Annotated in this window: 216 protein-coding genes, 3 tRNA genes, 1 pseudogene and 1 riboswitch (2 of these 221 cut by a window edge); of the genes and pseudogenes, 126 read left to right on the forward strand and 94 right to left on the reverse strand. The window is 65.8% G+C overall.

Annotated features, from left to right (window positions below; translation table 11 throughout):
* Positions 1 to 359 carry the end of a S41 family peptidase gene (locus tag AC07NY_RS16475; protein ID WP_494584737.1) on the forward strand. The gene continues 1,072 nt to the left of window position 1, outside the view, so 359 of the gene's 1,431 nt are visible here — the last part of the coding sequence; its start codon lies off the left edge, out of view; it ends in the stop codon at positions 357 to 359.
* Positions 360 to 375: 16 nt separating this feature from the next.
* Here the strand turns inward: AC07NY_RS16475 and AC07NY_RS16480 are convergent, their stop codons facing one another.
* The gene (locus AC07NY_RS16480; protein WP_494584738.1) at positions 376 to 1,257 is read right to left on the reverse strand and encodes a LysR substrate-binding domain-containing protein; all 882 of its coding nucleotides are present in this window, start codon (positions 1,255 to 1,257) and stop codon (positions 376 to 378) included.
* Between the two features lie 180 nt (positions 1,258 to 1,437).
* Here AC07NY_RS16480 and AC07NY_RS16485 point away from each other — a divergent pair, with 180 nt between their 5' ends.
* Complete coding sequence (locus AC07NY_RS16485) at positions 1,438 to 2,727, forward strand: hypothetical protein (RefSeq protein ID WP_494584739.1); 1,290 nt, start codon at positions 1,438 to 1,440, stop codon at positions 2,725 to 2,727.
* 10 nt (positions 2,728 to 2,737) lie between these two features.
* Here the strand turns inward: AC07NY_RS16485 and AC07NY_RS16490 are convergent, their stop codons facing one another.
* On the reverse strand, positions 2,738 to 2,938 hold the full coding sequence (locus AC07NY_RS16490; protein WP_494584740.1) for a hypothetical protein: 201 nt from the start codon (positions 2,936 to 2,938) through the stop codon (positions 2,738 to 2,740).
* Between the two features lie 68 nt (positions 2,939 to 3,006).
* On the opposite strand from AC07NY_RS16490, the gene AC07NY_RS16495 reads away from it, so the two are divergent.
* The 3 genes from AC07NY_RS16495 to AC07NY_RS16505 all read left to right on the forward strand — a co-directional run bounded on the left by AC07NY_RS16495 (position 3,007) and on the right by AC07NY_RS16505 (position 5,651).
* Positions 3,007 to 3,291 carry an ABC transporter permease subunit gene (locus tag AC07NY_RS16495; protein WP_494585133.1) on the forward strand — a complete coding sequence of 95 codons (285 nt, stop codon included), beginning with the start codon at positions 3,007 to 3,009 and terminating at the stop codon, positions 3,289 to 3,291.
* Position 3,292: 1 nt separating this feature from the next.
* Positions 3,293 to 3,628 (forward strand): hypothetical protein, encoded by a 336-nt coding sequence (locus tag AC07NY_RS16500; protein ID WP_494584741.1) that lies wholly within the window; start codon positions 3,293 to 3,295, stop codon positions 3,626 to 3,628.
* Positions 3,629 to 3,917: 289 nt separating this feature from the next.
* Complete coding sequence (locus AC07NY_RS16505) at positions 3,918 to 5,651, forward strand: tyrosine-type recombinase/integrase (protein ID WP_494584742.1); 1,734 nt, start codon at positions 3,918 to 3,920, stop codon at positions 5,649 to 5,651.
* Here AC07NY_RS16505 and AC07NY_RS16510 read toward each other — a convergent pair.
* Complete coding sequence (locus AC07NY_RS16510) at positions 5,648 to 6,301, reverse strand: hypothetical protein (RefSeq protein WP_494584743.1); 654 nt, start codon at positions 6,299 to 6,301, stop codon at positions 5,648 to 5,650. The two genes, AC07NY_RS16505 and AC07NY_RS16510, sit on opposite strands and share 4 nt — an antisense overlap.
* Positions 6,302 to 6,491: 190 nt before the next feature.
* On the opposite strand from AC07NY_RS16510, the gene AC07NY_RS16515 reads away from it, so the two are divergent.
* The 21 genes and pseudogenes from AC07NY_RS16515 to AC07NY_RS16615 all read left to right on the forward strand — a co-directional run bounded on the left by AC07NY_RS16515 (position 6,492) and on the right by AC07NY_RS16615 (position 20,346).
* Positions 6,492 to 7,736, forward strand: coding sequence for a phage portal protein (locus AC07NY_RS16515; protein WP_494584744.1), 1,245 nt, complete (start codon positions 6,492 to 6,494; stop codon positions 7,734 to 7,736).
* Positions 7,733 to 7,912: a hypothetical protein gene (locus AC07NY_RS16520; protein ID WP_494584745.1), complete on the forward strand. Its 180-nt coding sequence runs from the start codon at positions 7,733 to 7,735 to the stop codon at positions 7,910 to 7,912. The genes AC07NY_RS16515 and AC07NY_RS16520 overlap by 4 nt, the downstream gene beginning before the upstream one ends.
* Positions 7,909 to 8,316, forward strand: a complete 408-nt coding sequence (locus tag AC07NY_RS16525) for a gene transfer agent family protein (protein ID WP_494584746.1) — start codon at positions 7,909 to 7,911, stop codon at positions 8,314 to 8,316. Before AC07NY_RS16520 ends, AC07NY_RS16525 begins: the two co-directional genes overlap by 4 nt.
* Positions 8,309 to 8,587, forward strand: coding sequence for a hypothetical protein (locus AC07NY_RS16530; RefSeq protein WP_494584747.1), 279 nt, complete (start codon positions 8,309 to 8,311; stop codon positions 8,585 to 8,587). The genes AC07NY_RS16525 and AC07NY_RS16530 overlap by 8 nt, the downstream gene beginning before the upstream one ends.
* A pseudogene (locus AC07NY_RS16535) lies at positions 8,584 to 8,961 on the forward strand (HK97 family phage prohead protease); the annotation flags it as partial. The gene AC07NY_RS16530 and the pseudogene AC07NY_RS16535, both read left to right, overlap by 4 nt.
* Positions 8,962 to 9,057: 96 nt before the next feature.
* On the forward strand, positions 9,058 to 10,131 hold the full coding sequence (locus AC07NY_RS16540) for a phage major capsid protein (RefSeq protein WP_494585134.1): 1,074 nt from the start codon (positions 9,058 to 9,060) through the stop codon (positions 10,129 to 10,131).
* A 3-nt stretch (positions 10,132 to 10,134) separates the two neighbouring features.
* Positions 10,135 to 10,725 carry a hypothetical protein gene (locus AC07NY_RS16545; RefSeq protein WP_494584748.1) on the forward strand — a complete coding sequence of 197 codons (591 nt, stop codon included), beginning with the start codon at positions 10,135 to 10,137 and terminating at the stop codon, positions 10,723 to 10,725.
* Positions 10,726 to 11,065: 340 nt separating this feature from the next.
* Positions 11,066 to 11,521, forward strand: coding sequence for a hypothetical protein (locus AC07NY_RS16550; protein WP_494584750.1), 456 nt, complete (start codon positions 11,066 to 11,068; stop codon positions 11,519 to 11,521).
* Positions 11,521 to 11,847 (forward strand): head-tail connector protein, encoded by a 327-nt coding sequence (locus AC07NY_RS16555; protein ID WP_494584751.1) that lies wholly within the window; start codon positions 11,521 to 11,523, stop codon positions 11,845 to 11,847. Before AC07NY_RS16550 ends, AC07NY_RS16555 begins: the two co-directional genes overlap by 1 nt.
* The gene (locus tag AC07NY_RS16560) at positions 11,837 to 12,250 is read left to right on the forward strand and encodes an HK97-gp10 family putative phage morphogenesis protein (RefSeq protein ID WP_494584752.1); all 414 of its coding nucleotides are present in this window, start codon (positions 11,837 to 11,839) and stop codon (positions 12,248 to 12,250) included. The genes AC07NY_RS16555 and AC07NY_RS16560 overlap by 11 nt, the downstream gene beginning before the upstream one ends.
* Before the next feature lie 11 nt (positions 12,251 to 12,261).
* A complete protein-coding gene (locus AC07NY_RS16565; protein WP_494584753.1) occupies positions 12,262 to 12,660 on the forward strand; it encodes a DUF3168 domain-containing protein in 399 nt (132 codons plus the stop codon).
* A complete protein-coding gene (locus AC07NY_RS16570; RefSeq protein ID WP_494584754.1) occupies positions 12,660 to 12,977 on the forward strand; it encodes a phage head closure protein in 318 nt (105 codons plus the stop codon). Before AC07NY_RS16565 ends, AC07NY_RS16570 begins: the two co-directional genes overlap by 1 nt.
* 113 nt (positions 12,978 to 13,090) lie before the next feature.
* Entirely contained in the window at positions 13,091 to 13,372 is a 282-nt protein-coding gene (locus tag AC07NY_RS16575) for a P27 family phage terminase small subunit (protein WP_494584755.1), read from the forward strand.
* Positions 13,372 to 15,006, forward strand: coding sequence for a terminase large subunit (locus tag AC07NY_RS16580; protein WP_494584756.1), 1,635 nt, complete (start codon positions 13,372 to 13,374; stop codon positions 15,004 to 15,006). The genes AC07NY_RS16575 and AC07NY_RS16580 overlap by 1 nt, the downstream gene beginning before the upstream one ends.
* A 9-nt stretch (positions 15,007 to 15,015) precedes the next feature.
* The gene (locus AC07NY_RS16585) at positions 15,016 to 17,280 is read left to right on the forward strand and encodes a tape measure protein (RefSeq protein ID WP_494584757.1); all 2,265 of its coding nucleotides are present in this window, start codon (positions 15,016 to 15,018) and stop codon (positions 17,278 to 17,280) included.
* The gene (locus AC07NY_RS16590) at positions 17,280 to 17,636 is read left to right on the forward strand and encodes a phage tail protein (RefSeq protein ID WP_494584758.1); all 357 of its coding nucleotides are present in this window, start codon (positions 17,280 to 17,282) and stop codon (positions 17,634 to 17,636) included. Before AC07NY_RS16585 ends, AC07NY_RS16590 begins: the two co-directional genes overlap by 1 nt.
* 633 nt (positions 17,637 to 18,269) lie before the next feature.
* Positions 18,270 to 18,737 (forward strand): hypothetical protein, encoded by a 468-nt coding sequence (locus AC07NY_RS16595; RefSeq protein WP_494584759.1) that lies wholly within the window; start codon positions 18,270 to 18,272, stop codon positions 18,735 to 18,737.
* 92 nt (positions 18,738 to 18,829) lie between these two features.
* The gene (locus tag AC07NY_RS16600) at positions 18,830 to 19,306 is read left to right on the forward strand and encodes a hypothetical protein (RefSeq protein WP_494584760.1); all 477 of its coding nucleotides are present in this window, start codon (positions 18,830 to 18,832) and stop codon (positions 19,304 to 19,306) included.
* Positions 19,307 to 19,587: 281 nt separating this feature from the next.
* The gene (locus AC07NY_RS16605) at positions 19,588 to 19,794 is read left to right on the forward strand and encodes a hypothetical protein (protein ID WP_494584761.1); all 207 of its coding nucleotides are present in this window, start codon (positions 19,588 to 19,590) and stop codon (positions 19,792 to 19,794) included.
* Positions 19,795 to 19,891: 97 nt separating this feature from the next.
* Entirely contained in the window at positions 19,892 to 20,086 is a 195-nt protein-coding gene (locus AC07NY_RS16610; RefSeq protein ID WP_494584762.1) for a hypothetical protein, read from the forward strand.
* Positions 20,086 to 20,346: a hypothetical protein gene (locus tag AC07NY_RS16615; RefSeq protein WP_494584764.1), complete on the forward strand. Its 261-nt coding sequence runs from the start codon at positions 20,086 to 20,088 to the stop codon at positions 20,344 to 20,346. Before AC07NY_RS16610 ends, AC07NY_RS16615 begins: the two co-directional genes overlap by 1 nt.
* Before the next feature lie 275 nt (positions 20,347 to 20,621).
* Here the strand turns inward: AC07NY_RS16615 and AC07NY_RS16620 are convergent, their stop codons facing one another.
* The 3 genes from AC07NY_RS16620 to AC07NY_RS16630 all read right to left on the reverse strand — a co-directional run bounded on the left by AC07NY_RS16620 (position 20,622) and on the right by AC07NY_RS16630 (position 22,180).
* On the reverse strand, positions 20,622 to 21,317 hold the full coding sequence (locus AC07NY_RS16620) for a DUF4145 domain-containing protein (protein ID WP_494584765.1): 696 nt from the start codon (positions 21,315 to 21,317) through the stop codon (positions 20,622 to 20,624).
* Positions 21,318 to 21,454: 137 nt separating this feature from the next.
* Positions 21,455 to 21,976 (reverse strand): hypothetical protein, encoded by a 522-nt coding sequence (locus AC07NY_RS16625; RefSeq protein ID WP_494584766.1) that lies wholly within the window; start codon positions 21,974 to 21,976, stop codon positions 21,455 to 21,457.
* A 113-nt stretch (positions 21,977 to 22,089) separates the two neighbouring features.
* A tRNA-Ser gene (locus tag AC07NY_RS16630) sits at positions 22,090 to 22,180 on the reverse strand.
* Between the two features lie 210 nt (positions 22,181 to 22,390).
* A riboswitch (TPP riboswitch) is annotated at positions 22,391 to 22,492 on the forward strand.
* A 51-nt stretch (positions 22,493 to 22,543) separates the two neighbouring features.
* Between AC07NY_RS16630 and thiO the strand changes: the two genes are divergently transcribed.
* From thiO to AC07NY_RS16650, 4 genes are read left to right on the forward strand one after another with little or no spacing between them, the layout of a single operon-like run.
* Positions 22,544 to 23,566 (forward strand): glycine oxidase ThiO, encoded by a 1,023-nt coding sequence (thiO, locus tag AC07NY_RS16635; protein WP_494584767.1) that lies wholly within the window; start codon positions 22,544 to 22,546, stop codon positions 23,564 to 23,566.
* Positions 23,550 to 23,747, forward strand: a complete 198-nt coding sequence (gene thiS, locus AC07NY_RS16640) for a sulfur carrier protein ThiS (RefSeq protein ID WP_494584768.1) — start codon at positions 23,550 to 23,552, stop codon at positions 23,745 to 23,747. The genes thiO and thiS overlap by 17 nt, the downstream gene beginning before the upstream one ends.
* A gap of 1 nt (position 23,748) precedes the next feature.
* Positions 23,749 to 24,519, forward strand: a complete 771-nt coding sequence (locus tag AC07NY_RS16645) for a thiazole synthase (RefSeq protein WP_494584769.1) — start codon at positions 23,749 to 23,751, stop codon at positions 24,517 to 24,519.
* The gene (locus AC07NY_RS16650) at positions 24,516 to 25,124 is read left to right on the forward strand and encodes a thiamine phosphate synthase (protein WP_494584770.1); all 609 of its coding nucleotides are present in this window, start codon (positions 24,516 to 24,518) and stop codon (positions 25,122 to 25,124) included. Before AC07NY_RS16645 ends, AC07NY_RS16650 begins: the two co-directional genes overlap by 4 nt.
* A gap of 165 nt (positions 25,125 to 25,289) precedes the next feature.
* Here AC07NY_RS16650 and AC07NY_RS16655 read toward each other — a convergent pair whose 3' ends face one another.
* From AC07NY_RS16655 to AC07NY_RS16665, 3 genes are all read right to left on the reverse strand, one after another.
* Positions 25,290 to 25,604, reverse strand: coding sequence for an Rdx family protein (locus AC07NY_RS16655; protein WP_047580587.1), 315 nt, complete (start codon positions 25,602 to 25,604; stop codon positions 25,290 to 25,292).
* A gap of 135 nt (positions 25,605 to 25,739) precedes the next feature.
* Positions 25,740 to 27,233: a carboxypeptidase M32 gene (locus AC07NY_RS16660; RefSeq protein WP_494584771.1), complete on the reverse strand. Its 1,494-nt coding sequence runs from the start codon at positions 27,231 to 27,233 to the stop codon at positions 25,740 to 25,742.
* Positions 27,234 to 27,336: 103 nt separating this feature from the next.
* Positions 27,337 to 28,428, reverse strand: coding sequence for an NADH:flavin oxidoreductase/NADH oxidase (locus AC07NY_RS16665; RefSeq protein WP_494584772.1), 1,092 nt, complete (start codon positions 28,426 to 28,428; stop codon positions 27,337 to 27,339).
* A 174-nt stretch (positions 28,429 to 28,602) separates the two neighbouring features.
* Here AC07NY_RS16665 and AC07NY_RS16670 point away from each other — a divergent pair, with 174 nt between their 5' ends.
* From AC07NY_RS16670 to AC07NY_RS16685, 4 genes are all read left to right on the forward strand, one after another.
* The gene (locus AC07NY_RS16670; RefSeq protein ID WP_494584773.1) at positions 28,603 to 29,394 is read left to right on the forward strand and encodes an enoyl-CoA hydratase/isomerase family protein; all 792 of its coding nucleotides are present in this window, start codon (positions 28,603 to 28,605) and stop codon (positions 29,392 to 29,394) included.
* 107 nt (positions 29,395 to 29,501) lie between these two features.
* Positions 29,502 to 29,972: a MarR family winged helix-turn-helix transcriptional regulator gene (locus AC07NY_RS16675; protein WP_494584774.1), complete on the forward strand. Its 471-nt coding sequence runs from the start codon at positions 29,502 to 29,504 to the stop codon at positions 29,970 to 29,972.
* Positions 29,973 to 29,987: 15 nt separating this feature from the next.
* Positions 29,988 to 31,181, forward strand: a complete 1,194-nt coding sequence (locus AC07NY_RS16680; protein ID WP_494584775.1) for an efflux RND transporter periplasmic adaptor subunit — start codon at positions 29,988 to 29,990, stop codon at positions 31,179 to 31,181.
* Positions 31,178 to 34,312 carry an efflux RND transporter permease subunit gene (locus AC07NY_RS16685; protein ID WP_494584776.1) on the forward strand — a complete coding sequence of 1,045 codons (3,135 nt, stop codon included), beginning with the start codon at positions 31,178 to 31,180 and terminating at the stop codon, positions 34,310 to 34,312. Before AC07NY_RS16680 ends, AC07NY_RS16685 begins: the two co-directional genes overlap by 4 nt.
* Before the next feature lie 126 nt (positions 34,313 to 34,438).
* Here AC07NY_RS16685 and AC07NY_RS16690 read toward each other — a convergent pair whose 3' ends face one another.
* On the reverse strand, positions 34,439 to 35,677 hold the full coding sequence (locus tag AC07NY_RS16690; RefSeq protein ID WP_492283824.1) for an aspartate kinase: 1,239 nt from the start codon (positions 35,675 to 35,677) through the stop codon (positions 34,439 to 34,441).
* A gap of 133 nt (positions 35,678 to 35,810) precedes the next feature.
* On the opposite strand from AC07NY_RS16690, the gene ubiG reads away from it, so the two are divergent.
* Positions 35,811 to 36,572, forward strand: a complete 762-nt coding sequence (gene ubiG / locus AC07NY_RS16695; protein WP_494584777.1) for a bifunctional 2-polyprenyl-6-hydroxyphenol methylase/3-demethylubiquinol 3-O-methyltransferase UbiG — start codon at positions 35,811 to 35,813, stop codon at positions 36,570 to 36,572.
* Positions 36,573 to 36,575: 3 nt separating this feature from the next.
* Here the strand turns inward: ubiG and AC07NY_RS16700 are convergent, their stop codons facing one another.
* Positions 36,576 to 37,031, reverse strand: coding sequence for a MarR family winged helix-turn-helix transcriptional regulator (locus AC07NY_RS16700; protein ID WP_494584778.1), 456 nt, complete (start codon positions 37,029 to 37,031; stop codon positions 36,576 to 36,578).
* A 68-nt stretch (positions 37,032 to 37,099) separates the two neighbouring features.
* Between AC07NY_RS16700 and AC07NY_RS16705 the strand changes: the two genes are divergently transcribed.
* Complete coding sequence (locus tag AC07NY_RS16705; RefSeq protein ID WP_494584779.1) at positions 37,100 to 38,032, forward strand: PLP-dependent cysteine synthase family protein; 933 nt, start codon at positions 37,100 to 37,102, stop codon at positions 38,030 to 38,032.
* A 3-nt stretch (positions 38,033 to 38,035) separates the two neighbouring features.
* Here AC07NY_RS16705 and AC07NY_RS16710 read toward each other — a convergent pair whose 3' ends face one another.
* Entirely contained in the window at positions 38,036 to 38,338 is a 303-nt protein-coding gene (locus AC07NY_RS16710) for a hypothetical protein (RefSeq protein ID WP_492283820.1), read from the reverse strand.
* 293 nt (positions 38,339 to 38,631) lie between these two features.
* On the opposite strand from AC07NY_RS16710, the gene ccrA reads away from it, so the two are divergent.
* On the forward strand, positions 38,632 to 39,903 hold the full coding sequence (ccrA, locus tag AC07NY_RS16715; protein ID WP_492283819.1) for a crotonyl-CoA carboxylase/reductase: 1,272 nt from the start codon (positions 38,632 to 38,634) through the stop codon (positions 39,901 to 39,903).
* 14 nt (positions 39,904 to 39,917) lie between these two features.
* Here ccrA and AC07NY_RS16720 read toward each other — a convergent pair whose 3' ends face one another.
* Positions 39,918 to 41,465: a methyl-accepting chemotaxis protein gene (locus AC07NY_RS16720; protein ID WP_494584780.1), complete on the reverse strand. Its 1,548-nt coding sequence runs from the start codon at positions 41,463 to 41,465 to the stop codon at positions 39,918 to 39,920.
* A gap of 218 nt (positions 41,466 to 41,683) precedes the next feature.
* Between AC07NY_RS16720 and AC07NY_RS16725 the strand changes: the two genes are divergently transcribed.
* The 4 genes from AC07NY_RS16725 to AC07NY_RS16740 all read left to right on the forward strand — a co-directional run bounded on the left by AC07NY_RS16725 (position 41,684) and on the right by AC07NY_RS16740 (position 45,920).
* Positions 41,684 to 42,343, forward strand: a complete 660-nt coding sequence (locus AC07NY_RS16725; protein ID WP_494584781.1) for a glutathione S-transferase family protein — start codon at positions 41,684 to 41,686, stop codon at positions 42,341 to 42,343.
* A gap of 102 nt (positions 42,344 to 42,445) precedes the next feature.
* Positions 42,446 to 43,327, forward strand: a complete 882-nt coding sequence (locus AC07NY_RS16730; protein WP_494584782.1) for a DMT family transporter — start codon at positions 42,446 to 42,448, stop codon at positions 43,325 to 43,327.
* A gap of 80 nt (positions 43,328 to 43,407) precedes the next feature.
* Entirely contained in the window at positions 43,408 to 45,084 is a 1,677-nt protein-coding gene (locus AC07NY_RS16735) for an acyl-CoA dehydrogenase family protein (RefSeq protein WP_494584783.1), read from the forward strand.
* A 101-nt stretch (positions 45,085 to 45,185) separates the two neighbouring features.
* Positions 45,186 to 45,920: an SIMPL domain-containing protein gene (locus tag AC07NY_RS16740; protein WP_494584784.1), complete on the forward strand. Its 735-nt coding sequence runs from the start codon at positions 45,186 to 45,188 to the stop codon at positions 45,918 to 45,920.
* Positions 45,921 to 45,930: 10 nt separating this feature from the next.
* On the opposite strand, the gene AC07NY_RS16745 is transcribed toward AC07NY_RS16740, so the two are convergent.
* The 4 genes from AC07NY_RS16745 to AC07NY_RS16760 form a co-directional block, all read right to left on the reverse strand.
* Positions 45,931 to 46,836, reverse strand: coding sequence for a DMT family transporter (locus AC07NY_RS16745; RefSeq protein ID WP_492283811.1), 906 nt, complete (start codon positions 46,834 to 46,836; stop codon positions 45,931 to 45,933).
* Positions 46,833 to 47,873, reverse strand: coding sequence for an aspartate carbamoyltransferase (locus tag AC07NY_RS16750; protein WP_494584785.1), 1,041 nt, complete (start codon positions 47,871 to 47,873; stop codon positions 46,833 to 46,835). Before AC07NY_RS16750 ends, AC07NY_RS16745 begins: the two co-directional genes overlap by 4 nt.
* A gap of 50 nt (positions 47,874 to 47,923) precedes the next feature.
* Positions 47,924 to 49,867, reverse strand: a complete 1,944-nt coding sequence (locus AC07NY_RS16755) for a putative bifunctional diguanylate cyclase/phosphodiesterase (RefSeq protein ID WP_494584786.1) — start codon at positions 49,865 to 49,867, stop codon at positions 47,924 to 47,926.
* A gap of 128 nt (positions 49,868 to 49,995) precedes the next feature.
* The gene (locus AC07NY_RS16760) at positions 49,996 to 51,951 is read right to left on the reverse strand and encodes a bifunctional 2',3'-cyclic-nucleotide 2'-phosphodiesterase/3'-nucleotidase (protein WP_494584787.1); all 1,956 of its coding nucleotides are present in this window, start codon (positions 51,949 to 51,951) and stop codon (positions 49,996 to 49,998) included.
* A 115-nt stretch (positions 51,952 to 52,066) separates the two neighbouring features.
* Between AC07NY_RS16760 and AC07NY_RS16765 the strand changes: the two genes are divergently transcribed.
* On the forward strand, positions 52,067 to 52,693 hold the full coding sequence (locus AC07NY_RS16765; protein ID WP_494584788.1) for a glutathione S-transferase family protein: 627 nt from the start codon (positions 52,067 to 52,069) through the stop codon (positions 52,691 to 52,693).
* Positions 52,694 to 52,697: 4 nt separating this feature from the next.
* On the opposite strand, the gene AC07NY_RS16770 is transcribed toward AC07NY_RS16765, so the two are convergent.
* The 3 genes from AC07NY_RS16770 to AC07NY_RS16780 all read right to left on the reverse strand — a co-directional run bounded on the left by AC07NY_RS16770 (position 52,698) and on the right by AC07NY_RS16780 (position 55,399).
* A complete protein-coding gene (locus AC07NY_RS16770) occupies positions 52,698 to 53,552 on the reverse strand; it encodes an HTD2 family dehydratase (protein WP_494584789.1) in 855 nt (284 codons plus the stop codon).
* On the reverse strand, positions 53,549 to 54,694 hold the full coding sequence (locus AC07NY_RS16775; protein WP_494584790.1) for a CaiB/BaiF CoA transferase family protein: 1,146 nt from the start codon (positions 54,692 to 54,694) through the stop codon (positions 53,549 to 53,551). The genes AC07NY_RS16770 and AC07NY_RS16775 overlap by 4 nt, the downstream gene beginning before the upstream one ends.
* A gap of 177 nt (positions 54,695 to 54,871) precedes the next feature.
* Complete coding sequence (locus tag AC07NY_RS16780; RefSeq protein WP_494584791.1) at positions 54,872 to 55,399, reverse strand: Lrp/AsnC family transcriptional regulator; 528 nt, start codon at positions 55,397 to 55,399, stop codon at positions 54,872 to 54,874.
* 48 nt (positions 55,400 to 55,447) lie between these two features.
* Here AC07NY_RS16780 and AC07NY_RS16785 point away from each other — a divergent pair, with 48 nt between their 5' ends.
* Entirely contained in the window at positions 55,448 to 56,647 is a 1,200-nt protein-coding gene (locus AC07NY_RS16785) for an MFS transporter (protein WP_494584792.1), read from the forward strand.
* Here AC07NY_RS16785 and AC07NY_RS16790 read toward each other — a convergent pair.
* The 6 genes from AC07NY_RS16790 to AC07NY_RS16815 all read right to left on the reverse strand — a co-directional run bounded on the left by AC07NY_RS16790 (position 56,637) and on the right by AC07NY_RS16815 (position 62,498).
* Positions 56,637 to 57,761 (reverse strand): zinc-dependent alcohol dehydrogenase family protein, encoded by a 1,125-nt coding sequence (locus AC07NY_RS16790; protein WP_494584793.1) that lies wholly within the window; start codon positions 57,759 to 57,761, stop codon positions 56,637 to 56,639. The two genes, AC07NY_RS16785 and AC07NY_RS16790, sit on opposite strands and share 11 nt — an antisense overlap.
* A gap of 77 nt (positions 57,762 to 57,838) precedes the next feature.
* A complete protein-coding gene (locus AC07NY_RS16795) occupies positions 57,839 to 58,576 on the reverse strand; it encodes an ABC transporter ATP-binding protein (protein WP_494584794.1) in 738 nt (245 codons plus the stop codon).
* A gap of 11 nt (positions 58,577 to 58,587) precedes the next feature.
* Entirely contained in the window at positions 58,588 to 59,331 is a 744-nt protein-coding gene (locus AC07NY_RS16800; protein WP_492795023.1) for an ABC transporter ATP-binding protein, read from the reverse strand.
* Positions 59,328 to 60,323: a branched-chain amino acid ABC transporter permease gene (locus tag AC07NY_RS16805; RefSeq protein ID WP_494584795.1), complete on the reverse strand. Its 996-nt coding sequence runs from the start codon at positions 60,321 to 60,323 to the stop codon at positions 59,328 to 59,330. Before AC07NY_RS16805 ends, AC07NY_RS16800 begins: the two co-directional genes overlap by 4 nt.
* On the reverse strand, positions 60,320 to 61,198 hold the full coding sequence (locus AC07NY_RS16810) for a branched-chain amino acid ABC transporter permease (RefSeq protein WP_494584796.1): 879 nt from the start codon (positions 61,196 to 61,198) through the stop codon (positions 60,320 to 60,322). Before AC07NY_RS16810 ends, AC07NY_RS16805 begins: the two co-directional genes overlap by 4 nt.
* A 163-nt stretch (positions 61,199 to 61,361) precedes the next feature.
* On the reverse strand, positions 61,362 to 62,498 hold the full coding sequence (locus tag AC07NY_RS16815; protein WP_494584797.1) for an ABC transporter substrate-binding protein: 1,137 nt from the start codon (positions 62,496 to 62,498) through the stop codon (positions 61,362 to 61,364).
* A gap of 248 nt (positions 62,499 to 62,746) precedes the next feature.
* Here AC07NY_RS16815 and AC07NY_RS16820 point away from each other — a divergent pair, with 248 nt between their 5' ends.
* Positions 62,747 to 64,012, forward strand: coding sequence for an alkyl sulfatase dimerization domain-containing protein (locus tag AC07NY_RS16820; protein WP_494584798.1), 1,266 nt, complete (start codon positions 62,747 to 62,749; stop codon positions 64,010 to 64,012).
* A gap of 180 nt (positions 64,013 to 64,192) precedes the next feature.
* Here the strand turns inward: AC07NY_RS16820 and AC07NY_RS16825 are convergent, their stop codons facing one another.
* The gene (locus AC07NY_RS16825) at positions 64,193 to 64,705 is read right to left on the reverse strand and encodes a DUF4142 domain-containing protein (protein WP_494584799.1); all 513 of its coding nucleotides are present in this window, start codon (positions 64,703 to 64,705) and stop codon (positions 64,193 to 64,195) included.
* 146 nt (positions 64,706 to 64,851) lie between these two features.
* Here AC07NY_RS16825 and AC07NY_RS16830 point away from each other — a divergent pair, with 146 nt between their 5' ends.
* The 6 genes from AC07NY_RS16830 (at position 64,852) to AC07NY_RS16855 (ending at position 77,128) form a co-directional block, all read left to right on the forward strand.
* Entirely contained in the window at positions 64,852 to 65,607 is a 756-nt protein-coding gene (locus AC07NY_RS16830) for a hypothetical protein (RefSeq protein WP_494584800.1), read from the forward strand.
* Between the two features lie 104 nt (positions 65,608 to 65,711).
* Positions 65,712 to 67,724 (forward strand): autotransporter assembly complex protein TamA, encoded by a 2,013-nt coding sequence (locus AC07NY_RS16835; RefSeq protein WP_494584801.1) that lies wholly within the window; start codon positions 65,712 to 65,714, stop codon positions 67,722 to 67,724.
* Positions 67,724 to 72,040, forward strand: coding sequence for a translocation/assembly module TamB domain-containing protein (locus AC07NY_RS16840; RefSeq protein ID WP_494584802.1), 4,317 nt, complete (start codon positions 67,724 to 67,726; stop codon positions 72,038 to 72,040). The genes AC07NY_RS16835 and AC07NY_RS16840 overlap by 1 nt, the downstream gene beginning before the upstream one ends.
* Positions 72,041 to 72,445: 405 nt before the next feature.
* Positions 72,446 to 73,744, forward strand: coding sequence for a porin (locus AC07NY_RS16845; protein ID WP_494584803.1), 1,299 nt, complete (start codon positions 72,446 to 72,448; stop codon positions 73,742 to 73,744).
* Positions 73,745 to 74,113: 369 nt separating this feature from the next.
* Entirely contained in the window at positions 74,114 to 76,351 is a 2,238-nt protein-coding gene (locus AC07NY_RS16850) for an OmpA family protein (protein ID WP_494584804.1), read from the forward strand.
* 9 nt (positions 76,352 to 76,360) lie between these two features.
* Positions 76,361 to 77,128, forward strand: coding sequence for a helix-hairpin-helix domain-containing protein (locus AC07NY_RS16855; RefSeq protein ID WP_494584805.1), 768 nt, complete (start codon positions 76,361 to 76,363; stop codon positions 77,126 to 77,128).
* A gap of 6 nt (positions 77,129 to 77,134) precedes the next feature.
* Here the strand turns inward: AC07NY_RS16855 and AC07NY_RS16860 are convergent, their stop codons facing one another.
* From AC07NY_RS16860 to AC07NY_RS16880, 5 genes are all read right to left on the reverse strand, one after another.
* The gene (locus AC07NY_RS16860) at positions 77,135 to 78,022 is read right to left on the reverse strand and encodes an alpha/beta fold hydrolase (protein WP_494584806.1); all 888 of its coding nucleotides are present in this window, start codon (positions 78,020 to 78,022) and stop codon (positions 77,135 to 77,137) included.
* Between the two features lie 70 nt (positions 78,023 to 78,092).
* Positions 78,093 to 78,518 carry a MarR family winged helix-turn-helix transcriptional regulator gene (locus tag AC07NY_RS16865; protein ID WP_494584807.1) on the reverse strand — a complete coding sequence of 142 codons (426 nt, stop codon included), beginning with the start codon at positions 78,516 to 78,518 and terminating at the stop codon, positions 78,093 to 78,095.
* A gap of 13 nt (positions 78,519 to 78,531) precedes the next feature.
* Positions 78,532 to 79,827, reverse strand: a complete 1,296-nt coding sequence (locus AC07NY_RS16870) for an MFS transporter (RefSeq protein ID WP_494584808.1) — start codon at positions 79,825 to 79,827, stop codon at positions 78,532 to 78,534.
* A complete protein-coding gene (locus AC07NY_RS16875) occupies positions 79,824 to 80,978 on the reverse strand; it encodes an amidohydrolase (RefSeq protein WP_494584809.1) in 1,155 nt (384 codons plus the stop codon). Before AC07NY_RS16875 ends, AC07NY_RS16870 begins: the two co-directional genes overlap by 4 nt.
* Before the next feature lie 317 nt (positions 80,979 to 81,295).
* Positions 81,296 to 83,371, reverse strand: a complete 2,076-nt coding sequence (locus tag AC07NY_RS16880) for a transglycosylase SLT domain-containing protein (RefSeq protein WP_494584810.1) — start codon at positions 83,369 to 83,371, stop codon at positions 81,296 to 81,298.
* A gap of 168 nt (positions 83,372 to 83,539) precedes the next feature.
* Between AC07NY_RS16880 and dapA the strand changes: the two genes are divergently transcribed.
* Positions 83,540 to 84,433 carry a 4-hydroxy-tetrahydrodipicolinate synthase gene (dapA, locus tag AC07NY_RS16885; protein WP_494584811.1) on the forward strand — a complete coding sequence of 298 codons (894 nt, stop codon included), beginning with the start codon at positions 83,540 to 83,542 and terminating at the stop codon, positions 84,431 to 84,433.
* Positions 84,434 to 84,596: 163 nt separating this feature from the next.
* The gene (gene smpB / locus AC07NY_RS16890; RefSeq protein ID WP_061964114.1) at positions 84,597 to 85,070 is read left to right on the forward strand and encodes an SsrA-binding protein SmpB; all 474 of its coding nucleotides are present in this window, start codon (positions 84,597 to 84,599) and stop codon (positions 85,068 to 85,070) included.
* 10 nt (positions 85,071 to 85,080) lie between these two features.
* Here the strand turns inward: smpB and AC07NY_RS16895 are convergent, their stop codons facing one another.
* From AC07NY_RS16895 to lepB, 5 genes are all read right to left on the reverse strand, one after another.
* Positions 85,081 to 85,713, reverse strand: a complete 633-nt coding sequence (locus AC07NY_RS16895) for a LabA-like NYN domain-containing protein (RefSeq protein ID WP_494584812.1) — start codon at positions 85,711 to 85,713, stop codon at positions 85,081 to 85,083.
* A 139-nt stretch (positions 85,714 to 85,852) separates the two neighbouring features.
* On the reverse strand, positions 85,853 to 86,398 hold the full coding sequence (locus AC07NY_RS16900; RefSeq protein WP_494584813.1) for a sugar O-acetyltransferase: 546 nt from the start codon (positions 86,396 to 86,398) through the stop codon (positions 85,853 to 85,855).
* 179 nt (positions 86,399 to 86,577) lie between these two features.
* Positions 86,578 to 87,495, reverse strand: coding sequence for a GTPase Era (gene era / locus AC07NY_RS16905; RefSeq protein ID WP_492283780.1), 918 nt, complete (start codon positions 87,493 to 87,495; stop codon positions 86,578 to 86,580).
* Complete coding sequence (gene rnc, locus AC07NY_RS16910; protein WP_492283779.1) at positions 87,488 to 88,219, reverse strand: ribonuclease III; 732 nt, start codon at positions 88,217 to 88,219, stop codon at positions 87,488 to 87,490. The genes era and rnc overlap by 8 nt, the downstream gene beginning before the upstream one ends.
* Positions 88,216 to 88,983, reverse strand: a complete 768-nt coding sequence (gene lepB / locus AC07NY_RS16915; RefSeq protein ID WP_494584814.1) for a signal peptidase I — start codon at positions 88,981 to 88,983, stop codon at positions 88,216 to 88,218. Before lepB ends, rnc begins: the two co-directional genes overlap by 4 nt.
* A 230-nt stretch (positions 88,984 to 89,213) precedes the next feature.
* Here lepB and aqpZ point away from each other — a divergent pair, with 230 nt between their 5' ends.
* Entirely contained in the window at positions 89,214 to 89,927 is a 714-nt protein-coding gene (gene aqpZ, locus AC07NY_RS16920) for an aquaporin Z (protein WP_494584815.1), read from the forward strand.
* A gap of 104 nt (positions 89,928 to 90,031) precedes the next feature.
* On the opposite strand, the gene acpS is transcribed toward aqpZ, so the two are convergent.
* A complete protein-coding gene (acpS, locus tag AC07NY_RS16925) occupies positions 90,032 to 90,433 on the reverse strand; it encodes a holo-ACP synthase (RefSeq protein ID WP_494584816.1) in 402 nt (133 codons plus the stop codon).
* Between the two features lie 70 nt (positions 90,434 to 90,503).
* Positions 90,504 to 91,256 (reverse strand): pyridoxine 5'-phosphate synthase, encoded by a 753-nt coding sequence (locus AC07NY_RS16930; protein WP_494584817.1) that lies wholly within the window; start codon positions 91,254 to 91,256, stop codon positions 90,504 to 90,506.
* 213 nt (positions 91,257 to 91,469) lie between these two features.
* Here AC07NY_RS16930 and AC07NY_RS16935 point away from each other — a divergent pair, with 213 nt between their 5' ends.
* The 3 genes from AC07NY_RS16935 (at position 91,470) to AC07NY_RS16945 (ending at position 96,049) form a co-directional block, all read left to right on the forward strand.
* Complete coding sequence (locus AC07NY_RS16935; protein ID WP_494584818.1) at positions 91,470 to 93,188, forward strand: ATP-binding protein; 1,719 nt, start codon at positions 91,470 to 91,472, stop codon at positions 93,186 to 93,188.
* Between the two features lie 99 nt (positions 93,189 to 93,287).
* Positions 93,288 to 93,677 (forward strand): DNA-directed RNA polymerase subunit omega, encoded by a 390-nt coding sequence (gene rpoZ / locus AC07NY_RS16940; protein ID WP_291651738.1) that lies wholly within the window; start codon positions 93,288 to 93,290, stop codon positions 93,675 to 93,677.
* Positions 93,678 to 93,838: 161 nt separating this feature from the next.
* Positions 93,839 to 96,049, forward strand: coding sequence for a RelA/SpoT family protein (locus AC07NY_RS16945; RefSeq protein ID WP_492284726.1), 2,211 nt, complete (start codon positions 93,839 to 93,841; stop codon positions 96,047 to 96,049).
* Positions 96,050 to 96,266: 217 nt separating this feature from the next.
* On the opposite strand, the gene AC07NY_RS16950 is transcribed toward AC07NY_RS16945, so the two are convergent.
* Positions 96,267 to 97,106: a LysR family transcriptional regulator gene (locus AC07NY_RS16950; RefSeq protein ID WP_494584819.1), complete on the reverse strand. Its 840-nt coding sequence runs from the start codon at positions 97,104 to 97,106 to the stop codon at positions 96,267 to 96,269.
* A 112-nt stretch (positions 97,107 to 97,218) separates the two neighbouring features.
* On the opposite strand from AC07NY_RS16950, the gene AC07NY_RS16955 reads away from it, so the two are divergent.
* The 3 genes from AC07NY_RS16955 to parC all read left to right on the forward strand — a co-directional run bounded on the left by AC07NY_RS16955 (position 97,219) and on the right by parC (position 100,914).
* Positions 97,219 to 97,602 carry a tautomerase family protein gene (locus AC07NY_RS16955; protein ID WP_336814470.1) on the forward strand — a complete coding sequence of 128 codons (384 nt, stop codon included), beginning with the start codon at positions 97,219 to 97,221 and terminating at the stop codon, positions 97,600 to 97,602.
* Positions 97,603 to 97,783: 181 nt separating this feature from the next.
* On the forward strand, positions 97,784 to 98,545 hold the full coding sequence (gene recO, locus AC07NY_RS16960) for a DNA repair protein RecO (RefSeq protein WP_494584820.1): 762 nt from the start codon (positions 97,784 to 97,786) through the stop codon (positions 98,543 to 98,545).
* Positions 98,546 to 98,667: 122 nt separating this feature from the next.
* Positions 98,668 to 100,914, forward strand: coding sequence for a DNA topoisomerase IV subunit A (parC, locus tag AC07NY_RS16965; protein ID WP_494584821.1), 2,247 nt, complete (start codon positions 98,668 to 98,670; stop codon positions 100,912 to 100,914).
* A gap of 155 nt (positions 100,915 to 101,069) precedes the next feature.
* Here parC and AC07NY_RS16970 read toward each other — a convergent pair whose 3' ends face one another.
* The 11 genes from AC07NY_RS16970 to hemB form a co-directional block, all read right to left on the reverse strand.
* Positions 101,070 to 101,669 (reverse strand): outer membrane protein, encoded by a 600-nt coding sequence (locus AC07NY_RS16970; protein ID WP_494584823.1) that lies wholly within the window; start codon positions 101,667 to 101,669, stop codon positions 101,070 to 101,072.
* A gap of 92 nt (positions 101,670 to 101,761) precedes the next feature.
* Positions 101,762 to 102,784, reverse strand: a complete 1,023-nt coding sequence (locus AC07NY_RS16975; protein WP_494584824.1) for a DUF2336 domain-containing protein — start codon at positions 102,782 to 102,784, stop codon at positions 101,762 to 101,764.
* A gap of 212 nt (positions 102,785 to 102,996) precedes the next feature.
* On the reverse strand, positions 102,997 to 104,196 hold the full coding sequence (locus AC07NY_RS16980; RefSeq protein WP_494584825.1) for a UxaA family hydrolase: 1,200 nt from the start codon (positions 104,194 to 104,196) through the stop codon (positions 102,997 to 102,999).
* Positions 104,193 to 104,507, reverse strand: a complete 315-nt coding sequence (locus tag AC07NY_RS16985; protein ID WP_494584826.1) for a UxaA family hydrolase — start codon at positions 104,505 to 104,507, stop codon at positions 104,193 to 104,195. Before AC07NY_RS16985 ends, AC07NY_RS16980 begins: the two co-directional genes overlap by 4 nt.
* 30 nt (positions 104,508 to 104,537) lie before the next feature.
* Complete coding sequence (locus AC07NY_RS16990) at positions 104,538 to 105,185, reverse strand: RraA family protein (protein WP_494584827.1); 648 nt, start codon at positions 105,183 to 105,185, stop codon at positions 104,538 to 104,540.
* Between the two features lie 112 nt (positions 105,186 to 105,297).
* Positions 105,298 to 106,062, reverse strand: coding sequence for an arginyltransferase (locus AC07NY_RS16995; protein WP_336814478.1), 765 nt, complete (start codon positions 106,060 to 106,062; stop codon positions 105,298 to 105,300).
* A gap of 115 nt (positions 106,063 to 106,177) precedes the next feature.
* Positions 106,178 to 106,651 (reverse strand): RDD family protein, encoded by a 474-nt coding sequence (locus AC07NY_RS17000; protein WP_494584828.1) that lies wholly within the window; start codon positions 106,649 to 106,651, stop codon positions 106,178 to 106,180.
* 56 nt (positions 106,652 to 106,707) lie between these two features.
* Complete coding sequence (locus AC07NY_RS17005) at positions 106,708 to 107,952, reverse strand: threonine ammonia-lyase (RefSeq protein ID WP_494584829.1); 1,245 nt, start codon at positions 107,950 to 107,952, stop codon at positions 106,708 to 106,710.
* A 40-nt stretch (positions 107,953 to 107,992) separates the two neighbouring features.
* Entirely contained in the window at positions 107,993 to 109,333 is a 1,341-nt protein-coding gene (locus AC07NY_RS17010; protein ID WP_494584830.1) for a branched-chain amino acid ABC transporter permease, read from the reverse strand.
* 350 nt (positions 109,334 to 109,683) lie between these two features.
* Complete coding sequence (locus AC07NY_RS17015; RefSeq protein ID WP_494584831.1) at positions 109,684 to 110,091, reverse strand: GatB/YqeY domain-containing protein; 408 nt, start codon at positions 110,089 to 110,091, stop codon at positions 109,684 to 109,686.
* Between the two features lie 143 nt (positions 110,092 to 110,234).
* Positions 110,235 to 111,284 carry a porphobilinogen synthase gene (gene hemB, locus AC07NY_RS17020; RefSeq protein WP_494584832.1) on the reverse strand — a complete coding sequence of 350 codons (1,050 nt, stop codon included), beginning with the start codon at positions 111,282 to 111,284 and terminating at the stop codon, positions 110,235 to 110,237.
* Positions 111,285 to 111,532: 248 nt separating this feature from the next.
* Here hemB and AC07NY_RS17025 point away from each other — a divergent pair, with 248 nt between their 5' ends.
* From AC07NY_RS17025 to AC07NY_RS17045, 5 genes are all read left to right on the forward strand, one after another.
* Positions 111,533 to 111,847: a hypothetical protein gene (locus AC07NY_RS17025; protein ID WP_494584833.1), complete on the forward strand. Its 315-nt coding sequence runs from the start codon at positions 111,533 to 111,535 to the stop codon at positions 111,845 to 111,847.
* 84 nt (positions 111,848 to 111,931) lie between these two features.
* Positions 111,932 to 112,987 (forward strand): enoyl-CoA hydratase/isomerase family protein, encoded by a 1,056-nt coding sequence (locus tag AC07NY_RS17030; protein WP_494584834.1) that lies wholly within the window; start codon positions 111,932 to 111,934, stop codon positions 112,985 to 112,987.
* Positions 112,988 to 112,989: 2 nt separating this feature from the next.
* Entirely contained in the window at positions 112,990 to 113,430 is a 441-nt protein-coding gene (locus AC07NY_RS17035) for a DUF6163 family protein (protein WP_336814486.1), read from the forward strand.
* Between the two features lie 445 nt (positions 113,431 to 113,875).
* Positions 113,876 to 114,388 carry a transcriptional regulator LdtR gene (ldtR, locus tag AC07NY_RS17040; RefSeq protein WP_336814487.1) on the forward strand — a complete coding sequence of 171 codons (513 nt, stop codon included), beginning with the start codon at positions 113,876 to 113,878 and terminating at the stop codon, positions 114,386 to 114,388.
* Positions 114,389 to 114,693: 305 nt separating this feature from the next.
* Positions 114,694 to 115,938, forward strand: a complete 1,245-nt coding sequence (locus AC07NY_RS17045) for a L,D-transpeptidase family protein (RefSeq protein ID WP_494584835.1) — start codon at positions 114,694 to 114,696, stop codon at positions 115,936 to 115,938.
* Between the two features lie 80 nt (positions 115,939 to 116,018).
* Here AC07NY_RS17045 and AC07NY_RS17050 read toward each other — a convergent pair whose 3' ends face one another.
* Both AC07NY_RS17050 and AC07NY_RS17055 read right to left on the reverse strand, forming a co-directional pair.
* Complete coding sequence (locus AC07NY_RS17050) at positions 116,019 to 116,369, reverse strand: hypothetical protein (protein WP_492283756.1); 351 nt, start codon at positions 116,367 to 116,369, stop codon at positions 116,019 to 116,021.
* Between the two features lie 126 nt (positions 116,370 to 116,495).
* Positions 116,496 to 117,707 (reverse strand): MFS transporter, encoded by a 1,212-nt coding sequence (locus AC07NY_RS17055; RefSeq protein WP_494584836.1) that lies wholly within the window; start codon positions 117,705 to 117,707, stop codon positions 116,496 to 116,498.
* 68 nt (positions 117,708 to 117,775) lie between these two features.
* On the opposite strand from AC07NY_RS17055, the gene AC07NY_RS17060 reads away from it, so the two are divergent.
* From AC07NY_RS17060 to AC07NY_RS17115, 12 genes are all read left to right on the forward strand, one after another.
* Positions 117,776 to 118,240 carry a helix-turn-helix domain-containing protein gene (locus tag AC07NY_RS17060; RefSeq protein WP_494585135.1) on the forward strand — a complete coding sequence of 155 codons (465 nt, stop codon included), beginning with the start codon at positions 117,776 to 117,778 and terminating at the stop codon, positions 118,238 to 118,240.
* A 121-nt stretch (positions 118,241 to 118,361) separates the two neighbouring features.
* Positions 118,362 to 119,660 carry a serine hydroxymethyltransferase gene (gene glyA, locus AC07NY_RS17065; RefSeq protein WP_494584837.1) on the forward strand — a complete coding sequence of 433 codons (1,299 nt, stop codon included), beginning with the start codon at positions 118,362 to 118,364 and terminating at the stop codon, positions 119,658 to 119,660.
* Between the two features lie 42 nt (positions 119,661 to 119,702).
* Positions 119,703 to 120,197 carry a transcriptional regulator NrdR gene (gene nrdR, locus AC07NY_RS17070; RefSeq protein WP_257731624.1) on the forward strand — a complete coding sequence of 165 codons (495 nt, stop codon included), beginning with the start codon at positions 119,703 to 119,705 and terminating at the stop codon, positions 120,195 to 120,197.
* Positions 120,190 to 121,359: a bifunctional diaminohydroxyphosphoribosylaminopyrimidine deaminase/5-amino-6-(5-phosphoribosylamino)uracil reductase RibD gene (ribD, locus tag AC07NY_RS17075; RefSeq protein WP_494584838.1), complete on the forward strand. Its 1,170-nt coding sequence runs from the start codon at positions 120,190 to 120,192 to the stop codon at positions 121,357 to 121,359. Before nrdR ends, ribD begins: the two co-directional genes overlap by 8 nt.
* Positions 121,359 to 122,006, forward strand: a complete 648-nt coding sequence (locus tag AC07NY_RS17080) for a riboflavin synthase (RefSeq protein WP_494584839.1) — start codon at positions 121,359 to 121,361, stop codon at positions 122,004 to 122,006. Before ribD ends, AC07NY_RS17080 begins: the two co-directional genes overlap by 1 nt.
* 34 nt (positions 122,007 to 122,040) lie before the next feature.
* Positions 122,041 to 122,550, forward strand: a complete 510-nt coding sequence (gene ribH / locus AC07NY_RS17085) for a 6,7-dimethyl-8-ribityllumazine synthase (protein WP_494584840.1) — start codon at positions 122,041 to 122,043, stop codon at positions 122,548 to 122,550.
* Positions 122,547 to 123,014, forward strand: a complete 468-nt coding sequence (nusB, locus tag AC07NY_RS17090; RefSeq protein ID WP_257731627.1) for a transcription antitermination factor NusB — start codon at positions 122,547 to 122,549, stop codon at positions 123,012 to 123,014. Before ribH ends, nusB begins: the two co-directional genes overlap by 4 nt.
* The gene (thiL, locus tag AC07NY_RS17095) at positions 123,014 to 124,009 is read left to right on the forward strand and encodes a thiamine-phosphate kinase (protein ID WP_494584841.1); all 996 of its coding nucleotides are present in this window, start codon (positions 123,014 to 123,016) and stop codon (positions 124,007 to 124,009) included. Before nusB ends, thiL begins: the two co-directional genes overlap by 1 nt.
* 36 nt (positions 124,010 to 124,045) lie before the next feature.
* On the forward strand, positions 124,046 to 125,248 hold the full coding sequence (locus AC07NY_RS17100) for an MFS transporter (RefSeq protein ID WP_494584842.1): 1,203 nt from the start codon (positions 124,046 to 124,048) through the stop codon (positions 125,246 to 125,248).
* 31 nt (positions 125,249 to 125,279) lie between these two features.
* Complete coding sequence (gene allE / locus AC07NY_RS17105) at positions 125,280 to 126,080, forward strand: (S)-ureidoglycine aminohydrolase (RefSeq protein ID WP_494584843.1); 801 nt, start codon at positions 125,280 to 125,282, stop codon at positions 126,078 to 126,080.
* 213 nt (positions 126,081 to 126,293) lie between these two features.
* Positions 126,294 to 128,450 (forward strand): sodium-translocating pyrophosphatase, encoded by a 2,157-nt coding sequence (locus AC07NY_RS17110; RefSeq protein WP_494584844.1) that lies wholly within the window; start codon positions 126,294 to 126,296, stop codon positions 128,448 to 128,450.
* A gap of 407 nt (positions 128,451 to 128,857) precedes the next feature.
* Complete coding sequence (locus tag AC07NY_RS17115) at positions 128,858 to 129,784, forward strand: DMT family transporter (RefSeq protein WP_494584845.1); 927 nt, start codon at positions 128,858 to 128,860, stop codon at positions 129,782 to 129,784.
* A 78-nt stretch (positions 129,785 to 129,862) separates the two neighbouring features.
* Here AC07NY_RS17115 and AC07NY_RS17120 read toward each other — a convergent pair whose 3' ends face one another.
* The gene (locus tag AC07NY_RS17120; protein WP_492283744.1) at positions 129,863 to 130,357 is read right to left on the reverse strand and encodes an outer membrane protein assembly factor BamE; all 495 of its coding nucleotides are present in this window, start codon (positions 130,355 to 130,357) and stop codon (positions 129,863 to 129,865) included.
* A gap of 138 nt (positions 130,358 to 130,495) precedes the next feature.
* On the opposite strand from AC07NY_RS17120, the gene AC07NY_RS17125 reads away from it, so the two are divergent.
* The 7 genes from AC07NY_RS17125 to sugE all read left to right on the forward strand — a co-directional run bounded on the left by AC07NY_RS17125 (position 130,496) and on the right by sugE (position 135,262).
* Positions 130,496 to 131,041 carry a ubiquinol-cytochrome C chaperone family protein gene (locus tag AC07NY_RS17125; RefSeq protein ID WP_492283743.1) on the forward strand — a complete coding sequence of 182 codons (546 nt, stop codon included), beginning with the start codon at positions 130,496 to 130,498 and terminating at the stop codon, positions 131,039 to 131,041.
* On the forward strand, positions 131,031 to 131,588 hold the full coding sequence (locus AC07NY_RS17130) for a YceD family protein (protein WP_494584846.1): 558 nt from the start codon (positions 131,031 to 131,033) through the stop codon (positions 131,586 to 131,588). The genes AC07NY_RS17125 and AC07NY_RS17130 overlap by 11 nt, the downstream gene beginning before the upstream one ends.
* A gap of 114 nt (positions 131,589 to 131,702) precedes the next feature.
* Positions 131,703 to 132,761 (forward strand): phosphate acyltransferase PlsX, encoded by a 1,059-nt coding sequence (gene plsX / locus AC07NY_RS17135; RefSeq protein ID WP_492283741.1) that lies wholly within the window; start codon positions 131,703 to 131,705, stop codon positions 132,759 to 132,761.
* 13 nt (positions 132,762 to 132,774) lie between these two features.
* Complete coding sequence (locus tag AC07NY_RS17140; protein WP_494584847.1) at positions 132,775 to 133,752, forward strand: beta-ketoacyl-ACP synthase III; 978 nt, start codon at positions 132,775 to 132,777, stop codon at positions 133,750 to 133,752.
* Positions 133,753 to 133,942: 190 nt separating this feature from the next.
* Complete coding sequence (locus AC07NY_RS17145; RefSeq protein WP_047573001.1) at positions 133,943 to 134,257, forward strand: integration host factor subunit alpha; 315 nt, start codon at positions 133,943 to 133,945, stop codon at positions 134,255 to 134,257.
* On the forward strand, positions 134,254 to 134,793 hold the full coding sequence (locus tag AC07NY_RS17150; protein ID WP_494584848.1) for a MerR family transcriptional regulator: 540 nt from the start codon (positions 134,254 to 134,256) through the stop codon (positions 134,791 to 134,793). The genes AC07NY_RS17145 and AC07NY_RS17150 overlap by 4 nt, the downstream gene beginning before the upstream one ends.
* 151 nt (positions 134,794 to 134,944) lie before the next feature.
* Positions 134,945 to 135,262, forward strand: coding sequence for a quaternary ammonium compound efflux SMR transporter SugE (gene sugE / locus AC07NY_RS17155; protein WP_306225595.1), 318 nt, complete (start codon positions 134,945 to 134,947; stop codon positions 135,260 to 135,262).
* A gap of 10 nt (positions 135,263 to 135,272) precedes the next feature.
* On the opposite strand, the gene AC07NY_RS17160 is transcribed toward sugE, so the two are convergent.
* The 4 genes from AC07NY_RS17160 to AC07NY_RS17175 form a co-directional block, all read right to left on the reverse strand.
* Positions 135,273 to 135,443, reverse strand: coding sequence for a hypothetical protein (locus AC07NY_RS17160; RefSeq protein ID WP_492283737.1), 171 nt, complete (start codon positions 135,441 to 135,443; stop codon positions 135,273 to 135,275).
* 98 nt (positions 135,444 to 135,541) lie between these two features.
* A complete protein-coding gene (locus tag AC07NY_RS17165) occupies positions 135,542 to 136,579 on the reverse strand; it encodes a peptidoglycan-binding domain-containing protein (protein ID WP_494584849.1) in 1,038 nt (345 codons plus the stop codon).
* Positions 136,580 to 136,738: 159 nt separating this feature from the next.
* A complete protein-coding gene (locus AC07NY_RS17170; protein WP_494584850.1) occupies positions 136,739 to 137,704 on the reverse strand; it encodes a LysR family transcriptional regulator in 966 nt (321 codons plus the stop codon).
* 47 nt (positions 137,705 to 137,751) lie between these two features.
* The gene (locus tag AC07NY_RS17175) at positions 137,752 to 138,177 is read right to left on the reverse strand and encodes a DoxX family protein (RefSeq protein ID WP_494584851.1); all 426 of its coding nucleotides are present in this window, start codon (positions 138,175 to 138,177) and stop codon (positions 137,752 to 137,754) included.
* A gap of 203 nt (positions 138,178 to 138,380) precedes the next feature.
* Here AC07NY_RS17175 and AC07NY_RS17180 point away from each other — a divergent pair, with 203 nt between their 5' ends.
* Complete coding sequence (locus AC07NY_RS17180; protein ID WP_492283733.1) at positions 138,381 to 139,313, forward strand: ring-cleaving dioxygenase; 933 nt, start codon at positions 138,381 to 138,383, stop codon at positions 139,311 to 139,313.
* Positions 139,314 to 139,419: 106 nt separating this feature from the next.
* Positions 139,420 to 140,055 carry an alpha/beta hydrolase gene (locus AC07NY_RS17185; RefSeq protein WP_494584852.1) on the forward strand — a complete coding sequence of 212 codons (636 nt, stop codon included), beginning with the start codon at positions 139,420 to 139,422 and terminating at the stop codon, positions 140,053 to 140,055.
* 299 nt (positions 140,056 to 140,354) lie between these two features.
* Here AC07NY_RS17185 and AC07NY_RS17190 read toward each other — a convergent pair whose 3' ends face one another.
* Both AC07NY_RS17190 and AC07NY_RS17195 read right to left on the reverse strand, forming a co-directional pair.
* Entirely contained in the window at positions 140,355 to 140,603 is a 249-nt protein-coding gene (locus AC07NY_RS17190; protein WP_494584853.1) for a hypothetical protein, read from the reverse strand.
* Positions 140,604 to 140,699: 96 nt separating this feature from the next.
* Positions 140,700 to 140,891: a hypothetical protein gene (locus AC07NY_RS17195; protein WP_494584854.1), complete on the reverse strand. Its 192-nt coding sequence runs from the start codon at positions 140,889 to 140,891 to the stop codon at positions 140,700 to 140,702.
* Positions 140,892 to 141,088: 197 nt separating this feature from the next.
* Between AC07NY_RS17195 and AC07NY_RS17200 the strand changes: the two genes are divergently transcribed.
* The 3 genes from AC07NY_RS17200 to AC07NY_RS17210 all read left to right on the forward strand — a co-directional run bounded on the left by AC07NY_RS17200 (position 141,089) and on the right by AC07NY_RS17210 (position 142,892).
* Positions 141,089 to 141,166: transfer RNA gene (locus AC07NY_RS17200), tRNA-Pro, on the forward strand.
* A gap of 251 nt (positions 141,167 to 141,417) precedes the next feature.
* Positions 141,418 to 141,774, forward strand: a complete 357-nt coding sequence (locus tag AC07NY_RS17205; protein ID WP_494584855.1) for a hypothetical protein — start codon at positions 141,418 to 141,420, stop codon at positions 141,772 to 141,774.
* 299 nt (positions 141,775 to 142,073) lie between these two features.
* The gene (locus tag AC07NY_RS17210; protein WP_494584856.1) at positions 142,074 to 142,892 is read left to right on the forward strand and encodes a class I SAM-dependent methyltransferase; all 819 of its coding nucleotides are present in this window, start codon (positions 142,074 to 142,076) and stop codon (positions 142,890 to 142,892) included.
* 53 nt (positions 142,893 to 142,945) lie between these two features.
* Here AC07NY_RS17210 and AC07NY_RS17215 read toward each other — a convergent pair whose 3' ends face one another.
* Genes AC07NY_RS17215 through AC07NY_RS17225 form a run of 3 tightly spaced genes read right to left on the reverse strand, consistent with a single transcriptional unit; the run spans position 142,946 to position 146,897 of the window.
* Complete coding sequence (locus tag AC07NY_RS17215) at positions 142,946 to 144,106, reverse strand: acyltransferase family protein (RefSeq protein ID WP_494584857.1); 1,161 nt, start codon at positions 144,104 to 144,106, stop codon at positions 142,946 to 142,948.
* Entirely contained in the window at positions 144,103 to 145,347 is a 1,245-nt protein-coding gene (locus AC07NY_RS17220; RefSeq protein WP_494584858.1) for an O-antigen ligase family protein, read from the reverse strand. The genes AC07NY_RS17215 and AC07NY_RS17220 overlap by 4 nt, the downstream gene beginning before the upstream one ends.
* Complete coding sequence (locus tag AC07NY_RS17225) at positions 145,344 to 146,897, reverse strand: undecaprenyl-phosphate glucose phosphotransferase (protein ID WP_492283725.1); 1,554 nt, start codon at positions 146,895 to 146,897, stop codon at positions 145,344 to 145,346. The genes AC07NY_RS17220 and AC07NY_RS17225 overlap by 4 nt, the downstream gene beginning before the upstream one ends.
* A gap of 521 nt (positions 146,898 to 147,418) precedes the next feature.
* Between AC07NY_RS17225 and AC07NY_RS17230 the strand changes: the two genes are divergently transcribed.
* Both AC07NY_RS17230 and AC07NY_RS17235 read left to right on the forward strand, forming a co-directional pair.
* Complete coding sequence (locus tag AC07NY_RS17230; protein ID WP_492283724.1) at positions 147,419 to 147,772, forward strand: DMT family transporter; 354 nt, start codon at positions 147,419 to 147,421, stop codon at positions 147,770 to 147,772.
* On the forward strand, positions 147,769 to 148,104 hold the full coding sequence (locus tag AC07NY_RS17235) for an SMR family transporter (RefSeq protein ID WP_494584859.1): 336 nt from the start codon (positions 147,769 to 147,771) through the stop codon (positions 148,102 to 148,104). The genes AC07NY_RS17230 and AC07NY_RS17235 overlap by 4 nt, the downstream gene beginning before the upstream one ends.
* 164 nt (positions 148,105 to 148,268) lie before the next feature.
* Here the strand turns inward: AC07NY_RS17235 and AC07NY_RS17240 are convergent, their stop codons facing one another.
* Both AC07NY_RS17240 and AC07NY_RS17245 read right to left on the reverse strand, forming a co-directional pair.
* Complete coding sequence (locus AC07NY_RS17240; protein WP_494584860.1) at positions 148,269 to 149,435, reverse strand: glycosyltransferase; 1,167 nt, start codon at positions 149,433 to 149,435, stop codon at positions 148,269 to 148,271.
* A 15-nt stretch (positions 149,436 to 149,450) separates the two neighbouring features.
* Positions 149,451 to 150,011 carry a polysaccharide biosynthesis/export family protein gene (locus AC07NY_RS17245; RefSeq protein WP_494584861.1) on the reverse strand — a complete coding sequence of 187 codons (561 nt, stop codon included), beginning with the start codon at positions 150,009 to 150,011 and terminating at the stop codon, positions 149,451 to 149,453.
* A 677-nt stretch (positions 150,012 to 150,688) separates the two neighbouring features.
* On the opposite strand from AC07NY_RS17245, the gene AC07NY_RS17250 reads away from it, so the two are divergent.
* Positions 150,689 to 152,851, forward strand: coding sequence for a GumC family protein (locus AC07NY_RS17250; protein ID WP_492283720.1), 2,163 nt, complete (start codon positions 150,689 to 150,691; stop codon positions 152,849 to 152,851).
* 9 nt (positions 152,852 to 152,860) lie between these two features.
* Here AC07NY_RS17250 and AC07NY_RS17255 read toward each other — a convergent pair whose 3' ends face one another.
* Positions 152,861 to 154,087 carry a GNAT family N-acetyltransferase gene (locus AC07NY_RS17255; RefSeq protein ID WP_494584862.1) on the reverse strand — a complete coding sequence of 409 codons (1,227 nt, stop codon included), beginning with the start codon at positions 154,085 to 154,087 and terminating at the stop codon, positions 152,861 to 152,863.
* Between the two features lie 138 nt (positions 154,088 to 154,225).
* Between AC07NY_RS17255 and AC07NY_RS17260 the strand changes: the two genes are divergently transcribed.
* Positions 154,226 to 155,287 (forward strand): polysaccharide deacetylase family protein, encoded by a 1,062-nt coding sequence (locus AC07NY_RS17260; RefSeq protein ID WP_494584863.1) that lies wholly within the window; start codon positions 154,226 to 154,228, stop codon positions 155,285 to 155,287.
* A 6-nt stretch (positions 155,288 to 155,293) separates the two neighbouring features.
* Here AC07NY_RS17260 and AC07NY_RS17265 read toward each other — a convergent pair whose 3' ends face one another.
* A complete protein-coding gene (locus AC07NY_RS17265; protein ID WP_336813364.1) occupies positions 155,294 to 155,503 on the reverse strand; it encodes a DUF2842 domain-containing protein in 210 nt (69 codons plus the stop codon).
* A gap of 128 nt (positions 155,504 to 155,631) precedes the next feature.
* Here AC07NY_RS17265 and AC07NY_RS17270 point away from each other — a divergent pair, with 128 nt between their 5' ends.
* Positions 155,632 to 156,693 (forward strand): COX15/CtaA family protein, encoded by a 1,062-nt coding sequence (locus AC07NY_RS17270; protein ID WP_494584864.1) that lies wholly within the window; start codon positions 155,632 to 155,634, stop codon positions 156,691 to 156,693.
* A gap of 111 nt (positions 156,694 to 156,804) precedes the next feature.
* Here AC07NY_RS17270 and AC07NY_RS17275 read toward each other — a convergent pair whose 3' ends face one another.
* The 3 genes from AC07NY_RS17275 to AC07NY_RS17285 form a co-directional block, all read right to left on the reverse strand.
* Positions 156,805 to 158,082: an O-acetylhomoserine aminocarboxypropyltransferase gene (locus tag AC07NY_RS17275; protein ID WP_494584865.1), complete on the reverse strand. Its 1,278-nt coding sequence runs from the start codon at positions 158,080 to 158,082 to the stop codon at positions 156,805 to 156,807.
* 89 nt (positions 158,083 to 158,171) lie between these two features.
* Positions 158,172 to 158,720, reverse strand: coding sequence for a CoA-binding protein (locus AC07NY_RS17280; RefSeq protein ID WP_494584866.1), 549 nt, complete (start codon positions 158,718 to 158,720; stop codon positions 158,172 to 158,174).
* A gap of 92 nt (positions 158,721 to 158,812) precedes the next feature.
* A complete protein-coding gene (locus AC07NY_RS17285; RefSeq protein ID WP_494584867.1) occupies positions 158,813 to 159,625 on the reverse strand; it encodes an enoyl-CoA hydratase in 813 nt (270 codons plus the stop codon).
* Between the two features lie 114 nt (positions 159,626 to 159,739).
* On the opposite strand from AC07NY_RS17285, the gene AC07NY_RS17290 reads away from it, so the two are divergent.
* Entirely contained in the window at positions 159,740 to 160,153 is a 414-nt protein-coding gene (locus tag AC07NY_RS17290) for a PaaI family thioesterase (protein WP_494584868.1), read from the forward strand.
* Between the two features lie 24 nt (positions 160,154 to 160,177).
* On the opposite strand, the gene AC07NY_RS17295 is transcribed toward AC07NY_RS17290, so the two are convergent.
* Positions 160,178 to 160,951, reverse strand: coding sequence for a substrate-binding domain-containing protein (locus tag AC07NY_RS17295; protein ID WP_492283712.1), 774 nt, complete (start codon positions 160,949 to 160,951; stop codon positions 160,178 to 160,180).
* A 229-nt stretch (positions 160,952 to 161,180) separates the two neighbouring features.
* On the opposite strand from AC07NY_RS17295, the gene rplM reads away from it, so the two are divergent.
* The 8 genes from rplM (at position 161,181) to AC07NY_RS17335 (ending at position 167,319) form a co-directional block, all read left to right on the forward strand.
* Positions 161,181 to 161,645 (forward strand): 50S ribosomal protein L13, encoded by a 465-nt coding sequence (gene rplM, locus AC07NY_RS17300; RefSeq protein ID WP_257731664.1) that lies wholly within the window; start codon positions 161,181 to 161,183, stop codon positions 161,643 to 161,645.
* Positions 161,646 to 161,647: 2 nt separating this feature from the next.
* Positions 161,648 to 162,127, forward strand: a complete 480-nt coding sequence (gene rpsI, locus AC07NY_RS17305; RefSeq protein ID WP_199090930.1) for a 30S ribosomal protein S9 — start codon at positions 161,648 to 161,650, stop codon at positions 162,125 to 162,127.
* Positions 162,128 to 162,224: 97 nt separating this feature from the next.
* A complete protein-coding gene (locus tag AC07NY_RS17310) occupies positions 162,225 to 162,977 on the forward strand; it encodes an SDR family oxidoreductase (RefSeq protein WP_494584869.1) in 753 nt (250 codons plus the stop codon).
* Positions 162,978 to 163,172: 195 nt separating this feature from the next.
* Positions 163,173 to 163,451, forward strand: coding sequence for a hypothetical protein (locus tag AC07NY_RS17315; protein WP_494584870.1), 279 nt, complete (start codon positions 163,173 to 163,175; stop codon positions 163,449 to 163,451).
* Positions 163,452 to 163,466: 15 nt separating this feature from the next.
* A complete protein-coding gene (gene speB, locus AC07NY_RS17320) occupies positions 163,467 to 164,423 on the forward strand; it encodes an agmatinase (protein WP_494584871.1) in 957 nt (318 codons plus the stop codon).
* 102 nt (positions 164,424 to 164,525) lie between these two features.
* Positions 164,526 to 164,993, forward strand: coding sequence for a YybH family protein (locus tag AC07NY_RS17325; protein ID WP_492283708.1), 468 nt, complete (start codon positions 164,526 to 164,528; stop codon positions 164,991 to 164,993).
* A 186-nt stretch (positions 164,994 to 165,179) separates the two neighbouring features.
* Entirely contained in the window at positions 165,180 to 166,115 is a 936-nt protein-coding gene (gene argC, locus AC07NY_RS17330; protein WP_494584872.1) for an N-acetyl-gamma-glutamyl-phosphate reductase, read from the forward strand.
* A gap of 103 nt (positions 166,116 to 166,218) precedes the next feature.
* Complete coding sequence (locus AC07NY_RS17335; protein ID WP_492283706.1) at positions 166,219 to 167,319, forward strand: helix-turn-helix transcriptional regulator; 1,101 nt, start codon at positions 166,219 to 166,221, stop codon at positions 167,317 to 167,319.
* A 260-nt stretch (positions 167,320 to 167,579) separates the two neighbouring features.
* On the opposite strand, the gene AC07NY_RS17340 is transcribed toward AC07NY_RS17335, so the two are convergent.
* Entirely contained in the window at positions 167,580 to 168,428 is an 849-nt protein-coding gene (locus tag AC07NY_RS17340) for a fumarylacetoacetate hydrolase family protein (RefSeq protein ID WP_336813352.1), read from the reverse strand.
* Between the two features lie 430 nt (positions 168,429 to 168,858).
* On the opposite strand from AC07NY_RS17340, the gene AC07NY_RS17345 reads away from it, so the two are divergent.
* Together AC07NY_RS17345 and aac(6') are read left to right on the forward strand one after the other, a co-directional pair.
* Positions 168,859 to 170,196: an OmpP1/FadL family transporter gene (locus tag AC07NY_RS17345; protein WP_492283705.1), complete on the forward strand. Its 1,338-nt coding sequence runs from the start codon at positions 168,859 to 168,861 to the stop codon at positions 170,194 to 170,196.
* Positions 170,197 to 170,331: 135 nt separating this feature from the next.
* Entirely contained in the window at positions 170,332 to 170,799 is a 468-nt protein-coding gene (gene aac(6') / locus AC07NY_RS17350) for an aminoglycoside 6'-N-acetyltransferase (RefSeq protein ID WP_494585136.1), read from the forward strand.
* 23 nt (positions 170,800 to 170,822) lie between these two features.
* On the opposite strand, the gene phaC is transcribed toward aac(6'), so the two are convergent.
* Positions 170,823 to 172,643: a class I poly(R)-hydroxyalkanoic acid synthase gene (gene phaC, locus AC07NY_RS17355; protein WP_494584873.1), complete on the reverse strand. Its 1,821-nt coding sequence runs from the start codon at positions 172,641 to 172,643 to the stop codon at positions 170,823 to 170,825.
* 115 nt (positions 172,644 to 172,758) lie between these two features.
* On the opposite strand from phaC, the gene AC07NY_RS17360 reads away from it, so the two are divergent.
* The 5 genes from AC07NY_RS17360 (at position 172,759) to glpX (ending at position 177,503) form a co-directional block, all read left to right on the forward strand.
* Positions 172,759 to 173,121 (forward strand): hypothetical protein, encoded by a 363-nt coding sequence (locus tag AC07NY_RS17360; RefSeq protein WP_492283702.1) that lies wholly within the window; start codon positions 172,759 to 172,761, stop codon positions 173,119 to 173,121.
* A 183-nt stretch (positions 173,122 to 173,304) separates the two neighbouring features.
* Positions 173,305 to 174,525, forward strand: a complete 1,221-nt coding sequence (locus AC07NY_RS17365; protein ID WP_492283701.1) for an LL-diaminopimelate aminotransferase — start codon at positions 173,305 to 173,307, stop codon at positions 174,523 to 174,525.
* Positions 174,526 to 174,630: 105 nt separating this feature from the next.
* Complete coding sequence (locus AC07NY_RS17370) at positions 174,631 to 175,062, forward strand: hypothetical protein (protein ID WP_492283700.1); 432 nt, start codon at positions 174,631 to 174,633, stop codon at positions 175,060 to 175,062.
* 48 nt (positions 175,063 to 175,110) lie between these two features.
* Positions 175,111 to 176,463 (forward strand): homoserine dehydrogenase, encoded by a 1,353-nt coding sequence (locus AC07NY_RS17375; RefSeq protein ID WP_494584874.1) that lies wholly within the window; start codon positions 175,111 to 175,113, stop codon positions 176,461 to 176,463.
* Positions 176,464 to 176,504: 41 nt separating this feature from the next.
* Complete coding sequence (gene glpX, locus AC07NY_RS17380) at positions 176,505 to 177,503, forward strand: class II fructose-bisphosphatase (protein ID WP_492283698.1); 999 nt, start codon at positions 176,505 to 176,507, stop codon at positions 177,501 to 177,503.
* A gap of 128 nt (positions 177,504 to 177,631) precedes the next feature.
* Here glpX and AC07NY_RS17385 read toward each other — a convergent pair whose 3' ends face one another.
* Positions 177,632 to 179,287, reverse strand: a complete 1,656-nt coding sequence (locus AC07NY_RS17385; protein ID WP_494584875.1) for an FAD-binding dehydrogenase — start codon at positions 179,285 to 179,287, stop codon at positions 177,632 to 177,634.
* Positions 179,288 to 179,406: 119 nt separating this feature from the next.
* Between AC07NY_RS17385 and recJ the strand changes: the two genes are divergently transcribed.
* The 8 genes from recJ to AC07NY_RS17425 all read left to right on the forward strand — a co-directional run bounded on the left by recJ (position 179,407) and on the right by AC07NY_RS17425 (position 188,385).
* A complete protein-coding gene (recJ, locus tag AC07NY_RS17390; RefSeq protein WP_494584876.1) occupies positions 179,407 to 181,212 on the forward strand; it encodes a single-stranded-DNA-specific exonuclease RecJ in 1,806 nt (601 codons plus the stop codon).
* 102 nt (positions 181,213 to 181,314) lie between these two features.
* A tRNA-Glu gene (locus tag AC07NY_RS17395) sits at positions 181,315 to 181,389 on the forward strand.
* Positions 181,390 to 181,487: 98 nt separating this feature from the next.
* Complete coding sequence (locus AC07NY_RS17400) at positions 181,488 to 183,407, forward strand: site-specific integrase (RefSeq protein ID WP_494584877.1); 1,920 nt, start codon at positions 181,488 to 181,490, stop codon at positions 183,405 to 183,407.
* A 582-nt stretch (positions 183,408 to 183,989) separates the two neighbouring features.
* Positions 183,990 to 184,601 (forward strand): recombinase family protein, encoded by a 612-nt coding sequence (locus AC07NY_RS17405; protein WP_494584878.1) that lies wholly within the window; start codon positions 183,990 to 183,992, stop codon positions 184,599 to 184,601.
* A 386-nt stretch (positions 184,602 to 184,987) separates the two neighbouring features.
* A complete protein-coding gene (locus AC07NY_RS17410) occupies positions 184,988 to 185,464 on the forward strand; it encodes a hypothetical protein (protein ID WP_494584879.1) in 477 nt (158 codons plus the stop codon).
* 127 nt (positions 185,465 to 185,591) lie between these two features.
* The gene (locus tag AC07NY_RS17415; protein WP_494584880.1) at positions 185,592 to 186,245 is read left to right on the forward strand and encodes a hypothetical protein; all 654 of its coding nucleotides are present in this window, start codon (positions 185,592 to 185,594) and stop codon (positions 186,243 to 186,245) included.
* A gap of 123 nt (positions 186,246 to 186,368) precedes the next feature.
* Positions 186,369 to 186,929, forward strand: coding sequence for a hypothetical protein (locus AC07NY_RS17420; protein WP_494584881.1), 561 nt, complete (start codon positions 186,369 to 186,371; stop codon positions 186,927 to 186,929).
* Positions 186,930 to 187,062: 133 nt separating this feature from the next.
* Positions 187,063 to 188,385: a hypothetical protein gene (locus AC07NY_RS17425; RefSeq protein ID WP_494584882.1), complete on the forward strand. Its 1,323-nt coding sequence runs from the start codon at positions 187,063 to 187,065 to the stop codon at positions 188,383 to 188,385.
* Positions 188,386 to 188,493: 108 nt separating this feature from the next.
* Here the strand turns inward: AC07NY_RS17425 and AC07NY_RS17430 are convergent, their stop codons facing one another.
* The 7 genes from AC07NY_RS17430 to AC07NY_RS17460 form a co-directional block, all read right to left on the reverse strand.
* On the reverse strand, positions 188,494 to 189,240 hold the full coding sequence (locus tag AC07NY_RS17430) for an SH3 domain-containing protein (RefSeq protein WP_494584883.1): 747 nt from the start codon (positions 189,238 to 189,240) through the stop codon (positions 188,494 to 188,496).
* 39 nt (positions 189,241 to 189,279) lie between these two features.
* Positions 189,280 to 189,507, reverse strand: coding sequence for a hypothetical protein (locus AC07NY_RS17435; RefSeq protein WP_494584884.1), 228 nt, complete (start codon positions 189,505 to 189,507; stop codon positions 189,280 to 189,282).
* 25 nt (positions 189,508 to 189,532) lie between these two features.
* Positions 189,533 to 191,008, reverse strand: a complete 1,476-nt coding sequence (locus tag AC07NY_RS17440; RefSeq protein ID WP_494584885.1) for a S1C family serine protease — start codon at positions 191,006 to 191,008, stop codon at positions 189,533 to 189,535.
* Positions 191,009 to 191,727: 719 nt separating this feature from the next.
* Positions 191,728 to 192,363 carry an HNH endonuclease gene (locus AC07NY_RS17445; protein WP_494584886.1) on the reverse strand — a complete coding sequence of 212 codons (636 nt, stop codon included), beginning with the start codon at positions 192,361 to 192,363 and terminating at the stop codon, positions 191,728 to 191,730.
* Positions 192,364 to 193,197: 834 nt separating this feature from the next.
* On the reverse strand, positions 193,198 to 195,291 hold the full coding sequence (locus AC07NY_RS17450; RefSeq protein WP_494584887.1) for a hypothetical protein: 2,094 nt from the start codon (positions 195,289 to 195,291) through the stop codon (positions 193,198 to 193,200).
* Positions 195,292 to 195,706: 415 nt separating this feature from the next.
* Positions 195,707 to 196,159 carry a hypothetical protein gene (locus AC07NY_RS17455; protein WP_492283695.1) on the reverse strand — a complete coding sequence of 151 codons (453 nt, stop codon included), beginning with the start codon at positions 196,157 to 196,159 and terminating at the stop codon, positions 195,707 to 195,709.
* Positions 196,160 to 196,820: 661 nt separating this feature from the next.
* The gene (locus AC07NY_RS17460) at positions 196,821 to 197,375 is read right to left on the reverse strand and encodes a helix-turn-helix domain-containing protein (RefSeq protein WP_494584888.1); all 555 of its coding nucleotides are present in this window, start codon (positions 197,373 to 197,375) and stop codon (positions 196,821 to 196,823) included.
* 71 nt (positions 197,376 to 197,446) lie between these two features.
* Between AC07NY_RS17460 and AC07NY_RS17465 the strand changes: the two genes are divergently transcribed.
* A complete protein-coding gene (locus tag AC07NY_RS17465) occupies positions 197,447 to 198,850 on the forward strand; it encodes an L-lactate permease (RefSeq protein WP_494584889.1) in 1,404 nt (467 codons plus the stop codon).
* Positions 198,851 to 199,044: 194 nt separating this feature from the next.
* Here AC07NY_RS17465 and AC07NY_RS17470 read toward each other — a convergent pair whose 3' ends face one another.
* From AC07NY_RS17470 to AC07NY_RS17480, 3 genes are all read right to left on the reverse strand, one after another.
* A complete protein-coding gene (locus AC07NY_RS17470) occupies positions 199,045 to 199,224 on the reverse strand; it encodes a hypothetical protein (protein WP_206734954.1) in 180 nt (59 codons plus the stop codon).
* Positions 199,225 to 199,456: 232 nt separating this feature from the next.
* Positions 199,457 to 201,046: an ABC transporter substrate-binding protein gene (locus tag AC07NY_RS17475; RefSeq protein ID WP_494585137.1), complete on the reverse strand. Its 1,590-nt coding sequence runs from the start codon at positions 201,044 to 201,046 to the stop codon at positions 199,457 to 199,459.
* A 281-nt stretch (positions 201,047 to 201,327) separates the two neighbouring features.
* Positions 201,328 to 201,516, reverse strand: a complete 189-nt coding sequence (locus AC07NY_RS17480; protein WP_494584890.1) for a hypothetical protein — start codon at positions 201,514 to 201,516, stop codon at positions 201,328 to 201,330.
* Between the two features lie 496 nt (positions 201,517 to 202,012).
* Between AC07NY_RS17480 and AC07NY_RS17485 the strand changes: the two genes are divergently transcribed.
* The 4 genes from AC07NY_RS17485 (at position 202,013) to AC07NY_RS17500 (ending at position 206,421) form a co-directional block, all read left to right on the forward strand.
* Entirely contained in the window at positions 202,013 to 202,378 is a 366-nt protein-coding gene (locus tag AC07NY_RS17485; RefSeq protein ID WP_494584891.1) for a DUF1127 domain-containing protein, read from the forward strand.
* A gap of 92 nt (positions 202,379 to 202,470) precedes the next feature.
* Entirely contained in the window at positions 202,471 to 203,313 is an 843-nt protein-coding gene (locus AC07NY_RS17490; protein WP_494584892.1) for a class I SAM-dependent methyltransferase, read from the forward strand.
* 352 nt (positions 203,314 to 203,665) lie between these two features.
* A complete protein-coding gene (locus tag AC07NY_RS17495) occupies positions 203,666 to 204,610 on the forward strand; it encodes an ABC transporter substrate-binding protein (protein ID WP_494584893.1) in 945 nt (314 codons plus the stop codon).
* Between the two features lie 32 nt (positions 204,611 to 204,642).
* Positions 204,643 to 206,421 carry a cache domain-containing protein gene (locus AC07NY_RS17500; protein WP_494584894.1) on the forward strand — a complete coding sequence of 593 codons (1,779 nt, stop codon included), beginning with the start codon at positions 204,643 to 204,645 and terminating at the stop codon, positions 206,419 to 206,421.
* 60 nt (positions 206,422 to 206,481) lie between these two features.
* Here the strand turns inward: AC07NY_RS17500 and AC07NY_RS17505 are convergent, their stop codons facing one another.
* Positions 206,482 to 207,141, reverse strand: coding sequence for a Crp/Fnr family transcriptional regulator (locus AC07NY_RS17505; RefSeq protein WP_492283687.1), 660 nt, complete (start codon positions 207,139 to 207,141; stop codon positions 206,482 to 206,484).
* Positions 207,142 to 207,707: 566 nt separating this feature from the next.
* Here AC07NY_RS17505 and AC07NY_RS17510 point away from each other — a divergent pair.
* Positions 207,708 to 208,892 (forward strand): MalY/PatB family protein, encoded by a 1,185-nt coding sequence (locus AC07NY_RS17510; protein ID WP_494584895.1) that lies wholly within the window; start codon positions 207,708 to 207,710, stop codon positions 208,890 to 208,892.
* A 162-nt stretch (positions 208,893 to 209,054) separates the two neighbouring features.
* Entirely contained in the window at positions 209,055 to 210,074 is a 1,020-nt protein-coding gene (locus AC07NY_RS17515; protein ID WP_494584896.1) for a LacI family DNA-binding transcriptional regulator, read from the forward strand.
* Here AC07NY_RS17515 and AC07NY_RS17520 read toward each other — a convergent pair.
* The 9 genes from AC07NY_RS17520 to AC07NY_RS17560 form a co-directional block, all read right to left on the reverse strand.
* Positions 210,061 to 211,740, reverse strand: a complete 1,680-nt coding sequence (locus AC07NY_RS17520; protein ID WP_494584897.1) for a metallophosphoesterase family protein — start codon at positions 211,738 to 211,740, stop codon at positions 210,061 to 210,063. The genes AC07NY_RS17515 and AC07NY_RS17520 overlap by 14 nt on opposite strands.
* Positions 211,737 to 212,354, reverse strand: coding sequence for a dual specificity protein phosphatase family protein (locus tag AC07NY_RS17525; protein WP_494584898.1), 618 nt, complete (start codon positions 212,352 to 212,354; stop codon positions 211,737 to 211,739). Before AC07NY_RS17525 ends, AC07NY_RS17520 begins: the two co-directional genes overlap by 4 nt.
* Before the next feature lie 17 nt (positions 212,355 to 212,371).
* Positions 212,372 to 213,205, reverse strand: coding sequence for an inositol monophosphatase family protein (locus AC07NY_RS17530; RefSeq protein WP_494584899.1), 834 nt, complete (start codon positions 213,203 to 213,205; stop codon positions 212,372 to 212,374).
* Between the two features lie 93 nt (positions 213,206 to 213,298).
* Positions 213,299 to 214,165, reverse strand: coding sequence for an inositol monophosphatase family protein (locus AC07NY_RS17535; RefSeq protein WP_494584900.1), 867 nt, complete (start codon positions 214,163 to 214,165; stop codon positions 213,299 to 213,301).
* Complete coding sequence (locus AC07NY_RS17540; RefSeq protein ID WP_494584901.1) at positions 214,152 to 214,958, reverse strand: HAD family hydrolase; 807 nt, start codon at positions 214,956 to 214,958, stop codon at positions 214,152 to 214,154. The genes AC07NY_RS17535 and AC07NY_RS17540 overlap by 14 nt, the downstream gene beginning before the upstream one ends.
* A gap of 67 nt (positions 214,959 to 215,025) precedes the next feature.
* On the reverse strand, positions 215,026 to 216,168 hold the full coding sequence (locus tag AC07NY_RS17545; RefSeq protein ID WP_494584902.1) for an ABC transporter substrate-binding protein: 1,143 nt from the start codon (positions 216,166 to 216,168) through the stop codon (positions 215,026 to 215,028).
* A 47-nt stretch (positions 216,169 to 216,215) separates the two neighbouring features.
* Positions 216,216 to 217,349: an ABC transporter substrate-binding protein gene (locus AC07NY_RS17550; RefSeq protein WP_494584903.1), complete on the reverse strand. Its 1,134-nt coding sequence runs from the start codon at positions 217,347 to 217,349 to the stop codon at positions 216,216 to 216,218.
* Positions 217,350 to 217,370: 21 nt separating this feature from the next.
* Complete coding sequence (locus AC07NY_RS17555) at positions 217,371 to 218,495, reverse strand: ABC transporter ATP-binding protein (protein ID WP_494584904.1); 1,125 nt, start codon at positions 218,493 to 218,495, stop codon at positions 217,371 to 217,373.
* 3 nt (positions 218,496 to 218,498) lie between these two features.
* Positions 218,499 to 220,352, reverse strand: coding sequence for an ABC transporter permease (locus AC07NY_RS17560; protein WP_494584905.1), 1,854 nt, complete (start codon positions 220,350 to 220,352; stop codon positions 218,499 to 218,501).
* 564 nt (positions 220,353 to 220,916) lie between these two features.
* Here AC07NY_RS17560 and AC07NY_RS17565 point away from each other — a divergent pair.
* Positions 220,917 to 221,933 carry an amino acid ABC transporter substrate-binding protein gene (locus tag AC07NY_RS17565; protein ID WP_492284723.1) on the forward strand — a complete coding sequence of 339 codons (1,017 nt, stop codon included), beginning with the start codon at positions 220,917 to 220,919 and terminating at the stop codon, positions 221,931 to 221,933.
* Between the two features lie 182 nt (positions 221,934 to 222,115).
* A protein-coding gene (locus AC07NY_RS17570; protein WP_494584906.1) for a molybdopterin guanine dinucleotide-containing S/N-oxide reductase crosses the window boundary here: on the forward strand, positions 222,116 to 223,937 show its 5' portion. The gene runs 527 nt beyond the window's last position; only the first 1,822 of its 2,349 coding nucleotides appear in the window; its start codon is at positions 222,116 to 222,118; the stop codon falls past the right edge of the window.

Here is a 223,937-nt window from a genome sequence, read left to right on the forward strand (position 1 = left end):
GCGTGCTGCGCGCCTTGCCCGGCAAACCGCATTACGACCGGCCGGTCTACCTCCTGATGGATTGGGGCGTCGGCAGCGCCGGTGACATCTTCGTCTCGACCTTCAAGGGCTGGCGGAACGTCACGCTGATCGGCTCGGCGAGCAACGGGCGCAGCGGCAACAGCATCCCCTTCCTGCTGCCGAACAGCGGCATCCGGGTGCGGCTTTCGACGATGGCCTCCTTCCAGAAGACCGGCGAGATGTATGACGGCTTCGGCATCGCCCCCGATCTGTTCATGGAAGCACGGATGTCGGATTGGCTGGGCGAAACCGATACGATCCTCGACCGTGTCATGACGATGGCGTGGCGCGGCGCCTGAACTTTCGTCGAGGCGCCTATGGCGACGCCAGCATCTCGGAAAAGGCCTTGGTCAGCATCGACGGCGCCATCGTGATCGATTGCGCCAGCAACACCTCGACCGGGATCGGCGGGTTGAGGTCCTTGATCGCGAACTGTCCGGCAAACGTGTTGGCGACATAGGGATTGACGACGCCGATCCCGACGCCGGCAGCGACCAGCGCGCAGATGGTGATCGACGAGTTGGTCTCCACCGCGACATCCTCGGGATAGCCGCCCTCGGCGAGCAATTCGCGCATGCGAATGACGATATTGTCGGAATCGTTGAGCAGGATCAGCCGATAGCGCTGGAGCATGTCGAGATCGACCGAGGGCAGGCCGGCGAGCTCGTGCTCGTGGGGCACGATGCAGACCGCCTTCGACCGGGCGATCGTCGTGCACTGAAACAAGGCGGTGTCCATCGTCCCGGTGGTGAGCGCGATATCGACCAGCTCCTGACGCAGATGCTCTTCGAGCTGCGGCGTCGCCTCCGTCTGCAGGTTGATGAAGGTGCCGGGGAAGCGCTGCATGAAGCGGTCGATCACCTTCGGCAGCAGGCCCGTGGCGAGCGTCGGGGTGCTGCCGATGCGCAGCACCCCCGCACCAGATTTCCGGAGGATGCCGACCACGGTCTCGATCTTCTCCAACCCCTCGAAATGCTTGCGGACCGATTGGTAGAGGTGCCGCCCTTCGCGCGTCGGGCGCAGCCTTCCGTGATGCAATTCGAAGAGCTGCAGCCCGGCGGCCTGTTGCAGGTCGGCGAGCTTGCGGCTGATCGAGGGCTGGGTCGTGTTGAGCGCGATCGCGGCCTTGGTCGTCGTGCCGGTTTCCATCACCGTCTTGAAGACCTGGATCTGCTGGAAATTCAATGGCCTGCCCATGACGGTCCTCTCAGTATCGACGGCGCCTGCTGTATATCATTTCTGCATACGGATGTTTTGAGAAAGAATTTTTTTGCATCCCCTTGAGGACTTAGCTTCGCGGCCTGTTCCTCACCGTTTTCGGATGACGGAACCGCTGCGGGCAGCTCCGCCCGGATCTCGAAAGCATAAGTGGCGGCGATGCACAGCCTGGTTCAACCGATCGCGCGAAGCTGCCCGACCCACCGGGTCGGGGGCGGCCCCGGCCATCACTTCTTCGGCTATTACGACAAGACCAACTGGGGCGCCGGCGATCGCCTGCTGCTCGGCCATCGTGTCGCGGCGCGCGACTTCGAGTTGATGCCGGACAGCGCCGCCGAGGTCGGCTATTTCGACCTGGCCGGTGACGGCGCCTTCCACCCTTGCGGCCGGACGACGACCTGGAACTGGCAGATGGGCGCCCAGTTGCAATGGCTCGATGCGGCCCGCAGCGAACGGCTGATCTACAATGTCCGCACCCGCCACGGCAGGGGGCTCTATCCCGGCTTCGGCTCTGTCATCTTCGATCTCGCCAGCGGCAGCTCGCGGGACCTCGACACGCCGATCTATGTGGCGGCTCCCAATGGCCGTTACGCGCTGACCATCGATTACGAGCGGCTCTACGTCACCCACCGCACCATCGGCTATGTCGGGCTTGCCGGCCACCGCACCGGCCTGCCGCTCTGCCCCGCCGATGACGGCATCCACCGGCTCGATATCGAGACCGGCGAGACCCGGCTGCTCGTCAGCTATGCCGATCTCAAGGCCCTGGATCACCGCCCGTCCATGGACAAGGCGATCCACTGGGTCAGCCATATCGAGATCAACCCGTCCTCCAGCCGCATCCTCTTCCTGCATCGCTGGACCGAGCGCGTCGAGGACGAGACCTGCTTCCTGCACCGGCTGATCACGATGGACCCCGATGGCGGCAATATCCGGCTGCTGGAATGCTCGGACCACCCGCTGCCGCAATTGCAGGACGATTTCGATCCGAGCGCGGTCGGCACCTTCGATTACGAGAAGTCGGAGTACCAGATCTCCCATCCGCTCTGGCGCGACGACGGCCACATCATCGTCTGGGGGCCGCATGCCGGCTCGATCCACTACCATCTCTACGCCGATGCGGAGCCGGTCGGCGTATCCGTCATCGGCCGGGACGTACTGACCGAGAACGGTCACATGACCTATTCGCCGGTCGACCAGCGCTGGCTCCTGACCGACACCTACCCCGACCCCGCCAGCAACGAGCGGATTCTGATCCTCTACGACATCGCCAGGGGCGTCCGTCACGACATCGGCAGCTTCTACACCGATCCCGCGCTGACCAAGGAGAACCGTTGCGATCTCCATCCGCGCTGGAGCCAGGACGGTCGCCGCGTCTGCATCGACTCGATGCACGAGCATGAGCGGCAGATGTACGTGATCGACGTCTCGTCGATCGTCGGTTCTTAGCGAGGGAGGATCATCGACATGAAGACGATGCTATCGACTTGCCTGGGTGCTGCCGCAACGTGCCGCTGATCGTCCAGTTCTTCATCTGGTTTTTCGTCGTGCCGGAGGTCTTGCCCACGACGGTCGGCGACTGAATCAAGGGTATCACGCCGAGCACCCAGGTCCTCGTCGTCTCCGTGCTGGCGCTCGGTTTCTTCACCGGCGCGCGCATCTGCGAGCAGGTCCGCGCCGGGCTCGCCGCCCGGCCAGCTCCAGGCGGCGCAGGCGCTCGGTTTCCGGCTGGTCCCGGCATTCCGCCACGTGCTGCTGCCGCAATGCTTCCGGCGCATCCTGCCGCCGCTGACCTCCGAGTTCCTGATCATCTCGAAGAACTCCGCGGTGGCCTCGACGATCGGGCTGCTCGAGCTCAGCGGCCAGGCGCGGCAGCTCGTCGATTTCACCGCGCAAGCCTATGAATCCTTCATCCTGGTGACGCTCGCCTATATCGGGCTGAACGTCGCTATCTTGCGCCTGATGGAAGGGGTCCAGCGGCGCATCCGGCTTCCGGGCATGATGGGGGCCTGAGATGTTCGCGCTCGACTGGGACAGTATCTTGGCCGCCAGGGGCGTGATCGGCGCCGGCATCGTGGTCACGCTGCAAGTCACGCTGGTCGCCATTGCCGGCGGCACCGGGCTCGCGATCCTCGCCGTCTCCGGCAGCAAGGCCCTGCAGCTTTTCGCCAGGGTCTATGTCGCGCTCTTTCGGGCCGTGCCGTTGGTGACAGGGCGGCGGCCTGACCACGCAGCAAATGCACCGAAATGGCATCGGTATTTCCGCGCGCTCACCGATTGTGGCAATTCCGTCGAAACGGGCGAGGTCACGATCATCCGTGGCCTTTCAGGCCCGGTATCCCCAGCTTGAGAAGCCACGCCAACACACCCGCTGGACAGGAGTGGTTCATGCTGCTGCCGAAAGGCTGAGGAGATTCGCGAGCGCTACGCAAAAAGCGCTCCCGCTTCTTTTGCGAGATCGCTTTCGTGCCCAATCCAAACGATTGGAAAATCGAAGGAAAAAGTGGCGGAGACGGAGGGAGTGCATTCCAATCGCCGCTAAGTCGTTGATGGATCGAAATTTCCATTGATTTTCAAAGGCCCGTCACATAATATTGCTACACAATTTGCTACACAAATCGGTTTTTGGCATCTCGAAAATGGCTACGCGAGTCCGTCACCTCCTCCACCGCAACGGTCGCTATTACGCCCGGCTTCGTGTCCCAGATTTGCTGCGTGATATTGTGGGTAAGCGCGAGCTTACGAAGGCGCTGGACGCAGACCGGAGCATCGCCTTGCGGCTCCTGCCGTCGGCCGTTCACACGATGCAGATTCAGTTAGACGAGGCCCGCGATCGGGCTACGGCGCTGAGCGTTCCGGTGTCTTCGAAGCGCCGTCCGCTGAGCATCCAGCAGATGGCAGTTGCACACTATGGCCGGGAGCTTGGCCGCGACGACGCAGCCCGAAGCCGGCCCGGAGCTTATGATCCGGTCAGCGAAGCCGCGTTGCGCCCTCCCTACTATTTCGCGCTCAAGCGTGCCGCGCACGGTGGCGCCGAGGATGATGAGCTAGCCGCCCTCATGCAGTGGGCCGTGGAAGAGATCGCCGCTGAAGGCGGCCCTGTTCCGGCGAGGGGCACCGACGAGTGGCGCACGCTCGCCCGGATGCTCGCGGGCGTGCAGGCCGAGAAGATCGAGAACCAGAGCCGGCGCGACCGTGGCGAGCCGGACGCCCCGCCGAGGCACCCTATGCTGGTGCCTGCTAGCGAGTTGCCTTCCGCGAGCGCCGATCCGCTGCGCGCCCGCATCATCGGTGCTGATAGCACCAAGCCCTTGTCCGAAATCCTACCGGCCATGCTGAAGGAGAAGCAAGCCAAGGACGCGACCGAGTATGAGTATGGCGTTGCCGTCCGCATGTTCGAGGAATTCATGGGCGAGGGGAGGCCGGTCTATCGGATCACTCGCGCTGACGTGCTGGCCTACAAGAACGCGCTGCTCGACACGCCTTCGAACTACAGCAAGCGCTTCCCGGAGAAGCCGCTGCCTGACGCGATCAAGCTCAACAAGGCCCGGAAGACGCCGTTCCCGGCGTTGAGCGCCACGACCATCAATGACAAGTGGCTGCCGCGCCTGTCGGCGCTCATGTCATGGTGCGTCGATAACGAGATCATCCCCGACAATCCCGCGCGCGGCGTGAAGGTCGATACGAAGAAGGGTGCGACGAAGGCGCCGCGCGTGCCGTTCACCTCAGTTGACCTGAAGGCCATCGTCGCCCCGCCGCTCTTCAAGGGCCAGGACTTCGGCGAGAAGCATTGGACGCTCCTGATAGCGCTCTACAGCGGCATGCGCGCATCAGAGATCGCCCAGCTTCGCCTTGAGAGTATTCGCAAGGAGCGTGGCGTGCTGGTGTTCGCCATCGAGGAAGAGACGAAGAACCAGCAGTCGGTTCGCCTGACGCCAGTTCACAAGAAGCTGTTGGGCCTTGGCCTTGAGGCCCGTATCGCGAAGCTGAAGGCGGCCGGCGAAACGCACCTGTTCCCCGGATGGTATGGGGATGGGCAGACCCGTATCGCCGCGAGCGCTGGCGGTAAGCGCATTCTCAACCAGCCCTATAGCCAGTTCATTCCGCGATGGTTTAACCGGACCTATCTGCCGAAGGTCGGCATCACCGATCCGGCGAAGGTCTTCCATTCCTTCCGGCACACTTTCAAGACGGCGATGTCGGTTGCCGGTGTGCCGCGTGCTGTTAGCGACCAGATCACCGGCCATGACGATGCGTCGTCGGGCGCCGGCTATATCCATGACGCCTCGCTCGACGTGTTGAAGGAGGCTGTTGACCGCGTCGCCTATGAGCTTCCGGCTCTGTTCAACTCTACAAAGGACGGCGGGGCTTAAAGGTATGCTCCCTCAAATGATCCGATTAAGCAGTATTTGACCGGCGCGTTATCGGAGCTGAACCCGATTACGATTCCGTTTGGCGAGCCTCCTTTCTTTTTGGTTTCCTCCATTAGTGCATTATCGCTTTCATTACATATCAATAAATCTGAGAATCCCTTAGAATTGGCCTGAAAGCCTGCGGCGATATCGCTAATCTGGTGTTTGCGCAGGTATTCGATGACGTTGGGGCTCTTCCGAGAAATATTATTGAGGGTTTCATTCATAATGATGCCGACCTTATCTCTTTGCTTTAGCGTAATTAATATTGAGCGGTAGGGTTCTATCGTTACTACACGTCTTTCTAAGGCTTTCCCGTCAACAACAACGGATGGCTTTCCAGGGTGATGCGCTCGAATTTCCAGCGGCCTGTCAGTTTTATTCTTCAGCGCTAGCGTTCCGGCTCCATCGAAATACCACTGCTTTTCGTCATTGTTTTCAGTTGGTTCGGAGGAAAGCGCGATATCGAACTTTTCAAATTGAACGCTGAAGTCATCGTAGATTCTTGGCTTGATCCCGAAATAGGGAGCGAAGGTCGGCCCGAGGGTCAACCCTGCAGCCAGTGCAGTCACAACGCCGCAAGCGGCAACTAACTTCTCCGTAGGCGTCAAAGCACACCTGATGGTTTTGAGGTGCCTAAGTATAGCAGGAAAGGTTTGCTGCGGCAGCGAAGCGAAGGCCGTTGGAGGGCCATGTCCACAACGATCTTGTAAGAAATTGATCCTAATTAGGAGTAAAAGCTTGATACGCGATTCCGCGTGTGAGAGAATCTTCACCGTTGCGTAAGGTGAAGGTTGAGTTGTGTTCCGCGAGTTGGTCGGCAGCGTAGCGAAGTCGCTCGGATTTCAGTTCGATCAAAAGGCGATCCCCCTTTCCGATCCAGCTATCTCTGAGTTGTTCGGCGCGCTGCCGACTGCCTCCGGTGTCACCGTTACTGCAAGCACCGCGCTTCGTGTCCCCGCCGTTCTTCAGGCCGTGCGCTTGATTGCCGAAACGGTCGGCTCCCTTCCTTGCAAGCTCTATCGCGACGCTGACGGCAGCAAGGAAGCCGCGAAGGACCACGCTGGCAACCGGCTGGCCCATAATCGCGTCAACGGCTGGACTAGCGCCGGCCATCTCCGCACGCTCATCACGACCGACGCACTGCTTCATGGCGCAGGCTATGCCCATGTCGTCCGCACCGGCGACGGGCGCCCCTACGAGATCAATCGCCTTCAGCCCCGCACGGTCCAGCGCCGTTTCGAGGATGACGGCGAGCCCTATTACATCGTCACCGACAAGAACCGCGTGCAGCGCCGGCTGTCCTATCAGGACGTGCTCTATGTCCCGGCGTTCGGCGACGTGTCCCCTGTCTCACTCGGCAAGGAAGCCATCGCCAATGCGATGTCCTTGGAGCGCGATGTCGGCCGGCTGTTCGGTTCCGGCCGTCGCCCTTCAATCATCCTGACCAATGAGAACAAGGCCATTGGCGAAGGCGATAAGGGCGCCGCGACGATCGGCAGTCTGCTGAAGTCCTATCGCAGGTGGCAGGCGGGACCGGATTCCGATCCTTTCATCGCAGACGGTGGATGGAAGCCTGAGCAGTTCACCATGACCTCGACCGATGCCCAGTTCCTAGAGCATCGCCTTGAACAGGTCCGCGAGATCGCCCGCATCTTCGGCGTCCCGCCTTCCATGCTGTTCGAACTGAGCCGGGCGACGTGGAGCAACGCGGAGCAGATGGCCGCGAGCTTCCTTCAGCTTTGCCTTCGGCCTTGGCTCGACCGCTGGCAGGACGCCTATGCGACCGTGCTGCTCACCGAGGAAGAGCAGGACAGTCTCTATTTCGAGTTCGTCATTGACGACCTTCAGCGCGCCGACGCGGCGGGCCGGGCTGAAATCTTCGGCAAGCTGGTCGCGATGCGCGCCATGACGCCGAACGAGGTTCGCAGCGCCATGAACTATCCCGCCATCGAAGGCGGCGACGAGCTTGCCAATCCCTACACGACGACCGGCCCCGCTGCCGGCGCGAACGACAACCCCAGCACCGACAAGGAAGCCGCGTGAGCGACGAAGCCGACAAGCAGATCATCAACCTTGAAGCGCGCATCGCTGAATTCGAGCGCGCGATTGAAGAGCGGTTCAAGCCGAGGCTGCGCAAGGCGATCTTGGCAGCTCTCGACGAAACCCCTGCCGAGTTTCTTGAGATGGACCTTGCAGAGGTTCGCGAGGCGCTGAAGTGAAGCACGTCGCCTATTTCGGTGACGGCGAAAAGACCTTCGCCCTCACCATGCCCATGATTGCCGAGCTTGAGCGTAAGACCGGCGTCGGTATCGGCGCCCTGTATCAGCGCGTCGCGCTCACCCTTCAGTTCCATGTCGGCGACGTGGTGGAAATCATTCGGCTCGGCCTGATCGGCGGCGGCACGTCCCCGGCCGAAGCTCAGAGCCTGATCGACGCCTACACCCCGGATCAGCCGCTTATCCCGCTGGCCATGCTCGCCGTGGACATCTTCAACGCGCGTTGGAATGAGCCCAACGGTGAGGGCCAGGACGACGCCGAGCCTGACGAGATCGACCACGCAGCCGCGACCGGCGACCTCGCCGCCGCGATCAAGGCCGCCTATGCGGACGTGGCCGATGTCTGAGCGCTTGAACGTCACGGCCGCCGAGCACACCGGAGCCGCTTGGGCGCCGGCCGCTGAAACCATTCTTCAGCTCGATTCCGCTGATGCGAATGCGAAGGTTCTGGTGCAGGCCCGCGTAAGCGCCGCCGCACCTTGGACCACTATTGGCGCGCTCGCGCAGTTTCCTTCCGACCTCGATAGGTTCGTGCGCCTTCCGCGCTTCCCCGAGCTTCGGCTTGTCGTCGTCCGAAACACGGCGGGATCGGCCGTAAAGGTCTGGGACAACGAATGAGCGAGCGGCTTGAGATCAAGGCCGCGCTCGCGGTTGATGACGCTGGCACCATCACCGGCACGGCTTGGCCATTCGGCTCCCCTGATCGCGTCGGCGACGTGATCGAAAAGGGCGCCTTCGGTGCGCCGGAACGGCTCCCGATGCTGTTCGCGCACGATCAGGCGCAGGCCATTGGCGTTTGGGAATCCATCACCGAAACCGACGCCGGCCTCACCGTGAAGGGCCGTCTCCTGATCGATGATGTTGCCCGCGCCCGCGAAGTTCGCGCGCTGGTGCAGGCCGGCGCCGTTTCTGGCCTCTCCATTGGCTTCGTCAGTCAAAAGGCAGTCGCCCGCGCTCGCGGCGGCCGGACCATCAGCAAGCTCGACCTGCACGAAATCAGCATCGTCTCCGTTCCCTGCCATCCGGGAGCGCAAATCCAGTCAATCAAGGCCGTGCCGGATGGCTCGGCACCCCATCAGGAAAGTGAAATGAGCACCGCAGAGAATACCGAGACCAAGGACGCCCCGAGCTTCGATCAGAAGGCGTTCGACGCCCTTCAGGCTCGCCTCGACAAGCTTGAGGCCAAGGCCAATCGCCTGCCGGCTTCGAACGACAATCAGGCGAACGACAATATCGAGGCCAAGGCTTTCGACGCCATGCTTCGACGCGGGGAGCGTCGCATGCAGGCCGACGAGCTGAAGGCTCTGACGGTCGCGAGCGATGCGTCGGCCGGCTATCTCGCCCCGACCGAGTTCGGCAGCGAGATCATCAAGAAGCTCGTGGAGTGGTCCCCGGTTCGCCAGTATGCCCGCGTCGTCACGGTCGGCGGCAAGGAAATCAAGTATCCGCGCAAGGTGTCCGGCGCGACGGCCGTCTGGGTCGGCGAGACCGAGGACCGCACGGCCTCGACCATGGCTTTCGAGCAGATCACGCTCACGCCGCACGAGATCGCGACCTTCACCGACATCTCGAATGCCCTGTTGGAGGACAACTCCTACGACCTGCGCGGCGAGCTGGTCGCCGACTATTCCGAGGCGTTCGGCAAGGCCGAGGCTTCCGCGTTCGTCAGTGGTGACGGCGTCGGCAAGCCGAAGGGCATCATGGCGGCGACCGGCCTGAAGGAGATCAAGACCGGCGCCGCTGCCAATCTCGGCACCGACCCGGCCTCGACCATCATCGGCCTGTATCACGAGCTGCCGGGCGTCTACGCGCAGAGCGGCGTGTGGATGATGAACCGCAAGACGCTCGCCACGCTCCGCATGCTGAAGGATGGCAACGGCCGGTTCATTCTGGTCGATCCGATCTCGGCCGGCATGCCGACCACGCTGCTCGGCCGCCCGATTGTCGAAGCCATCGACATGGACGACATCGGCGCCAACAAGTTCCCGATCCTGTTCGGCGACCTTCAGGGCTACCGCATCGTCAACCGGCTCGACCTGAGCGTCATGCCCGATCCCTACACCCTCGCGACGAAGGGCCAGGTCCGTTTCCATGCCCGCGCCCGCGTCGGTGCTGACGTGACGCACCCGGACCGCTTCGTGAAGCTGAAGGTCGCGGCGTAAGCCATGACCTTGCGGCCCGCATACGATGAGATCGTTCTGGAGCACGGCAACCATGCCGTGATCCTTCGGCCGTCCTTGCGGGCCGCGAGCACCCTTGAGCGGAATATCGGTTTCGACCGTCTCTTTCAGCGGATCGCCGAATTTCATACCGGCACCGTGCGCGAGATCATCGTGACGGCCGCGACCGACCGCAGGGATGCCGCCCGTTTCCTGCGCTCCCTCGAAAGTAAGTCGCTGCTTACTTTCATGCAGATCGCGCAGATTCCGGCTCACCGCCTTTGCATGGGATTCTTCCCGGCGCCCGACGATGGCGCGAAGCCTGCGCGTGGATTTCCTGCCATTCCGCTTCGCAATGTGTATCGCAACCTGTTCCGGGCGGCGACGGGCAAGCTCGGCTGGTCCCCGGAAGAGGCTTGGAACGCGACCGCGACCGACATCAACGAAGCATTCATCGGCACCTTCGGCACGACTGAGCAGCAGGCCCAGCACGATCCCGAACAGGCGGCCCGAAACGAAGCCGCTGGCCTCGACCCCGAATTTGACCGCGCCGGCCTTCAGGCCCTCAAGGCGAAGTATGGGCGGAAGCCCCGATGAGCCGCCGTCCGCCCCGCCTTTGCTCTTGTGGCAGCATCGTCGCCCATGGCGCCCGTTGCCAGTGTCAGCGCGAGCAGGATCGCGTTCGCGGCGCCCGCCACGATCGCGCACGCCCGAACGCCCGCCAGCGCGGCTATGATCGGCAGTGGGAAGAGGCTGCCCGCACCTATCTGCGCCAGCCCGGCAATCAGCGCTGCGAATGCGGCGCACCCGCCACCCTCGTCCGGCACCGCATCAGCATCCGCCAGCACCCCGAGCTTCGCATGTCGCCTGCCAACTGGCGTCCCGGCTGCCGTCGCTGCAACGCCCTCGACTACATCCGAGAGAGAACACCCCGCCGATGAGGGAGCTTACGCACGAAGGTATCACCCAGCCGATCCGCGAATGGGCGTTGGACTACGGCATTCCGACACGCCTTATTAGCGATCGCCTTCGCCGTGGTTGGACTGTCGATAAGGCGATCACCACGCCGATGAACGTCGCTCCCGGTGAACGGCTGAAGGATCGAGCACGACGCCCCAGCGCAGCAAGCGGCCATCGTCGCCGGCTTGAGCATGCAGGCAGGAGCCTGAGTGTCGCTCAATGGGCTGAGCACGCTGGCATCAGCTACCACACGCTTGCCAACCGCCTTCGCGCCGGTTGGCCTGTCGGCAAGGCGCTCACGAAGGCAGTGCGGCCTTATCCCAACCGGCACCGGGGGGTGGTCTCCAATTTTCCGCCTGTTTCGGGGACCGGCGCGGGGAGCACCGCGCAAGAGACGCCCGAAATAACTTTTTCAGAAGAGGTCAATTCCTGATGAGTTGCGTAACGCTTTCCCTCGCGAAGGCGCAGATGAATATCGACCACTCGGCCGATGATGAGCTTATTCAGCTTCATATCGACGCCGCTGAAGCTTGGTTCGAGAATCAGACCGGCCGCAAGCTCGCTGATCTCTCTCCGGTTCCGGCTGACATCAAGCTCGCGATGCTGAAGCTTGCGGCGTTCTATTACATGCATCGCGAGGCCGTTTCTTACGGCGATGCGGTGCGTTTGGCGCCCTATGGCGTGCAGGCTGTGGCCAATTCCTACCGGGAACGGTGGTTCGGCGAGCCAGCGCCCGAGGATTCCGACGATGAGTTCTGACCTCGACCGGCTCAATCGCCGGTTCGCGGCCGTGATGAAGAACGTCCGCGAGGTGGTCCAGCCGGCCCTTGTGAAGGGCGCGGAAGAGATCGCCGCGACGCAGCGCCAGCTTGCGCCCGAAGACACCGGCGACCTGAAGGATTCCATCACCGTGACACCGCCCGGTGGCACGACGCCGCCTTATTCGCAGCCCGGCGGGAGCCGCGTCGTCGGTGAGAATGAGGCTGTCGTGACGGTGGGGGGCACCGATGTTCGGTATCCGCACCTTGTCGAATACGGCACCAGCACGACCCCGGCGCAGCCCTTTTTCTGGCCCGGCTTCCGGCTCACGCGCAAGCGCGCGCTCAATCGTATCAAGCGTTCGATCCGCAAGGCCGTCCGCACCGGATGGGACTCGCCATGATCGAGCCGACTATGGCCATCCGCGAGGCCATCGGCGACCATCTCGCCAGCGACCCGGCCGTTACTGCGCTTGTAGACCCTGAGAACATCCGGGCCGGCGACTTCGCGCCGAATGAGCTTCCGGCCATCCTGTTCGGCGCCGGGAATGTCATGATGCACGGCCGGGCGTCGGGCGCGCAGTTCGTCGCGACCGTGTTCCTCGAACTGCATATCTGGGCGGTGGAAGACGGCCTCGACCGTGCCCAGACCATCGGCGCGGCCGTGGCGCGCCGCCTTATGGACTGGCCTTTCTGCGACGGCTTCAGCCTCGATCAGTTCAAGCACACCCGCACCGTTTGGCCCCGCGATCCTAATCCCGATTACGGGCACGGCGTCATGTCGGTGGAAGCTGTCATCCGGTGGAGCATCTGATGCTCGCGGCCGGCACTCTCTTCTACACCATCACCATTGAGCGCGAGACGAAGACGCGCACGCCCAGCCGTGGCACCGCTTCCGCCTGGACGGAAATCGCCACGACGCGGGCCGAGGTGGTGAAGGCATCCGCTGCCGACTTCCTCACCGGCTTCGGCACCGCCCAGCAGGGCACCGTTATCTTCCGCATCCGCTGGCGGGACGGTCTGACGGGCGCCGAGCGCATCGTCTTCAACGGCCGGGCGTATCAGATCAAGGAAATCGCCGACATTGGGCGCCGCGTTGGTCTCGAAATCAGGGCGGTCGCCCTGTCGTGACCCATCTTCGCGGCCGAAAGCCGGCCTTATCCCCAGATCGCGAGCCCCTGACGAAGGCGCCGGCCGCCCCGAAGTGGCTGAGCGAGGACGCGCGCAGCGAGTGGAAGCGGATCATGCCGCGCCTGATCGCCGACCGGATCATTACGGCCGCCGACCTTGCCGGTGTCGAGAACTATTGCGCCATGCAGGGGCATATTCGGCAGCTTGAGCGCGCCATTGCCGCCTCGCCGGTTCCCGACAAGGTGCTTTTCGGAATGCTCAACCGCGCCATGCAGACGGCGCGGCAGCTTGCGGCCGAATACGGTCTTACCCCGACTTCCCGCGCCCGCGTCGGCAGCAATGCGGCTGATGACGATGACGAGCCGAACGCGCTCATGATCGGCAGGAACCGCTGATGAGCAAGAGCGCGTTCCCGCATTGGATTTATGACGGCAGCCCCATCCCGGACCCCTTCGGCTATGGGCAAGACGCCATTGATTTCCTGCGCGCGCTGAAGCACCCGAACAGCACGGCGCCGAAGAACGCTTTCCAGCTTCACGACTGGCAGGAGCGCATTGTTCGTCGCATCTACGGCCCGCGCCATCCTGACGGCCGGCGCATCGTGGAAACCGTCTTTTGGATGATCCCGCGCGGGAACCGGAAGACCAGCCTCGCGGCTGCGCTCGCCCTGCTTCACACCATCGGCCCGGAGCGCGTCCCGGCCGGACAGGTCATCTTCGCGGCATCGGATCGCGAGCAGGCTGGCCTTGGCTTCAAGGAAGCCGCGAACATCGTCCGCATGGATAGGCGCCTTGTCAGCGCGACCCGCATTTACGACGCTCATAACAGCGCAAAGAAGATCGCTTATCCGGCGCAGGGCGTCGAGCTTCAGGCCATTTCGAGCGACGGCGCCGCCCAGCACGGTAAGACGCCCAGCTTCGTGCTTGTAGACGAGATCCACGTTTGGAAGGGCCGCGACCTTTGGGAGGCCCTGAAGTCCGGCATGGTCAAGACCAGCGGCACGCTCATGGTCATTGCGACTACAGCCGGGCGTGGCAGCGAGAACATCGGTTTCGAGCAGTATGAGTATGCCCGGCGCGTCGCGCGCGGCGAGATCGTGAACCCGGCCTATCTGCCGATCATTTTCGAGGCTGATAACGATAACGACTGGCAGGATGAGGACGTTTGGCACCGGGTTAACCCCGGCCTGACCTACGGCTTCCCGAACCTTGACGCCCTGCGCTCAGCGGCGAAGGAGGCCGAGCATCGACCCGCCGACCGGCACGCCTTCCTTCAATTCAACCTCAATATCTGGCAGGCGCATTCCCGCGACCCGCTCTTTGACATGGCGACCTATGACGCCGGCACGTTCCCGCTGGACCTCGCCGAGCTTGAGCCGCTGCCCTGCTTCCTTGGCGTGGACATGGCGATCAATGGCGACCTCGCGGCCATCGTCGCGGCGTGGCGTCACGATGACGGCCGGATCACCATCGCACCTTGGTTCTTCGTGCCCGGCGACGACCTGATGGCCCGTGCCCACCGTGACGGCGTGCCTTACGAGCGTTGGCGCGACGAAGGCCATATGATCGCAACGGATGGCCCGATTATCGATCCCGGCGCCGTCGAAGATCATATTCGCGAACTTTGCGGACGCTTTGACGTGCGCGAGATCGCCTTCGACCCGCACCTTGCCCGCACGATGATGCAGCGGCTCTTTGACGATGGCCTGCCGACCGTCGAAATGCGCCAGAACATCACGACCATGGGGCCGGCAATTGGCACCCTTGAGCGCTTCGTGAACGGCCGGCTGCTTCGTCATGGCGGGCATCCGGTTCTTCGCCATCACTTCGATAGCGTCGTCGCCAGCCGGAACGACACCGGCCTTGTGCGGATGCACACGGCTCGACGAACCGACCGCAAGGACGGTGCTGTCGCTGCCGCGATGGCCGTCGCACGCGCCGCTTCGAACGACAACCGCCGAAGCATTCACGACATGGACCCCGAAGAGGAAGCCGAGTTCTGGACCAAGGTCCACGACCTCGCCGCGTAAGGAATAGATATGGCCGAAGCCGCCGAACAGCTTGTCGTCGCCCTTGAGGCCCGCATGCGGGAGTTCGAGAAGAACTTTCAGCGTGCCAAGAACGCCAGCAATGACAACTGGCGCCAGATCGAGGGCCGTGCCCGCAGGGGCGCGCGCAACCTTGAGCAGTCCATGGGCGGCGCCACGACCGCCATGGCGCGCCAGCTTGAGAACTTCGGCGACGCTGCCGCCGGAAAGCTCAAGGGCGCTTTCGCCGCCATCGCAACCGGCGTGGTGCTCAACGGACTTCGGAAGACGGCGGACGAATACACCAAGGTAATGAACAGCCTGAAGGTGGCCGGGGTGAAGGACGCTGACCTGTCCGGCACCTTCGATAAGCTGTTTGCCAGCGCACAGCGCAACTATGCGCCGCTTGACGCCCTCGCGACGCTCTATGGGCGCGTCTCGGCCGCCCAGACCACGCTGAAGGCGTCCAGCGCTGACGTGATGCGCGTCACCGACATCACCGCGCAGGCCCTTCGCGTGTCCGGCACGTCCGCGAGCGAGGCACAGGGCGCGCTCTTGCAGTTGGGCCAGGCATTGGCCGGCGGGAAGATTCAGGCCGAGGAATACAACAGCCTGCTCGACGGCATGCGCCCGCTTTTGGAGGCCGCTGCCGCCGGCATGGTTGAAGCGGGCGGCGATGTCGCCAAGCTCACCGCGCTGGTGAAGGACGGCAAGGTTTCGAGCGAGGCGTTCTTCCGCGCCATCCTCGCCGGCTCCCCCATCCTTGAAGAGAAGCTTGCTGGCGCGACCACGACGAGCGAGCAGGCGTTCCAGCGGCTTCAGAACGAGCTTACGAAGGCCGTTGGCGAGTTCGACCGGATGGTCGGCGTCACCCCGGCCGTTGTCTCTGGCATGGAATCGGTTGCGAACAGCATCGGCCCCATCGGCGCGGCCGCCGCTGACGCCACGGTGAAGGTGCAGGGCCTTTTGAAGGCCCTTGGCGATGTCATGGCCGCGTCGGGGAAGGCGATCTCTGGCGCGCTCGAATCCGCGCAGGCTGACACCGCGCGGACGCAGCGGACCATTCTCGAGGCGAAGCTTCGCGGCGCCATCGGCCCGGAACGTGCTGGTATCGAGGCGCAGCTTCGAGCGCTGGACGCTGGCGCGCAGAACCCTTCCGCGAAGGCGGCGCGCGCCGCCGCCGAGCGCGAGCGTCATATTCAGGCTGGCCGCGATGCCGGCGACTTTGGGAACATCGGAACCGGCATCGGCATGCCCAATGCCCCGCTGCCGCCTAGCCGCCCGGCTGGCGTCGGCGGTAACGGCGTAAAGCCGATCAGCCTGAAGGACTACGCTGTTCCCGGTGAGGAAGGTAAGGGCGGCGGTGGTGGCGGCGGCTCTGGTGCTGAGAAGCAGAGCCGCTTTGACCGCGACCTTGAAGCGATCCAGCGCCGCACCGAGGCCTTGCGCCTTGAGGCCCAGATGGTCGGGAAGGGCCGCGAGGAAGTCGAGCGGTCGAAGATCGCCCTTCAGCTTGAGCAGGCCGCGAAGCGCGATGGCCTCACCGTCACCGACGAAATGCGTTCGAAGATCGAGCAGGCTGCACAGGGCTATGCTGCCGCGAAGATGAAGGTCGAAGACCTGAAGGAGGCGATGGACGGCGTTCGCGACGCGCAAAAGTTCTTCGCGCAGGAAGTGACTGACGGCTTCGTGGACATGATCGTGGAGGGCAAGAGCGCCACCGAGGTTGTGCAGCAGCTTGGCAAGGCCCTGTTGAAGGCTGCCCTTCAGGCTATGCTCATGGGCAGCGGGCCGCTGGCCGGGCTGTTCGGAACGAAGGGCGCTGACGGCGCCGTGGGTGGCTTGTTCGGCTTCCTGCCGAAGCTCTTCGGCTTCGCAGATGGCGGTTACACCGGCAACGGTGGGAAGTATCAGCCGGCCGGCATCGTCCACCGTGGCGAGTTCGTCATGTCGAAGGCCGCGACCAGCCGCATCGGCGTCCAGAACCTTGAGGCCATGCACCGGGGAGTGCTGCGCGGCTTCGCGGACGGTGGCTATGTCGGCAGTGCGCCGGCCATTCGTCAGCCGGAACTTGCAGGCGCCAGTGCAGCGCCGGTGCAGGCCATCAGCATCTCGGCGCCGATCACGATCCACGGCTCTTCCGGCACACCGGAGCAGAACGACGACCTCGCGAAGAAGATGCAGCGCCAGCTTGAGGTGACGATGCGGTCGGTGGTGGCCGATGAGATGAGAAAGCAGACCCGGCCGGGCAACTTCGCGAATACGAGGAACCGCTGATGCCCCTGCCGACCTTCACGCCGCCTATCGGCCCGACGCCGGGCGCCGCGCATAAGCCGAAGGTGAACCTGCTCAAGGCCGAGTTCGGCGACGGCTATTCGCAGTCAACGCCGAAGGGAATCAACCACATTCGCCGGACGTGCAGCCTGAAGTGGGATGCGCTCACGCTCGACCAGATGCAGGAGCTTGCCGAGTTCTTCGAGCGCATGGCCGGAAGCCAGCCGTTCTATTACCAGCCGCACGGCGCACGCTCCCCGGTGAAGTGGACTTGCGAGGACTGGTCGCATCCGCAGGCGCAGGATGGTGTTTGGACCTTCACTGCGGAACTGGTGCAGAGTTTCAGCAACGCCGCCTAGCAGATAGGCGCGCGCTGACTCATGGAGGGCCCAGGACTCGCCTTCGTGCGCGTGCAGGTGGCAGAGGGGCGGCCGGAAGCTAGCGCCCGCTGGTGACTCTCTAAACGCTTCCGGGCGGAACGGTCCCGTTCGGCCATGAGATATGTGACGGCCGGGAGCGGAGCGACCGGGCCGGAGCCCTCTCTATCCCGGGATGGGACATCTGGTGCCGGGCAACCTACGCCTTCGGCTACCGGAGGAGTTCCTGCGGATAGAAGATGGACGAAGCTTCCGGACGCGCCAGCGTCCGGGCAAGGCCGAAGGCCGCGCAGGCGAGCGCCGGAGGCGCGAGTAGTCGGGGCATCCTCATAGGCTGGAAATGCGTGCGAGGCCAATTTTCCGAGCAATTACTTGTTTCTTTCTTTTAGTGCTTATTCACACATAAGGGAAAATGGCCTCGCACGCGCCTTGCGATTGCGCATAGCCGGAGCAGAAAAATAGCCTCGCACGCCGCGTCGTCGAAGCATAGGAAAATTAGCCTCGCACGTTTCAACGCTCAAAATGTCGAGCGGAAGGGGCGTTATGGCGCCTTTAGCGGCGTTGATATCATCTTGTGTATGTGATATGATTGTTCATCAATCAGTAAGGACGCTAATGACCGCCCATTATTCCCCGACCGCAAACACCGTTCGCCTTGATCCTCGCCGGCTCGCCCAGTTGAAGGCCGTCGCCGAAGCCATCGACACGACCTCTGCCGGCGTCATCAGCCAGTGGCTGCGCTCCTGTGTGGAAAGCGGCGTGATCCCCGCCGATATCCCCGGCATCGTCATCGGCAAGGTTGAAGGCGGCATCACTATCGCCATCGACGGCGCGGAGCCGGTTGCGCTGGACCGTGACATAGCGGGGAAGGTAGTCGCCTCGCTCCGTGCGGCCATCGACACCGGCGCCGGCACCATCGAGCCGTTCGCTGCCGTCCCCTACGCTGTCGTGAAGAAGGGGCCGGGCATCCGCCTGATGCTCCCGTTCTACGGCACCGGCGCGCAGAAGTTCGACAACTCGCCGAGCTTCCCCGTCGATCTCGCCGAAGACCTTGTTGGCCAGATCGAAAAGGCGCTGGCCTGACAAAGAAAAGGCCCGAACGCGCCAACGTTCGAGCCCTTCGAATTCTTCCGGCCTGCCGGCCGTCACCGCTCACCATGCGATAGGTTTATTATATGTGGGATGAATCCGGGCCGCAATATGCTGGCCGCGCAGACCCGAACGACATTATTGCGGAGATCGACGCGATTGAAGCTCCGGCTGATCATGTCGAGCCCGCGCCGCCTCACGTCAGCGGGCGCTTCAAGGCCGCTATGGATGCTTGGCGCGATCGTCATATCGCCTACCTCGCCAACCCGAACACTTATGAGGCTTTGCTGGCAGAACGCCGACAGGAGGAGAACCGCAAGCTTTGGCGGGCGGAGTATGCCGTTCGCTTAGGGCGCCCTGTTCGCGTTACCGAGCGCGGCCAGACCCCGGAGCGTCGCGCCGAGAAGAAGGCCGCGAAGTCCAAGGAAGAGCGCGCTCGGCGAGATGAACGGAGCACTCCGGAGCAGATAGCCGCCCGTAAGGAAGATGCGAAGGTTCGGGCGAAGGCGAGCCGCGAGCGCAAGAAGCAGGCCGAACACCCCGAGGGCTACGGAAAGTTTTGACGATCACCAGCAGTCGCACCGGCGACTGCGCTATAACGTAATCGCCAGCCTCTTAGCGGCGGCTGGTGCTCCGCCTGACAGATTGCCGGCCCTCGCCGGCAATGGCGGACTGAACCCCTCGCGACCGGCAAGCCGCGAGGGGTTTTTCGTGGCAAGAAAAGTAAGTAAGAACCTACTTAAGCTGTTGTTTTTATTTGCTAATTTATCTACGCAGCTATTGCGGCGTGGTTCCGGCCGTGCGAGTCTTTGGCTGCCAAATCACTGGCGCCAGAGACAAGCCTATGAGCCCGATCAATCACGCCCTCTATCTCTCCAATCCGACGCACCGCACGCTGGTCGACCGCCTGATGTCAGCGCACGTCGATCCCGGCCACGACCTCCGCAGCACCATCATCGAGATTCTGGGCGACGCTGATATCTGGCCGATCATGTGCCTTGAGGACCGGCTGGAAGAGCGCCAGCGGCGCCGGGCGCGCGGACTAGAGTGAGAGCAATGGCAGGAGCGTGTCAGCAATCTTCTGCGTTCGCTATGGCGACTTGGCTATAAGATCAAAGGCTGACGCCCCTGTCAGCGCAGGAGCGAAAATGAACCAGTTCAAGATGAAGGCGCCTGACAGCGAGATCACCGCGTCGTGGCAGCGCGAGGGCAGCATGATCCTCGTTCGGTATGGCGAGCGGACGAAAAAGGCTCAGGCTAGCGATAGCGACGAGACCAACCTTTTCGTAGCGCGCGACATCGTGCGCGGCTGGATCGCTGCGGACCTGAAGGAGGGGGAGTAATGGCGCTCAATCCCGTCCTCCGCGAGATTGTCACGCGTGCTGCCGATAGGGGTAGGCGCGTGATGCTGCAGCGAGAGGTGGCCCGCGAGGCTTTGGTCGGGGCCGTTGCGGATGAGATTTATTCCGCCACGCCCGACGATACGGACCTCGATACCTTGGCGCTCGCCGACATGATCGTGGAGCGCTTGGAGGCGATGGGTGTCGAGCTTCCCAAGCCTCGGCTCAGTGTTCGTGCCGAGACGAAGCGGGAGGCCACGTAATGTTCCGGCGACAAGCCTATACTGGGGCTGAGTTGCCTAAGGATACGAAGGTGCCCAGGATGCCGTCCAACGTCCAGCCGGCGCCTGCGCCGGGTCCGGTTAGCTTGCTTGATTGGATGACGCCCCTCGGCAAGCGCCTTGGCGACTGCACCGGGGATGAGATCGCGGCTCTTGCCGCACTCTTCAATGAGTTGGCGAAGAGCAAGTCCACCGCCTGAAGCCCAGGGCGATTTATGACATCAGACCCGCCGGTGCAGATCGGCGGGCCTCTAACTTCAATTCGCGCGCCGGGCATTCCTGCGCTCGGCAGCTAACCGCACCCGAGCAGGTGTCGTGTAAATTCGTTCCAGCAATGTAGCTGTGAAATCGAGCAAATCTTCCGCCTCGTTCGCAGTTAAAGTGCCGCGATGAGCGCCGTCATTCCCGTCTTCACGAATGCATGCGGAGAGGTCGCGCAAATCTTCCGGTAGTTTTGCATTGTCAAACAGCCAAGGCAGGCGCAACCCAAGATCACGCCGCATTTTCTGAGTAAGCCCTGGTGTTTCCTCCTCCGGTAACAGCGGTGCTGTTGCTAAATCGATCGACAACCGGAACATCGTGCCCGCTGCATTCCAGCATTGAGACGACATACAACGGGCAGCCTCCTCAAAAATATTGTTGATATTTTCGGGTAGGTGCTCCGGGGGAGAAATGTCGCTAACGTCAGCTACCGATATAAATCGCCTTATGCCGAAATCAGCTTCGATAGAGCCTGGTATTTCGGATACAGAAATGTTATTTCTACGTTCGAAGGCGTTTGCCTTTTCTTGCGAGAGCACAAATATGGTGCCTTTCTTGCATCTTCTGCAAACGCAAAAGGCTTCGAATATATGTGACCATCCGTGTTCGCGCCCTAAGAGGCAGTCACCTTTCACGTCGAAGGTTACATGCGCTGTTCCGCACCGAGGACAGTCGCCAGCAATCTCAGCCATCGTTTCTTCCCGTCGAAACCTATTCTATCCCTCCCTCACCATAGCGACGCTCAAACCCGCTGCCATCCCTCTCGCCGTTCAGGACGCGCGCCAGCACCGGCCACTCAGAGAAGGTAGTTTAGGAGAGGAGATCACCTTTAGTCCTGCTCATCCGCCCAGACTTCATGTTCAATGACTGCGAAATCGATACACTTGCCGATCTGACCATGCTCGTTGACGACCACGGACATATCGCTCGTGTGCATTATCCCTGCGGACTCAAAGAGGTCGCGAATGGTGTCCGCTTCGCTGCTTGCGATGGCGCCGATCTTTTCAAAGCTGCCCGAAACAAAGTCGACTTCGAAAGCGAGATCGCCAAAGAGCTCACTCGAAACGTCCTTCCCTTCGCGATCCACCATAGTCTGCTGCGCGCAGATAGTGAATCCGCCGGGAACAAGTGCCGCGACCGCATCCGATTTTGCCGCCAATCGGAACGCCTCGGTTTCTGCGGCGAACACATTCCGAACATGCTGCTCGTTTGGTTTTCGGCGATAGACCTTTCTGATGCGCCCAGCGCTTGGATCGACAAAAATCAGCCCGTAGGCTCCCTCGGTGAGATAAACGAAATTTGATCCCGCGAGCCTTAGCCCGCGCGATTCGTTCGCAAAGCCCATCTCCATCAACCCCGTCGTGAATGCGGCCTTTCGGCGCTACACAAAAGCACTCACACTATTGCTACACAATCGCTCACAACTTCCAAGCTAAGCGATTGATAAATAACAGGAAAAAATGGTGGCGGAGACGGAGGGATTCGAACCCTCGATACCCTTGTGGGGTATGCTCATTTAGCAAACGAGTGCCTTCAGCCTCTCGGCCACGTCTCCGGCGAGAGGCTCTATGCCCGATTGCCGAGGCGTTTGACAAGTCTCGCCGGCAATTTCCTTTGCGCAGCCTGTGCATGTGTCCAAGCGAACCCCTAAGCCCTGCCGTGTGAAGGGGCGCTCTGGCGACTCCCCGCAGCTAGCCAGCACAAGCACACAGCCGAGCCCTGCGTCGGCTTGCCTTGCTCCTCCGCTGGCCAGCCACTAGATTGAACCTGTCCGTTGGGGTGCCGAAAGGCTGAGAGGCGTGTTCCGCGCCAACCCATCGTACCTGATCCGGGTAATGCCGGCGAAGGGAACGGTCTTCGGCTCGCAGATGTCTTGCTCGTGCCCCAGGCCGCTGCCTTTCCGGGAGCAGGGAAGAGCATGACGGCGCAACGCCTTCAGTCGGGCCTGAATGTCGCGGTGGTCGGCGCCGGCGTCGTCGGTTTGGCCTGCGCCGCCGAACTGCTGGCGCGCGGCGCACAGGTAACCATCCATGAGCGCGGCCCGCGCATCGGCGCCGAGGCTTGCTCCTGGTATGCCGGAGGCATGCTCGCGCCCTGGTGCGAGGGCGAGAGCGCCGAGGAGCCGGTGATCCGGCTCGGCCAGCAGGCGGCCGATTGGTGGGAGCGACATGCCGGTGGCGTCGTGCGCAATGGCACGCTTGTTGTGGCGCCCAGTCGCGATCGTTCGGAGCTGCGCCGCTTCGGCCAGCGCACCAGCCATTTCGAGGAGATCGATGGCGAGGCCATCGCCGGTCTGGAGCCCGATCTCGCCGGACGATTCTCGCGGGGGCTGTTCTTCGCGGGCGAGGCGCATCTCGACCCGCGCGTGGCGATCGCGGCTTTGGCTGAGAGGCTCGTCGTTGGTGGGGTGGCCATCCATTTCGACCGCGCCGTCGAACCCACCGATCTCGATGCCGATATCGTGCTCGATTGCCGGGGATTGGCGGCGCGCGATGTCCTGCCGGACCTGCGCGGCGTGAAGGGCGAGATGCTGCTGCTGCGGAGCGACGATATCAGCCTGTCGCGGCCGGTCCGGTTGCTGCATCCGCGCATCCCGCTCTACATCGTCCCACGCGGCGACGGGCTCTTCATGGTTGGTGCGACCATGATCGAGAGCGGGGAGCGCCGCCGCATCTCCGCCCGCGCCATGCTGGAATTGCTCGGTGCGGCCTACGCGCTGCATCCGGCCTTCGCTGAAGCCGAGGTCGCCGAGATCGGCACTGATGCCCGCCCGGCCTTTCCCGACAACCTGCCGCGGCTGACGCGTCGTGGTCGGGTGATCCATGTCAACGGGCTCTATCGCCACGGCTTCCTGCTCAGCCCCGCCATGGCGCGGATGGCAGCCGAGGCCGCGCTGAACCCGCAATCCACACCGGAGATGCTGCATGACGTTGCTGCTTAACGGCGCGCCTCAGACCGTTGCCGCGAAGACCTTGGCCGAGGCGCTGGCCGAGCTGGGCTTTGCCGGCCGCATCGTCGCGACCGCGCTGAACGGTGATTTCGTGCCGGCCCGCAAGCGCGCCGAGACGGCCTTAAGCGAGGGCGACCGCATCGAGATCGTCGCGCCGATGCAAGGAGGCTGAGATGGCGTCCTTCTATGGTTTCGAGCCAGAGAACCCGCTCTTTCTGGGCACCGCGCAATACCCGTCGCCCGCCATCCTGGCCGAGGCGGTGAAGCGCTCCGGCGCCGAGGTCGTCACCGTGTCGCTGCGCCGGGAATCCTCCGGTGGTGCCGGACAGGCCTTCTGGGCGCTGATCCGCGAGCTCGGCGTCAAGGTTCTGCCGAACACGGCCGGCTGCCACACCGTCAAGGAGGCCGTGACCACCGCTCAAATGGCGCGCGAGGTCTTCGGCACCGACTGGATCAAGCTCGAGGTGATCGGCGAGGACGACACGCTCCAGCCGGACGTGATCGCGCTGGTCGAGGCCGCGCGCATCCTCACTGACGACGGCTTCAAGGTCTTTCCCTACACGACCGAGGATCTCGTCGTCGGCGGGCGCTTGCTCGATGCCGGCTGCGAGGTGCTCATGCCCTGGGGCGCGCCGATCGGGTCGGGCAGGGGGCTCAACAACCCCTATGGCCTGCGCAGCATGCGCCAGCACTTCCCCGACATCCCGCTGGTCGTCGATGCCGGCATCGGCCTGCCCTCCCATGCCGCACAGGCGATGGAGATGGGCTATGACGGCATCCTGCTCAACACCTCCGTCGCCAAGGCCGGCGACCCCGCCGCGATGGCGGAAGCCTTCGCGCTCGCCATCCGCGCCGGCCGACAGGCTTTCGCCGCGCAGCCGATCGAAGCGCGCGACATGGCCGCTCCCTCCACCCCCGTCATGGGCAAGGCATTCCTGGCATGAAACTCGATCCGTTCTACCCCATCTTCGACAGCGCCGACTGGCTGGAGCGGATGCTGCCGCTTGGCGTCAAGCTGGTGCAGTTGCGCGTCAAGGATCGCTCCGAGACCGAAGTCGCGCGCGAGATCGCCCGGGCGAAGGCGTTGTGTGCCGCTGCCGATTGCGTGCTCGTCGTCAACGACTACTGGAAGCTCGCCATCGCCGAGGGCTGCGATTTCATCCATCTCGGCCAGGAGGATCTCGACGATGCCGATCTCGGCGCGATCCGCAAGGCCGGCCTGAAGCTCGGCATCAGCAGCCATGACGAGCCCGAGCTGGAGCGCGCGCTGGCGGCCAAGCCCGACTATGTCGCGCTCGGCCCGGTCTATCCGACGATCCTTAAAGCAATGCGCTTCGGCCCGCAGGGTCTTGAGCGGCTGGGCGAATGGAAGCGCCGCATCGGCGACCTGCCGCTGGTCGGCATCGGGGGCATCTCGCTGGAGCGGGCGCCGGGCGTCTTCGAGGCCGGTGCCGACATCGTCGCGGCGGTGACCGACATCACGCTGAACGCCGATCCCGAGGGCCGGCTGAAGGCCTGGATCGCGGCGACGCGGAAGCGCGCGGCCTGAGAGGGCGCACGGCTGCGCTTCCAGGCTTGATATCGAACCACTCCGTCATCCCGGACAAGCGGCGAAGCCGCGCCGATCCGGGATCCATCGTAGAGCGCGGAGCCCGACGATGAATCCCGGCGCTCCGCTTCGCTGCGGCCGGGATGACGGCGAGGTGTATGAAGCTCAGCTCTCGGCCTCGGCCGACATCGTGTGCCCATCGACATGGCCGAGGCTGCGCTCGGGATCGAGCCGGTCGCGCACGCGCTGCTTCAGCACCTTCGAATCCGGGAAGCCGCCATCGGCCTTGCGGTCCCAGATCAGTTCGCCGTCGTAATGGATCTGGAAGATGCCGCCGGTGCGCGGGATCAGAGCGACCTCGCCGAGATCCTGCCCGAAGGTCGAGAGCAGTTCCTGCCCGAGCCAAGCCGAGCGCAGCATCCAGTTGCACATCGAGCAGTAGGTGATGGCGATGCGGGGGGCGGGCTTGGTCTGGGTCATGATCGGTCACCGAAGCGGGAGGTCGCCTCCGACATCCCGCTTCGGGCGCCGCGATGCAAGCCCGAAAGCTGCATGGCCGATCGGCGATCGGCTATGGCTTAAGTTTTTGTTTTAACTAAATAAAATGAAGGGCGCTCAGACTTCGTCGATATAGCGGCGGCGCAGGTGGGCCTTGAACACCGATGCATCGAGCGGCCGGCCCGTGGCCTCGGTCAGCAGGTCGTCGGTCGAGAGCAGCGAGCCCTTGCCGTGGATATTGGCGCGCAGCCAGCCGACCAGCGGGCTGAAATCGCCCTTTCCGATGCCGGGCAGGATCGAGCCTTCCGCCTTGCAGGCCGCGTCGAAGATCTGGGCCGCGGTCATCGCGCCCAGCGTATAGGTCGGGAAATAGCCCCAGCCGCCCGACGGCCAGTGGATGTCCTGCAGGCAGCCGAGCCGGTCATTGGGCACGGTGACGCCGAGCAGGGACTTCATCCCGGTATTCCAGGCGGTGGGTAACTCCGCGAGCGGCATCTCGTCGGCGATCAGCGCCTTTTCAAGCCGGTAGCGCAGGATGACATGGGCGGGATAGGTGACCTCGTCGGCATCGACGCGGATGAAGCCGGGCTCGACGCGGGTATAGCGATGCCACATCGCCGTGCTGTCCCATGCCGGTCCCTCACCTCCAAAACTCTCCCGCATCAGCGGCGCGGCGTAAGTGAGGAACTGACGCGAGCGGCAGGCCTGCATCTCCATCAGGAGCGACTGGCTCTCATGCAGGCTCATGCCGCGCGCGGCGCCGACCGGCTGGGCGAGATAGCCCTGCGGCCGGCCCTGCTCGTAGAGCGCGTGGCCCGTCTCGTGCAGCACGCCCATCAGCGCCTTGGTGAAATCGGCCTCGTCATAGCGCGTGGTGATGCGGACATCGTTATCGGCGCCACCGCAGAACGGATGGGTCGAGATGTCGAGCCGGCCGCGCTCGAAATCATAGCCCAGCGCCGCCATGAACTTGAGGCCGAGCGCGCGCTGCGTCTCGGTCGCGAAGGGGCCTCCCAGCGCAGCCAGGGCCGGGCGGCGCGCCTGCACCGCCATCGCCTCTTGCGTGAAGCCCGGCAGGAAGGCAGCGAGATCGTCGAACAGTGCGTCGATCTTGGCCGAGCGGCCATCGGGCTCGTAATCGTTGAGCAGGGCATCATAGGCGGAGAGGCCGAGTTTCTCGCCCTTGGCCCGGCCGATCTGGCGCTGCAGGTTCAGGACCTCGGCGAGATAGGGCAGGAGGCCGGCGAAATCGGCATCGGCCCGCGCCTGACGCCAGCGCATCTCGCAGGCCGAGACCGCCTTGCTCGACGCTTCCACCAGCTCCGAGGGCAGGGCGGTATCGACGGTCCAGACGCGGCGGATCTCGCGCAGGTTCGCCTTCTCCCAGGCGCCGAGGCTGCTGTCGCTCTCGGCTGCGCCGAGCCAGTCACCGATGCGGGCATCGGTCGAGAGGCCGTGGCGCATGACATGAAGCAGCGCCATGCTTTCGGCCCGCGTCTCGGCAGCGCCCTTCGGCATCATCACATCGTTGTCCCATTGCAGGATGCCGATGGCGTTCGACAGCGCGGCGATGCGGCCGAAATGGGCGGAGAGGTCGGAATAGGCGGTCATGCAGCTCTCTGGTGTGGGAGTGGGCGGCGCAATTGAAGTGTTTTCGCCGGCCCGGACAAGCCGCGTCAGCAGCGCCGGGCCGGAACGACGATGAGCGTGCGGTTCAGGCGAACAGCTTGGAATATTGCCGCGGCTGCGAGCGCAGATACTGGTTCGGTGCCTTGACGGTGGCGCCAAGTTGGGCGGCCGCGTGCCAGGGCCAGCGCGGGTTGTACAGGATGCCGCGTGCCAGCGCGACGAAATCGGCCTCGCCCGTGCCGATGATCGCCTCGGCCTGCTCGGCCTCGGTGATGAGGCCGACCGCCATGGTGGTGATGCCCGTCGCCTGCTTCGCGGCCCGCGCCAGTGGCACCTGATAGCTCGGCCCGAGCGGGATCTTCTGCGTCGCCGACAGCCCGCCGCCGGACATGTCGATGAAGTCGGCGCCGCGCGCCTTGGCCGCCGCGGCGAAGGCGATGCTCTGCTCGATATCCCAGCCACCCTCGACCCAGTCCGTGCCGGAAATGCGGAAACCGACCGGATAGCCCGCCGGCACCACGGCCCGTACCGCATCGAGCACCGCGAGCGGGAAGCGCATGCGGTTCTCCAACGAGCCGCCATACTCATCCTCGCGCCTGTTCGAGAACGGCGAGAGGAACTGGTGCATCAGGTAGCCATGCGCGCCATGAAGCTCGATCGCGGCGAAGCCGAGCCGCACGGCCCGGCGGGCCGAATCCGCGAAGGCCTCGATCAGGCGGGCGATGTCATCCCCGGTGAGGGCGCGGGGCGGCCGCGGGTAGTTTTCGAAGCCGAGCTCCGAGGGGCCCTCGACCGTCCAGCCGCCCTGGTCGAGGCCGAGTTGGCCGCCGCCCTTCCAGGGCTGGGCGACGGAGGCCTTGCGGCCGGCATGGGCGAGCTGGATCGCGATCGGCATGTCTGACCAGCGCCGAGCGGAATCCAGCGCCTTGCCGAGTGCCGCTTCGGTCTCGTCGGACCAGAGACCGAGATCGAACGGGCTGATCCGGCCATCCGGCTCGACGGCCGTCGCCTCGATGATCAGGAGGCCGGCGCCGGACAAAGCGAGATGGCCTAGATGGATAGTGTGCCAGTCGCTGGCGCAGCCATCCTGCGCCGAATACTGGCACATCGGGGCGATGACGATACGGTTGGCGAGCGTGAGGCTGCCAAGCTGATAGGGGCTGAAGAGCTGGCTCATGGCGGGATGGGGTCTCGGAAGGTGCAGGTTTCCCGCGCAGTCTAGAAGCCGCCGCGTGGCCAAGGCCAGTGGCCCTCGCGCAAACGCGATGCCCGATGCGTGCAGATGCACCTCGCGAGGCCGGCGATCCCGGTGCTAGCCTCGGGAGGACAGCCCCTGCTCCCGGAGACCGCCATGGCCGACGCATCCGATTCGGTTCAGCTCACCCGTGACGGTGGCGTCGCGATTCTGACGCTCAATCGGCCGGCGCAGCTCAACGCCATCGATGCGCCGATGGCGGAGCGCTTCCTCGTACAGGTGAAGGTGATTGCGGCCAGCGGCGATGTCCGCGCCATCCTGCTGCAGGGGAATGGCCGCTCCTTCTGCGTCGGGGGCGATATCTCGCAGTTTCTCGCCGGCAGCGATGTCGCGGCCGGTATCGAGGCGATCATGGCACCGATGCACGAGGCGCTGCGCTTGCTCGATGCCTTGCCGCAGCCCTCTGTCGCCTGCCTGCATGGAGCGGTCGCGGGCGGCGGCTTCAGCCTCGCGCTCGCTTGCGATCTAGCGATCGCGGCCGACGATGCCCGCTTTACCATGGCCTATTCCCGGATCGGCGCGACCTCCGATCTCGGCGGCACCTATCGGCTTGCCCGCCTCGTCGGCCAGCGCAAGGCACGCGAGATCGCGCTGCTTGCTGATGTGTTCGGGGCCGAGGAGGCGCTAAAAATCGGCCTCGTCAACCGCGTCGTGCCGGCCGCCCAGGCGCGCGACGAAGCCTTGGCGATGGCCCGCAAGCTCGCGGCGGGGCCGACCGGCGCCTATGGCCGCATCCGCACCTTGCTGGCGGAAGCTCCGGACGCCGATCTCGCTGATCATCTCGACGCAGAGCGCGACGCCTTCCGCGAGACGACGGCGACCGCCGATTTCCGCGAGGGCGTGACGGCCTTTCTGGAAAAGCGGCCGGCGGCCTTCACCGGCCGGTGAGGCGCTGTCGGCCTGCCTGTTCACCTTTGCGTGCGCCGCACAATCCGCTCCTGAAAATGCCGTAATCAGACATATGATAAGCAGGCTTACGATTGGGAGGCCTGCGAATGAAGCGACCCTTGCGGCGGGAGCTGGTTTTCCAGCTGGTTGAAACCTCGCGGCTGCTCCGGACCTATGTCGAGCAGCGCGCCCGCCAGCACGGCACGACGCGGGCCCAATGGGGCGTGATGTCGCGGTTGCGGCGTCAGGAGGGGCTGAATCAGGCCGCGCTCGCCGAGCAGATGGACCTCCAGCCGATCTCGCTCGCCCGCCTGCTCGATCGCTTGCAGAGCCAGAACCTGATCGAGCGCCGCGAGGACCCTGCCGACCGCCGCGCCTATCGGCTCTTCCTCACCCCGGAGGGGCGGGCGCTGGTCGACGAGCTCGATTCCGTCCGGACCGAGATCGCCGACGAGATTCTCGGAGAGGCCGAGGAGGGCGCGATCCTGTCCGCTCTCGGCACGCTCTCGACGATCCGCGAGCAGATTCGCGCCCGATCCGAAGACAAGGCGCCGGCCTCCGCCGACGACGCAGCCTGAGCGAATGGACATCAGATGAAGCGTTCAGGATTGATCATCGGCGTTGTTGCGATCGGCCTTGCGGCCGGCGGAGCCTGGTATTGGCATTCACGCTCGCCTGAGGCCGCGCATACGGCCAGCGGCAGGCGAGGTGAGGGGGCTCCGGTCGCGGTCGTCACGGCTGCCGCGATCCAGGCCGATTTCCCGGTACGCAAGCACGCGATCGGCTTCGTCGAGACGCCGGCGAGCGTGCTTGTGCGCTCGCGCATCGACAGCCAGATCATGGCTCAGCATGTCACCGACGGGCAGTTCGTCAAGGCCGGCGACCTGCTCTTCACCCTCGACGATCGCGACATCAAGGCCCAGATCGCCAAGGACGAGGCGATGCTGGCCCGCGACGAGGCCACCCATACCCGCAACCTCGCCGATCTCGATCGTTACAAGCAGCTCTTCGCCCGCAATGCCGGCACGCAGGCACAGGTCGATCAGGCGACGGCCGATGAGCGCAGCTCCGCCGCCTCGATCCAGGGCGACCACGCGACGCTCGACGCCGATCGCCTCAAGCTGAGCTACACCCGCATCACCGCGCCGATCGACGGGCGCATCGGCACCGTGCAGGTCACGCCGGGCAATCTCGTCAATGCCAGCGCCAACAGCAGCGGCACCGGCCTGCTGACGATCACGCAGATGAAGCCTTTGCGCGTCTCCTTCGCGATGCCGGAGAGCGAATTGCCGACCTTGCAGGGCGCGCTCGCTGCCGCGAAGCCGGTGCCGGTCACCGCCCGCGTGCCGAATGCTGCCCGCATGGCGACCGAGGGCAAGCTCAACTTCGTCGATTCCACCGTCGACATCACCTCCGGCACGATCACCGCCAAGGCCGCCTTCGCCAATGACGATCTCAGCCTCTGGCCGGGACAATATGTCGATGTCGAGATCATTCCTGAGACCCTGACGGGTGTCGCGGTGATCCCGACCGTCGCTGTCCAGACCGGCCAGAAGGGGCCCTATGTCTTCGTCGTGAAGCCGGATTCCACGGTCGATCTCCGGCAGATCAAGGTCGCGCTCAGCGATGGCGAGCGTACGGCGGTGACCGAGGGCATCGCGCCGGGCGAGCGCGTCGTCACCGACGGCCAGATGCGGCTGAAGCAGGGCACCAAGGTGCGCGAGCGCGCGGCCACCGGCGAGAAGCCGGCGCAGGCGACGCCGGTTGCGGAGGGCGCACGCTCATGAACGTCTCCGGTTTCTGCATCCGCCACCCCGTCGCGACCATTCTGATGTCGGTCTCGCTGGTGCTGGCGGGGCTCTTCGCCTGGCGCTTCCTGCCGGTCGCGGCCTTGCCGCGCGCCGAGTTCCCGGTCGTCAACGTCTCCGCGCAATTGCCCGGCGCCTCGCCAGACACCATGGCGACCTCGGTCGCGACGCCGCTGATCAAGCAGTTCGCCACCATCGCCGGCATCGATTCGATCTCGACCACGAATTCGCAGGGCTCGACCTCGATCGCGATCCAGTTCGTGCTGAACCGCGATATCGACGCGGCGGCGGCCGACGTCCAGGCCGCGATCGCCCGCACCCAGCGGCAATTGCCGATCGAGATGACGACGCAGCCGAGCTACCGCAAGGTGAACCCGGCCGATGCGCCGATCATCCTGATGGCGCTGAAGAGCGATGTCGTGCCGCTCTCGCAGCTCGACGCCTTCGCCCAGCAGGTGATCTCCCCGGCGCTCTCGACCGTGGACGGCGTCGCGCAGGTGCTGATCTGGGGCAGCCAGAAATATGCCGTTCGCATCCAGATCGATCCGACCGCGCTCGCTGCGCGCGGGATCGGACTGGACGAGTTGCAGCAGGCGATCACCGCGACCAACGCCAACACGCCGGTCGGCACCATCCAGAACTCGGCTCAGCAGCTGACCATCCAGGCGAAGACGCAGCTCGCCGATGCCGCCCAGTTCGCCAACGTCATCATCACCACGCGCTCTGGCAAGCCGGTCCGGCTCGGCGACGTCGCCAAGGTGATCGATTCCGTCGAGAACACCCAGACCCGCAGCACCTATGACGGTACGCCCGCGATCGTGCTTGCCGTGCAGCGCCAGCCCGACGCCAACACCGTCGAGGTGGTCGATCGCGTCAAGGCGATGATCCCGGCCTTCGAGGACCAGTTGCCGGCGGCAGCCTCCCTCTCGCTGCTGAACGACCGCTCGACCTCGATCCGCCAGGCGGTGGAGGACGTGCAGTTCACGCTGCTGCTCACCATCGCGCTCGTGGTGATGGTGATCTTCGTCTTCCTGCGCCGGGTCGCCGCGACCTTCATCCCGGCGGTCGCCGTGCCGATCTCGATCATCGCCACGCTGGCGGTGATGTACCTGCTCAACTTCTCGATCGACAACATCTCGCTGTTGGGGCTCACGCTCTCGGTCGGCCTCGTCGTCGACGACGCCATCGTCATGCTCGAGAACATCGTCCGCCACATGGAGGAGGACGGCCTCTCGGCCTACGACGCCGCGCTCAAGGGGGCGGGCGAGATCGGCTTCACCATCATCTCGATCTCGCTCTCGCTGGTCGCGGTCTTCATCCCTGTGCTGCTGATGGGCGGGGTCATCGGCCGCATCTTCAACGAGTTCGCCGTGGTGGTGACGGTCTCGATCCTCGCTTCCGCCTTCGTCTCGCTGACGCTGACGCCGATGCTCTGCTCGCGCTTGCTTTCCGGCTATTCCGAGCATCATCAGGAGAACGCGCTCGGCCGCTGGCTGGAGAAGGGCTTCGACAAGCTGCTCGCTGGCTATGATGCTGGCCTGAAATTCTGCCTGCGCTTCCAGCCGCTGATGCTGCTCGCCTTCTTCCTGACCATGGCCGGCACGGTCTGGCTGCTCCAGACCACGCCGAAGGGCTTCTTCCCGCAGGAGGATATCGGCCAGCTCCAGGTTTCGACCGAGGCCCGGCAGGACATCTCCTTCGACGCGATGCAGAAGCTGCAGGCCGAGGTCGCCGAGGTCTTCCGCAAGTCGCCTTACGTGGCGCATGTCGCCTCGACCGTGGGCGGCAATGGCGGCGGTGGCAGCGCGCTCAATGCCGGCCGCCTTTTCGTCGAACTGAAGCCGCTCGACGAGCGGCCTAAGATTGACGCCGTGCTGGCCTCGCTCAGGCGCGATCTCGCTCAGGTCGCGGGCATCAGCACCTATATGACGCCCGTGCAGAACCTGCGCATCGGCGCGCGCTCCTCGAAGAGCCAGTACCAGCTCGTCGTGCAGGGGCTCGACCAGCAGCAGATGAACGGTTGGGCGGTGCGCCTTGCCGACGCGATGAGCCGCGACCGCTCGGCCTTCGTCGACGTCACGACCGACCTGCAGGACAACGCCCTGCAGGCGACGGTCGTGGTCGATCGCGACAAGGCCAATGCGCTCGGCATCGGCTCCGACATCCTGCGCGCGACGCTCTATTCCGGCTTCGGCGTCCGTCAGGTCTCGACGATCTACACCGCCGGCGACAGCTACAATGTCGTCGTCGAGTTCAACCCGAACGAGCACTGGACGCCCGAACGCCTGAATGCCATCCGCGTCCGCACCAAATCCGGCACGCTGGTGCCGCTCGGCGCCATCGCCCGGATCGAGCGCACGGCCGGCCAGCTCACCGTCAACCAGCTCGGCCAGCTTCCGGCGGTGACGATCTCCTACAACCTGCCGGCCGGCGTCGCGCTCGGCGACAGCGTCAACCGCATCGCGGCGATCAAGGACGAACTCGGCCTGCCGAAGTCGATCTCGACCACGCTTGCCGGCACGGCCAAGACCTTCCAGGATTCGCTCGCCAACCAGGGCCTGCTGATCGCCGGTGCGATCCTGACGATCTACATCGTGCTCGGCATCCTCTACGAGAGCTTCATCCACCCGCTGACCATCCTGACCGGCCTGCCATCGGCGGCGGTCGGGGCGCTCGGCGCGCTCAGGCTGTTCGATCTGGAGCTCTCGGTCATCGCCATCATCGGGCTTCTGATGCTGATCGGCATCGTCAAGAAGAACGCCATCATGATGATCGATGTGGCGCTGGTGCTCCGGCGCGAGGGCAAATCGGCGCAGGAGGCGATCCATCAGGCCTGCGTGATGCGTTTCCGGCCGATCCTGATGACGACGCTGGCCGCGCTGATGGGCACCTTGCCGATCGCGCTCGGTGCCGGCGCGAGCGCCGAATTGCGTCAGCCGCTCGGCATCGCCGTGGTCGGCGGCCTGATGATCTCGCAGGTGCTGACGCTGTTCATCACGCCCGTCCTGTTCCTCTACATGGACAGGCTCTCGGAAGGGCTGGTGAAGCTCGGCGGTTCTATCCGCGGGACGAAGCAGGCGCCGCCGCCGGTCACGCATCCGGCGGAGTGATGCGCTGCTCCGTCATTCTCGGGCTGAGCGAAGCGCAGACCCGAGAATCTCAGGAAGGCGAGGCTCGGGAGCCTTCGCGGCGGGAGATGCTCGGGTCAAGCCCGAGCATGACGCCTGAACTTAGCCTCAGGCCGCGTCGAGCCCATACAGCGAGTGCAGCGTGCGCACCGCAAGCTCGGTATAGGCCGAGTCGATCAGCACCGAGAACTTGATCTCGGAGGTGGTGATCGCGCGGATGTTGATGCCCTTCTCGGCCAACGCCCGGAAGGCGCGCGCCGCGACGCCCGCATGCGAGCGCATGCCGACGCCGATCGCCGAAATCTTCACAACGTCCGTCGCGCCCTGGATCTCCTGATAGGAGATCGTGTCGTGCTTGCTCTCGAGCAGCGTCCTGGCGCGCTCGTAATCGGCCGTCGGCACGGTGAAGGTGATGTCGGTCGTCGCCTGGTCGTCCGAGACGACCTGGATGATCATGTCGACATTGATATTGGCATCGGCGAGTGGGCCGAAGATCGCCGCGGCGACGCCGGGCTTGTCGGCCACGCGGCGGAGGGTGATCTGGGCTTCGTCCCGGGAGAAGGCGATGCCGGTGACGATCTGCTGTTCCACGATGTCGTCCTCGTCGCAGATGAGGGTGCCAGGATTGGGATTGTCGGGGTCGTCGAAGGAGGAGCGCACATAGGTCGGCACGCGCTGGGTCATGGCGATCTCGACCGAGCGCACCTGCAGCACCTTGGAGCCGAGCGAGGCCATTTCGAGCATTTCCTCGAAGGAGACCTTGTCCATACGCCGGGCCTTCGGCACGACGCGCGGGTCGGTGGTGTAGACGCCGTCGACATCGGTGTAGATGTCGCAGCGATCGGCCTTGAGGCCGGCCGCGAGCGCGACCGCGCTGGTGTCCGAGCCACCGCGACCGAGCGTGACGATGCGATGCGTGCGCGGGTTCATGCCCTGGAAACCGGAGCAGACCGCGATCTCGCGGTTGCGGTCGAAGCCCGCGAGGATACCGGCGCCGTCGACGCTCTCGATCCGGGCCGAGCCATGCGCGTCGGAGCCGTAAAGCGGGATCTGCCAGCCCTGCCAGGAGCGCGCCGGCATGCCCATCTCCTGGAGGACGATCGCCATCAGCCCGGAAGTGACCTGCTCGCCCGAGGCGACGACGGTGTCGTACTCGGCCTGGTCGAACATCGGCGCGGCTTCCTTGCACCAGCCGACGAGTTCATTCGTCTTGCCCGACATCGCGGAAACCACGACCGCGACCTCGTGGCCGGCGTCGAACTCGCGTTTGACGTGGCGCGCCGCGTTCTTGATCCGCTCGACAGTGGCGACAGAGGTGCCGCCGAATTTCATCACCAGACGGGCCATGACGGTCTTTTCGATAGCTGTCCCGGCCGGAGCCGGGTCGAAAACTCGCCCTCGCACTTGCGGCGGGGCGGGTGTAGATGACGGGCGACAGGCGCGGTGTCAATGCGGCACCGCATAAGCGAAGGACCGGTTCATGGCGGCTGCGACCCAGCGCACAGGCTCGACGATCGACCCGGCCGAGGTCGCCCGCTTCGATGCGATCGCCCGTGACTGGTGGGACCCGAAGGGGCCCATGGCCGTCCTGCACAAGTTCAATCCGGTCCGGCTGGCCTATGTCCGCGACGAGGCCTGCGCCCATTTCCGCCGCGATCCGAAGACGATGCGGGCGCTCGGTGGCCTGAGCCTCGTCGACATCGGCTGCGGCGGCGGCGTGCTCTCGGAGCCGCTCGCGCGGCTGGGCGCGGAGGTCACCGGCCTCGATCCGGCACCGACCAATATCGCGGTCGCGCGCGCCCATGCCGAGAAGAGCGGGCTTTCGATCGATTACCGCGAGGAGACGATCGAGGCGGTCGTGGAATCCGGCAAGCGCTTCGACATCGTGCTGGCGATGGAGGTGGTCGAGCATGTCGCCGATGTCGAGGCCTTCGTCGCTGCCTGCTGCGCGGCGGTGAAACCCGATGGCCTGCTGGTGATGGCGACACTCAACCGCACGCTGAAATCCTATGCGCTCGCGATCGTCGGTGCCGAATACGTCCTGCGCTGGCTGCCGAAGGGCACGCATGACTGGGAAAAGTTCGTGACCCCGGCCGAACTCGGCGGCGCCATCGAAGGCAACGGCTTCACGCTGGGGACGCAGACCGGCGTGGTCTTCAACCCGCTGACCGGCCGCTGGAGCGCCTCGCGCGACATGGATGTGAACTACATGCTCGCCGCCAGCCGGGGCGGTCAGGCCTGACGCTCAATCGTCCTGCCCGGCGAGCTTTTCGCTTGCGGCGGTGATCCGTTGCAGCAGATCGGCCGGGAAGATTTCCGTGATCCGGGCCTGGGTGGCCTTCCAGGCCGGCAAGGCTTCTTGAAGGCGCCTGAGCCCGCTCTCCGTCAGCCAGACGGCGCGCCGGCGCAAATCCCTCTCCACCGAGGCAATCTCGACCAGCCCGTCGCGCTCCAGCCCCCTCAGATTGCGCGAGAGCGTCGAGGGATCGAGTCCGGCCTGCTCGGCGAGCGCCGCCATGCGGTCGTCCTCGTTCGTCGCGATCACCGCCATGAGGCCGAGTTGGGCGACGCTTAATCCGCTGTCCTGCAACGCATCTTCATAGAACTGCGTGACCCGCCGCGCGGCTTGCCGGATGGCCAAGCCTGCGCAGCTGGGGGTCAGCATCCGTACGTCGTCCCGCAATCCGCTCTGTCCCTTCATGGCGAATCGGAATTTACATGTAGATACAATAATTGCATATACATCTAATTACCTTCCGGGAATCCGCCATGCCCATCGACATCCTGAGCCGTATCGGCGGCACCACGCTCCTGCCGCTGCGCCGGATCGTGCCGGCGAACGGCGCGCGCGTCCTCCTGAAGATCGAGAGCGAGAACCCGACCGGCAGCATGAAGGACCGGATGGCCCTGGCGATGATCGAGGCGGCCGAGCGCGATGGGCGGCTCAAGCCCGGTGGCAGCGTCGTCGAATACACCGGCGGCAGCACCGGCGTTTCGCTCGCGCAGGTCTGCGCGGTGAAGGGCTATCGCCTGCATATCGTCACATCGGACGCCTTTGCTCGCGAAAAACTCACGCATATGCGCCTGCTCGGGGCCGAGCTGACGATCATTCCCAGCGAATCCGGTCGCATGACCGAGAAGCTGACGAAGGACATGATCGAGGCGGCCCGCGTCATCGCGGCCGAGACGGGGGCCTTCTGGACCGACCAGATGCGCAACACCGACCAGCTCGCGGCCTATGACCGGCTGGCGGACGAGATCTGGGAGCAGACCGGTGGTCGCATCTGCGGCTTTGTCCAGAGCGTCGGCACGGCTGCCTCCCTGCGCGGGACGGGGGAAGCCTTGCTCAGGCGCGACCCCAAGGTCGTGCTGATGGCGGTCGAGCCGGCCGAATCCGCGGTGCTGTCGGGCGGCCCGACCGGCGCGCACAAGATCGACGGCATCGGCGCCGGCTATGTCGTACCGCTCTGGCGGGCCGATCTCGTCGACGCCATCGAGCCGGTCTCGACGGACGAGGCGACGGCGATGACGTTGCGTCTGGCGCGGGAGGAGGGGCTGTTTGCGGGCACCTCGACCGGCGGCAATGTCACGGCCGCATTACGTCTGGCCGAGCGACTTGGCTCCGGCGCGACCATCGTCACGCTGATGTGCGATACCGGGATGAAATACCTGAACAGCTTCGGGGCGAGGCTCGACGGCTGAAGCTCAGGGGCGGATGACCGCCAGTCCGATCAGCAGCAGCAGGCCGGAGCCCGTCGCGATGGCGGCCCGCACCGCCTCGGCCGGAAAGCGCGTCGGGATGCCGTAGCGGTGCCAGAGCCAGGCCCCGGCGAAGGCGCCGAGCAGCACAATGCCGGTATTGAGCATCACGCCGAAGCCGGCATCTTTGAGCAGAACATCGGCGAACCAGCCGAGCAGCATCGCGCCGAGCACGATCATCGTGACGAGCAAGAACACGGACAGCATGGGCATGTCGGGCACGCCGATCATCTTCAGCAGACCGGGCATCGTTTCTCCTTAGAGCATCGGCCCGAAAAATGGGGAGCGGTTTTCGGGCCGATGCAAAATCAGAAGCATCGGACAGAATGTGGCATTCGGTCCGATGCGCGAGCGTCGCGCAGGCCATCAGCATCGTGGCAAACGATGAAGAAAGCGCAAGCGTTGGAAAGAGGGGGTTTTGCGCTGCGGTGTGATTCCTTAGGTTAATGGCGCAGCGCAACATATGGTGCATGATCGGCGTCCCAGTCCGAGGCAGAGCTCCGGGCAGGGCAACGACGGAAGAGAGAGCAGGGGAGACGACCATGTCCAAGTCGCAGGCCGCCGTGAAGCCGCTCAAGGATCTCTACGAGCTCGATGAACTGCCGCCCCTCGGCCATGTCCCCGAGAAGATGTACGCTTGGGCGATCCGCCGCGAGCGCCACGGCGCACCGCAGGAGAGCTTTCAGGTCGAGGTCGTGCCGACCTGGTCGATCGGCGAGGAGGAGGTGCTGCTCCTCGTGATGGCCGGCGGCGTCAACTACAACGGCATCTGGGCCGGCCTCGGCCAGCCGATCTCGCCCTTCGACGTCCACAAGGCACCGTTCCATGTCGCGGGCTCCGATGCCTCGGGCATCGTCTGGGCGGTCGGCTCCAAGGTGAAGCGCTGGAAGGTCGGCGACGAGGTCATCGTCCACTGCAACCAGGATGATGGCGACGACGAGGAGTGCAATGGCGGCGACCCGATGTTCTCGTCCACCCAGCGCATCTGGGGCTACGAGACGCCGGACGGCTCCTTCGCCCAGTTCTGTCGGGTGCAGTCGCGCCAGCTGATGCACAAGCCCAAGCACCTCGCCTGGGAGGAGGCCGCCTGCTACACGCTGACGCTGGCCACCGCCTATCGCATGCTGTTCGGCCATGCCCCTCACACCATCAAGCCCGGCGACAACGTCCTCGTCTGGGGCGCGTCCGGCGGCCTCGGCGTCTTCGGCGTGCAGCTCTGCGCGGCCTCCGGCGCCAACGCCATCGGCGTGATCTCGGACGAGACCAAGCGCGACTACGTGCTGAGCCTCGGTGCCAAGGGCGTGATCAACCGCAAGGATTTCAACTGCTGGGGCCAGATGCCGAAGGTCAACTCGCCCGAGTACAACGAGTGGACCAAGGAGGCCCGCAAGTTCGGCAAGGCGATCTGGGACATCACCGGCAAGAAGGATGTCGACATCGTCTTCGAGCATCCGGGCGAGGCGACCTTCCCGGTCTCCTGCCTCGTCGCCAAGCGCGGCGGCATGGTGGTGTTCTGCGCGGGAACCTCGGGCTTCAACATCACCTTCGACGCCCGCTATGTCTGGATGCGGCAGAAGCGCGTGCAGGGCTCGCATTTCGCTCATCTCAAGCAGGCGAGCGCGGCCAACCAGTTCGTGATCGACAGGCGCATCGACCCTTGCATGTCCGAGGTCTTCCCCTGGGACAAGATCCCGCTCGCCCATCACAAGATGTGGAAGAATGAGCATGCGCCGGGCAACATGTCCGTGCTGGTCTATGCCCCGCGCACGGGCCTCAGGACCTATGAGGACGTGGCCGAGGCTCTGACGGGCTAAGCGGCTCGAGCCGCTCAGGCGGCGCGCCCGCCGGCATTCGCCGCTTCCATGCGGCGCAGGAAGTCATCGACCGAGGTTGCAAGCGATCCGGCCACCTCGGCCATCACCTCGGCCGCCTGGCGGGCCTTCCCGATCTCGGCCTTGGTCTCGCCCACCGCGTTGTAGGCTTCTTCGACGCGTTCGGTCGCCTGGCGGCTGTGGTCCGCGGCAGAATCGATATTGCTCGCCATCGCGGCGGTCGAGGCCCGCTGCTCCTCGACGGCCGAGACGATCGCATGCGTGACGTCGTCGACATCGAGGACGGCCTGGCGGATCGCTTCGATCGAGCGCGTGACATTCCCGGCCGAGGCGCCGATCGCGCCGATCCGGGCGATGATCTCGTTGCTGGCCTCGGCTGTCTGCGCGGCGAGGCCCTTGACCTCGGCGGCGACGACGGAGAAGCCGCGCCCGGCCTCGCCGGCACGCGCCGCCTCGATCGTCGCGTTGAGGGCGAGCAGGTTGGTGCGCCCTGCGATGGCCTGGATCATCTCGACGATACCAGTGATGCCTTGCATCACCGCCGAGAGCTGGGCGATGTCGGTCATCGCCGTCGCGCTGATCGAGACGGTCTCGCTGATCACAGCGCCGGCGCGATAGGTCCGCTCGCCGATCAGGGCGATCGCGTCGTTGAGATGACCGGTGCCGGCGGCGATGGCGTCGATCTCGCCAGTGGCGCTCGCGGCGGCGCTGCGGGCGGCGCCGGCTTGGCTCGCGGTGGTTTCGGCTGCGCCGGAGAGCGAGGCCGTGCTGGCTGCGATGCCCCGGGTCTCGCGCCTCACCACGTCCTGGAAGCCTGCCATCGACTGGCGGAAAGCCGCGACGACCTCCATCAATTCCTGATGCCGCCGGCTCGTCTCGTCGCGTTCCGCCAGGGCGTCATGCTGGAGCCGGGCGCGCTCCCGGCTGCTTTCGATCGCGGCATTGCGGCCACGCACGGCGTCCGCCAGCGTCGCGCCATAGGCCGTGACGTGCCGGGTCATGAACACGAGGTAAAGCGCGAGCAGCACTGCGGCCGTCGCTGCGGTCTCGAGGGAATGCTGGGCAAAGGCCAGGGTGCAGGTCGCGCCGAGCGTGATGCCATAGATCAGCGCCGCGCGCGGCACGACGACGAAGCGGGTCATGCCACTCGCGATCATGCCGGTGATGACGAGGCCGATCGCGATATTCTCGCGGGGATCGGTGGTCGGGCCGGCGATCCAGGGCAGCACGCCCCAGATCAACCCGAGAACAGGCGCGCGCAGATGCACGATCCGCATCGGCCAGGGCGAGCGCTCATGCAGGCGGCTGCGCCAGGCGGTGATGTCGAGTCCCATCGACAGCGAGTAGGCCAGCGTGACCGTAACCCAGCCGATCAGGACGGGCACGCGGTCCGGGCGCCACAGTATGGCCGCGACGGCGACCACCGCGGCAAAGTTCAGGATGGCCGAGGCCAGCGCATTGCGTGCGAAGGTGGCGAAGCCTTCATGCTCGCTGTCGAGCAGTTCGGCGCCTTCGGCAGGAAGAGGGGGAGAATCGCTGGGCATCGTCACAAACGTTGGTCGCAGGCGACATTGCGCCGGCCGCATTGAGGATTGGTTGACGATGCGGAAGGGGGTGCTTCGGATTTCGTTAACGATTGCGGCGCGCGCGTCGGCGGCTCTGCTCGCTTGGGGGCGGTCGTGAGGATAAGGTAAATCCGATTGCAAAATGCAATCAGTTATCTTATGCAGGGGATCGTTCAGCCACACGCAGGAGGCCACCCGTGTCGCTCACGCTCTATGCACATCCGTTCTCGTCGTACTGTCAGAAAGTGCTGGTCGCGCTCTACGAGAACGCGACGCCCTTCACCTATCGCCAGCTCGGCCCCGAAGACCCTGAGGCTGGGGCCGAATGGGTCAGGCTCTGGCCGCTCAAGAAAATGCCGGTGCTCGTCGATGGCGAGACGCCTGTCTTCGAGTCGAGCGTGATCATCGAGCATCTCGACCTGTTCCATCCGGGGGCGACCCGGCTGGTGCCGGCCGATGCGAAGCAGGCGCTTGGCGTGCGGATGATGGACCGCGTCTTCGACAACTACGTGATGACGCCGATGCAGGCGGTCGTCTTCGACCATCTGCGCCCGGCCGGGGAGCGCGATCCCTATGGCGTCGCGAAGGCGCGCGAGAATCTCAACGACGCCTATCGCTGGCTGGACGGGGCGCTCGCCGGCCGGCGCTGGGCCTGCGGCGACGATTTCAGCCTCGCCGATTGCGCGGCGGCGCCCTCGTTGTTCTATGCCGACTGGGTCCACGAGATCGACGCCGCATTCGGGAATCTGCGCGCCTACCGGTCTCGCCTGTTGGCGCGGCCCTCCTTCGCGCGCGCCGTCGACGAGGCCAGGCCCTTCCGCAAGCTGTTCCCTCCGGGCGCGCCCGGCCGCGATTGAGGCGCGTATCCCCGGCGGAAGCATGGGCAGGGCGCGTTCCTGCGCTGTCAGGCGCTGCGGATCGGAGCTAGAGACGATCAGGTCCGGCGGTTTCAGGTTCCGATGTCCTCGCCTTTCATTCTGCGCGCGATCCCGCTGGTCTTCACCTTCCTCTGGTCCTCGGGCTGGGTGGTCGCTGGCTATTCGGCCCGCTATGCCGATGCCCTGACCTTTCTGGTCGTGCGCTTCGCCAGCGCGGCGCTCATCGTCTCCTTGCTGGCGCTGGCGACGGGCGCGCCCTGGCCGCGGAGTTGGCGCGCCTTGCGCAACGCCGCCATCTCCGGCGTCCTGCTGCACGGCATCTATCTCGGCGGCGTCTGGTGGGCGGTGCGCCATGGCTTGCCAGCCGGGATTTCCGGGCTCATCGCCGGCTTGCAGCCGGTTCTCACGGCGCTTTTCGCGCCCGCGCTGCTGGGAGAGCGGATTTCCCCGATCCGCTGGCTGGGCATCCTCTGCGGCTTCGCCGGCATTGCCCTGGTGCTGGAGCCGCAGCTCGCAGGCGTTCAGCCGGCCGCGCTCTGGGGCATCCTCGGGCCGATCCTGATCAATGTGATCGGCATGTTCTCGGTGACATTCGGCTCCTTCTACCAGAAGACGCATCTCTCCACGGGCGACCTGCGCACGGTGACGGCGATCCAGTACGTCGCGGCCTGCCTCGTCGTCCTGCCCTTTGCCTATGCCTTCGAGCCGATGCATATCGAGTGGAACCTGACCATGTGGCTGGTGCTCGCCTGGTCGGCGGTCGTGCTCTCGCTGGGGGGCATCGGGCTCTATTTCTACATGCTCCGGCGCGGCGAGGTCTCGCGCATCGTCACTTTCCTCTATCTCGTTCCAGCGCTCGTCGCGGTCGAGGCCTGGCTGCTCTTCGGGGAGACGCTGACCCCGCTCCAGATCGGCGGCATGGCCGTGACGATCCTCGGCGTCGTGCTCGCCAGCCGCAAATAGGCTTCTCCCCAAAAAGGAGGGTTTCGGTTTCGCCTGATCTCCCTTTATGCTGCGTCGCAACAAAGGGAGGGTCGAAGACCATGAACGCCAATACGGCCGCAAAGGCTGAGCATCGTGCGGATGCAGTCGAACTGATCGCGGCAGCGCTCCCCGGTTTGGAGACGCTGTTTCAGGAAGCCGTTGCCGCAGTGCGGCAGAAGGTTCTCGTCGACGGCCGCATCTCCTCGGCCCGGCTGGAAGCCGAGCAGCACGCCGCCCATGGCCTGTCCTGGCTTGCGACCTATGTCACGGCCCTGCGCGAGCTGGCCGCCTATGGCGAGCGTCTCCGCGCCGAGGATCGCTACGGCGCCGTCGAGGACTATGCCCTGCGCATCGGCGCCGGCGAATACGCCGCCCAGATCTTCGGTGGCATTCCGATGAGCCAGGGCGAGATCCTCCGCCTGCCGGCGCTCGGCCTGTCGCAGAAGGCGGTCGCCGCCGCCTGCTCGGACGCTGTCGATGCCCTGATCGCCGACGGCAACACGCCTGAGAACCGCACCCGCTTCGTCGCGCTCTTCAGCCAGGACCAGGGCGCCGCCAGCATCGGCGATACCGGCCTCGACGAGACGCTTGAAGCGATTCGCTCGGAGATGCGCCGCTTCTGCGCCGCCGAGGTGACGCCGCACGCCCATGAATGGCATCTGGAGAACGAGTACATCCCGATGCCGGTGGTCGAGAAGATGGCCGAGCTCGGCGTCTTCGGCCTGACCATCCCCGAGGAGTTTGGCGGCATGGGCCTGTCGAAGGTCTCCATGTGCGTCGTCTCGGAGGAGCTGTCGCGCGGCTATATCGGCGTCGGCTCGCTTGGCACCCGTTCGGAGATCGCGGCCGAGCTCATCCTCTGCGGCGGTACCGACGCGCAGAAGGAGCATTGGCTGCCGAAGATCGCCTCGGGCGAGGTTCTGCCCACCGCCGTCTTCACCGAGCCCAATACCGGCTCCGACCTCGCCTCGTTGCGCACCAAGGCGGTGAAGGAGGGCGATGTCTGGAAGGTCCATGGCAACAAGACCTGGATCACCCATCCGGTCCGCGCCGACATCATGACGCTGCTGGTGCGCACCGATCCGTCCGAGCCCGGCTACAAGGGCCTCTCGATGCTGATCGCCGAGAAGCCGCGCGGCAGCGATGCCGACCCGTTTCCGGTCGAGGGTCTTACAGGCGGCGAGATCGAGGTGCTCGGCTATCGCGGCATGAAGGAATACGAGCTCGCCTTCGACGGCTTCGAGGTTAGGGCTGAAAACCTGCTCGGCGGCGTGCCCGGCCAGGGCTTCAAGCAGCTCATGCAGACCTTCGAGGCAGCGCGCATCCAGACGGCGGCCCGCGCCATCGGCGTGGCGCAATCGGCCTTCGATCTCGGGCTGCGCTATGCGCAGGAGCGCATCCAGTTCGGCAAGCCATTGATCGCCTTCCCGCGCGTCGCCGACAAGCTCGCGATGATGGCGGCCGAGATACTGATCGCCCGCCAGCTCACCTATTTCGCCGCCCGCGAGAAGGATGCCGACCGGCGCTGCGACCTCGAGGCCGGCATGGCCAAGCTCTTGGGCGCCCGCGTCGCCTGGGCCGCGGCCGACAATGCCCTGCAAATCCATGGCGGCAACGGTTTCGCACTGGAATATCCGGTCAGCCGCGTGCTCTGCGACGCCCGCATCCTCAACATCTTCGAGGGCGCGGCCGAGATCCAGGCGCAGGTGATCGCGCGCCGGCTCGTCGAGGAGTAAGACTCGCGGCAGCTTGCCGCGCAGCGCCGTGATAATTTCGACAAGATGTCCCGGCTCGGATGCGACGCCGGCCGATGGAGGTCGGGTCAACAGGAGACATCATGTCGAATCGCCTTGCCTTTGCTCTGGCCGGAACCGTGCTCGTCGGCGCGGCGGCCTTGCTGTCCGTCCCCGCTGCAGCCCAGCAAAGCCCGTCGCAGCCCAGCCCGCGCATCAGCGTGACCGGGGAGGGTGAGGTGAATGTCGCGCCGGACATGGCGATCCTGAACCTCACCGTCCTGCGCGAGGCCGAGACCGCGCGGGCCGCGCTCACCGCCAATAACGACGCCATGAAGCAGGTGCTGGCCGCGCTGAAGGAAGCCGGCGTCGCCGAGCGCGATCTCCAGACCTCGGGCCTCAGCATCCAGCCGCGCTATGCCCAGCCGACCAAGGACCGCAGCGGCGAGCCGAAGATCGCTGGCTACAGCGTCAGCAACGCGCTGACCGTCCGGGTCCGCAATCTCGCGGACGCCGGCGGCATCCTCGACAAGGCGGTCGGGCTCGGCGTCAACCAGGGCGGCGGCATCGCCTTCGTCAAGGACGACATGAAGCCGACGCTGACCGAGGCGCGCAAGCGCGCGGTCGCGGATGCGGTGGCGCGCGCGAAGACCCTGGCCGAGGCGGCCGACGTCAAGCTCGGCAAGATCCTGTCGATCGAGGAGCAGTCGGTCATGGCGCGCCCGATGCCCTATGGCGGCGCCGTGCGCATGGCCGCCAGCGATGCGGCCGTGCCGCTGGCCAGCGGCGAGAATACCTACCGGACGCAGGTCAACGTGATCTTCGAGATCACGCCCTGAGAATCTGGTCTCAAGCGCGCCCGGCTCGTTCCGGGCGCAGCTTCGCAGCCACCGAAACCGGCAGGCTGGTGATGACGACGCCGCAGAGCACCCAGAGCCCCGGGAGCCAAAGCTCTGTCGGCGGCAACTCCGCCAGCAGCAGATAGGCCGCGAGCGTGATCAGCGGCACGCGCAGTGTGTCGGCGCTGCAAAGCTGTAGCGGCGAAGCGTGGCGCGAGGCATTGGCGAGCGCCGCCTGCGAGACGAAGCCGCCGACGATGAGCGCGAGCACCGCGCCACCGATCACCGCAAGCTCGGGCAGCGCGAAGGCCAGCCGGTAAGGCTGCGACGGCGGCGACCACTGTTCCGGTACGAAGAGCCAGAGCAGCAGGTAGAGCGGCAGCTGGATCGCGTGCATCAGCAGCACGATCGAGAGCGTGCTGCGCTGTGCCGCCAGCCGCGCCAGCATCAGGTTGGTGGTGGTCAGCATCGCGACGGCGCCGATGGCGATGGCGAGGTCGCGGTTAGGGACGGCGTTCAGCTTGAACACCAGGAGCCCGATCCCGGTCGCCAGCACGGCGAGCCCGACTGTCGCAACGGTGCCCGGGCGTCGGCGCAGGGCGAGGAAGAGCAGCACGGCTGCGAAGAGCGGGCCCGAGAACTCGATCGTGGTCACCAGCGCGAGCGGCAGATGCGCCAGGCTCCAGATCAGGGCGAGCGAACCGGCGAGATGCAGGACGCTGCGGGCGACATCCTCGCGCAGCTTCGGTGGCAGGACATTGCGGCGCTGTTCGGGCTCACCGGCCCAGACGGCGGCGCCGGCGATGGCGAGGCTGCCGACCGAGCGCAGCAGCCCGATCTCGATGACGGTGAGATAGCCGGAGAGCAGGCGGATGGAGACGGCGATCGCGAGATAGGACGCGAGATAGGCGCTCATCCACCCGAGGAAGATCGGAAACCCTCGGCCTGCCCCGTCCAGGGAATTCCCAGCAACATGCGCTCCAGGATGGCCATTCGCATCGGCACGGACAGCTGGACCTGGCGGAAATAGCCTGCGTTCGGGAGGCTGTCGCATGAGGTATCGAGCTCCGAGAAGCGCGGAAGAGGGTTGAGGATCAACGTGTCTGAGCGGGCGTCGAGGACCTTGCGGGCAGTCAGGGTGAAGGGCTCGCTCTCTTTTTCCTTATCGACCGCTTCGTTGCCGAGCGAGGCGTGGGCGAATTTGCTCATGTCCTGCATCTGGATGCTGAGGACATCGTGGTCGAGCGTGTGGCGGATGTCGTGGACGAGGCTGACCTGGGTGCCGAGATCGGCGAGCACGGTCATCGCCTCGCGCATCGCCGGATTGATTGGCACGTCCGGCAGGCAGCAGAGTGTGAAGCGCTTCGGCGGGGAGAGGCGCAGCATCTTCACGAAGGAGATCGCGAAGCGTGCCCGCGAATCGCTCGACAGCGCGATGCTCAGAGTCTCGAGCGGGCCGCGCATCTGCCGGATCGCGAAGATGTCGACCAGGGCCTGGGTCGGATGCTCGTCGGCACCGTTGCCGGCATTGATCACCGGAAGATAGCTCAGGCGCCCGACGCGATAGGGCATGTCCTCCAGATGCGAGCGCACGATCAGCAGGTCGCTGTAGAGCTCGACCGTGTGGATGTGGTCCTCGATCGACTCGCCGGTGGCGGTGCCCATGCGGCTGCGATCGGTGTCATAGGCGTCGATCGACTGGTGGCCGAGCCGCGCGGCCGCCGTCTGGAAGCCGAGGCGGGTGCGCGTGCTGCGCTGGTCGAACAGGGTGGCGATCACCTTCGGACGGCGGCGCGGGGCCGGCGGCTGCTCGGGCAGGGGCAGGCCGGCTTTCTCCAGTTCTTCCTCGTGAAGATGCCGCTCGGCCCGCGCGATGATGTCGTCGAGGTCGAAGCGCGACACGGCATCGGCGCTCAGCAGATCCTTCCCGCTTGGATAGTTCGGGCGTTGCATCAGCAGCCTCTAGGCCTCCGGCTCGCGCGGTCGTCTGCGTCCGGGGCGTATCAGGCAACCTGACTGAAGCGGCCCGGCTTGCGCGAGCCGGAGCGCGAACGCGCCGACCCCATCCGCCCCGTGGGAACACGGTTGCCGATCATGGGCAGCAAATCGGCCGCTGTCATCGGCCGGGCGAAGATATAGCCCTGAATGCCGTGGACGGCGTGCTTTTCGATGACGGTCAGCTGCTCCTGCGTCTCCACGCCCTCGACGATCAGGCGCAGCTTCAGGTCATGCGCGAGCTGGGCGATCGCGTTCATCAGCGAATCCGCCTTGCGCGAGGTGCCGATCTCCTGGGTGAAGGCTTGGTCGATCTTGATCGTGTCGATCGGCAGATGCGCGAGATAGCTGAGCGAGGAATAGCCCGTGCCGAAATCGTCGAGCGCGATCCGCACGCCAAGCGCGCGCAGCGCCACGAGGCGGGAGACGACATGGTCGGGATCGTCGATCAGCGAGCTCTCGGTGATCTCGATCGTCAGGCGCTGGGGCTCGATGCCGCTCATGCGCAATAGCGCCTCGACGACGCCGACGATGTCATGGCCATGGTCGAACTGGCGGGCCGAGACATTGACGCTGACGCCGACGCTGCGCGGCCAGGACAGGGCCGAGCGGATCGCCTCGCCGAGCACCCAGGAGCCGAGCACGGTGATGAGCCCGGTCCGCTCGGCGAGCGGAATGAAGATCTCGGGGCTGACCATGCCACGGCGCGGGTGCCGCCAGCGTAGCAGGGCCTCCGCCATGGTCGCGGTGCCGGAGCGCGGATTGTAGATCGGTTGGAAATGCAGCTCGAACTCGCCGCGGCGGATCGCGTCGCGCAGCTCGGTTTCGAGCGCCACGCCGTCTTCATGCTCGTTGCGGATCGCGTCGGTATACATGACGAAGCGGTTCCTCCCGTCGAGCTTGGCCCGGTAGAGGGCGATGTCGACGCATTTCAGGGCCTCGTCGATCGAGGCGGCGCAGCCGGCGGGCGCGATGCCCATGCTGGCGGTCGCGGTGATATGGCGCCCGCCGATGACGCGCTGGCCGGCGAGCATCATGACGAGGCGGGCGGCAAGCGCGCTCGCGCCTTCGGCATCGCGCGATGTCGCGACCATGAACTCGTCGCCACCGGTGCGCGCCGCGATGTCGCCGATGCCGAGCTCGGCGATCAGCGTCTCGCTGAAGCCCTGCAGCAACGCATCGCCGATATCGTGGCCAAGGCTGTCATTGATGCTCTTGAAGCGGTCGATATCGATCGAGATCAGCGTCACCGCCCGGCCGGATGCGGCCATCTGCCGGATTTCGCGCATGAAGCCACGGCGGTTGTAGAGGCTGGTGATGGTGTCGTTGACGGCCAGATGCTCCAGCTCGCGCATCGTGCGCAGCCGGGCGAGGAAGATCTGGTGGATGACCTGGGCGCTGGAGAAGGTCAGGACCGTGGTGAGCAGGACCGAAAGGCCGATCACCAGATAGGCGGGGTCGCGCGTCCAGAGCAGAGCCAGCGTGAATGGCATCGCCGCTGCCAGCACCTGCACGCGGGTGATCACCGGCCGCGAGCTGTTGCGCCCGGAAATGCCGGCGAGATAGCCGATCGTCTGGGCGATCGCGAGAGCGGCGACGGGCTCGTAGGTGTAGCGCAGGATCGCATAGCTGCCGAAGGCCGAGATCAGGGCGGCGGTCGACCAGGCACCGGCCATGGCGAGATTTTCCAGCGTGCTGATCTGGCTCTCGCTGGCGGAAGCGAGATGGATGGCCTTGTAGTAGCGATGCGACAGGTAACGGAACACGCCGATCGCGATCATGATCGCAGCCATCGCGTAAAAAACCACGTCGCCGCCCGTCAGGAGCGCGCTCGCAGCCAGCACCGCGGCAACCGTGACGGTGCCGATGAAGATCGTCCCGGGCGTGGCATAGAGCGCGGCCACAAGCTCGGATTTCATCGAGGTATCGTTCTCGTGAACGTCGACGATCATCAGCCGTCCCGTCGTTATGTCTGATTTACGCGGCGTACCCTCTACTCTCGCTAAAAATCTATTAAAGAACTGTATGTCGCTTCGGAGGTTTCGCCGACAAATTATGATTCACGGCCGATGCCGCGCAGTCAGCCACGCAGCCGGTACTTGGCGAAACCTTCAGGGCCGTCTCCGGCCGGTTCGGCCTTCAGTCCCTCGGGCAGTTTGCCCGTTGCTGCCGGCGAGGTCAGGAAGGTCGCATGGACGCCGGTCGGCAACGGCGCGAGCGCCCAATTGCCGTCCGCCTTCGGGTCGATCGTCTTCTGGCCGAGGATATGGCGCACGATCACGTCGCGGTTGAGATCGGGTGCCTCCAGCACCACCGTCGTCTTCGTGCCCGGGAAATTGCCGCCGCCGGACGCGCGGTAATTATTGGTGACGATGAGGAATTCCGCTTTCTCGTCGATCGGCTCGCCGGTAAAGGCGAGGTCGAGGATGCGTTGCGCATCGGGGGCGACCAGCTTGCCGTCATTGTCGTAGCGCGAGGCTTGCGTGACGTCGATCCGATAGGTCACGCCGTCGATCACGTCGAAGTTGAAGGCGGGGAAGGCGGGGTTGATCAGCGGCTGCTCGCCGCTCTTGGTCGGGTCGATACGGTTGAAGATGCCGGCGGCGCGCTCCAGCCATTCCTTTACGTCAGAGCCGCTGACTTTCACGATCTGCACCGTATTCGGGTAGAGATAGATGTCGGCGATGTTCTTCAGCGCCAACGGGCCGGCGGGAATGTCGGTGTAGAAGGACGGGCCGGAGCGTCCGCCGGACTTGAAGGGCGCTGCGGCCGACAGGATCGGCAGGTTCTTCCAGCGCGTCTGCGCCATCAGCGGCTTGGCATAGGCGATCTGTGCCTCGGCGACGATCTGGATCGAAGGATCGTCCGCCACCAGCGCGAAATAGGAATTGATCGGCGCAGCCGTGCTGCCGACCGGCTCGCGCATATAGGCGAGCGTTGCCTCGTGGTCGGCCTTGACCGCGGCCAGCACCGTCGGTTCGGCGACCGCTTTCGGCACGATCTTGCGATCTGGCGTGCGTTCGTAGATCGGCTTCGCCTCGACCTTGAAATCGGCGATCTTCCAGCGCTCGCCGCGCTTCTCCAGCTCGAGATCGACGATGCCGAGATGCGAGCCCCAGAAGCCGGGCTGGCAGGCGGGCTTCCCGTTCAGCGAGCCCTTGACGTTGTCGACGCCGGCAATGCCGTCGAAGGATTTGCCGCCGGGAAAGACCAGGTGCTGGTGGCCGGTCAGGATGACGTCGATACCCTCGACCTTCGAGAGATGCAGCGCCGCGTTCTCCTCCATGCCGCGCCGCTGGCCGCCCGCGATGCCCGAATGGCAGAGCGCGATGACGAGGTCGGGCTGGGCGTCGCGCAGGTCGGGCATGTGCTTTTCGGCGGCATCGACGATGTCGGTCGCGACGATCTTGCCTTCGAGGTTGCCCTTGTCCCACTGCATGATCTGCGGCGGCACGAAGCCGATCACGCCGATCTGCAGCACATGCCGATTGCCGGCCTCGTCCTCGAAGCTCTGCTCGAACAGCCGCCAGGCATCGACCAGCGCGCCGCCGCCGACGCGCTCGACATTGGCGCAGACCATCGGGAATTCCGCCTTGGCGAGGCCATGGTCGAGGAACTCCAGCCCGTAGTTGAACTCGTGATTGCCGAGCGTGCCGCAGAGATAGGGCAGGGCGTTCATCGCGGCGAGCATCGGGTGGGTATCGCCGGCCTTCAGCCCCTTCTTGTAGGCGATGTAGTCGCCGAGTGAGGAGCCCTGCAGGAAGTCGCCGTTGTCGAAGAGCAGGCTGTTCTTCGCGTCGGCCTGCGCCGCCTTGATCAGGCTCGCGGTCTTGGCGAGCCCGACCGTGTCGTCGCCACCGTCGCGGAAATAGTCGTAGGGCACGACGTTGACGTGAAGATCGGTGGTTTCGAGCACACGCAGCTTGAGCTTTGCCGGGGCTTGCGCGGCCGCCGTTCCCGCCAGCGCGGCAGAGGCGGCGATCGCGGCTCCGGCCTTGAGCGTCTCGCGACGGTTGAGACGATGATCCTGTGCCATGCCCGGCTCCCACTATCCTTGCCGGGACAGGACGTTAGCATTGCGGCGCGGCCGTGACACCGGGAAGATGGCCGGCTCGCAGCCTATTCGGAAGATGGTGAACGGAGAGATCCCGATGATCCTGATCGGCCAGTATGATTCGCCCTTCGTGCGCCGCGTCGGCATCACGCTCGCGCTCTACGGCCTGCCGTTCGAGCATCGCCCGTGGTCCGTTTTCTCCGATGGCGAGAAGGTCCGCGCCTTCAACCCGCTGATGCGGGTGCCGACCCTGGTGCTCGACGATGGCGAGGTGCTCATCGACAGCGCCGGCATGATCGATGCGCTCGACGATCTCGTCGGGCCGGAACGCGCGCTTTGCCCGCGCAGCGGTCCGCTGCGGCGCCAGATCCTCTCCGTCCTCGCGCTCGCGATGGGCGCGGCCGAGAAGGCGGTCAGCCTGTTCTACGAACTGCGGCTGCACGAGCAGGTCTCGGCAGTCTGGTCGGAACGCTGCCGCGGCCAGATATTGTCGGCGCTCGCCGCGCTCGAACGTGACCGCGCCGGCCGCACCACGCCCTATTGGTTCGGCGAGACGCTGGGACATGCCGATATCGCGGCGGCGGTGGCCCTGCGCTTCATCACCGAGGCGCATCCGGGACTGGTCGATGCCGCTGCGATCCCGGCGCTCGCGGCCCATGCCGCAGGGTTGGAGGCGCTTCCCGTCTTCGGTGAGATATCCCAGCCCTTCGTCGCGCCGGCCTGAGGTTTCACGCCGGGCGGTGAAAACCTTCCATGCGCACACGCCCGTCCAAGCCTTCGGTCCAGCCCCGCACTCTGCCATCGGCCTGCCGCTTCGCCTTCACCCGGAAGGTGTCGCCGGCAATGAGCGGGCTTAAGCCCCGGTAGTCGAGCCGGATCGGCGCGCCTTCCGTCAATGTCGCGATGATGTTGGCGATCAATGTCGCCTGGATCGGCCCATGCACGACGAGGCCGGCATAGCCTTCCGTCCCCGTCGCATAGGGGAAATCGTAGTGGATGCGATGGCCGTTGAAGGTCAGCGCCGAGTAACGGAACAGCAGCAGCGGGCTGCCTTCGACCTCCCAGGTGAGATCGGCAGGCTCGCCATCGGCGGCGGGCCCCGGCGCTCCGGCAGGAGACGCGCCGGGTTGCGCCGCCTCGCGATAGACGATGTCATGCCGCTCGCGCAGCGCGACGCCGCGTTCGGTCGCGTATTCATGATGCACGGCGACGAAGCAGAGCGGGCCGCTGCGCCCTTCCTTGTAGGCGATGTCGCCGATCCGCGAATGCCTGACGACGCGATCGCCCTCGCGCAGGGGCGCCAGCGTCTCGATTCGCCCGCCAGCCCACATCCGCCGGGGCAGGGGCACCGGCGGCAGGAATTCGCCCTTGGCGGCGTGACCATCCGGGCCGCAAGCCTCGATATTCGAGATCGGCGGCGCCAGGCACCAGTGCAGCGCCAACGGTGCCTCGCCTGAACCGTGAGACGCGAGATGGCGGCCGAAGGTGGCGGTGAAGCTCTGCACCAGCCGCGGCGTGACGATGTCCTGCGCCTCCTCGGTCTTGCCGGTCCAGCTGGCGAGCCGGGCGATATCGATGCTCATGACGGGCTATCCTCGGTCTGGCGGGCGAATTCGGCGCGCAGCGCGGCGTCGTGCTGGCCGAGTGCCGGCACCGGCCGCATCGCGACGCGCTCTCCATCGACGACGGCCGAGGGCGCCAGTACCTCGACCGGACCATTCGGTGTTGGGACGGGCAGGGCGGTCGCCGCCGGATGGTCGATCAGCCCGCCGACGGTGGAGACCGTGCCATAGGCGATCGCGTGGCGGTCGAGCGCAGCCGCGACGTCGACGAAGCGGCGCCGGCCGAGCCGCGCCTGCACCTCGCCATCGAGCAGGGCGCGCTCCTTCACCCGCAATACGTTGGAGGCAAAGCGCGGATCATCGGCCAGTTCGGGGCTTTCCAGCACGTCGCGGGCGAAGACCTGCCATTCTCGCTCGCTTTGGATCGAGACCAGGACCTCGCCGTCGAGGAGCGAGAACACGCCATAAGGCGCGATCGAGGGGTGGGCGAGCCCGACCCGCGCCGGCTCGATGCCGCCATAACGGCGCGTCAGATAGGGCACGTTCATCAGCTCGGCGAGCGTGTCGAATAGCGAGAGCGCGATCGCCGAGCCCTCGCCGGTACGCGCCCGCCTCAAGAGCGCTTCGAGGATCGCGGCATAGGCCGCCTGTCCGGTGGCGATATCGGCGATCGAGACGCCGATGCGCGAGGGGCCGGAATCCGCGGTGCCGGTGATGGCGGAGAGGCCCGATTCCGCTTGGATCAGCAGGTCATAGGCCTTGCGCCGCTCATGCGGCGTGCCCGGGGCATAGCCGGAGATGTCGCAGGTGATGAGGCGGGGATGGCGTTGCCGGAGCGTCGCGCTGCCGAGCCCGAGGCGGTTGGCCGCGCCGGGCGCGAGGTTCTGGATGAAGATATCCGCCGACGCGATCATCGCTTCGACTAGCGCGAGGTCGTCAGGCTGCCGCAGGTCGACCCGGCAGGATTCCTTGCCCCGGTTGATCCAGACGAAATAGGAGGACTGGCCCTTGGCGAAACCGTCATAGCCGCGCGCGAAGTCACCCTCCGGCCGCTCCAGCTTGATGACGCGCGCGCCAGCATCGGCCAGCTTGCAGCTCGCGACCGGAGCGGCCACCGCCTGCTCCAGCGCGACCACGACGATACCTTCCAGCGCATTCGACATCGGCATTCCCCAGGCAGTCGGGAGAGGAAGAGCGCCCCGGCGCGGCCGAGTCAAATCGCAGCCGCCATGCGCCCGTGATGGGGATGGAGCGCTGCGCCAATGCCGCGAAAACCACTTGAATCAAAATGTGATGAGCGGGCGCTATGCCTTTGACGGAACAGACTAAATCCGGCCTTACTATCCCGCCGCAGCCGGCTTCGGCCAGTTCGCGGTGATGCCGGGCTGCACCGGCCGCTCCAGATAGGTCGAGAGCACGACATAGCTGCGCGTCGCCTTGACGCCGGGCGTGTCGTAGAGCCGCCCGAGCAGGCCCTCGAGCGCATGCGTATCCGTGGTCCTGACCTTCAGCAGCATGCAGGTATCGCCCGCGACGGAATGGATTTCCTCGACCTCCGGGTGCTCCTTCACCGCCATCAGCGCGGGCGTCTTGCCCCAGCCGGTGGTATCGACATGCACGAAGGCAAGCAGGGTCTTGCCGGTGGCCGTCGGCTCGATCAGGGCCGCGACCTGCCGGATCGCGCCGGACTGCTTCAGCCGCTTGATCCGCTCATGCGCGGCCGGCGGTGACAACCCGACCTTCTCGCCGATCCGCGCATAGCTCTCCGTCGCATCCTCGACCAGAACGCCTAACAGCTTTCGGTCCATCGCATCGAGCGAGCGTTCCGCCGCGCGTTCGCGCCGAACGCCATCTGTTTTTTGATCCATGGCCGTGAATCCGATTGAACCTGAATGGTGTTCGGCCATTCTTTCCTCATGCCGAACATCAATCAACCCTCTTCCGCTGCAGCCTTGCCGACCGCCCGCATTCCGGCCGCAGCCTATGCGCTGTGCCTGTGCATCGGTGTCATCGGCTCGAATTCCCTGGTGCTCGGGCCGATAGCGCCGCAGGTCGCGGAAAGCTTCGGTCGGGGCACGCCGGCCGTGATGACGGCCTCGGGCGCCTTCGGCATCGGCACGGCGCTCGCGGCGATCCTGCTCGGGCGCCTGATCGACCGCTTCGGCGCGGGTGCGACGCTGCGCGTGGCGCTGGCATTCTTCACCTTGGCTCTCGCAGCGAGTGCCGCAGCACCCATTCTGCCGATGCTGGTGGGCGCCCAGTTCGTGGCTGGTCTTGCAGCGGGCGTGGCGCTGCCCTCGATCTATACGCTCGCTGCCGCCGTCGCGCCGGCTGGGCGCGAGAGCGATACGATCGGCATCGTGCTCTCGGGCTGGACGCTCAGCATGGTCGCTGGCGTCTCGCTCTCGGCGGTGCTGGCCGACAGCATCGGCTGGCGCTTCGTCTACGGCTTTGCCGCCGCCGCCAGCGCGCTCGCGCTTCTGGTCGCGCAGGCGATGAAACCGCAGGGCGCGCCAGCGACAACCACAAGCTCATCGCCGCTGGCAGCGTTGCGCGTGCCCGGCGTCGCGCCGCTGCTGATCGCCTGCGCCGGCTTCATGGCCTCATTCTATGGCGTCTACGCCTATATCGGCGACCATCTGCATCGCGTGCTCGGTCTCCCGCTCAGCGCCAACGGCCTGCTCGCGCTGACCTATGGCCTCGGCTTCGGCGCGGCGGCCTTCCTCGACGGCCTGATCGACCGCTTCGATGCCAGGCGCTTCCTGCCGGCGATGTTCCTGGCGGTCGCCTGCGTCTATCTCGGCATGGGCGCCGCCAGCGGCAGCTATGTCCTGACTTTGGCGGCGGTTTTCCTCTGGGGCCTCGCCAATCATTTCGGGCTGAACGTGCTGATCATGCGCCTCGGCGCGCTCGATCCCGCGCGTCGCGGCGCTGTGATGGGGCTCAATAGCGGCGTGACCTACCTGGCGCTCTTCGCGGGCACGGCCTCGTTCGGCGCGCTCTACACGGCGACCGAATTCGCCATTCTGCCGATGGCCGCGGCAGGGCTGATGCTGCTGGCGGCGCTTTCGGCCAGCCTTGCCCGCCCCAGGACTGCGCCGCGCGTCACATCCTGACGATGTGGCGGATCGTGCGGCCTTCGTGCAGCGCGTCGAAGCCTTCATTGATCTCGTCGAGGCTGCCCGAGCTGGTCCAGAGCTTGTCTACGGCCAGCCGGCCGCGCTGGTAGAGCTCGATGAAGCGCGGGATGTCGCGCGAGGGCACGCAGGAGCCGACATAGGAGCCCTTCAGCGTCCGCTCCTCGGCGACCAGCCGGACCGGTGAGAGCGACAGCGTATGGGCGGGGTTGGCGAGGCCGGCCGTCGTCGTCGTGCCGCCGCGCCGCGTGATCTGGTAGGCGAGGTCGAGCGCCCTGACTGAGCCCGCCATCTCAAGCCCGTGATCGACGCCGCCTTTGGTCGCCTGCCTGATCGCCTCGACTGCATCCGGTGTATCGGCCTTGAAGGCATCGGTCGCGCCGAGCGCCAGCGCGAGATCGAGTTTGTCTTGCGCGAGGTCGATGGCGATGACCCGCGAGGCGCCGCAGGCAATCGCGCCGAGCAGGGCCGAGAGCCCGACCCCACCGAGCCCGACCACCGCGACCGTTTCGCCCGCCTTGATCCGCGCCGTGTTCACGGCGGCGCCGACGCCGGTCAGCACGGCGCAGCCGAACAGGGCCGCGATCTCATGGGGGATATCTGCCTCGATCTTGACCAGCGAGCGCCGCGAGATCACCGCATGCTCGGCGAAGGCGGAGACGCCGATATGATGATGCACCGGCTGGCCAGCGACCGAAAGCCGCCGCCCGCCGCCCAGCATCTCGCCGCGCCCATTGGCGGCATTGCCGGGCTCGCAGAGGGCAGGGCGGCCCTCGGCGCAGGGCGCGCAATGGCCGCAGGACGGCACGAACACCATCACCACGCGGTCGCCGGGCTTGAGATCATCGACGCCTTCGCCGGTCTCGACCACCTCGCCGGCCGCCTCATGGCCGAGCACCATCGGCACCGGGCGAAGGCGATTGCCGTCGATCACCGAGAGGTCGGAATGGCACAGGCCCGCGGCGCGGACCCGGACCAGAACCTCGTCGCGGCCGGGCGGGGCGAGGTCTAGCTCCTCGATCCGCAGCGGGCGGCTCTGCGCATAGGGCGCCGCAACCGGGCTGGCGTTCAGGACGGCGACGCGAATCTTCATGGCTGGGCTCCGGTCTCGGTATCCGCCGCCATCCCGACAGGAGAGGGCGCCGCTGTCAAAGCCTGACGGGGGTGCCGTCAGGCCGCGTCGGTCAGCGTGCCACCGAGGAAGAGCTGGCCGATGCGCGGATCGGCCAAAATCTCCGCCGCCGGGCCCTGCATGCGGGTGCGGCCGAGTTCGAGCACCAGCCCCTCGTCGGAGATTTCCAATGCCGAGCGGGCGTTCTGCTCGACGATCAGGATCGAGACGCCCTTGGCGCGCAGGTCTTTCAGGATGCCGAAGGTCTCCTGCACCATGAGCGGCGAGAGGCCGATCGAGGGCTCGTCGATCAGCACCAGCTTGGGGTCGAGCAGCAGGCCGCGCACGATTTCGAGCTGCTTCTGCTCGCCGCCGGAGAGGGTCGAGGCCTGCTGATCGGCCTTGGCGCGAAGCGCCGGGAAACGATCGAGCGCCGCTTCAAGCCGCCGGGGCATGTCGGTGATCCCCGAGCCGGCGGCGACCGTGCCGAGCTCGATATTGTGGCGCACCGAGAGCTCCGGGAAGATGTTGCGCCCCTGCGGGACGTAGCAGATGCCGGCTTCGAGCAATTTGCGCTGGTTCCAGCCGGTGATGTCCTGCCCGTCGAAGCGGATGCGGCCCTCGCGCAGCTTGAGCAGGCCGAAGATCGCCTTGAATACGGTCGATTTGCCGGCGCCGTTCGGCCCGATCACGGTGGTGATCGCGCCGCGCTTCACCGCGAAGGAGGTGCCGTTCAGGATGGTCATGGCGCCATAGCCGCCGACCACGCCGTCGAGTTCGAGGATCGGTGTGCTCATCGCCGCGCTCCTCAGTGTCCCAGATAGGCTTCGATCACGGCCGGGTTGGCGCGGACCTCGGCCGGTGTCCCCTCGGCCAGCACCTTGCCCTCGGCCAGCACGATCACGCGCGTGCAGAGCGACATCACGAAATCCATGTTGTGCTCGATCACGACGAAGGTCGCGCCCTGCTCGGCATTGATCGCGCGCAGGCGCTCCTTGAGGTCGCCGAGCATGGTCAGGTTCACGCCGCCCGCCGGCTCGTCGAGCAGCACGAGGCGCGGGCCCGCCATGAAGGCCATCGCCGCATCGAGCAGCTTCTGCTGGCCATAGGAGAGGCCGCCCGCCTTGGCCTCCGCGAGATGGCCGAGCTTGAAGAAGCCGATCATCTGCTCGGCCTTGTCGGACAGGCCGGCATCGCGCGCGCCGAACAGCCGGCCGAGCATCGAGCCCTGATGCTCTTGGCCCGCAAGAATCAGGTTCTCGCGCACCGAGAGCTCCGGGAAGACCTGCAGCAGCTGGAAGGTGCGGCTGACGCCGAGCCGGTTGAGCGCGGACGGGCGCATGTTGGTGACATCACGGCCGTCGAGCTTCACCGCGCCTTGCGTCGGTTCGAGCTGGCCGAGGATGCAGTTGAACAGGGTCGACTTGCCGCAGCCATTCGGCCCGATGATGCCGAGGATCTCGCCCTCGTTCACCGAGAAGGAGACGCCGTTGACGGCCTTGATGCCGCCGAAGGCCTTGTGCAGGTCGTGGACTTCGAGGACCGGGCTCATCGCGCGCCTCCGGTCCTGCGGCGAAGCGCATTCCAGCCGCGTTCGACAAGGCCGCTGACGCCTTGCGGGCAGATGACCAGCAGCGCGAGCACGATTGCGGCGAAGATGATGAGGTAAAGCGAGCCGGCGAAGCGCAGCCATTCCGGCAGCACGACGCCGAGCAGCGCGCCGACGAAGGGTCCGAAGAGATAGCCGGCCCCGCCCGCGACCACCATCAATAGCAGGAACAGGCTCTGCGATAGCGAGAAGGGCGAGGGGTCGATGAACTCGACCAGCGGCGCATAGAGCGCGCCCGCGAAGCCGCCATAGGCCGAGCCGATGGCGAAGGCGAGCAGCGTGTAGGCGCGGGTGTCGATGCCGAGGCTCGCGGCCCGGACCGGGTTCTCGCGCAAGGCCGTGAAGGCGCGGCCCCAGGGACTGCGGATCAGCCACCACAGCTTGAGCGACAGGATCAGCGTGACGACGACGACGAAGCGGTGGAATTCGAGCGCGCCGAACAGCTTTATGCCGAAGAAGTCAGGACGGTTGATGTTGGAGATGCCGAAGACACCGCCGGTCAGCCATTGCTCGTTGCGCAGTACCAGCCAGATCAGCGTCGAGAAGGCGAGCGTGACGAAGGCGAGGTAATGCGTGCGGACACGCAAAGCCGGGAATCCGAGCAGCAGGCCGACCGCGAAGGTCAGCAGGCCCGAGAGCGCGAAGGCGGCATACCAATTCACCCCGTATTTCGTGGTCAGGATCGCGGTCGTGTAGGCGCCGAGACCCATGAAGGCGGCCTGCGCCAGCGAGGTCTGGCCGGCATAGCCGAGCGTGAGGTTGAGGCCCATCACGCCGATGCTCATCACGAGCCAGAGCGAGAGCACATAGGTGCCGTAGCGGCCCATCCCGACCGGCGCGAACCAGAGGATGACGGCGCCGAGGATGAGCCCGATCAGCGCCGCATCGATGCGGCGGGCCGGGGCCACGGAATTCTGGACGGCAGGGGCGCTCATACGCGGCGCTCCTCCTTGCGGCCCATCAGCCCTTCCGGCTTGATCAGGATGATGGCGACGAGCAGCACCAGCGGCACTGCCAGCCGGTACTGCGTCGAGATGTAAGCGGCGGTCAGTGAATCCGCGACGCCGATCAGGATGCCGCCGACGAGCGCGCCGCGTACCTGGTTGAAGCCGCCGACGATGGCGGCAATGAAGGCAAAGAGGCCGATGGTCTCGCCATTCGAGAATTTCGCCAGATAGATCGGCGAGATCAAAAGCGAGGCGACGACCGCAAGCGCGGCATTGAGCAGGAAGGTCAGCAGCACCATCCGCTCGACGGGGATGCCGAGGATGCGCGCGACGGTCGGGTTCTGCGCCGTCGCCTGCATCTGCCGGCCGAGTTTCGTGCCGCCGACGAACCATTGCAGCAGGCCGATCGCGGCGAAGGCGACGACGATGATGGCGACATGCTGCAGCGAGATCGAGGCGCCCAACAGGTTCACCATGTCGGTCGGTACCAGCGAGGGGAAGCTCTGTGCCTCCGCCGAGAAGCCGTCCTTGGCGCCTTCCTTCATCACGATCGACAGCGCCATGGTGGCGATGGCGAGCGGCAGCACGCCATGCTTGATCATCGGGTCGACGACGACGAGCTTGAAGCCCGCGCCGAAGATCAGCAGGAAGACCGCGATCCCGAGCAATCCGCCGGCCCAGAGCGGCAGGCCGAAGAGCTTGACCGCGAGCAGGATCAGCACGGCCGGCAGCATGACGAATTCGCCCTGGGCGAAATTGATCGTCTGCGAGGTCTGCCAGACCAGGGTGAAGCCGATCGCGGCGAGCGCGTAGATCGCGCCCGTGGCGATGCCGGCGATGAGATAGGCGATGAATTCGGCCATGCAATCTGCGCTCGGTTGGAGAGCGTTTGGTGTTCAATCAGTGCGCGTCATCCCGGACGCAGCGAAGCGGAGCTCCGGGATCCATCGTAGAGCGCGGCGCCCTTCGATGGATCCCGGGTCGAGCGCTGCTCGCCCGGGATGACGTCGCGTGTGGACAGGCTGCTTACGGCTTGATCCGCGGCAGGGTGGTGTTGATCACCTGCTTGCCGTTGATGACTTCGGCGAGGAAGCTCTCGCGGTCGAGGTCGCCGTTCTGCTCGATCACGGTGTCGATCAGGATGCCCGGCTCCTCGCTCGCCTTGATGGTGGCGCCGCGCAGCGTGTCGGCGAGGCCCTTCTTGTCGAGCTTCTTCTGCTTCTCCGTCGCCCATTTCACCATGAACACGGCCATGTAGCCCTTCACGCCGTTATGGTCGGAGGCGAAGCCGTATTTCTCGCGGTAGCGCTTGCCGAACTCCTGCAAAGCCGGGATCGGCGCATCGGTTGAAAGGCCGACATGGCCCTTGGCGCCGTTGGCGGCATCACCGGCCAGTTCCAGCACCTTGGCGCCGAGCAGCGTCGTCTCGCCAATCATCGGCTTGGTGATGCCCTGCTGCTTGGCGGCGCGCAGGAAGCGGGCGCTCTCCTCCTCGTTCAGATAGACGAAGACGGCATCGGCATTGGCGTTCTTCACCTTGATCGCGTCGGCGGTGAAATCGGCTTGGCCCTGCTCGGTCGAGACATCGACGGCGACCTTGATGCCGGCCTTCTCGAGTTCGGGCAGGATGGCGTCGCGGCCGCCCTTGCCGAAGTCGTTATTGACCCAGACCACGGCGATCGAGCCGGCCTTGACGGTGTCCTTGAGGTATTTGGCGATCTTCGGCATCGCCGCCGTCTGGCTCAGCGAGGTCCGGAAGATGTAGGGGTTGCCCTGCTTGGTGAAGCCGGCCGCCTCGCCGCCGACGATCTGGGCGACTTCGGCGCGCTGCGAGATCTGCATGGAGGCGCCGATCGGGCCGGAGAAGATCGGCCCGAGGATGGCATAGGCGCCTTCGTCGATGCCGCGCTGCACGGCGGCGCGGGTGTTCCCCGGATTGGTCTGCGTGTCGTAATGGACGATCTCGACCTGCTTGCCGAGGATGCCGCCCTTGGCATTGATGTCGGCGGCGGCCATGTCGGCGCCGTTCTTCCAGTTGGTGCCGGCAGCGGCGCCCGCACCCGACAGTTCGATGACGTCGACTAGCTTGACCTTGTCCTGCGCCTGCGCGGGCAGGCTGAGCGCGGCGCCGAGCGCGGCGGCCATGACCCAAAGCGATTTCATTCCCTGACTCCTCCGGACGTCTCTTGTTCACACGCGCGGTCTTGATAGCCGCGGCGCCCGCACGCTTCTTGCCGGGCTTTGGGGCGCGATGTCCAGAGGCGAAAGGGCTTGGTGGGGTTGAGGTTTTCGCTTTGCCGGGGATGAGGCCGGCCGGGCCGCTGACGCCTCCTGTCAGCAGGCGGCCGTGCCGGCCTGTCGCAGCCGGTCGATGGTGCTAAACAGGCGGGGACTTCGCCGGAGGACGCCGCATGACACAGGACCCGCTATTCGAGCGCCTCTGGGATGGCAGCGCCGCGATGGAGGAATGGACCGCGTCGGTCTCGCACGGCGCGATCACGCAGGTGGACGACAACATCATCACGGTCCACACCACCTATTTCTGCGGCAGCGTCACGGCGATCAGCACACGCGAAGGGCTGGTTCTGATCGATACCGCCAAGCCCGATACCGCCAAACAGACGCTCGAAATCATCCGCTCCTGGGACGATGGCCCGATCCATACGGTGATCTTCACCCATGGCCATATCGACCATACCAGCGGCATCAAGGTGATCGACGAGGAGGCGGATGCGCGCGGATGGCCGCGCCCGCGCATCGTCGCGCACCGCAATGTCGCCCGACGCATGCAGCGCTATGTCGACTCGCATGGCTTCAACAGCCTCGTTCAGAGCCAGCAGTTCAACATGCCCGGCTATGTCTATCCGATCGGTCAGCGCCGCCCGGACGAGGTCTACGACGACACCCTCTCGCTGGCGGTCGGCGGAGAGCGACTCGATCTCTTCCACGGCCGCGGCGAGACCGATGACGCGACCTTCATCTGGCTGCCGGAGCGGCGCGTGCTGGCGAGCGGCGATTTCGTGATCTGGGTGTTCCCCAATGCCGGCAACCCGCGCAAGGTCCAGCGCTATGCGGCGGAATGGGCGCAGGCGCTGCGGCGGATGGAGACGCTCAAGCCGGAAATCCTGATCCCCGGCCACGGCCCCGTCGTCTTCGGGGCAGAGCGCGTGGCGCGAATGCTGGGCGACGGCGCCGAGGTGCTGGAGCATCTCGTCCGCGAGACGCTCTCCCTGATGAATGCAGGCGCGGGGCTCGAAGATGTCCTGAGCAAGGTCAAGGTGCCCGCGAGCTACCTTGCCAAGCCCTACCTGCTGCCGAAATACGACGACCCGGAATTCCTCGTCCGGGGCATCTACCACTTCTATGCCGGCTGGTTCGATGGCAATGCGGCTCATCTGAAACCCGCCCGGACCGCCGAACTGGCCGCTGAATTGGCTGAACTCGCCGGTGGCGCCCGCAAGCTGGCCGAGCGTGCCGAGGCCTTGGCAGGGCAGGGGCAGAACCGGCTCGCCGTGGCACTGGCGGAACTCGCAGCGGTGGCCGTGCCGGATGACCCTGAACTCCAGGCCATCCGCGCGGCGACGCTACGCAGGCTGATCGACGGCGAGAGCTCGCTGATGGGCAAGGCCTTCCTCGCCGTCTATGAGCGCGAGGCGGCAGGGCGTTCGAAGGCGTGATGGCGGCCCAGCCTTGTCATTCCGGGGCTTCGCGAAGCGAAGAACCCGGAACCCACGACTGGGTGAGCCGCCGACAACCGGGCATCGAGAGTTTCACCTAGTCGTGGGTTCCGGGTTCGCACCTGCGGTACGCCCCGGAATGACAATGGTCTTCGCCCTCACGAAGCGGCGGCTACACTCCTATGGCGCGACCGGCAGTTCCTGCGACTTGCGGTCCAGTTCGCGGAACACCGGCAGCGACTGCGCAGCGAAGCGCTTCAGCTCGGCATCGTCGCCTTCGCTGGCATAGCGCTCCATCAGCAGGGCGGCTTCGTGATGCGTGTTGCGCTGGGTTTCGACATAGGCCCGGTCGAAGGCGGCTCCCTGTTTGTTGCCGAGGTCGCGCAGCAGGTCGAGATGGCGCCCGTCGGGCCGGTCGGGCAGGGCGATGTCCGAGCGCTTGGCGACGATCCGGCGCAGGCCGCTGGTCGCCGCGCCTTGTTCGCTGGTCAGCGCGTGCGCGAAATCCTTGATCGCGGGCGAGCTGGTCTTGTGCAGCGCCAGCGTCGCCGACTCGATCCCGAACATATGGGCGATCGCTGCCTGGCGTACGAATTCCTGGGCCGGAACAGGCGACTGCGCCTGAGCTGCTGCACCGAACAGGAAGAGGCCGGCAAGGCCGCGCAGCAACGCCCGCCGAGAATGATGAAGCATCTGGGTCATGCTCGGGGAACGGAGAAGCCGCGGCGAGGTTCCATGCGCCGAAGTCCGGCGCCGGCGCGTTCAGCTGCCTTGTCGCACTTGGCCGGCTGCGCTAGCAGGGCCCTATATGCTTGCCGTCCGGATGCAGAGGAAGCCCCATGCCGACCACCGTCGAGACCGTGCGCGATGCGCTGGTGAAGGCCCGCCGCGAGCGTTCGCTGGCCGAGATCGCGAGCCTGCCGGTGCCGGCGAGCTTGTCCGAAGGCCTCGTCGCGCAGGCGGCTGTGGGCAAGGCGCTGGGCCTGCCCGAACTCGGCTGGAAGGTCGGCATCGCCGAGGATGGCACGGCGGTCGCCGGCCTGATGCCCGGCCCCTGGCTGGCTCCCGGCGAGGTCTATGACGGCGCGATCGGCGCCGAGTTGCGCATCGAGATCGAGATCGCCCTCCGGCTCGCCCGCGACGTGCCGTTCCGCCCGGCTCAAGCCTACTCGCGCGCCGAATTGCTCGCTTGCTGCGACAAGGCCTATCTCGGTATCGAGATCGTCGAGAGCCGCCTCGCCAACTGGTCCGGCAATGTCGCCTTCCCGCTCTGGCTCGCCGATGCGATGGGCCATGGCGGCTATGTCATTGGGCCGGAGCTCGATGTCGCCGTGCTGGACGATCTCAACGGCCTCGGTTGCTTCATCTCGCTCAATGGCGTCACGATCTACGACCAGCCGGCCGTTCACGGAAACGGCGATCCGATGACGCCCTTCCTCGCCTGGGCAAACCGCCAGAGCGACGATCTCGGCAGCCTTAAGGCCGGTCAGATCATCACCACCGGCAGCCTTTGCGGCGGCGTGCTCTCGCCCGGAAAGGGCGAGGTCGTGACGAGGCTTTCCCCGCTCGCGACCGTGACCTTAACCCTTCGTTAGCAGGAACGATCGAGTCCTTGAGCATTGCGCGAGCCTGTCGCCGGCCTATGATGGCGGAGGGCATGGGCATGATTTGAGTGTGGCGGGGGTTGCTTGGAGGGTGGATGCGGTTCTGGCGTAGGGCAGGGCATGCGGTCGCGCTGAGCGGCGGCTGTGCGTTTGCCACACTGCTGAGCCTGCAGGCTGAACCTGCCCGGGCTTTCGATCTGTCGTCGCTCGACGTGTTCGGCCTCTTCACCAAGAAGGACGAACCGCCGCCGCCGAGCCCGTCCGCCTTGCCCTACAAGCTCGAATTCGATCTCGGCGAGGCCCATAACGCCAAGGCCCTGACGCGCTCGCTGCAGGACGCCTCCCTGCTTTACCGCCTGCGCCAGGACGCGCCGCCCGATGGCGAGTCGCTGTCGCGCCGGATGGCGGTCGATCTCAACCCGATGCTGGATGCGCTCTGGTCGCAGGGCTATTTCAACGGCGATGTCACGCTGCTCGTCGATGGCGTCGCGCTCGGCGTCGGGGCCGAGCCCAACGCGGCATTGGTCAGGGCGCTCGAAGCACATCGCAATCGAGATGCCGTGCCGATCACCGTGAGGGCGAGGCCCGGCAAGGTCTTCGGCCTGCGCAAGATCGATGTGGTCGAGCGCGACGAAGCCGGCCCGCCGGCGATCGCCGATCCGCTGAAGGTATCGAGGCTGAAGGAAGGCGAGGCAGCCACCACGGCGACGTTGAAGGCCGCGCAGGCGGCTCTGGTGGATTATATGCGTGCGCAGTCGCGCCCGCTCGCCAAGATCGTCGAACTCCGGCCGGTCGTCGATCATGCCGCCGGCATCATGGACGTGACCTATGTCCTCGCGCCCGGCCCGCTCGCCGGCTTCGGCGACATCACCATCGGACAGACCGACGAGATTCCACCGGAGGTCGTGCGCTCCTTCATCTATCTGGAGCCGGGCGATCCCTATTCGCCGAAGGCGCTGGCCGATACGCGACGCTCGATCGCGACGATCCCGGCCGTGGGCTCCGTCCGCATCCGCGAGGACGACAAGCTCGACCGCGCCGGCAATCTGCCGATCTTCGTCGACGTGACCGAGCGGCCGAAGCGCCTGCTCGGCTTCTCGGCCCGCTATTCGACGATCGATGGCCCGGCCGTGAAGACCTATTGGGAGCACCGCAACCTGTTCGGCGGTGCCGAGCGCCTGCGGCTGGAGGCCAGCGTCTTCTTCGCCCCACGCATCGACGGCACCAAGCTCCAGCGCTTCGGCGATTTCAAGGAATCCGATCTCGGCGGCCGCTTCGCCTTCAGCTTCATGAAGCCTGCGCTCGGCGGCAGCCGCAACGACTGGCTGCTCGATGGTGTCGCGACGCGCGAGCGTGTCGGCCTCAATCGCTATGGCGGCTACACCGCCCGCTACGGCAACGTCACCACCGCGATCCGCCACCGCTTCAGCGACACCTTCTCGATCCAGGGCGGCATCGAGGTCGAACGCGGCCAGACCAGCGACGTGCTGGGGCAGGTCGACTACACGCTGGTCGGCATTCCCCTCTCGGTGAAATACGATTCCACCGACAACCTGCTCGATCCGACGCGCGGCTTCCGTGCCACGGCCTCCTTCACGCCTTATCCGACCTTCCTCGGCTCGACGGTCGGTATCTACCAGACCAAGGCGAGCGTCTCCGCCTATTACGCGCTCGACGAGGACGCCCGTTACGTGCTCGCCGGCCGCATCGGCTTCGGCTCGGTCTCGGGCGCCAGCCTCGACGAGATTCCGGCGACGCGGCGCTTCTATGCCGGCGGCGGCGGCTCGGTGCGCGGCTATGCCTATCGCAGCCTGTCGCCGCTCGGACCCTTCGGACGGATCATCGGCGGCCGCAGCCTGCTGGAAGCCTCGGTCGAGGCAAGGATCAAGATCACCGACACGATCGGCATCGTGCCCTTCTTCGATGCCGGCACCGCCTTCGAATCGAGCCTGCCGGACAGCAAGCAGAAGCTGCAGATGGCCGCGGGCCTGGGCTTCCGCTACTACACCGGCATCGGGCCGATCCGCGTCGACGTCGCCGCGCCGCTCAATCCGCGCAAGGGCGATAAGCCGGTCGCGCTCTATGTCAGCATCGGGCAGGCCTTCTGATGCGCCGGCTCCTCACCATTCCGCGCCTTGCGCTGCTCGCCCTGCTATTGACGGCGGGCTTCCTGTTCTCGGCCCATTTCGGCGGCTTCGCTCAGAATGCCCAGACCGATCGCGGCGTCGTCGCCGATCTGATCTCCAAGGCCCTGTCGAGCAGCACGAGCCAGGTCTCGATCGGCCAGGTCAACGGCGCGCTCTCCTCGGATGTCGAGATCCGCGACATCGTGCTCTCGGATCGCGACGGTGCTTGGCTCCGGCTCGACCGCGTCCGCCTGATTTGGACCCGCAGCGCCCTGCTGCTGCGCCGGCTCGATGTCGATCGGCTGGAGATCGGCAAGCTCGAAATCCTGCGCAAGCCCGCGCCGCAGCCGGCCGGTGCGGCTCCGCCGAGCAACGAGCCGATCCTGCCCGAATTGCCGCTCAAGGTGATCATCCGCGCGCTCCAGCTCAACGAACTGGCATTGGGCGCGCCCGTGCTCGGCACCGCCGCCCGCCTGAGCGCCAATGGCGCGGCGCGATTGGGGCCGCCCAACGAGGGGCTCGACCTCAAGCTCGCAGCGAAGCGGCTCGACATGGGCGGGCTCTTCGACGTCACCATGTCCTTCGTGCCCGAAAGCACGCGCCTGCAGCTGGCGGCGAAGCTCGATGAGCCAGCGGGCGGCCTGATCGCGAAGGTCGCCGGCCTGCCGGGCGAACCTCCGGTCAAGCTCGACGTCACCGGCGACGGCCCACTCGATTCCTTCCGGTCCAGCCTCGTCTTCACCGCAGGCCCGACCATCGGCGCCAATGGTTCAGCCACGCTGTCACGCGCCGGTGCCGAGCGTCAGCTCGCGCTGGCGCTCGATGCCCGCATCGAGGGGCTGATGCCGGCGCCGGTCGCACCGGTCTTCGCCGGCTCGACCCGGCTCGACGGTTCCGTCGGCTTCCGTGACGATAGCGGCATCGATATCCGCGATCTTGCGCTGGTCTCGGCCTTGGCGCGTCTCGACGTGCTCGGCCGCTACAATCCCGACAAGACGCTCGATCTGCGCGTCACCGCGGCGTCCCGCCCCAACGAAGGTGGCCGCACGGTCACGGCGGGCACCGAGATCGGCAAGCTCGCCTTCGACGCGACGATCCGCGGTCCGGCCGCCGGACCGACCGTCGTCGCCAAGCTGGATGCAAGCGACGCCAAGCTGCCGGCCGGCCAGTTCGGCAAGGTGGCTCTCACCTTCAACGCGACGCCGACCGGCACGATCGGCGAGCCCGGCACCCGCATCGCCCTGACCTCGGACGGCGAAGCCAGCGGGATCGTGCTGGCCGACAAGGCATTGATGCGCGCGGTCGGCGACAAGGTCACCTTCATCTTGCGCGGGACCGGGCAGGATGACGGCACGGCCGATTTCGAGATGCTGAAGCTCGCCTTGTCCGGCGTCGAGCTCGACTATCGCGGCAAGCTCGGCCAGGCGCGCATGCTCGGCCAGCTCAAGGCGGTGCTGCCCGACCTCGCCCGCTTGAGCGGTCTCGCCGGACGCCCGCTCGGGGGCAGGGCGGATATCACCGCCGATCTCGACGCGACGCCGCGCACCAACAACTACACGGCGACGCTTACCGGCAAGGCTGAGCGCCTCGCGACCGGAGAAGCCGCCCTCGACCGCCTGCTGGCAGGCAACCTGACCCTGGCGGGCCGCGTCAATGCGCTTGCGGGTGATTATACGGTGACCGGCCTGCGCGTCGCCGGCCAGCACGCGGCTTTCACCGCCGACGGTTCCATCGGCCAGCAGCAATCCGACCTGAAGCTCGCGCTGAACCTGCCGGATCTCAAGCGCGCCGATCCGCGCCTGTCCGGCCGTGGCGACGTCACCGCCCGGATCACCGGCCCGCAGAACAGGCTCGACGCCACGGCCCGCATCGCCGTCGCCAACGCGACCGCGCTCGCCCGGCCGATCCCGCGCCTGACCATCGACGCCGTGGCGAAAGACCTGCAAGGCGCGCTCGATGCCAGCGTCACCCTCTCCGGCGAGGTCGATTCCAAGCCGGCGACCGGCTCGTTGCGCCTCGCGCGCCAGCCCGATGATGGCTGGAACCTCTCGACGCTCGATTTCGCCCTCGGCTCCATCCGCCTGAACGGTGGCCTGACGCTCGATCCGGCGAGCCGCGCCGCCGGGCGACTGACGCTCGCTGCCCGCAATCTCGACGATCTCTCGGCACTGGCGCTGACCAAGCTCGGCGGCCAGCTCGATGCCGATATCGTCCTGGCGGCGCCGGAAGGCCGGCAGGATATCGACCTGACCGCCCGTGGTTCGCGGCTGGCCGGGCCTTCGCTGACGATCGACAAGCTCGATGTCCGCGCCAATGCCCGCGACATCTATGGCCGCCCGATGCTCGATGCCGCGATCGCCGTCGACCGCGCCGTCGCTGCGGGCGAGGCGATCAGCGGTATACGCTTCGATTCGAAGGGCGCGCCCGATGCCAGCGCCTTCACGCTCAGCGCCAATGCCCGCGGCTTCGCCCTGAAGGGCGCCGGCCGTCTCGTCCCCGGCGAGCCCTTGAAGCTGGAACTCGCCTCCTTCGATGCGCGCCGCGACGGTCGCGCGATCACGCTCGCCAATCCCGCTGCTTTCAGCTTCCCGGCTTCCGGTGTCGAGATCGCCAATCTCGCCCTATTGATCGACAAGGGGCGGGTGACGCTCGATGGCCGCGCCGGCGAGACACTCGACCTGCGCTTCGCTGCCCGCGACGTGCCGCTCTCCGCCGCCAGCATCGCGGTGCCCAGCCTGAAGCTCGGCGGCACGCTGAATGCCGAGGCGCAGGTCAAGGGCAAGCCCGGCGACCTCTCGGGTCCGTGGAAGCTCAGGATCGCCCAGCTCGTCACGCCCGAGACCCGACAGGCCGGCCTGCCGCCGGTCGAGATTCAGGGTGAGGGCACGCTCAAGGGCGATGCCGCCGGCATTTCCGCCACCGTGAACGCCGGCAAGGGCGCGAGCCTGACCCTGCGCGGCACAGCACCTCTCAACGCCACCGGCCCGCTCGATCTCTCCGCTCAAGGCCGCGTCGATGCCGCGCTCGCCAACACCATGCTGGCGGCAGGCGGGCAGCGCGTCACAGGCGCGGTCGCCCTCGACATGCGTGCCGGCGGAACGGCTTCGGCCCCGCGCCTCAGCGGCAATGCGACCCTTTCGGGCGGCAGCTTCATCGATGCCCTCCAAGGCATCCGCTTCAACGCCATCGAGGCGCGGATTGCGGCCAATGGCGACAACCTGACGATCGAGCGCGCCTCCGCCCAGGCGCCGAACGGCGGCACGATCTCGGCGAGCGGCCAAGTCAAGGTCGATCCGGCCGCGGGCTTCCCCGGCAATATCCGTATCCGCGGCGACCGCGCCCAGCTCGTTTCCAGCGGGTTGGTGACGGCCGTGGCCGGGCTGAACCTCGAGATCACCGGGCCGCTGGCGCAGCGCCCGCGCCTCAGCGGCCGGATCGACATCGCCTCGCTCGAAGTCTCCGTGCCGGATCGTCTGCCCGCCACGCTTCGCCCGGTGGACGGCATCAAGCATGTGAATGCGCGCGGCGCTGCCGCTGCCCGTCTCGCCGCCGCCCGCAAGGCACAGCAGGCGAAAGGGCGCGGTCGCGCGGCGCCCGCTTTCGACGCGACGCTTGCTTTGACCGTCTCTGCTCCCAGCAAGGTCTTCATCCGTGGCCGCGGCATCGATGCCGAGCTCGGTGGCGAGATTCGTGTCGGTGGCACCTCCTCTGCACCGGCGCTCGACGGTGGCTTCGAACTGCGTCGCGGCCGGCTCAGTGTGCTGACCCAGCGGCTCGATTTCAGCCGCGGCCGGCTGACCTTCGCGGGCGGGCTCATCCCGGAGCTCGATTTTATCGCCCAGACCAGCGCCGGCGACGTCACTGCCCGGATCATCATCAGCGGCCCGGCCGACCAGCCGGTCTTCGCTTTCACCTCGCAGCCCGAATTGCCGCAGGATGAAGTCCTGTCGCGGCTGCTCTTCGCTCGCGCCTCGGGCTCGCTCTCGCCCTTCCAGGCGCTGCAGCTGGCGCAGGCCGCCGCACAGTTCGCCGGTGGTGGCGGTGACGATACATTCGAGCGCCTGCGCCGCTCGCTGGGCGTCGACAATCTTGATATCCAGATGGGCGCGGGCGGACCGACCGTCGGAGCCTCGCGCTATATCAGCGACAATATCTCCGTCGGGGTGAAGGTCGGCTCCAAGCCGGAGGATAGCGGCGTCTCGGTCGGCATCGACGTGACCAAGCGCCTGAAGCTCCAGGCCGAAACCGGGGCGGACGGCAGTGCTGCTGTCGGAATCGGCGCCGAGTGGGAATACTGAACACGCTTCCCGCGGGAATCGGGCTGTGGAGAGATTCGGCCCGAATCCGGTTTCCGATGAAGCGATTCCCCAGCTTCGCAAGGCAAAAACCGCTTGTGCGGTGCCGTTGCGGTTAATGCTTGGTGAATTTCGCCGGTCAAAGCGTGGCTCGCCTGCAACACCGGTTTCCAAAGCACCCCATTCACAGGCTTGGGCGGCGGATCGTGGTTGATCGGCGGGGCGGCTTTCGTATGGTGGAAATGCGTCGGGACGTTCCCGGTCGCTGTTTTTCGCCTTCGCCTCCGAAATAGGTCGGTGACGCAGGCGAAAGACCGGGAATAGGCAGGTTCTGCGATCAGGCTGAAAGTCTGGGGCGGGGGGCAGGCTGAAGCCCGAGGGTCTCGAAACTCTTTTGGAGGTTACCAAATGAAGCTCGTCAAGAGCCTCCTCCTCGGTTCCGCCGCCGGCATCGCCGCGGTCGCCGGGGCTCAGGCCGCCGACCTTCCCTCGCGGAAGGCCGCTCCGGTCGAATACGTTCGTGTCTGCTCCGCTTTTGGCGCCGGCTTCTTCTACATCCCGGGCACCGACACCTGCCTTCGTATCGGTGGTCGTGTCCGCGCTGAGTACACCTTCGGTGAGCGTTGGAACGCTGGCCAGGATTCGTACGGCACCCGCGCTCGCGGTCGTATCTACATCGACGCCCGCAACCAGACCGCTTACGGCACGCTGCGCACCTTCGTGCGTTACGACGTGACCACCAGCACCGGTTCGTACGGCTACGGCGGCACCAACGCCGGCGCCAACCGCTTCTCGGGTGTCAACGGCACGACCAGCGCCAGCTCGGTCAACCTCGATAAGGCCTTCATTCAGTTCGGCCCGATCACCGCTGGTAAGGCGCAGTCGTTCTACGACTTCTACGCCAACGACTTCGGCTTCAGCGTCCTCCGTACCTCGGACCGTTCGCCGAACCTGTTGGCCTACACCGCCACCTTCGGCGGCGGCTTCAGCGCCACGATCTCGCTCGAAGACCCGAAGACCACCGGTCGTCGTCCGTCGACCTTCGCTGCCTACCAGGGCACGACCTATCCTGACGTCGTCGCTTCGCTCCGCGTCGAGCAGGGCTGGGGCGCTGCGCAGCTGTCGGGCGCCATCGGCGACCGTGGCGCGTACTCGTCGCCCTTCGCTGGCGGCAACGGCGCCAAGAAGGACGAGATGGGCTGGGCTATCCAGGCCGGCGTGAAGATCAACCTGCCGATGCTGGCTGCTGGCGACGCCCTGTTCCTGCAGGCCGGTTACGCCGACGGCGCTCTCGAGTACCTCGGTTGGGATGGTGGCATCGCCGGTTACGGCCGTCTTCCTGCCTACACCGTCAACAACTTCGGCCCGAACGCTTTCGGCAACCTGAAGTCGAACACCGGCTACAACCTGGTTGCGGCGCTGCGCCACTACTGGACCCCGGCCATCCGTTCGGACTTCCTGGCTTCGTACTCGGCTCTCCAGACGAACGACGGCGCGATCCGTTCGGTCGATCCGAAGGAGCTGATCCTCGGCGCCAACCTGGTGTGGTCGCCGGTCTCCGGCCTCGACATCGGTGTCGAAGTCCTCTACTCGCGCACCGAGTACGGTGTCCGCGTTCCGGACGCCAAGGCCTTCGCCGTCAACGGTCGTACGATCAAGTCGGACGACGCCTGGACCGGCCGTCTGCGCATCCAGCGCGACTTCTGATCGGTTTCCGATCTCTAGTCAGGAAGCCCCGGGGAAACCCGGGGCTTCTTTTTTATGTGGGTTGTTCCAGCTTCGCTGTTGACGGGGACCTGCGGCCCGGCCTGATCTGGTTCAGGTGTTCCTGCCACAATCCCCTGGGATGTGGCGCCGGGCGCCTTTTGAAACGATATCTGCGGGTCGCTCGACAAGCCGTTGAAAAAACAAGGGTGATCGCGATCTTGGGGTGCCGTGCCTAGCTTGAAGGCGGCGCGGGCAGGGGGCGTGTGCATGTCTCAACCGGCGCGTTGGCTCTGGGGGTTGATTCCACTGGGCTTGTTGTGGGCAGCCGGAAATCTCGCGCTCGATTCCGTCATCGAACGCGATGTCGGCATGCGCGCCGAGCAGGCGGTGGCTGCCGTGGCCGGCACGACGCCGGGAGCTCGACCGGTCGTGGCCCAGGTCGACGGTCGCGACGTCACGATCGGGGGCGAGGTCTTGTCCTCCGATGGGGCGAGCAAGGCCATGGCCCGGCTGCATGGCGAGTTCGGCGTGCGCAGGACGCTCGGCGGGCTGTCGCAGGTCGTTGCCCAGAAGCCCTATTCCTGGTTCGCCAGTCGCCAGTCGGACAGCGTGACGCTCGGCGGTTTCGTGCCGGATCTCGAGACCGCGATGGCCAACATGGCGGTGGCCGCAGCGGCCTTGCCGGGCTTGCGGATCGATGACCGCCAGGCTGTTGCATTCGGAGCGCCCGAAGGGTTCGCCGCGATGGCGGTGGCCATGCTCGCCGAACTGCCGAAGCTGGCGACGGGCCGGGTCATGCTCGATGACGGCCGCTTCTGCATCGAAGGCAAAGCGGCCAGTTCGGATTCGTTCCTGTCGCTGGAAGCGATGACCGCACAGATTGAGCGGCCGGGCTTCCGAGCCGTGAAATGCGATCTTGAACCGCCGACCGTCGCGCCCTACCGCTGGAGCGCCGAGCAGGAGGCCGGCTCCGGGTTGGTGCTGCGCGGTTCCTATCCCGGTGCTGATGCGCGGGGCCAGATGCTGGCTGCGGCGCGGCAGGCTTTCGGGGCCGGCGCCGCCATTCGCGACGAGATGAAGCCCGCGCTTGGCGCGCCTTCCGCCTTCATCGCGAAAGTCACGCGCGCGCTTACGGACCTGACCCGGCTGCGGCAGGGCAGGGCCGAGATCAATGACGACAGTTACGTCTTGGCCGGGAAGGGCCCGGAGACCTACGAGGCATGCCAGGCCCTGCGCCTGCAGATCGCCCAGCTGGACGGTCCGGATTCGGTCGCCCAAGCGGTGATCGAATGCCCGCCGGCGCCGCCGCCTGTGCCGGTGGTCGTTCCACTTCCCGAGTTGCCGGGGCTGGTTCTCCATGACGTGCTGCCGGTCTCGCCGAGGCCGGAAGGTCCTGTGACCCCGCTCGCTCCTGCTGCGCCGCAAGGCCCGGTGCCTGGATCGCCGCCAAGTGCGCCGATTGCTGCTCCCCGTGCAGTTGCGCCGGTGCCGCTGGATTGGAGCGCAGTCCGCGGTGAAAGTGGCCTTCGCCTGAACGGGAAACTCCCTGATGAGCCTGCTCGCGCCGATATCCTTGCCGCTGCGCGCAGCCGTTTCGGCGAGGCGGCCCTCGACGACCGCATGGCGATCGAACCGGCGCTGCGGTCCGAACTCGACCTGCGGACGACAATCGCCTTCGCGCTCGATGCGCTGTCGAAGCTCAAGGCCGGCTCGGTGACGATCCGGGACAAGGCTTTCGCGATCGCTGGCGAGGCTGCGGATGCCGCGAGTCTGGCGGCCTTGCAGGAACTCCTCTCCCGCAATGCCCCTGCCGGCCTGACGCTGTCCAGCCTGCCGGAGAGCGTCGTCGTGCGGCCCTACGGGCTTTCGCTCTTGGCGGACCGGACCGGCTTGCGGTTTTCCGGATACCTGCCTGATCAGGCGGCGCAGGCCGCATTGCGGGCGTTGATCGCGGATTCTCCGCTGAAGGAGCGGTTCGAGGATGCGACCACGCTGCTTCCCGGGGCGCCGGCCGGCTTTGCCGAGGCGGCCCGGGCCGTGCTTGCCGACCTGCTGCGCCTCGATCTGGGCTCGGCCTCGGTGGTGGACGATCGCATCAGCTTGCGCGGGCTGACCTGCCGCGACCTGATCAAGAGTGAAATCGAGACCAGCGCCGCCACCGGCCTGCCGCCAGGCTTCAAGGTCGATGCGGTGGTGGGCCTGCGCCAGACCGGCTGCGTGGTCGATCCACCGGCGAGCTGCCAGAACGATCTCGACGGGTTGACCAGGCGCAATACCGTGCTCTTTGGCCAGGGAACGTCGGTCGTCGCGCTCGATGCCACGACCGAGCGCGTCGTCAGTGAGGCTGCGGCCATCTTGAAGAAATGCCCGGGTTCCCCGGTCGTCATCGAGGGGCACGCCAATCGCGACGGCGAAAGGCGGGGCTTCGACAACACCGACCTGTCGCTGCGCCGGGCCTTGCGCGTGCGAGACGAACTGGCCCGGCGCGGCATCGACCCCGCGCAGCTTGCCGTCAAGGGCTATGGCAGCAGCCGGCCGCTCGTGCCGCACGAGGCGTCGGAAGCGCGCGCGATGAACCGCCGCGTGCAGTTCACCGTGGCGAAGTAGGAGGCTGACATGCTCTATCTCGCCAGCCAGTTCGTCTGGTTCCTGCTTGCCGCATTCGGTCTCGGCTTCGCCATGGGATGGATCGGCCATGACGGTGGAAAGGCACGGCTCTGGAGTGGCGCCTGGAGTGTGCTGGCTGCACTGTGGGGCGTTGGTGCCGTCCTGACCTGGTTCCAGTTCCTGAACGGCGTGCCGGCAACCTGGGTCGAGACGGCGCTGCTGTTCACGGCCGTTTACTGGGCGGGTTGCGTCTGCGCGGGCTTCCTCCGCAAACCGAAGGCTTCGCAAGATGCCGCCGAGCCCGTGACGGCGCCACAGGCCGCGGTCGTTGCAAGCGCCCCGTCGGCCCCGCTGCCCGTGGAGACTGAGGCCCGACTGCCGCCTGTCGAGAATGAGGCCGATTTGCCCGGCCAGCGTCCGGCTGGGCTCGTCACGGCCCGCGACGACACGCCGGACGACCTCAAGCTGATCAAGGGCATCGGCCGCCAGAACGAGGGCCGCCTCCACGGCCTCGGCATCTGGCATTTTGAGCAGATCGCCGGCTGGACGCCCGAGAACGTCGAATGGGTCGGCGGCTATCTCGCTTTTCCCGGCCGCATCGAGCGCGAGGATTGGGTCGGGCAGGCCAAGCTTCTGGCGGCCGGAACCGAGACGGAGTTTGCCAGGCGGGCCAAAGCCGGCGAGGTCGAAACCTCGCGCGATGATGGTACGGCGGGGCAGGGCAATGTCGCCGAAATCGTCGAGGATAAGACCGAGGCGAAGCGCTCGAAGCTTTGAAGCCGGTCAGCCGGCGCGGCGCTCGGCCCGGGCGACCAGCTTGGCGATCCGCCGGATCATGTCCTTGCTGCCGAGCAGCGGGGCATGGCCTTGGCCCGGCGCGGTGTGGATCTCGCAGTCGGGATGGCGCTCCGCCATCTCCTCCAGCGTCTTCTCCGCCAGAAGGTCGGAATTGGCGCCGCGGATCGCCAGCATCGGCACGGTCTTGAGCGCGTCGAAATAGGGCCAGAGCACCGGCAGCGGCGCCTCGAGATCGAGCTCCTCCAGCACCTTCATCAAGCGGACATCGTAGTCGGGCTTCAGCGCGCCGTCGCGGTCGGTCCAGGTGCGGCGCGCCATCATCTCCCATTCGGCCTCGTCGAGGATCGGGAATTGCTGGTCCGAGAGCCGCTTCAGGATCTCGGCACCTTCCTGGAAGCTGCGCGGCACCGGCAGCTTGCCGACATAGCCGCGGATGCGCAGCAGGCCGCGCGCATCGATCACCGGGCCGACATCGTTGAAGACGACGCCGCGGATCATGGCGGGCCGCGCCGCCGCCAGTGCCATGGTGAGCAGCCCGCCGCGCGAGGTGCCGACGAAGATGGCCTGTTCGATGCCACCGGCGACGAGCACCTGGACGAGATCGTCGAGCTCGATGCGGATGTCGTAGTTCTTCCAGTTCTTGTCGTATTCGGACAAGCCCCGGCCGCGATAGTCGAGCGCCAGCACGCGGCGCGGCTTGGTCTCGTCGGCAAGCGCCAGCGCCACTTCATGGAAATCGGCGGCGGTGCGGGCGAAGCCGGGCAGGCAGATCACCGGCAACGTCGTCGCCGCGAGCGGGCCGTAATCGCGATAATGCAGCTTGAGTCCGTCGCTGGCGCTGACGAAGCGGGAGGTGAAACCGGATTCGGGCATCAGGGGACTCAAAGGGTGCGGGGGACGCACCTAACCATGGCGCCGACGCCTACGGAAGCCGGCTTTCGGCTCAGGAGGCGCCCCAGCGGCGCAGCTTGGCGAGGCAGTGGTTGAACTGGGCGAGTTCCTCCGGCGTGAGCACCGACAGGAAATCGCGCTCCATCTCCTCGCCCAGCTGGTCGGCCTGCTCGCGGATGGCTTCGCCCTGAGCCGTCAGATGCAGGGCGACGCGCCGCGCATCGGCGCTTTCCAGCGTGCGCTGGACCAGTCCTGCATCGACCAGCTTGCGCAGATGCTTCGAGACCAGCGTCTGCTCGATGAAGGTCGCCTCGGACAGGCTTCGCGACGACAGCCCCGGCTGGTCGCCGATGGCGCGCAGCACCCGCAACTCGCGGATATTGAGGCCGAGCCGCTCCTTGTAGACCTGCGAGGCCTTCGCCATCGCGGTCTGGCTCAAATGGTCGAGCCGGAAGGTCAGGAACGAGTCGCGGGCCATATTGCTCCCTTGCTCAGCCTTGCGTGCGCGCCCGGTTCGCCAGGCTCAGCGCGAGCAGCGAGATCGCCGTGCAGGCGAGGAGATAATATGAGGGAACCATATCCGACCCCGTCTTCGCCACCAGCCAGGTCAGGGTGAAGGGCGCGAGCCCGCCGAACAGCAGCACCACGACATTGTAGGCAATCGACATGCCGGTCGAGCGCACCTGCGTCGGGAACATGCCGGCGAGCAGGCCGGGCGTCGGCGCCCAGATCGCGGCGATGGAGAGCGCGCAGATCGCCTGCGCGGTCAGGAGCCGCTCGAAGCTCGGCTCCGCCACGACATAGGCCAGCAGCGGATAGGACAGCAGCGCGAAGCTCAGCATGCCCAAAAGCCAGACGCGGAAGGCGCTCCAACGATCCGCGAGATGGCCCATGATCGGCACGAAGATGAAGAGCAGGATGCCGCCGATCAGTGAGCTCAGCATGGCGCTGGTAAAGGGCAGCTTGAGCTGGCGGATCACATAGCCGGGCAGGAAGATGAACCAGACATAGTTCGAGGCCGTGCCGGGGATCATGATGCCGAAGCAGCGCAGCAGCGCGTTGCGATGCTCGGACAGGACGGTGCGGAACGGCGTCTGGCCGGCGCTCTGCTTCGTGTCCTTCTCGTATTCCGGGGATTCGTCGACGAAGCGGCGGATATAGAAGCCGAGCGGCGTGATCAGCGAGCCCAGCAGGAAGGGAATGCGCCAGCCCCAGCCCTGCAGCGCTTCCGGCGTCAGCAGCGTCGCCAGCGCGTAGCCGGAGAAGGCCGCGAGCGCGAGCGCCAGCGCCTGCGAACACATCTGGAAGCTGCCGAACATCATCTTGCGGCCGGGTGGGGCATATTCGACCAGCATGGCGGTCGCCGAGGCGAATTCGGCGCCGACCGAGATGCCCTGCAGGATGCGGGCGATGATGATGAGGATCGGCGCGAGGATACCGATCGTCGCATAGCTCGGCGTCAGGCCGATCAGCACGGTCGAGAAGCCCATGATCAGGATCATCACCGTCAGGATCGGCTTGCGGCCGAAGCGATCGGCATAGGTCGAGAGCAGCACCCCGCCGACCGGGCGGACGAGGAAGGAGATCGCGAAGGTCGCCGCCGTCAGCAGGGCCGAGACCAGCGGGTCGGAGGTCGGGAAGAAGACCTGCGCGATGACCGTGGCGAAGAAGCCGTAGACGAGGAAATCATACCATTCGAGGCCGTTGCCGATCACCGATGAGATGACGGCGCGGCGGACCATGGCCGGGGAGCGCGGCTCGGCGCCCTGGATAGCGGCTACGGTCATGCGTTGGCTCCGGTCTGGCGCTCGACGAGGCGGCACAGGATGCTGGCGCCGATGGGCAGCAGGCGGTCGTCGAAATCGAAGGTCGGGTGGTGGCACATCGCGCCGGGCTGGCCGAGGAAGATATAGGCGCCCGGCCATTGCCGCAGCATCAGCGCGAAATCATCGGAGAAGGGCAGGGCCGTGAGATCGGTCTGCACATTGGCTTCGCCGAGAACCTGCCCTGCTGCGGCTGCCGCAGCAGCGGCGGCACGCGGGTCGTTGAGGCAGGGCGGGCAGCTCGCCTTCTTCTCGCAGGTGATCGTGCAGCCCGACATCAGCGCCAAGCCCCGGCAGGCCGCATCGAGCTTGTCGATGATGCGGGCTTCCGTCTCGGGATTGTAGGTGCGGATCGTGCCGCTGAGCTCGGCCGAGTCCGGGATGATGTTGGAGGCCGTGCCGGCGACGAGCTTGCCGAGGCTGATCACGGCCGGCTGCATCGGATCGACATGCCGCCCGACGATCGAGGAGATCTCGATCGCGAGCCGCGCCGCGACCTGCAGCGGATCGTCGGTCGTATGAGGCGCCGCGCCGTGGCCGCCCTTGCCCTTGATCGTGATCTGGAAAACGGTCGTGCCGCTCAGCGTCGGGCCGGGGCGGACAGCGGCAGTACCTTCCTCATAGAGCGGGATGGTGTGGAGCGCGTAGACCTCGGAGCAGGGGAAGCGCTCGAACAGGCCGTCCGCGATCATCCGCTCGGCGCCCTGGCCGATTTCCTCGGCGGGCTGGAAGATCAGGTGGACCTTGCCGCGCTTCGGCGGATTGGCGGCGAGATGGCGTGCTGCGGCTAGCAGCATCACGGTATGGCCGTCATGGCCGCAGCCATGGAACTGGTTCTTCGTGGTCGAGCGGTAGTCGAGCCCGGTATCCTCCTCCATCGGCAGCGCGTCCATGTCGGCGCGCAGGCCGATGGTGGGCCCATCAGCGGCGCCCTTGATGACGCCGACGAGGCCGGTGCCGCCAAGCCCGCGATGCACCTCGATGCCGAAGGAGGCGAGCGTCCTGGCGACGAAATCCGAGGTTCGGAATTCCTGGAAAGCGATTTCGGGATGGGCGTGAAGGTCGCGGCGCCAGGCCTCAAGCGTGGGCGCGAAATCGGCAATGTCCTGCAGCATCGAAATTCCTCCGCTGCCCCGCAGAGGTAATTGAAAGTTTCAAATATTGCAATCGGCAGGGAAGATCGTTGCCGAGGGATCGGGGGCAACAACGGTCGGCGCCGAGGCATGAGTATTCGCGCGTAGGCGATGCGGCGGAAACAAGCGCCAGCTATCCCCTCTCCCCTTGCGGGAGAGGGTTAGGGTGAGGGGTCGCGCGACACTTATAGGAGCCCGGTTCCGTATGCTCCGAAACGTTCAAGACCTGCGCGACCCCTCATCCGGCCCTACGGGCCACCTTCTCCCGCAAGGGGAGAAGGGAAGCGCAGCCCTGCTTTTCAATCCCGCTTGCCGCCGCGCTTCAGGTCGTAGTCGATCAGATAGGCCGTGCGCTGGTTCAGGCGCTCGCGATAGACCTGCAGGTTCTCCATCACGCGCTGGACGTAGTTGCGCGTCTCGGAGAAGGGGATGCGCTCGACCCAGTCGACGGCGTCGACTTCCGGGTCGCGTGGGTCGCCATAAGCCGCGATCCATTTCTTCACATTGGGCGAGCCGGCATTATAGGCGGCGAAGGTGAGGATATAGGAGCCGCGCCATTCCTTGAGCAGGTCGTTGAGATGGGCCGCGCCCATCCGCGCCGCATAGAGCGGGTCTTTTCCGAGTTTCTCCCAATCGAAGGGCAGGCTCGCGCGCCTTGCCGTCTCGCGCGCCGTTGCGGGCATCATCTGCATCAGCCCGCGTGCGCCGGCATGCGACATCGCGGTCGGGTCGAAGGCGCTCTCCTGCCGGGCGATGGCATGGACGATGGCGCGCTCCATCGGATCACCCAGCACGTCGAAATCCGGGATGCCGTTGACCGGATAGGCGGTCATGTCGAGCGGGAAGCCGCGTTGCAGCGCCGCCTTGCCGATGCCGACCTGCGCACGCGCATCCGTCTCGCGCCGAGCAATGGCGGCGATCGCCTCCAGCGCCTCGGTCGTATGCAGGCGCTGCGCCAGATCGTTCAGCATCAACGTGGCGAGATCGCGCTCGCCGATGCGGTAGAGCAGGCGCACGGCGCGATGGCCGGGCAGGGTTTCAAGACCGGCGGCAACCGTGCGTCGCAGCGGCAGATCGGGGAAGCCGAGCTTCGCCCGCGCCAATTGTCCATAATAGGCGATCGGCTGTTCCGCCGCCTTGCCGAAAGCGGCCCTGGCCTCCTCGGCCTTGCCGAGTTCCTCATAGGCGCGGCCCTGCCAATACGCGGCGCGGGCGACCGAGATCGGCGTCTCGGCGATGCCCGCTGCGGCGTCGAAATGCTTGAGCGCCACATCCGGCTTCTTGAGGAAGCGCAGCGCGACGAAGCCGGCATGCCATTCGGCCTCGATCCGCTCGGCTGAATCCTCGGCGCCATGGCCGGATGAGACCTCATAGGCCTTCTGCGGCTGGCCGGCATCGAGGAGCTTGCGCGCGATGATGCGCCGCTCTTCCCACCAGCCATCGCCGTCGCCGAGCAGGGCCGGATCGCGTGGGATCGCGGTCAGCGCCTTCACGGCATCGTCGAGCTTGTCGCCGCGGCGCGCCTGCTGGGCCTGGAGGAAGGCAAAGGAGACATCGCCGCGCACCGAAGCCGGCACCGCCGTGATCAGCTTCTCGGAGATCGGCCGTCGTGCCTTGGCGCTCGCCAGCCGCGCCTTGGCCAGCACGACGTAGTCGGCCGAGACGCGGGCGGCATTGCGCAGCGCGGCCTCGCCATTCTCGCGGAACAGGAAGCGCTCGGTGCGCAGACGATGATCGTCCTTGCTCAGCACCGTCTCGAAGGCGACGAGCGCGATCTTTTCAAGCGCCTGACCGAACGGGTCCTTGCGCCAGCTCTGCCGGATGAGGGCATTGGCTTCCTCGGCCTTGCCTTCCTCCTTGAGCGCGGTCGCCAGCGCGATCCGCCCGGCCGGCGAGACCGGCTGCTGGCCATGGAAGAAGGCGCGCACGATCCCAGGGTTCTTCTTTTCGGCGATCAGCGCCTCCTCGGCGCGGCGTCGAAAACGGGTCGTGGCCGGATAATTCGGATGCTCGCGCAGGAAGGCGTCGATGCGCAGGAAGGGCACGGCGCCGGCATTGGCATGGATCGCGACCCATTCGAGCAGCGAACGCGTGGAGCGGTCGTCGATCCGCGCCGCGAGATCGTCGCCCTCGGTGAGCGCACCGCGCCGATAGGCGGCGACAGTCGCTTTCACGGCCTCGACATTGACCGCATCGTCGCCCCGCAGCGCATTGGCCGGATAGGGCAGCGCGCCCGTGGCCTCGACATCGCCGAGCATGGCGAGCTTGCGCTGGGTCGCGAGCATGCCGTCATCACCCGCCCGCGTCGACGACGCCGAGAGCAGGGCGGGCAGCAGCAGGCAGATCAGTCTCCTCGCGGCGGCAGGCGAGGCCATGGCGCGACTCCAGGCTCGTGCGGTCATCAGGGGATGGTCGGGGAAGGCAGTTTATGAAGGCTTAACTATGAGGCCACGCATTTTCATGACTTGCCGGCTTTGCCTTGGCGAGACGACGGTTTATGTGTGGCGGCCCCGTAACCCGCGTTTTCGTCCCAGGATCGTCCCATGACCAAGCACATTGCCTTTACCGGCTCGATGCCCGCTCTGGTCACGCCGTTCAAATCCGGCAAGGTCGACGAGCAGGCGCTGCGCGCGCTGGTCGAATGGCAGATCGAGAACGGCTCGACCGGGCTCGTGCCCGTCGGCACCACCGGCGAGAGCCCGACGCTCTCCCATGACGAGCACAAGCGCGTCGTCGAGATCGTCATCGACCAGAACAAGGGGCGGGTCCCGGTCATCGCCGGCGCCGGCTCGAACAACACGATCGAGGCGATCGACCTCGCCGTCCATGCCGAGAAGGCCGGCGCCGATGCCGTGCTCGTGGTCACGCCCTATTACAACAAGCCGACCCAGGAGGGCATGTACCAGCACTTCAAGGCGGTGAACGATGCGATTGGCATTCCGATCATCATCTACAACATCCCGCCGCGCTCGGTGGTGGACATGTCGGTCGAGACGATGACGCGGCTCTATGAGCTCAAGAACATCGCCGGCGTGAAGGACGCCACCGCCAACCTCGCCCGCGTCTCGCAGCAGCGCCACGCCATGGGGCCGGATTTCATCCAGCTCTCGGGCGAGGACATGACCGCGCTCGCCTATATGGCGGCCGGCGGCCATGGCTGCATCTCGGTCGTCGCCAATGTCGCGCCGCGCCTCTGCGCCGACCTGATGGATGCCGTCCAGAAGGGCGACTATGCCGGCGCGCTGAAGGTACAGGATCGGCTGGTGCCGCTCCATGACGCGATCTTCAAGGAGCCCGGCCTCGCCGGCGCCAAGCACGGCCTCACCCTGCTCGGCCGCATCGAGGAGGAGGTCCGCCTGCCGCTGATGCCGGTGACCCCGGCGACCGGCAAGGTGATCCGCGAGGCCATGGTTTTCGCCGGGCTGTTGAATGCCTAAGTAAGATAGGTGACCGCGCCGCCAGGCGCGGTCATTCGTTCGCCAATCGCAGCGGACGGCAGAATGACAAGGTCAGCCTTTTCAGAGGCTTGGGCGCCGATTCCGAATCGGGTTCTCAAGCTTTGGCAGCGCTGGCCATACAAGATGGGTTCAGCTGAACGGCATGAAGAAACCTGATCCGGAGCGCTATCGTCTGGCAGCGGATAACCGCAAGGCGCGCTTCAATTACGAGATCAAGGAAACCGTCGAGGCGGGCATCGCCTTGCAGGGGACCGAGATCAAGTCGCTGCGCGGCGGCAAGGCGACGATCGGAGAGAGCTATGCCGGCCCGATGGGGACGGAGCTCTTTCTGTTCAACGCCCATATTCCGGAATATCTCGAGGCAAACCGCTTCAATCATGAGGTCCGCCGGCCGCGGAAGCTTCTGCTTCACAGGCGGGAGATCAACAAGCTGATGGGCGCGGTCCAGCGCGAGGGCATGGCCCTGATCCCGCTCAAGGTCTACTTCAACGACAGGGGCAGGGCGAAGGTTGAGCTCGGCCTCGGCAAGGGCAAGAAGCTCCACGACAAGCGCGAGACCGAGAAAGAGCGCGACTGGAACCGCGACAAGCAGCGACTGCTGAAGACGGGCGGGTAGGGCTGCCGCCTTACCCCTCCGCCGGCTCATCGCCCTGGCGGATGCCGTAGCGCCGCTCCAGCGACGGGTTGCCGGGCGTGCCCGGTGCTCCAGCAGTGCCGCCACGGCTGGCGCGCTCGGCCGGGTCGCGGCCGATCTTCTGCATGAGCTGGGCGAGATCGACGAACTCGTCGCACTGGCGTCGCAGCTCGTCCGAGACCATCGGCGGGTTGGTCGAGATCGTCGAAACCACCGAAACCTTGACGCCCTTGCGCTGCACGGCCTCGACCAGCGGCCGGAAATCGCCGTCCCCGGAGAACAGATAAATCTGGTCGAGATGCGGCGCGAGCTCCAGCATCTCGATCGCCAGCTCGATATCCATGTTGCCCTTGATCCGGCGCCGGCCGGTGGCGTCGGTGAACTCCTTCGCCGCCTTGGTGATGACCCGGTAGCCGTTGTAGTCGAGCCAATCGACCAGCGGCCGGATCGAGGAGTATTCCTCGCTTTCCACCAAAGTGGTGAAATAGAAGGCGCGGATCAGGTTGCCGCGCCCCTGGAACTCGCGCAGCAGGCGCCGGTAGTCCATGTCGAAGCCGAGCTGCTTCGAAGTGGCGTAGAGATTGGCGCCATCGATGAACAGCGCGATGCGCGGTACGGCGCTCATGGCAATCACTCCTGCTGAAATATCTTAAGGCATCGAAATGGACGCAAAACGCGTTCTAACAATGTCGTTTCACGACTGAAATTTGACAAGTTACAAGGGTCGGCCGTGGCACACTGACGCAGCTCAATTTTCCGTTACGTCAGGGGCGCAGGCGGGCCGGGTTGCCGACTGCCGTGGCGCCGGCAGGCACGTCGCGGGTGACCACGCTGCCCGCGCCGATAATGACATCGTCGCCGATGGTGACGCCCGGCAGGATGACCGCGCCGCCGCCGATCCAGACATTGCGGCCGATCGCGACCGGGCGCCCGAATTCCAGCATCTGCCGGCGCTGGGCTGGGGCGCGCGGATGGTCGGCGGTCAGGATTTGCACGCCGGGGCCGATCTGCGTGCCGTCGCCGATCGTGACCGCGACGACGTCGAGGATGATGCAGTTGAAGTTCAGGAAGACGCCGTCGCCGAGGCTGATGTTATAGCCGTAGTCGCAATGGAAGGGCGGGCGAATGACGACGTCGCGCCCGACATGCCCGAAGGCCTCCTGCATCAGCGGCAGCCGCGCTTCCGGCGTCGCTCCGGTCGCGTTGAAACGCTCCATCCAGGCGCTGATGCGGCGGTTATCGGCGATGAGCTCGGGGCTGTCGGCGCGGTAGAGTTCGCCGGCCAGCATCTTGTCCTTCTCGCTGCGCATCGATGTCCTGAACTCCAATCCACAGCCCTCATACTGAGGAGCGCTCGTAGAGCGCGTCTCGAAGGATGCTTCAGCAAACTCCGGAGATATCTGGAGCATCCTTCGAGACGCCGCTTTGCGGCTCCTCAGGATGAGGGCTCCATGGAGCAGAAGGTTGAAAAGCGGCCGGTTTGATGCGCTCAGCCTTTGCCCTTCGGGAATTCCAACCCCATCTCGCGATAGCGCTCCGGGTCGTCGCTCCAGTTCTCGCGAACCTTCACGAACAGGAAGAGATGAACCTTGGCCTCGGCCGCCTCGGCGATCTCGACGCGCGCCTTCTGGCCGATCGCCTTGATCGTCTGGCCGCCTTCGCCGAGCACGATCTTCCGCTGGCCCTCGCGCTCGACATAGATCGTCTGCTCGATGCGGACGGAGCCGTCCGGCTTCTGCTGCCAGGACTCGGTCTCGACGGTCGAGCGATAGGGCAGTTCGTCATGCAGCCGCTCGAACATCTTCTCGCGGGTGATCTCGGCGGCGAGGAAACGCAGCGGCGCGTCCGAGATCTGGTCCTCCGGATAGAGCCAGGGGCCGAGCGGCAGGCGCTTCTCCAGCCAGGCCAGGATGTCCTTGACGCCATAGCCGGTCAGCGCCGCGACCATGAAGGTCGTCTCGAAGCTGCCGCGCTCGTTCACCTTGGCGGTGATTTCGAGCAGCTTCTCCTTCGGTACGGTGTCGATCTTGTTGAGAATCAGGAATTTCGGCTGTTTCAGCTCGGCAAGCCGCTCGAACAGCGCCGTGTTCTCCTCATGGTCGAACCGCGCGACGTCGATCAGCACGCCGATCAGGTCGGCATCGGTGGCACCGCCCCAGGCGCTCGTCACCATCGCGCGGTCGAGCCGGCGCTTGGGCGCGAAGATGCCGGGCGTGTCGACGAAGATGATCTGCGCCGTGCCGGAGAGCGCGATGCCGCGCACCTGCGTGCGCGTCGTCTGCACCTTGCGCGAGACGATCGAGATCTTGGCGCCGACGAGCTGGTTCAGCAGCGTCGACTTGCCGGCATTCGGCGCGCCGATCAGCGCGACGAAGCCGCAGCGCGTGGCTTGATCGGTTTCAGACATTATCGCCTTCCGGGTTGTCGTTCCACAGGCCTTCGCGCCTCAGGAAGGTTTCGGCCGCGGCCTGCTCGGCCAGCCGCTTGGAGGGGCCGCGCGCCTCGGCGTCGGCGAGCCCGATGATCTTGGCGGCGACGACGAAGACCGGCGCATGATCGGGGCCGGAGCGGCCGCGCTCGCTATAGGTCGGCGTCTGGTAGCCCTTGCCTTGCGCCCATTCCTGCAGCGCGGTCTTGGCGTCGCGCAAGGGCCGGACCGGCTTCAGCATGCGTTCGCCGAAAGCTCGCTCGACCAGCGCGCGCGCGGCCTCGTAGCCGCCATCGATGAAGACGGCGCCGATGATCGCCTCGCAGGCATCGGCCAGGATCGCCTTGTTCTTGCGGGCGCCGCCCAGGATCTCGCCTTCGCCGAGCCGCATGAACTGGCCGAGATTCCAGCCCAGCGCCACCTCGGCGCAGGTCTCCTTGCGGACGAGATCGGCAAGCCGGCGCGAGAGATTGCCTTCCTCCGACTGCGGGAACTGCCGGAACAGCAACTCGGCGACCGACAGGCCGAGCACGCGGTCCCCGAGGAATTCGAGGCGCTGGTAGCTGGCGAGGCGCGAATCCTCGGCGCTCATATGGGTCAGCGCCGTGGCCAGCAGGCTCTGGTCCGCGAAGCGATGCCCGAGCGCGGCTTCGAGCCGCGCGGTGTCCGGGGCCTTGCGCCCGCCGTCGCCCGCTTTGCTCACTTGATCGTGCTGAACAGACGGTTCCAGCGAACCGTGTAGGGCCATTCCCAGATCTTCCAGGCCGAGGCGCCGTCCTCGATCGAGAAGAAGATGATCTCGGCGCGGCCCACGAAGTTCTCGAACGGAACGGGGCCGACGCTGCGGTCGCGTGAGTCGAGCGAGTTGTCGCGGTTGTCGCCCATCATGAAGAAATGGCCAGGCGGCACGATGAAGACCTGTGTGTTGTCGAAGGTGCCGGTATCGCCCTCGCGCTCGATGATCTGGTGGCTGACCCCATTGGGGAGCGTCTCGCGATACTGGATCGTGGGCACGCTGCGGCCCCAGTTGTCGGCGGTCACATAGTCGGCGATGCGCTCGCGCTTCACCGGTTGGTTGTTGATGTGCAGGATGCCGTCGATCATCTGGATGCGGTCGCCCGGCAGGCCGATGACGCGCTTGATATAGTCGGTCGAATTGTCGCTCGGCAGCTTGAACACGGCGATGTCGCCGCGCTTGGGCTCGGCCGCCCAGATGCGGCCCGAAAACAGCGGCGGGCTGAACGGAATCGAATGCTTGGAGTAGCCGTAGGTATATTTCGACACGAACAGGTAATCGCCGATCAGCAGCGTCGGGATCAGCGAGCCCGAGGGAATGTTGAAGGGCTGGAACAGCAGGGTGCGGATGACCAGCGCGATCAGCAGCGCCTGGACGACGACCTTGATCGTCTCGAGAACGCCGCCTTCTTCCTTGGCCACCTTGCTTTTGCTGTCGACGTCGTTGGCCACGCGGGCGCTCCTGAGGCTGCAGTCCAGCGCGCGGTCTAGCCGACTATCGCGCCTGCGACAACGCGCAAGAGCGGTCAGGGGGAGGGCGCCAGTGGATGGCGAAAGGATGTCAAATGCAAATCCAAAGCGGGAAAATGGCAAGATTGGGGTAGTTTACACGCGTGCGGCAGATTGACGGCCCCGATTTTCGTCAACAGCATCACAGTCGCGCGACACTGGGGGAATCACTCATGAGCACGAAGAAACTAGCCGCCGAAGCCATCGGCACGTTCTGGTTGACCTTTGCAGGTTGCGGCAGCGCGGTCATCGCCGCGGGATTTCCGAATGTCGGTATCGGGTTGCTTGGCGTTTCGCTGGCGTTCGGCCTGACCGTCGTGACGATGGCCTATGCCATCGGCCATATTTCTGGCTGCCATCTCAACCCGGCGGTGACGGTCGGTCTCGCGGCCGGCGGGCGCTTCCCGGCCGGGCAGGTCGTTCCCTATATCGTCGCACAGGTGATCGGCGCGGTCGTCGGAGCGGGCGTTCTCTACCTCATCGCGCGTGGCGCGCCGGGCTTCGACCTTGCCGGCGGCTTCGCCTCGAACGGCTATGCCGAGCATTCGCCCGGCAAGTATAATCTCGTCTCGGCCTTCCTGATGGAAGTCGTGATGACCATGATGTTCCTGTTCATCATCATGGGCTCGACCCATGGCAAGGCGCCGGCCGGCTTCGCCCCGCTTGCGATCGGCCTCGGCCTCGCCCTGATCCACCTCGTCAGCATCCCGGTGACGAACACCTCGGTGAACCCGGCCCGCAGCACCGGCCCGGCGCTCTTCGTCGGTGGCTGGGCCCTCCAACAGCTCTGGCTGTTCTGGCTGGCTCCGCTGATCGGCGGCGTGCTTGGCGGCGTGATCTATCGCTGGCTGAGCGACGAGCCGGAAGGCCAAGTCACCGGCCGCTGAACGGCTCGACCACGTAGATAGCGTCTCAAAAGCCGCCGTCGTTCCGGTTCATCGCCAAGCGGTGCCCCGGAATGGCGGCGGCTTCTGCTTGAACAGAAGGTGGGTCAGGCGACCGGCCGCGCTTCGATCACCACGAAGGCCTGCGCCAAAGGCGGATCGTCCGTCAGCGAGACATGGACGAAGGCCTCGAAGCCCGCTGGGGTCATGGCCTTCAATCGCTCCGCCGCGCCGCCGGTCAGGCGCATGGTGGGGCGCCCGCCCGGCAGGTTGACCACTTCCATGTCTCGCCAGAACACACCGGCGCGCATGCCGGTGCCCAGCGCTTTCGAGCAGGCCTCCTTGGCGGCGAAGCGGCGGGCGTAAGAAGCGGCGCGGGTCGCGCGCCGGTCTGATTTCGTCCGCTCGCCTTCCGTGAAGACGCGATGCGTGAAGCGTTCGCCGAAGCGTTCGAGCGAGCGCTCGATCCGGCGGATGTCGCAGAGGTCGGAGCCGATGCCGAGGATCATGCCCGCGATGTAGCGCGGTTTTCGCCCGACAGGAACCGCTTCCGGCTACGGAGGGGCGAAGCGCTACGGCTCAGCGCGCGTTCCGTCCTTCGTCCATCGCCTGCCGCATCCGGCGGATCGCCTCTTCGAGGCCGATGAAGATCGCCTCGCCGACCAGAAAATGGCCGATATTGAACTCGACGAATTCCGGCACGCGGGCGAGCGTGCGCGCCGTATCGTAGTCGAGCCCGTGCCCGGCATGGACCTCCAGCCCGAGCTTTGCTCCCAGTGCCGCGCCTTTGGCCAGCCGCTGGAATTCCGCCTCGGCCTTCGCGGTCTCGCCATCGATGACGGCGTGGCACCAGCTGCCGGTATGCAGTTCGATGACCGGCGCGCCGAGCTTGGCCGACATCGCGATCGGCGCCTCGTCGGGCTCGATGAACAGCGAGACGCGGCAGCCGGCTGCCTTGAGCCGCGCGATGGCCGGCGAGAGATGGGCCTCCTGCCCGACGACGTCGAGGCCGCCCTCGGTGGTGCGTTCCTCGCGCTTCTCCGGTACCAGGCAGGCCGCGTGCGGCTTCAGCCGCTCCGCCAGAGCGATCATCTCTTCGGTCGCGCCCATTTCGAAATTGAGCGGCTTGGTCAGCTCGGCTGCGAGGCGGTCCATGTCGGCGTCGCGGATATGGCGCCGATCCTCGCGCAGATGCGCCGTGATGCCGTCGGCACCGGCTGCGATGGCGAGATGGGCCGCACGGACCGGATCGGGCAGGGCGCCGCCGCGCGCGTTTCGCACCGTGGCGACATGGTCGATATTGATGCCCAGGCGCAGCCGGTCGGCCATCATGCATCCCCCTTGTTTCTTTGAGTCCTGCTTAGACGAAAGCGGCGCACCGGCTCAATGCAGGGATTGTGATGCCCGGCTCACGAAATGTGATCGGTGTGGCCGTGCCGGAAATCTTTACGAAACGATAAAGCGGAATGGCGGCTCGTTGTGAAGGTAATCGTAACCGAAGCTCTGTAATGTCGAGATACGTCATTGCAGAATTCAATCGAGCTCATGCAACTGCCACTGAAGAACGCGGCTTTCCACACAGATGTCCTGCCGGACAGGCGTGAGGGCAACCAGCCGCCCGAGCGCGCGCTAGGCCGCGTTATCGCTTGCGACGGCTCGCGCGCCACGATTCTCAGCGCTGTCTCGACAGGGAACTGGCTGGCGGGCGATGCCTGGGCTATCGGCCGCATGGTGTCGATCAATCTGGGGTCGAGCCGCATCGTCGCGCTGGTCTACAGGCTGCATGCCGTCGAACCCGTCTGGAACGAGGCGGACGAGAATCCGATCCAGGTCGAGGTCGAGTTCCTCGGCGAGGTTCTGGAAGGCCCTGACGGCCGCACGCGCTTTCAGAGCGGCATCAGCACCTTTCCACCGATCGGCGCGATCGCTCACCGCATCCGCGCCGGCGACCTCGCGCTCGTCCATGATCTCGGGGACCGCTCCGGTGTCGAGATCGGCCATGTGACGCAGGACGCCAGCATCCCTGCGACCGTCAGCATCCAGGACATGCTGTCGCGCCATTTCGCGCTGGTCGGCACCACCGGCGTCGGCAAGTCGAGCGCAGTTTCGCTTCTGCTGCGTCGCGCCGTTGCCGTGCGCCCGCGCCTGCGCGTGCTCATCCTCGATCCGCACAACGAATATTCCAGCGCCTTTCCTGATCTCGCCCTGACCATCGACGGCGAAAGCCTCGACCTGCCGTTCTGGATGTTCAGGCAGGAGGAGTTCGCGGAGGTCGTGTTCAGGGGGCGGGCAGTTCTCGACGACGAGCCGGACATTCTACGCGAGGTCGTCTCGGCCGCGCGTACGCGCTACCGCATGCCCAGCAACGGGCAGGAACTGGCGCGCGATCTCGGCTCCAGCCTGCTGAAGCGCCCGCTCGATCTCGGCACCTCGCGTCAGCCGGCCGAGGCGCCGCAGGGGCAAGGCGGGGCCGTCGATGCGGTCACGCCCTATCGCCTCAAGGATGCCTTCGCCGTCATCGATGAGATGATCGGCCTGCACGAGCAGCGCTGGCCCCGCGCCGCCCTGCGCTCGCTCAAGGTGCGGCTGGAATCGTTGCACGCCGATCCGCGCTATCGCTTCATGTTCGGCCGCGCCAACATGTACGAGACCGTCGCCCCGATTCTGGCCCAGGTTTTCCGCATCCCGATGCATGGGCGGCCGATCACCGCGTTCCAGCTCGGCGGCCTGCCGGGCGATGTCGTCAACGCGGTAGCCTCGGTGCTGTCGCGCCTGGCCTTCGATCTCGCTGCTGCGAGCCAGGGCGCCTGCGAGATCCTAGTTCTCTGCGAGGAAGCCCATCGCTACGTTCCCGCGGACACTTCGCTCGGCTTCGCGCCGACACGGCAGGCGCTTGCCCGGATCGCCAAGGAAGGCCGCAAATATGGTTCCTATCTCGGCATCGTGACGCAGCGCCCGGGCGACCTGGACCCCACGATCCTGTCGCAATGTTCGACCATCTTCGCGATGCGGCTAGCGAACGAGCGCGACCAGCAGATCATCCGCTCCGCGATCTCGGATGCCTCCGCCAGCACGATCAATTTCCTGTCCTCGATCGGCAACCGCGAGGCCATCGCCTTCGGCGAGGGCGTCGCCACGACGATGCGGATGCGCTTCGCCGAGCTCAAGCCGCATGAATTGCCGGCGATGGGCGCGCGCGGCGGCGAGGGCGCGGGTCGACTTGAGCCGACGCTGGACGACATGGTCAGGCGCATGCGCGCCTGATGCTCCGCGGGTTGCGAAAATCTTGCATCGCGGTGGCTTTGCCTGTAAGGCCGTGCTCAATCCATTTCCCTGCATCGCTGAGATCGGAAGAAGCCGGCCATGGCTCGCGTTACCGTTGAAGACTGCATCGACAAGGTCGAGAACCGCTTCGAGCTGGTGCTGCTCGCTAGCCATCGCGCGCGGATGATCCAGTCGGGCTCGTCGATCCTCGTCCCCCGCGATAACGACAAGAACCCCGTCGTCGCGCTGCGCGAGATCGCCGACGAGAAGCTCAAGCCCGAGGATCTCAAGGAAGACCTGATCCACTCGCTGCAGAAGCATGTCGAGGTCGACGAGCCGGAGCAGGAGACTGTTCCGCTGCTCGCCAGCCCCACGAGCGCCGCGACCCCGGACAGCGAAGTTCAGTTCGATCGCATGAGCGAAGAGGACCTGCTGCGCGGCCTCGACGGCCTCGTGCCGCCGACCGAGAGCGCCGACGACGAGGACTGATTCTCCTCGCGTGAATCGATTGTTCACTGTTTCCAGTTAAAGCCCGGCAGTGCCGGGCTTTTTCATGCCCGTCATCCGGAAAACGCCTTGCTGCCGCCAATGCCTGTGCAAATAATAATGTGTTGCAATGATCGCAGGACGAGGTTGGGGCCCGCATGGGCATGATGCGGCAATATGAGCTCGTTGACCGGGTCAGGAGCTATAATCCGAATACCGACGAGGACCTGCTTAACCGGGCCTATGTCTATGCCATGCGTGCACACGGCACGCAGAAGCGCGCTTCCGGCGATCCCTTCTTCGCGCATCCGCTCGAAGTCGCGGCGATCCTGACCGACCTCAAGCTCGACGACGCCACCATCGTCGCAGCCGTCCTGCACGACACGGTCGAGGACACGGCCGCGACGCTGGAAGAGATCGAGAGCATGTTCGGGCCGGATATCCGCCGGCTCGTCGATGGCCTCACCAAGATCAAGAAGCTCGACCTCGTCTCGAAGAAAGCGGCGCAGGGCGAGAACTTCCGCAAGCTGCTGCTCGCCATCGCCGACGATATCCGCGTGCTACTGGTCAAGCTCGCCGATCGCTTGCACAACATGCGCACCCTGCATTTCGTCCCGCCGGAGAAGCGCCTGCGCATCGCCGAGGAGACGATCGAGATCTATGCGCCGCTCGCCGGCCGCATGGGCATGCAGGAATTGCGCGAGGAGCTGGAGGAGCTCTCCTTCCGCCATATCAAGCCCGAGGCCCACGCCACCGTGACCAAGCGGCTGGAAGAGGTGACCGAGCGCGAGGGCAAGGTCATCGGCGAGATCGAGGACGACCTGAAGGGCAAGCTTGCCGCCAGCGGCATCCAGGCCGAGGTCTTCGGGCGGCGCAAGCGCCCCTATTCGATCTGGAAGAAGATGGAGCGGAAATCCGTCTCCTTCGAGCAGCTCTCCGACATCTTCGGCTTCCGCGTCATCGTCGACAGGCCGGAGGATTGCTACCGCGTGCTCGGTATCGTCCACATGACCTGGCCGATGGTGCCGGGCCGCTACAAGGACTACATCTCGACGCCGAAACAGAACGACTACCGGTCGATCCACACAACCGTCGTCGGCCCCGGTCATAGCCGTGTCGAACTGCAGATCCGCACCGACAACATGGATCGCATCGCCGAATACGGCATCGCCGCCCACGCCCATTACAAGGACGGCCGCGCCGGCCAGCCGATGGGCCTCGCCGACGAGAGCCGCGCCTATCAATGGCTGCGCCGCACTGTCGACCTCTTGGCCGAGGGCGATAGCCCGGAAGAATTCCTCGAGCACACCAAGCTCGAACTTTTCCACGACCAGGTCTTCTGCTTCACGCCGAAGGGGCGCCTCATCGCCCTGCCGCGCGGCGCGACGCCGATCGACTTCGCCTATGCCGTCCACACTGATGTCGGCAACAGCGCGGTCGGCGCCAAGATCAATGGTCGCATTGCCCCGCTCCTGACCGAGTTGCAGAACGGCGACGAGGTCGAGATCACCCGCGCCGACGGGCAGGCCCCGCCGGCCGCCTGGGAATCGCTCGTCGTCACCGGCAAGGCTCGCGCCGCCATCCGCCGCGCCACCCGCGCCGCCGTCCGCCGCCAATATGCCGGCCTTGGCCGTCAGATTCTCGAACGGGCCTTCTCCCGCGCCGAGCGCGCTTTCTCCGACGACAAGCTCAAGGCCGCACTGAAGCGCCTCGCGCGCAACACCGTGGACGATGTGCTCGCGGCCGTCGGACGCGGCGAGATGTATTCCGGCGACGTGGTCAAGGCGGTGTATCCGGACCTCGAGCCCGAGAAGCGTGGCTCGTCCGATGGAAAGCCGGCCGCCGCCCCTAACGGTAAGGGCTGGTTCGAACTGCGCCAGGGCGAGAACCTCAAGTTCAAGCTGCCGGGCGAGGCGCCGGACAATGCCATTCCGATCCGCGGGCTCGGCGGCGACCTGCCTGTGCGCTTCGCGCCGCATGGCGGAGCCGTGCCGGGCGATCGCATCGTCGGCATCCTGACGCCGGGCGAGGGGGTGACGATCTATCCGATCCAGTCGCCGGCGCTCGCCGCCTTCGACAACGAGCCGGACCGCTGGCTCGATGTCCGCTGGGACCTCGACGACAAGGCGCCGCAGCGTTTTCCGGCGCGCATCGCGTTGAAGTCGATCAACGAGCCCGGCTCGCTCGCGCAGATCACCACCACGATCGCCGAGCATGACGGCAATATCGATTCCGTCTCGATGAACCGGCCGAACCAGGACTTCACCGACGTCACCATCGACCTCACGGTCTGGGACCTGAAGCACCTCTCGGCGATCATCAGTGAATTGCGGGAGAAGCGGGTGATCAGCCGCGTGGAACGCGTGGTCGGGTAGGGCGCTGCCGTCATTCCGGGTCAGGTCGCAGGCCTGAGCCCGGAACCACCTTTGTCATTCCGGGGCTTCGCGTAGCGAAGAACCCGGAACCCACGACTGGGCGAGCGAGCAACAACCGGGCACAGAATGTCCCACCCAGTCGTGGGTTCCGGGTTCGTGCCTGCGGCGCGCCCCGGAATGACAAAGGGGACGAGGTTCTTGCAGACGCTACTAAACCTTACCCCCTAAACGCTGCCGCCAGCTCGCGCACGAAAGCGCCCGCGCGTGGCGTCGCGACATTGCTCCTGAGCACGACCTGCGATCCGCCGAGCGAGGGCAGGCCCCATGCCGGCCCGACATCGACCGTGTTAGCCGGCGCGATCCGCGCGGCCAGCGGCGAGACGCCGAGCCCGACCTGAACGGCGGCCGCGACCGCCGCCATCCCGCCGCCGACGAAGGCTTCGCGCCATGGAATGCCGGCGTGGTCGAGCGTGTCCATGCTGTGCCGGCGCAGGCGGCATTCGGCGACGAGGCTCACCAAGGGCACGGGCGCATCCGCCTGCCGCACGAGATCGGGCGCCGCGAACCAACCGACGGCGTCGTCGCGCAGGACTTCCCCGGTCCGGCTTGCCGCGAGCCGGCGGACGATCACGACATCGAGCTCGCCCCGTTCGAACGCTTCTTCCAGCGTCCGCGACGGCTCGATCCTGAGATTGATGACGATGCCGGGATCATGCGCCGTAAGCCGCGCCAGAACGGCCGGCACCTCGGCGCCGACAGCCTGTTCGCTGATGCCGACCGCGATATGCTCGGGCGCGACCGCGAAGGCCGCGAGCGCCTTGCCATGGGCCGCCAGCAGGTCGCGCGCGGCGGGCAGGAAGCGCTCGCCCTCGGCCGTTAGCCTGACGAGCCGCGGATGGCGCTGCAGCAGCAGGCGGCCGAGACCGTCCTCCAGCCGCTTCACGCGCGTGCTTACCAGCGATTGCGTCGTGCCGAGCGCCTCGGCAGCGCGGGTGAAGCTCTTCAGCTCGGCCGCTCGCAGGAAGGAGGCGACGGCATCGATATCAAGAGTACTCATAAATCATAATACCATATCATTGATATCGTCATAGATGCGATTTTCAGATCATGAGAAGCAGCCTATGGTGCTCTTCGACAGGCGCGGTTGCGCCTCGACACGGAGACAGACCATGCCCCTGATCAGGATTTCCATGCGCCGTGGCCGTCCGGCTTCCGAGCCGGCCGCGATCATCGACGGCGTCTACAAGGCGCTGCGCGAGACCTTCGAAGTGCCGGAGAAAGATCTCTTCGCCGTCGTCCACCAGCATGACGCCGACGAATTCGTCTTCGACGCCAACTATTTCGGCTTCAACCGCAGCGACAGGCTGGTGATTATCCAGCTCACCGTCGCCAATACCCGCGGCGTGACGCAGAAGAAGAAGCTCTACGCCGCGATCGTCGAGAATCTCACGAAGGAGCCTGGCCTGAAGCCGGACGACATCTTCATCAACCTCGTCGAGGTCAAGCGCGAGGACTGGTCCTTCGGCGGCGGCATCGCGCAATACGTGGCGTGAGGCACGCCCCGTCTTCACCAACCGCGTCGTCATCCCGGACAAGCTGCGAAGCAGCGAAGATCCGGGATCCATCGTAGAGCGCCGTAGCCCTATGATGGATCCCGGCGCTCCGCTTCGCTGCGGCCGGGATGACGGCGCGCGTGAAATTGCGGCGCCGCGCGTCACGCCCTAAACCCTCCTCATGGAATGGACGGACGAGGGCACGATCATCGGCCTCAAGGCTCATGGCGAAAGCGCCGTGATCCTGGAGGCGATGACGCGCGGGCACGGCCGCCATCTCGGCCTCGTCAGGGGCGGGCGCTCTTCCAAGGCGCAAGCCTCGCTCCAGCCCGGAAACAGTGTCTCTCTGACCTGGCGTGCGAGGCTCGACGAGCAACTCGGCGAGTACAAGGTCGAGCTGCTCACCTCACACGCAGCCCGCTTGATCGCCGCGCCGGTCGCGCTCTACGGGCTCGGCACCATCGCCGGCCTGCTGCGCCTGCTGCCGGAGCGCGATCCGCATCCCGGCCTCTACGAGGGTCTCTCGGTCCTCGTCGCCCATCTCGACGAAGCGGAGATGGCGCCGGCCCTGATAATCCGCTTCGAACTGGCCATGCTCACGGAACTGGGCTTCGGGCTCGACCTCGCGCGCTGCGCCGTCACCGGCTCGCCAGACGATCTCAGCCATGTCTCGCCGAAATCCGGCAAGGCCGTCAGCCGGCGGGCGGCGCAGCCCTATCTCGACCGCCTGCTAAAGCTGCCTTCGTTCCTCGTCGAAGGGCAGGGCGGGCGACGCCCATCGCCTGCCGACATCCTCTCGGGCTTCGCCCTGACCGGCTTCTTCCTGCGCCGCCATATCCTCGATCCGCGCGGCCTGCGCGAGCCTCCCGAGCGGGCACGATTGGTCGAAATGGCAACGCGGGCCGCGGCGAATGCGCCGCCCGGCGAATCATCCACCGCCTAAGCGCGAAAAGGCGCCCCCTGCGTTTGCGCCGGGGTCTTCGTACCTGCATTGTTCTGGCGGGCTGATTCGCGCTGTGCCATAGAGACCACGCGAATTTTGGACAAGTTGAGGGCTGACGCAGCATGGGCAAACCGGTCGATCCGCCGCCGGAAGACGAGTCCGAGCGCATCGATCTGAAATCGGCGCTCGAAGAGCGCTATCTCGCCTATGCGCTCTCCACCATCATGCACCGCGCCCTGCCGGATGCGCGCGACGGCCTGAAGCCGGTCCACCGCCGCATCCTGCACGCCATGCGGCTGCTCCGGCTCGATCCGGGCCAGGTCCACAAGAAATGCGCCCGCATCGTCGGCGACGTCATCGGTAAATTCCACCCGCATGGCGACCAGTCGGTCTATGACGCGCTGGTTCGCCTCGCGCAGGATTTCGCCCAGCGCTACCCGCTCGTCGACGGGCAAGGCAATTTCGGCAATATCGACGGCGATAACGCCGCCGCCTACCGCTATACCGAAGCGCGCATGACCGAGGTCGCGCGTCTGCTCCTCGACGGCATCGACGAGGACGCGGTCGATTTCCGCGAGACCTATAACGGCGAGGACGAGGAGCCGGTCGTGCTCCCGGCCGCCTTCCCGAACCTGCTCGCCAACGGCTCGCAGGGCATCGCGGTCGGCATGGCGACCTCGATCCCGCCGCACAACGCGGCCGAGCTCTGCGACGCCGCGCTCTACCTGATCCAGCACCCGGAGACCTCCTCCGAGCAGCTCATGACCTTCGTGCCCGGCCCGGATTTTCCGACCGGCGGCATCATCGTCGAGACCCGCGCCTCGATGGCGGAGACCTATCGCACCGGGCGCGGCGCCTTCCGCACCCGCGCGCGCTGGGTGAAGGAGGATCTCGAACGCGGCGCCTGGCAGGTTGTCGTTACCGAGATTCCCTACATGGTCTCGAAGGGCCGCCTGATCGAGAAGATCGCCGAACTCCTCAACGACAAGAAGCTGCCTCTGGTCGCGGACCTGCGCGACGAGTCGGCCGAGGATATCCGCATCGTCATCGAGCCGCGTGCCCGCAATGTCGATCCCAACCTGATGATGGAATCGCTGTTCCGGCTCTCCGAGCTAGAAGCGCGCATCTCCATGAACATGAACGTGCTCACCGGCGGGCTGGTGCCGCGCGTGCTCGGCCTCGCCGAGGCGCTGCGTGCCTGGCTCGACCATCGCCGCGAGGTCCTGCAGCGGCGCTCGCGCTTCCGCCTCGGCCAGATCGACAAGCGCCTCGAAATCCTGCGCGGCCTGCTGATCGTCTATCTCGACCTCGACCGGGTGATCAAAATCATCCGCGAGGAGGACGAGCCGAAGATCGAGCTGATGAAGGTCTTCGAGCTCACCGAGATCCAGGCCAACGCGATCCTCGACACGCGCCTGCGCGCCTTGCGCAAGCTCGAGGAGATGCAGCTCAAGACCGAGCTCGACGAGTTGACCAAGGAGAAGGAGCAGATCGAGACGCTGCTCGCCTCCGAGGCAACGCAGTGGAAGACGATCGCTTGGGATATCCGGCAGGTGAAGAAGACTTTCGGCCCGGAAACGGCGATCGGCAAGCGCCGCACCGATTTCGCCGATATGCCGGAGACTGCCAATATCGACCTGACCCAGGCCATGGTCGAGCGCGAGCCGATCACGGTCGTGATCTCGAAGAAGGGCTGGATCAGGGCGCTGAAGGGCCACGTCCAGGACAAGTCGAGCTTCTCCTTCAAGGGCGACGACGCGCTCCAGACCGCTTTCTTCACCGAGACGACGGCGAAGGTGCTGGTGCTCGCCTCGAACGGCAAGGTCTTCACGCTGGATGCGTCGAAGCTCCCCGGCGGGCGCGGCTTCGGCGATCCGATCCGCCTGATGATCGAGCTGGAGGAGACGGCCGAGATCGTCTCTGCCTTCCCTTACAAGCCGGGCTCGAAGCTGCTGATGGTGTCGAGCGAGGGCAGGGGCTTCGTCGCGCCGGCCGACGATGTCGTCGCCAATACCCGCAAAGGGCGGCAGGTGCTCAATGTCGATGGGGCGAACGTCGCCGTTCTGGCGGTCCCGGCCGATGGCGATCATGTCGCGATCATCGGCGAGAACCGCAAATTGCTCTGCTTCCCGATTTCGGAAGTGGCGGAGATGGGCCGCGGCAAGGGCGTGCGCCTGCAGCGTTACAAGGATGGCGGCCTCTCCGACGCCAGGACCTTCAACCTCGCTGACGGCCTGACCTGGCTCGATACCTCCGGCCGGACCTGGACAGTGACGCAGGCCGACCTGCTGGAATGGCTCGGCCACCGCGCCGAAGCCGGCCGCCTGCCGCCCAAGGGCTTTCCCAAGAGCAATACCTTCGGCGGGTAAGGGGAGAGACGCGCGTCATGCTCGGGCTTGACCCGAGCATCTGGTGATCAGCGCCTTCCCGGCATGAGATTCTCGGGTCAAGCCCGAGAATGACGCCAGATCAAAGGCTTGCCGGCAGAACCGGAATCAATCCCGCAACCGCCTGAATCAGATCCTCAGCGGATCTCCCGCCCGACGACGCCGACTTCCAGACCCATCGTGATCTTGTCGGTGACGGCCCAGAGCACGCCAGCCCGCGCCTCGGGGCGGACCGCGATGCTGCTGCGGCTGAAGGGCGAAGAGAAGTCGCTTGCGCCGAAGCGCCAGGTCTCGTTGGCCGCGCTCATGCCAACCGTCGTGTAGAGCAGCACATCCGGCGTCACCAGCACGCCGGCCTTGACCTTGAAGGCGCCGGCGAAGTCGCGGGTATAGGCGGCATTGCCGAAGCTCGGATAGCCATAGCCGCCGACGGCCGGCATGTAGTCGATCGCGCCGGCGATACCGTAGACGAAATTGCCCTCGCGCCGCATCGTCCCGGCTTCCAGCCCGATCGTCGGGCCGGCGCTGGTGCGCATATGCTTGCCGCTGGTGACCTGGAAGCCCGAGGAGATGCGGGCATAGGACCCCTCCCATTTCGGCGAGAGGCTCGGCTGATCCCAGGCGAAGGACGGCAGCGGTGCGAAGCCGGACAGAGGCAGCAGCGCTTGCGCCTGCGACGATGCGCCGGCTCCGAGGAGAGCGGCGAGCGCCGTGGCGGAAAGAAGCGGAAATCTCACGTCGAAAGCGTCCTCGCGACAGCGTGCCCCGTCGGAAGCTAGCATGGAGCGAGGCGAATGTCGCGGTTTTGTGGCGCGCCGGTTGCCGCGGCTCAGGCGATCTTGGTCCTGAGCTTGAGGAAGCGCAGGGTGCGCTCCGCCGTCGCCAGGTCGAGCTTGGCATAGGCATCGACATCGTCGTCGACGTCGCGCGAGGAGAAATAGAGCCGCCGCGCCCGCAATTGCAGGATGGCCCGGAAGGCCGTGGCGCCGATGCCGAGCGAGCGGCAGGCGACGGCGATGCCGCTGGAATCCCGCTGCATCAGCACGCGCAGCGCCTGCTCGATCGAGATGCCGGCGACTTCGGAGAGCACTTGCGAGAGGTGATAGGCGCGGTCTTCGTCGGCCAGCATGGTCAGCACGTCGTCAAGCTCGCGCACCTTGGCGGCGAGGTCGGAGAGCAGCAGCTTGACCTCCAGGCGCTGCTGGCGCGCCTGCCGGGCGAGCGAGACATTGGCGTCGGTGGCGGGCGCGGCGCTGCCGCCGTCGGAGAACTGCTCGACGATCCGGAGCACGCGCTGGGCACGGTTCGGTGCAAGGTCGGAGCGACGGGCGAGCGCGCCGGTAATAGTGGCATCGCCCTCACCGCGTTCCAGCAGCCGGTCGAAGCCGCGATCGGAAAAGGCGGCGCCTTCATTGGCGCTGACGGTGTGCAGCACCCTCTGGTCGCCGCGCTCGACGAGAATGTCGGTGACGCCCTCGGACAGGCGCGCGCGCTCGGCGATGGCGACGAGATGCTGCTGCGACTGGGTAACCGCGATGGCGGCAAGGTCGGTATCGGTTAGGACCGGGGAGAGCGACAGCACGAGGCGCGCGACCTCGGCATTGCTGTCGCCGCCGAGCGTGACCGCGACATTGTGCGGCAGGGTCGGCATCGCGGCGACGCGATCGGCATAGCCCTTGCGGTCCTCGTCTCCGAGATGGCCGAGCGAGCTGGTTGCGATCTCGCCGTAATGCTCCTTTGCGGCCTCGTTCGGGTCGTGGTCGAGCAGGAAGAGGTCCGTCACGGCATTGAGAAGCTGCCGGCGCGAATCCGACGACATGTCCGCCGGCATTCGGGTCAGGTTACGCAGCATGAGGGCCCCCGCGACAAAGCAGTGGCGGCACTCTGCGCAGGTGCGGCTTGATTTACTCTTAAGGCGACGACGTTCTTTTCCGAACAGCGGGGCGCTGCGCCCCGCTGTTCGGTCCGTGGTGAACTCGCTGCCCGCAAGCGGCAAGTCCTGCAGGTTATACAACTAAAAGTTGCAAATCCGTTATCGGGCGATGCGCGCTGATTTAATCCGGCTCAAGCCGCGGGCAGGCAGGCCGGTCCGAGCGGTTCGAAGCTCTTGTAGGTCAGGATGAATTCCTGATGCCCCAGCTCTTCCGACTTGGTCCGGCCTCCCTGGCCGAGCGAGACCACCAGATCGCGGATTTCCGTGCCGACCTCGTCGAGCCCGGCGCGGCCTTCGAGAATACGTCCGGCATCGACATCCATATCCTCGGACATCCGGCGATAGGTCTCAGGGTTCGCGCAGATCTTCACGACCGGCGAGATCGCCGACCCGACGACCGAGCCGCGCCCCGTCACGAACAGCACGCAATGCGCCCCGCAGGCGATCAATTCCGCGATCTCGGCATTGTCGTTGATGTTCGGGAAGCCGAACCGCACCTCGCCATCCGGCACCACGTCGAGCAGATAGAGTCCGCCATGCGGCGGCACGTCGCCGGGCTTGATCAGCCCGGAGATCGGCGAGGCTCCGGACTTGGCATAGGCGCCCATCGATTTCTCCTCGATGGTCGAAAGCCCGCCCTCGGCATTGCCGGCGGCGAAGGAGCCGTAGCCTAGCGTGGCGTAGTAGCGCGCCGCCTTGGCCACGGATTTCTCCAGCTCGGCGCCGAGCTCGGGCGTGATCGCGCGCGCCGCCATGATGTGTTCGCAGCCGATCAGTTCGCCGGTTTCCTCGAAGATACAGGCGGCGCCTTCCGCGATGAGCTGGTCGAAAGCCCTGCCTGCTGCCGGATTGCCGGTGATGCCGGAGGTGCCGTCCGAGCCGCCGCAGACCGTGCCGACCACGAGTTCGGAGACCGCCATCGGCACCGTCTCCTGCGTGTCGAGCAGGGCGCGCTGCTCCTCGACCCAGGCACGACCCTCGCGGATCGAGGCGCGGGTGCCGCCGGTGCCCTGGATGATGATCGTCTTCACCGGCCGGCCGCTGGCGCGCACCACCCGTTCCAGCGCGTATTTGTTGAAGCTCTCGCAGCCGAGCGAGACCAGCAGCACCGCCCCGACATTCGGATGGGTGCAGAGCTGCTCCATCATCCGCTCGGCATAGGGGTTGGGGTAGCAGCCGGGGAAGCCGATGGCGTGGACGCCTTCCTCGCGCCAGGGCAGGGCGATCTCGCGCGCGACATGATGGGCGCATTCGACGAGATAGGCGACCGCGACGGTGTTGCGGATGCCCTTGCGCCCGTCGGACCGGAGATAGCCGCGCATCGTGCTCATGCCGAGGCTCCCGCCTTGCGTTCGTCTTCGAGATGATAGGTCGGCGTGTAGTCGCTGCGCATGTTGTGGACATGGACATGCGCGGCGGGCGCGATCGCCTCGGTCGCGACGCCGATCGGCGCGCCGTATTTCAGGATCTTCTCGCCGGCCGCGATGGCACGGCGGGCGACCTTGTGGGCGAGCGCGATGTCGCGATCGAGCGCGGCCGGGCCAGAGCCGGTCTCGATGGTATCGCCGGCTTTCAGCCGAGCCCGCGCAACGAGGACGTTGTCGCGCGGATCGAGCAGGATGAGGCGCGGATCGTGAGTCATGGTGAACCGCCCTTCGAAGGAGGGAACGCGTCAGAACTTGCCGTACTGGAGATAGGCCTGCTGCGGATCGGTGCCGGCGAGGATCGCGGTGCGGACCTTGTTCTCGGCCGAGATCGCGGTTTCCGACTTGTCCAGCACCTCTTCGATGATCTCGGCGGGGATGCGGACGACACCGTCGCGGTCAGCGAGGATATAGTCGCCCGGCCGGATCCAGACCTCGCCGATCTTGATGGGTTCGTCGACCGCCTTGGGCAGCCAGGCGCCGACGATGTCGCGCGGCGTATAGGCCTTGAAATAGGACTGGAAGCCCATCTCGACCATGAATTCGGTGTCGCGCGACAGTCCGTCGATGACGCAGCCGCGCACGCCCTTGTTCTTCAGTGTTTCGGCCGAGAGCTCGCCCATCAGCGCGATCTCGTCGGTGTTCGGCTGGCAGACCCAGACATGGCCGGGCTTGGCGGCGGAGAGCAGGCCGGTCCAGCCCAGCAGCGTCTCATGCGCGTCGAACTCGCCGGTCTTGCCTTCGACCGTGAAGGCCGGCCCCGCCAGCTTCTGGCCGGGCAGGAGCGGGCGCAGTTCCGGCGGCAGGACGAAATCCGTCAGGCCCATCGCCCGCATCGTGTCGTGGATGATGCCGGTATAGCAGCGCTCCAGCCTGTCGGTCAGTTCCTGGCTCATCGTTCCTCCGGATCGGCCTCTGTCGCGTGGCTCTGTGCCATGGCCGTTACCGCTAGAGTGTCGGGAGGAGCGGCGGGCGGCAAGCGCGTTTTCTGCGCGTCGCGGATGCGTTTCAATCGGTTGAATCGTTCCGATCCACGCGCTCCCAGCCCTGCGGCATCAGGCGCTCCTGCGGCAGGAAGCGCGCCTTGTAGGCCATTTTCGGCGAACCCTCGACCCAGTAGCCGAGATAGACATAAGGCAGGCCGAGGCGGCGCGCCCGGGCGATATGGTCGAGCACCATGAAGGTGCCGAGCGAGCGCAATTCCAGGCCGGGGTCATAGACCGAATAGACCATCGAGAGCCCGTCGCTGAGCGTATCGGTCAGGGCCATCGCAAAGAGATCGCCTTCGCCCCGCCCGGTGAAGCCGGAATCGGGGCCGCGGCGGCGATATTCGATCAGGCTGGTCTCGACATGGGTGTCCTCGACCATCATCGCGAAATCGAGCGCCGACATCGTCGCCATGCCGCCGTCCGGATGGCGCTCGTCGAGATAGGAGCGGAACAGGGAGTAATGCTCGGAGCGCGGACGCGGCGGCAGCGCCTCGCCGATCAGGTCGCTGTTGCGGGCGAGCACGCGCCGGAAGCCGCGCGACATCCGGAAATCATCGACGCAGACCTTGACCGAAACGCAGGCCCGGCAAATCTCGCAAGCGGGCCGGTAGGCGATGCTCTGCGAGCGCCGGAAGCCACCCTGCGAGAGCACGTCGTTGAGCTCGCGCGCCCGCGAACCGACGAGATGCGTGAACACCTTCCGCTCCTCGCGCCCGGGCAGATAAGGGCACGTGGTCGGTGAGGTCAGGTAGAATTGCGGGGCATCCCGCAATGGGCGCGTCACGTCGGCTGGCTCCCCGGAAGCTTCCGACTCTGAATGTAACATCAGCCGCACCGGCAACAAGCACGGCGCGGCCGATCAGAGGTGGATTAGCGGTCTTTTGACCTGGCTCAATCAATCAGGAGCGGACGACGACGAGCCCGGTCAGCAGGTCATGGCCCATGCGCCGGTCCTCGCGGGCGAAGCCGCAGGCGACATCGACGAGCCAGAGCAGGAAGGTGCCGGCCGCGACATAGAACAGCAACGCATGCACGGCTGCGGCAAGGCCGTCAGGGCGCCCGCCACTGGCGGTCTCTACCCTGAGGCCCGCGACGCGCATGCCCCAGGTCGACTGCTTGCGCCCACCGATCGTCAGCGCGGCATAGCCGAGCGCGGTCGCTACGGTGGCGACGGGCATCAGCAGCCAGGTCGCGCCGAAGGTGACGATGCCGAGCAGGCCCAGCAGGAACACGACCAGCCCGCCCAGGAAGAACAGCACGACGATGTCGACGAACCAGGCGAACAGTCGCGAGCCGAGAACGCCGCTGACGTTCTGGTAGGGACGCGGCTCCAGCGCCGTGATCGGCGGCTGGCCATAACGGGTATCGCTCATCGGGACTTCGATCCTCCATCGGCGCGCGAAATGCGTGCCCGGGAGATAATGTTTGTTTAGCGAGCCGGTTCCGCAAGACCGCGCGGCAGAATCCGTCGCGGCGCGAAACCGTTCTTGGCGAGCGCGTCCTCAATCGCGCGCGAATGCGCCGCTCCGCGCGTCTCCACCGTGACGTCGAGCGAGACGCCCTTGGCGGGCACGTCGAGGAAGAGACGGCCATGGCTGACCTCGAGGATATTGGCGCCTTCCTCGCCGAGCAGGCTCGCGATCCGGCCGAGCAGGCCCGGCCGGTCGCTGGTGGTCAGGCGGAAGGCGACGATGCGGTCGTCGCGTTCCAGCTCGCGCACCATGATCGCGGCGAGCAGGCGCGTGTCGATATTGCCGCCGGTGAGCACGAGCCCGACCTTGCGGCCGGCATAGCGTTCCGGCTCCTTCAGCATCGCGGCGAGGCCGGTGGCGCCGGCCCCCTCCGCCAAACTGTGCTGAAGACTGGCATAAGCGTTGACTGCGCGCTCGATCAGGTCTTCGCCGACGAGCACGATATCGCCGACGAGGGCGGAGATCACCGGCAAGGTGAGCTGGCCGACGGTCTTGACCGCGATGCCCTCGGCCAGCGTCGGCCCGCCGATCGGCTTGTCCTGCTTGTGCACAGCATTGAAGAAGGAGGGGTACAGGCCCGCCTCGACGCCGATCAGTTCGATGCCCGGCTTGATCGCCTTGGCCGCGACTGCGTTGCCGGCCATCAAGCCACCGCCGCCGAGGGGGATGATCAGCATGTCGAGATCGGGAGCATCCGCCAGCATCTCCCGCGCCAGCGTGCCTTGCCCGGCCATCACGGCGGCGTCGTCATAGGGATGGACGAAGGTGAGCTTTTCGGCTCCGGCGAGTTCATGCGCCTTGTGGCTGGCTTCGGACAGCGTCTCGCCATGCAGCACGACGCGGGCGCCGTGAGCGCGGGTATTCTCGACCTTCACCAGCGGCGTCGGCTCGGGCATCACGATCGTCGCCGGGATGCCGAAGCGCTTGGCGTGATAGGCGACAGCCTGGGCATGGTTGCCGGCCGACATCGCGACGACGCCGCGCGCCCGCTCGGCCTCGCTCAGCGAGAGCAGCTTGTTGACCGCACCACGCTCCTTGAAGGACGCCGTCGCCTGCATGTTCTCGTGCTTCACCAGCACGGTCGCGCCCGTCAGTTCGGACAGGCGCGGCGCCGGCACGAGTGGCGTGCGCAGCACATGCCCGGCGATCCGCCCGGCGGCGGCGTCGATATCCTCGGGGGTGATCGCGAAGCTTTCGCTCATGCTCGGGTCTCGATTCCGTCGGCAGGCGAAGGAGAGGGCCTCACACGCGGCGCGGCGTCAATTCGCAGTCGCCGAAAAAGCCGCCGGGGCGCCAGATCAGCACGATGGCGAGCAATGAATAGACGGCGAGGTCGCGCTGCTCGATCGGCAGCGTCGCCGACCAGATCGCCTCGAAGGCGGCGATGCAGAGGCCGCCGAGCGCCGCTCCGCTGACCGAGCCGATGCCGCCGAGGATCGCCGCGACGAGCGCCTTCAGGCCGAGCGAGAAGCCGCCGGCGAAGCCCATGCCGCCATAGATCGCGGTGACGATGACGCCGGCGATCCCGCAAGCGGCGCAGGCGATGATGACGGCGACGTCATGGACCGCGCGGGCATCGACGCCGAACAGTGCCGCGGTCTTGGCGTCATCCGACACGGCTCGCCAGGCTCGGCCATAGGCGGTGCGCCGGATCAGCAGGACGACACCGAGCGTCGTGCCGAGCCCGATTGCCGCCAGCACCAGCGCGAGCGGGTTCAGGGTGAGGATGAAATTGCCGGCATGGGCCAGCGGGATCGGCGTGTTGAACACCGGCGGTAGCCAGCGCAGCTCCGGCCCCTGCGCCAGCCTGAGATATTCGGACATCGCGATGGCGAGCCCGATCGTGGCGATCAGCATCTGCTGGCCGGTGCCGCGTTCGAGATGGCGCAGCACGAAGCGCCCCATGGCGAAGCCGTGCAGAGCGCAGACGGCGATCGCGACGGCGAAGGCGACAACGAGCCCCGAGATCGGCGTTGAGATGGCGAGCGAGAGCAGCAGCGCGACGCCGACGACGGAAGCGAGCGCGCCCAGCGCCGCGAACTCGCCGAAGCTCAGGATGATCCGCCCGGTCAGTCCGTAGACAAGAGCATAGGCCGCCGCGAGCATGCCGTAGATTGCCGCCGAGGGCAGGGCGCTCAGGCCCTGCTGCAGGCCATAGGCGAGGCCGGCGGGGATGGCCGGCAAGCTCTCGGCTGCCGGTTCTGCCGGGTCCGGCGGTGGCGAGGCCCGGTCCTCCAGATAGAAGCGTCGCAGCAGGTAGAAGCTCGCATCGGCCATCGGCCGCCCGTCCGAGGCGATGCCGATCATGGCGCCGCGGCTCGGCCCGGTTCCTTCGCTCGCAAACAGGCAATCGATGCTGCGATGGCGCGACAGGCCGTCGCCGAGCTGGACCCGGTAGAGCAGCCGAAGCGCGCGCGGCACGGGCCCCTTGGTGGTCCGCTCGATCTCGATCTTGGCGTTCGGCGGATTGAGCGGCGGGATCGCCTGCCGGCAAAGGCGCATCTGGTCGGTGTCGAAATCGGCGCCGCAGCCCGCGAGGGCGAGCGTGACGACGGCCAGAATCGACAGAAGGAGCGGGCGCATGCTGGCGCGACGGTAGCGCTTGCGGGGCCGCGGTGTCATCCCGTGCGCGGTGCAGCGCGCAGCGATGCGCCCCAGACACGGGACCGTGTGACGAGAAGGCGCCTTTTCCTGAGGACGGTCCCGCATCTGCGCAGCGGCATTGCATGCCGCAGCGCGTGCGGGATGACCCTTCGGCTGGGACGTGGGCAGGTAGCTCGGCCTAACCTGCGCTGTCATCCCGTGCGCGGTGCAGCGCAAAGCGGTGCGCCGCAGACACGGGATCGTCGGCAGAAGGAGGCGCCTTTACCGGATGGCGGTCCCGCATCTGCGCAGCAGCACTGACGTGCCAGCAGCGCGTGCGGGGTGATACGCTAGCTCGCGCCGTGCGAGCCGAGGTAGTGGCTCAAGATCCCAACCTCGTCCGTCAGCTCCTGCGCCTTGTCGTCGCGGCCGAGGCGACGATAGTCCTCCGCCGCATCGTTCCGAGCCCGAATTTCAGCCTCGACCAACTGGCGAATATCATCCTGGCTCAGCGCCCGGCGCGGAACCTCGACGGCGCTGTCGCCGAAAGCATGGAAGACATATGTGTCGTGCTTGTCCCCGACAGGGACGGCCTGCGCATTGTCGATCGCGGAAATCAAACCGCGCAGCGTCGTCACCTCGGCGGCTTTCCGTTCCCGCATCGCCGCCCGCAGGGCGGCCTTGAGGGTGGCCAGGAAGCTCTGGCTTTCATCCGTTGTCATGTCGAAACCATGGTGTTCCTGGAAGCGCGCTGTCATCCCGTGCGCGGTGCAGCGCGTAAGCGATGCGCCGCAGGCACGGAACCGCGCGACGAGAAGGCGCCTTTTCCGGCAAGCGATCCCGCATCTGCGCAGCAGCACTAACGTGCCGCAGCGCGTGCGGGATGACACCCTTGGCGTGGTTACGCGCCGGCCTTCAGCTTCTTCGCCACGCGCGGTGCGAAATAGGTCAGCACGCCGTCGGCGCCGGCGCGCTTGAAGGCGAGCAGGCTCTCCAGCATCGCCTTGTCCCCGTCGAGCCAGCCATTATTCGCCGCAGCCATGATCATCGCGTACTCGCCGGAGACCTGATAGGCGAAGGTAGGCACGCGGAAATGATCCTTCACCCGCGCCACCACGTCGAGATAGGGCAGGCCGGGCTTGATCATCACCATGTCGGCACCCTCTTCGAGGTCGAGCATCACCTCCGCGATCGCCTCGTCGGAATTGGCCGGGTCCATCTGGTAGGTGCGCTTGTCGCCGACGAGCGTGGCATTGGTGCCGATCGCATCGCGGAACGGGCCGTAGAAGGCCGAGGCGTATTTCGCCGCATAGGCCATGATCTGCACGTCCTCATGGCCGTCGCCGTCGAGCGCCGCCCGGATCGCGCCGACGCGCCCGTCCATCATGTCCGAGGGCGCGATCACATCGGCCCCGGCATCGGCCAGCGCCAGCGCCTGCCCGACGAGGATCTGCACGCTGGCGTCGTTGAGGACGCGTTCGCCCTCCATCACGCCGTCATGGCCATGCGAGGTATAGGGGTCGAGCGCGGCGTCGCAGATGATGCCGATCTCGGGCACCTCGCGCTTGATCGCGCGCACGGCGCGGCACATCAGGTTGCCGGTATTGAGCGCTTCCGAACCGGTCGGGTCGCGCAGGGCCTTGTCCACATAGGGGAAGGGCGCGATCGCCGGAATGCCGAGCGCGGCGGCCTCGGCGGCCTGGCGCACGGCCTCGTCGATATTGAGCCGGTCGACGCCGGGCATCCATTCCACCGGCGAGCGGGCTTCGCTGGAATCCATCAGGAAGATCGGCCAGATCAGGTCGTCGGTCGTCAGCGCCGATTCCCGCACCAGCCGGCGCGACCATTCCGCCTTGCGGTTGCGGCGCATGCGGCGTGTCAGGCCGAGCGACGGCGCGTCGTCATGACGGGATTTCGGGGTCGGGAAAGGCCGCACGACCGGGGATTCCATGGCGATTGCCTCAAGCGATGAACGGTACAGGCCAAGGCTTTCGTCATGCGGGCGAAACCGGCCGATCACTTCTTTATCACATCGGAACGATTCCAAAACAGGGCGCATGGTCGCAACTTTGCCGGCATCGCGGTGGCCGTGGATGGCGGCGATCCCGCTCTTGCCTTGCGCGTCCTTTCGCGACGAACTCTGCCCTGCTGACCGCAAGGACCCCTCGCGTGCCGAAACCGATCTGGATAATCGTCCCCATGCTTTGCCTTGCCGCAGGCCCGGCCCCGGCCGAAGTCACGCGCCGCGACGCGATCGAGGCGCAGACGGCGAGCGCACTGGCATCCGCCGACTATGCCGAGCGCCATTGCCCGTCGCTGCGGATCGGCCGGCAGCGCATCGAGCAGAACCTGAAATCGATCAAGGGGACGGTCGAGGGTCTGCGCCGCACCGAAAGCTATGAGGAGCAGGTCGTGGCGCTGCAAACGGTCGAGAAGCAGCATGGCCGGGCTATGGTCTGCACTGTGCTACCCTCCGCGCATGGCGGCTATGGGCGCGGCATCATCCTGCGCTGATGCCCAGATGGAGCGCCGATCCCTCGCGTTGACAAGCCATCCCCCGCCTTCCAGAACCGCTGCCCACGGAAGCGGGATCGGACCATGACTGAAGATCGCGAGATCATCTGCGAGATTCGCGGCGCTGCCGGCGTCGTCGTGCTCAACCGGCCGAAGGCGCTGAACGCGCTGAGCCTCGGCATGGTCCGCGAGCTCGCGCGCGCCCTCGACGCCTGGGAGAACGATCCGCAGGTCACGCGCGTCGTCGTCATCAGCACGAGCGAGAAGGCCTTCTCCGCGGGTGGCGACATCCGCTGGCTGCATGATTGCGGCAAGGCCGGTCGCCATGACGAGATGCTCGCCTTCTGGGGTGAGGAATACATCCTCAACCACCGCATCAAGACCTATCCGAAGCCCTATGTCGCCCTGATCGACGGCATCGTCATGGGCGGCGGTGTCGGCATATCCTTGCATGGCAGCCATCGCATCGCCGGCGACCGCTATCTCTTCGCCATGCCGGAGGTCGGCATCGGCTTCTTCCCGGATGTCGGCGCGACCTATGCGTTGCCGCGCCTGGAAGGCGGCTTCGGCAGCTTCCTCGCGCTCACCGGCGAGCGCGTCGGCGCGGCCGATGCGCTGGCAGGCGGGCTCGCGACCCATGGCGTGCCGAGCGAGCACATGGCGGAACTCGCCGATGCGCTGACCCGGCCGGGCTCCGTCGACGACATCCTTGCCGGCTTCACGCTGCAGCGCGGCCCTGGCCCCTTGCATGGCGAGAGGGCGATGATGGCCGAGGCCTTCACGGCCGCGACCTTGCCGGAGGTGATCGCGCGCCTGCGCCGGGCCGCCGAGAAGGGCAGCGCGCTGGCCGGAAAGCTCTTGCAGACCATCGCGGTGAAGTCGCCGACCAGCGTCGCCATCGCCTTCGAGCAGATGCGACGTGGAGCCGGGCTCGATTTCGCCGAGGCGATGCGCACCGAATACCGCATCGTCTCGCGCATCGCCCGCGGCCATGACTTCTATGAGGGCGTGCGTGCCGTGGTAATCGACAAGGATCAGGCGCCGCGCTGGCAGCCGGCGACGCTGGACGAGGTGCAGCAAGCCGATATCGACGCCTATTTCGCGCCGCTCGGTGCCGACGAACTGAAGCTGGAGGGCTGAGCTTGGGCCTGGGCGGAGACGGCGAGGCCCTGCGCGGTGCCGGGGCGGGCGAGGCCGAAGCCAAGCGGGCGAACCGCTGGCGGCTCGTCCTCGTCTGGTTCCTGCGCCTGCTCTCCGCCTTCTGGCTCGCCAAGGGGTTGACGGCCTGGATGGTGATCTTCGGCCTGCCCGGCAATCCGCAGCCGCCCTTCGAGAACCGCCTGCTGAGCTACCAGGCGATCATCGTCTATTTCGCCGTGATCGATCTCGTCGCCGCCGTCGGGCTCTGGCTGACCTCGACCTGGGGCGGCGTGCTCTGGCTGCTCGCCGCGATCAGCCAGATGCTGCTCGGCTTCTTCTTCCCGCGCTTCGTGCCGATGACGGCCTGGCTCGTCGGCCTCTATATCGGGTTGATCGCCGTCTACTTCCTGGCGACCTGGGCGGCCGAGAACGAGGCGGAGTAGCTGGCGGCGTGTCGGCAGAAGGTGTCTTCCCGCACGCGCTGCGGCATGCAATGCCGCTGCGCAGATGCGGGACCGTCATCCGGAAAAGGTGCCTGTCATCCCGTGCGCGCCGCAGCGTGAAACGCTGCTGCGCAGACACGGGACCGTCCTCAGGAAAAGGCGCCTTTCTCGTCACGCGGTCCCGGGTCTGCGGCGCACCGCTTCGCGCTGCACCGCGCACGGGATGACAGCGCGGAGTAGCCGCCTGACCGCTCGATTGCGCCGAGTCATGGTAAGAATCGCTTTAGCTTAAGCGTTTCTGGCTTCACTTACGATTCACCCAAAGGGGTAAATCCCTGATTCATCCTGATATTTAAACTCGTTTTCATCCGCTCCAGCATATGGTGTTTTTCAGAAGCGGACCGGGAGACAAATCCTGGCCGACACACAACAGGCGGGATATACCATGAAAGCGAGCGTCAAGACTTCGGATGTTGCCAAGACGAGCGATGCCGACCTCAACGTGAAGCCTCTTTATCTTGAGTCCCTCACGCTGGTGGAGCGTCTGCATCGCCGTCTGCTCGACGTCATCAAGGATGAGTTCGAGCGCCGCGGCCGGGACGACGTCAACAGCGTGCAGGCCCTGCTGCTCTACAATATCGGCGATGCCGAGCTGTCGGCCAGCGAGCTGCGGACCCGCGGCTACTACCTCGGCTCGAACGTCTCCTACAACGTCAAGAAGCTGGTCGAGCTCGGCTATCTCCACCATGCCCGGTCGCGCATAGACCGTCGTTCGGTGCGCATCAGCCTGACGGATAAGGGGGCTGCGGTGCACGATATCGTGAAGGGCGTCTACGACAAGCATGTCCGCACGGTCGAGCAGATCGGCGGCATCGCGGCCGACGACTTCGAGCGGATGAACAACGCCCTGCTGCGCCTGGAGCGCTTCTGGACCGACCAGATCCGCTACAAGCTCTGAGATATCAGTCGCTTTTCGGCGACAGCCTGCCTATCCGCCTGCCATGACGCGGCCGGGACACCCTCCCGGTCGCGCTGGCTCGTTTCCGGCTGTTGCCGGCGGGGACTGTGGTTTTGCTGCCATGCATGCAGCAAAAGCGGGCCATGCCCTAAATTCGCCTCTGTCATCACGCCTCGTTAACTGTGCTAGGACACCGTCGGCGGCAGTGAGCTTGTCCGTCGCGCCAGTGCATCGCCAGCGTCGCCCGTTCCGGCGACGTTTTTGTGTGGTCTGCGTGCTCGCGTGAAGTCTTGAAGAGGGAAGAGATGTCGCATTTGAGCCTGACCCGCCGCGAAACCGTGCTGGCCCTGTTGTCGGGCGCCGCCACGGCAGCCGCCGCACCGGCGTTCGCCCAGCAGGCCGAATGGCGCCAGAGCTACGATGCCGGCGCGCGCAATGCCGTGGTGCGCTCCTCGACGCCGATGCTGTCGGCCGAGGCGCTGCAGGCGACGGAGCAGGCGATCGCGGCCTATCGCGACCTCGCCGCGCGCGGCGGCTGGCCGCAGGTTCAGTTGCCCGAGCGCATGAGCGTGGGTTCCAAGGGGCAGGGCGTCGTGGCCCTGCGCCGCCGTCTGATCGTCACCGGCGATCTCGATGCCGCGGCTGGCGACAGCAACGTCTATGATTCCTATGTCGAGGCGGGCGTGCGCCGCTTCCAGTCGCGCATGGGCCTGTCGACCACCGGTTCGATCAACCGCGCGACCATCGCAGCCCTCAACGTGCCGATCGATCGCCGCATCCGCCAGCTCGAGACCAATGTTGTCCGGCTGCGCAGCTGGTCCGGCAATCTCGGCGGCCGCTATGTCGTCGCCAACATCCCGGCCGCGACGGTCGAGACCGTCGAGAACGGCCATGTCGCCACGCGCCACGCGGCCGGCGTCGGCAAGATCGACCGTCAGTCGCCGCTGCTTCAGACCAAGATTCCCGAAGTCAATTTCAACCCGACCTGGACGGTTCCGGCCTCGATCATCCGCAAGGATCTGATCCCGACCATGCGCAAGCAGCCGAACTACCTGACGGAGAACAAGATCCGCATCATCTCGCAGAGCGGCGGCGAGATCGCGCCGGCGAGCGTCAACTGGAACTCCGACGAGGCGACGCGCTACACCTTCCGGCAGGATCCGGGCGGCGAGTTCAACTCGCTCGGCTTCGTACGCATCAACATTCCGAGCCCACACGGCGTCTACATGCACGACACGCCGTCGAAGGGCATCTTCGGCGACGATTACCGCTTCGTCTCCTCGGGCTGCATGCGCGTCCAGAACGTGCGCGACTATGTCGCCTGGCTCCTGAAGAACACGCCCGGCTGGGATCGCGCCAAGATCGACGAGACCATCCAGTCCGGCCAGCGCGTCAACGCCCGCATCGCCGATCCCGTGGCCTGCTACTGGGTCTATGTCACCGCATGGGCCACGCCCGATGGCGGCGTGCAGTTCCGCGACGACATCTACAACAAGGACGGCCTCGGGCCTGCGCCTGTCGCGGCGCTGCAGGGCGATCAGGACATCTGAGGCGTTTGCTTCATCCGAAGACCGAGAAAGCCCGCCGGTTTCCGGCGGGCTTTTTCATATCTGGATGCTCGCTACAGGTTTCAGCGCGTCAGCCAGGACGGGGCGACGTAGCCGACGCAGCGCGCCTCTCCGCGCCCCGGATTCATCACCTCGAAGGCCGGCACGGGGCAGTTGTTCCCGGGGGCTGGATTGTTGAGACGCGCGATGCTGTTGTCGCCACCCGGGAGCAAGCGATAGACGCTTGTGGACCCACCCGGATAATATTGCCTGGTCACCGTCCAGGTTTCGGCGGACGCCTCCTGACTCATCATCGGCATCGACAGGGCGATCGCGCTCGCACCGCCGAGAAAGACCTTCTTGATCTGCGCCGAGATCGAAGAGGCCGGGGAGGAGGCGCCGGGCGCGTGCTGTTTTGGGGCGTTCTGTGTCATTGAGAGGCATCCAGTGTTACGCTGATGCCTCTCGCAGCAAGCCGCAAGCCACAATTTGTTAACCAATGCGTTTGCACGGATTTTGGCGGATGCACGCCGGCCGATTATGCGCCAAAAGTCCGGGGATCAGCTCTTCCGGCCGGGGAGCGGCCGCAACCATGCCAGCGCCGCCGCAGCCGTCATCAGCGCGAGCAGCCCCGCCGTGCCGCGAAAAAGCCCGGCATAGCCTTGGCTCGAGATCAGCGGCGTGCTGGCCAAGGGCGAGCAGAACTGGCCGATGAAGATCGAGGCAGTCAGGATGCCTCCGGCCAATCCCCTGGAACCTCCAGGTGCCAGATCGAGCGCCACGGCGACGAAGCTCGGCGAAACCAGCGCATAGCCGGCCCCGATCGCAAGCGCAGCCGCGAACAGGAGGGGAAGCGATACCGGGCCGGATAGGAGCAGGAAACCCAGCGCCATCGCGCCATAGCCCGCGGCGAAGACGCCTGCGTAGCCGATCCTGCGCTGGACGCGCCGGTAGAGCAGGGCGGAGCAGCCGCCGGAGATCATCAGCAGCCCGAGGACGCTTCCGGTCATGACCGCACTCTCGTAGCCGCGTGTCTCTAGGAAGAACGAGATCTGCGTCGGCATCAGGAAGAAGATCATGTTCGTGGCGCCCTGAAGCAGGACCAGCAGGGCGAGCAGGCCGCGCCAGGACGGATGGCCGTCACGGTCGGTCGGGGACACGGTGCCCGTCATCGAACCGGCCCGCGGCGGCTCGACGATGGCGACCCACATCAGCGGCAGGAAGAGGGCGGCGAGCCCGTAGATCGCGAAGGGCAGGCGCGGCGACAGGGTTGCCGCCCAGCCGGCCAGCGAAATGAAGACGAGGCCGCCGAAATTCCGCGCCGAGATTTGCAGGCCGGTCAGCGCATTGCGATCTTCGCCGGTGAAATAGTCGCCGATCAGCGCGGTTTGCGCCGTCATGATCAACGCCACTGCGATCCCGAGTGCGAGACGGCTCGCGAAGATCGAGGGCAGGTCTGGCAGGACAAGCCCTGCGCAGCCAGCGATCACGAACAGCACGACCCCGGCGAGCAGCATCATGCGGCGGCCAATCCGATCCGCGGCGAGACCTGCGAGCGGCGCGAACAGCGCGACGCTGAGCGATGGCGCCGGCACCAGCAGCCGCGTGAGCAGCGCGGCGTTCGGATCGCCCGCGAACAGGCGCTCGATGCCCGGCAGCGCCGGGCTGATCGTCGCGTTCGCCATCGTGGTGAGCGATGCCGCCAGCAGGAGCGCGATGGCGCGCGGCTCCTGCCAGATCGGCATTTCCTGTGTTGATCCAAGGCGTTCCATGATTTTCCCTCTTGTCGAAATCATCCGTTCGGCAGAGCTTACGAATTCAAGTCAACTTGAGGTCAAGCATGCTTCTTCTGGATATCGGGGAGGTCGCGGAACGCTCGGGCGTGCCGGCCTCGGCCCTGCGCTATTACGAGGAGATCGGCCTCATCCGTGCGGAGGCGCGGCGGGGGTTGCGGCGGCAATACGATCCCGATGTCTTGCTCAGGCTGTCGCTGATCGGGCTCGGCAAGACCGCCGGCTTCTCGCTGGACGAGATCGCCGCGATGTTCGGTGCGGACGGGCAGCCGAACATTCCGCGTGAGCAATTGCGGGCGCGCGCGGACGACTTGCAGCGGCAGATGATCGGGCTCAGGACGCTGCGCGATGCGCTCCGCCATGTCGCGGATTGCCGGGCGCCGACTCACCTGGAATGCCCGACTTTCCGGGCACTGCTGCGCACGGCTTCACGCCGGCCGCTTGCCTACACGCCGCCCCGCCCGGAAAAGGAGAAGAAAATGCTGTCGAAGCGGCGCAGGCTGGCCGATTGACGGCTGCGGCGATGCAGCTTTCCCCGCGCGCGATCTATCGCTTGGACAGCCCCCCGCCCCATGATAGGGGAGCCGCGACGAAGCCGGGCGCCCACCGGCCGTTGAACTTCAGGAGCCGGACATGACCGACGCCGCGCTGAACAAGCACCTCTCGAACTCCTTCTTCGGCGCTTCGCTGCATGATGCCGATCCCGAGATCGCCCGCGCGATCGACCTGGAGCTCGGTCGCCAGCGCGACGAGATCGAATTGATCGCCTCCGAGAACATCGTCTCCCGCGCCGTGCTCGAAGCGCAGGGCTCGGTGATGACCAACAAATATGCCGAGGGTTACCCGGGCCGGCGCTATTATGGCGGTTGCCAGTTCGTCGACATCGCCGAGAAGCTCGCGATCGAGCGCGCCACCCGGCTCTTCGGCTGCACCTATGCCAACGTCCAGCCGAATTCCGGCTCGCAGGCCAATCAGGGCGTCTTCATGGCGCTGATGCAGCCCGGTGACACCTTCATGGGCCTCGATCTCGCCGCTGGCGGGCACCTGACCCATGGCGCACCGGTCAACCAGTCCGGCAAGTGGTTCAACGTCGTTTCCTACGGCGTCTGCGTCGTCGACCAGATGATCGACTATGACGCGATGGAGCGCCTCGCCGTCGAGCACAAGCCGAAGGTCATCGTCGCCGGTGGCTCCGCCTATGCCCGTCACTGGGACTTCGCCCGCTTCCGCGAGATCGCCGACAAGGTCGGCGCTTACTTCATGGTCGACATCGCGCATTTCGCCGGGCTCGTCGCGGGCGGCGCGCATCCCTCGCCGTTCCCGCATGCCCATGTCGTCACCACCACGACGCACAAGACGCTGCGCGGCCCGCGCGGCGGCATGATCCTGACCAATGACGAGGCGATCGCGAAGAAGGTCAATTCGGCGATCTTCCCGGGCATCCAGGGCGGCCCGCTAATGCATGTCATCGCGGCCAAGGCGGTCTCGTTCCACGAGGCGCTGCAGCCGGAGTTCAAGACCTACGCTCACGCCGTCGTCGCCAACGCCAAGGCGCTGGCCGAGACGTTGAAGTCGAAGGGCTTCGACCTCGTCACCGGCGGCACCGACAACCACCTGATGCTGGTCGACCTGCGTTCGAAGAAGCTGACCGGCAAGGCGGCGGAAGCCGCGCTCGGCCGCGCCCATATCACTTGCAACAAGAACGGCATCCCCTTCGACCCCGAGAAGCCGATGACGACCTCCGGCATCCGCCTCGGCACGCCGGCTGCGACCTCGCGCGGCTTCGGCATCGCCGAGTTCAAGCAGGTCGGCGAATTGATCGCCGAGGTGCTGGACGGTCTCGCCGCTCATGGCGAGGAGGGCAATGCTGCCATCGAGCAGGCGGTCACCGTCAAGGTGAAGGCGCTCACCGCGCGCTTCCCGATCTACTGAAGGCATCGTTGAAGGGGCCCTGAGAAAGGCTGGCGAACCGGAATGCGCTGTCCCTATTGCAGCTCCCTCGACACGCAGGTGAAGGACTCCCGTCCCACCGACGATCACGCCTCGATCCGCCGCCGCCGGGTCTGTCCCGATTGCGGCGGCCGCTTCACCACCTTTGAGCGCGTGCAATTGCGCGAGCTTACGGTCGTGAAGCGCTCGGGCCGGCGCACGCCCTTCGACCGCGACAAGCTGGAGACCTCGATCGCCCATGCCCTGCGCAAGCGCCCGGTCGCGCCGGAGCGGATCGAGCGCATGGTCAACGGCATCGTCCGCCAGCTCGAAAGCTCGGGCGAGGCGGAAATCCAGAGCTCGGCCATCGGCGAACTGGTGATGGAGGGGCTGAAGGGCCTCGACGACGTCGCCTATGTCCGCTTCGCCTCGGTCTACAAGAACTTCCGCGAGGCCAAGGATTTCGAGGAGCTGCTCGGCCAGCTCGGCACGATCGAGGAGGAGGGCGTTTCCGCCCCGCCCCGCCGCGTCGATGACTGATCTCAAGGCGCTTTCGGGCGACGAAAGCGCGTCCGAACGAAAACGGGAGACCGACCGCATCTTCATGCGCCAGGCGCTGGCCTATGGCGCGCGCGGCCTCGGCACGACCGCGACCAATCCTTCCGTCGGCGCCATCATCACCCGCGACACGCCCGATGGTCCCGTGGTGGTCGCGCGCGGCCATACCCAGCCCGGCGGCCGTCCGCATGGCGAGGCGCATGCCTTCTCGCGGGCGGGCGCCGCCTCGATGGGCGGCACGCTCTATGTCACGCTCGAACCCTGTTCGCACCGCTCGGTGCGCGGCGGCATCCCTTGCGTCGAGCACACCATCCTCTCGGGCGTGAAGCGTGTGGTCTCGGCGATGTCCGATCCGAACCCCTTCATCGCCGGGCTCGGCCACGCGCTGCTGCGCACGGCCGGCATCGAGGTCACGGTCGGCGTGCTGGAGGACGAGGCGCGGCAGGCGCATCGCGGCTATCTCACGCGCATCACGCAGGGCCGCCCGATGGTGACCTTCAAGATCGCCCGCACCGCGGATGGCTATGCCGGCGGGGCAGGGAGCGTGCCGCTCGCCGTATCGAGCCCGGTCGCCAGCGGCTGGGTCCATCTCCAGCGCGCGCATCACGATGTCATCATGCTCGGCATCGGCTCGGTCCTCGCCGACGATCCGCAATTGACCGTGCGCCTGCCCGGCCTAGCGGATCGTTCGCCGATCCGGGTCATCCTGGATACGCATCTGCGCCTGCCGCTGACCTCGAAGCTCGTCCGCACGGCCCATGAGGTTCCCGTCTGGGTGATCGCGGCCGAGACCGCGCCGATCGCGCCGGAACAGGCGCTGGTCGCGGCCGGTGTCGAGGTCATGCGGGTCTCGCTGGGACCGGACGGTCATCTCGACCTTGGCGAGGCGCTGACGCTGCTCGGCACGCGCGGCATCAACCGTGTCTTCTCGGAAGGCGGCCCGCGCATCGGCGAGAAACTCGCACTCGCAGGGCTGGCGGATGAGGTCATCGTCTCGACCTCGCCGAAAACGCTGGGGCAGCCCGGCGTCGTTGCGGTGCGTCCGGGCCTTGCCGCACAGTTGGCCGACCCCGATCTATACGCCCTTGTCGAGGCCGGTCAGATCGGCCAGGACCGTTTCGAGCATTTCACGAGGAGAGGCTGATGTTCACCGGCATCGTCACCGCCATCGGCGAGGTCGTAGAGGCCGAGCGCAAGGGGCCGAGCCTCAAGCGCCTCGCCATCGCCTGCCCCTATGAGGCGGAAGGCATCGCGATCGGTGCCTCGATCGCCTGTGCCGGCGTCTGCCTCACCGTCACCGCGCTGCGTCCGCGCACCGATGGCGAGCCCGGCTGCATCTTCCAGGTCGAGGCAGCCGCCGAGACCTTGGCGAAGACCATCGTCGGCAATTGGGAGCCGGGCACGCGGATCAATCTGGAGCGCTCGCTCAAGGTCGGCGAGGAGCTTGGCGGCCATCTCGTCACTGGCCATGTCGACGGCGTCGGCCGCATCCTCAAGATCGAGCCGATCGAGCCCGATCCGGACGAGCCCTGGGGCGCGACGGCCCGCTTCCATATCCGCGCGCCGCAAGGGCTGCCGCGCTTCATCGCGACCAAGGGCTCGATCTGCCTCGACGGCACCTCGCTCACCGTCAACTCGGTGGAGGACGATGTCTTCACCGTCCTGCTGATTCCGCACTCCTTCGCGGTCACCACCTGGGGGCAGCGCGGGGAGGGCGATCCCGTTCATGTCGAGGTCGATCTGATGGCACGGTATGCCGCGCGGCTTGCGGAGGCGCGCCCGCAAGGGTAACCAGCCCGATCACAGTCCAAGAAGGATAGAAGAAATGGCCGGACCCCGGCAGACCTCGGCCGACAAGGCCGCAACTCCTGCCGTCGAGATCGACGGCGCCCGCGTCCTCGTCGTCGAGGCGCGCTTCTACGACAACTACGCCGACGAATTGCTGGCCGGCGCCACCGCAGTGCTGGAAGAAGCCGGCTGCCGCGTCGATGTCGTCACCGTTCCCGGTGCGCTGGAAATCCCGTCCGCCATCGTCATCGGCCTGCGCGCCGCCGACGAGGCCGTCGACCCCTACGAGGCGGTCGTCGCGCTCGGTACCGTCATCCGCGGCGAGACCGGCCATTACGACATCGTCGCCGGCGAAAGCTCGCGCGCGCTGATGGATCTCTCGGTCGCCTTCGCGCTTCCGCTCGGCAACGGCATCCTGACCGTCGAGAACGAGGCGCAGGCCTGGGCCCGTGCCAACCGCGCCGACATGAACAAGGGCGGTGGCGCCGCCGAAGCCGCGCTCGCCGTGCTGCGCTACAAGCGCTCCCTGGCGGAGCCGTCCCAATGAGCCGCGCCGAGAAGCGGCGCGGGGCGCGGCTCTCGGTCGTGCAGGCGCTCTACGAGATGGAAATCGGCGGCCGTGGCGTCGTCGAGGCGATGGCCGAGTTCGAGCATTTCTGGATCGGCAAGGAAGTCGAGGAGATCGAACTGCCGGAGGCGGAGATCGCCTTCTTCCGCGATATCCTCGGCGGCGTCGTCCGCGAGCAGCGCCTCGTCGACCGCACCGTCGACGAATTGCTGGCCAAGGACTGGCCGCTGAAGCGGGTCGAGGCCGTGGTCCGCGCAATCCTGCGTGCCGGCGCCTATGAGCTCGCCTTCCGCAAGGACGTGCCGGCCCGCGCGGTCATTTCCGAATATGTCGCGGTCGCGCGTGCCTTCTACGAGGGCGACGAGATCGGCATGGTCAACGCCGTGCTCGACCGCATGGCCCGCGACTTCCGCGCCGACGAGTTCGACCCCGCCAGCGCCTGATGACCGAACCGACCCGCCCCGGCGAATTCGAGCTGATCGCCCGCTATTTCGCGCCGATCGCCGGGCCGGGCGGGCTTGGTCTCCTCGACGATGCCGGCCTGCTGCGGCCGGGCCGCGGCTATGAGGTCGTGGTCACGGCCGATGCCCTCGTCGCCGGTGTCCATTTCTTCCCCGACGATCCGCCGGATGCGATCGGCTGGAAGGCGCTGGCCGTCAACCTCTCCGATCTCGCCGCCAAGGGCGCCAAGCCCGAAGGCTTCGTCCTGACGCTCGCCCTGCCGCGCGGCTGGACCGAGGGCTGGCTCGCCGGTTTCGCCGCCGGCCTTGCCCGCATGGCGGAAGCCGCCGGTTGCCCACTGATCGGCGGCGACACCGTCTCGACCTCAGGGCCGCTCACCCTCTCGATCACAGCCTTTGGCACGGTCCCCGCCGGGCGGATGGTCAGGCGCTCCGGCGCCAAGCCGGGCGATATTATCCTCGTTTCCGGCAGCATCGGCGACGGTGCGCTCGGCCTCAAGGCCCATGGCCCGGACAAGCCGGGCTGGGTCGCGGCGCTGAGCCCGGAGGATCGCACCTTCCTCGCCGACCGCTATCTCCATCCGCAGCCGCGCCATGCTCTGGCCGATGCATTGCAGCGTCACGCCTCGGCCGCGATGGACGTCTCCGATGGGCTCGTCGGTGATCTCTCGAAGCTCCTGAAAGCCTCCGGCGTCGGCGCCGAGATCGATCTCGACACGATCCCGCTCTCGGGTCCGGCCCGCGCGGCGATCATGGCTGTTCCCGCGCTGGCGGAACTGGCCTGGACCGGCGGAGACGACTACGAAATTCTCTGCGCGGCCTCGGAAAGGGAATATCCTGCTCTTGTCGCGGCCGCGGAAGGGGCGATGCTTCTTCTGACGCCGATCGGGCGGGTCTCGGGTGAGGCCGGCGTGGTGACGTATCGCGAGAAGGGTGAGGTGCGTAGCTTCGCACAGGGCTCCTTCTCTCATTTCTGACAGCGGCGCATCATGGCGGCCGCGAGGCGCGTTGTGATGAACCAGCACTTCTCGGCTATCGACGGCGACAGGCTCGCGAAGCGCAACGCGCTGGTCCTTGCCGGTGCTCAGGCGCTCGGCGGCGCCAACCCCGCAATCATCGTCTCGCTCGGCGGCATCGTCGGCGCCCAGCTCGTCGCGGACCAGGCTTTCGCGACCGTGCCGGTCAGCCTGCTCCAACTCGGCATCGCCTCGGGCGTCATCCCGGCCGCGATGGTCATGCGCCGGCTGGGGCGACGCAACGGCTACCTGATCGGGGCGCTCGTCGGCGCGGCTGGCGCGAGCATCGCGGCCGGCGGTGTTTCGCTGCGCCTGTTCTGGCTGTTCTGCCTGGGAACCTTCGTCTGCGGGCTCTACGGCTCCTTCGTCCAGAGCTATCGCTTCGCCGCCGCCGATACCGCGACCGATGCCTTCCGGCCGCGCGCGATCTCCTGGGTGATGATCGGCGGGCTTGCCGCCGGCGTCATCGGCCCGCAATCCGTCTACTGGACACGCGACCTGACACCGGCCGCACCTTTCGCCGCGAGCTTCATCGCCCAGGGTGCGCTTGCGTTGATCGCGATCCTGATCGTCTCGCGCCTGCGTGCGCCGCCGGTCGCGGCTGTCCGTTCGGGCGGGGGGCGCCCGCTCGGCGAGATCATGCGCCAGCCCAAGTTCATCGCCTCGGTCACGGCCTCGCTCGTCGCCTATGGCCTGATGAGCTTCGTGATGACGGCTGCGCCGATGGCGATGGTCGCCTGCGGCCATTCGGTCGGTGACGCCACGCTCGGCATCCAGTGGCATGTGCTCGCGATGTTCGGGCCAAGCTTCTTCACCGGCCGCCTGATCGCCCGCTTCGGCAAGGGCACGGTCACCGCGGTCGGCCTCGCCCTGACGGCGCTCGCCGCTATCGTCGGCCTTTCGGGTCTCAGCGTCGGCCATTTCTGGCTGGCCCTGATCCTGCTCGGTATCGGCTGGAATTTCGGATTCATCGGCGCGACCGCGCTGGTGACCGACTGCTATCGCCCGGAAGAGCGGGTGAAGGTGCAGGCCGCCAACGACTTCCTCGTCTTCGGCTCGGTCGCCATCGCCTCCTTCTCGTCGGGTGGCCTGCTCAGCCACGGCGGCTGGAATGTCGTGAACTGGATGGTCTTCCCGCCGGTCGCGATTGCCCTCATGCTCGTGGCCTGGCAGCGCTTCCAGCGCCCGGCCACGGCCTGAACGGCCGGCGATTCCCGATCGGAGCAGACCCATGAACAACCGCGCCTTCCCGCATGCGACCGGTCAGGTTCCGCCCGGCGCCATCGGGCATAATCGCGGCGTCATCAAACCCAACTACGCCTTCATGCCGCCGGAGGGCGTGCTGGTCAGCCGCCTGCCGCAATACCGGGACACGATCGTGCGCGTCCTGACCGGGCCGGTGATGGGTGCGGCCTTCGCCCAGTATGTCCTCGAGATTGCGCCCGGCGGCGGCACGCCGGCCGCCTTCAGCGAGGACGGCATCCAGCATTTCTTCTACGTCCTCTCCGGCGAGGCGCGGATCGCGGTCGCTGGCGGCGCTGCTCAAACGCTCACGGCTGGCGGCTTCGCCTATCTGCCGCCGGCGACTGCCTTCACCCTCCACAACGAATCAGCGGAAACGATCCGCGTCCTTGCCCTGCGCAAGCGCTACGAGGCTGCGCCGGGGCTTGCCGTGCCGGAGCCGATCGTCTCGCATCAGGATGCCGTGCCGATGGCGAATCACACCGGCATGGAGGGGCGCGGCTTCCAGTTCCTGCTGCCCTATGGCGATATGCGCTTCGATTTCGAGATGAACCTGATGTGGTTCAAGCCGGGCGTCTGCTTCCCGGCGGTCGAGACCCATGTCATGGAGCACGGGCTCTACATGCTGGAAGGGCAGGGGCTCTACCTGCTCGGGGCCGACTGGCACGAGATCTGGGCGCGGGATTTCATCTGGATGGGCGGTTTTTGCCCGCAGCAGTTCTACCCGACCGGCTACGGCGACGCCTGCTACCTGCTCTACAAGAACGTCAATCGCGACCTCGCGCTCTGAGCTTTCCCCAGGCGGCCTGACACCCGACGAAATTTGTAAGCCGGGGCGTTTGCGCTCCTCGCCGAAACTTGCCACAAATTCGCCTGACACTGGCGACGCGAGGCGGGCCTTGAGTCTTTAGGGCCCGTTTTTTCGCTGCCTGACGTCCAACGCTGCAAAAATGAGGAGCGACAGCGCTCCCGCCGACTGCAAGCTCTAGGGTCAGGAAATCGAATGTCAGCTCTGCTTCTCATCATCATATTGAGTGCGCTTTCCATAGCCTACGGCGTCTGGGCCTATGGCGATGTGATGAAGCGCGATGCCGGCAACCAGCGCATGCAGGAGATTTCCGGTGCGGTCGCCGAAGGCGCGCAGGCCTATCTCAAGCGCCAGTACATCACCATTTCCATGGTCGGCGTCGTGCTTTTCATCGCGCTCGCCTGGCTGCTCGGCAAATGGGTGGCGATCGGCTTCCTGATCGGCGCGGTGCTCTCCGGCGTCGCCGGCTTTATCGGCATGAACGTCTCGGTCCGCGCGAACGTCCGCACGGCCCAGGCCGCGATGCAGTCGCTGGGCGAGGGCCTCGACGTCGCCTTCAAGGCGGGCGCCGTCACCGGCATGCTCGTCGCTGGCCTCGCGCTGCTCGGCGTCGCCGTCTATTACGGCATCCTGACCTCCTTCCTCGGCTTCGAGGCTTCCAGCCGCACGGTGATCGATTCGCTGGTAGCGCTCGGCTTCGGCGCCTCGCTGATCTCGATCTTCGCCCGTCTCGGCGGCGGCATCTTCACCAAGGGCGCCGATGTCGGCGCTGACCTCGTCGGCAAGGTCGAGGCCGGCATCCCGGAGGACGATCCGCGCAACCCGGCGACCATCGCTGATAACGTTGGTGACAATGTCGGCGACTGCGCCGGCATGGCCGCCGACCTGTTCGAGACCTATGCGGTGACGCTGGTCGCGACCATGGTGCTCGCCGCGATCTTCTTCGCCGGCCAGCCGGTTCTCGGCACGATGATGCTCTACCCGATGGCGATCGGCGCGGCCTGCATCGTGACCTCGATCATCGGTACCTTCTTCGTGAAGCTCGGTGCCAACCAGTCGATCATGGGCGCGCTCTACAAGGGCTTCATCGCCGCCGGCGTGCTCTCGGTCGGCGCGATCGCGGCCGTGAACTACGCCATGTTCGGCGGCTTCTCGGCCGCCTTCAAGACGGCGCAGGGTGTCAGCTTCACCTCGGGTAGCCTCTTCGCCTGCGCGTTGGTCGGTCTCGCGGTGACGCTGCTCATCGTCGTCATCACCGAATATTACACCGGCACCGGCAAGCGTCCGGTGGTCTCGATCGCCCAGGCCTCGGTGACCGGCCACGGCACCAACGTCATCCAGGGCCTCGCGGTATCCTTGGAATCGACGGCGCTGCCGACCATCGTCATCATCGCCGGCATCATCGTGTCCTATACCTTCGCGGGCCTGTTCGGCATCGCCATCGCCACCACCGCCATGCTGGCGCTGGCCGGCGTGGTCGTGGCGCTCGATGCCTTCGGCCCGGTCACCGACAATGCCGGCGGCATCGCCGAGATGGCGGGCCTGCCCAAGGAAGTCCGCCACTCCACCGACGCGCTCGACGCGGTCGGCAACACCACCAAGGCGATCACCAAGGGCTATGCGATCGGCTCGGCCGGTCTCGGTGCGCTGGTGCTGTTCGCGGCCTATACCTCGGACCTGAACTTCTTCATCGGGGAAGCCAACAAGGCGGGGTCGACCACCTTCCAGTACTTCAAGGGCGTCACGGTCGATTTCACCCTGTCGAACCCCTATGTCGTCGTCGGCCTGCTGCTCGGCGGCCTGATCCCCTTCCTCTTCGCCGGCATGGGCATGACGGCGGTCGGGCGCGCGGCGGGCTCCGTCGTCGAGGAGGTCCGCCGGCAGTTCCGCGAGAAGCCCGGCATCATGCAAGGCACGGAGCGGCCCGATTACGCCCGCGCCGTCGACCTGCTGACGAAGGCCGCGATCAAGGAAATGGTGGTGCCTTCGCTCCTGCCGGTGCTGGCGCCGATCGTGACCTATTTCGTGATCTACTGGATAGCCGGCAAGAACAACGCCTTCGCGGCCGTCGGCGCCATGCTGATGGGCGTGATCGTCACCGGCATCTTCGTCGCGATCTCGATGACCTCGGGCGGCGGCGCCTGGGACAACGCCAAGAAGAGCTTCGAGGACGGCTTCGTCGACAAGGACGGCGTGCGCCATCTCAAGGGCTCCGAAGCCCACAAGGCCTCGGTGACCGGCGACACCGTCGGCGACCCCTACAAGGACACGGCGGGCCCCGCCGTGAACCCGGCGATCAAGATCACCAACATCATCGCCCTGTTGCTCCTGGCGATCCTGGCGCATTCCTGATCGCAGGCATCGACGATGCATTCCGGACCTGCGGCGAAAGCCGCGGGTCTTTCGTTGGGCGCAACGTGGCTCCAGCCGGGGGCTCTGGAGCGTACCGATCCATCCTCGGAACCACATCGTCATCCCGGGCTTGCCCCGGGATCCATCGAAGGGCTCCGGAACTCTACGATGGATCCCGGATCGGCGCTGCTGCGCAGCTTGTCCGGGATGACGATGCGGTTCCGTCCGAAATCAGAAAGCGCCGGCTGGCCGTCAAGAAATCCTTGAAATCAATAATTTATGGCTGCCACCTGAATCATCTTCACAAGCCCTTGAATCAAGCTCCGAAGCTACGGCCGGCTCCGTAGCGTTCCCGCATGCTTCGCTGCCTCCCGGCTGGCATGGTCCCGCCAACGCCAGGAGGAACCATGTCCACGCAGATGCTCGACCAACCCGCCGCCGCGCCGAACCGCGCCGTGGAACTCGCCCTGCTGCTGGTGCTGGCGGGGCTTTGGGGCGGCTCCTACACCTTCATCAAGCTCGGCGTGGAGACGATTCCGCCGCTGACCCTGATCACCGCCCGGACGCTGATCGCCGGCCTCGTTCTGCTCGTCGTCATCCGCTGGCGCGGTCTGCGGCTGCCGCGCGATCTCGCGACCTGGCGGTTGTTCCTCGTCCAGGCCGGCCTCAACAGCGTCGTGCCCTTCACCTTGATCGCCTGGGCCGAGCGCAGCGTCGCTGCCGGACTGGCGACGATCCTGAGCTCGACGAGCCCGATCTTCGTCGTCCTGCTGTCCTGCCTGTCGGCCTCGGCCGAGCGCCTGCCTGCTCTCCGCCTCGCAGGCATCGCGGCTGGCCTTGCCGGCACCGTCCTCATTGTCGGTGCACAGGCGATGACGGGCTTCGGCGAACAGCTCTGGGCGCAGCTGGCGCTGGTCGCGGCCAGCATCTGCTATGGCGGCGCGGCCTTGTTCGGGCGCAGCTTCAAGGGGCTCGACCCGATCATGCCGGCGGCGGGTTCGCTGCTGTGCGGCGCGCTCGTCCTGCTGCCGCTCAGCCTCTTGCTGGATCGGCCGTGGACACTGTCGCCCTCAGTGCAATCCATCCAGGCGCTGATCGCGCTCTCGCTCGTCTCCACCGCGCTGGCCTTCGTGATCTATTTCCGGTTGATCGCGCGGCTTGGCTCGGTCGCGACGACGTCGGTCGCCTATCTGCGCGTGCCTGCGGGCGTGCTGATCGGCATGGTCTTCCTGGGGGAGGCGCTGGCGCCGACCGCCTGGGCCGGGCTCGTCCTCGTCATCGGCGGCGTTCTGGCGATGACGCTGCCGCTGCGCAGCCGCGCTGCGGCAGGCTGATCGCGGCGAGCTGGCCTGAAAGCAAAAAGCCCGCGGCCGGTGCCGCGGGCTTTTCTGATTGGGCGATGGCGCCCCCGCTTATGCGCCGAGCGGGTTGAACTTGGTGACGCCCTTGAACAGGTTGCGCAGGAAGCTCTGCTCCTCGCCGCCCGTCGGGGTGGTGCGGCTGATGAAGTCGAAGATCACGCCGTCCTGCAGGCCGTAGTGGGCGATGCGCTCGACCTTGAAGCCCTTGTTGAAATAGATCACCAGCACCTGCTGGTCGATGGTCTGCGGATCCTGGAACTGGAACCGGCGGCGCATCGTCTGGCTGATATAGTAGAAGGTGCGGTTGCCGACCGTGGAGGTCGTCGAGGGCGTGCCGAGCGTCGTCAGCACCGCCTGCACGTCCATGCCGACCTTGACCTGCGCGATCAGCGCGTCGTCCATCACGAAGCCGCGCTTGAACACCTCGTTGATGCCTGACGAGGTCGGCAGCATGAAGCCGCCGGCATCGGGGCCGCAGCCGGCGAGCGCAAGGGAGGTGGTCGCGAGGGCTCCGAGCAGAGCCGTGCGGCGGGTGATCTGGGTCATGCGGGCACGATCCGAAAGGCGAGCACGGCGCGGGACGATCCCAAGCCGCTTGTCAAAAGGGTAAGGGTTGGCGTAACGCCCGAGGATGGCTTTGGCAAGGCGAGGACGCCCCGGGCAAGAGCGGGCGGGAGTAAACAAGTGATTTTCGGGTTGTTCGGCAAGCGCGCCAATCGGCGCTCTCCTGTGGACGCGTTGTTCGCGCGGGTCGCAGAGGCTTCGCGTCTGCCCGCCCTCTATATCGATGGCGGGATTCCCGACAGCTTCGAAGGCCGCTTCGAATCGCTGACCCTGCATGTTTTCCTGGTGCTGCGCCGCCTGCGTGAGTTGCCGCCCCCGGCTGCCGATCTCGCGCAGGACTTCGTCGATGCCTGCTTTGCCTATCTCGAGCTCGGCTTCCGCAATGGCGGCATCAGCGACATCGCCGTGCCCAAGAAGATGAAGAAGATCGGCCAGATGTTTTATGGTCGCGTGCAGGCCTATGAGGCGGCGCTTGCGGACCCCAGCCCGGAGGCGTTGGTCGAGGCACTGGGACGCAATGCCTGTGCGCCGGAAGCGGCGCCTGCGCTCGCTGCCTATATGCGTGCCGCCCAGGAGAGGCTGGCCACGGCCGATCTCGACGGCATCTTGAACCGGGACGATCTTTTCCCGGCCTTCTTGACCCCGGAGGTCGCTCATGACGCCTGATCACCCGCCGGCTTTGCCGCTCAGGCATCCCATCCGCGTCGAGGTAATCCGCCCGCGCGGCAGCGAGGTCGTGGTCCGGGCCGAGGCTGAGCAACTGCCCGCGATCGCCGCGCAACTCGGCTTGGTCTCCATCGAGTCGCTGGAGGCGCGCTATACGCTCTCGCGCAATGGCGAGCGGGTGAAACTCGACGGCCGCATCGCCGCCCGGCTGCACCAGGCCTGCATCGTGACGCTCGATCCGTTCCCGGTACAGCTCGACGTGCCCGTGCAGCTCGATTTCGCCCCTGAGGAAGAGGTCGCGGCCTTCGCCCGGCGCAACGAGCGGGACGATGCCGAGATCGATATCGAGGTGCTGCTGAACGAAGCGGACCCGCCCGAGCCGATCGTCGAGGGTGTGATCGATCTGGGCTCCATCACGCTGGAATTCCTGGCGCTGGCGCTCGATCCCTATCCGCGCAAGCCCGGCGCCAGTTTCGAGTCATCTGCGGGTGACACTGGCACGGAATCGCCTTTCGCGGCGCTTGCAAAGTTGAAACGCGGTGACTGAAGCGCTCTCCGGCCCTTGCGCTGCTTGCGGCATTGGCCCAAGTCGCTATTGTCCGGCCGGCACTGAGCCGTCCCGGATCGAAGGTCGGCCATTTCCGGGACACGCCAGAATTCCATGACAAGACCGGTTACAATCGCGCTCGATGCGATGGGCGGGGATCACGGCCCTTCCGTCGTCATCCCCGGCGCCGCCCTGATGCTTGAGCGCCGCCCGGACTGCCGCTTCGTGATCTTCGGCGACGAGAAGCAGGTGCTGCCGCTGATCGACCAGCACCCGAAGCTCAAGGCGGTGACGACATTCCATCACACCGAGGTCTCGGTGAAGATGGACGACAAGCCGAGCCAGGCTCTGCGCTATGGCCGCTACAAGTCCTCGATGTGGCGCGCGATCGATGCGACCAAGACCGGGGAGGCGGACGTCACCGTCTCCGCCGGCAATACCGGCGCGCTGATGGCGATGTCGAAATTCTGCCTGAAGTCGATGCCGCAGGTCGACCGGCCGGCGCTCGCCGGCCTGTGGCCGACGGCGCGCGGCGAGAGCATCGTGCTCGATCTCGGCGCCACCATCGGCGCGGATGCCCGCCATCTCGTCGATCTCGCGGTGATGGGCGCGGCCATGGCCCGCGTCGTGCTCGATCTCGACCGTCCGACCGTCGGCCTGCTCAATGTCGGCGTCGAGGAGATCAAGGGCGTCGAGGCGGTCAAGGAAGCCGGGCGCATCCTGCGCGAGAGCAACCTACCGCATCTTGCCTATCATGGCTTCGTCGAGGGGGACGATCTCGGCAAGGGCACGGTCGACGTCGTCGTCACCGAGGGCTTCACCGGCAATATCGCGCTCAAGACCGCCGAAGGCACCGCCAAGCAGATCGCCGAATATCTGCGCGCCGCGATGGGCCGTTCGCTGATGTCGAAAATCGGCTATCTTTTCGCCCGCGGCGCCTTCACGGCGCTGAAGGACAAGCTCGATCCGCGCAAGTCGAACGGGGGCGTCTTTCTCGGCCTGGAGGGCATCGTCGTCAAAAGCCATGGCGGCACGGATGTGATCGGCTTCGCCAGCGCCGCCGAATTGGGCTATGAAATGGCACGCGAGGACCTGATGGCGAAGGTCCGCGAAATGGTCGCCGCGAGCACGCGCCCGGAATTGACGGCCGCGCAGCCCGCCGAGACCGAGTAAGGAACAACCTCTTTTGTCCATCCTGCGCTCTCAAGTCGTCGGCTGCGGCTCCTATCTGCCCGCGCGCATTGTCACCAATGCCGAGTTGGCTGCGCGTGTCGACACCAGCGACGAGTGGATCGTCCAGCGCACCGGCATCCGCCAGCGTCACGTCGCGGCCGATGACGAGCCGACCTCTGTGGTCGGTTTGAAAGCAGCGCAGGCGGCGATCGCTGACGCCGGCATCGACCCCGGCGAGATCGACCTGATCATCGTCGCGACCGCGACGCCGGACCACACCTTTCCCGCGACCGCGACGCAGATCCAGGCGGCGCTCGGTATCACCGGCGGCGCGGCCTTCGACGTACAGGCGGTCTGCTCCGGCTTCGTCTTCGCTCTGGCGACGGCCGACAAGTTCCTGACCACGGGCGGCGCTCGCGCTGCCCTGGTGATCGGTGCCGAGACCTTCTCGCGTATCCTCGACTGGGAGGACCGCGCCACCTGCGTGCTGTTCGGCGATGGCGCAGGCGCCGTCGTGCTGAAGGCGGCGCCGGGCGAGGGGACGCTGGCCGATCGCGGCATCCTCACCACCCATATCCGCTCGGATGGCCGCTACAAGGACAAGCTCTATGTCGACGGCGGCGCCGGCTCGACCAAGACGGTCGGCTTCCTGCGCATGGAGGGCAAGGAGGTCTTCCGCCACGCCGTCACCAATCTCGCCGAGACGGTGCGCCACACCTTCGAGCAGACCGGGCTCACGGGCGCCGATATCGACTGGTTCGTGCCCCACCAGGCCAATCGCCGCATCATCGACGCGACGGCCGACAAGCTGGGCATCAGCCACGACAATGTCGTCGTCACGGTCGACCGTCACGGCAACACTTCGGCTGCCTCGATACCGCTCGCTCTGGCCGAGGCTCATGCCGATGGCCGCATCAAGCGCGGCCAGCTTGTGCTGATCGAGGCGATGGGCGGCGGCTTCACCTGGGGGTCGGCTCTGATCCGCTGGTGACGTTGCGGTAGGGATTTCGCGAAAATTGTCATAAATCGTCGCTATTTCGGGTCGAATCCGGCCTTCGCGGGCATATTGACCCCGCTTGAGGATTGACCCGCGCGACGGGGGCGCCTAGCGTCCGCCGTCCGTAATGGCGAAGGGCCGGCTGTTTTGAGCCGCTGCCCGCAATACGCCTTGGAGGATATGAATGGCGGGGCAAACGGTCACTCGCGCGGACCTGTGCGAGGCTGTCTACCAGAAGATCGGCTTGTCGCGGACGGAGTCGTCGAAGCTCGTCGAAGCGGTGCTCGACGAGATCTGCGACGCGGTCGCGCGTGGCGAGAATGTGAAGCTTTCTTCGTTCGGTTCTTTCGTCGTGCGAGACAAAGGCGAGCGAATCGGGCGTAATCCGAAAACTGGCGTTGAGGTGCCGATCGAGCCGCGTCGCGTGATGGTGTTCAAACCCTCTAACGTGATGAAGGCCCGCATCAACGGGCAGACGGGTGAGGGTGAGACTGAGTGAGCCTGGAGTTCCACGCCGGCGATACCGAGGCCGAATTGGACACCAAGAGCCCAGATGCCTTCCGGACAATCAGCGAGGTCGCAGAAGACCTCGACATACCCCAGCACGTGCTGCGTTTCTGGGAAACCCGCTTCAACCAGATCAAGCCGCTGAAACGTGGCGGCGGACGCCGCTACTACCGGCCTGACGACGTTGCCCTGCTCAAGGGCATCCGGCGCCTGCTCTATGGCGAAGGCTATACGATCAAGGGCCTCCAGCGCATCCTGAAGGAACAGGGGCCACGCCATGTCCAGGCGATCGGACGCGGCGCGCCGATCGGCGCCATGGGCGGCGGCGCGCCGGCTGCCGCGCCAGGCGGCCCGGCCGCCGTGCCGGGTGACATGGCCGAGGCCTCGCCGGAGCGGACGGCGCCTTACCGGCAGCCCGTTCCGGAAGGGCTCGACGACGTCTCCATCCTGACGGCGGTCATGAAGGAGCTCGGCGAGTGCCGGCGCATCCTCGAGCAGGCCTTGCAGCCGGCGCCTGACGCGGCCTGATCCGGACTTGCGGCCGCGCCTGTGGCGTTTGCGCCGATGCAGGCGCGACGCCGGTTGATCGATCCGCTCCCGACCCTAGCTTCAGAGCCCAGGACGACACGTCCTGTCTCCGGCGCGGATGGCCGTGCCCTGTCTCTCAAGGAGTGCCGGCATGGCCTGGCTCTATCTGTTCGTCGCGGGCCTGTTCGAGGTCGGCTGGGCCATCGGCCTGAAATACACCAACGGCTTCACCCGACTCGTCCCGACGCTGTTCACTGGCGCCAGCATGATCGTCAGCCTGGGCCTGCTCGGGCTTGCCCTGAAGTCGCTGCCGGTCGGCACGGCCTATGCGGTCTGGACCGGCATCGGCACGATCGGCACGGCGATCCTCGGCATCGCCCTGCTGGGCGAGCCGGCGGGCGCGTTGCGGCTGGCCTGCATCGGCCTGATCGTTGCCGGCATCGTCGGGCTCAAGCTGGTCTCGGCCTGAGGGCCAAAGCTCAGCTGCGCCGCCAGGACTCCGGCCAGTAGCCGCCGCGCTCCACCAGCACGATCAGGACGATGATCGCGAGCGTGACCACGAGGGTCATGAGCTTCGCGTTCCAGGGCACGCCGCGACCGACGAGCCAGATCAGGCTGAGGCCGACGATCAGGGGTATGACGATCTCCATGCGGCGATCGTAGCCTGCGCGGCGGCCGGGCTGCAATCGCCGCCTCGACCTTTCGAAGCGCGACCCGCGCGGTGCGAAACCCGCTGGCGGGCCGGGCCTTAGAATGTCGCCAGGACCAGATTGACGCCGAGCGTCGGCCCAAGCTTGGGCGGGATGATGTTGAACGTCGCCCCGTCCTGGCTGATCGACGCATGGGCGGAGAGCCCGAGATTGAAGCCGCCGAAGAGGTCGATCTGGGCGCGCTTGAACGGGCCGATCGGCGTCTCGGTCTTGAGGACGTGGATGACGGCCTTGCCCTCCACATTCGCTCCCGCGGAGACTTCGCCGGCCGCGCCGCCCATGCCGACCGCGCCATTGGCGCTGGCCCAGAGATTGGCGTTGATCCCTGCTTCCAGCCAGTCCGCGATGACGAGCGTCGGCGTGGCGATCTCCACCTTGGTCTTCCAGGTCCCGGTCAGCTTCAGGTTCTGCTGGTCGAAGTCGATATCGCCTTCCATCTTGAAATAGGGGCTGAAGAACTTGGGCGCGCGCGGCTGGACGATCTTGTTGATGCTGTAGGTGAGCGTGAGCTTGCGCAGGTCCTTGGTGGTGCCGATGACCTGGATCGATTGCGGCATCGTCCCGTCGAGCTTCAGCTGGTCCAGCAAGGCCAATGGCGTCTTCAGCGCCTTGGGGACCACGCCATGAGCCATCATCGTCGCTGTCTTCAAGCCGATATGGCGCAGCTCCAACTTTGGGATGTCGAGCCCGGTCTTCTCGAGGCGGGGCAGGGAGGTCCAGCTCTGGATGTCGTTGCGCCGCGTCAGCAACTTGCCGGCGGTGTCGAGCAGCGGCGGCAGCGGCAAGGCCTTGCCGGTGAAGGCGAAGGCATTCGCCGGCAGGTCCAGCGTCAGGACCTGCGTGACCTTGACGACCTCGAACAGGCGGCTGCCCGTCAGATTGCCGACGCTGCCGTCGTCGAACAGGCCGCAGGCGCGCTGGAAAGTCTTGACCGCGCTTTCGGTGTTGTCGCCGAAGATGCCGTCGACCTTCAGATTGTTCTTGCCGCCATTCATGAAGTTGATGGCGTTCTGGATCGCCGCCGTATTGTTGCAGCGCGACCCCTTCGAGACGGATTTCCTGGCGGGCCCGGACATGTTCAGCCTCCGTCGCGGCCAGCCCTGACGGTCGCGGGGGCGACCGTAGCGCCGCGATTACGGCGGCGCCTGCTCCAGGCTGCCGCCTCCATGCAGAGCTAGCACTGCCGGAGCCGTATGCTCGTCATCCACATGACGGAGGGTAGGGCGAAGAGGCGCTCAGGATGCGGCTGCGTCCGCCGCGGCGCTGTCCGGTGTCGCGCTCCGACCGATCGGCAGCCCGCCTTCGACCAGCGGCTTCAGCCGCCCGAGCTCGACCGCGAGGAAATCGAGGAAGAGCCTGACGCGGGGCGTGTGCCGCATGTCCGGATGGGTCAGCAGCCAGAGATCGGCGGCAAGATCGGGCTCGGGCTCCCCCAGACGACGCAGGGCGGGGCGCGTGTCGCCGATGAAGCAGGGCAGGAAGCCGACGCCGATCCCGGCCTCGACGGCCTCTGCCAGGCCGAGAACGGTGTTGAGCCGGTAGACGACGCGTTCCGGCGCGACATGGCGGGCGAGATAGCGAACGGCGCTGAGCATGGTGAACTGGTCGCCGAGCGAGACCCAGCTGCGCTCCCACAGGCTTTCGCGGCTGGGCGGTTCCGCATCGGGAAAGTCGGCGGCGCGGCCATAGAGCGCCCAGGCGATCCGGGCCGGCTTGCGGCCGATCAGCGTCTCCGGCGGATTATCGGTGGCGCGGATCGCCACATCGGCGTCGCGCTTGGAGAGATTGGCGGCCTGGTTGCCGATCAGGATATCGAGCCGGATATCCGGGCACTGCCCGAGGAAGCGGGCGAAGAGCGGGGTCAGCAGGTCGACCAGCAGGGAGTCGTTGGTGGCGACGCGCAATTCGCCGGCCGGCTTGATTTCCTGTCCGGCGAGCTTGCGGGCGAAGGCGGTGATGTCGTCGTCGACGCGGGCGGCGAGCTGGATCATCTCCTCGCCAGCCGGCGTCGCGACATAGCCGCTGCGATGGCGCTCGAACAGGCGGGTGCCGAGCGCCTCCTCGATCTGGCCGAGGCGGCGGAACACCGTCGAGTGGTTGACGCCGAGCGCTGCCGCGGCTGCCGGCAGCGCCCGTTTGTCGGCGATCGCCTTGATCAGGCGGAAATCGTCCCAGGCCAGGGGCTTTGCGGCTTGATTCATCCGCTCACTCTCGGCCAAGGCGCGAGCCCCTTCAAGGCGGGTTCGCGTCACGCCAGGGCCGGCTTGGCAGAGGTCGAAGAGCGCGAGCCGGTGACGGCGAGCGCGCCGTCGCCGATCAGCACATGCGCCAGCGCGGTCAAGGCCAGGAAGGCGGGATACTCCCAGCCGCCGTTCGGCGCATTGAAGACCCAGCCGTTCGGGGCGTGGATGGCAAGAGCGCCCAGCAGGACCGGCAGCAGCGCCGCCGAGACGAGGCGGCCATGGAAGCCGATGAGGATGGCGATGCCGCCGATGAGCTCGGCCAGCATGATCGGCCAGGCGAGGAAGCCGGGCAGGCCGACCTGTCCAAGGAAGCCGGTGAAGCCGGCGGGCGTGAAGATGACGAGCTTGAGATAGGCATGGGCGATGAACATCAGGCCGAGCGCGACGCGCAGGCCGAGGGCGCCATAAGGGGCGAGGCGATTGTCGATCATGGGAAGTCTCCTGAAACGGGACCGGTTGGTCTCGGACCAAAAGATCGGGCAGCCTTGTCCGCAAATCAAATTGTAGATTGGCGATAGTGAAATTGCATGGATGCAATGAAATGCCTCTGGCTTTCGGCCGCCTTCATGCCGATCTTCCGGCCAACGGAGCGGATGTCCGCTCATCGTGATCAGGACAACGGAGGACCCCAACCATGCAGATCAACGGCCTTCACCACGTCACCGCCATCTCCGGCCCGGCGCGCCGCAATCTCGACTTCTACAGCCGCGTGCTCGGCCTGCGCCTCGTCAAGAAGACGGTCAATTTCGACGATCCCGGCACCTATCACCTCTATTTCGGCGATGTGGATGCCGCGCCCGGTTCGATCCTGACCTTCTTCCCGTGGGAGCATGCGGCTCCCGGTCGCCTCGGCATCGGTGAGACCCAGGAGACGGTCTTCCGGGTTCCCGAAGGCTCGATCGGCTTCTGGGCGCATCGCTTCGTCGAGCAGGGCGTGCCGCATGAGGTGCCGGTCAAGCGCTTCGGCGAGACCGTGCTGAGCTTCCGCGATCCGGACGGCATGAGGCTCGCCCTCGTCGGCCTGCCGGGTGTCGAGAAGGAGCCGGCCTGGGCCGAGGGCGGCATCCCCGCCGAGCATGCGCTGCGCGGCTTCCACAGCGTCAGCCTGCTGCTGGCCGACGCTGCGCCGACCGGTGCCATCCTCAGCGACGTCTTCGGCTTCACGGAGATCGGCCGCGAGGACACGCTGATCCGCTACGCCGTTAAGGGCACGGCGATCGGCGGGGTGATCGACCTGCGCGTCGCCGGTGGCTTCCTGCCGGCCCGGCAGGGCGCCGGCTCGGTCCACCATATCGCCTTCCGGGCGGCCGATGACGCCGCGCAGGAGGAGATGGTGCGCCGCCTCGTTCAGAACCATGGCATCAGCCCCACGGAACAGCGCGACCGGAACTATTTCCGCTCGGTCTATTTCCGGGAGCCCGGCCATGTCCTGTTCGAGATCGCGACCGATATCCCCGGCTTCGCGGTCGACGAGCCGGCGGCCGAGCTCGGCCGTTCTCTGAAGCTGCCGCCCCAGTACGAGGCGCATCGCAAGGAGATCGAGGCGGTCCTGCCCGCTCTCGGCTGACGAAACCCGCCGCCCGCCACCCAGGCGGGCGGCGGAGCGACACCACGACGCCCTGCCTGCTTATCGCAAGGGGCAGGGCGATTCCGCTTGATGAAGGGAGACGACCATGACCGCCACGACCGTCGATACCGATTTCATCCATGTCTTCGAGCCCGGCCGTGATCCGGCGCGCCGGCCGCTGCTGCTCCTGCACGGAACCGGCGGCGACGAGCGTGACCTCCTCTCGCTCGGCCGCACCGTCGCGCTGGGAGCGAGCCTGCTCTCGCCGCGCGGCAAGGTCCTGGAAGGTTCGGCGCCGCGCTTTTTCCGCCGCCTCGCCGAGGGCGTCTTCGACGAGGCCGATCTCAAGCGGCGCACCGACGAGCTGGCGGAGTTCGTGCTGTGGGCGCAGGAGCGCTACGGCCTGCCGGCGCCGATCGCGCTCGGCTTCTCCAACGGCGCCAATATCGCGGCGGCTCTCCTGCAGCAGCGGCCGGAGATCCTCGCCGGCGCGGCGCTGCTGCGTGCGATGGTACCCTTCGCGGAGGCGTCCCCCGCCGATCTCGCGGGCAAACCCGTGCTGATCCTGTCGGGCGCGCTCGATCCGATCGTGCCGAAGAGCAATGCCGAGACGCTCGCCTGGCGGCTCTCGGAAAACGGCGCGGCCGTCGAGCACCGCGTGCTGCCGGCCGGCCACGGCCTCGGGCAGGCGGATATCGGCTTGCTCAGCGATTGGCTGGCACGCAACGCATCGTGGGCATAGTTCCGCGATGCCGCTTCTGGCGGCGCGGCCGTTCCTAGTCGATCAGGGGCATCAAAATGGCCATCGTGATGGCCAGAAGCACGAGCATGCGCAGCAGAACGGCGCGCTGGCTCGAAACAGGAATATCCACCGAACGCGACACCGCACGCATCCTCGACCTCCCAATCGACGCTACGTCAGGGGATCGTGCAACGAGACGATGCGTCTGGCAAGTCTGCGGGGGACGCTAAAAGGTGGACAACTGTACCTGTCGAGATCGATGCGATGGGCAACCGCGCGAACGGTGCCGAAAGGCGCTGCTACGCGTCGGCCAGCACGCAGCCGACCGGGTCCGCGACGATGACGCGGCGAGCCTTGCAGGCTTGCTCGGCCAACAGGACCTGGTCGATCCGGCGGCGATAGTCGGCCCAGGAGCCGAGGCTCAACCCGCAATTGGCGCAGGAGACGACGCTCGCATCGCTCAGTGCGTGCGGAATCGAAACGCCCGGCGAGCCGCAATCCTCACAATGGAACCCGTCTTGTCTCAACGCGATACCGTCCGTGCTCATCGTTGACGCCACGGCAACTTGCATGCCGCGACGACATCAAGGGCCATCGGAGATGACTGTCGGCTGAACGTGTGGTTCAGGATCGAAAGCGGGCGCTCAATCGACGGCGGAGACTTGCTCGCGACGCTCACGCAGCTGATCCCGTTCGGTGTCGTGGCCGGTCGTGATGACCAGACGCAGAACGGGCCTGCTGGCCGGCTCGAGCGCGAGCTGGTCCTTGCGGCTGGCGGCCGCGCGTCGAATCTGGGCTCGTCGCGCGATAAGCGACATCTGCTGCTTATGTTTCATGATCGAACTACCTGACGCCGCATGACGATCATCTCCTGAACCCGGCCGCTCGCGCACCCCCCATTTGGGGGAGGCGCCTGCTTCGGGCGGCAACTTGACCTGCGGATGCGAGGCGCCCGCGTCGTTTCGACGGGTTGTGCAAGATCGTGTCGAAGCGCATTGCATCTGCGCGGCCTCGCCACTATAAGCCGAGCCGTCGGAGCGTAGCGCAGCCCGGTTAGCGCACTTGTCTGGGGGACAAGGGGTCGGAGGTTCGAATCCTCTCGCTCCGACCATTTAACTGCCGGAAATCGTTGAGAAATGCCGGTTCGCCGAATGAGGGCGGGCCGCGAATTTCTGCGACCATTGCGGCACGATCTGCGACTCATCTGCTTGAGATCTGTTCCGCGTCGCGAGGAAGACCCTGCGCTGAAAAGGGGAATTGGCGACCGCGATTCCATCCGGAAGATGAACGTCAGAGAACAATTTCGTTCAGGCGGCGTTATCCAGGTATCTGCTTCAATCGCTGGAGCAAAAGGAGATCGTCATGCGTCGGTATGTGACCTCAGTGCTGCTCGGGGCTGGTTTGGCCGCAATCATGGCTTCGGCTCAGGCCGGCGAAGCCTTGCCGCAGGACGTTTCCAAGCGCCTCGACAACGCGCCAATTGAATTCTCGATGTCCGAAGCGAAGCGCGAGCGCCTGATGATCATTCAGGAAAACATGGCCCGTCAGCGGCACTATGGCCGCGGCGGCTATGGCTACGGTCGTGGCGACGGAGGCTATGGCTATGGTCGCGGCGGCTACGGCCAAGGTTATGGTCCGCGCTACGGTGGTGGGCCGCGGCTTGACCCTCATCCGTCGATATTTGGCTGTGGCGGCGTCCCGTGTGCCCGGCGGTGGTGATTTCAATAACGGGTTGAGCGGCCGTCGTTTTATGCAACTCGGCTACGATATCCAGAGGCCGTCCGCTCGCGGCCCCTGGAGTGTATCTCGTGTTCCCGCTGAATTTGCCTTCGGCACCATCGGTTGCTGCTGTCTTAGCACAGGTTTCGATCCGCTCGGCGGTTGCTTCAGGCGAGCGCTTTCGGTGCCGACAAGGTAGCTCCCGTCATTAACCCTTGCTTAAGCTTGTCGTTGCGGCTGCTCGGCCGTGCGCTCAATGTCGCCGTGGACGGGGGAGGCGTGCAGAGGCGGAAGCGATCATGTCCATGGCAAGTCTGGCGATCACGAGCACTGGGCCGCAGCGTCGCGCGGTCGCGCAGCCGGCTGGCTCGCTTGCGGCATTCTTCGGTGAGATCGAGCCCGACTGGCACTCGCAATGGGCCTGGGACCGCTACGAGGCGACCATTCTCGGGCTCGCCCATCAGTTCGGCCTGCGCAGCGTCTGCGAGATCGGGGGCGGCCGCGATCCGCTGTTCACGCAGGAGCAGGCCGCCCGCAACGGCATCGACCTCATCGTCAACGATATCGATGCCGGTGAGCTCGCCCTGACGGGACGCGGACTGAAGACCGCGCGCTTCGACATCGCCGGCGACCTCTCCGAGCCCGATGTCCGGCGCGGCGGCTACGACATGATGGTGTCGCGCATGGTCTTCGAGCATGTCGACGGGGTCGAGCGCGCCTGGCGCAACATCCACGAGTTGCTCGCGCCCGGTGGCGTGGCCTTGGCGTTTTTCCCGACCTTGTGGGCTCCCGTCTTCGCGCTGAACCACGTTCTGCCGGAGAAGGCCTCGCGAGCCATCGTGCATGCCCTGTTCCCGGCGCGCCGCGATGGTGGCGGTGATCCGAAGTTCCCCGCGCTCTACGATTGGTGTCGCGGCGATCCGGCCTTGCTCGAGCCGATGCTGAAGGAGGCCGGCTTTGCCGACATCCATATTCAGCGCTTCTGGGGACACGGCTATTTCGACCGGATGCCGGGGCTCAAGCAGGTCGACCACGTCTTCAATGCTCTCGCGGCGCGGGTCGGATGGAACTTCGTGACCACCCACGCCTATGTCGTGGTCCGCAAGGGCAGGGGCTGAGCTGAAGTCGCCGCGGCGCAGGCCTGCTCGGCCATGCGCGCGACCCGGATTGTCTAGCTGGCGATGCGGCGGGCTTCCCGGCCTTCGCTCCAGCTTGATCCGTCGTTTGCCGCGCGCGTTCGGCGCGAGTTGCTCAAGGACGAGGGAAGCCGGAACCAGCGCCCCATCGGGCGTTCGACCCAGCGATAGAGCAGGGCGGATGCCAGCGCCGCAACCGTCATCGCGACGACGATATAGAGTTCCAGCGGCAGCGCCCCGCCCACCAGCTTGACCCAGACTTCCCGGAGCGGCCGCAAGGCGAAGGGGTGGAAGAGGTAAAGGCTGTAGGATGCATTGCCGAGCCCGCCGAGCAGCAGGGCCAGCCGCGGTGGGGCTCCACGATAGAGCGCCGCGCCGCCGACGATCAGGGCGGCGGGCAGGCCCCAGCGCAGCGCCGGGGGGATCGCTCCTTCGGCATCCAGGCCGTGGAACTTGAACATGCCGGCGAAGCCGAGCGCCACGAGGAGCACCGCGCCCGGGCCGGCCAGCCTGACGCCCTGCCGATGAAGCAGCGCCAGCAGGCAGCCGAACAGGAATTCGAGGATGATCTGCTGCGTCCAGAACGCGAGCTGCACCTGGGCCGGTTGCAGGAGCGCGCCGGCCAGCGCGAGGCCGGAGATGACAAGCGCGAGCGCGATCATGCCGCGCCGCAGGGGCAGGAGCATCGCAGCGGCGAACAGCACGTAGAAGAACATCTCCAGGTTCAGCGTCCAGCCCAGCGCCATCACCGGCCTGATCTCGTCGCCGCCGCGCAGGCTGGGGATGAAGAGGTAGGAGGCGAGAATATGCTGCCAGTCGCCGAGCGGCACGTTCAGCAGCCGGGGCGCGATCAGGCCGCCGATCAGCAGGACGCTGGTCAGGAGCCAGTAGAGCGGCACGATCCTGGCGATGCGCCGGGTGAGGAAGACCCGCCAGGCGCCCGGCCGGCCGAACAGGTCGGCCGAGGTATGGACCATGATGAAGCCGGAAATCACGAAGAAGATGTCGACGCCGATGCCCCAGTGCATGAAGTTCGGGTCGATGGCGGGCAGGCCGACGCGCGGGCCGATGGCCTCCGTCTCATGAGCGGCATGGCCGAAGACGACCAGCAGCGCGGCGATAGCGCGCAGGGCCTGGATGTTCTCGATCTGTCCGGCCGGCGCAGCTGCGCCGGTAGAGGGGGCGGCCGCCGTCATGCGCGTTCCTCGCTGCCGCCGTCGCCCGGCCTCAGCGCGGCAAGGCCCCAGATCAGGCCAAGCAGCATGTAGAGATGCCGCCAGTGGTCGCTGTCGATCTGGAAGCCCTGCAGGATAGTGACGAAGAGCACGGACCAGATCGCGATGGCATGCAGCTGTGTCGGCCCCGGCCGGAACACCACCCGCCAGCCGACATAGCAGGTCGCCACCATCAGGCTGGCCCATGACAGCCCGCCGAGCCAGCCATAGGAGGCGAAGGCGTTGATATAGACGTTATGCGGGTCGGCCTGGTTGAAGATCCAGCGGAATTGCAGCGGCCCGAAGCCATTGGGCGCATCGAGCAGCATCGGAATGGCGCGCAGCTGGTTGCCGAAGCGGCCGGTGACGCCCTGGTCGTAATCCTGGTTGAGGCTGGCGCGCGCGTCGAAGACGCTGCGGATGTCCTCGAAGGACAGCGCGACGAGCAACGCCGCGACCATGGCAACGAGCGCGGCCAGCGACATCGTGACGATGCGGGCCCGGCGGGCGGCATCGGGCGCGGTCAGGAAGGTGAGAACGACCATCAAGGCGGCCGACACGACGAGCACGCCCCAGGCGCCGCGGGAGAAGGTGAAGAACAGCGCGGCGAGCGGGACGCTGAGTGTGATGAGGCCGCGCAGCATGCCGACCTGCCCGGTCAGGATGCGTTGCAGCACATAGACGATCGGCAGCGCGAGATAGGGGCCGAGCACGTTGGGGTCCTTGAACGTGCCCGACGCGCGCCCGTAGAGCGTGAAGGTCGAGCCGAGCCCGGCGACATCGAAATAGCCGAGCAGCGCCGCAAAGCCCGCGACCCACGCGGCAAAGAGGTAGCCGCGGCGCAAGGTTTCCAGCCGCCCGGCCGCGTCCTGCGACATGATACCGGCGATGAAGACCGCCGTGATCATCAGATAGACCGAGACGGCGGTGAAGCGCACCGCGTCGCCATCGCCCATCCAGGGGATGAGCGAGAAGATGCCACCGATATTGTAGCCGAGCAGCAGCACGGCCAGCGGCAGGAGCTTCTGCGAGAACCGGATGCCCGTCAGCGCGAAGACGAACAGCGCCAGCAGGAAGACGACCTCATAGGGCGAGGGCTCGATCAATGCGAGCCCGCTGGAGGCGCCGAGCAGCCACAGCGTCCCACGCTTGATCGCCGCATAGGAGACGGTGAGGCGCGCCGGCCGCTCGCCGCGCGGCGGATGTTGCGCCAGCGTGCTCAATAGGCGTTCTCGTTCTTGGTCAGCAGCGAGAACGGCGTCTTGGCGAGGATGTAGAGGTCGAGCAGCACCGACCAGTTCTCGATATAGTAGAGATCGTGCTCGACGCGGCGCTGGATCTTCTCGTCCGTGTCGGTCTCGCCGCGCCAACCGTTGATCTGGGCCCAGCCGGTGATGCCGGGCTTGACCTTGTGGCGCGCGAAATAGCCGTCCACCACCTGCTCATAGGCGCGGTTGGAGGCCGTGGCGTGGATCGCATGCGGCCGCGGGCCGACCAGCGAGAGATCGCCCTTGAACACGACGTTGATCAGCTGCGGCAGTTCGTCGATCGAGGTCTTGCGGATGAAGCGACCGACGCGCGTCACGCGTGGATCGTCCTTGGTGACCTGCTTGGCCGCGGTAGGGTCGGCCATGTCGTTGCGCAGCGAGCGGAACTTGAAGACGTCGACGGTCTCGTTGTTGAAGCCGTAGCGCTTCTGACGGAAGAAGACCGGGCCCTTGGTGTCGAGCTTGATGGCGATCGCGGTCGCCAGCATCACGGGTGAAAGCGCGATCAGCGCGAGCGTGCCGACGACCTTGTCGAAGGCCCATTTTACGACGATGTCCCAGTCGGCGATCGGCCGGTCGAAGACGTCGAGCACCGGGACGGCGCCGAAATAGGAATAGGAGCGCGGCCGCAGGCGCAGCTTCGACATATGAGCGGAGAGGCGGATGTCGATCGGCAGCACCCAGAGCTTGCGCAGCATCGTCAGAAGCCGTGCCTCTGCCGAGATCGGCAGGGTGAAGATGACGAGGTCGAGCTTGGTGCGACGCGCGAACTCGACGAGGTCGTCGATCGTGCCGAGCTTGGGATAGCCCGCGACGAGATCGGGTGAGCGCTCGTCATTGCGGTCGTCGAAGACGCCGCAGATGCGCAAGCCGGTATCCTTCTGGCTCTCCAGCGCGCGGATCAGGGCCTCGCCTGCCTCGCCGCCGCCGACGATGGCCGTGCGCCGCTCCAGCCGGCCGGTGCGGGTGAGATGGCGCACGCCCGCCATCATCACTACGCGCCCGGTGATCAGGGCGCCGGCACCGGCGAAATAGAAGCCGACCAGCCAGACGCGCGAGACCTGGTCGCCGATCTTGAGGAAGAAGAAGGCCGCGAGCGCGAACAGGAACAGCATGGTCCAGCCGGTAACCAGCCTGACGGCGCTGCCGATGACATGGCGCAGCGCACCGATCGGGTAGAGCTGCAGCGCCTGGAACAGGGCGAGCGAGCCGAACGCCAGCGCGCCGACGGTCACCTGATAGGGCAGCGTGTATTCGACCTTGCCGGCGGCATAGAGCCAGTAGATCAATCCGCCCGTCGCGAGCACGGCGATGAGGTCGAGCAGCCGGGCGGCGCCTTCGATCATCACCGGGGAGAGCGTGGGCTTGACCGGGATCGCCGCGATGCGCTCGGCCAGTGGATGGAAGCGCCGCGTCTGGCTCTTGTCGGCTCCGCCGAACATCGCCGGCGAGGCCGAGGCGGCCGCATCCGCCTTCATCATATCGCGGACGTCGAAAGTCCCCATGACCCTACACCCTCAACTCGGAGCGCCGCGCCGGGGTGCAGCGATCCCGGTTCGGCTCTACCCGAAATTGCTCACGGAACATTTAACCCGACCGCTCGCTGTTTTCGGGGATTCGTAAACCTCGGGGGCGGTCCGGCGGCCTCTCCGGGGCGCCTTTGGCATGATGTCGAAACGCGATGGCGAAAAAGTGGATTTTGTCTTGGCCGGCCAGTGATTTGGCGCAGGTTCGAAGCCGGCGAAAAAGTTGTCATTTCCCGCAAGTGATTGTTATTGCAAGTGATCGCGAGTTGACAGTTCCGTGTCGCGTAGGCATATTGGTTTTCGATGAGTGTCTGAGAAGCACATATTGCTCGTTAAAGAGCGCCGCGCCCGAACAGGTGTTTTGCCTATGGTGCCGGCTGCTGGAGAAAATCTCCGGCCCAGTCTTCTTTTCAGATCTGTCGATTTTAAACTCTAACGATTGCTTGGCTGTCCCTGCGTCGCACCCGTGACGTTCAGCGCCGGCTTCGCCCGTGTGCAACATGTCTTTTCATTGGTTGGTTCTGCTCGCGGCCATCGCCGTCGAGATCGTCGCGACGGCCGCGCTGAAGTCGGCTGTCTCCACCTCATGGCTCGTCGGCACCTTGCCGCTGCTCCTGATCGGTCTGTCTTTCGTCCTGCTCAGCGTCGCGCTGCGCGTCATCCCGATGGCGGTCGCCTATGCCGTCTGGGAAGGTCTCGGCATCGTCGGCATCGCGCTGATCGGCCATGTGCTCTTCGGTGAACACCTGACCGCCGCGCGTGCGGCCGGCCTTGCCGCAATCCTCGCAGGCATCCTGCTGATCGAGAACGGAGTGGGGCACGAACGTAGCGAGGATCACGGGAGGCTCGTGTGAGCACCTCCCTTATGCAGGCTGCGCCGTTCCTCTGGCTCCTGCTCGCCGTCGCGCTCGAAATCGGCGGCACCTACCTGCTCAAGCTCTCGGACGGCATGACCCGTCGCGCGATGGGGGCAGGCGGCATCGTCCTCGTCATGGGCGCCTTTGCGGCGCTCGCGAAGGCCATCGAGGGCATGGACCTTTCGGTCGCCTATGCCGTCTGGGGCGGGGCGGGCCTGGTGATCACGGCCATCATCGGCGCGCTGGTCTTCGGCCAGCGCATCAGGCCGGTGGGCTGGCTCGGCATTCTGCTGGTGGTCTGCGGCGTCGTCGCGCTCAAGATGGTCTGAGGTTGGTCGGCGCCACCCAATTGTCATTCCGGGGCTTCGCGCAGCGAAGAACCCGGAACCCACGACTGGGTGAAACCTTTCAACCGGATGATCCCAAACGCTCACCTGGTCGTGGGTTCCGGGTTCGCGCCTGCGGCGCGCCCCGGAATGACAAGGAGGTCGGCTCAGGCGGTACCACGTGCCTTCAGCGCGTCGCGATAGCCGGCAATGACGCCGTCGACCATGTCGTCCAGGCGGAAATTCTGTCGGACATGGCTGGCGAGGTCGGCCGCCTGGGCGAGGCGCTCGGCCTCCGGGGTCTCGATCATCGCCTTGATCGCCCCGGCCAGGATCGTCGGGTCGTTGGCCGGGATCAGGCGCTGGCGATGCCCGGGGCCGTAGATCTCGCCGATCCCGCCGACATCGGTCGAGATCAGCGGCTGCGCGGCCGCGGCCGCTTCCAGGATGACATAGGGCAGGGATTCCGCCCGCGACGGGATCACCATGGCCCGGGCGCGGGCCAGGGCCTTGCGGATCGGGGCGGGCGGCTCGAATACGCATTGGTCGGCAATGCCGCGCTCGCGCGTCATCCGCTTCAACTCGTCTTCGTCCGGCCCGGAGCCGACGATCAGGATGCGCGGGGTCAGCTTGTCCCGGCGGCGCAGCAGCGCCAGCGCGTCGATCAGCGTGTCGACGCCCTTGGCCGAGCGCAACTCCCCCAGATAGAGCAGGTCGAATTCCGCCGCGCCATGGTCTATCGGCTCGAATTCCGCATCGGAGACGCCGTTGAGCACGATGCGATGATCCGTGCGCGGCTTGTGGCCGATATGGGCCTCGAAGCGGCCGGCGATGAAGCGGCTCTCGAACAGGAACATGTCGGTGGCGCCTTCGAGCAGGCGCTCGACGGTCATATAGACCTTGTGCTCCGTGCTGCCGGGCTTGTAGTTGAAGCTGCCGCCATGGGGTGTGTAGCCGGTGACATAGCGTCGGCCGGGCGAGAACAGGGCCGGGATGCGGCCATAGACCCCGCCTTTTGAGCCGTGGCAATGCACGACATCCGGCGCGAGGCGTCGCCGCAGTGCAATTTCGGAGAATTGCGCCTTGAGGTCGGTCACGCTCGGATAGCGCGACATCGGCACGCGCGTGATGCCCAGCGTCAGCTGACTGCCGAGCTCGCGAAAGACGTCGTCGGCCCGCGCGCCTCCGGTGCTTGAATCGCAGAAGATTCCAACATCATGTCCGCGTTCGACCTGGCCCCGGGCCACGTCGAGAACGTGTCGGAACAGCCCGCCGAGCGGCGCGCGGAAGACATGCAGGATTTTCAGGGGGCGCGAGGCGAGACGATCCGTCATGAGCTCAGCGCGATCTCAGAACCAGCGTTCCTTGATGACGATCGTATCGCCGGGCTGCACCGGGTAGGTGATCGGCACGGTCGCGGTCACGGTCTGCCCTTCGATCTGGCGCGTCACCTCGGCCGAGGAGCGCAGGCCGCGCGGCGTGAAGCCGCCGGCGATGGCGACGGCTGTCTGCACGGTCATGCCGTTCACAAAGGGGAACTGGCCGGAATTGCTGACTTCGCCGAGCACGAAGAAGGGCCGGTAGGTATCGACCTCGACCGAGACCTTGGGCTCGCGCAGATAGCCGCCGCGCAGCTTGGCCTCGATCGCCTGGGCGAGCTGCTGCGTCGTGCGCCCCTGCGCCTCGACCGAGCCGATCAATGGCATGGCGATGCGCCCGGCCCCGTCGACAGCATAGATGTTCGAGAGATTGTCCTGCCCGAAGACGATGACGCGCAGCCGGTCGCCGCTGGCGAGCCTGTAGGGGCCGGCCGGCTCGGCGAGCGCATAGTCCGACGCCGGATAGCGGGGCGCGCAGGCGCCCGCCGTCATGGCGGCGGCCAAGGCGAGAGAGGCGAGGCGTCGACTCATCACTGGCTTACCCGTGCAGAACTCGCCTGATCCTTAGGTCGGATATGGTTAACAAAGGCTTCCTGCGGGCCCGTCGCGGGTATCTTGCCGATAGGGCAGGCGGCCTCGGCCTGTGCTGCGGATTGGCCGCCGCAGTCGCTTTTACTCGGTGGCCGACTCCGGCCAGCCGGAAGGAGGTACGCTGCCGACTGCTAGGCTGTGGGGGTAGCAGCAGTCGGCAGCGGCCCGGTCATGGCGACACGTTTGACCGGACGAATCGAATCTCGTTCGTCTCGCTGAAGGGCGGATGAAGCTGCGGCTTCGTGAGGGTGCAACGACTCGTTAACCATCCTTGCCGTGCCACAGCGCTCACGCGCTCAAGGCATTGGCGGCAAAGGCGGGGAGGGGCGGAAAATCGTTTACGAATGCGATCGGTTCGTCCGGAAAATCGCCCCGCGGCGCTTCGGTTGCGCCGCGCGGTGCGAGACGTTGGGCTGGCATCGTCATGTCGGACGTCAGGCGGTCGCGATTCGTCCGATCGGTCTCGTCGGCTGATCTTCGCGCGTGACGTAAAGGGCGGGCAGCCGCAATTCCTGCTGCCCTCGGGTCGGCATTTACTCGGCACTAACCTTACCGAGTGTTCAATGTCGCCCGCGTCCCTCCCTAGGGGCGACAGTTTTGCGTCGATAGGTGGGCCCATGACCGCTCAAGCTGGGATTGATGCGCGCGGCGCCGGCGAAGGCCGAGGCGACATGCTCGATCTCTCCGCCCTCTGGGCGGCGATCAAGCGCCGCAAGCTCTGGATCATCGGGCCGACGCTCGTGGCGTTGGGTCTCTCCTTCGTTGCGGTGAATGTTGTCACGCCGCGCTATACAGGCGAGGCGCGGCTGCTGCTGGAGAGCCGCGGCGGCTTCTTCGCGCTGCCGGGCCAGACGGCCGGCGACAGCAGTCAGATTGACGCTGAGGCCGTGCAGAGCCAGGTCCAGATCATCATGTCCCGCGACCTGGCGCGCGAGGCAGTGAAGCGGATCGGCCTGGTCGGCAATGCCGAGTTCGACTCGGGCGTCGGCGCGCTTGGCGCCGTGCGCAAGCTCGCGGTCATGATCGGGCTCGGTGGTCATCCAGCCGATCGGTCACCGGAAGAGCGCGTTCTCGAGAAGTATTACGACCGGCTGCTGGTCTATCCGGTTGGTCGCTCGCGCATCGTCTCCATCGAGTTCACCTCGCGCGATCCCGCGCTCGCCGCCCGGGCCGCGAACACCATCGCCGAGACCTATCTGGAATTCCAGGAGCAGGCGAAGCAGGATAACGCCCGCAGCGCCTCGAACTGGCTCTCGACCACGATCGAGCCCCTGCGCAAGCGCGTTGCCGAGGCCGAGGCCAAGGTCGAAGATTATCGCTCGAAGAACGGGCTCTTCGCCGGCCCGAACAACACCACGATCACCTCCCAGCAGCTCACCGACCTGTCGGCACAGCTCTCCAGTGCCCGCAGTCAGCAGGCCGAGTCGCAGGCCAAGGCGGGATTGATCCGCGACGCCATCAAACAGGGCCGCACCTTCGAAATCCCTGATGTCGCCAATAACGACCTCGTCCGCCGGCTGATCGAGCAGCGCGTCAACCTGCGTGCCCAGATCGCAGCGGAATCGCGCAGCCTCCTGCCGGAGCATCCCCGGATCAAGGAGCTGAACGCCCAGCTGCTCGACCTTGAGGGTCAGCTCCGTGCCGCCGCCGAGCGCACCGTGCGCACGCTGGAGAATGAGGCCAAGATCGCCGGCCAGCGCGTCGAAAGCTTCCAGGCCGCGCTCGACGGGCAGAAGAAGAATGTCTCCAGCGCCAACGACAGCGAAGTGCAGCTGCGCGCCCTTGAGCGCGAGGCCCGCACGATGCGCGAGCAGCTGGAGCAGTACATGCAGCGCTACCGCGAGGCGGTCGCGCGCGACACCATGAATGCCACGCCGGCCGATGCGCGCATCATCTCGCGGGCCGTCGAGCCAACCGAGCCCTCCTTCCCGAAGAAGGTACCGGTCGTGCTGGTCGCGACGCTCGCGACCTTCCTGATCGCGCTGGCGACGATCGTGACGCGTGAATTGCTCAACGGCCAGGGCCGGCCCCTGCCGGGCGCCGCGCGGGGCCCGCGCTGGGTTTCCGCCGGCTCGCCCGAGGACGAGGCCGGATCGGCCGGTCCGGTTCCCGCCGCGCCGCGCCATGAACGCGTCGCCGGCCTGCTGACCCATGCCGGAAAGCTCGGTCAGACCCGGCTCGACCTCGATCGGCCCGAATTGACGCTGGCCGAGATCGCCGAGCGGACACGTGAGCCTGCGCGCGGCATGGCGCCCCTCGCGCTCGTCCTCGACGGCGCCGGAGACGACGCCGCGCGGCCCCGCGACCTCGCCGAATTGCTGGCTCAGCGCTGCCGCTGCGTGCTCATCGACCTGTCGTCCGATCCTGACGGCGGCGAGGCCGGTTTCTCTGAGCTGCTCGCGGGCGAGGCCCTGTTCTCCGACATCATCATGCGGGCGCCGGGCTCGCGGCTGCATCGCATCGGCTCCGGCCGTGCCGGCCGTGAGGCGGTTCTCGCCGCACCCGATCTCGTCGATGTCGCGCTCGATGCGCTCTGCGAGACCTATGACTGGGTGCTGGTCGCTGCCGCCTCGAACGATGACGGCGCGGTGCTGAAGCCGATTGCCCGCCGCGCGCAGGCTGGGCTCGTCATGAGCGGGCAGGTGGGCAACGGCCATGCGCTGGAGACCGCCTATCGCCTGAGCGAGCTGACCGAGGCGCCGGTGACGCTGATCCTCGACGGCGAGGGCGGTGCGCCGATGCCTCCGGTCTCGCGCTCGGAGGTGCCGGTCGAGGCCTGATCCGGCGCTTTACTCCTCTTCGGAGCGCTTGCCCCGAAGCAGGCCCGATGCGCGATGAGCGATTTTCAACGCGACCGGCGAGCGCTTGATCTGCCGCTTCAGCTCGCGCTTGGCGCGGGCGATCCGCGCGAAGAAGCCTCCCTTGAAGGTCAGCGGCAGGAAGCTGTCGACGAGATCGTCATGGTCGTCGCAGAAGGTGGTTTTGTAACGGGCCTCGCCGACGCCGAGATCGAAGACCGCGACGCCCTCTCTCGCCTTCAGGCGGATCAATTCGGCCAGCAGCAACTCGCCGGGGCTCGTCTTGACGGTCTCGCTCGCCATGTCGAACGAGGTCGCCATGCCTGAGAAGCGCTCGCCCTGGATCGCGCCGACATAGGTCGCGATCGCCTGGCCACCGAGATCGAGCGCATAGAGCTCGATCGCCGGATGCATCGACCCATCGCTCATGGCCCCCTGTTCCAGGAATGCGCGCATCGCCGGCTCGGCGAAAGGATCGGGCACGCCCATGGCGCGGAAGCGCTCCGCCTTCTGCGACAGGAACGCGTCGATGATGCGCGTGACCTCGCCCGGTGTCGTGGCACGCGTCAGAGTCGAGGGCCCGAAATCCCGGAAGCGGCTATGCTTGTTCTTGAGCTTCTTGCGTGCGTGGCTGCTCATCGAGCGCTTCAGCGTCGCGTCGCCGTCACCGGCGATCAGGGCGAGCTTGTAGGCGCGGCTCGGGCTCGGCCCGGCGGCCAGCAGCGCCGCGGGATTGCTGACACCTTGCCATGTGACAGGCTGGTTGACGAAGGCCAGCGCATCGAGCCCGCCGATGGCTGTGCCGATCTCGGTCAGCAGCTGCGTCGTCAGGCGGGCATCGAGCTGCGCCGCGAAGGCCGGCGCGTAGAGCCCCATATGATAGTTGGCGTGCTTGCCGCCGATGAATTCGGCGAAACGGAAGCCGCTGCGCCCGGTGATGGTGAGTGGCAGGAGCGCGCAGAGTTTGCCGTCGGCATCGCGCACCAATGCATAGCGCAACGCCATGTCGTGGGCCGTGCCGATCGTTTCGACGAACGGCCTGATCCAGTCATAGCTCTGATAGGGCGTCGCCAGCGCCGTCGCTTCGAAGGCGCGCCATGTCTCGGCGAGGCCAGCGATATCGGTCTCGATCGCGATCGAGGCCCAGGGGCGCGACGGAGCGCGGCCGGTCGGGATCTCGTCGAGCGTGGCCAGCGGAGAGGCGGTGGCGGTGGGCATGTTTCTTTCGCCCGTGCGAGCAGGGACTGATGGCGCTTCCTTAACCCGTCATTGTGAACGGATCGGCCACATTGTGCCGGCCCGGCCGCGCGATCGCGCGACAGCGTTACCGGGCGGTTTGCAAGAGGACGGTTGCATTTGGCGGCGATGAACGGGCGTCACAGGGCCATCGCGGCCGCATTCCGGATGATGGCGGCGACCGGCGCCGACCGCTGGAGCCGCAGCTTCGCGCAAGGGCAGGGCGTGATCCTGACCCTGCACCATGTCCGAGCGACGGAGCCGCGTGGCTTCGCGCCGAATGCGTTGCTCGACATCACCCCGGATTTCCTCGATCGCGCGCTGCGCCTGGTCCGGGCCGAGGGCTACGACATCGTCTCGCTGCAGGAGGCGTTGGCGCGGCTGCGCAATCCCAAGCCCGGCCGCTTCTTCGTCGCGCTGACCTTCGACGACGGCTATCGCGACAATGTCGAAGAGGCCTGGCCCGTGCTGGCGAAGCATGAGGCGCCCTGGACGCTGTACGTGACGCCCGGCTTCGCCGACCGGACGGCGCGGCTCTGGTGGCTGGAGCTGGAGGAGGCGATCCGCGCCCTGCCGCGCCTCGATCTCGCCTTGCCGGATGGTCGCTTCACCGCCCGCACCGAAAGCGATGTCGAGAAGAGCCGCGCCTTCGCCAGGCTCTACTGGCGCCTACGCCGCGGTCCGGAAGCGATTCTGCTCTCGGCGATTTACACTCTCGCGGCCGAGGCTGGCATCGACCCCGTCGCCCTCGTCGAGCGTGAATGCCTGCCCTGGGAGACGCTGCGGGCGCTCTCAGGTGCGCCGGGCGTGACCATCGGCGCCCATACCCTGACGCATCCGATGTTGGCGAAGCACGACGCGGATGTCGCGCGCCGCGAGATCGCGGGCAGCAAGCAGCGCCTCGAGGCGGAATTGGGGATCCCGATCCGCCATTTCGCCTACCCGGTCGGCGATCCCGGCTCGGCCGGGCCACGCGATTTCGCGCTTGTCGCGGAGGCGGGTTTCGAAAGCGCGGTCACGACGCGACCGTGCCATCTCTTTCCCGAGCACGCGGCCCATCTCCACGCCCTGCCGCGCGTCTCGCTGAACGGCCTCCACCAGAACGAGGCGGCTCTGCGGGCGCTGCTGTCGGGGTTGCCGTTTTGGCTGCGGAGCAGGGGGCGCAAAATCGACGTCGCCTGACGAGCGTCAGGCCTCGTCCTTGCGCTCCATCCACTTGATCAGCGGCAGCAGAGGCAGCACCCAGGCGAGGCCGAGCGCGATATAGGCGATGGTCTGAACCGGCTTCGAGGCCTCGGTGATCCGCCCTTGCGCCAGAGCCATCGCGACGAGCGCGTAGACGCAGACGAAGACGAGGATCAGCACGGTCCCGATCAGCTTGCGGTTGCGTTGTTTCATCGGGCTCTCATGGTCACTGCGGCAATGCGGGCGTTGTCGCGCCGGAGCGAGGGGTCTATGTCACCGGCGAGCGCGCTTGTGAAGCGATGCGCTTCTGAATATTCCCGCCTGCGACCGAAAGCCCGCCCGTGACCCTCGCCCTCGACCAGACACGCGCCGACGCCAAGGCCGATCATGCCGGCATCCGCCGCTGGCTCTGGATCGTGGCCGGGCTGGTCTTTCTGATGGTCGTGGTCGGCGGCGCGACAAGGCTCACCGGCTCCGGTCTCTCGATCACCGAATGGAAGCCGATCACCGGCGCCTTGCCGCCGCTCTCGGCGGATGCCTGGGCCGAGGAATTCGGCAAGTACCGCGCGAGCCCGCAATACCAGCTCCTCAACGAGGGCATGAGCCTTGGCGAGTTCCAGTTCATCTACTGGTGGGAATGGGGCCATCGCCAACTCGGCCGCTTCATCGGGCTGATCTATCTCGCCGGTTTCCTCGTCGTCGCTTTGCGCCGCCTGCTGGCGGTCCGGCAGGTCGCAACGCTGTTCGGCATGGGCCTGCTGCTCGGCCTGCAAGGCGCGATCGGCTGGATCATGGTCGCGTCGGGCTTGCAGCCCGGCATGGTTGCCGTCGCGCCGGTGAAGCTGACGCTGCATCTGACCTTCGCCGGCCTATTCTTCGCCTCTGTCGTGGCCTTCGCGACGGCGCTGACGCCACTGCGCCGGGTCGAGCCGGCGCGGGGCAGGGCGACTGCGTGGCTGCTCCTGCTGCTGCTCTTCGTGCAGGTCGCGCTCGGCGGGCTCGTCGCCGGCTCGAAGGCCGGCTTCACCTTCAACACCTGGCCCTTGATGGACGGCGCGCTCGTGCCGCCGGGCTCGCAGCTCTTCGCCCAGACGCCGTTCTGGGAGAACTTCGTCGACAATGTCGCCTTGGTGCAGTTCAACCACCGCCTCGGTGCCTACATCCTCCTCGCAGTTGCCCTGTGGAACGTGCTGAGGCTGCGCCGCACGGCGCCGGGCTCGGGCAGCGCCAAGCGCTCGACCGCCATCGCCGGGCTGGTCCTGGCGCAATCGGCGCTCGGTATCGTGACGCTATTGCTGGTGGTGCCGCTCTGGGCCGGGCTCGCTCATCAGGCGCTCGGCTTCGCCGTGCTGGCGATGGGCGTGGTGCATGTCACCCGCAGCGAGCAGGCGGCGCGCCACTAGGGAGCGTCATGCTCGGGCTTGACCCGAGCATCTCCCCAAGAAAAAGGCGCCGTTCCCGGCGCCTCCATCGTCACGAGATTCTCGGGTCAAGCCCGAGAATGACGCACTAGCCTATGCCAGCGCCTGATCGAGATCAGCGACCAGGTCCTCGACATCCTCGAGGCCGATCGACAGGCGCACCACCTGCGGCCCGGCGCCCGACGCGATCTTCTGCTCGTCGGTCAGCTGGCGATGCGTGGTCGAGGCCGGGTGGATCACCAGCGAGCGCGTATCGCCGATATTGGCGAGATGCGAGAACAGCTTGAGGTTGGAGACCAGCTTGACGCCGGCATCATATCCGCCCTTGAGCCCGAAGGTGAAGACCGCGCCGGCGCCCTTCGGCGCATAACGCTTGGCCAGCTCCTGATACTTGTCGCCGGGCAGGCCGGGATAGCTCACCCACTCGACGGCGGGATGCTTCTGGAGATGCTCGGCGACCTTCTGCGTGCTCTCGCAATGGCGCTGCATGCGCAGCGGCAGGGTTTCGATACCGGTCAGCAACATGAAGGCGTTGAAGGGCGACAGAGCCGGGCCGAGATCGCGCAGGCCCAGCACGCGGGTCGCGATGGCGAAGGCGAAATTGCCGAAGGTCTCGCCCAGCACCATGCCGTTATATTCCGGCCGCGGCTTGGAGAGCATCGGGTAGCGGTCGTCGCCGACCCAGTTGAACGAGCCGCCGTCGACGATCAGGCCGCCGATCGAATTGCCATGGCCGCCGAGGAACTTCGTCGCCGAATGCACGACGATGTCGGCGCCGTGCTCGAACGGGCGCAGCAGATAGGGCGAGGCCATCGTGTTGTCGACGATGAGCGGGATGTTGTGCTTCCTGGCGATGGCGCTGATCGCGGCGATGTCGACGATGACGCCGCCGGGATTGGCGATGGACTCGATGAAGATCGCCTTGGTCTTCGGCGTCACGGCGGCGGCGAAGCCCTCGACATCGTCCGGATCGGCCCAGATCACGTTCCAGCCGAAGCTCTTGTAGGAATGGTTGAACTGGTTGATCGAGCCGCCATAGAGCTTGCGCGCCGCGACGAACTCGTCGCCCGGCTGCAGCAGCGCATGGAAGCACAGGAACTCGGCCGCATGGCCGGAGGCGACGGCGAGCGCGGCCGTGCCGCCCTCCAGCGCCGCGACGCGCTCCTCCAGCACCGCGTTCGTCGGGTTGCCGATGCGGGTATAGATATTGCCGAAGGCCTGCAGCCCGAACAGCGAGGCGGCGTGGTCGACATCGTCGAAGACGAAAGAGGTCGTCTGGTAGATCGGCGTGGCGCGTGCGCCCGTCGCCGCGTCGGGTGCCGCTCCGGCATGGATGGCGAGTGTGCTGAAACCCGGTGCGCGGTCGGTCATGGCTGCTCCCTGACAATCTGACGTCGAAAACGGATCGTTCGATTTAACGAACGGTTCGCAAGGCGTCAATTCGCAGGCGGCCGGCCGCGTCAGGTCCCCGGCCGGTGGATCGTCAGCTTCTGGAAGCCCTTGCCGGCGAGCACCGGCTTCTTGGCCGAGAGGATGCGCGAATTGATGCCCTGCCAGCCGATCTCGCCGGAGAGGCGGCCGTATTCGATCTTCGGGCAGCGGTTCATGATGACGGTGACGCCCTTCGCCTCGGCCCGCGCCGCGGCCTCGTCATTGCGCACCGACAACTGCATCCAGATCACCTTGGGCAGGGGATCGAGCGCCAGCGCCTCGTCGGTGATCGGGCCAGCCGCTTCCGAATTGCGGAAGATCTCGACCATGTCGATCGGGCCGGGAATGTCCCTGAGCGCGGCATAGACCGTTTTGCCGAGGATCGTCTGGCCGGCGAGGCCGGGATTGACGGGGATGACGTCATAGCCGCGGTCGATCAGGTACTTGGTCACGATCCAGCTCGGCCGCGCCTCATTGGCGGAGGCGCCGACCAGCGCGATCCGCTTCACGGATTTCAGGATCTCGCGGATCAGGCTGTCGGGATAGGCGTCGTGGGTCATGGGGACACTCTGCGTCATTCTCGGGCGAAGCGAAGCGCAGACCCGAGAATCTCTTCGATGGAGATTTCTGGTTTACGAGATGCCCGGGTCAAGCCCGGGCATGACGACCATCATCCCTCCCACACCGGCGCGCGCTTTTCCACGAAGGCGCCGATGCCTTCCTCGGCGTCGCGCGCGAGCATGTTCTCGACCATCACCGCAGAGGCATGGTCATAGGCCGCCTTCAGCCCCATTTCGCGCTGCTCGTAGAAGGCGCGCTTGCCGATCTTGACCGTCGCCGGCGATTTCGAGGCAATGATCGCGGCGAGCCGCCGCGCCTCCGCCAGCGCATCGCCCGCCGGCACGACGCGATTGACGAGGCCCATTCGGGCCGCTTCCGCCGCCGGCACCATCTCGCCGAGCAGCAGCATTTCCAGCGCGTGCTTGGCGGAGAGGTTGCGCGAGAGCGCGACCATCGGCGTCGAGCAGAACAGCCCGATATGGACGCCCGGCGTGCAGAAGCGGGCGCCTTCGCCCGCGACCGCAAGATCGCAGCTCGCGACGAGCTGGCAGCCGGCGGCCGTCGCCGTGCCCTCGACGGCCGCGATCACCGGCTGGGGCAGCGCGGTGATCTGCTGCATCATGGCCGAGCAGCGCCCGAGAATGTCCGTGAAATAGGCCCGGCCCCGGTCGGCATCGGCGCGATGGGCGGTCATCTCCTTGAGGTCGTGCCCGGCGCTGAACACCGGCCCGGCCGCCGTGAGGATGACGACCTTGACCGTGCGATCGGCCGCGATCGCGGCCAAGGTCTCGCTCAATGCCGCCAGCATCGCCTCGCTCAGCGGGTTGCGCACTTGGGGACGGTTCAGCGTCAGCGTCGCGATGCCCTGCGCATCCTCGCGCAGCAGCACGGGCGCAGCCTCCGGCTTGTGATGGGCGTTCATCGTGCTCCCCTTGGCGCTTCCCTTCCGCAATTCCGCCTATTGTCGGAGCCGGCCGAGCATGCTGCAAGGGCATAAGCCCCGTTCCAGCCTGTGGTTTTCCGCATGACGACCCGCATGAGCGCCTCCGAGATCGATGCCTATCTCGACGAGGTCTTTCCCCAGCTCCACCATGGCGGGCGCACCTATTTCATCGAGGAGGTCGGGCCGATGACGGCCCGGATGCGCTGCGACTACCACGAGAAGCACCTGCGCCCGGGCGGCACCATCTCCGGGCCGACGATGATGGCGCTGGCCGATCTCGCGCTCTATGCGGCGATCCTCGCCCAGATCGGGCCGGTCGGCCTGGCGGTCACGACGAGCCTCAACTTCAATTTCCTGCGCAAGCCCGGCCAGACGGCGCTGATCGGCGAGGCGAAGCTGCTCAAGCTCGGCAAGCGGCTCGCTGTTGGCGAGGTCTGCCTCTATTCTCAAGGCGAGCCGGAGATGGTCTGCCATGCGACGGGGACCTATTCGATCCCCGTGCGCTGACCGCGGCTGAGACGGCCGGAGCCGCTACTTCTTCGCCGGAATAGGATCGAGCCCGGTCTTGCGGATGGTTTCCGCCGCATCCGTACCGCCGAGGCAAGCGATCAGCGCCTTCGCGGCTTCGGTCTCCTTGGCGCCGGCCGCAAGCCCGGCCGAGAACACCGTCACGCGCTGGACCTCCTCGGGCAGCGTGCCGACGAAATCAAGCCCTTCGATCGGGATGAGCTCGCTGACCTGCTGGAAGCCGAGCTCGGCCTCGCCACGCGCCACGATGGTGCCGACGCGCTCGCTCAAGATTTTCTTCGACTTCGCCATGACCTGGCCGCTCGGATCGAGCTTGGGAAAGAGCTCCTCGGAGAGATAGGTGCCGCTGGCGCTCGCCGAATAGGCGATCGACTTGGCTTCCATCAGCGTCTTCTTCAGCGCCTCGACCGTGGAGATGTCGGGCTTCGGTGCGCCGGCCTTGACCGAAAGCCCGATCGCCGAGCGCGCGAGGTCGGTGCGGGTGCCGGCCATGCCCTTGCCGTCCTTGACCAGCTTGTCGAAGGCATCGCCGGCCAGGATCACGACATCGGCCGGCTCGCCGCGCGCGAGGCGGTTGGGAATCGCATCCGGTGCGGCGCCCATCGAGGCGCCGTAGGCGCTCGTGACCTTCTGGCCGATCTTTACCTCGCAGGCCGGGACGAGCTCCTTGTAGGCGGCGGTGAAGCCGCCCGAGCTGATCACGTTGACCTCGGCGAAGGCGGGCGGGGCACCCAGAAGCAGGCAGGCGGCGATGAAGGCGATGCGTTTTTGTGTCATGGCGTATCCTCCTGCGCCGGGATGCTGGGGCAGGGGATCGCGCGGCGCAAGAGAGATAAGCGGTATCCAGATACCTCTCTGCTCATCGCTATGAGAAAATTGCATTTTTTCGGGTTTTGCGTTTTCAGGAATGCTTGACAGCCGGCTTCCTTGCCCCTATCCCGACGCCACACCGCCGCCGGGCTCTCCGGCGGCTTGTCCTTTTTTACGCAACCGAAGGGGTACCGCGATGAAGACCACCGTCTCGCTCAAGCCCGCCGATGTCGAAAAGAAGTGGGTTGTGATCGACGCCTCCGGGCTCGTCGTCGGCCGTCTCGCCTCCGTTGTGGCGATGCGTCTGCGCGGCAAGCACAAGGCCGCCTACACCCCCCACGTCGACTGCGGCGACAATGTCATCGTCATCAACGCCGATAAGGTCTCCCTGACCGGCCGCAAGCGTGACCAGAAGGTGTATTATCACCACACTGGCTTCCCGGGCGGCATCAAGGAGCGTTCGGCCAAGTTCATCCTGGAAGGCCGCTTCCCTGAGCGCGTCGTCGAGAAGGCCGTCGAGCGCATGCTGCCGCGCGGCCCGCTCTTCCGCCAGATCCTCGGCAACCTGCGCGTCTACAAGGGCGCGGAGCATCCGCACGCTGCCCAGTCGCCGGAGGCGCTCGACGTCGCCGCGCTCAACAGCAAGAACAAGAGGGTCTGACCGTGGCCGAAGTTCTTCAGTCTCTCGCCCAGCTCGGCGACGTCGCCAAGCCTGAGCAGCCCGCTGCTCCCGTCCACGTCAAGAAGGTCGATGCGCAGGGCCGCGCCTATGCCACCGGCAAGCGCAAGAACGCGATCGCTCGCGTCTGGATCAAGCCGGGCTCCGGCAAGGTCACCGTGAACGGCCGCGACCAGGAGGTCTACTTCGCTCGCCCGGTGCTGCGCCTCGTGCTCAAGCAGCCGCTGCAGCTCGTCGACCGCGTGACCCAGTACGACGTCGTCGTCTCGGTCAAGGGCGGCGGCCTCTCCGGCCAGGCCGGCGCGGTGCGCCATGGCATCTCCAAGGCGCTGACCTTCTACGAGCCGGAGCTTCGCGGCCCGCTCAAGAAGGAAGGCTTCCTGACCCGCGACTCGCGTGTCGTCGAGCGTAAGAAGTTCGGTAAGGCCAAGGCCCGCCGCAGCTTCCAGTTCTCGAAGCGCTGATCGTTTCCGGGATTACCGGTATGCGGAAGGGCGGCTCGCAAGAGCCGCCCTTTTCGTATTGGCTGGTCCTGTCACGCCCGATCAGCAGGAGCCCGCCATGACCCGCCCCGTTCTTCTCGTCACTGGCGGCAGCCGTGGCATCGGCGCGGCGACCTGCATCATGGCGGCCGGGCGCGGCTATGACGTCGTGGTGAACTACCAGAGCAACGCCAAGGCTGCCGCCAAGGTCGTCGCGGCCTGCGAGGCGGCGGGCGCGAAGGCGGTGGCGCTCCAGGGCGACATGGCGAACGCGACCGACATCATTCGCGTCTTCGCCGAGACGAAGGCGGCGCTGGGGCCACTCACCCATGTCGTCAACAATGCCGGCATCACCGGCAAATCGGGTCCGCTTGCCGAGGCGGATATCGCGGTCATCCGCGAATGCATCGACGTCAACGTCACCGGCGCGATCCTCGTCGCGCGTGAGGCGGCTCGTGCGCTCATCGCCAACGATCGGGTGCAAGGCAGGGCGATCGTCAACATCTCCTCCGTCGCGGCGGAGCTGGGTTCGCCCGGCGAGTATGTCTGGTATGCGGCCTCGAAAGGGGCGGTCGATTCCCTCACCATCGGCCTCGCCAAGGAGCTGGCAGCGCACGGCATCCGCGTGAACGCCGTGGCGCCAGGCATCACCGAGACCGAGATCCACGCGCTTTCGACCGGCGAGGCCGGCCGCGTCGCGCGGATCGCGCCGATGATCCCGCTGAAGCGCGCCGCGACCGCTGACGAGATCGCCGAGGCGGTGCTGTTCCTGCTATCCGGCGCGTCGAGCTACACCACCGGCATCGTCCTGAAGGTGGGCGGCGGGCGGTAGCTTCCAATCCTCTTGCCCCCAACCGCGCTGTCATCCCGGACAAGCCGCGGAGCGGCGCCGATCCGGGATCCATGCTGGAACGCTTCCGGTAAAGGTTCCGGCATGGATCCCGGATCTCCCTCCGGTCGCCCGGGATGACGGCGCGGGTGGGAAACGACATATAGTGCTCGCAACCGACACTCTGCCCGGAACCCTATGCGCGTCCTCCTCGTCCTGATCGCCTTCGGCATGATCGCCGTGCCGGCCCTGTTGATGCTGGCGCGGGAGGAGCTCCCGCGCGGGTCGCGCATTGCTCGGGCGCTGGTCGTCTTTTTGGCTCCGGCGGTGGCGCTCGGCCTGATCCATGGCGTGCCGGACCTCGATGGCCGTGCGCTCAACAATCCGAACGCCTGGACGATGCTAAGGCTCGTCCTGACCGCGCTGGCGCTGATCCTGCCCTGGTGCCTCTATGTCTGGTTCAACGCGCGTCGCTGACGCCCTGAGGCGATCATGACCGAAGCCACCGACAAGCCGCCGATCGACCACGCCTTCACCGGCGACAGGCGCGGCGGTGCCGCCGACCCAACCTATGCCGGCGCGCTCTCCTTCATGCGCCGCCCATACGGCAAGGACGTCACGGGCGCCGATCTCGTCATCTGGGGCGTGCCCTTCGATCTCTCGGTGACCAACCGGCCCGGCACGCGCTTCGGCCCGCAGGCGATCCGCCGTGCCAGCGCGATTTTCGACGGCGATCCGCAATACCCTTCGGGCATCGATCCCTTCGCCCGGCTCTCCGCCGTCGATTACGGCGACTGCGCGCTGCCGCGCGGCGATCTCCAGGGATACTCCCGCGCGATTCAAGCGGAAGCTGCCGGCATCCTTGCCTCGGGCGCCCATCTCGTCACGCTCGGCGGCGATCATTTCATCACCTTGCCGCTCTTGCGGGCCAATGTCGCCCGTCACGGCAAATTGGCGCTGATCCAGTTCGACGCCCATCAGGATACCTGGGACGACGGCCCCGGCGGCATCGGCCATGGCAGCTTCGTGCTGGAGGCGGTCCGCGAGGGGCTGATCGATGTCGAGCGCTCGATCCAGATCGGCATCCGCACCGTGGCGCCGCGCGATTGCGGCATCGCCATCCTCGATGCCTATGAGGCGCAGGAGCTTGGCGTGGCCGGAACGGCCCGGCGCATCCGCGAGCGGGTCGGGAAGGGCGCGGCCTACCTGACCTTCGATATCGATGCCCTCGACCCAGCCTTCGCGCCCGGGACCGGCACGCCGGTCTCGGGCGGCTTTACCGCGGATCAGGCGTTGCGCATCCTCTGGGCGCTCCGCGATCTCGATATCCGCGGCATGGACGTGGTCGAGGTCTCGCCGCCCTACGATCATGCCGACATCACCGCGATCGCGGCCTCGACCATCGTCCAGCATTACATTCAGGCATTGGCGCTGAAACGGAGCGGTTGAATCGATTCGTGAGACGGCGGAATCAATCTGCGAAGGCTTGTCTTCAAGCCTTTTGTCCGATTCCGTTTTTGGGCTTTGTCCCTGGATAAGAGAGGGCTTGCGATGACAGGAACAAGCGCAGCATCAGCCGAAAGCTTTCCCGCGGCATTGGCCGCTCTGCGCCGGGCCTTGGCCGATGTCGCCAATGGCGATGTGCGGGCGATCAAGGCACTCTATTCGCATAGCGAGGAGGCCACGAGCTTCTATGGCTGGGGCGGCTATGAGAAGGGCTGGGAGGCTGTCTCCCGACGCTGGGACTGGGCTGCGGAGCAGTTCAAGGGCGGCACCGTTTCGCATGAGAACGTCACCACAGTGGTCGGAGATCCGGTCGCCCTCGTCACCGATATCGAGATCTTCGAGGTCGCGCTGACGCCGGGCGCCGCACCCACGCGCTGGACCAATCGCGTCACCCACGTTTTCCGGTTCGAGGAGGGCGGCTGGCGCCTGCTGCACCGGCACGCTAACCGGCTGGAGGGGCGCTACGAGCCGGCGGGCAGGTTTCAGGCGAAGGGCGCGACTGCGCGAGATTGACAGTCGCGCGCCTTGCGAACATATACGGTGCCATGATGACGAGCTTCATCCGACGTCGCCCTGTCCAGGCCGCTCCGGCGCGCCCGCGATGACGCTCGGCTGACGTCCGAACGCCCGCGACCGCGCCACAGAGCGCGGTTTTTTTATGCCTTTAGCCAACTTGCCTGCCAGCCACCGGGGTGCCCGATGAGCCAGAACCTGAAAACCATCTTCATCGACGGCGAAGCCGGCACGACCGGTCTCGGCATCCGCGAGCGTCTGGCCGTGGTGCCGGAGGTCGCGGTCAGGAGCATTGATCCCGACAAGCGCAAGGACCCCGCCGCCCGCAAGGATATGATGGCGAGCGTCGATCTCGTCGTGCTCTGCCTGCCGGACGATGCCGCGAAGGAATCGGTCGCTCTGGCCGATCAGCTCGGCTCCGACGCGCCCAAGATCGTCGATGCCGCGACGGCCCATCGTGTCGCGCCCGGCTGGGTCTATGGCTTCGCCGAGCTGGAGCCCGGCCATGCCGAGAAGATCGCCAGGGCGGACCGGGTCGCCAATCCCGGCTGCTACCCGACCGGCGCCATCGCCCTGCTGCGCCCGCTCGTCGATGCCGGCCTGATGGTGCAGGACCATCCGGTCACCGTCAACGCCGTCTCCGGCTATTCCGGCGGCGGCAAGTCGATGATCGAGGATTTCGAGACCGGCGTCGCGCCGGCCTTCGAGCTCTACGGTCTTGGGCTCCGCCATAAGCACCTGCCCGAGTTGCAGGCCTATGCCCGCCTGACCCGGCGGCCGATCTTCGTGCCCTCCGTCGGCAATTTCCGGCAGGGCATGCTGGTCTCCGTGCCGTTGCATCTCGACACGTTGCCGGGGCGGCCGGGCGTCGCCGATCTCCACCATGCGCTGGCGGAGCGCTATGCCGGCTCGACCTATGTCAGCGTCCTCCCGCAGGACGGCAAGAGCGGCAAGATCGAACCGGAGGCGCTGAACGACACCAACAAGCTGGAGCTCACGGTGTTCGGGCAGGACGATCTCGGCCAGGCGGTGCTGGTCGCGCGGCTCGATAATCTCGGCAAGGGCGCTTCGGGGGCGGCGGTGCAGAACATCCGCCTGATGCTCGGCCTGCCTGAGGGCTGACGCTCCGTCCGACGCGTGCCGAAGACATGTTGTCTCCTCCATTTAGAGGAGACAATTTCGCATCGCTCGCGCTAAAGTAGTCCCCCCTGGGCGAGGGATGGACGTGGCAGGCGACGAGTTCGAGAATGCGTTGATCGACGGCATCTATGAAGCCGCGATCGTGCCTGAAAGCTGGCCGGCGGTGCTGCGCGATACCGCGCGGATCGCCCATTGCCGCGAGGCCCTGCTCGGGACCGTGCTGCATGACGAGGTGCGCCTTCTCGCTTCGTCGCCGGAGTTCTGCGAGAATTACGAAGAGGTGCTGCGCCGCATTCCGTTTCCGGTCAACGAGCGGGCGCAGCGCTTGCTCGTGCATGGCCGCCACGGTTTCATCACCGACGAGGACGTCTTTACCCATGACGAGATCGCCCGGGAGCCCGTCTATCAGGAACATCTGATCCCGGCTGGATACGGCTCGGGAGTGGCGACGGTGATCAGCGCCCCCACCGGCGACACGACGATCGTCCATTGCGAGCGGACCTTCGCCGAGGGCAGCGTCGATGGTCAGGCCATTGCCGCGCTCGACCGGCTGCGGCCGCATTTCGCCCGGGCCGGGCTGCTCGGGCGCCGGTTGGCGATGGAGCGTGCCCGTGCCGCCTCACAGGCCCTCGAGCTGATGGGACTGCCGGCTGCGGTTCTCAGTCTGCGCGGCCATCTGCTCGACGCCAATACCCTGTTCCAGGACCTGATGCCGGGCGTGTTCCTCGATCGCACGGCCAGGCTGACCTTGGCCCATGCTCCGGCCGACGAGATGCTGGCGGCGGTGATCGCCGGCTTCTCGCGATCGGATCTGCCTCAGCTCGTGCGGTCGTTGCCGATCCCGTCCAGTCGCGGCGAGAGCCCGATGGTGGTGCATGTCGCGCCGGTGCGCGGCCGGGCGCGCGATGTCTTTTCCTTTGCCGGGGCTATCGTCGTCGCGACGCCGGTCGCGGCAGGCGCAGCGCCGGATGCCGGCCTGATCGCCGGCTTGTTCGACCTGACACCGGCTGAAGCCCGGCTGGCAGCCGTCATCGCGGGCGGGCACCCGCCGCGGGATGCGGCTCTGCGCCTCGGCGTGACCGAAGCAACCGCCCGCACGACGCTGAAGCGCATCCTCGCCAAGACCGGCACGCGCCGACAGGCCGATCTGGTCGGCTTGTTGAAAAGCGCAACCGGACCGCGCTGATCGGCTGATCGGGGAAGCCCCCATTTGGGGGATGGCAAACGGGTGTGCCCGCGCCAAGGTGGGATTCTCAAGAGAGGCCGCAAGGCCACAGGCGAGTATCAGCTTGCGCTGCCGAAGCTGGGTCAAGCGGCTTCGGCAGCGCTTTTTCGTTCTGCCTCGCCCAATTATTCGTTCTGCCTCGCCCGATCAGATGAAGCATCGACCGATCGCGGGCATCGCGCCGCCACAATGAAAGGGGCGCCGAAGCGCCCCTGCCATGGTCACCCCTTGTAGGGGATGAAGTTCTGCTTCTGCTCGCCGAGGCCCTCGATGCCGAGGGTGACGACCTCGCCGCCCTTGAGGAAGCGCGGCGGCTTGAAGCCGAGGCCGACGCCCGGAGGCGTGCCGGTGGTGATGACATCGCCCGGATCGAGCCGCATGAACTGGCTGATGTAGTGGACGAGATAGGCCGCGCCGAAGATCATCGTCTTGGTCGAGCCGTTCTGCACGCGCTCGCCATCGACCTCGAGCCACATGCCGAGATTCTGGATGTCCTTGATCTCGTCGGTGGTGACGAGCCACGGGCCGAGGGGGCCGAAGGTCGGGCAGCCCTTGCCCTTGGCCCACTGGCCGCCGCGCTCCTGCTGGAAGGCGCGCTCGGAGACGTCGTTGCAGACGCAGAAGCCGGCGATCGCGGCCATCGCGTCCTTTTCCTCGATATAGGAGCCGCCGTCACCGATCACGATCGCGAGCTCGACCTCCCAGTCGGTCTTCTGCGAGCCCTTCGGGATGATCACGTCGTCATTCGGGCCGACGATGCAGTTCGGGGCCTTGTTGAACAGGATCGGCTCCTTCGGGATCTCGGCGCCGGTCTCGGCGGCGTGATCGGCGAAGTTGAGGCCGACGGCGATGAAGTTGCGGACGTCCGCGACGCAGGCGCCGATGCGCGGCGAGCCCGAGACGAGCGGAAGGGATTCCGGCGCCAGCGCCTTGATCTTGGCGAGCGAGGCAGAGGTCAGCGCCTTGCCGCCGAGGTCGGGAATGACACCGGACAGGTCGCGCAACCCGCCCTTGGCATCGAGGAGGGCCGGCTTTTCCTGGCCCGGTGCGCCGTAGCGGAGCAGTTTCAAGGTGTTTCCCCCGTTTCAAACGATCTAAATGGGTGGGAGGGATTCTGATCGGATGCCGACCGGAAACACAAGCCCGTCATCGCGCATGGGGCATCCGCGATCAGCAGGCGGCTGGATTGTGGCGCGAATGCAACGGGGCTTCTCAAAGCGACAGATGCCGCTACGGGAGCGGCCGTCAACGGGCCAGAGCCGAAAGACCCGAAAACCAGCAATAGTTCTTATATAAACGATATCTTTCTGAACAATCTTGCCGGCGTGTGCTCGAAAATCGTCGTTTTTGGGCCGTTTTCGATGATGCTGAGGGCAAATGAGGGGATCATGTGGCAATTTCTGGGCGCTTGAAGCGGGATTGCGGCGGGAAACGGCTCGGGTCATGCTTCGAATCAAGCGAGGTGTCTGGCCTCGAAGAACCTAAACCGGGATGGATTCGATGAAGGGCCTTGTTCGTACCGCCGCAGCCGCCACGGTTTCGCTCGCTGCTCTCCTTGCGGCTGGAGCGGCCTCGGCCAGCTCCTTCGCCATCCGCAGCGGCCAGAGCGCCGAAGGCCTCGGCATGGCCTATGCCGGCGCGGCCTCGGGCGGCATCGGCCTGGGTTCGATGGCCTGGAACCCGGCGACCATCACCATGTTCCCCGGCCGCAACAGCCAGTGGAACTTCACCTATCTCTATGCCAATGGCGATTATCAGCCGAACTCGGTGACGCGCCTCGGCTCGCCGGTCGGCCCCGCCAGCCCGATCCAGGGCGGCACGGGCAATATCGGTGGTGACGGCGCCTTCATCCCCGCGTCTTACTCCGCCTGGCAGCTGACGGACCGGTTCTGGATCGGTCTGACGACCGGTGCGCCTTACGGGCTGCGTTCCAAGGCCGACAATCAGGTGCATGCGGGCCAGGTCTATGGCCGCTCTGCCAAGGTGCGCTCGATCAACGTCTCTCCGACCATCGGCTACCAGGTCAATGACTGGCTCTCGATCGGTGCGGCTTTTCAGATCCAGTACCTGAAGGCCAACCTGAAGACTGCGACCGGCGCGAATATCGGTCAGGCTATCGGACCGACGGCTCCGAACCAGATTCTGGACGGTGACACGGTCGATTACGGTTTCCGCTTCGGCGCGACCCTGACGCCGTTCCAGGGCACCACGATCGGTATCGCTTATCGCTCGTCGATCCGGCAGACGCTGGAAGGCGACCTCGGCACCCTGGCCGGCGTCGTGCCGATCAAGGCCAACCTGAACCTGCCGGACTCGGTCGTCTTCGGTATCTCGCAGGTCATCAACGAGCAGTGGCAGGCCCATCTCGGCGTGGAGTGGACGAACTGGAGCCGCTTCCGCCGGATCCCGATCGTCAGCCAGATTTCCGGCCGTCCGGTTTCGGGTCTGAACTTCGTCTATGACGACAGCTGGTTCTTCAGCGGCGCCGTCGAGTACAAGTACAACCGGGATCTGACCCTGCGAGCCGGCGTGGCCTATGAGCTTTCGGCGGTCAACGATACCAACCGGACGGTGTTCATCTCGGACAACGACCGCCTCTGGCTGTCGGCCGGCGCGAGCTATCAGGTGACCGACAAGCTGAAGCTCGACCTCGGCTACACCTACATCCACGTGAACAAGGCCGCCGTGAACTACACGGGTGCCCACCCGCAGCAGGGGCCGGTCTTCTACAGCGCCGAGGCCAAGCCCTATATCCACATTCTTTCGGCTGGCTTGACCTATCGCTGGGACAACCCCGCCGAGACGATCCCGGTTCAGCCGGTGGTCCGCAAGTACTGAGCGGCACCGACCGCATCACGAGAAAGCCGGCCTCTGGGCCGGCTTTTTTGTTGCCGTTTTGCTGCCGGCTTTTCCGGGATGCTGGCACCTGCGCCGTGCGGTCGCAATTTGCGCCACGGCGGCTTGGAGCAGGGAATGTCGATCACGATCGAACGTGCCGGCAGGCAGCATCTCTCCGCATGGGCGGCCCTGAGGGCTGAACTCTGGCCTGATGAGGGAGCCGAACAGCATCGAGACGAACTGGCCGACACGCTGTCCGCCGGCACCGGTCGCGATTTCGCCTGTGTCGCCCTGACAGCGGAGGGCGTGTGCGTCGGCTTCGCCGAGGCTGCCTTGCGGACCGATTACGTCAATGGCTGCGAGACGTCCCCGGTGGTCTTCCTCGAAGGCATCTTCGTCGCTGAGCCGCACCGCCGTTCCGGGATCGCCCGAAGGCTCTGCCGCGCGGTCGAGGATTGGGGCCGCGCGCGCGGCTGCTCGGAATTCGCCTCCGACGCTGCGATCGACAATGCCGGGAGCCTTGCGCTGCATCGCGCGCTCGGTTTCGTCGAGACCGAGCGCGTGGTTTATTTCCGCAAGGCCGTCGGCGCGAGTGGTGCCTGACCGGGGAGGTGGAAGGGGAAGCCTCAGGCCTTCGCCTTCACATAGGTCCCGGGAGCATCGGCGAGCGCCTCGAGCTTGCCTCCGCCCGGCTCGCGGGCCGCGACCTTCTTCGGCGCCTGGGCCTCCAGCCACTCGAACCAGTGCGGCCACCAGGAGCCGGGATGCTCGTCGGCCTTGGCCAGCCAGTCGGCATAGCGCCCCTTCGGCGGTCCGCTGGTCCAGTACTGGTACTTCACCTTGGCCGGCGGGTTGACGACGCCGGCGATATGGCCCGAGCCGGCAACGACATGCTCGACCGGCCCGCCGAAGCATTGCGAGCCGTTGAAGACCGACTGCGCGGGGGCGATATGGTCCTCGCGCGCCGCGAGATTATAGATCGGGATCGTCACCTGCTTGAGGTCGAGCGCCTTGCCGCCGATGCGCATCTCGCCCTTGGAGAGTTTGTTGTCGAGATAGCAGTTGCGCAGATAGAACGAGTGGTTCGCCGCCGGCATCCGCGTCGAATCCGAGTTCCAGTAGAGCAGGTCGAACGGCGTCGGCGCCTTGCCCTTGAGGTAGTTGTTGACGGCGTAGGACCAGATCAGGTCGTTCGGCCTGAGCATGTTGAAGGCGCCGGACATGCGCGAGCCGTCGAGATAGCCGGTCCGGGCCATCTGCTCCTCGATCGCGCGGATCTGCTCCTCGTCAACGAAGACCGAGAGCTCGCCGGCCTGCGAGAAATCGACCTGGGTCGTGAAGAAGGTCGCGCTCTCGATGCGCTTGTCGCGCACGGCGGCCATATAGGCCAGCGTCACGCCGAGCAGCGTGCCGCCGACGCAGTAACCGATCGACGAGACCTTCTTCTCGCCCGTCGCTTCCTCGATCGTGTCGAGCGCGGCGAAGATGCCTTCGCGCATGTAGCTCTCGAAATCCTTGGCGGCGTGGCGCGCGTCCGGATTGACCCAGGAGATGCAGAAGACCGTCAGCCCCTGCTCGACGCACCAGCGGATGAAGCTCTTTTCCGGGTTGAGGTCGAGGATGTAGAACTTGTTGATCCAGGGCGGCACGATCAGCAGCGGCCGCTTCAGCACCTGCGGCGTCGAGGGCGCGTACTGGATCAGCTCGATGATCTCGTTGCGGAAGACGACCTTGCCCGGCGTCGTCGCGATATTGACGCCGACCTCGAAGGAGGTGGCATCCGACTGGCGGATCTTGAGCTCGCCGCCGCCGGCTTCGACATCCTCGGCATACATCTTCATGCCGCGCACGAGGTTCTCGCCATTCTGCTGCAGCGTCTCGCGCAGCAGTTCGGGGTTGGTCGCGACGAAATTGGTGGGCGAGAGGGCGCCTGCGATCTGCTTGATGTAGAAGCGGGCCTTCTCGCGCGTATGCGGGTCGAGATCGTCGGCCTTGTCGACCATCGTCTCGGCCCAGCGCGAGCCGATCAGATAGGCCTGCTTGATGAAGTCGAAGGTCGGGTGGTTGGTCCAGTCGGGATCCTTGAAGCGGCCGTCGCGCTTGTCCGGCTCGGCCACGGGCGCGACCTCCTCGCCGCTGGCGCGCTTCAGGGCGGTGCTCCAGAGATTCATGAAGTCGCCGGTCAGCGAAGCCTGCGCCTCGATGATCTTGGAGGGGTCGTTGACCCAGCGCTCGGCGACCCGGCCCAGCGTCTTGACCATGTCGCTGGCCTCGTCGGCCTGGCCGGTCTTGGCCTCGCCGCGCTCGATCGGTTTCAGATAGGCGGCGGTGACCTTGCCGTATTCCTCGACGAGCCGGCCCATATTCTGCGCGAACTGGTCGAAGTCCGGGGCAGCGGCCTCAGCCGGGCCGGTGGTGTCCTTCGCCCTGTCGCTTTTCCCGCTCATGGCCTGCCCTTTCCCCCGGTCGTTATAGGATAGCGCATCGCGCTCCATTTTGGTCCTATTAAGGACGCAGCCGCTGTGCTTTACCAAGCAAAATCGACAACCTCTGGATGTCCCGATGCCGACTGAAATCTCCGCGAAGAAGCCGCTCCTGATTCCGGCAACCCTGGTTGCGGTGGGCGTGGCGCTCGCCGGCTGCGGCAGCGACGAGGGCTTCAAGGGTGTGGCCGAGGCTGCGGGCCTGGCGACCACGCCGCAGGAATCCAAGGCCTTCGTGCGTGAAACCCGCCCGGCCGATCTCGAATATGTCCCTGTGGGGTCGAGTGTGACGCGCGCTGCGCCGCGCAAGCCGGTCGATGACTACAAGAAGATCGAGGCCGCGCTCGAGGCCAAGCAGAAGTCCAACGAGGCCGCCGGGAACACCGCCAAGGCGCTCGGCACGACGCCGCCGCCGGAGCCGGCAAAAATCCCCCGGAACTGAGAACAGGTCCGGCCGAAGCGCTGGATCGCTCGGGCGGGCGCCTTCGCGCACACTGCGAATCGCAAGAACTTGCGTATTTTGCTCTGTCATGACGAAAGATGCGGTGCTAAGCACCCTCGACGCAAGGATGTAATCCCAGCGCAATCATGACACCGCCCGTCGGCGGCCGAGGACCTGTTCGAGATGACCGATTTCCATCGTATCAAGCGCCTGCCGCCTTACGTTTTCGAACAGGTCAACAAGATCAAGGCCGCCGAGCGCGCCAAAGGCGTCGACATCATCGATCTCGGCATGGGTAATCCCGACCTGCCGGCTCCGAAGCATGTCATCGAGAAGCTGGTCGAAACTGCCGGCAAGCCGCGCACCGACCGCTATTCCGCCTCGAAGGGCATCGGGGGCTTACGCCGTGCCCAGGCAAACTATTACGAGCGCCGCTTTGGCGTGAAGCTGAACCCCGACACGCAGGTCGTCGCGACTCTGGGTTCCAAGGAAGGCTTCGCTAACATGGCGCAGGCCATCACCGGGCCGGGCGATGTCGTGCTGGTGCCGAATCCGAGCTACCCGATCCACGCCTTCGGCTTCCTGATGGCGGGCGGCGTGATTCGCTCCGTCCCGGCCGAGCCGACGCCGGCGATGTTCCCGGCGCTGGAGCGGGCGATGATGCATTCGGTGCCGAAGCCGATCGCGCTCGTCACTTGCTACCCGGCCAATCCGACCGCCTATGTCGCCTCGCTCGATTTCTACCGGGACCTCGTCGCCTTCGCGAAGAAGCACGACCTGATCCTGCTCTCCGACCTTGCCTATGCCGAGGTTTATTTCGACGAGAAGAACCCGCCGCCGTCGATGCTGCAGGTGCCGGGCGCGATCGATGTCGCGGTCGAGTTCACCTCGATGTCGAAGACCTTCTCCATGGCCGGCTGGCGCATGGGCTTTGCCGTCGGCAACGAGCGCCTGCTCGCGGCGCTGGCGCGCGTGAAGTCCTATCTCGACTACGGCGCCTATACGCCGATCCAGGTCGCGGCGGCGGCCGCGCTCAACGGCCCGGACGATTGCATCCGCGAGATGCGCGATATCTATCGCAAGCGCCGCGACGCGCTGGTCGAGAGCTTCGGCAAGGCCGGCTGGGATTTCCCGGCGCCGGAGGCCTCGATGTTCGCCTGGGTCGCGATCCCCGAGAAGTTCCGCCATCTCGGCTCGCTGGAATTCTCGAAGCTCCTGATCGAGAAGGCGGAGGTCGCGGTCGCGCCGGGCATCGGCTTCGGTGAGCATGGCGACGACTATGTCCGCATCGCCATTGTCGAAAATGAGCAGCGCATTCGTCAGGCGGCGCGCAATATCGGCCGCTTCCTCAAGGGCGCCGACACGACGCTGCACAACGTCATCCAGATGCCGAAGGCGGGGTAGGGCGGGGTGGCTGCGGCATTGCATGCCTCTGGACCGCGCCCGCAAAACATGGGAACCGATGCGATGCGGACGGATCGATCCGCATCGCGCCCGGGGCTCGCTTCCATGTCACGCAAAGGCCGTCTGCTCGGCGTCGCTTTCGCCGTCTTCGCGCTGATCTGCCTCGTCGCGACCTACGACTATTCCCGGGGCCGCATTCCGCAGACGCGCTCGGCCCTGGTCTCGGATGTGCTGGCTGTCACCAATGGCCGCGAATGCGCGCGTGACGCCACCGAGATCGTCATGCGCTACATCCCGGTCGGAGCCGGACGGGCCGATGCAGAGCGTGTCCTCTCGGAGGTCACGATCGATCCGCCGAAGCCCTGGTTCTGGACCCCCGCCGTCGAGAACAGCACCGTTTCGCAAGGGGCGACGATCGAGGCGCTGCACACGATCAAGGCGACCGCCTTCGGCACCAACCTGTTGCGCATCTATCTCGGTTTCGAGGACGGCAAGGTGAAACGGGTCGCCGCCGAGGTTGTCTGCCATTTCGGCTGAAGCGGCTTCCACGTTGACTCGCGCCGCACCTCATGCGACGCCGCGCGCATGACCAGCGTGCCTCTTTCGCCTGCCTCCCAGCCCCTGCGCATCGGACTTGCCGGCCTCGGCACGGTCGGCGCTGCCACCTTGCGCATCCTGCGCCGGCAGGAGAACGCTTTGGCGGCGCGCTGCGGCCGTACGATCCGCGTCACCGCAGTCTCGGCGCGCGACCGCAACCGCGATCGCGGCATCGATCTCGGCGGGCTCGCCTGGTTCGACGATCCGGTCGCGCTGGCGAATTCGGATGATATCGACTGCCTGGTCGAACTGATCGGCGGCTCGGACGGCCCGGCCAAGGCCGCCGTCGAAGCGGCCCTGTCGGCCGGCAAGCATGTCGTCACCGCCAACAAGGCGCTGCTCGCCGCGCATGGCGTCGCGCTCGCCGATCTCGCCGAGAGCAAGGGCGTGGCGCTCGCCTTCGAGGCCTCTTCGGCCGGCGGCATTCCGGTGGTGAAGACCCTGCGCGAGGCGCTGGCCGGCAACAATGTCAGCCGCATCTCCGGCATCCTCAACGGAACCTGCAACTACATCCTCTCCCGCATGGAGCAGGAGGGCCTGACCTTCGAGGCCTGCCTGAAGGACGCGCAGCGCCTCGGCTATGCCGAAGCGGACCCGACCTTCGACGTCGAGGGCTTCGACACCGCCCATAAGCTCGCGATCCTGACCAGCCTCGCCTTCGGTACGAAGATCGACGCCGAAGCGATTCATGTCGAAGGCATTTCGGCGATCACGCCGCTCGATCTGAAGATGGCCGACGATCTCGGCTACCGCATCAAGCTGCTCGGCGTCGCCGAGCGCACCAAGACCGGCATCGAGCAGCGCGTGCATCCGACCATGGTGCCGAAATCATCCCCGATCGCACAGGTGATGGGCGTGCTCAACGCCGTCAGCGTCGATGCCGATGCGGTCCGTGAGATCACGCTGGTCGGGCCCGGCGCCGGTGGCGATCCGACGGCCTCGGCCGTCGTCGCCGATATCGCCGATGTCGCGCGCGGCACTGCCGGCCTGCCCTTCGGCCTGCCGGTCGCCCGCCTGGAGGAGGCGAAGCGCGCCCCGATGCAGCGCCATGAAGGCGGCTATTATGTTCGCCTTGCCGTTGCCGATCGTCCCGGCGCCGCGGCGGCCATCGCCACCCGCATGGCCGAGGCCGACATCTCTCTGGAGAGCATCGTTCAGCGCCGCTCGCCGGAGGCCGCGACGCGCGATCCGGGCGGCCGCTCGGGCGCGCCGGTGCCGGTCGTGCTCATCACCTATGCAACCAGCGAGACCACGATCCGCTCCGCGCTGGAAAAGGTCACCGCCGACGGTCATGTCGCGGAACCGCCGCAAGTCATCCGCATAGAGCGGGAACAGGCCTGACCGGCCATACCTGCCAAACTCATTGCAAGGGGACTCTTTTCATGTCCGTCGATCTCCGCATCTCCCCCGACCAGATCATCGAGCGCTATCTCTCGATGGAACTCGTGCGCGTCACCGAGCGCGCCGCCGTTGCAGCGGCCCGCCTGCGTGGCCACGGCAACGAGAAGGCGGCCGACCAGGCCGCGGTCGACGCGATGCGCCGTGAATTGAACCGCCTGCCGATCGATGGCGAGATCGTCATCGGCGAGGGCGAGCGCGACGAGGCGCCGATGCTCTTCATCGGCGAGAAGGTCGGCAACAAGCAGGGCCCGAAGGTGCATATCGCGGTCGACCCGCTCGAAGGCACCACGCTCTGCGCCAAGGACATGCCGGGCTCGATCGCCGTGATGGCGATGGCTGGCGCCGGCAGCCTGCTCTACGCTCCCGACGTGTACATGGACAAGATCGCTTGCGGCCCGGGCTACGCCAAGGGCGTGATCGACCTCGACGCCTCTCCGGCTGACAACATCAACGCGCTGGCCAAGGCCAAGGGCGTCAAGCCGAACGAAATCTCCACGCTGATCATGGACCGCCCGCGCCATGCCAAGCTGATCGAGGAGGTCCGCAAGACCGGCTGCTCGATCCGCCTCATCACCGATGGCGACGTCGCCGGCGTGATCTTCTGCACCCAGCCCGAGAAGACCGGCATCGACCTCTATCTCGGCATTGGCGGCGCGCCGGAAGGTGTCCTCGCTGCGGCGGCACTCCGCTGCGTCGGCGGCCAGATGCAGGGCCGTCTCATCCTCGACACCGAGGAAAAGCGCGTGCGCGCCCACGGCATGGGCGTGCTCGATCCCAACAAGAAATACGACATGTCGGAAATGGCCTCGGGAGACGTCATCGTCTGCGCGACCGGCGTCACCGATGGTGGCATGCTTTCCGGCGTACGCTTCGGCAAGGATTTCATCGAGACCGAGACGCTGGTCTATCGCTCGATCACCGGCACTGTCCGCCGCATCTATGGCGAGCACCGCGAGCTCTCGAAGTTCCAGCTCGATTGAGCACTTTCCTCGCGCGGTCATCCCGGGCGTAGCGAAGCGCAGACTCGGGATCCATTCCGGAACGGTTCAGGCATGGATCCCGGATCGGCGCCGCTGACGCGGCTTGTCCGGGATGACGTGAGAGGAAATCAAATCACCGCGCCCGCCGCCGCCCGTCCGGCGGCGCGGCCCGAGAAGATGCAGCCGCCGAGGAAGGTTCCTTCCAGCGCCCGGTAGCCATGCACGCCGCCGCCACCGAAGCCGGCGGCCTCTCCGGCCGCATAGAGTCCCGGCACCGGCACGCCGCCATCGTCCAGCACCCGCGACGATAGATCCGTCTCCAGCCCGCCCAGCGATTTCCGCGTCAGGATGTTGAGCCTGACTGCGATCAACGGCCCATGCGCGGGATCGAGGATGCGGTGCGGCTTGGCCGTGCGGATCAGTTTGTCGCCGAGATAGTTGCGCGCCCCGCGCAAGGCCGTGACCTGCAGGTCCTTGCCGAACGGATTGGCCAGAGCCCGGTCGCGCGCCTCGATCTGTCCGCGCAGATGCGCCTCGTCGATCAGGTGTTCCCCGGCGAGATCGTTCATGCGGGCGACGAGGCGGCTGAAATCGTGCTCGACGATGAAATCCGCGCCCTTGTCCATGAAAGCCTGCACCGGCCCCGGCACGCCGCCGCCGGCGCGGCCCAGCACCTGCCGCCAGCTTTTCCCCGTTAGGTCGGGGTTCTGCTCCGAGCCCGACAGCGCGAATTCCTTGGCGATGATGCTGCGGTTCAGCACGAACCATGAGTAATCGTAGCCGGTCTTCATGATGTGCTCGAGCGTGCCCAGCGTGTCGAAGCCGGGGAAGAGCGGCACCGGCAGGCGGTTGCCGCACGCGTCGAACCAGAGCGGGGAGGGGCCGGGCAGGATGCGGATGGCGTGCCTCGGCCAGATCGGCGCCCAGTTGGCGATGCCCTCGACATAGTGCCACATCCGGTCGCCATTGATCAGGCGCCCGCCGGCCGCCTCAGCCACGCCGAGCATCGCACCGTCGACATGATCCGGCACGCCAGAGAGTAGCCGGGCAGGGGCCTCGCCGAGACGCGCCGGCCAGTTGGCCCGCACCAGCTCGTGATTGCCGCCGATGCCGCCGGAGGTAACGATCACGGCCTGCGCCTTCAGGCTGAACGAGCTGACGACACCAAGCCCGCTTTTCTCTCCACGCCCCACGCTGCTCGGCTCCAGCACCTCGCCCTCCACGCCATCGATCACCCCACCACTTTTGCTGATGCCGGTGACACGATGGCGGAAGCGGAAGGAGAGCAAGCCTTTCGCCTGTGCTTCCTTTGCCCGGCGCAGGAAGGGCTCCAGCACGCCCGGCCCCGTGCCCCAGGTCACATGGAAGCGCGGCACCGAGTTGCCATGACCCGTCGCGAGATAGCCGCCGCGCTCAGCCCATCCGACGACCGGGAACCAGCGCATGCCCATCGCATGCAGCCAGCTGCGCTTCTCGCCCGCGGCGAAGTCGAGATAGGCTTCGGCCCAGCGCCGCGGCCACTCATCTTCAGGCCGGTCGAACCCGGCTGAGCCGAACCAGTCATCGTTGGCCAGCTCACGCGAATCGCGGATGCGCAGGCGCCGCTGCTCGGGGCTGTCGACGAAGAACAATCCGCCCAGTGACCAAAAGGCCTGACCGCCGAGCGACTGCTCCGGCTCCTGATCGAGCAGCACGACCTTGCGCCCGGCTTCCGCGATCTCGCAGGCGGCGACGAGGCCGGAGAGCCCCGCGCCGACGATCGCCACATCGGTTTCGTGCTGCATGATCTCCCCGCGACGCCGCCTTTGCCGATGGCTTGCTCGCACTATGACGAGGCTGCTGGGTCCGGCCAAGTTCGACGCTGGTTGACCTTGCGCCCGCTATGGGCGACGCCGGTGGCACGATGAGTCTGGTGCAGCAGTCCCGTGTTTTCCTCGGCGTCACCCGTTCGGCCCTTGGCCGTCCCTGGCGCGATCGGCTCGATACGGCAGGCCTCGGCCGGGCCGAGGCGCTCTCCCAGCGCGAGGGGCTCTCCGACATCCTCTCGCGTCTGCTCGCCTCGCGCGGCGTCGAGCCGGCCGAGGCCACGCTCTTCCTCGAGCCGAAGCTGCGCGACCTGCTGCCGGACCCGGCCATCCTGACCGATATGGAGCCCGCTGCCGCCCGCCTGGCGCAGGCCGGCATCAAGGGCGAGCGCGTCGCGATCTTCGGCGATTACGATGTCGACGGCGCCTGCTCCTCGGCGCTGCTCGCTGGCTTCCTGACCCAGGCGGGCGCCAACCCGCGTATCCACATCCCCGACCGCTTGATCGAGGGCTATGGCCCCAACAGCGAGGCGATCCGCATGCTGGCGGGCGAGGGCGCGACCCTGCTCGTCACGGTCGATTGCGGTACCACCAGCGAGGAGCCGCTCGCCGAAGCGCGCCGGCTCGGCCTCGATGTCGTCGTGCTCGATCACCATCAGGCGCCGGAGCGGCTGCCCGCCGTCGAGGCGCTGGTCAATCCGAACCGGCAGGACGATCTCTCGGGCCTTGGCCATCTCTGCGCCGCCGGCGTCGTCTTCCTGTCACTGGTCGCGACCAGCCGGGCCTTGCGCCGGGAAGGTCACTGGGCCGCACGCGGCAGCGAGCCCGACCTGCTGGCGATGCTCGATCTCGTCGCGCTGGCGACGGTTGCCGACGTCGTGCCGTTGCAGGGGCTCAACCGCGCCTTTGTGCGGCAGGGGCTGGCGATGATGCGCAGCCGCGCCAGGCCGGGTCTCGCTGCCCTCATGGATGTCTCTGGCCTCGACGGGCCGATCCAGCCTTGGCATCTCGGCTTCCTGCTTGGCCCGCGCATCAATGCCGGCGGGCGCATCGGCGATGCCGCACTCGGCGCGCGCCTGCTCCTGACGGACGATGAGGTCGAAGCGCGCACCATTGCGACAGAGCTCAACCGCCTCAATCAGGAGCGGCAGGAGATCGAGCGCCTCGCGGTGCTGGAGGCTGTCTCGCAGGCCGAGCACGAACTCGCCGGCATGGCTGAGCTGCCTGTCCTGCTCGCTGGTAGCGCCGACTGGCATCCCGGCATCGTCGGCCTCGTCGCGGCCCGCTTGAAGGAGCGCTTCCGCCGTCCCGCTTTCGCGCTGGCGCTGAACGGGGAGGGCGGGGCGACAGGCTCCGGCCGCTCGATCGCCGGCGTCGATCTCGGCCGTGCCGTGCGCGCCGCTGTCGAGGCCGGCCACGCGGTCAAGGGCGGGGGGCACGCCATGGCGGCGGGCGTGACGCTGGCGCCCGGCCAGGCCAGCGGCTTCCACGCCTTCCTCAACGATTACCTCTTGCGCGAGGTCGCCGCCGTCGGTGACGCCGAGGCGCTGCTGATCGATGCCGCGCTCAGTGCCGGAGGCGCCAGTCCCCGTCTTCTCGCCGAGATCGACAAGGCCGGCCCCTTCGGTTCCGGTAGCCCCGAGCCGGTCTTCGTCTTCCCGGCTCATCGCCTGACCGATGCCGTCGAGATCGGTTCCGGCGGCCATGTCCGCATCAAGCTGCGCTCAGGCGACGGCGCCAGCATCGGTGGAATCGCCTTCCGCGCGGCGCAGGAGCCGCTGGGCCAGGCCCTCTTCGCTGCTCGCGGCGAGATGGTGCATCTCGCGGCGACCCTTTCGCTGAACCGCTGGGGCGGCCGGGAAACGGCGGAATTGCGCATCCTCGACCTCGCCCGTCCGGTCTGAGACGTCGCCGGCTATTTTCTTGTGAACGGGTGCTTGCGGAGCGGGAAGCCTGCCACTATACCTCGCCCCGCTTCGACACGAACCCCAGCGGTTCGCGGCACAGCGGTCTTCGTCTATCGGTTAGGACACCAGCCTTTCACGCTGGGAAGACGGGTTCGATTCCCGTAGACCGCGCCATCGCTCCTCCAAGCACTTGCAATGCTAGAACTCTTGCCCTTTCATGGGCTTAGAGCTGACGCGCTTGTACGTTTTGATTGTACGGAGCGGGTCGGGCAATGGCGATCACCTACATGAAGCGTCGACCTTCGGGCATCTACGAGTTTCGCCGCATGCTTCCCCGATCAATCGCGGGGCAGTCGGTGCCGGCCTACGCGCTTCCGGCTCTGGCGGAGCTGACCAACCCGAAAACGGGCCGCTTCAAGCTTGAGCTGACGGTTTCCCTCAAGACCTCAGAGATAGCGGCGGCCAAGCGAGAATACGCCAAAGAGCAGGCCCGCGTGGCTGTGCTCATTGAAACTGCGCTGTCGCTCCTTGCAGCTGGCCCGCCTCCCGACAGAAGCCGTGAGCTGCCCGACCTTGAGCGCCTCCACGAAGAAATGGTCGCGGCGATTCTGAAATCTGATGAGGAGGAGCGGCAGCAGGGCGATTCTCGGCGCCATCTTCAGACTCCCGAAGAGCGGCAGCAATGGCCTGATCTCCTGCAAGTTCGCCCGAGCGGCTCTGTGGGCATGGAGATCGACCACTATCTGGTCCTTGGAACTCATATCGAAGAGTTGCACCGGGACTATCGGAAGGCGCTCGCGATGCAGGACGCTCGCATTGTGGAGCCGGAGCTGAACTCGTGGTTGCGGAAGAACGGCCTGACCATCGACCCAGATTTACCCTGGAGGCCTATGGCCGCGCTGGCGGCTCTGCGTGCCCATGTGAAGGCCTACGGCCTGCTTGAGGCAAGGCACAAGGGCGATGACGTTCCTACCCCTACCGTCGCCCCAGCCAGCCGCACGCCAGCGCCCTCAGGTCAAGGCCCGAAACTCTCCGATGCCTACAAGCAATGGCGCGATGGGAACGAGGCGAGGGGCGCCCGCAAGCCGTCCCAGCGCTCCGTGCAGATCAATGACCACGCTGTTCGGCTCTTCACGGAGCTGCACGGAGATTTGCCGCTTGGAGCCATCAGCTTCGAGAAGGCCCGGCAGTTTCGCGATGCCTATGCGAAGATGCCGACCCGGCTGACCGGCGAGTTGCAAGGGAAGACGCTGCCAGAGCTGCTAGCACACCCGGATGCTGGGAGCTTTAAGACGCCCAACGGCACCACCGTGAACAAGCTCCTAGGCATGCTCGGGGCCATCGTCAGCGCGGCGGAGCGGGAAGGGGCGCTGGACCACATCGCCGGCTTCCAGAACCCGTTCGGCAAGCGGGTGAAGCTCCAAGTGGATGACCGCGCGGAAGACAGCCGCGAGCGCTTCACGGCGGCAGACCTGGATCGGATATTCGCCAGCCCTGTGTTCGCCAAGAATACCAGACCCACGGGCGGGGGCGGGGAGGCCTCCTTTTGGTTGCCGCCCATCGCACTGCTGACGGGCGCTCGCCAGAACGAGATTGCCGAGCTGCGCTTGAAGGACTTGGCGAAGGATGCGGAGACCGGGGTCTGGCACCTCGACATCGGCACCGAAGGCGGGCGCTCAATCAAGACCGCAAGCTCCCGCCGCAAGGTCCCACTCCACCCGGCGCTCATCGAGGTCGGCATTCTGCAATACCGCGAGGCCATCTCGAAGCGATTAGGCGGGGATGGATTGAAACCGCTCTGGCCTGACATCACCACTGACAGCGCGGGGCGTAGGGCAGGGCTTTGGTCGAAGTGGTTCAACCGCTACCTCCGCTCCAAGGCCGGCATCAAGGATAGCCGCAAGGTCTTCCATTCTTTCCGCCATAGCTTCAAGCGCAACGCCCGCGACGCCAAGGTTTCCGAGGAGATGCACGACGCCATCACGGGGCATTCTAGCGCCTCCGTGAGCGGCAGCTACGGCCAAGGATTCGGCCTTCCGGCGATGCTCGAAGCGCTCTCTAGCATCCCCGCGCCAGCCATAGTGCGGAGCTTGAAGTGGCAGGCGGGGAAGTGGAAGCCGAAAGCTCCACCTACACCGCAGCCTCAGCAAACCATCAAGCTGAGGACGCGCCGTAAACCGAAGGCGGGCTGACTCGATGGAAAATCTCCGGGCTGCTCTGCTCTTGCGCCATCTAAGGAGGGCGACAGCTACCGCTGCCTTGGGTCACTGCTGATGGTGACACATTTGACCGCTCCCGTTCGCTTTTAGGCTGTCTCAGGCGGGCAAGAAAAAAGCTGTGCGGTGCGGGGTTGACGCCCTCGCGCGAGCCTCATGCTCGACATCGAGATTCGAGCGGAGGGCTCTATGCGGCGAGATGTGCGCCTCTCCACGTTGCTTGAGACGGTGCCCAAGGTGAACTCCTTGTGGTCCCTGTTAGCGTGGGCAGTGATCGTAGCGCTTTGGTATCTTGAGCGGGGCTGGGAAGGGTGGCGGAAGCGGCGACAATGAGAGCTGCCGAGCATGCAAGGGTCTCTTATGCGAGAGGTCCTATTCGTGACGGCGGATTAGCGTTTCCCCCCGTGCCACCCCCATTACTCCTATTTACGTCCAATAGAGCCCGCCCTACCGGACATGTCCGACCCCAGCTTCCAATGTGTCCAATAGGCTACTGGTTGACATTTGGACAAACGCGACTCACAACTCCGGAGGCTATTGGACACTCGGAGCTTCATCATGTCGCCGTTGCACAAGCCTACGGGCCAACTCGTGGGCTATGCCCGCACCTCCACCACCGAGCAGGAAGCCGGCCTTGAGGCCCAACTTCGCGACCTCCGAGCGGCGGGCTGCTCCAAGATTTTCCGCGAGCACGCCTCATCGGTTTCGGATCGAGCAGAGCTTGAACGCGCCATCGAGTATCTGCGCGGCGGTGATACGTTGGTGGTCTGCAAGGTGGACCGGCTGGCACGCTCGACGGTGGGGCTTTGGGAGATCGTCCAGCGTCTCGAAGGGGTCGATGATGGCGGTGCGGGCCTGCGCGTGCTCAACCTCGGCGGCGAGACGGTCGATACCAAAAGCGCTACCGGCAAGCTCATTCTGACGATCTTCGCGGGGTTCGCGCAGTTTGAACGGGAAATGATGCTGGAGCGTCAGCGTGAGGGGATAGCCAAGGCAAAGGCAGAAGGTCGCTACAAGGGTAGGAAGCCAACCGCCAGAGCCAAAGCCGATGAGGCCGTCCGGCTCTTTAAGTCAGGCCGCACGGTCTCACAGGTTGCAAAGGAGCTTGCGATAGGACGGGGCAGTATCTACCGCGCTTTGCAAGCTGCAGGAATCCAGCTCGACTCCTGACAGCGCAACTCATTGGATCTTCTGCAGGAGCTTGTCGCAGTCAGCAGGATCAGGGCGACCAGGCTTCGCGCAGCGGGCAGACCAGCGGTCAAAAGCTCGTACCGTTGCCTCGCGTTGCTACATCCCGACACGCCGCGTCTGCGTGCACGTCGTTGATAGCGTCAACTTGGGTCGGTTGCCGATGGCTGAAATAATTGCGGGATTGTCTTGAAATCGCCTCATCTCGCTCAAATGTATGTACCGCGCAAGAGCGCACAACGAAGGAGCAGTTTCTAGGATGATCTATGCCTGATGTGAGCCCTCGGCTCACTTTCATTTCATGGGCGCATGGTGCCGCCCGACCAGTATTGCCAGGATATTCCGGACCTTCAGCATCCGGATGGACAGTGCAGAACGAGGTCGAAGTCACCGATCTTAAACACCACATTGTAGCCAGCCGGACGTCCAATAGGACGCACTGGGAAGCTCGCATCATGGCCATTAAAGGCGTGGTGGAGACCGTTCCCTGCGGCTCGATCGTGCGTGTGCTGATCAACGACAAGACGCTTGTCGCAGCTTTCTCATCGCCATACGGCCGGTTTATCAAAAAAGATCTTACGTCATACGAGGGGCGTGAGTTTTGGCGTCCTTTGATCGAACTCATTGCGTCGAAGAACATAACCCTCAGCGTCGAACTCGCAGACACCAATGATGTCGAGATGACGAGTCTGATCGAAGAGGTTCGTCAGGCGGCATTGGAGAAGCTTAGGGCGATGGGGTCTGAGGAAGCGCTCAAGAACGCTATTCCTCCCAAGGCTAAGAGGAAGCGCCAGCTTTTCCCACCTTATCCAGAAAAACCGTCGATCGCGGATGCGGAAGGCTAGCGAAACGATGACAAACTCGAAAGGCTCAAGTCGGCTTTTCGGTGAGGCGACCCCGGCGTTTGGTTTGCCGGGGCGCTGCCCCATCCCGAATTGTGGACGTCCTAGTGTTATTGTCGGCAACTCGGGAATGTCAGTGCTTCACTGCCGATACCATATCCAGTTCAAAGCCCGTCACGGTTCGCATTGGCACGCGACCTACCGTGCGGCCGACCTCAAGCCCTACATCCGGTCCGCAACGCGATGGGTAGCGGCCAATCGCAGCCATGCCGATGTTGTGATGGCGGCCCTGTGGCTCAAGGGCTTTCTTGAAAACGCGGGACGGACCGAACTGGCTCATCGCATCAAAGGGCAGCTTGCGGGGCGGCGTGCCAAGTTCGCGTTTGCGCGGCTGCGCGAGGCCGACATCAAACCCGATCGCATTCTCGGCATCTACCTCGCGGTCTGTGCTCTTATAGAGGATGACCGAGGTAGCCACCGGGTGGAAGAGTTCCGGGTTGTGCAGACCGCGAAGGCTGTCCACCGGCTCGCCTCGGGGTCTCATCAGCAGTGGCAAGTTCCTCTCACGAATGGAACCACGGCGCCGCTGGCGATGCACACTTACCCCAAGTCGTCAGGTATCGTCCTGCGGATCATGGGGCGGCAAATCGAGGAGTGCTGCCGAACGGTCGCTGAGCGGGCGGTGGACGAAATCCGGGACTTCAAGCGTGCGACTTATGGCCCGCACCCCTCGCAGCGCCCCGACTGGATTCCGGAATGGCAGCGCAAATTCATGCAGCGCTAGTCAGCGTTGAAACGCAGATGTGGGGCATCTAGCAGATTTTTTGATCGACAATTTTGTATATTGACAGATTCGTAATTATACAATTTTCTGCGCTCAACTCCTGCCGAAGCCGTGGAGCGTCCCATGCATTTCAACACCCCCGAAGACTATTTCGTCGCCCTGCAGCGCGACCCCGAGGCCTGCGCTGTCGTACCGGTCCAGATGATCGCCGACATGCGTGGTGTCACCCGTGGTGCGATCATTCGCATGATCGATGTCGGTCAACTGAAGGAAATTAGGATCGGCAAGACTCGCTATGTGCGGGCTTCAAGCTACATTGACCTGACGCGCGAATTCGAGCGTCGCGTACAGATCGTCTACGAATATCTGGAAGACCTCGCCCGAAAGCGGAAGACGACCACGTACGACCCGGTGATGTCTCAAATCGGCCTACGGTGGCAGGTCCCGGCTGACCGCCTTACGATAGGCAATATCCTCGGCGCCGTGTCGCGAAAGTCATCGGCCGAGACCGAAACTGAAATCCTGCTTTCCGTCCTCGTGCACAAGAAGACCAGCGGACGCACACGCCCTGGCGTTGGATTCTTCGAACTGGCGACCGGGCTGGGCTACGAATGGGACGATCACGACCAGTTCGTGAAGGAGCAGGAAGAGGCTGTCTTCGATTATTACGGCGACATGGCGTGAAGCCCGAATGTCGCGAGCCCCGCGCGTTCCAGCGCTCGTGACTACCCCGCGATTGATCATAGGAAACGTGACGTTCGTGCTGCACGCGGCAATCCCATTCACGAGAGACCGTGTTTCCTAGGAGCGTCAGCACATGTTGAAGGCAGTACGGCAAGGTGAAGTCGGATCATCTCTGCCGGCTGCGTTCTCTTTCGACCCCGAGAAGAGGTCAGCAAGCCCGGCGCTGAGTGAAGCCATCCGCCGTGCTGTGTCCTTGCTGGAGAGTCGAGAGGCCCAACTAGGAGCCAGAAGGCGACGCCGCTCGGCGGAGGACCGCCGCAAGTTCAAGCTCGCCGTCGAGGCCATCGTGTGCAACTTGGTGGCCGTGCAGCTCTCCTCGCCTGACGCCCTTCTCGCTGTCCCGCGCGATGGAAACGTGATGTGGCCGGCACAGCGCTACAGCACGCCTGTCTACGGCAGCCATTTTCTCGCCGCGTTGGACTTGATGATCGACCCCGAGGTTGGCTTGGCTGAGAGCGTGACGAAGGGCTTTCGCGTCGATAGCGAGCGCCGGCAACTGACCACCATTGTTCCGACGCCTGCCTTTCTCGCGATGATCGGTTTGGAGCCGTCATGGGCTGACCTGAGGCGGGACACTGCACCGGAAGTTCTCGTGCTGCGTGGTCGGAAGGACCCCAAGACCGGCATCGCGCCAACGCTGGATTATCCCGAGACGGCAACGACGCGGAGGATGCGCAAGGAGGTGCACCGGCTCAACCGTTATCTCGAAGTCGCGCCTTTGATCGTCCTGCCGTCCTCCCGTTTCGATGCGATGCCGATTGACCCCACCAGAAGGACGGTCCGGCGTATCTTCAACAACGGGGTCTGGACGGAAGGCGGCCGCCTTTTCGACGGCTTCTGGGAGACCATGCCCAAGTCCGAGCGTTTCGATAGGCTTCGCATCGCCACGGCGGAGACCCCGGAAGGGGAGCGGGTAATCAACGTCGATTTCGGCCAGCTATTTCCATCACTCGCGTACGCAATGCAGGACCTGCCAAGGCCTGACGCCGACCTCTACGACGTGCGCGGCGATGGCAGGCACAGGGACGGCTTCAAGAAGCTGCTCAACGCGCTGCTATTCGCGACACAGTCGATGACCCGATGGCCGACCGATACTGCCTCAGAGTTCCCGCCCGGCACGAAGCTGCAAGCTGTGCTCGCTGAGATCGCCAGCCATCACGAGCCAATCGCCCATCTCTTCGGGACAGGCATCGGGTTCCGGCTTATGCACATCGAGAGCTCCATCCTACTTGATGCGCTCTTTCGCCTATACGCAGCCGGGGTCACCGCTCTACCGCTTCACGATAGCATCCTCGTAGCGGCATCGCAGGAGCTGGCAGCCCGAGAGGCGATGCAGGCGGCACACCTCGCGTACGCCCGCTCGTCTCGCGCGAAGTTGACAACGCAGATATCATAATTGTTTCAATCACTTGACGATTTGCATCTCTGCTAATGGGCTCTAGGTGGGGAGCATATGGTGTTAGGCGTTGGGATCGGTGGAGATCGGGTCCCTACTCACCAGCCACTATCGACCTAAGCTTGCCCGGAAGTTCGCAATCATCGCCGGTTTGACATCGTGGGCATAGCATAGGGGATCACGGCCACCGGGCTTAGAGTACGCACTCCGCGCACCACACCGCCGGCCCGCTCTATCCGTGTTTTCCGGGCACCTGCAATTCCCCGAATAGGACGCAGCGTCGAGCGCGATGAGTTTGGCGATGATTGCCACGTCGGAAAGAACCTCTAGCCCCGGCCGTTCAGTCTTCTTCGGCTTCGGTTGCTGCTGCTCCTCTTTCGTCCCCTGGTCGGACTGGGGTGGTGCCTGACTCAGCCGCCTTGCACTTACCCACCCTTCGACTGCCGAGATCGGATGCCGTATCTGCACCCATCCTTCGCGTCGTGATAGCTCTCCGACTTCCATTCCGTTCGGCAGGCGGTTGAGAATTTTCGCCTTCGCATCTGGTGCCGACCGCATGGGCACCTCTTTGCCGCGAACATAAAGGCTGCCTCTGATCGGCTTCGCTTCGGCGGCCGGCTCGCCCCTGTAGCCATTCGTGGTCGGCTCGGCGAACAGGTTGCGGGCGGTTGCGGGAGGTTGCGCTGCCGGTGGGCTATAGGCGGTCTGTGCGGGAGCAACGACGTGGTTGACTGCGGGAACTGGCGAGTAAGCCGTCAACTGTGGATTAGGGGTCTTGGTGGTGTCTCCGCACTTGAAGAGACCCAGCCCGATCAACCCAAGGATAAGCCAGCCGCCTGAACTCTTGCGACCCATCTCCAGCCCCGTAACCTCCCCGTGTGCGATGACGCTAAGTCAGCCTTCCGGCAACCACAAGTCGGAAGGCTTTGCGTCTTTCGCCTTACGGCTGTGCTCTTCTTGAGCCTGCTGATGGCGAGCTTCGTTCAGTGCGATGTCGAGGAAGTATGCGATTGAGCCATAGGCTGCCCGGTCAGTGTATGCCTTCAAGTCCTCGATACGGCGGATGATTTCGCCGATGTCCCGAAGCGGAATAAGGGGAACGACAGAACCGCCGCGATCCATCTGCTTCCCCTCGATCCCTAGCAGCCTACCGGCAGGTGATGAACACACTCGCCTTCTTTGCCTTCTCGGCCAAGTCTGCGGGGTCTAGCTTGTCGCCCAGCGCCCCGACTTCGTAGGCAATCTGGTTTGCTTCGAGGAAGCTAGTCGCTAGCGATGCCTTCACGGCGAAGTTTACGTTCTGCGGAAGGTCGCCTTGGTCGGCCGCCATCTTGATGGCATCGAGCTTAGCAGACACCACACCGACCACATTTCCCGAATTGTCCAGAAGCGGCCCGCCTGAGTTGCCTGATTGCACGGGGGCAGAAACCTGAAGATACCGACTGTCGTTCCTCAGACCCGCCAGCGCAGTAACATTGCCCAGCGTGAAATTGCCCGCCGTCGCTAGAAGATCACTATGAGGAAAGCCGAACGCCGCAATTCCCTCGCCAAGCCGGATGCTCGACCGCAGCGATAGAGTTCTGTCTATCGGCCCCGCGACCCTCAGCAACGCGAGATCATTTGCCGCGTCCCGAGCGAGCACCTCAGCGGGAACCGCCGTAGTCCCATCGGGCCGAGCGGTGATGGTAGTGCAGTCCTTGACCACATGCGCGTTGGTGACGATGTGGCCAGCTTTCGACACGAAGAAGCCAGAGCCCGTGGAAGAGGTCCTCTTGGGCGGCTCTGCGGGCGCTGATGCAGGAGTGGTCTGTGATGGCGTAGCCGGAGCGGGAGCAGTCGCGACCTCAGGATCACTACGTTCCCACGGGTAGCTCGCCCGTGAAGTTGTCGGAAATGGCAACCCCGTCATGCTGGCCCCAAGCGAGCCCGAAATGACCGTTACCAGCCGGTTTCCGTATACGGGAGCGTCATCGCTAGACCACCCCATGTCAAAGCCGAGAATGCCGTCGCCATCAGTGTGGTAGCGAACGTATCGGTTGTAACGGCCCTGATTGCCGGTGATGACGAAGAAGTCCGGCCTTAGGACCTTATAATTTATGTGATCGCCGCTGCTGACCATCTCCCGCAGGGTAGTCTCATATGCCACACGGACATTAGCTGCCGCGATGTAGTTGAAATTCATGCGGAACCGATTGGCCGGCTCTTTCATCTCTACGCCAAGGTTCGTTCGCCTAACCTCAAGGTCCAGCCCCATCGGCACCCAAAGCTGCCGCCCACGTACCGGATGCGGTACCCAACGGAGCCGCCATCCCTGAAGCACGGAGGAGGCCGAGCCAAGCATGCTGCTGACCTGGGACTCAGTCAGGAAGCCGGTGGGCTGTTCGCCGCGCGATAGCTGATACTGTTTGGTCGCTTCAAAAAGCCGCCGCGAGTAGCCCATGTTGGGGACAGCCGGCCAATGTCCTGCGCTCGTCAGGGCGATCTGAAACCATAAGCGGGTGTCCGGCTTCAGGCTGAGAAACGCTTCTTGGGCGGGCTGAAAATAGGGGTCGGGATACTGCGCATGCGCGGCGACAGGATGCAGCAACAACGACAGCCCTAATACGGCTGCTCGCAAACGCATAACTCGCTCCTGACGCTACAATTTCCGTGAAATCCTACGGGTAGGGCAGGGCAAGTCAACGAGATATAACCGAAGAGGTTACCAGCCTTGGCATGGCACTGGGCGCGATGCAGCTTCCAGAGAGCTGACGAACTTGTAGTCGCTCCGCTGAGTGACCAGGTGCCCGCCGGTTGCGGCTATCCCCGTGCCGGCACTGCTTACGATGGGAGGAGTCGTGGACGGCGTTTCGGAATGGCGTGTGTTAACGGCAAGCTGTCTGAAAAGGCATCACCAGATGCCCCACGCCCGGCCGAGCCCAAAGCCGACCACCACGAAAACTATGGCCAACACGCCGCCACCTGTGCCGTGCGCTTCAAACCACGGACCGAGCTTGAGGCTCAGCCGATGCGGACTTTCGGGTTTGCGTGGGCTGGGCATCTGGGCGGTCCTCTCAGCAAGAAAAAGCTTTGAGGACGCCGCTCGGCAGCAATCTAAGCAGACGCTCGCCTAGGTGGGCTGTCAAGGCCTTGGCGAGCCGGCAACCACAGGGCATGCGATGAGCGGTCGCAGAATGGTAGCTATAAGGCCCTGAAGTCCCAAGCCTTTGTTACCGTGCTTCGTCCACAATTGCCTGCGAATCGCGAGCGCTCTAGGAATTCCCAGACCCCACAAGGGGGGAACTCGCATCCGTCGCTACATGGGTGGTCTCTCGCTGGGTGACTCCTGTGGAGGGAGCTAGCTCATCCGGCCGAGCGGAGCGCCTCTTTCAGTTTCTCCACCGAAATGAGCCCTGCGCGGTGGACCATTCGATGGCAGTTCGCGCAGAGCGGCGTAAGGTCGGCAATGCGGGTTCTGGCGCCTTCCTCTAACGCCGCAACGGGTACGGTGTGGTGCGCCTCGATGAATTGCGCTCCTATCGCTCCGTATGCACGCTCGAAGTCGAAGCCACAGGCACGGCACTCGAAGGAAGACAAGCTCGCCTTAAAATCAGCGATCAGTTTCTTGGAGCGCTCGCGCCGTAGATGTATCCGCAGGATGGCTCTGCCCTCCGCTTCGCCTGCCTCATCTTCCGCCGGGTCAAGAAGGAGGTCCGAGTTTGCAGAGCCAAAGCTATCATGCCTAAGACGCCAAACCCCGCGCCGTTGGGCAACGCCGTAAACGCTCTCAAAAAGGTCCGGGTATCCCGGCCGATAGCTTTCAGTCTCTTTGCATCGCTCTTGGATTCTCGCGCGAACAATCGGCCGAACGCTTTGAGGTAGGGGCTTGGGCGCAAGCAAGCGCACTCGCGACACGATTGCATCAAGGTGGGCTTCGCCGCCAAGCTGCGAAAGAGCTTCGACGATGTGCACAGTGCTGACCGGCACATAGACCTCCATTAAACTTGCTGCCGACCTACGCAAAGTCGCCGCAATCAACCTGTTAGCTACACTGCGAGACCGAGCCTCATACTGCTCGCCAAAGGTCTCTCATGGGTAATGCCCGGTTCCAAGGTGCAGTTTCGCATTTTGGCTGACGCCGAGTATTACCGTGAACTTTCGCCGTCCGCCGCCTTGGAGCCGTCCAAGGAGGTATCGGGATGGGAACTGTTTTACTTCATCGAAATGGCGAATTGCTCGGCCGCTTTCCCTCTGCTCATGCGGCGGCCCGGTGGGCTATCGAGTTCGATCCGCCTAGCTGTGCCGGAAGCGGCAGCGACTGGTCGCTCCGTATGCTCCGAGCCTGGGCTTCGCGCGGCGGGCGAAGCTTCGTGCTTGAGTGTGACCCAGCGCCACCTCCTACTGCCTTGCATAGGGAAGCGGAGCACATCCGCGAAGTTGGGTGGTCTGGCTAATCCCTGAGCTTGACTCCAGGCCAGCCTCATCGTTCCCATTTTGTTCAATTTCATCAAGGGGCCTCTCACCCGCCATGGCCTCCATTACCTACTGTGTGGCCCTGCCTATCGTCCGCACAGAAGTCGGTGACCTCCTGCCCGGCGAAGGCGTGGAGGCGCTCAACGCTTGGCAGGCCCAGAGCCGCGCTCGTGGTCTCTCCCTGCATCACCCCGGAGCCATCGCCTTTTCGCGGACCGGGGACCCGGCCTCAAGGACTTTGAGCCCGCCGTTGTGCTGGGGCGCTATGGCGAACGTCCGGGGGACCTTGAGGCCTTCATGCGGAGGTTGGCGGGCAATGAGTGCGGTTCGCAAGGAGGCGCCGGCGGGAGAGGGCCGGGATCAGCGGATGACTTTTATCCTTCCGTCCCGAAGTTCGTAGCTCACTGCGTCGGACGGGGAGCTAATTCCTAAGGAATGAAGCCTCCGGCGGAAGTCCCAGATCGCGAGCTTTCCCAAAACGGTGCGAAGGCCCTTTGTGGGTACTTCTCTGATCGCCCATATGAGTCGGTATAGGCCGAAAGCTGCCGCCGCTAAGCCTATTATAGCCCAAATCTTAGAGTCGACGAGAAGATGAAAAAAATAATCTAGCGCCGCCAATAATCCAAGGCCGATGAGGCAGAAGGTCAAAATCGAATCCAAATTATCAACCATGGCGTTAGTTCTCGAAGCCGCTCGTGTAATCAGCGCTTCAAATCTATCTGCATTCGCATTTGCGTGAGTGGTAGCAGTTTCGAGTTGTGTTTTAAGAGCATTCAAACTAGCCCCAAGTTCGCTTGTGATTTTGTTGGATTCGGTTCGCTGCGATTCGAGCGCTGCCTCATATTTTTCTCGCTCGTCTTCCGCTGTAGCCTCCCGGATTACGCGGAGTAGTTCCTGCGCGTTATCAGCTGTGACCACCTTCTCGTCGTTCAAGGTTTGATCAGCCAGCTTCTGAATGCTGCGGCTATCAAGCATTAGTGTATTGAACTGCTCAAGCCTGTCGGGTGTCAATTTTGCGAGTTGCGTGGCGAGCGCTAGCCGAACCTCCGGGCGAATCCTCAACACTCGGTCGCACGTCGCAATCAGATGACTTCGAGGCACTGCGTCGTCGGCGCCCAGCCCTGTTCGGAGCCAAGCAAGTGTGGCAAGTTCCCGATGATGTATCACGGGGCCGCTTTGTATCGCCGTTATCATTCGACTTTCTAAGCAATATCTCCGCGAGTCCCGCACAAAACGGCTGTTTCGCGTAGCCAGAACGTACCGGCTCTTGAAGACATCGCTGCTTTGGCGGCCCTCTCTCAGTCGCATTACCAACGCAGTGCATGTCGCATCGTGCTCTCGGGGTCCGATCGGGCCGACCCAGGTAATGGACTGGAAAAAATCCTCATACTGGACGCCGGTGAAGAGCCGGTGAAATGCAGGAAAACTATTTAAGTCTAGAGGTCTAACTGTAACTCCTATATTGGTGAGGGCTCTCTCTGCATTATTGGCAACTGCTGTAACATAGTCGAGAGAAATTTCTCCCTTTACGAGTGCGTTATGTGTGTAGCCGTTGCGCATATTCGCAGGAAGAGAAAGCATGCTGCTCAAATTGCGTTGCATTTCGACGCAGCTAATGGGGAAAACGATAAAATTGACGCCAACCTTAGACAGGGCGTCTACGATAGTTTTGATGTCGTCGCGGGGTGCCCGGCCAGAGCAACCAAGGAGATCGAGCGCGAGCGGCGCGTCCAGTGCCACCGTCAAATCGGCCCTTTCATCCGCCGTTGTGGGCTTGAGAAAGTCGGCGACGACTTCGGTGAGCAGTGCAATAGATGCTAGGCGAGTAAGGTGAGGGACGTATTCCTTACGTGATTTTACGAGATACTGTACGAAGCGGGCGCACATATATCGGTCATTGGGGTCTAGCGGCTGACCGCCTTCCTCAAGGTTTGCGAGAAGGGAGCGAGCTTCACCGCCGGGCTCCATTCCGCCCAATTCAGGAGAGTAGGCGCCCACCCCGTAATCGTCCATGGAGACAAGAAATCGGATGAGCAAGTCTTTCAGCTCTTCGCGGCTCTTCTTGTACGATAGCAGATCTGTAACTCTTGGCGGGAATTTCTCAAATTCGTCTATGATGCCTTCTACGGCAGATACGATTGATTGATCTGCATCAGGATTGCCGTCCGTAGGAAAATTTACAATGTAAATCCGCTTGTCGGGCGTTCCCTCTTCTTGCAGATGCCCGTGGCGCCGAAGGCGCGGGATGAACTGATGAGCGATATCCTCAGTAAAGCGCCATCCGTACAGTTTCCGCACACCTACCGCAAAAACGCGAGGGTCGAATATCTTCCCGTGCGTTAGCGCCAAGATCGGTTCGAAAAATGGTATGAGAGCGTCTAGGACGTCGCCTTGCCCTCTAAGCTCAGCAAGGGCGGAATAAACTCGGAGTGCTCGGCGCGTAACGTTGCTCATCAAAACGCTCCCCCCAAGGTAACGTGTAATGGGAGCAGTAGCCGAAGAGAAGCGAGCCACAGACGGTTATCGACAACGATCGAGCGAGTCGGCGGGCGCATCGGGTCTGAAACCACGAATAGCGCCTTTCGAAGGGCTATCGACACCACTACGTCGCGCTGGTACGGAGGGTGCCCAAAGCGCCTCATAAAGCTCTAGCGTTTTCAATATCTTGCAGGATCGCACGGCGTTTCCCGTAGACCGCGCCACTTTTTCTTGAGTGGCCTAAGCAATTGAAAATAAGCGATAATTTGGCGAACTTTCTGCGAGCTATCGACGTTCGATAGTCACGTTCTTGCGTCGTAAGGGCTGCTTTCGACCCATTGCGGAACTTCGCAGCGGCTACCTATCGACCGGGCGCATTTGGTTATCCGGCCTATCGATCGGATGAGCTTCCGACGACCAATCCAAGCTCCGGCAGGACGAAAAGGCGCCGTATCGTGCCGGACGTTTGATAGAAGCTCCCCGGCCTCTTCAGAGCCTCGGATATGCCGCGCGGCCAAGCCCACGAGTGCTCCTGACCACAATGGAGATTCGGCGGCAGCCCGTCTGAAAAGAACGATGCAGGGACAGGCGTCTCCTTCCACTCGCCATGGAAATAAGGACTGGCCGCTTGGTTGGCCGGACTGCCTATGTCGGCGAAGAAGCCGATGCCTTGGGATTTGATCGCCGCGACAGTCTGATCACTCAGGCCGAACGCGAACGCACCTTGATGGCTGAGAAAGCGTGAGCAGCTTCCTTCGGTATAGAACCAACCGGTTTGAAGCTTTTGAGGCACGGCGCCTCTTTGCAAGCTACGATTGATCATCGTGTCGGCGGTTGACGCCATGGCAACGAGCGCGAGCCCAGCAATCGTCCATTTGATGAGAGTCCGAGGCAGAATGTCCCCCTGGAGATGGCGCTATTTCGTCGAGCTTAGAGAACACTTCGAACGGCTGTAAGCGGCCCTAAGCCGACTTGTGAAGCTTAATCGTCCGCTATGCCAAGCATCCGATTCCATATGCGCCAAGCGGCATCGCAAAGGTAGCTCGCAAAGAAGAGGATGCCTATGACGGTGATGACGAACAGGCCAGCCCAGATAGGATTCTCGAGAATTTGGCGCATCAGCTTCAACCTGCCGCGAAATTTCAAGCGATATTATCGCAACTTGGCATCGTCCGCTCCCGACCCTAGGCGGACCTTCGCTCATCCCAGGATAACGCGGCATGGCATCAGATAATCGGCGTATGCAACTCGTGGTCGCGGCTGATGATCCTTTTCGAGGAGTGCGTGAAGTCTCTGGCGGAGTTGTTGAGCCATAGAAGCGTGTAGGTCTGGCCCTAGCGTCGGCTTTCAGGGGCAGGGCGCTTTCAGGCCATGGGACGTGAGAACCCGGCTTTTCAAGGGGATATATAGTACTCCGATTTGTCGAGGCGGGCAGGATGCGTCAATTTCCGACATTGGCGTGAGGCCCGAAAGCTAACATTTTCGAAGGCCATCGGGTCGGAGTGTCAAGGGCCGAGAACCGTGAGGATGATGCGGGCGGGTTGCTCGCCGACATTCCTGAACCAATGCTCCGTGTCCACGAGCACCGTTGCGGTATCGCCAGCGTCCAGGATGAGCGTTTCCTGTCCGGTGTGGACCTCGAGGCGGCCGGCGAGGATGTGAAAAATCTCGCGGGTTCCCGGCTTGTGGGCGGCGAAGCGGCTGGACGACGCCCCGGGCGGGACACCGTACGATAATAGTTCCACATTCGGGCTAGGTCGCGCCAGCGCCAGCCGCTCGATGCCCGTCGCCTCGTCGAAGAAGCGCAGATTCTCGCCCGTGCGAGTGATCTCGGCATTGTCACGCTCAACGAGCTCGGCGAGCTCCATCCCCAGGCCGCGGGCGATGGCGATGGCGTTGCGCAGCGTCGGGCTGAGCAAGCCCCGTTCGACACGCGATAACGCGGCCGCGGACACCCCACTCGTCTCAGCGAGCTGGTCGAGGGTTACGCCCAACTGCGTCCGGCGCGTACGAACTGCTTTACCGAACCGGGCATCCTGATCTTCAGGCTCTGTGTCCAAGCTACACCTCTGTCCTTGACAATTTGCATATTAGCAAAAATAATTTCTGATCTGCAAACAGAGAATAATCCATGCCCGCCTTCCTCAGCGCGCTGCCCGTCCTGTCCACCATCCTGGCCCTCGCCTTGGGAGCACGTTCGCTCCACGCCGCGCTCCTGGGAACGGGCTCGGCCATGCTTGCCATCCTGTTGGCCTTCCCGCTCCCGGCGGACAGCATAGCGCCTGCCGTGCTGCGATGGAGCCCGATCCTGCTGGAAGTCCTGCTGATCGTCGCCGGCGGACTGCTCCTCTCCGAAGTGTTGCGCGAGGCGGGTGGCCAATCGGCGCTGGCGAGCTGGATTCGTGGGCGGGCCGGCCGCGGCGTCGGCGCGGTCCTTCTCGTCGTGCACGGCATTACGCCGTTCGCGGAATCCCTGACCGGCTTCGGCATCGGCGTTACCATCGGTATTCCGCTGCTCGCGCATTTCGGACTGCCGGCGCACAAGGTGGCGGTGATCGGCCTCCTGGGCCTGTGCGCAGTGCCATGGGGATCGATGGGGCCGGGAACCTTGATCGCCGCCACCATGTCCGGGCTGCCGTTTCAGGGCCTGGGCGTCATATCAGCCATTGTCAGCATCATTCCGTTCACCGTAACCGGGATCGTAGCGGCTTGGCTCGCCGCTGTGCCTGGAAGTCGAAGCGGCGCAATCCTGCAAGGCGCATTATCCGGCATCGTTCTAACGGCCACCGTCACCGCGACCAATGCCGCATTCGGAACGGCGCCGGCAGGCGCGCTCGGCGCATTGGTCGTGATCGCACTGCATCTGCTGCTTGGGCATCGAGGCCGGAACACGACCCCGCTGGAAACCGACGGGCGCCGGGCGCTGTGGAGCTATGCGGTCCTGCTCGGCGGGGTGCTGGTTGCCGGCTGGATCGTGCGCGCGGCTGGGTTGTCGGAAAGCTGGCGCTATATCGCCTCGCCCGCGCTTTGGCTGTTCGTGGCTGCTGCCTGGTTCGCGCGCGGCTGGCCGCAGCCTCGATCCATCCGCAAGGCATGGGCCTCATGGCTCCAGGTGGCGCCGGTCACGGGCCTGTTCATCCTGCTCGGCATCCTGATGGCCGTGTCCGGCATGGCCGCGCATCTGGCGCGGACATTGGCCGGGACCGGCACCGCCTATCTGGCGGCGGCTCCCTTCGTTGGCGCGGTGGGTGGCTTCGTGACGGGCTCCAACAGCGGAGCGAACGCGATGTTCGCAACCACTCAAGCCGAGATCGCCCGTTCGCTCGGCGTGGACGTGTTGTGGTTCATGGCGATCCACAACGTCGCGGCGGCGTTCCTGCTCATGGCCTCGCCCGGCAAGATCGAGATGGCCGTGCAACTGTCCCCCGCCGGAGCGGCCGAGTACCGTCGCTGGATTCAGCTGGCGGTGCTGGCCGTGGCTGTCATGGTGGTCACGGGGCTAGCGGCGTTGAACATCATGCTTGGTTCACGCTGAGCGAGGCATCCGGACCGGCTTGTCAGCCCATGATCCGGCGACATGTTGAGACCAAGGCGGAGAGGTCCTCCTCGGTGTTGTAATAGTGCGGCGAAGCACGCAGGAGCGTCGGCAGCGAGCAAGCCTGGGCATTCAGAAACGTTCTCGCCCGACTGGGCGCGCTCACATTGATGTCGACTCCGGAGCCCCCTAGTCTAGCGGAGTTTGGCGATGCCGATGCCGTCGAGCTTTGCGCGATCCTTTATGGACTCTTCGCTACGGGTCATTGCTTTCGCAATCGCCTTCAGGGCCATGCCCTTTCCAGCAAGCAATTTCAGCTTCTGAAGCTCCTCAGAGGTCCAGGGTTGGCGATGCCGTTCAAATCGCTCAGTCACAATCCACTCCTGCAGCGTGCTGACACTTGAGGATCTGATCTATAGCAGCAATGCCATGCATGTGACCGACTTGTACCGAGGTCAACGACCGGCAAGCGCCACAAGCTGACCTTGGCGCCTTGCCCGAAAGTGGACGTTGACAAGCCGCTGCGCAGGGCGTCGGCGCCGACGCTCGAACGCGGACAAGCCCACGCCGCCGCACTGTCGCGCGGCGGCGTGAACTCAGGACGGCTTACTTCGCCGCGGGCGAGGAAGCATCGACCCAGAGATTCTCGTAGCGCTGCAGCCCAAGCTCGGTCGCGTTGGGCTGGAGGCCGTGCAGCCAAGGCTGATAGGCCATGACCGCCTTGTTGTAGTTGAAGAACCAGACCGGAGCTTCTTCCTGGAGAAAGTTGTTCGCCTTCTTCAACAGCTCGAGCTGCTTGGCCGCATCGGTCTCCGCCGAGGCGTCGTCGATCAGCTTGTCATAAGCTGCGTTCTTGAAGGTGTTGTAGTTGCACGACGTGCGCAACGTCGAGGAGTGGAAGCACTTCAACGCCGTCAGGGAATCCGGGCCGGACGGGTTCGACCACATCGCGGCCTGGAAACCGCCGCTGGTGACGACGCCGCCGACCGCGGAGGTCTCGACCGGCTTGACCTTCACCTTGATGCCGACCTTGGCGAGCATGGGAATCGTCGCTTCGGCGATCGGGATGCCCCAGCTCTCGTTCGGCGTCGCGGTCCATTCGAACTCGAAGCCGTCGGGATAGCCGGCCTCGGCGAGCAGCTTCTTGGCCTTCTCCGGGTCATAGGCGTAGGGCTTGGCGTCCTTGTCGAAAGCTGGCGAGGAGAGCGGCAACCAGCCCACCGCGCGATAGGCCTTGTCACGAACGAGGCGCTTGATGATCAGATCGCTGTCGATGGCGTGGTTGATCGCCTGGCGCACCCGCTTGTCCGAGAAGGGCTTGAAGGATGGGTTCATGGCCATGTTGCGGGTGAAGACCTCCGCAACCTCCAGGAGGCCCTTCGAGAGGTTCGGGTCGGCCTTGTAGGCGACATACTGGGCCGAGCCGAGGATCGAGGCGTCGATCTCCTTGTTGCGAAAGGCGACGTCGCGCGCGGCTGCCTCGCCCATCGGCGAGATCACCAGCCTGTCGGCATAGGGCTTGCCGGGCTGATGGTATTTCTCCCAGCGCTCGAAGGCCATGCGCGAGCCAGGAACGTGCTCGACGAACTTGAACGGGCCGAGGCCGATAGGCTTGTTGAAGAAGTCGGCGGCTTGCGCTTCTTTGGCCGGCATGATGGCCGTCTGCCCCTGGAACAGGAAGTAGCCGGGGTCGGCCCTGTCCGTCAGCGTCATCTCGATGGTGAAGTCATCGATCTTCTTGAGGCCGGAAATCTCCTTGGCCTGGCCCTTCTGCACGTCGGTCGCGCCGGCGATGCGGGCGATGTAGCGCGCGCCGGGATAGTTCTTCGCGCCATCCATGATCCGCGTATAGGACCAGATCACGTCGTCGGCCGTCATCTTGCGGCCGTTATGGAAGAAGGCGTCGTCACGCAGCTTGTAGGTATAGGTCTTGCCGTCGTTCGAGACGGCAACGCTCTTGGCGAGGTCGAGTTCTGGCTTGCTGTTCTTGGCATCCCATTTGTAGAGCATGCTGTGCAGCGCATAGCTGAATATCTCGTCCTGAACCCCCAGCGAGACATGGCTGTCATTGCTGACGAAGGACGCGCCATAAGGCGCCGTGAAGCGGATCGTTCCGCCCCGGCGCGGCTCTTGCGCTTGTGCCGATACCGTAAAGGCCGCCAGCGTCAGCGCAGTGGCACAGGCAAATTTCTTCAACAACACGATTAGTCCCCCCGTTTATCCGCTCCGGCTGATCCGGAGTTGTTTGCTTCCAAGTGGAACCACAACGCTTTGCCGCGCTTGCTTCCCCCGTGCGGTCAAATCCGGTCGCTGACCGCCGCCATGTTCAAACCGGTCGCGGCGCAGTGCTCGGGAAAGAGCTTCTACGAGGCGTCCTCCGGATGGGAAAACAGCTTGTGGCCAACGAGGTCCGCCGGCCTCCTGATCGGCCCATTCGCATCGATGGCGATCGTGTCGGGCGAGCGGTTGTGCATGACTCAGGCGGCGAGTGGCTGCGAAGCCGGATCGACCGATTTCATCTCGCCAGAGGCGGCATCGGATGCGCGCTGCGCCAGGATCGTGAGCGCGCAGGCGAGCGAATCCTCTTTAGTGAGATGCAGGTCGAGACCGGATTGCGCGAGTTGGCCGTTGTCGGCAGCCAGGAAGAACTTCACCCGCTGGGCCACGTTTCGCTCCTGGTCCCTCGGCGATCTCCACTTGACTCTGCGGCAGCGGAGCATTGCCGTCTATTTCAAACTATGGAACGATCCATTGCCGGAATGAGAATGGAGCGGTGCGATATCCCGCTCGCTGATCCCCGCCGCGCTGCACGATTTCGATCGAGCAGCTTCGATGGGTTCGATCCAGGCAGCTGGCCCGCGCACAGAATATCGCGGCCTCGGCCGGGCGGCGATCGGCGCAATCCGGGAAGCTGAGGGCGCTTGAGGATCCGCCGAAGCTGAAAGACAAACCAGTTACGGCACGTCCGCGAAACCGCCGGATCATTCAAGGCCTGACCTATCGCCCTCTGCAGGCTTTCCGATCGACCACAGGTCCACAATCGGCCTTGCCGCAACCCTGATTTGCCTGTGTGCGGCACCTCACAGACGACGTGCCCCCAGAGCCGCCATAACGCTGCCACACCGCCCGAAGAGGCGGCGGACACAGCAATGGAGCGGCACGATGCATGCGCTGAGAAGCGACTTCTTTCACGATATCGACGACCTGACCGACATGCTGCGGCCTCGCGCCAAGTCGGTGCTCGATCGGCTGATCGGGCGCATGGCAGTCGGGCAGATCTTCGGCGATCAGTTCCTCTACGAGGTTCACGGCCCCTTCCTCCCGCCTCACCAGAAGCCCGCGCGGCGCCCTCTGACGACGAGGCTGATCGAGGCGCTTTCGGAGCGGCTGCGCAGGATGCGCGACAAGGCGGAGCTGCGCCAGGCTGCCAAGGCGCTGTCGGAACTCGACGACAGGATGCTGAAGGATATCGGCATCACCCGTTCGGAGATCGAGTTCGCCGTTCGGCGCCCTCATCCACGGCCGTGACCGGCCGCTGCACGGCGCGTGGCCCCCCGACGCGCCGTGCCCCAACCCCTTCACCAGAACCTGCCAGGCGAACCTCAAAGGAAGAATGTCCCATGTCCACCATGTTTCAAGGCAATGCCACGCAGAAGGTCGACCATGAAGCGATCAAGCTCCGGCAGCACGGCGCCTGGTCGTCCGGCGACTACGCCGTCGTCGGAACGACCCTGCAGATCGTCGGCGAACGCCTGTGCGAGGCGCTCGATCTGCGCAGCGGCCAGGCCGTGCTCGATGTCGCCGCCGGCAACGGCAATGCCAGTCTCGCCGCGGCGCGCCGCTGGTGCGACGTCACCAGCACGGACTATGTCGCCGCCTTGCTGGAGCGTGGCCGCGAACGTGCGGCGGCCGAGCGGCTCGATATCTCCTTCCGCGAAGCCGATGCCGAGGCCCTGCCTTTCGCGGACGGGCAATTCGACGCGGTCCTGTCGACCTTCGGGGTGATGTTCACGCCCGATCAGGAGCGTGCGGCGGCCGAGCTGCTGCGGGTCTGCAGGCATGGCGGCAAGATCGGCATGGCCAACTGGACGCCGGACGGCTTCATCGGCCAACTCTTCAAGACGATCGGGACATACGTCCCGCCGGCTGCCGGGCTGCGATCGCCCGCGCTTTGGGGCACGCAGGAGCGCCTGACCGAGCTGTTCGGCTCGGCAGGCACCTCGATCCAGACGCGGCGACGCGATTTCGTCTTTCGCTATCGCTCGTCGGATCACTGGCTCCAGGTCTTCCGCAGCTATTACGGACCGGTGCTCAAGGTCTTCGCCGCGCTGGACCAGCCGGCCGGAGCGGCATTGACCAAGGACCTGATGGCGCTGGTCGATCAGTTCAACCGATCGGGCGATGCGACCGTCGCCGTGCCGAGCAGCTATCTCGAGATCGTCGTGACGCGCGTGCTGAACTGAGTTCGATCACGCCGGCTCACCCCGGCGCTCGGGGACCCCACCCGCCGCGCACCGGACGGGCCCGCTCGAACGGCAACCTGTGACCACGTTGCCCTGCGCTGCAACAGGCCCCGGCCCGCTGCAGCGCGCCCGTTTTCACGCGTTGGCGCGCCGTCACCTCGACCAGACCAACCACGGATCCGTTTCGCGACACAGCTCGACCGGCATGATATAAGGGCATCGGTGCGGGTTCGGCACTTTCCGGGCTGCGCCACTCTCGGTCGGAAGGGGAACGGCCGTGCGTCTCATGCCCTGCTCCTTGCGCCGATCCGTCCCGACGACGCGGCGCGAGACGATAGCTTTGCTCGGTGCCATGGCGGCATCGACCGTCGCCGCACGGGCGCAGCCGAAAACCATGCCGGTCATCGGTTACCTCGGCTCGGAATCCCCCGAGCCCTATGGCAGCCGCCTCGCCGCCTTTGCCGAGGGCCTGGCCGAGGCAGGCTATGTCGACGGCCGCAATGTCACGATCGATTTTCGCTGGGCCGAGGGCCAGTACAGCCGGCTGCCGGCGCTCGCGATGGATCTGGCAGAGCGCCAGGTCACCGTCATGGTCGCGCCAGGAGGCGCGGAGGTCGCGCTCGCCGCGCGCTCGGCGAGCAAGACGATCCCGATCGTCTTCGAGATGGGTGGCGATCCGGTCGCCCTGGGCATGGTCGCCAGCCTGTCCCGGCCCGGCGGAAACCTCACCGGCGTGAGCAGCCTGAGCGTGGAAGTCTCGCTGAAACGGCTGGAATTCATGAGCGAGCTGTTCCCGGCCGCCAGGACCTTCGCCGTCGCCGTCAACCCGGCAAGCCCGACCTCGGGCTCGCAGTCGCGCAACCTGCAGGCTGCCGCAAGCAGCCTCGGGCTGGAGCTGCGCCTGCTCAATGCCAGCAGCGAGCCGGAACTGGAGAGGCTGTTCGCAGCCGCCTCCGAGATGAAGCTGCCCGGGCTGGTCTTCACCTCCGATCCCTATTTCGCCTACCGAAGCCGCCGCCTTGCCGAACTCGCCATGCGTCACGCGCTGCCGGCCATCACCCAGGCCCGGGATTTCCCGAACGCAGGCGGCCTGATGAGCTATGGCGGCGACTTCCGGCAATCGCACCGCCATACCGGGATCTATGCCGGCCGGATCATCAAGGGGGAGAAGCCCTCCGACCTGCCGGTCCAGCGCGTGACGAAGGTCGAGCTGTTCGTCAATCTGAAGGCGGCCGGGCAGCTCGGCCTGACCATGCCGCCTTCGATCCTGAGCAGCGCGGACGTGGTGATCGAGTAACCCGCCGGAATGCCGGCGCATGAGCTGTCACGGTGACACAATCGCCACCCGCCCCCCGTAGTTCTCTTTTCGCGAAGTATTTCCTCGCGTTGTTCGCGGCCGTCGTCGTGCCCCTGCTTGTCGCCGGCGGCAGCGAAGCCTGGTTCGGCCATCGCGACCAGAAGGCCAGGCTGAACGACCTTCTCGAAGCGGAGGCCCGATCAGCGGCTGCGAAAATCCAGGATTTCCTGGACGGCATCCGCGATCAGCTGGCATGGACGGTTCAGCTGCCATGGTCCGACAGCGCCGACGAAAGGCGCCGGCTCGACGCGTTCCGGCTTTTGCGTCAAGTGCCCGCCGTGGTGAACCTGACCCTTGTCGATGCCACCGGCCGCGAGCGCGTCTTCGTCTCCCGCATGGGTCTCAACATGGTCGAGAGCGGCGCCGGCCACTCGGTCAACCCGGCGCTCAAGGCGATCAGTCCCGGCGGCGCCTGGTATGGACCGGTGACCTTCCATGCCGGCTCGGAGCCCTTTCTGACCATTGCCGTAGCCGGCAACCGCTCCGCGGTCGGCATGGCGGTCGCAGAGGTCAATCTCAAGCTCATCTGGGATGTCATATCGGCGATCCGGGTCGGGCGGACCGGGGAAGCGTTCGTTCTGGACCAGCCGGGGCGCCTGATCGCCCATCCCGACATCAGCCTGGTTCTCAGGGCCGACCAGGCCGCGATACGGCCGCTCCAGATCCTCAGAGCGCGCATTGCGGCGCAACGCGGCCAGGCGACCGCGGGGCGCGATCTCGACGGCCATACGGTTCTCGCCGCAATGGCGCCGATACCCGGGGTCGACTGGAGCGTCGTCGTCAAGCAACCGGTCGCCGAGGCCTTCGCGCCGATCTACGCGGCCCTGTGGCGGGCGGGTGCCGTCCTCGTCGTCGGTTCCGGGCTCGCCGCGGCGCTGGCCTACTGGCTCACCCAGCGCATGATCGAGCCGATCCGCATCCTGGAAGACGGCGTGGCGCGGATCGGAGCCGGCCAGTTCGACCACCGGATCGATATCCCCACCGGCGATGAATTCGAGCGGCTGGCGACGCGCTTCAACGCGATGGCCGGCGATCTGGCGGTGTCGCAGGAACGTTCCGAGCGAATCGGCCGGCTCAAGCGATTTCTCGCGCCGCAGGTGGCCGAGCTGATCGACCAGTCGGGCGACGACAGCGTGCTCGACGGCCGGCGCATCGAGGTGGTGGTCGTCTTTGGCGATCTGCGGGGCTTCACCGCCTTTTCGGCGCGCACGGAGCCCGAGGTCGTGATGCGTCTCCTGAGCGACTATTACGATGCCCTGGACAGGGTCGTGATCGATCATGGCGCCACGCTGACGCATTTTTCCGGCGACGGAATGATGGTGCTGATCAACGCGCCCGTGCCCCGCCCGGACCCGGCCTTATGCGCCATCAGGATGGCGCAGGAGATGCAGAAGAGCGTCCAGTCCCTCCTGCGCGATCGGCAAATGCCGGAGCTCCCGCTTGGTTTCGGGATCGGGCTCGCGATGGGTCCCGCGACGGTCGGGCGGATCGGTTCCGAGGGCCGGCTCGAATACACGGCGATCGGAAGCGTCGTGAATCTCGCAGCGCGCCTGTGTGCCAGCGCGCGCAATACCGAGGTGCTGATCGACACGGTTGCCGCGGATGCGGTCGAGGGGCGCGTGCCTCTCGTCGAACTGGATGCACGTGTCCTGAAGGGTTTCGACCAGCCCGTCCGCGTTTTCGCGGCAGGCGAGGCAGTGGCCGGCGCAGCGCCAGAGATCAGCAGCGACGGCATCGATCGGCGCCGCTAGATCATTTTGCTCCGCCGTCGTTGCTTCACGGGAACCGGCAGCAGCTTCGCCCGAGATGCTCTAGGCAGCGTCGATCTTCGCCAAACGCCTGAGGTCGTCGATATCCTGGATCAACAGCCGCCCTCGTCCCAGCGAAATGACACCGGTGCGCTTCCAGGATTGGAGGTGGCGGTTGACCGTTTCGCGCGTCACACCGGTGAGGGACGCCAATTCCTCCTGGGACGCGCGGACATCCGTGCCGTAGTCGGCGGCGAGCACGAGGATGCGCCGCGCGAGCCGAATGGCCGACGGGAGAAACGTGGTCTCTTCCAGGCGGCCGATGACATCGCGCAGCCGCGCGCAGAGAAGCTCGATCAAGTGCAGCGCGATCGGCGGCTCGCGCTTGAGCAGGCCCAGGAAGTCCTGCCGCGGCAGGAAGAAGGTGTGAGTGTCCTCCATCGCCACCGCATCGGCGGTGCGGGACTGGCCGTCGAGCAAGGTGATCTCACCGAAGACGTCGCCGCCGCCCAGGACGTTGATCGTCATCTGCTGCCCGAGATCATCCACGGTTCCGATGCGGATCAGGCCGCGCCGGATCGCATAGAGACCGTCGCCCGGATCGCCCTTGAGGAACAGAACCTCCCGTGCGGCCAGATGCCGTTGCCGGCAGACGGCCGCAATCTTCTCAAGCGCATCCCGCTCGAAGCCCGCAAAGAACGGGTTCGCGGTCAGAATGCTCACGATGCGATGAGAGACATCATTCATCGGAAGCCTCAGAATTTGGACCAGACCACCGCAGCTTCAGCAGGCAGGGACGGCTCAGAAGCCAAGGCGATAGGCCACCGCCTCCGCTTGCGACCAGAGTGGCGGATCGCCAGCGAAGCCAGACAATGCCGAATGGCTTGGTCTGTCACATCACTTTCGCGCGGCTATTAGGTCCCAAACTGCTGCCGGACCCCGCACGCACCGCGTGGAGAAATGCCCGTTTCTGGCGCGCATCATTCGCGTGGCCCGGAAGCGACGGGCTAGCACGCCCGGCATCCCTCGCATTGAACGATGGCGCCGCAATGAGGGATGCCGCAGCGCGGCTCATGCCTGCGGGCGGCAATACGCGATGCAGCCAGTCCGTGGCCCCGCGCTTCGCCCCACGCTTCCGCCCGCGCGCAGATCTCGGCATCCGATCTGGCGCCGTCGATGGCTGCGACGGATGCGCTCGTCGTGCGCCAGCATTGCGCCCGGCAGATGCTGTGTTCTCCGGTGAGACCTGCTAGGGGAAGGATATTCTCCGTCTTAGCCGGCAGGGCCACATGCAGCTTCCCCCCAATTTCGACGAGCGGATCGATCGCCGCGGCACCCACTCGGCCAAATGGGACAAGATGGAGACCGTCTATGGCGTGCCAGCCGATGGTGGCATTGCGATGTGGGTGGCGGACATGGACTTCCGCCCGCCGGCCTGCGTGCAGGGCGCCTTGGAGGGCATGAACGCCCATGGCATCTACGGCTATTTCGGCGATGACCGCGCCTATCTCGCCGCGATCCGCTGGTGGATGTTGAACCGGCATGGCTGGGAGGTCTCGCCCGACTCCATCTTCACCACGCATGGCCTGGTGAACGGCACCGCGCTCTGCGTCGAGGCCTATACGAAGCCAGGCGATGGCGTCGTGCTGATGACGCCGGTCTATCACGCCTTCGCGCGCATCGTCGCGTCTTCCGGCCGCCGGGTCGTCGAATGCCCGCTCGCGCTGGAAGAGGGCCGCTATGTCCTCGATATCCCCGCCTGGGATGCTGCGATGACTGGCAAGGAGCGCATGCTGATCCTGTGCTCGCCGCATAATCCGGGTGGGCGGGTCTGGACTCGCGACGAGTTGCGCGCGATCGCCGATTTCTGCAAGCGCCACGACCTCATTCTGGTTTCCGACGAGATCCACCACGACCTCGTCATGCCCGGCCAGAAGCATACGGTGATGCCGGTCGCGGCGCCCGAGATCATGGACCGGCTGGTCATGATGACCGCCACCACCAAGACCTTCAACATTGCCGGCGCCCATATCGGCAACGTCATCATTCCGGACGTCCGGCTGCGCGACCTGTTCCGCGGGCGCATGGATGCGCTCGGCATCTCCCCGAACTCCTTCGGCATGGCCATGGCGACCGCTGCCTACAGCCCGGAAGGCGCCGCCTGGGTCGATGCGCTGAACCTCTATCTCGACGGCAATCGCCGCCTCTTCGATGCCGGCATCGACGCGATTCCCGGCGTGCGCTCGATGTCGCTGGAATCGACCTATCTCGCCTGGGCGGATTTTTCGGGGACGGGGATGGAGCCGGCCGAATTCACCGCACGCGTCGAGAAACAGGCTAGGATCGCGATCAATCACGGCCCGACCTTCGGCAAGGGCGGCGAGAGCTTCCTGCGCTTCAATCTGGCGACGCCGCGCGCGGTGGTCGTGGAAGCGGTCGATCGTCTGAAGCTCGCCTTCGCCGACCTGCAATAAGGCGGGCGGGTTCAGTCCGGCCGGCATAGGCGAAAGGCGCGCCCTTGCACGCGCGGGACATCCGCAATTGCAAGGCAGCCGCTACTCTCCTAAGACCTTTCCGAAGGGGCATTTGCACGTTTGTGCTCTGATGCACATTCCGTGCATGGCCGTGGAGGGACGATGACGGGAGCGAAGCGGGGCCGGTCTTTCGTCAGCGCGCAGCAGGTCGCGGAACTTGCGGGCGTTTCGCGCTCGGCGGTCTCGCGTACCTTCACGGATGGCGCCAGCGTCTCCGAGGCGACGCGCGAGCGGGTGCTGGAGGCTGCGCAGACGCTCGGCTACCACGTCAATCATCTGGCGCGCGGCCTGATCAACGAATCCAGCGGCATCGTCTGTCTGATCGCGGGCGATGTCGGCACGCCCTACCAGTCGCGGATGCTCGACGCGATTTCGCGCCGTCTGCAGGCGATCAATCAGGTCGCCATGCTGATCAATACCTCGGGCGATGGCGAGAGCGTCGCCAAGGCCTTGCGCCAGACGCTGAACTACCGCGCCCAAGCGACGATCGTGCTCTCGGGCGCGCCGCCCGCTTCCCTGATCGAGACCTGCGTCGCCAGCGGCCAGCATGTCATCCTGATCAACCGCGATGATCCCGTGACCGGTCCCGAGAACATCGTCGTAGACAATGTCGCCGCGGCGAACGAGGCCTTCCACATGCTGCGCCGGGCCGGTTGCTCGCGCATCGCCGTGGTGTCCTCGCTCGCCGGCACGCCCAGCATCGTCGGGCGCGAGGAGGCCTTTCGACAGGCTGCCGCTGCGGAGGGCTTCGAGGTCACGGTCGCGCGGACCGGGCCGACGGCTTATGCCTCCGGCTACGAGGCGGCCCGCCAGCTGCTGGCGCGCTCCGACCGGCCGGATGCGGCCTTCTGCGTCACCGATCTACTGGCTTGCGGCTTCCTCGACGGCGCGCGCACCGAGTTCGGCATGGCGGTGCCGGACGAACTCTGCGTCGTCGGCTTCGACGATATCGAGCAGGCCGGCTGGGCCTCCTACGGGCTCACGACCTTCCGCCAGCCGATCGACCTGATGGCCGACCACATCATCGCGAAGCTCGCGGCCGGGGAGCCGGGCGTCAGCTCCCCGACGGTCACGACGTTTCCGGTCACGCCGGTCTGGCGCCGCACGGTCAGGCCGAAGTGAAGCGATCCGCGACCGCGCCGGTCGCGAGGTCGATCGAGAAATTCCGCGAGGGCAGGCTCGCGAGATAGCTTTCGAGAATGGCGAGGAAGCTCGCGATGCGCGCCTGTACGCTCGTCGCCGGCCAGTGGCCGGCCCGGTAGCGCGTCGCCAGCGCGCGATAGGCATCGAGCCGCGCCGGCACGATGAAATCGAGCGCGACATGCCGGCCCTTGCGCAGCCTGTACCAGTCCACCACCAGCTCGAAGAAGGGCAGCGCCTCCGGGTCGGCGGCCTGCGGCACCACGTCGGCGGGCGCGAGCGGCGCGGCGATCCCCGCCAGCCGGTCGAGATCGGCCAGCGTCAGGCGCGGCACCAGCGCGGCGAGATCGGCCGGCCACTCCTTCGGCAGGTAGCGGCGGCGGACCATCTCCGCGAGATGGGTGCTGAGGAAGGCGCCGTGGCTCGTGGTGGAGGCGATGCCGCCATCGTCCTCGCCGGTCAGCCTCGCCTCGGCCTTGTAGAGATCGAAGGCGAGATCGAAGCCCGGCACCTCGGCCAGCACCACGGTCTCCACGTCGAGACGCCCCTCCGCCACGGTCGCGATCTTGTAGGCCGGCGGGAAGCCGACCATCGAGGGAACCGCGATATTGATCAGCCAGTCGTCGCCGCTCGAAACCCGCGCCGTGTCGTTGATATGCAGGTGGCCGCTGAAATGGATGCGCACCCCGGTCGCGGCGGCGGCCTCGGCCGTGGCGGCGGTGGGCGCGCGGCGGACGAAGGAGGTGTCGCCGAGCAGGCGTGCCTCGTCTGCGGTGGTGCCGTTCAGCGGGTCGAGCACCGGATAATGCGAGAAGGCCAGCAGCGTCTTGCCGAGTGCCTTCGCGCGCGCCGCCACATCGCGCATCCAGGCCAGCACGAAGGGCTTGTTGCGCGGCATCGCGTTCCAGCCGGCATCGGTGCTGTCGATATAGCTCTTCTCCAGCGCCGGATCGCGGTCGCCGTCACGCGGCTCGAAGACATTGGCATCGATCGAGAGCACCCAGAGGCCCTCGACCGGCTCGACCAGATAGGAGCTGTCGATCATGCGCCTGATGGTGCCGCCATCGGCCGAGCGGATATCGAAGCTGCGGGCCGAGAGCACATCGTCCGGCCCGAACGGGCTTTCCCAATGCAGGTGCCAGGGACGCCGGAAAAAGCCGAGCTCGGCCATGGCGGGGATGGCGCTGTCATAGCCGCCGCAATGCATGTCCGGGCTGACGATGCGCGCGGTTGAATCCCCCGCGTCGGCCTCGGGATCGCTCGTCACCAGCACATGGCTGCCGTCGGCATTGAGGAAGCGCTTCGACTGGTGCCGGCCATGGATGGCGTAGAGATCGTGATTGCCGGGCGTGGCGAGGAAGCGCAGGCCGTGGCGGGCGCTGTAGTCCTGCAGCACGGCGGTCGCAGCCGCCATCGTCGAGTGCTGGCCGTCATCGGTGAGATCGCCGACGAGGATGACCAGCTCGATGCCGCGCGCCACGATATCGTCGAGCAGGGCAGGGAGCGCCGGGTAGCTCTCGTTGAACACCCGCGTGGAGGCGACGGTGTCGGCAAGGCTGCGCACGGCCGCGAGCGGCGCATGCGGCTGGCCTGCCCGATAGGTCACGTCGTGGAAATGCGGATCGGCGATGACGGCGATGCGGGTCATGCCGGCGCATGTTCCTGAGCTGCGTCGATCCGGCGAATCCAGTCGGCGGCGCGGGCCGCTGCGGCGGCTAGCATCGGCTTCGGCGTCTCGTGCCATTCGTCGGGCCGGAGTTCGCGCTTCTCCCGGACATGGGCATAGGCTGCTTCGAGCGTCGGATAGACCTCCGGCATCTCGACATGCAGGAACAGGCCGACCAGCGCGACCGAGCGGCTGCGGCCGGCGCGGCAATTGACGAGCACGTTGCCGCGCTCGCGCAGCGGATAGGTCGGCCGGTTCGGCAGAACCTGCGCGAAGGCGCCGCGCAGCACATAGAAGCCGCCGAGCATCATGGTCTCGGGATTGCCGTCGCCGTCGACGAGGCCGATCTTGTAGTAGCGTAGCGCCCCGCCGCCATAGAGGCTGCCGGGCGGCGTATCCGGGAACGGCTTCACAGCATAGTTGATGTCGAGATTGACCGCGCAGTTGACGACGGTCGTGATGCCGTGCCGCTTCAGCAGGTCGACATCGCCGGCCGCCTCCATGCCGCCGATATAGAGCTCGACGCCATAGGGCGTGACATTCGGCTCGATCAGGCTCAGCGGTGGGCGCTCGTAGCGCGGGCTGTCGTCATGCATCGGGGGGTAGCCTGTCGTCACGGTTCGAGCGGGATGCCGGTCGCCGCGCTCATGCCGCTGGCGATGCCGGGCGCGGCGGCGAGAACGCCGCCACCCTTGGCCAGCCCGTTGAGCGTGAGGAAGGGACCGACCCGGCCGCCGGCCTCGCGAACGAGCAAGAGCCCGGCGAGGCAGTCCCACGGGTTCATGTGCAATTCGGCATAGCCGTCCGAGCGACCGTCGGCGACATAAGCGAGGCCGAGCGCGCCCGAGGCCGCGCGCCGGACATTCGTGCCGCGCTCCAGCAGATCCGAGAGTACGGCGAGATAGGTCGCGTTGGGCAGGCGGTTCGACCAGCCAAGCTCGACGCAGGCCGCCGTATAAGCGTTGGTGCGGGAAACCCGGATCGGGCGGTCGTTCAGGGTCGCGCCATGGCCACTGCGGGCGAAATGCAACTCGTCGAGCGCGGGATTGTAGATCGCGCCGATCTCGATCTCGCCGTCAGTGACGAAGGCGATCGAGATGCAGAAATGCGGGATCGCGCGGGCGAAATTGGCCGTGCCGTCGATGGGGTCGACGACCCAGACATGGCCCTCGACGGTGCCGCCGGTTTCCTCGCCGAGAAAGCCGTCCTCGGGGAAGCTCTCGGCCAGGCGCGCCTTGATATGGCGCTCGACCGCCGTATCGGTCTCGGTCAGGAAATCCTGCGGCCCTTTCATGCCGATCCCGGCATCCGGCCCGGCGGCGGCGCGGGCGGCAAAGCCCTTGCGGGCGATCTCGCCGGCCGATCGGGCCAGCGCCACGCAAAAGGCGGCGCGCGCGTCGAGATCGAACGCGGCGGCAGGGGCGAGCAGGGCGGAGCTGGACGTCATGGCCGGGTTTCCCGAAGGCGAAGGGCCCGATCGGGCCGAGGTGATTTGCACAGCTGTGCAGAAAACGTCAACATTCGTCGCTCGCAGTGATCTTCAACCGACTGCGGCGCGCTGCTGAACCGAAGCCTTGGCGATGCGCGTGGTCGAGATCGCCTCGGCGACGCCCTGAAGGGTCGGATAGTCCGCGCCCGCGCCGGTCGCGACATAGCCGGGGCAGAACAATTCCGAAGCATCAGCGCCTGCCTTGCCGAGCGTGAAGCCGCGATAGTGCCCACCGGACTGGCGCAGGATCAGGATCGCTGCCGCCACATCCCAGGCGTTGACGCCGAAGCCCGCGGCGGCATCGACCCAGCCGGCCGCGACATGAGCGATGCTGAGCGCCGCACTGCCCGGCCGGCGCAGGGTCGAGAACGTCTCGGTCAAACGCGCGAAGCGGTCGAGGGCGACCTCGCGCCCGTCGAGCCGGAAATCGCGCGCGACCGGGTAACCGGTGATCAGCGTGGCATGCTGCTCGTCGGGCACGGCGTTCGAGCGCATGGGCTCGCCATTGCACCAGGCGCCCGAGATATCGGCGGAGAACAGCGTGTCCGCGACGGGGTCGAGGATCGCGCCCGCGACGATCTCGCCATCCACGACGGCGCCGACCGAGACGCACCAGAAGGCGAGGCCGCGCGCGAAATTGGCGGTGCCGTCGATCGGATCGACATACCATTTGACCCGGCCGGAGCCGCTGGCGCCGGCTTCCTCGCCGACGACCTCGGAATCCGGCACCTCGGCCAGCAGGAAGGCGCGGATCGCCGCCTCGCTCTCGCGGTCATGGCGTGTCACCACATCATGGCGATCAACCTTGAAATCGACCGCCATGGTCGAGCGGAAGGCGGCGAGCAGGGCAGGCTGCACCAGCCGCGTGGCGCGCTCGGCGACATCGCGCAGCGTCGCGGATTGATCAGGCGGCATCATCGGCTACTCCGGCGCAGGCGCTCTCGAACAGGGTGAGGAGGCCGGCGGGATCGGCGACGACCGCATCCGGCGTGAGACCTTCGAGCGCGTAGGGCTTGTCGTAGGTGCCGCCGGCTTCCATGAGGATGACGCCACCGACGCCCGCGCGGCGGCCGCAGAGCACATCGCGGTCGAAATTGTCGCCGACATACCAGGCCTCGGCAGGATCGATCCCGAGCGCGCGGGTAGCAAGCCAGATCATCTCGGGATTGGGCTTGCGGATCCTGACGGCATCGCTGTGGATCTCGACGGCGAAGCGCTGGCGCAAGCCGTTCTCTGTGAGGAAATCGAGATGGACCTGGCCCGCCAGCGCATTGCTGACGATGCCGACCGGTATCGTCTCGCGGTCGCAGGCGTCGAGCAGCTGGATCAGGCCCCGGCGCAGCGTGCGCTTGCTGCGCAGATGGCCCATCGCCTCGCAGAGTTCGCGCGCCCGGCGCGTGACGGCGACGCGCGCCGCGATCGGCCAGTCGGCCGCGACGAAATCGCTCCAGAACTCCTCCTGATCCAGCTCGCGCGGGGAGAAGAGCCGCGACATCGCGTTCTTCCAATGCTTGTCGGCAAGGCTGCCGGCGGCGATGTCGGCCACGATCCGCGCCGGCCGCAGCGCCGGGGCCCCGGCCTCTGCGAGGACTTCAGCGACACGCGCCGCGAGAGCGGTCTCCCAGCCCGGTACCTTGGCCGTCTCGACGATGACGCCGCCGAAATCGAGCAGGAGCGCGCGCGGGCGCCGCAAGGAGGCAGATGCGGTCATGGCGGTCTTCATGTGTCCGGGCAGTGGGGAAAGGAGAGGGCGCTCCTGGGCGCCCTCTCCAGAGGGCTCATTTCTTGTAGGCGGAGCGCCAGAGGTCCTGCCAATCCTGCCGCCGGTCCCAGTCGTCGAGGCCGGTCTTGGCATTGAAGGGCAGCAGGCGGTCGAGCACGGCGGAGAGGCCCGACGGCTCGTCATCCGGCAGCTTGATCTCCGGATTGGTCGGCACCTTGCCGTCGACGACCTGCGGCATGATGCCTTCAGGCGTCAGGATGTAGTTGATGAAGAGCTTGGCGGCGTTGGGGCTCTTGGTCTTCGTCGCGATCATCGCGAGCTTGGTGTAGGACCAGGCCGGCCAGGGTGAAAAGCTCTCGCACAGCCCGAGCTTGTAGCCCTTGTCCTTGTTGTCGCGGAACTTGGCCGAGGACATGAAGCCGAAGAACGGCTCCTTCTGGCCGGGCGCGCCGACCGCTTCCGAGATGCGTTCGTCCGTGTCGGAAACGAGCGGCGCGTTGGCGGCGAAGGCCTTGACCCAGGCGGCGGTGGCGCTCTCCTCGCTGGTCTTCAACTCCTTGCCGTAGAGGTCCTTGTAGGCCTTGGCCACGGCGGCGTCGTGATGCGTCGCCATCTGGTTGATGAAGTCGTTGAAATTGCTGCGTGAGAGCGGGTCGAAATAGGCGACCCGGCGCTTCCACTGCGGTTCGGTCAATTGCCACATATTGGTGACCGGGCAGGTCTTGTAGACCTCCGTATTATAGGCCCAGACCGTGGCGTTGATGCTGATCGCGAGGGGATTGCGGTAGAGTTCCGGAATCTTGGCCGCCTTGTCCTCCGGCAGGAAGCTGTAGACGAATTTCTCCGGCAGCAGCTGGGCCAGCGCCGCCGGCGTGTCGGTCAGCAGCACCACGTCGCCCTTGACGTTGTTGGCCTGCGCCTCGCGGATGATCATCTCGAGCTGGCTGGTAGCGGAGACCTTCACGCCGGTCGCCTTCAGCCCGTATTTGGCCGCGAACGACTTGGCCATGTCGACGATCTTGCCGGTGCTGTCATAGATCGTGATCGGCGGCTCGTTGCGCGCCGCTGCAAGCGCGGCGGCCTCGTCGAACGGCGCCACGCCCTGCGCTGCGGCGGGGCCGGCGAGGGTCGCGGTCAGCAGGCCGGCGATCAACCCGGCCAAGGCTCGCGGACGCGATGATGGACGATGTGGTGTCATGTCGCTCTCCCTGGTTGTTTCCCGGCCTCGTCGGGCCGTTTCCCGTCTTATTTCTTGTAGTTGAGCCGCCAGAAATCCTGCCAGTCCTGGCGCTTGTCGGCATCGTCGCCGGCGGTAGTGGCGTTGAACGTCATGAGCTGGCCGAGCACCGCGCCGACGCCCGAGGGCTCGTCGGCCGGCATGGCGATCTTGGCGTTGGTCGGAATCTTGCCGTCGACGATCTGCGGCGCGATGCCCTCTGTCGTCATCAGGTAATGGATGAAGAGCTTGGCTGTCGCCGGGCTCTTCGTGTTTTTCGCGATCAGGCCGAGGCCGGGATAGGTGAAGCCGGCGAAGGGCTTGAGATCCTTGCAGATGCCGAGCTTCATGTTGGCTGTGAGGTTGTCGCGGTATTTCGCGGTCGAGACCAGCGCGAAGAACGGCTTGGCCTGGTTGGCGGCGCCCGCAGCCTCCGCAACCGTGCCACTGTCGCCCATCATCGGCGCGTTCCGGGCATAGGCCTTGACCCAGGCGGCGGTGGCGCTGGCCTCCGTCGTCTTCAGCTCCTTGCCGTAGAGGTCCTTGTAGGCCTTGGCCATGGCGGCGTCGTGATGCGTCGCCATCTGGTTGAACCAGTCGGCGTAGAGCGGCTTGTCGTAGATATCGAGCATCGCGACCCGGCCCTTCCACTCGGGCTCGGTCAATTGCCAGATATTGGTGACAGGGCAGGTCTTGTAGGCGGCCGTATTGTAGGTCCAGACATGCGGGTCGGTGACGATGACGAGCGGCTTGCGCATCGCCTCGGGCACATCCGGCGCGATATCGGGCGGCACCCAGCTCTCGACGATGCCCTGCGGCAGAAGCTCGGTCATCGCGGTCGAGACGTCGATGGCGACGCTGACATCGCCGATCACGTTATTGGCGCGGGCCTCGCGCACGAGCAGGTCGGCCTGTGTCGCTTCGTTGACCTTCTTGCCCGTGGCTTTCAGGCCGTATTTCTCGGAGAAAGCCTTGGCGGTCTCGACGATCTTGCCGGTGACCGCATAGACGGTGATCGGCTTCTCCGCCTTGGCCGCCGCGATCAGCGCGTTCAGGTCGAAGCGTTCCGCCTGCTGCGCGACGGCCGGCGACAGGCCGGCCACCAGCGCTACGGCGGCGGCCGAAGCCGCGAGGCGGAGCCGGGCGGGAATGCTTGATGTCATGGGCATCTCCTTCGGTTCGCGTCAGTGGCGGCGGGCAGGGCGCAGCGCCTGATCGGCGGCGGCGGTGCGGTTGCCGGCCTTGTCGAAGACATGCAGCGCGCGCGGCTCGACCCAGAAATTCACGGCCTCGCCCTGTTCGATCGCGGGCATCTCATGCGTGGTCTGGAACAGCTTGCCGCCCGGCACGGTGAGCTCGACGATCCAGCTTCCGCCGGTCGGCAGGATGCCGGTGACCTCCGCCTTCCCGGAAAAGGCGCCTTCGGGCGCTGCCCCCGTCGTGACCTTCAGCGCCTCCGGCCGGATGCCGACCGAGCCGGCTTCCGCAAGTCCGCCCGAGAAGGCTGTAAGCCACTGGCCGGCGCTGGCCGCGACCGGCGTCGGCGCCTCGCCGAGCTCCAGTATGTTGATCGGCGGATTGCCGACGAACTGGGCGACGAAGCGGTTGGCCGGCCAGTCATAGATGTCGTTGGGCGTGCCGACCTGCTGCAGATGCCCCTCGCTCATCACGGCGATGGTGGTCGCCAGCGTCATCGCCTCCCACTGGTCATGGGTGACGAAGACGATCGTGGTCTTGAACTCGCGATGCAGGCGCTTGAGCTCGGCGCGCATTTCGAGGCGCAGCGCCGCGTCGAGATTGGAGAGCGGCTCGTCGAGCAGCAGCACCTCGGGATTGACCGCCAGCATGCGGGCGAGCGCGACGCGCTGCTGCTGCCCGCCCGAGAGCTGCGACGGGTAGCGGTCGCGGTACTTCTCGATGCCGAGCGTACTCATCACGCGCTGCACGCGCTCCTCGCGCTCGGCCTTGGGCACCTTGCGCAGCCGCAGGCCGAAATCGGTATTGCGCTCGATCGTCAGATGCGGCCAGAGCGCGTAGCTCTGGAAGACCAGCCCCATCTCGCGCTTCTCCGGCGGCACGAAGATGCCGGCGCCGACGCTGTCGACCATGCGGGCGCCGACCTGGATCTCGCCGGCGCTGAGGTTCTCAAGCCCCGCAATCATGCGAAGCGTCGTGGTCTTGCCGCAGCCGGACGGCCCCAGCAGGCACATGAATTCGCCGTCGCCGATTTCGAGATCGAGGCCGGAGACGGCATTCGCCCCCGCAACCCCGTAGTTCTTCGCGACGCCGCGCAGGTTGATCCTGGGCATGGTTCAGTTCCCTAGTCCTTGCGCGAGATTGGATTTGGTCAGCTTCTGGCCCGCGAGTGTGCCGAAATAGGAGATCGCGGCGATGATCAGCACCACGGCATTGGCCGCCTGGGTGTAGTGGTAGTCGATCAGGCGCAGCGAATATGTGGTGAGCACGTCGGTGCCGGGCACGGCGAGCACGACGAAGAGGCTGAGGCCCTTGATGCCGGAGATGAAGGGCAGCAGTATCCCGGTGGTCAGCGCGCCCTTCTGGATCGGGATCACGATGGCGATGAGGCGGCGGAACCAGCCGGCGCCGGCGATCTGCGCCGCTTCCTCCGGGTCCTTGCCGAGCTGCATCATCGCCGCGACGCCGGCCCGCGAGGCATAGGGCATCTGGTCGGCGATGAGCGCGAGCATCAGGATCGCCGCCGTGCCGTAGAGCGCCGGGATCGGTCCGCGCGGCACCGCGAAGAGTGAGAGATAGGCGGCGGCGAAGGCGATGCCCGGCACCAGATAGGGCATGAAGGTGACCTGGCGCAGGAAGGCGGCGAGCGGCCGGACCGGCGTGCGCGCCACGACATAGCCGACGAGCAGGCCGAGCACGCCCGAGGTCACCGAGGCGACACCGACGATCGACAGGCTGTTCCAGGCCGCCTGCCAGAGATCGGGCGTGAACAGCACGCCGCTCTTCATCGCGACGGTGTTGAGGTCGCGGCCGATCCAGTAGTCGAGGGTGAAATTGGCCGGCGCGAAGTTGCCGGGCTGGCGCATCACGGTCGAGAGCGCGAGCGTCAGCAGCGGCAGCCCGACGCTGAAGGCGAACATCAGGGCGGCGAAGACCGTGGCTGGCCAGCGCAGGATGCCGAGCGGGCTCAGCCGGCTCATCGAGCCCTTGGAGCCGATGGTGACGAAGCGGCGGGCTTCCTTGAGCAGCCTTGCATCGATCATCAGCGTGATGACGCCGATCAGCATGATCGAGCCGGCGAGCACGGCGGCGACGGCGGACTGGCGCGACGAGATGCTGCGATAGAGCGACGTCGCGAGCACGTCGAAATCGACCGGCAGGCCAAGCACATAGGCGACGCCGAACTCGCCGAGGCATTTCGCGAAGATCAGCACCATCGCCGAGAGCAGCGCAGGCTGCATCAGCGGCAGGATGATCTGGCGCGCGACGGTGAGCCGGTTCGCGCCGAGGATGCGGGCGGAATCCTCCAATTGGCTGTCGAAGCGGCGCAGCGCATTGCCGAACAGCAGGATCACGAAGGGCGAATAATGCAGGGCGAGGATGATGGTGATCGGCAGCCGGCCATAGGCGAGCCAGTCCGGCGGCGTCAGGCCCATCGCCTCCAGCCAGCCCGGCTGGCCGCCGACGGTGCGGTTCTTGAACAGGGTCGTCCAGGCCAGCGCGAAGGTCCAGGCCGGCAGCATGTAGGGCACGATCAGCGCGGTCGCGAACCAGCGCCGGCCGAACATGTCGGTGCGGCTGAGCAGCCAGGCGAGCACCCCGCCGATGATCATCGCGAGCGCAATCGCGCTGGCCGCCACCGTCAGCGTGTTGGCCAATGGCCCCCAGAACAGGTCGCGCGCGACCCGCGAGGTGAAGGCGCGCTCGAGATAATAGGTGGTGAAGTCGCCGGCGCTCGCCCGCAGGCGGCGCTCGTCGCCGAACTGCACCCGCACGGCGTCGAACAGGATCGACAGCACCGGCATGACGATCAGGTAGGTGAAGAGGCCGGCAAGCAGCAGGCCGATGAAGGTGGTCGGCCCGGTGAGTGCGACCTTCGCGCGATAGCGCAGGGCATTCAGCCGGCTGCCGCTGCTCGGGATCGATGCGGGAACCGGGCCGGCGCTGCGGGCGATCGGGGAACTGCTCATCGCTTCACGCCGCTCTGCTGGCGGGGCGTGACAGGGTAAAGGCAATGCACGCGTGTGCGTCGCGCCGGACAATAAGCCCTTCGACCATTCCGTTTCCTCCGTGCCCACCGGTTGGACCGGCAGGCTTCGTCTTTTCGGGGCGGGTCAAGGGAAGTGGCCCTTGCCGCCCGCTTCCGCCGTTTCTCGGCGGTTTCGTGCCGTGCTCTGATGAGCCGGCTTCCCATTGGTCCACGGCCAGCCTGCGAATGTCAACGGGTTTCGATAGATTTTCGCACAGCTGTGCAATCGCAATGTGTGCACCGCAAGCCGGGTAGATTCCGGTGAGAAGCGACAGGCCGCACATAATTATCGCCTTGCCGCGCCGTAGATTCGATCAGCTGTGCGGGCAACGGGATGGAATTCATGACATCAGGGAGGTTGCCTGCGGGGAGGCGCGTCCGATCGGGTCCCTCAACTGACCGGCGATCGTTCCGCCTCGGAAGAAGCCGTGCCCACGCGTGCTGGCGATTGACGGGAGCCGGGCCGCGTGGAACATCGTCGGCACTACTGTCATCTGGGGATGGAATTATGAAGTTGACCCTGGCGCTTGCCGCTGCTGTCGTCTGCACCGTTTCGGTGTCGGCGGAAGCACAGACCCTGAAAACCATTCAGTCGCGCGGCGTCCTGAACTGCGGGACCGGGGCGAATCTCGCCGGCTTCGCCGTTCCCGACGCGAATGGTGTCCTGACCGGCATCAATGCCGATTACTGCCGGGCCCTGGCTGCGGCCGTCTTCGGCGATCCAGCCAAGGTGAAGTTCATCCAGCTGCCGTCGAAGGACCGGATCACCGCGCTCCAGTCGGGCGAGACCGATCTCATCGCCGCCACCACGACCTGGACCATGAGCCGCGACACGACGCTCGGCCAGAATTTCCGCGCGACCTACTACTATGACGGCCAGGGCTTCATGGTGAAGAAGTCGCTGAACATCAAGTCGGCGAAGGAGTTGAGCGGCGCCTCGATCTGCATCCAGCAGGGCACCACGACCGAGCTCAACACTGCGGACTATTTCCGCAAGAACAACATGAAGTTCGAGCCGGTGACCTTCGCCACCAATAACGAGGCGACCGAGGCCTATGAGAGCGGCCGCTGCGACGCTTTCACCACCGACGCGTCGGGCCTCTATTCCGAGCGCATGCGCTTCAAGGCGCCGGCCGATCACATCGTCCTGCCGGAGACGATCTCGAAGGAGCCGCTGGGCTACGTCACGCGCCATGGTGACGACCAGTGGTTCGATATCGTCACCTGGGTCCATTTTGCCCAGATCACGGCCGAGGAGCTCGGCGTGACCCAGGCGAATGTCGACGAGCTGCGCGCGAAGTCGGACAATCCCGAGATCAAGCGCCTGCTCGGCAAGGAAGGCACCTTCGGCGAGGCGCTCGGCCTCAAGAATGACTGGGCCTATAACGCCATCAAGGCGGCCGGCAATTACGGCGAGATGTTCGAGCGCAATCTCGGCGAGAAGTCGCTGCTCAAGATCGCGCGCGGCCAGAACGCGCTGTGGAGCAATGGCGGCCTGCAATACGCGGCGCCGATCCGCTAAGCATCGGACCATTCGTCCGCTGACATGAAGAAGGGCCCGGCTGCTCCATCAGCCGGGCCCTTTCTGCATCCGGCCAAGCGTGCGGCGCTTGTCCGCAATCCGCGAAAACCCCTTGCGGTTGGCCGCGGACCAGCGGAATGAGGGAAGGGCTGTTTCAGTCCGAAAAGGTGAGGGTGAAGACGATGGCGGCTCCGATCGTTCCGGCAAGCGAAGCTGTGACCGAAAGCGAAGCTTTTCGTCCGCATACCTCGCATTGGGGCGTGTTCTCGGCCCGCATGAAGGAAGGGCAGCTCGAGGTCCGTCCGCATGAGGGCGATCCCGATCCCAACGAGATCATCCAGAATTTCCCGGCCGCGCTACGCCACCGCGCCCGCATCGCCCAGCCCATGGTCCGCCGCGGCTGGCTGGAAAACGGGCCGGGTCCCGACGACCGCCGCGGCCGCGACGAATATGTGCCGATGTCGTGGTCGGCGGTGCTCGACAAGCTCGCAGGCGAACTGCGCCGCGTGCGCGACGATTTCGGGCCCGGCGCAATCTTCGGCGGCTCCTATGGCTGGGCCAGTGCCGGGCGCTTCCACCACGCCCAGAGCCAGATCCACCGCTTCCTGAACACCTCGACCGGCGGCTACGTGAAATCGGTCAACAGCTATTCCTCGGGCGCGTCTTCCGTCCTCGTGCCGCATATTATCGGCGACTACGAGGACCTGGTGAAGCGCAACGTCTCCTGGGAGCAAATCGCCGACCATAGCGAGATCGTGCTCGCCTTCGGCGGCATGGCGCTGAAGAACAGCATGGTCGCCGGCGGCGGCACCAGCCGCCATGTCGAGCGCGGCGCGATGGAGCGGGCGCAGGAGCGCGGCTGCGAATTCGTGCTGGTGAGCCCGCTGCGCAGCGACCTGCCGGCCGGAGCCCACGCCGACTGGGTCGCCAACAGGCCGGGTAGCGATACCGCTCTGATGCTGGCGCTGGTCCATACGCTCGTGGTCAATGGCCTGCATGACCGCGCCTTCCTCGATCGCTACACAGTCGGCTGGCCGGTCTTCGAGCGCTATCTGCTGGGCGCGACCGATGGCCAGCCCAAGGATGCGAACTGGGCTGCTCCCATCGCCAGCCTGCCGGCCGAGGAGATCGTCGCGCTGGCCAAGCGCCTCCACGGCAAGCGCGCGCTCATCGTCGTCGCGCACGCCCTGCAGCGCGCGGCCCATGGCGAGCAGCCGGTCTGGATGGGCATGGTGCTCGCGGCGGCGCTCGGCCAGATCGGCCTTCCCGGCGGCGGCTATGGCTACGGCCTTGGCGCCATCGCCTATTACGGCCGGCGCTACAATGCCGTCCCGATGCCGACCTTCTCGCAAGGCAGGAACCCGATCAGCGACTACATCCCGGTCGCGCGCATCTCCGACATGCTGCTCAACCCGGGCACGACCTATCGCTATAACGGCCAGACCCGGACCTATCCCGAGATCAAGCTGGTCTACTGGGCCGGCGGCAACCCGTTCCACCACCATCAGGACCTGAACCGCCTGCGCGAGGCCTTCGCCAGCATCGACACACTGGTCGTGCACGAGCTCGCCTGGACCGCGACCGCCCGCCACGCCGATATCGTGCTGCCCTGCACGATGACGCTGGAGCGCGAGGATATCGGCGGCAACCCCAACGACCCGCTGCTGGTGCCGATGCATCCGGTGGTCGCGCCCTATGGCGAGGCGCGCGACGACTATTCGATCTTCGCCGATCTCGCCGAGCGGCTCGGCACGGGCGAGGCCTTCACCGAGGGCCGCACCGCCCGGCAATGGCTGGAGCATCTCTACGAACCGACCCGCACGGCTCTTGCCGAGAAGGGCCTGCCGGCACCGAGCTTCGCCGAGTTCTGGGCGGGCGAGGGCTTCGACCTGCCGCAGCAGCCGGACGATGGCGGCAAGCTGCGCGCCTTCCGCGCCGATCCGGTGGCTGCACCGCTGCCGACGCCATCAGGCAAGCTCGAAATCTTCTCGGAGACCATCGCCG

The organism is Allobosea sp. GW821-FHT09G06 (assembly GCF_059416005.1).

Coding starts and splice junctions, on each gene's coding strand:
- AC07NY_RS16480 (WP_494584738.1), bottom strand. CDS start 1,257: ATGGGCAGGCCATTGAATTTCCAGCAGATCCAGGTCTTCAAGACGGTG.
- AC07NY_RS16485 (WP_494584739.1), top strand. CDS start 1,438: ATGCACAGCCTGGTTCAACCGATCGCGCGAAGCTGCCCGACCCACCGG.
- AC07NY_RS16490 (WP_494584740.1), bottom strand. CDS start 2,938: ATGCGCGCGCCGGTGAAGAAACCGAGCGCCAGCACGGAGACGACGAGG.
- AC07NY_RS16500 (WP_494584741.1), top strand. CDS start 3,293: ATGTTCGCGCTCGACTGGGACAGTATCTTGGCCGCCAGGGGCGTGATC.
- AC07NY_RS16505 (WP_494584742.1), top strand. CDS start 3,918: ATGGCTACGCGAGTCCGTCACCTCCTCCACCGCAACGGTCGCTATTAC.
- AC07NY_RS16530 (WP_494584747.1), top strand. CDS start 8,309: ATGTCTGAGCGCTTGAACGTCACGGCCGCCGAGCACACCGGAGCCGCT.
- AC07NY_RS16540 (WP_494585134.1), top strand. CDS start 9,058: ATGAGCACCGCAGAGAATACCGAGACCAAGGACGCCCCGAGCTTCGAT.
- AC07NY_RS16545 (WP_494584748.1), top strand. CDS start 10,135: ATGACCTTGCGGCCCGCATACGATGAGATCGTTCTGGAGCACGGCAAC.
- AC07NY_RS16550 (WP_494584750.1), top strand. CDS start 11,066: ATGAGGGAGCTTACGCACGAAGGTATCACCCAGCCGATCCGCGAATGG.
- AC07NY_RS16555 (WP_494584751.1), top strand. CDS start 11,521: ATGAGTTGCGTAACGCTTTCCCTCGCGAAGGCGCAGATGAATATCGAC.
- AC07NY_RS16560 (WP_494584752.1), top strand. CDS start 11,837: ATGAGTTCTGACCTCGACCGGCTCAATCGCCGGTTCGCGGCCGTGATG.
- AC07NY_RS16565 (WP_494584753.1), top strand. CDS start 12,262: ATGGCCATCCGCGAGGCCATCGGCGACCATCTCGCCAGCGACCCGGCC.
- AC07NY_RS16570 (WP_494584754.1), top strand. CDS start 12,660: ATGCTCGCGGCCGGCACTCTCTTCTACACCATCACCATTGAGCGCGAG.
- AC07NY_RS16575 (WP_494584755.1), top strand. CDS start 13,091: ATGCCGCGCCTGATCGCCGACCGGATCATTACGGCCGCCGACCTTGCC.
- AC07NY_RS16580 (WP_494584756.1), top strand. CDS start 13,372: ATGAGCAAGAGCGCGTTCCCGCATTGGATTTATGACGGCAGCCCCATC.
- AC07NY_RS16585 (WP_494584757.1), top strand. CDS start 15,016: ATGGCCGAAGCCGCCGAACAGCTTGTCGTCGCCCTTGAGGCCCGCATG.
- AC07NY_RS16590 (WP_494584758.1), top strand. CDS start 17,280: ATGCCCCTGCCGACCTTCACGCCGCCTATCGGCCCGACGCCGGGCGCC.
- AC07NY_RS16595 (WP_494584759.1), top strand. CDS start 18,270: ATGACCGCCCATTATTCCCCGACCGCAAACACCGTTCGCCTTGATCCT.
- AC07NY_RS16600 (WP_494584760.1), top strand. CDS start 18,830: ATGTGGGATGAATCCGGGCCGCAATATGCTGGCCGCGCAGACCCGAAC.
- AC07NY_RS16605 (WP_494584761.1), top strand. CDS start 19,588: ATGAGCCCGATCAATCACGCCCTCTATCTCTCCAATCCGACGCACCGC.
- AC07NY_RS16610 (WP_494584762.1), top strand. CDS start 19,892: ATGAACCAGTTCAAGATGAAGGCGCCTGACAGCGAGATCACCGCGTCG.
- AC07NY_RS16615 (WP_494584764.1), top strand. CDS start 20,086: ATGGCGCTCAATCCCGTCCTCCGCGAGATTGTCACGCGTGCTGCCGAT.
- AC07NY_RS16620 (WP_494584765.1), bottom strand. CDS start 21,317: ATGGCTGAGATTGCTGGCGACTGTCCTCGGTGCGGAACAGCGCATGTA.
- AC07NY_RS16625 (WP_494584766.1), bottom strand. CDS start 21,976: ATGGAGATGGGCTTTGCGAACGAATCGCGCGGGCTAAGGCTCGCGGGA.
- thiO (WP_494584767.1), top strand. CDS start 22,544: ATGACGGCGCAACGCCTTCAGTCGGGCCTGAATGTCGCGGTGGTCGGC.
- thiS (WP_494584768.1), top strand. CDS start 23,550: ATGACGTTGCTGCTTAACGGCGCGCCTCAGACCGTTGCCGCGAAGACC.
- AC07NY_RS16645 (WP_494584769.1), top strand. CDS start 23,749: ATGGCGTCCTTCTATGGTTTCGAGCCAGAGAACCCGCTCTTTCTGGGC.
- AC07NY_RS16650 (WP_494584770.1), top strand. CDS start 24,516: ATGAAACTCGATCCGTTCTACCCCATCTTCGACAGCGCCGACTGGCTG.
- AC07NY_RS16655 (WP_047580587.1), bottom strand. CDS start 25,604: ATGACCCAGACCAAGCCCGCCCCCCGCATCGCCATCACCTACTGCTCG.
- AC07NY_RS16660 (WP_494584771.1), bottom strand. CDS start 27,233: ATGACCGCCTATTCCGACCTCTCCGCCCATTTCGGCCGCATCGCCGCG.
- AC07NY_RS16665 (WP_494584772.1), bottom strand. CDS start 28,428: ATGAGCCAGCTCTTCAGCCCCTATCAGCTTGGCAGCCTCACGCTCGCC.
- AC07NY_RS16670 (WP_494584773.1), top strand. CDS start 28,603: ATGGCCGACGCATCCGATTCGGTTCAGCTCACCCGTGACGGTGGCGTC.
- AC07NY_RS16675 (WP_494584774.1), top strand. CDS start 29,502: ATGAAGCGACCCTTGCGGCGGGAGCTGGTTTTCCAGCTGGTTGAAACC.
- AC07NY_RS16680 (WP_494584775.1), top strand. CDS start 29,988: ATGAAGCGTTCAGGATTGATCATCGGCGTTGTTGCGATCGGCCTTGCG.
- AC07NY_RS16685 (WP_494584776.1), top strand. CDS start 31,178: ATGAACGTCTCCGGTTTCTGCATCCGCCACCCCGTCGCGACCATTCTG.
- AC07NY_RS16690 (WP_492283824.1), bottom strand. CDS start 35,677: ATGGCCCGTCTGGTGATGAAATTCGGCGGCACCTCTGTCGCCACTGTC.
- ubiG (WP_494584777.1), top strand. CDS start 35,811: ATGGCGGCTGCGACCCAGCGCACAGGCTCGACGATCGACCCGGCCGAG.
- AC07NY_RS16700 (WP_494584778.1), bottom strand. CDS start 37,031: ATGAAGGGACAGAGCGGATTGCGGGACGACGTACGGATGCTGACCCCC.
- AC07NY_RS16705 (WP_494584779.1), top strand. CDS start 37,100: ATGCCCATCGACATCCTGAGCCGTATCGGCGGCACCACGCTCCTGCCG.
- AC07NY_RS16710 (WP_492283820.1), bottom strand. CDS start 38,338: ATGCCCGGTCTGCTGAAGATGATCGGCGTGCCCGACATGCCCATGCTG.
- ccrA (WP_492283819.1), top strand. CDS start 38,632: ATGTCCAAGTCGCAGGCCGCCGTGAAGCCGCTCAAGGATCTCTACGAG.
- AC07NY_RS16720 (WP_494584780.1), bottom strand. CDS start 41,465: ATGCCCAGCGATTCTCCCCCTCTTCCTGCCGAAGGCGCCGAACTGCTC.
- AC07NY_RS16730 (WP_494584782.1), top strand. CDS start 42,446: ATGTCCTCGCCTTTCATTCTGCGCGCGATCCCGCTGGTCTTCACCTTC.
- AC07NY_RS16735 (WP_494584783.1), top strand. CDS start 43,408: ATGAACGCCAATACGGCCGCAAAGGCTGAGCATCGTGCGGATGCAGTC.
- AC07NY_RS16740 (WP_494584784.1), top strand. CDS start 45,186: ATGTCGAATCGCCTTGCCTTTGCTCTGGCCGGAACCGTGCTCGTCGGC.
- AC07NY_RS16745 (WP_492283811.1), bottom strand. CDS start 46,836: ATGAGCGCCTATCTCGCGTCCTATCTCGCGATCGCCGTCTCCATCCGC.
- AC07NY_RS16750 (WP_494584785.1), bottom strand. CDS start 47,873: ATGCAACGCCCGAACTATCCAAGCGGGAAGGATCTGCTGAGCGCCGAT.
- AC07NY_RS16755 (WP_494584786.1), bottom strand. CDS start 49,867: ATGATCGTCGACGTTCACGAGAACGATACCTCGATGAAATCCGAGCTT.
- AC07NY_RS16760 (WP_494584787.1), bottom strand. CDS start 51,951: ATGGCACAGGATCATCGTCTCAACCGTCGCGAGACGCTCAAGGCCGGA.
- AC07NY_RS16765 (WP_494584788.1), top strand. CDS start 52,067: ATGATCCTGATCGGCCAGTATGATTCGCCCTTCGTGCGCCGCGTCGGC.
- AC07NY_RS16770 (WP_494584789.1), bottom strand. CDS start 53,552: ATGAGCATCGATATCGCCCGGCTCGCCAGCTGGACCGGCAAGACCGAG.
- AC07NY_RS16775 (WP_494584790.1), bottom strand. CDS start 54,694: ATGTCGAATGCGCTGGAAGGTATCGTCGTGGTCGCGCTGGAGCAGGCG.
- AC07NY_RS16780 (WP_494584791.1), bottom strand. CDS start 55,399: ATGGATCAAAAAACAGATGGCGTTCGGCGCGAACGCGCGGCGGAACGC.
- AC07NY_RS16785 (WP_494584792.1), top strand. CDS start 55,448: ATGCCGAACATCAATCAACCCTCTTCCGCTGCAGCCTTGCCGACCGCC.
- AC07NY_RS16790 (WP_494584793.1), bottom strand. CDS start 57,761: ATGAAGATTCGCGTCGCCGTCCTGAACGCCAGCCCGGTTGCGGCGCCC.
- AC07NY_RS16795 (WP_494584794.1), bottom strand. CDS start 58,576: ATGAGCACACCGATCCTCGAACTCGACGGCGTGGTCGGCGGCTATGGC.
- AC07NY_RS16800 (WP_492795023.1), bottom strand. CDS start 59,331: ATGAGCCCGGTCCTCGAAGTCCACGACCTGCACAAGGCCTTCGGCGGC.
- AC07NY_RS16805 (WP_494584795.1), bottom strand. CDS start 60,323: ATGAGCGCCCCTGCCGTCCAGAATTCCGTGGCCCCGGCCCGCCGCATC.
- AC07NY_RS16810 (WP_494584796.1), bottom strand. CDS start 61,198: ATGGCCGAATTCATCGCCTATCTCATCGCCGGCATCGCCACGGGCGCG.
- AC07NY_RS16815 (WP_494584797.1), bottom strand. CDS start 62,498: ATGAAATCGCTTTGGGTCATGGCCGCCGCGCTCGGCGCCGCGCTCAGC.
- AC07NY_RS16820 (WP_494584798.1), top strand. CDS start 62,747: ATGACACAGGACCCGCTATTCGAGCGCCTCTGGGATGGCAGCGCCGCG.
- AC07NY_RS16825 (WP_494584799.1), bottom strand. CDS start 64,705: ATGCTTCATCATTCTCGGCGGGCGTTGCTGCGCGGCCTTGCCGGCCTC.
- AC07NY_RS16830 (WP_494584800.1), top strand. CDS start 64,852: ATGCCGACCACCGTCGAGACCGTGCGCGATGCGCTGGTGAAGGCCCGC.
- AC07NY_RS16835 (WP_494584801.1), top strand. CDS start 65,712: ATGCGGTTCTGGCGTAGGGCAGGGCATGCGGTCGCGCTGAGCGGCGGC.
- AC07NY_RS16840 (WP_494584802.1), top strand. CDS start 67,724: ATGCGCCGGCTCCTCACCATTCCGCGCCTTGCGCTGCTCGCCCTGCTA.
- AC07NY_RS16845 (WP_494584803.1), top strand. CDS start 72,446: ATGAAGCTCGTCAAGAGCCTCCTCCTCGGTTCCGCCGCCGGCATCGCC.
- AC07NY_RS16850 (WP_494584804.1), top strand. CDS start 74,114: ATGCGCGCCGAGCAGGCGGTGGCTGCCGTGGCCGGCACGACGCCGGGA.
- AC07NY_RS16855 (WP_494584805.1), top strand. CDS start 76,361: ATGCTCTATCTCGCCAGCCAGTTCGTCTGGTTCCTGCTTGCCGCATTC.
- AC07NY_RS16860 (WP_494584806.1), bottom strand. CDS start 78,022: ATGCCCGAATCCGGTTTCACCTCCCGCTTCGTCAGCGCCAGCGACGGA.
- AC07NY_RS16865 (WP_494584807.1), bottom strand. CDS start 78,518: ATGGCCCGCGACTCGTTCCTGACCTTCCGGCTCGACCATTTGAGCCAG.
- AC07NY_RS16870 (WP_494584808.1), bottom strand. CDS start 79,827: ATGACCGTAGCCGCTATCCAGGGCGCCGAGCCGCGCTCCCCGGCCATG.
- AC07NY_RS16875 (WP_494584809.1), bottom strand. CDS start 80,978: ATGCTGCAGGACATTGCCGATTTCGCGCCCACGCTTGAGGCCTGGCGC.
- AC07NY_RS16880 (WP_494584810.1), bottom strand. CDS start 83,371: ATGGCCTCGCCTGCCGCCGCGAGGAGACTGATCTGCCTGCTGCTGCCC.
- dapA (WP_494584811.1), top strand. CDS start 83,540: ATGACCAAGCACATTGCCTTTACCGGCTCGATGCCCGCTCTGGTCACG.
- smpB (WP_061964114.1), top strand. CDS start 84,597: ATGAAGAAACCTGATCCGGAGCGCTATCGTCTGGCAGCGGATAACCGC.
- AC07NY_RS16895 (WP_494584812.1), bottom strand. CDS start 85,713: ATGAGCGCCGTACCGCGCATCGCGCTGTTCATCGATGGCGCCAATCTC.
- AC07NY_RS16900 (WP_494584813.1), bottom strand. CDS start 86,398: ATGCGCAGCGAGAAGGACAAGATGCTGGCCGGCGAACTCTACCGCGCC.
- era (WP_492283780.1), bottom strand. CDS start 87,495: ATGTCTGAAACCGATCAAGCCACGCGCTGCGGCTTCGTCGCGCTGATC.
- aqpZ (WP_494584815.1), top strand. CDS start 89,214: ATGAGCACGAAGAAACTAGCCGCCGAAGCCATCGGCACGTTCTGGTTG.
- acpS (WP_494584816.1), bottom strand. CDS start 90,433: ATGATCCTCGGCATCGGCTCCGACCTCTGCGACATCCGCCGGATCGAG.
- AC07NY_RS16930 (WP_494584817.1), bottom strand. CDS start 91,256: ATGATGGCCGACCGGCTGCGCCTGGGCATCAATATCGACCATGTCGCC.
- AC07NY_RS16935 (WP_494584818.1), top strand. CDS start 91,470: ATGCAACTGCCACTGAAGAACGCGGCTTTCCACACAGATGTCCTGCCG.
- rpoZ (WP_291651738.1), top strand. CDS start 93,288: ATGGCTCGCGTTACCGTTGAAGACTGCATCGACAAGGTCGAGAACCGC.
- AC07NY_RS16945 (WP_492284726.1), top strand. CDS start 93,839: ATGATGCGGCAATATGAGCTCGTTGACCGGGTCAGGAGCTATAATCCG.
- AC07NY_RS16950 (WP_494584819.1), bottom strand. CDS start 97,106: ATGAGTACTCTTGATATCGATGCCGTCGCCTCCTTCCTGCGAGCGGCC.
- AC07NY_RS16955 (WP_336814470.1), top strand. CDS start 97,219: ATGCCCCTGATCAGGATTTCCATGCGCCGTGGCCGTCCGGCTTCCGAG.
- recO (WP_494584820.1), top strand. CDS start 97,784: ATGGAATGGACGGACGAGGGCACGATCATCGGCCTCAAGGCTCATGGC.
- parC (WP_494584821.1), top strand. CDS start 98,668: ATGGGCAAACCGGTCGATCCGCCGCCGGAAGACGAGTCCGAGCGCATC.
- AC07NY_RS16975 (WP_494584824.1), bottom strand. CDS start 102,784: ATGCTGCGTAACCTGACCCGAATGCCGGCGGACATGTCGTCGGATTCG.
- AC07NY_RS16980 (WP_494584825.1), bottom strand. CDS start 104,196: ATGAGCACGATGCGCGGCTATCTCCGGTCCGACGGGCGCAAGGGCATC.
- AC07NY_RS16985 (WP_494584826.1), bottom strand. CDS start 104,507: ATGACTCACGATCCGCGCCTCATCCTGCTCGATCCGCGCGACAACGTC.
- AC07NY_RS16990 (WP_494584827.1), bottom strand. CDS start 105,185: ATGAGCCAGGAACTGACCGACAGGCTGGAGCGCTGCTATACCGGCATC.
- AC07NY_RS17000 (WP_494584828.1), bottom strand. CDS start 106,651: ATGAGCGATACCCGTTATGGCCAGCCGCCGATCACGGCGCTGGAGCCG.
- AC07NY_RS17005 (WP_494584829.1), bottom strand. CDS start 107,952: ATGAGCGAAAGCTTCGCGATCACCCCCGAGGATATCGACGCCGCCGCC.
- AC07NY_RS17010 (WP_494584830.1), bottom strand. CDS start 109,333: ATGCGCCCGCTCCTTCTGTCGATTCTGGCCGTCGTCACGCTCGCCCTC.
- AC07NY_RS17015 (WP_494584831.1), bottom strand. CDS start 110,091: ATGACAGCGCGCTTCCAGGAACACCATGGTTTCGACATGACAACGGAT.
- hemB (WP_494584832.1), bottom strand. CDS start 111,284: ATGGAATCCCCGGTCGTGCGGCCTTTCCCGACCCCGAAATCCCGTCAT.
- AC07NY_RS17025 (WP_494584833.1), top strand. CDS start 111,533: ATGCTTTGCCTTGCCGCAGGCCCGGCCCCGGCCGAAGTCACGCGCCGC.
- AC07NY_RS17030 (WP_494584834.1), top strand. CDS start 111,932: ATGACTGAAGATCGCGAGATCATCTGCGAGATTCGCGGCGCTGCCGGC.
- ldtR (WP_336814487.1), top strand. CDS start 113,876: ATGAAAGCGAGCGTCAAGACTTCGGATGTTGCCAAGACGAGCGATGCC.
- AC07NY_RS17045 (WP_494584835.1), top strand. CDS start 114,694: ATGTCGCATTTGAGCCTGACCCGCCGCGAAACCGTGCTGGCCCTGTTG.
- AC07NY_RS17050 (WP_492283756.1), bottom strand. CDS start 116,369: ATGACACAGAACGCCCCAAAACAGCACGCGCCCGGCGCCTCCTCCCCG.
- AC07NY_RS17055 (WP_494584836.1), bottom strand. CDS start 117,707: ATGGAACGCCTTGGATCAACACAGGAAATGCCGATCTGGCAGGAGCCG.
- AC07NY_RS17060 (WP_494585135.1), top strand. CDS start 117,776: ATGCTTCTTCTGGATATCGGGGAGGTCGCGGAACGCTCGGGCGTGCCG.
- glyA (WP_494584837.1), top strand. CDS start 118,362: ATGACCGACGCCGCGCTGAACAAGCACCTCTCGAACTCCTTCTTCGGC.
- nrdR (WP_257731624.1), top strand. CDS start 119,703: ATGCGCTGTCCCTATTGCAGCTCCCTCGACACGCAGGTGAAGGACTCC.
- ribD (WP_494584838.1), top strand. CDS start 120,190: ATGACTGATCTCAAGGCGCTTTCGGGCGACGAAAGCGCGTCCGAACGA.
- AC07NY_RS17080 (WP_494584839.1), top strand. CDS start 121,359: ATGTTCACCGGCATCGTCACCGCCATCGGCGAGGTCGTAGAGGCCGAG.
- ribH (WP_494584840.1), top strand. CDS start 122,041: ATGGCCGGACCCCGGCAGACCTCGGCCGACAAGGCCGCAACTCCTGCC.
- nusB (WP_257731627.1), top strand. CDS start 122,547: ATGAGCCGCGCCGAGAAGCGGCGCGGGGCGCGGCTCTCGGTCGTGCAG.
- thiL (WP_494584841.1), top strand. CDS start 123,014: ATGACCGAACCGACCCGCCCCGGCGAATTCGAGCTGATCGCCCGCTAT.
- AC07NY_RS17100 (WP_494584842.1), top strand. CDS start 124,046: ATGAACCAGCACTTCTCGGCTATCGACGGCGACAGGCTCGCGAAGCGC.
- allE (WP_494584843.1), top strand. CDS start 125,280: ATGAACAACCGCGCCTTCCCGCATGCGACCGGTCAGGTTCCGCCCGGC.
- AC07NY_RS17110 (WP_494584844.1), top strand. CDS start 126,294: ATGTCAGCTCTGCTTCTCATCATCATATTGAGTGCGCTTTCCATAGCC.
- AC07NY_RS17115 (WP_494584845.1), top strand. CDS start 128,858: ATGTCCACGCAGATGCTCGACCAACCCGCCGCCGCGCCGAACCGCGCC.
- AC07NY_RS17120 (WP_492283744.1), bottom strand. CDS start 130,357: ATGACCCAGATCACCCGCCGCACGGCTCTGCTCGGAGCCCTCGCGACC.
- AC07NY_RS17130 (WP_494584846.1), top strand. CDS start 131,031: ATGACGCCTGATCACCCGCCGGCTTTGCCGCTCAGGCATCCCATCCGC.
- plsX (WP_492283741.1), top strand. CDS start 131,703: ATGACAAGACCGGTTACAATCGCGCTCGATGCGATGGGCGGGGATCAC.
- AC07NY_RS17145 (WP_047573001.1), top strand. CDS start 133,943: ATGGCGGGGCAAACGGTCACTCGCGCGGACCTGTGCGAGGCTGTCTAC.
- sugE (WP_306225595.1), top strand. CDS start 134,945: ATGGCCTGGCTCTATCTGTTCGTCGCGGGCCTGTTCGAGGTCGGCTGG.
- AC07NY_RS17160 (WP_492283737.1), bottom strand. CDS start 135,443: ATGGAGATCGTCATACCCCTGATCGTCGGCCTCAGCCTGATCTGGCTC.
- AC07NY_RS17165 (WP_494584849.1), bottom strand. CDS start 136,579: ATGTCCGGGCCCGCCAGGAAATCCGTCTCGAAGGGGTCGCGCTGCAAC.
- AC07NY_RS17170 (WP_494584850.1), bottom strand. CDS start 137,704: ATGAATCAAGCCGCAAAGCCCCTGGCCTGGGACGATTTCCGCCTGATC.
- AC07NY_RS17175 (WP_494584851.1), bottom strand. CDS start 138,177: ATGATCGACAATCGCCTCGCCCCTTATGGCGCCCTCGGCCTGCGCGTC.
- AC07NY_RS17180 (WP_492283733.1), top strand. CDS start 138,381: ATGCAGATCAACGGCCTTCACCACGTCACCGCCATCTCCGGCCCGGCG.
- AC07NY_RS17185 (WP_494584852.1), top strand. CDS start 139,420: ATGACCGCCACGACCGTCGATACCGATTTCATCCATGTCTTCGAGCCC.
- AC07NY_RS17190 (WP_494584853.1), bottom strand. CDS start 140,603: ATGAGCACGGACGGTATCGCGTTGAGACAAGACGGGTTCCATTGTGAG.
- AC07NY_RS17195 (WP_494584854.1), bottom strand. CDS start 140,891: ATGAAACATAAGCAGCAGATGTCGCTTATCGCGCGACGAGCCCAGATT.
- AC07NY_RS17205 (WP_494584855.1), top strand. CDS start 141,418: ATGCGTCGGTATGTGACCTCAGTGCTGCTCGGGGCTGGTTTGGCCGCA.
- AC07NY_RS17210 (WP_494584856.1), top strand. CDS start 142,074: ATGTCCATGGCAAGTCTGGCGATCACGAGCACTGGGCCGCAGCGTCGC.
- AC07NY_RS17215 (WP_494584857.1), bottom strand. CDS start 144,106: ATGACGGCGGCCGCCCCCTCTACCGGCGCAGCTGCGCCGGCCGGACAG.
- AC07NY_RS17225 (WP_492283725.1), bottom strand. CDS start 146,897: ATGGGGACTTTCGACGTCCGCGATATGATGAAGGCGGATGCGGCCGCC.
- AC07NY_RS17230 (WP_492283724.1), top strand. CDS start 147,419: ATGTCTTTTCATTGGTTGGTTCTGCTCGCGGCCATCGCCGTCGAGATC.
- AC07NY_RS17240 (WP_494584860.1), bottom strand. CDS start 149,435: ATGACGGATCGTCTCGCCTCGCGCCCCCTGAAAATCCTGCATGTCTTC.
- AC07NY_RS17245 (WP_494584861.1), bottom strand. CDS start 150,011: ATGAGTCGACGCCTCGCCTCTCTCGCCTTGGCCGCCGCCATGACGGCG.
- AC07NY_RS17250 (WP_492283720.1), top strand. CDS start 150,689: ATGACCGCTCAAGCTGGGATTGATGCGCGCGGCGCCGGCGAAGGCCGA.
- AC07NY_RS17255 (WP_494584862.1), bottom strand. CDS start 154,087: ATGCCCACCGCCACCGCCTCTCCGCTGGCCACGCTCGACGAGATCCCG.
- AC07NY_RS17265 (WP_336813364.1), bottom strand. CDS start 155,503: ATGAAACAACGCAACCGCAAGCTGATCGGGACCGTGCTGATCCTCGTC.
- AC07NY_RS17275 (WP_494584865.1), bottom strand. CDS start 158,082: ATGACCGACCGCGCACCGGGTTTCAGCACACTCGCCATCCATGCCGGA.
- AC07NY_RS17280 (WP_494584866.1), bottom strand. CDS start 158,720: ATGACGCAGAGTGTCCCCATGACCCACGACGCCTATCCCGACAGCCTG.
- AC07NY_RS17285 (WP_494584867.1), bottom strand. CDS start 159,625: ATGAACGCCCATCACAAGCCGGAGGCTGCGCCCGTGCTGCTGCGCGAG.
- AC07NY_RS17290 (WP_494584868.1), top strand. CDS start 159,740: ATGAGCGCCTCCGAGATCGATGCCTATCTCGACGAGGTCTTTCCCCAG.
- AC07NY_RS17295 (WP_492283712.1), bottom strand. CDS start 160,951: ATGACACAAAAACGCATCGCCTTCATCGCCGCCTGCCTGCTTCTGGGT.
- rplM (WP_257731664.1), top strand. CDS start 161,181: ATGAAGACCACCGTCTCGCTCAAGCCCGCCGATGTCGAAAAGAAGTGG.
- AC07NY_RS17310 (WP_494584869.1), top strand. CDS start 162,225: ATGACCCGCCCCGTTCTTCTCGTCACTGGCGGCAGCCGTGGCATCGGC.
- AC07NY_RS17315 (WP_494584870.1), top strand. CDS start 163,173: ATGCGCGTCCTCCTCGTCCTGATCGCCTTCGGCATGATCGCCGTGCCG.
- speB (WP_494584871.1), top strand. CDS start 163,467: ATGACCGAAGCCACCGACAAGCCGCCGATCGACCACGCCTTCACCGGC.
- AC07NY_RS17325 (WP_492283708.1), top strand. CDS start 164,526: ATGACAGGAACAAGCGCAGCATCAGCCGAAAGCTTTCCCGCGGCATTG.
- argC (WP_494584872.1), top strand. CDS start 165,180: ATGAGCCAGAACCTGAAAACCATCTTCATCGACGGCGAAGCCGGCACG.
- AC07NY_RS17345 (WP_492283705.1), top strand. CDS start 168,859: ATGAAGGGCCTTGTTCGTACCGCCGCAGCCGCCACGGTTTCGCTCGCT.
- phaC (WP_494584873.1), bottom strand. CDS start 172,643: ATGAGCGGGAAAAGCGACAGGGCGAAGGACACCACCGGCCCGGCTGAG.
- AC07NY_RS17360 (WP_492283702.1), top strand. CDS start 172,759: ATGCCGACTGAAATCTCCGCGAAGAAGCCGCTCCTGATTCCGGCAACC.
- AC07NY_RS17365 (WP_492283701.1), top strand. CDS start 173,305: ATGACCGATTTCCATCGTATCAAGCGCCTGCCGCCTTACGTTTTCGAA.
- AC07NY_RS17370 (WP_492283700.1), top strand. CDS start 174,631: ATGTCACGCAAAGGCCGTCTGCTCGGCGTCGCTTTCGCCGTCTTCGCG.
- AC07NY_RS17375 (WP_494584874.1), top strand. CDS start 175,111: ATGACCAGCGTGCCTCTTTCGCCTGCCTCCCAGCCCCTGCGCATCGGA.
- glpX (WP_492283698.1), top strand. CDS start 176,505: ATGTCCGTCGATCTCCGCATCTCCCCCGACCAGATCATCGAGCGCTAT.
- AC07NY_RS17385 (WP_494584875.1), bottom strand. CDS start 179,287: ATGCAGCACGAAACCGATGTGGCGATCGTCGGCGCGGGGCTCTCCGGC.
- recJ (WP_494584876.1), top strand. CDS start 179,407: ATGAGTCTGGTGCAGCAGTCCCGTGTTTTCCTCGGCGTCACCCGTTCG.
- AC07NY_RS17400 (WP_494584877.1), top strand. CDS start 181,488: ATGGCGATCACCTACATGAAGCGTCGACCTTCGGGCATCTACGAGTTT.
- AC07NY_RS17405 (WP_494584878.1), top strand. CDS start 183,990: ATGTCGCCGTTGCACAAGCCTACGGGCCAACTCGTGGGCTATGCCCGC.
- AC07NY_RS17415 (WP_494584880.1), top strand. CDS start 185,592: ATGTCAGTGCTTCACTGCCGATACCATATCCAGTTCAAAGCCCGTCAC.
- AC07NY_RS17420 (WP_494584881.1), top strand. CDS start 186,369: ATGCATTTCAACACCCCCGAAGACTATTTCGTCGCCCTGCAGCGCGAC.
- AC07NY_RS17425 (WP_494584882.1), top strand. CDS start 187,063: ATGTTGAAGGCAGTACGGCAAGGTGAAGTCGGATCATCTCTGCCGGCT.
- AC07NY_RS17430 (WP_494584883.1), bottom strand. CDS start 189,240: ATGGGTCGCAAGAGTTCAGGCGGCTGGCTTATCCTTGGGTTGATCGGG.
- AC07NY_RS17435 (WP_494584884.1), bottom strand. CDS start 189,507: ATGGATCGCGGCGGTTCTGTCGTTCCCCTTATTCCGCTTCGGGACATC.
- AC07NY_RS17440 (WP_494584885.1), bottom strand. CDS start 191,008: ATGCGTTTGCGAGCAGCCGTATTAGGGCTGTCGTTGTTGCTGCATCCT.
- AC07NY_RS17445 (WP_494584886.1), bottom strand. CDS start 192,363: ATGGAGGTCTATGTGCCGGTCAGCACTGTGCACATCGTCGAAGCTCTT.
- AC07NY_RS17450 (WP_494584887.1), bottom strand. CDS start 195,291: ATGAGCAACGTTACGCGCCGAGCACTCCGAGTTTATTCCGCCCTTGCT.
- AC07NY_RS17455 (WP_492283695.1), bottom strand. CDS start 196,159: ATGGCGTCAACCGCCGACACGATGATCAATCGTAGCTTGCAAAGAGGC.
- AC07NY_RS17465 (WP_494584889.1), top strand. CDS start 197,447: ATGCCCGCCTTCCTCAGCGCGCTGCCCGTCCTGTCCACCATCCTGGCC.
- AC07NY_RS17485 (WP_494584891.1), top strand. CDS start 202,013: ATGCATGCGCTGAGAAGCGACTTCTTTCACGATATCGACGACCTGACC.
- AC07NY_RS17490 (WP_494584892.1), top strand. CDS start 202,471: ATGTCCACCATGTTTCAAGGCAATGCCACGCAGAAGGTCGACCATGAA.
- AC07NY_RS17495 (WP_494584893.1), top strand. CDS start 203,666: ATGGCGGCATCGACCGTCGCCGCACGGGCGCAGCCGAAAACCATGCCG.
- AC07NY_RS17510 (WP_494584895.1), top strand. CDS start 207,708: ATGCAGCTTCCCCCCAATTTCGACGAGCGGATCGATCGCCGCGGCACC.
- AC07NY_RS17515 (WP_494584896.1), top strand. CDS start 209,055: ATGACGGGAGCGAAGCGGGGCCGGTCTTTCGTCAGCGCGCAGCAGGTC.
- AC07NY_RS17520 (WP_494584897.1), bottom strand. CDS start 211,740: ATGACCCGCATCGCCGTCATCGCCGATCCGCATTTCCACGACGTGACC.
- AC07NY_RS17525 (WP_494584898.1), bottom strand. CDS start 212,354: ATGCATGACGACAGCCCGCGCTACGAGCGCCCACCGCTGAGCCTGATC.
- AC07NY_RS17530 (WP_494584899.1), bottom strand. CDS start 213,205: ATGACGTCCAGCTCCGCCCTGCTCGCCCCTGCCGCCGCGTTCGATCTC.
- AC07NY_RS17535 (WP_494584900.1), bottom strand. CDS start 214,165: ATGATGCCGCCTGATCAATCCGCGACGCTGCGCGATGTCGCCGAGCGC.
- AC07NY_RS17540 (WP_494584901.1), bottom strand. CDS start 214,958: ATGACCGCATCTGCCTCCTTGCGGCGCCCGCGCGCGCTCCTGCTCGAT.
- AC07NY_RS17545 (WP_494584902.1), bottom strand. CDS start 216,168: ATGACACCACATCGTCCATCATCGCGTCCGCGAGCCTTGGCCGGGTTG.
- AC07NY_RS17550 (WP_494584903.1), bottom strand. CDS start 217,349: ATGACATCAAGCATTCCCGCCCGGCTCCGCCTCGCGGCTTCGGCCGCC.
- AC07NY_RS17555 (WP_494584904.1), bottom strand. CDS start 218,495: ATGCCCAGGATCAACCTGCGCGGCGTCGCGAAGAACTACGGGGTTGCG.
- AC07NY_RS17560 (WP_494584905.1), bottom strand. CDS start 220,352: ATGAGCAGTTCCCCGATCGCCCGCAGCGCCGGCCCGGTTCCCGCATCG.